Raw genomic sequence first — 225,502 nt, 5'->3', positions numbered from 1 at the left:
GCCCCGCCCACGAGCGCCCCGCCGACATCGGGCACGGACAGAAGCTCGGCGGCGTTCGCCGGCTTCACCGAGCCGCCGTAGAGGATGCGCAGCTTCGCGCCCTCCTCGCCGAAACGCTCCGCCAGCCGCGCGCGAAGGAAGCCGTGAACCTCCCGCACTTCCTCGACGGTGGGGGTGCGCCCCGTGCCGATGGCCCAGACGGGTTCGTAAGCCAGGACGGCATTCGCCCGCGTCGCGCCTTCAGGCAGCGAACCCGCGAGCTGCCGCCCCAGGATCTCCAGGGTCGAACCGGCATCGCGTTCCTGCTCGGTCTCCCCGACGCAGACGATGGCCACAAGACCGGCGCGCCAGGCGGCCTTCGTCTTGGCGGCCACGACCGCATCATCCTCGCCATTGTCGGCACGGCGCTCCGAGTGGCCGAGAATGACGTGGCTCGCCCGCGCGTCGCGCAGCATTTCGGCGGAGATCTCGCCGGTATGCGCGCCACTCTCGCTGGCGTGGCAGTTCTGCCCGCCGATCGCGATCCGTCCCTTCGCGCGCTCGGCCGCCGCCGAAATAAGGGTTGCGGGAGGGCACAGAAGAAGGTCGCAAGCCTCGCCCAGCTCCGCCGATGCCGCGCAGACGGCGTCGAGCTCGGCGAGTTGGGCGGCAAGCCCGTTCATCTTCCAGTTTCCCGCGATCAGCGCCTTGTCGGTCATGGATTGCAACTCCCTCTTGCGATGTCCCGATGCGTAATGCCCCGGCAAAGCGAAATCAAACCGGCGCTTCGCTTGGCGAAAACACACTTTGCCTTTAGATCGTGCGCCGGGGCGGCCCGATGCCGTTCCCGCAGACGATAGGAGACCGCCCCCGATGATGGACAGCTTGCGCCGCAGCATCTCCGGCTGGACCGGCAAGATCGTGCTTGGCCTCATGCTCGGGGTTTTCGCGGTGGCATGGACCGTCGCGGACGGCTTCTCCGTCGGCGGTTCGTCGAACACGGTGATGACGGCCGGCGGCACCAGCGTTTCGGTGCAGGACTACCAGATCGCCTACCAGCAGAACCTCGCCCGCCTCTCGCAACAGTTCCAGCGCCGGCTGACGCCCGACGAGGCCGCGGCCTTCGGCGTGGACCAATCCACTCTGTCGCAGCTTTCCAGCGGCGCTCTTCTGGACGAGCAGGGCCGCGTGCTGGGGCTCGGCCTTTCGGAAGAAGGACTTCTGCGCCTCATCGCCGAGGACCCGGCCTTCCAGGACGCCAACGGCAACTTCTCGCGCAACGCCTTCCGCGCGGTGCTGCAGAATGCCGGCCTGAGCGAGGTGGCCTATCTGGAACGTCTGGGCGAAACCGCGCTGCGAGGGCAGATCGTCCAGGCCGTCACGGCGGGTGTCTCCGCGCCGCAGGCGGTGAACACGGCGTTCGGCCTCTATGTCGGCGAACAGCGCTCGGTTCGCTACGTTACGCTAGAGCCCGAGCCGGCGACCGCCCTGCCCGACCCCTCCACCGAGGAACTGGACGACTTCTTCACCGCCGGCAGCGCCGACTATGCGGCGCCCGAATATCGCAGCTTCAGCTATGTGGACCTCACGCCGGACGCCATCACCGATCCGGCCTCTGTGGACGAGGCGGCGATCCAGAGCGCTTATGAGGCGGACCTGACGCCTTACACGCAGGCCGAGCGCCGGCGCGTGCGCCAGATCGTTTTCCCCAGCGAGGCCGACGCACAGGCGGCCGTCGCCCAGCTAGAGGGTGGCGCCAGCTTCGAGGAAGTCGCCGCCTCGGCCGGCCGCACGCCGGGGGACACGGAGCTCGGCCTTCTCGCCCGCAGCGAGATCCCGGACTCCAACATCGCCGAAGCCGCCTTCTCCCTCGCCCTCAACGAACCGAGCAGCGTCGTGGCCGGCATTTTCGGCCCGACGGTCGTGGAGGTCAGCGAGATCGTGCCGGAAAGCGTGCGCCCGCTCGACGAGGTTCGTGACGAGCTTCGCGAGCGGCTGGCGCTGGACGCGGCCAATGATCGTGTCGATGCGGCCTACGACGCCTTCGAGGCGGCCCGTGCCGGCGGCGCGACCATGGAGGAGGCCGCGCGCGAGACCGGGCTGCAGCTCATGACGGTGGAGAGCGTCGACCGCGCGGGGCTGAGCGCGGAGGGAACGCCCATCGACGCGCTTCCGGCGCAGGAAGAGCTTCTGGAAGCCGTGTTCGAGGCCGAGCCGGGTTTCCATGCGCTGCCCATCAATTACGAGTCGAACAGCTTCCTTTTCTATGACGTGACGGATGTGATCGAAGCGCGCGAGCGCACCCTGGACGAGGTTCGCGACCAGGTGATCGCGGATTGGAAGGAGGATGAGGCCCAGCGGCTTCTGGAAGAGCGCGCCGAAGCACTGCGCGCACGCATCGAGGGCGGCGAGACCATCGATGCGGTAGCGCTGGCCGAGCGGCTGGAGGTTCGCACCGCATCCGGCCTGACGCGCGCAACGGCACAGGCCCAACTCGGGCAACCCGCCAGCCGCGCCGCCTTCTCCGGCCCCGCCGGCACCGTTGCGGCCGCCCCCGCCCTGGCCGCCGGCAACCGGCTCGTCCTCGTGGTGGACGAGGTCGTGGCGCCGGCCGACCCTCTCGCTTCCCTCCCGCAAGGCCAGAGCGAGCAGGTGGCGCAAGCCATGCGCAACGACTTCGTTCAGGCCTATGTCGGCGTTCTGCAACAGCAATATCCGGTGCGCTACAACCAGCAGGCCGTCCAGGCCGCGGGAGGCCAGCGGTGAGCGGCGGCTTGAAGCCCTTCCTGGCGAAGGTGGCGGACGGGAAGGCGCTGAGCCGCGCCGAATCGGCCGAGGCCTTCCAGGTGATGATGTCGGGCGAAGCCACGCCCAGCCAGATCGGCGGATTCCTGATGGCGCTGCGCGTGCGCGGCGAGACGGTGGACGAGATCGCCGGGGCGGTGGACGTGATGCGGGCCAATATGGTTCGGGTCGAGGCGCCCGCCGATGCCGTCGATATCGTGGGCACGGGCGGCGACCATGCCGGCACGCTGAACATCTCCACCTGCGCGGCGTTCGTCGTGGCAGGCTGCGGCGTGACGGTCGCCAAGCACGGCAACCGCGCGCTGTCCTCGCGGTCCGGGGCGGCCGATGTGCTGATGGCGCTGGGGGTGAATGTCGATTTGAAACCGCACGAGATCGGGCACGTGATCCGTGAGGCCGGGATCGGCTTCATGTTCGCGCCCAGCCATCACGCCGCCATGCGCTTTGTGGGCCCCAGTCGCGTCGAGCTTGGCACGCGCACGATCTTCAATCTTCTCGGCCCGCTGGCCAACCCGGCCGGCGCGGATCGCCTGCTGGTGGGCGTGTTTTCTCCCGACTGGGTGATGCCGGTGGCGGAGACCCTGCGCGAACTGGGCACGCGCGCCGCTTGGGTGGTGCACGGGGACGGGCTCGACGAGATGACCGTATGCGGGCGCACGGACGTCGCCGCGCTGCGCGATGGAACGATCGAGACCTTCAGCCTTCAGCCGGAGGATGTCGGCCTGGCGACCCGCCCTCTCGGCGAGATCAAGGGCGGCGACGGACGTGAAAACGCGCTCGCCTTGCGCGCCGTGCTCGATGGCCGGGAAGGCGCCTATCGCGACATCGTGCGCCTCAATGCCGGCGGGGCGCTGGTCGTCGCGGGCCGGGCCTCGGACCTTGCCGAGGGGATTTCCATGGCGACCGAATCGATCGACACGGGCGCGGCGCGCGATGCGCTGGCCCGGCTCGTGGACGCGACCGGCCGCGCGGCGGGCGAAGGGGCATGAGCGACATTCTCTCCCGGATCGGAGCCTACAAGCGCGAAGAGATCGCCCGCGCACGACAAGCCGTGCCGCTGGGCGAGCTGGAGCGGCGGATCGCCGAAAGGGACGCGCCGCGCGGCTTCGAGCGCGCCATCCGCTCCACGCTGGATAAGGGTCGCTTCGCGCTGATCGCGGAGGTGAAGAAGGCAAGCCCCTCCAAGGGCCTGATCCGCCCGGATTTCGACCCGCCTGCCCTGGCGAAGGCCTATGAGCGCGGCGGCGCGACATGCCTCAGCGTTCTGACGGACGCGCCCTCCTTTCAGGGGCACGCTTCCTTCCTCACGGCTGCCCGGGATGCGACGGCACTGCCCGCGCTGCGAAAGGACTTCCTCTTCGACCCCTATCAGGTGGCCGAAGCGCGAGCATGGGGCGGGGACGCCATTCTGGTGATCATGGCGGCGGTGGAGGACAGCCTTGCCGCCGAACTCGAGTCGGCCGCCCTGCATCACGGGCTCGATGTCCTGATCGAGGTTCACGACGAGGCGGAGCTGGAGCGCGCCCTGAAGCTGGCGTCCCCCCTGATCGGCATCAACAACCGCAACCTGCGCACTTTCGAAACGGATCTGGCAACCTCCGAGCGCCTTGCGCCGCTTGTGCCAGAGGATCGGATCGTGGTGGGCGAGAGCGGGATCAACCTGAATGTGGACTGCCTGCGGCTGAGGAAGGCCGGGATCGGCACGATCCTGGTCGGCGAGAGCCTGATGCGCCACGAGGACGTGGAGGCCGCCACGCGCGCTTTGCTGGGGGATATCCGATGAAGCCGGACGCGCCGGGCCTGACGCATCTGGACGCCACCGGCGCGGCTTCGATGGTCGACGTGGGCGACAAGGCGGAAACGATGCGCGTCGCACGGGCCGAGGGATTGGTGACGATGCGTTCCGAGACACTCGACCTCATCCTTTCGGGGCAGGCGAAGAAGGGCGATGTCATCTCCATCGCGCGCATCGCCGGCATAATGGCGGCCAAGAAGACGTCCGATCTCATCCCTTTGTGCCATCCGCTGATGCTCGACAAGGTGGGCGTGGAGATCGAGGCGGAGCCCTCCCTGCCGGGTTTGCGCGTTACCGCCACGGCCAGGCTCTCGGGCAAGACGGGCGTGGAGATGGAAGCACTGACGGCCGTTTCAGTCGCCTGCCTCACCGTCTACGACATGGCAAAGGCTGTCGATCGGTCGATGCAGATCACCGCCATCCGCCTCCTGGAGAAGTCCGGCGGCCGTTCGGGCGACTGGGCGGCGGAATGAGCCTTCTGCCGCTGGAAGCCGCGCTCGAACGACTCCTCTCCGACGTTTCGCCCATCACCGACGAGGAGCTTGTTCCGCTGCGCGAGGCCACCGGCCGGGTTCTGGCATGTGACGTGAGCGCACTTCGCACCCAGCCGGATTTCAACGCCTCGGCCATGGACGGCTACGCAGTGCGATCCGCACAGACGGCCTCGCCTCCATCCGTGCTGTCGGTCATAGGCGAATCGGCCGCCGGCCACGCCTTCGGCGGCCGGATACAGGATGGCGAGGCCGTTCGTATCTTCACAGGCGCGCCCGTGCCCGACGGGGCCGACGCCGTTCTGATCCAGGAGGATGCCGAGCGGCTCGGCGAACGTCAGGTGCGCGTTCTTGCCGTCGTCATGCCCGGCGAGAACGTCCGCCCCGCCGGCAACGATTTTCGACAGGGCGACGTGCTCCTTCAGCGACATGCGCGCTTGACGCCCGGTGCCGTGGCGCTGGGCGCGAGCGGCGGCCATCCCCGCCTGCCCGCCCTGCGTCGTCCCCGCGTGGCCATCCTCGCCACGGGCTCCGAACTGGTCGAGCCCGGCGCGCCACTCGGCCCCTCGCAGATCGTCGCCTCGAACAGCTACGGCCTGGCTGCTCTCGTCGAGGCGAATGGGGGGGAGGTTCTGGATTGCGGCATCGCGCCCGACCGGGTGGGCGACATCCGCGCGCAGATAGACCGCGCCTTGCGCGACGGCGCCGACATCTTCGTCTCCATCGGCGGCGCATCCGTCGGCGACCACGATCTCGCGGCGAAAGCTTTCGAGGAATCGGGGGCAACACTCGACTTCTGGAAGGTGGCCATGCGGCCCGGCAAGCCCCTGATGGCCGGGCGCCTCGGGCCGATGCGGCTTCTCGGCCTGCCCGGTAACCCTTCCTCCTGCATGGTCGCGGCCACGCTGTTCCTGCGTCCCCTGCTCCGCCGCCTCGCGTGCCTGCCTCCCATCGTCGAGAGAACCGGGCGCCTCGGCAGCGGGATGCGCGCGAATGGCGTGCGCGCCGATTTCGTCAGATCGATGCTGAACCCCGCGGGCGACCGCGAAACGCCGGAAGTCCTGCCGCTCGACAGGCAGGATTCCTCGCTCCTTTCAATCTACGCCCGTGCGCAGGTCCTCATCCACCGCCCTCCCCACGCGCCCCCGGCCAGCCCAGGGGACGCCTGCCGTTTCGTCGTTCTGGACTGACGGGTCCTTGCGGAACACAACTAGAACAGATAGGTTTGTTCAGGTTTTGTTTTTGATTCTGCGGGGCCGCCTCGATGCTGACGCGCAAGCAGCACGATCTTCTTCTCTTCATTCACGAGCGGTTGCAGGCTGCCGGCGTTCCGCCATCCTTCGACGAGATGAAGGACGCGCTCGAACTGAAGTCCAAGTCGGGCATTCATCGGCTCATCACGGCACTGGAGGAGCGCGGCTTCATTCGCCGCCTTCCCAATCGCGCCCGGGCGCTGGAAATCCTGCGGCTGCCCGAAGGCAGCGCCAAGCCGGCGCGCCCGGCCGGCGGCTTCAAGCCGAGCATCGTGGGCGGTGCCCGTGCACCGGCGGCGGAAAAGAAGGGCATGGGCGCGCATGAGGCCGCCAATGATGGCGTGAGTGTCCCCGTCATGGGCCGCATCGCGGCGGGCGTGCCCATCTCGGCCATCCAGAACAACACGCGGCACGTCACCCTGCCCGCCGACCTGATTGGCGGCGGGGAGCATTACGCACTCGATGTGGCCGGCGATTCGATGATCGAGGCGGGAATTCTCGACGGCGATACGGTCATCATCCGGCGCGGCGATACGGCCAGCCCGGGAGAGATCGTGGTCGCACTGGTGGACGACGAGGAAGCCACGCTCAAGCGGTTTCGGCGCAAGGGCGACAGGATTGCCCTGGAAGCGGCCAATCCAGCCTACGAGACACGCATCTTCGGCGCTGACCAGGTGAAGGTGCAGGGCAAGCTCGTCGGGCTGATCCGCCGGTATTAAGGCCGAACTGTCGGCTGGCACGCTATTCGGCGGTGGCGGTGCGGGGGGATGCTGATGCGTCCCGCTCCGGGTTGCGCCAGAACTCCGGCCATGGCGCATGGCGGTGCCTGTTCCATTCGCGTGGCTCCGCCGCGATGGAAGGCGTGACAACGGCCCGGCCGGTTTGCGGATCGGCGGAAACGGCGAGAGAACCGGTACGCCGCAAGCTTCGCAGCGTGACGAGGTGCGCCCCGCTGCGGCATTGCGAAAGTCGGATCGCGCGGGAGACGATGGCGACATCCGTGGTGTCGCAGAGAAGTCCCGTCTTCTCGTAGTCCTCGGTCCATCCCACCCTCAACCCGCTGCGCGTCGTGGCCCGGCAGATATTCTCCGTGCAGGTGAAGGCGCCGGGCGAGGTGTCACGGTGCGTGTTCTCTTCGCGCGGATAGGCCTCCGGGAAGGCGCGGCTCCATTGGCTGTCGACGAAGCCGTTCGGCCGCTCCTTCAGATGGGCAAGTCCGCCTTCCTCGCCCACCAGGGCAAGCTGCTTGCCGTCTTCGAAGATCAGGAGTTCGGGCGGCTCGCGGCGATCGGGTGCGAGGGTCAGGCCGACCAAGGCCAGGGGCAAGGCGATCCACCTCAGGCGGCTTGCGAAGAAACAGAGCGAAAGCACCGCAGCCGAAAGCAGAACGAGGCCCGATTTCGTCATGAGCCCGGTCGTGCGGTCGGGAAACCAGGCTGCGAGGATTTCGGCCATACGGAAGACGAGAGTGAGGCCATGGCCCATGGCCTGCCACACCGGCGAATCCAGCCCGAAGGGCATCAGCAGAACCGCGATCAAGGCCGCCGGCATGATCCAGAAGCTGAAGAGCGGCATGATCGCGACATTGGCGATGAGGCCGCCGAGAAGGGCGGCGCGCTGGAAATGATAGACGCCGTAGGGCGCCGTGGCTCCTCCGGCGATAAGCGAGGACAAGGCGAGCGCCATAGTCGCAAGGGCAGCCCCCGCGAGTACGCCGCGCGGTGGCCCCGCCCTGCGCTGCCTGCGCCTGTTCCACCAGCGCATCAAAGCGCCGTAGGCGCCGATCAGGGCGGCCGTCGCGGCGAAGGACATCTGGAAGCTTGCCGTCAGCACCGCATGGGGGCTGATCGCGATGACGATCATCGCGGCGATGGCGACGTTGCGCAGCGTTAATGCGGGCCGATCCAGGAGCACGGCGCCGAGCATGATCACCAGCATGATATAGGAGCGTTGCGTCGCCACGTTGTCGCCGGCGATGAGAAGGTAGGCCGTGGACACCGCGAGCGCGACCAGCGCGGCCATCTTCTTGGTGGAGACGAGGAGCGGCACGGCCGGAAGCAGCGACAGGATCGCGCGCACCGATAGCATGGTGAAGCCGGCGATAAGGGCCATGTGGAAGCCGGAGATCGACAGCACGTGCGCGAGGCCCGTTATGCGCAGCCATTCGTCCACCTCGGCGGGGATGCCGGCGCGCTCGCCCGTAACGAGGGCCGAGGCCACCGCGCCTTCCGCACCCTCCACCACGCCTCGAATCCGCTCGGCCATGGCCACGCGCGTGCGCGCCACCCGTTCCAGGAAGGTCAGGTCCTGCGGCTCGCCGATGAAGGGCTCGGGCGCGCCAAGCGAGAAGCCATAGGCGCCGAGCCCCTGGAAGAACGGCACGAAGGAAAAGTCGTAAGCCCCCGGAAAGGCCGGCCCGGATGGCGGGCGCAGACGGACGAGCCCGACATAAGTACCGCCGACCGGAATGAGCGCGTGACGGCTCGTGACGACGATGCGAACGCGCTCGGGCGGGCGGGAGAGAACGGGCCGCTCGGTCGAGAGGATATCGAGCACGTATCGCACGCGACTGCGATCGTCGATGTCCCTCCACTTTACACGCCCCTCGATTCGAACCGTCGCCTCGCCGGAGAAAATCGTGGTGTGGGTGCGCGCCAGTTCCGCGTGGGCGAGAAGCATCCCGCACGCGGCGGCAAGAGCGACCAGCCAGAGCGGCCGCCACGCCGTGCCGGGGCGCGAGATGAGGAAGGCGCCGCCCAGCAGCGCCGCGAGCGCCGCAGTGGCGGAGAGCGGGGCGCGGATGTCGGCGCCGTAGAAGAGCGCCAGACCGATGATGAGGCCGAGCGGAGTGATGAAGAAGCTGGAGCGGGCGCGCTCTTCCACTTCCAGTTCGCGCCGCAACCGGGCGCCCGGACCTTCCGGCCATCCGCCGGCGGAGAACGCGAAGGGCGCGGGGAAGAGGCGAATGCTCCTGCCCCGTCCACGTGCCGTTCCGCTGCCCTTTGCCTGTCCCGGCGCCGCCATCGTCATCCCGCCACCGGCTTGCCTCCCCGATTCCCTATGCTACACAGCTTCGCGCGAAAGCGAACCACGTTCGCGCGCTGTGTTGGCTGCGACCCCACCCTCATGGACTCGATTGATTCGAGCTTGCCGGTCCTTGCCGATCGATCAAAACTGGAGCCCTCATGTCCGACCGCGTCGTCACGCGCTTTGCGCCGTCCCCCACGGGCTTCCTGCACATCGGGGGCGCGCGCACCGCGCTCTTCAACTGGCTCTATGCGCGCCGCCACGGCGGCAAGATGCTGCTGCGAATCGAAGATACGGACCGGGAGCGTTCGACCGAGGCGGCGGTGACGGCCATCATCGAGGGGCTCGACTGGCTCGGCCTCTCGGCCGATGAGCCGTGGGTGTCGCAGTTCGAGCGCGCGGCGCGCCACCGCGAGGTGGCGGAGGAAATGGTGCGGCGCGGCGGCGCCTATTACTGCTACGCCTCGCAGGCCGAGCTGGAGGAGATGCGCGAGAAGGCGAAGGCCGAGAAGCGCCCTCCCCGCTACGACGGCCGCTGGCGCGACCGCGACCCCTCCGAGGCACCCGAAGGCGTCAAGCCCGTGATCCGGCTCAGGGCGCCTCTGGACGGCGAGACGCTCGTGGCGGACCGCGTTCAGGGCGATGTGCGCTTTCCGAACAAGGATCTCGACGACCTCGTCCTCCTGCGCTCGGACGGCACGCCCACCTACATGCTTGCCGTCGTGGTGGACGATCACGACATGGATGTCACCCATGTCATTCGCGGCGACGACCATCTGACGAACGCCGCGCGCCAGACGTTGATCTACGAGGCGATGGGCTGGGACGTGCCGGTCATGGCGCACATCCCGCTCATCCACGGCGCGGACGGCGCCAAGCTTTCCAAGCGGCACGGGGCGCTCGGCGTGGAGGCCTACCGTGCCATGGGCTATCTGCCCCAGGGGCTGCGCAACTATCTCGCCCGCCTCGGCTGGAGCCATGGCGACGACGAGATCATGTCCATCGAGCAGATGATCTCCTGGTTCGACATCGACGATGTGAACAGGGGCGCCTCGCGTTTCGACTTCGCCAAGCTCGAGGCCGTCAACGGCCACTGGATGCGCGCGGCTTCCGACGACGAGCTGACCGACGCCCTGATGGTCGAGCGCGAGCATCTGCCCAACGGCGGGATATTGAAGCGCCGCGACGACGAGACCGTGCGGCGGATGCTTCTCGAGGCGATGCCCGGACTGAAGGAACGTGCGAAGACGCTGGTCGAGCTGACCGACAGCGCTGCCTATCTTTTCGCCGACCGCCCTCTGCCCCTGGAAGAGAAGGCGGAGGCGATCCTCGCGGGCGGTGGGCGCGAGATCATCGCGGGCCTGCTGCCGGCCCTTTCCGATGTGGGCGAATGGACGGCGGCGCAGCTCGAAACGGTCGTGCGGGACTATGCCGAGGCCCGGGACATCAAGCTCGGCAAAGCCGCGCAGCCCTTGCGCGCAGCGCTGACGGGACGCTCCACCTCGCCCGGCGTCTTCGACGTGCTGGCCGTTCTAGGCCGGGACGAGGCGCTCGCGCGGCTGAAGGATCAGTCTGCTTGACAGCGCGTAACGCCGTTCGAGGCGAAAGCGATGTGGCAAAAACTTGTTCGACGCCCGCCTTTCGTCTAGGCACTGATGGCAGAAATGTAGTGTGCGCTGCAGCGGACCTTCGTTCGCCCGGCGCTCTCACGAACAAAAGGGAGAAGGCATGAGTGAAACGGCCAAGCTCGCTCTGAACGGCAGAGAAGCTGCGTTCGGTCTACGCCACGGTACGATCGGCCCGGACGTCGTGGATATCGCGTCGCTCTACAAGGAAACCGGGCTCTTCACCTACGATCCCGGCTTCACCTCCACCGCTTCGTGCGAATCGAAGATCACCTATATCGACGGCGACGAGGGCGTGCTCCTCCACCGGGGCTACCCGATCGACCAGCTCGCCCAGCGCGGCGACTTTCTGGAGACGTGCTATCTGCTCCTCTACGGGGAGTTGCCGACCGCGCAGGAGAAAGAGGATTTCGTCTACCGCGTAACGCGCCACACGATGGTGCACGAGCAGATGTCCCGTTTCTACACCGGATTCCGGCGTGACGCGCATCCCATGGCTGTGATGGTCGGCTCGGTCGGCGCCCTCTCGGCCTTCTACCACGATTCGACGGACATCACCGATCCGCACCAGCGCATGGTGGCGTCGATCCGCATGATCGCCAAGATACCGACGCTGGCGGCGATGGCTTACAAATATCATATCGGCCAGCCCTTCGTTTACCCGCGCAACGAGCTTTCCTACGCGGAAAATTTCCTCAACATGTGCTTCGCCGTTCCGTGCGAGCCCTATGAGGCCAACCCGGTTCTGGCAAAGGCGATGGACCGGATCTTCATCCTGCACGCCGATCACGAGCAGAACGCCTCCACCTCGACGGTGCGCCTCGCCGGCTCGTCGGGTGCCAATCCCTTCGCCTGCATCGCGGCGGGCGTGGCATGCCTGTGGGGCCCGGCCCATGGCGGCGCGAACGAAGCCGCGCTCAACATGCTGGCCGAGATCGGCACCAAGGACCGCATTCCCGAATTCATCGCCAAGGCGAAGGACAAGAACGATCCGTTCCGCCTCATGGGCTTCGGTCACCGGGTTTACAAGAACTACGATCCGCGCGCCAAGATCATGCAGGAAACGTGCCACGAAGTGCTGGACGAACTTGGCATCAAGGACGATCCGCTGCTTGAAGTGGCGATGGAGTTGGAGCATATCGCGCTCCATGACGAGTATTTCGTCGAGAAGAAGCTTTATCCGAACGTTGATTTCTACTCCGGCATCACGCTGAAGGCACTCGGCTTCCCCACCACCATGTTCACCGTCCTGTTCGCGGTGGCTCGCACGGTGGGCTGGATCGCGCAGTGGAAGGAGATGATCGAGGATCCGCAGCAGCGCATCGGCCGCCCGCGCCAGCTCTATACGGGTGCGGAGCGACGCGACTATGTCGGCGTCGACCAGCGCGGCTAAGGCCCGCGAAACAGAAAAAGGGCGCCTTCGGCGCCCTTTTTCATGCCCGGCGCGCTTCGATCTGCGCCAGAACGATATCGGCGGCCGCCTCGCCCGGCGGGCGATCCACTGCCATGAGGCGGCGGACATCGGCAAATCCCAGCAACTGCGCGCGCCGCTCGGGCGTGTCCGTCAGCAACCGCTCCAGCCGCCGCCCAAGAAGATCGGCCCGGACGAACTCGTGAAAATGCTCGGGAATGAGCGGGTGATCGGCGATCAGGTTCGGCAACACGGCCGTCCAGCCGGTTATGATATGGCGTATCGCATAGGCGACGGGGTCCAGCCGATAAGCCACGACGGTCGGTACACCCGCCAGCGCCAGTTCCAAGGCGACAGTGCCCGAAGCGGCCAGCGCAGCATCGGTAGAGCCGAAGGCCTGCCACTTCTCATCTTCGCCGGATACGACCTCAGGCCGATGCTCCCAGCCCTCCAGCTTGCGCTCCACAAGGCTGCGCACGCGCGGCACGGCGGGCAGGACGGCGGAAAGGCTCGGCATGCGTTTCTTCAGGAAGGCGTAGGTCCTGCCGAAATCGTCCATGAGCCGCTCGATCTCCCCCCGGCGCGATCCGGGCAGGATCAGGAGCTTCGGCGAGGAGCCGGCCAGCGGCACCGGATCGGCGGCGAGGCGCGCGCCGATGGCGCTGAGATGCGGTTCCGACATCAGCGGATGGCCGACATAGGTCGCGGGCGGGCCGCCGAGTTGCTCAAGGAAGGCGGGCTCGAACGGGAACAGGCAGATCGCATGATCGACGGCGGCCTTCAGCGCCTTGACCCGCTTCGGGCGATACGCCCAGACGGCGGGCGGGACGATGTTGACGATGGGCATCTCGGGCCGCGCGCGGCGGATGCGGCTCGCGACCCGGTTGGTGAAGGTGAAGCTGTCGATCGTGACGACCGCGTCAGGCGCCTCGGCGAGGATGGCCTCCGCCGTCTGCGAAAGTCGGCGCATGAGTTGCGGCAGCCGAACGAGAATGCCCCCGAGCCCGATGATAGACAGTTCCTCGATGTCGAAAAGGCTCGCCAAGCCTTCCTCCTGCATCATGGCGCCGCCAAGGCCCACCAATTGCAGATCGTCTCTAACGCGCCGCCGCAGGGCGCGTGCGAGGTCGGCGGCAATACGGTCGGCCGATTCCTCGCCGAGGACGAAGGCGATCTTCATGGGCGCTCACTCGCTGCTATGCCGACAACGAACAGGCCGGATGCGTCGGCTCTTGCGACAATGGCCTGAGCGTCAAGCAGGAGCGAGGCCCCGGCCGTCAGCCCTATGCCGACGAGGCCAGCTTCATGCGCCTGCTCCACGGTCTCCACGCCAATGCTCGGCAAGTCGAAGCGCTTGTCCTGCTGGGGCTTGGCGCTCTTGAAAAGCACGCAGCGCTCGCGACTGCCGATGCGCCCGCGCACGCGAAGATCGGCGACACGCGCCATCATCTCCCGGGTTCCCTCGATGCCTTCAAGCGCGATCACCCTGTCGGCGGAGGCCACCGCCGCCTGCCCGATATCGAGCGAGCCCAGTCCCGTCGCCGCCTCCATGGCCCGTGCAAGCGCCGCCCTGTCGTCTTCCCCCGGAGCGCGTGTCGTCAGAACGCCTTGGGGGGTTAGCAATTCCGGCAGGAGCTCGTGAACGCCATGCAGCGCAAAGCCCCGCCGCTCGAAGGCTTTCGACACCGCCCTCAGAAGGCTGTCGTCCCCGCCGCGCACGATCCTCAATATCTCCGGCAGCAGGGCGAGCGTCTTCAGGCTCGGCAAAAGAGAGCGATAGTCGGGGCGCGCCGAAATCGTGCCGCAGAAAACCATGTGCGCCACGCCCCGGCGGCGCAGGAAGGGGAAGATATCGCCCGTACGCCCCCAACCGAGCGGCGTTGCATCGTAACCGGACCAGTCGGCCGACAAGCCGTCCCCGACAGCGACGACGACCGGGGTCCAGCCGGCCTTGGCGGCGGCGTCCGCAACGAGGCGCGGCAGCACTCCGCCGCCGGCCACGATACCGAAGGCTTCGCCCACGCAGGAAGGGCGCAAGGGCGCTTCGGCCGGATTCAGGCCGGCCTGGGGCTGCGCGGGAAGCATAGCGCCCGATCCCCGCCGGAACGGATGAAGCCCAGCAGATCCTGGACGAGCGGATCGTCCGGATACTCGGCGGCGACCTCATCGAGATTCTCCTTGAAGGTGGAATCGTCCGAGAAGAGCACGCGATAGGCTTTGCGCACGTTGCGGATCGCCTCGCGGCCGAACCCGGCGCGCTTCATGCCGATGACGTTCAGCCCCGAGAGATAGGCGCGGTTGCCCAGAACCATGCCGAACGGGATGACATCGCCTTCGACGGCCGCCAGGCCGCCAATATAGGCGTGGTGGCCGATGCGAGTGAACTGGTGGATGCCCGAGCCGCCTGCGACGGTTGCAAAATCGCCGACATTGCAGTGGCCGGCCAGCATGACATTGTTGATGATCGTGACGTTGTCGCCCACCACGCAGTCGTGGGCGACATGCGCGCCGGTGAAGAACGAACAATTGTCGCCGATGGTCGTCTCGAAGCGTCCCTGGGCAGTGCCGGGGTTCATCGTCACGCTTTCGCGGATCAGGCAGTTGCGCCCGATCACGAGCCGCGTATCCTCGCCGCGATATTTGAGGTGCTGGGGCGCGTGGCCGATGGAGGCGAAGGGGAAGATGTTCGCCCCCTCCCCGATCGACGTGTTGCCGAACAGAACGACATGGGAGCGCAGCTTCGAGTTCGCGCCGAGCACAACCTGTGGCCCGATCCGGCAGAAGGGGCCGATCTCGCAGCCCTCGCCGATCACCGCGCCGTCCTCGACGATGGAGGTCGGATGAATGATCGTTTCGCTCATTGGCCCGTCGCGGCGTCGGCCGCCACCAGCATCGCGCTCACGGTGGCCTCGGCGACCTTCGCCCCGTCCACCTTCGCCACGCAGTCGAACTTCCAGATGCTGCCCCGCTTCTTCGACTGCACCACATGGTACTCGATCCGGTCACCCGGCACGACCGGCTTGCGGAACTTGGCGTTGTCGATCGTCATGAAATAGACGAGCGCGGGTGTTCCGGCCCCTTGCGCCCTGGTGCAGATCGCGCCCGCCGTCTGCGCCATGCCCTCGATGATGAGCACACCCGGCATGACGGGGGCCTTGGGAAAATGCCCCTGGAAATGAGGCTCGCTGGCTGTGACGTTCTTGATGCCGATCGCGCTTCTATCGCCATCGATCTCGATAATCCGGTCGACGAGCAGGAAGGGGTAGCGATGCGGCAAAAGCTCCATGATCTCCTGGATATCGACGCTCTCAAGCGTCTTTGTCGCTTCGTCCATCTTTCTTTCCCGCATTTCGGCCGCTCTTGGCCATCTCCTGAACCCACATCACTTCGCGCAGCCAGTCGCGGACCGGGTGCGCCGGCACGCCGCCCCAACGGGCACCCGCCGGCACGTCGCCCGCGACGGACGACACCGCGGCGATCTGTGCGCCATCTCCGATCTTCACATGGCCGTTGACGGCGCTTTGCCCGCCCATGACAACGCCGTTCCCCAGCGTGGCGCTGCCCGCGATGCCCACTTGGGAAACGATGATGCAATTACGCCCGATCGTCACGTTGTGAGCGATCTGAACCTGATTGTCGATCTTCGTGCCCTCCCCGATCACGGTATCACGCACCGCGCCGCGGTCGATCGTCGTGTTCGCGCCGATCTCCACATCGTCCTGGATGACGACTCGGCCGATCTGCACCGACTTGAGGATGCCCTGCGCGCCGATGGCATAGCCGAAGCCATCCTGGCCGATCTGGACACCCGGATGAACGATCACGCGGTTACCGAGAAAGGCGTGCTGCACCGTGACTTGAGGCCCGATCCGGCACTCGCGCCCGATCCTGCATCCCGGACCGACGACAGCCCCGCCCGACACGATCGTCCCGCGCCCGATATGCGCCCCGGCACCGATGGTCGCGAAAGGCTCGACGACGGCTCCCTCCTCGATGAGAGCGGCGTCGTGGACGAAGGCCCGATCCGAAATTCCGCTGGCGCCGCTGAGGCTGGCAGGCGTGAGAGCATCGGGATAGAGTGCGCGCCCGGCCAGCGTGAAAACGCGGTGGACATCGTTTGCCAGGAGGCGAGGCATCGCCTCGGGAACCAGCTTCAGGTGCCGCGCGGCCACAATGACGCAACCGGCACGGCTGCCCTGCAGCTCCCGGGCATATCGCTGATTGTCAAAGAAGGCGAGATCGCGTGCCTGGGCGGAGGCGAGCGGCGCAATCCCGGTTACAAGGCGACTTGCCTCGGAAATCGGGGTCAGTTCCGCCTCGCAGAGGGTCGCCAATTCGCCGAGGGTCATGCCGCCCCGGCCGGTGAAGAACGATGTTTCACTCATGCTGTGGACGGCGGAGCGCGCTTGCCGCGCCCCGCCCGTCTCGATCAGAAGCGCGAGGAGAAGCCGAACGAGAACTCCTGCGTCCGGTCGAAATCCTCTTCGGCCAGCGGCACGGCATAGTTCACGCGAAGCGGGCCGAAGGGCGAGGCCCAGATCAGGCCGACACCAGCGGAAGCGCGCAATGCGAAGTCGTCGCCCTGAATGCCTTCGAGCGATGAGTCCTCAACGCCCCAGAGAGAGCCCGCATCGGCGAAGGCTGCACCGCGGAAGCCGAAGTCACGAGAGACCAGCGGCAGCGGGAAGGTCACCTCGGCGCTGGCGTTCACATAGTTCTCGCCACCAAGAGCCACGCCGTTCTGGCGGGGCCCGATACCCTGGTACCTGAAGCCGCGAACGATATCCTGGCCCTTGAAGAAATTGTCGAAGACACGCAGGTCGCCGCCCAGCGCCGTCACATTGCCGGCGCCGCCCGAAAGCTGGCCGATGAGGTCGTACTCCTCCGAAAGGAGGCTGAACATCGAGGCGCGAGCGGTGGAGCGAAGGAACTCCGCATCACCGCCGAGACCCGCGATCTCCTGCCCGGCCTGGACGAAGAAGCCCTCGCGCGGGTCGTTCTGGTTGTCGAGCGTGTTGTAGGTCAGCGCGTAGGAGACCGACGACGTCGTATAAGGGCTGTCACAGATCGCCTCGTTGATGATGGGCGAGGCCGTGAAGAGCGGAGCACCCCAACCGGTCGTCCCGTTCGGGTCCGGGTTTCCGCAGGTGCTGAGGAACGGGTTGCCGCTAACCGGATCCAGGCGGGTCACGCCCGTATCGTCGCCGAACGTCTCTTCCTTGTAGTTATAGGCGAACTGCGCCGTCAGATCGTTCGTGATCGGCGCGGCGATCCGCAGCGAGCCGCCCGTGCGCTCGATATCATACGAGCCCGACGTGTTCTGCGAGTGGTAGATATCGAAACCGGCAGCCAGACGGCGACCAAGGAAATATGGCTCCGTGAAGGAGAGACCATAACTACGGGTCTCCTCGCCGAACCCGGCCGAGACGCGAACGAACTGACCGCGACCGAGGAAATTGCGCTCGGTCACGCTGACTTCCGCGACCGGCCCGGAGTTCTCGCCGCCCGTCGTATAGCCGCCGCCCACGGAGAATTCGCCGGTCGCCTGCTCGGCCACCTGGACGATCACCACCACGCGGTCCGGCTCCGAACCCGGCGCGGTCGAGACGTTCACGCGCTCGAAGAAGCGCAACGCCTCAAGGCGCTGGCGAGCGCGCTGGATAAGCACCTGATTGAAGGCGTCGCCTTCCGACACGTCGAACTCGCGCCGGATGACGTAGTCGCGCGTCTTGGTATTGCCGCGAATCTCGATCCGCTCGACATAGGCGCGCGGCCCCTGGTCGATGACGTAGTCGATGGAAATGGTGTTGGAGGAGAAGTCGCGATTGCCGCGCGGCGTCACTTGCGCGAAGGCATAGCCCTGCGCGGCGACCGCGTTCGTCAGGTTGACGAGCGTGTCCTCCACCTTCTCGGCGCTGTAGGTGTCGCCCTGACGGGTCTCCAGCTCGCTGCGCAGCGCCTCGCCATCAATGCCCGGAACGGTCGAATCGATATTGATGTTGCCGAAGGCGTAACGCTCACCCTCCTCCACCGTGATGGTGATGAAGTACTGGTTGCGCCCCTCGTCGAGCTCGGCGACCGAAGAGACGATGCGGAAGTCGGCGAAGCCGCGGTTGTAATAGAAGCGCCGCAGCGTCTCCTCATCCGCACGCAGCCGCTCCTCGTCGTAGATGTCGCTCCTCTGAAGGAAGCCGAGAATACCCGTCTCGCGAAGCGCGATGACTTCCTTCAGGCGCCCGTCACCGAAGGCGTTGTTGCCTACGAAATTGATCTGCTCGATGCGCGTCCGGTCACCCTCATTCACCGTGAAGACCACGTTGACGCGATTGTTCTCCACTGGAACGGTCTGGACGGACACGACCGCATCACTCCGGCCGACGCGCGTATAGGCGGCGCGGATGGCCTCCACGTCGGCCTGGGCGGTCGAGGCGTTGTAGGCCGCGCGCGCCGAGGTCTGGACCGTTGCGCTGAGCTGCTCGTCGCGAATCCGGCGGTTGCCCTCGAAGACGACGTCGTTGACGATCTGGTTCTCGTCGACCTCGACCAGCAGCGTGCCGCCGGAGCGGCTGATGCGCACATCGGAGAAGAGGCCGGTCGCGAAAAGGCGGGTGACGGCTGCATCAACCTCGGCGGCGCCGACATTCTGACCAGGGCTGACCTGCACGAGGCTGCGGATCGTGTCCGCCTCGACGCGCTGATTGCCGCGCACCTGGATGTTGCTGACTGCCTGCGCCTGGGCGGGACCAGCCATCACGACCGGAAGGCCGACCGCCGACACCGCCAGAACCGTCGAGGATAGAGCCGCCGCCGACAGGGCACCGAGGAGCTTCGAACCAGCCTTCATAGGCTTACACCACCTTATCTTGCACTCGCCAGGAGAGGCAGGAGCCAGCAACCCGACCCTTGCCTTGTATCGGCTTTGCGACCGCGTTCAACCAAACTGCACCAAATCCCTTTAGGATTCGGAAAACCGTTGCCCGGGGGACACGCCGCCCGGCCGTATGGTTAATATTTCGCAAATCCCCTCGGCGAACCCCCTCACCCCCCAAGCCTCAGGTGAGACTCGAAAGATCGTTCCAGAAGGCGAATATCATGAGACCCATCACCAAGGCGAGACCGATCCTGAATCCGATTTCCTGAACGCGCTCGCTGAGCGGGCGCCCCCGCACCGCTTCGGCGGCGTAGAAAAGGAGATGGCCGCCGTCCAGCATCGGAATCGGCAGGAGGTTGAGCAGGCCGATGGAGATCGACAGGAGAGCCGCAAGGTTCAGCAGCGGGGCAAAGCCCATGGTCGCCGCCTGGCCGGAAATCTGCGCGATACGGATGGGCCCGCCGATCTGGTCGCTCGGTTGGGAACCAGTGAAAATCCCCCCGATGAAATGCACAGTCCGCTCGGTGACGAACCATGTCTGGGACGCTCCGAAGGCCAGGGACTGGCCCAGCGAAAGCTCCTCGACGCGGAAGGACGAAGAGGCGTCGTTGGCAACGACACCGATGACCGGGACCTGGAATTCATTGCCGAAATTGTCCGTCTGCGTCCGCTCTTCGGGCGTGACCGTCAGTTCGACAGGGCTCCCGTTCCGCTCGACCGTGACGGCGATGGGGATGTTGGCGCGCGTGGAGACATGACGCTGGAAGTCCGAGAAATAGGCAATCGTCTGGCCGTCCGCCGCCAGGATCCGGTCGCCGGGCATGAGCCCTGCCTGTGCAGCAGGCGAGTCCGCCTGCACCTCCGCGACCACCGGATCGCCGACCACGCGGCCGTTCACATAGGCAACACCGGCGAAGATCGCGATGGCCAGGATGAAATTGGCGACCGGCCCCGCCGCAACGGTAGCGGCCCGACGCGGCAGGCTGGCAGTGTGGAACGCGCCGGCACGCTCGGCGGGCGACATTCGCCCGATGGCCGCCTGGTCGGGCACGCTCGCCGCGTTCTCGTCTCCCAGGAATTTGACATAACCGCCGAGCGGTATGGCGCACAGCTTCCAGCGCGTTCCGTGACGATCGTTGAAGCCGAGAATCTCGGGCCCGAATCCGACCGAAAAGGCCATGATGCGAATGCCGCTCCAGCGCCCCACCAGATAGTGGCCGAGTTCGTGGAAGAAGACGATGACTGTCAGGACGAAGAGGAATGGCAGGATCGTGCCGATGGCCGTGCTCCAGATACCGTCGCCGAGCGCGCCGATGAAATCCATTACCATTCGTCCTTCAATAACGCCGAGCCAGCGGGCCCGCCGAACCCCGGCGCATTTCTATTCTGCGGCCGCCTCTAGAGCGAAAAAATGGCGAGCGCCGGCTCGTCGAGGCCGCGCGACAGCAGGGCGACCAGCCATAGCGAGGCCGTCGCCACGATCAGCGCATCGATCCGGTCCATCAAGCCGCCATGGCCCGGGATCAGGCGACCCGAATCCTTTACGCCGAAACGCCGCTTGACCCAAGACTCGAAAAGGTCGCCCGCCTGCCCGACAACGGACAGCAGCGCCGACAAAACGAGAATCCAGAAGGTCACGTCGCCGGCCACGAGATAGCTGTAAAGCCAGCCGAAGGCGACGCCCGCCGCGAGGCCGCCGAGTGCGCCGGACATCGTCTTCTTGGGGGAGACGAGCGGCATCAGCTTCGGACCACCGAAGGTGCGACCGAAGAAGTAGGCGAAGATGTCCGTCGCCCAGACAACGCCGATCACCAGACCGAGCGCGGCAAGCCCCTCGATGTCGTCCCCGCGAAGGATCCCCGGCGCCAGGCCGGCAGCGGCGGAATAGACAAGGCCTCCTGCCACCCAATCCGCCTTGCGTTCGTTCCGGTCGATGACCACGATGAAGACAAGGGCGGCCAGCACGATGACGAGCGAGACCAGCTCGAAGCCAAGCAGGAACGCCAGAAGGGCGGCCAGGAGCGCGCGCCGGGCGAAGATATAGATCGGGCCGGCGCGCTTGGCGCGCGTCATCCGCGCCCATTCGTCGAAGACAATGACCGAGGCCACGCAGCAGAGCACGCGGAACGGCCAGCCTCCGAGCAAGGCGATGGCCAGCACGAACAGGCCGAGGATCACCGCCGAGATCAGACGCGACTTCAGGTCGCTCCAGGATTGCGTCGCGACGATTCTTCCGATGCCCAGACCCATTCCGGATCAGGAAGCGATGTCGCGCGAAAGGCCACCGAAGCGGCGTTCGCGCGTGCCGTAGTCGTCAAGTGCCTCGCGGAAGGCCTTGCGGTCGAAGTCGGGCCACAGACATGTGAGGAAGGCGAACTCCGAGTAGGCCGCCTGCCAAAGAAGGAAATTGGAAAGGCGCAGTTCGCCGCTGGTGCGGATGATCAGGTCCGGGTCCGGGATTCCCGCCGTGTCGAGATGCTCGTCGAGCGTTTCGGGTCCGAGCGATTCAATCGACACATCACCGCTCGCGACCTTTTCCGCAATGCGCCGGACTGCCCGCGCCACCTCGTCCCGGGCACCGTAGTTGAAAGCGATGACGACCGTCATGCGGGTGTTGTCCCGCGTCAGGTTCTCCGCCTCCTCCAACAGAGAACGGATGTCGGGGGCCAGATTTTCCCGCGCCCCGATGACGCGCACCTGCACCCCCTCGCGGTGAAGTTCGGCCAGATCGCGCCGTATGAAGAGCTTCAGGAGGCCCATGAGGTCGCGGACCTCTTCGGCCGGCCGGCTCCAGTTTTCCGAAGAAAAGGCGAACAGCGTCAGATAGGAAATGCCGAATTCCCCGGCCGCGCGCACGGCCTCGCGCACGGCCTCGACGCCGCGGCGGTGGCCGGCGGCGCGCGGCAGACCACGGGCCTCGGCCCAGCGGCCGTTGCCGTCCATGATGATCGCCACGTGTCGGGGTTGTCGCACGATATATTGCCCTCGAAGCCGGCCTGCCGCCTGTCGTTCGCGAGCCTATACCTGCATGATTTCAGCTTCCTTGACGGCAAGCATCTTGTCGATCTCGGCGATGGTCTCGTCGGTCATCTTCTGAACCTTGTCGGCAGTCTGGCGGCTCTCGTCCTGGCCGAGGTCGCCATCTTTCTCCATTTTCTTCAAAGCGTCCATGCCGTCGCGCCGCACATGGCGCGCCGCGACACGCGCGCTCTCGCCATATTGGTGCGCAACCTTGACGAGCTCCTTGCGGCGCTGCTCGTTCAACTCCGGCAAGGAAATGCGCAGCGTCGTGCCGTCCGACACCGGGCTGAGACCAAGATTGGAATCGCGGATGGCGCGCTCGACGGCCCCGACCATCGACTTGTCCCAGACGGAGACAGAGAGCATACGCGCTTCGGGCACCGAGATGTTGGCGACCTGGCTGATCGACATCTGCGAGCCGTAGGCGTCCACCGTGATGGGGTCGAGAAGGCTGGCCGAGGCGCGGCCGGTGCGCAGACCGGCGAGGTCGCCCTTGAACGACGTGATCGCGCCTTCCATCCGGCGCTTGAGCTCGTTGAGGTCGATTGAGGCCATGACGGGGTCCTTATCCGTTCTCGTTCAGTCTGAGACGATCGTCGAGCGCCCGCCCCCGGAGAGGATGCGCCCGAATTCGCCTTCCTCATGGATGGAGAAGACGACGATCGGTATCTTGTTTTCGCGGGCAAGGGCCACGGCGGCTACATCCATGACGGCAAGGCCCTGGCGAAGGACATCGTCATGCGTCAGCCGCTCATACCGGGTCGCGCTCGCGTCTTGCTTGGGGTCGGCGCTATAGATGCCGTCCACCTGCGTGCCCTTGAAAAGCGCGTCCACGCCCATCTCCGCGGCGCGCAGGGCGGCGGCGGAATCGGTGGTGAAGAACGGGTTTCCGGTGCCGCCCGCAAAGATGACGACGCGGCCCTTCTCAGCATGTGCCAGCGCGACGAGCTGAGAGAAGCTTTCGCAAATCTCCGGCATGGCGACGGCCGAGAGCACGACGGCGTCGATGCCTATCTTGGCCAGGGAGGTGCGCAGGGCCAGGGCGTTGATGACGGTCGCCAGCATCCCCATCTGGTCGCCCGTCACGCGGTCGCCGCCCTTCGAGGCGACGGCCACGCCGCGAAAGATGTTGCCCCCGCCGATCACGATGGAAATATCCACACCGAGCCGACGCGCCTCGCCGATGTCGGATGCGATCCGGTCGGCCACGGCCACGTCGATGCCGAAACCTTGCGCGCCCATCAGCGCTTCGCCCGAGACCTTCAAGAGCACGCGCTTGAAGCGCAGGTCGCCTGCCATCGATTCACCTATGTTGATGCCGGACACGCGATACAGCAAGGGCGCTCGCTTCTCAAGCGAACGCCCCGCATCGTCCGTTGATGGGCGCAAGCGCGCCCCTCGCCTTACTTCTTGCCGGCGGCCGCCGCGACCTCTGCCGCGAAGTCGCTTTCCTCGCGCTCGATGCCCTCACCCAGCGCGAAGCGGGCGAAGCCGACGATCTTGGCCGGAGCGCCAAAATCCTTCTCCGCTTCCTGCAACGCCTTCTCGACGGTCAGGTCGGGATTGAGGACGAAGTTCTGCTTCAGGAGCACGACCTCCTCGTAGAACTTACGCATACGGCCCTCCACCATCTTCTCGATGATGTTTTCGGGCTTGCCGGACTGGCGGGCCTGCTCGGAGAAGACGGCCTTCTCGCGCTCGACCGTCGCCGCGTCGATCTGCGAATCGGTCAGTGCCAGCGGGTTCGTCGCCGCGACATGCATCGCGACCTGGCGGCCGAAAGCCACAAGGGCAGCCGCGTCGCCAGCCGATTCCAGCGCCACGAGCACGCCCATCTTGCCCAGACCCTCGGCAACCTGGTTGTGCACGTAGGTCGCGACCGCGCCCTGCCCGACCGACAACATGGCCGAGCGGCGCAGGCTCATGTTCTCGCCGATCGTCGCGATGGCGTCCTTGATGGTATCGACCACAGGCTTGCCGCTGCCGGAATGCGTCGCCGCACCGACAGCCTCGACCGTGCCGTCCGTCGCAAGGCCCGCCTCGGCAATCTCACGCACCAGTGCCTGGAAAGCATCGTTGCGGGCGACGAAGTCGGTCTCGGAATTCACTTCCACGACGATGGCCTTGGTGCCGGCGGAGGCAACGGCCACCAGGCCCTCGGCCGCCGTGCGGCCCGACTTCTTGTCGGCCTTCGCGATGCCCTTTGCGCGCAGCCAGTCGATGGCCGCTTCCATGTCGCCGTTGGTCTCGGCCAGCGCAGTCTTGCAGTCCATCATCCCTGCGCCGGTCTTCTCGCGCAGTTCCTTCACCATGGAGGCGGAAATCGTCATGGATAGGCCCTTTTGATCAAAAAAGCAGGCGCAATGCTCCCCTTGCGGGAGAGCCTTGCGCCGAAAGGACGGCGCCGGGCTACCGGCGCCGTCGAATGGAACTCTGGCAGGCTGGATGCGTCAGGCCGCGGCGGACTGCGCGTCACCCTCTGCCGTCGCCTCGGGAGCCTCGCCCTCCTCAAGGGCCGCCTCGACCGGCGCTTCTTCCAGCGCACCGATATCGACGCCCATGTCGCCCTGCTGGCGGGCGATGCCGTCGACCGCCGCACGGGCGATCAGGTCGCAATAGAGCGAGATGGCGCGAGCCGCGTCGTCATTGCCCGGGATCGGGTAGTCGATCGGGTCGGGGTTGCAGTTCGAGTCCACCACCGCGACGACCGGAATGCCGAGGCGCTTGGCCTCCTCGATCGCGATCGACTCCTTGTTGGTGTCGATGATGAAGATCATGTCCGGCACGCCGCCCATGTCCTTGATGCCGCCGAGCGCACGGTCCAGCTTGTCGCGCTCGCGCTGCAGCGTCAGGCGCTCCTTCTTGGTGAAGCCCTGGGCATCGCCGGCCAGCAACTCGTCCAGCTTGCGCAGGCGCTGGATCGAGTTGGAGATGGTCTTCCAGTTGGTCAGCATGCCGCCGAGCCAACGGGCGTTGACATAATACTGCGCCGAACGGTTCGCCGCATCCGCGACGATCTCGGACGCCTGCCGCTTGGTGCCCACGAAGAGCACGCGGCCACCGCGCGCGACGGAATCGGACACAGCCTGAAGCGCGCGATGAAGCATCGGCACCGTCTGGGCGAGGTCGAGAATGTGGATGTTGTTGCGTGCACCGAAGATATAGGGCGCCATCTTCGGGTTCCAGCGGTGGGTCTGGTGGCCGAAGTGCACGCCCGCCTCGAGAAGCTGGCGCATGGAATAATCAGGCAGAGCCATTGGAATCGTCCTTGACCGGTTTGAGCCTCCACGGAACGCAAGCGGCCAGGCCGCCACCGGAGGGAGTTCACCGCCTGGCGAAATCCCAAATCCCGTGTGTGGAATGTGCCGGCCCTTACACAAGAAGGGCCCGCTTGGCAAGTGCCGCCGCCCTCAGCGACAGCCCGCCGGCATGGCGCCCAGCGTGAGTTCGCTGAGCGATCCCTCCAGCGCGTACTCCCCGAAATCCATGTAGATTTCGTCCGTTACGCCGTTTTCGTACAGGGTGTACCGGGTGTGGAAAATCGGCAGGCCGTCGGCATCGGAATCGGCGTTGAAGTAGGATTCGTCGACCCGCCAGCCGCGCAGCCCCTCGAACCCGGCGGCCTGCGAGGCGCCGAGGGGCGAGAGGATCGCCGTCGTCGTCAACTCCTTGTCGCCCTGGTCATCCCCGTCGAACAGATTCATCTGCACGATGCGCTCGCCCTGCATCGCCTTGCGGATCAAAGCGGCGGTATGGCCGAGGGGAAAATAGGCGGGCGGCAACTCGAATCCCCGCTCCACCGGCAGCGCCATCTGGACTTGCGTGCGCTCGTCGCGGGTCTGTGCCGTTCCCTGGATCCGATTCTGCTCCGCCCCGTCCACATAGGTATAGGTCTCGAACTCGAAGCTCGCTCCGTCCGCGGCCTCGCTCGCCCGCGTCCTCTGGTCGGTGAGCGTCTGCTCGCCCTCCTGCCCGAAGCGGGCGACGAAACGATAGTCCAGATCGTAGCGCCCGCAGGTTTCCATGGTCAGATCCATGGCGATCCGACCCTCGACGCTGACGAGGTCTTCCGTCTGGGAAGAGAGGGAAAGGTCGTAAATGGCCTTGTGCGGCGCGAGCGGAACGGCAAAAGCTGTAGCCGAGCCGGCAAGGAGGAGCGGGACGAAGCCGACATGGCGCCATTGAAGCCGTGTAATCATTGTCCCCTCATCCTTGCTCTCACTCTGGAACGCCTTCGATGACCTCGACAAGCATATCAGGAGAATCCATGACCGAGACCATCCAGTCCCGCCTCGCCGCCCAGGGGATCACCCTGCCCCAGGCGGCTGCCGCGGCTGCCAATTACGTCCCCTTCGTGCGGATGGGCAACCTTCTTCAGACATCCGGCCAGCTTCCGCTGGACGGCGGGGCCGTAGCGGTCAGCGGCAAGGTGGGCGGTCCGGTCTCGCTGGAGGACGGGCAGCGGGCGGCGAAATTCTGCGCGATCAACATCCTGGCCCAGGCCCAGGCGGCCCTGGACGGGGACCTGGAGAAGATCGGCCGTCTCCTCAAGCTGACGGTGTTCGTGGCGAGCGAGCCGAGCTTCACCGAGCAGCACAAGGTCGCAAACGGCGCGTCGGACTTCCTGGTCGAGATTCTCGGCGAAAAGGGCCGCCATGCGCGCTCGGCCGTCGGCGTGCCCGCGCTTCCTCTCGACGCCGCCGTCGAGATCGAGGCGCTTTTCGAGATCGCCTGAGGCTCCGATGAGCGTTCAACGGGATATCGGCTGGCTCACGAGCCGGCCTATCGCACATCGCGGCCTGCACGACGAAGCCAAGGGTATCCACGAAAACTCGATCTCCGCGTTCCGCGCGGCGATCGACGCGGGATATGCCATCGAATGTGACGTGCGCCTTTCGGCGGACGGCGTTCCGGTCGTTTTCCACGACGACGCCCTGTCACGCATGACGGGCACCGGCGGGCGCGTGATCGAGCGCACGGCTCGGGAGCTTGGCGCCCTGCAACTGAAAGGCGGCGGAGACCACGTGCCGAGGCTGTCCGAACTTCTCGACCTCGTGGACGGCCAGGTGCCCCTCGTGGTGGAGCTGAAGGGCACGTCACCGGAGGAGGACGCTGGATTCGCGGGCGCGCTGGAGCCGCTGGTGGAAGCCTATCGCGGCCCGCTTGCGCTCATGTCGTTCGATTCATGGCTGATCGAGCAGGCCACGGCGTTTTCCGACCGGGTGCCGGTAGGGCTGACGGCGGAGGGAACGCGGGAGGACAATTTCAGCCAGCATCGGCGCCTGCTGGACGGACGCTGCTCCTTTGTCTCCTACAATCTCCATCACTTGCCCAATCCGTTTGTGGAATGGGTGAGGCAGGAGACGAGGCTGCCCGTCATCAGTTGGACCGTCCGCTCCCCCTCGGATGCCGAGCGCAGCGAGTTGCATGCCGACCAGATCACCTTCGAGGGCTTTATCCCGAGGACGTGAGGCGGCAAGACTTGCGCTTGCCGCCCGCGCGCCCGACATGATCGGCCGAATGGAACCAGAGACGCCGCAGGACTCCTACGCCACCATCCGCGTTGCCGAGACGATCTCGGCGGTGCCGGCACAGGCGTGGGACGCGCTCGCGACCGGGCCAGAGGGATTGAATCCGTTCGTCTCGCACGCCTTCCTCTCTTCCCTCGAAGACAGCGGTGCGGCAACACGTGAGACCGGCTGGCTTCCCCAGCACCTTCTGCTCGACGATGGAAACGGGCGGGTCGGCGGTGCGATCCCCGCTTATCTGAAGAGCCACAGCCAGGGCGAATACGTGTTCGATCACGGATGGGCAGATGCGTTCGAGCGGGCGGGCGGGCGCTACTACCCCAAGCTCCAGGCGAGCATTCCTTTCACGCCCGCGACCGGCCCCCGCCTTCTCGTGGGCTGGCAGGAAGGCGCCCAGGCGCGGCGGGCCGCGCTCGTGGGCGGGCTGGAGGCGTATGCGAACCAGACCGGCGTATCCTCGGCCCACGCGACCTTCCTCGAGCCACAGGATCGCACAGCCATGGAAGCGGCCGGCTTCCTCGCCCGCACCGATCAGCAGTTCCACTTCGTCAATCGCGGCTATTCCAGCTACGATGACTTCCTGGCAACGCTGGCCTCCCGCAAGCGGAAGGGCCTGAAGCGCGAGCGGCGGGAGGCGCTGGCGAACGATATCGTCGTCGAGCGCCTCTCCGGCTCGTCGCTGAACGAGGCGGCCTGGGACGCCTTCTTCTCCTTCTACATGGACACCGGAAGCCGGAAGTGGGGGCGCCCCTATCTGAACCGCCGGCTTTTCAGCCTTATCGGCGAACGAATGCCGCAGAGCATCGTCCTCGTCATGGCCAAGCGGCAGGGACGGTATGTCGCCGGGGCGCTGAACTTCGTGGGCGCGGGACGCATCTTCGGGCGCTATTGGGGCTGCTCGGAGGACCACCCCTTCCTGCATTTCGAGCTCTGCTACCATCAGGCGATCGATTACGCGATCGAGCACGGATTGCGGATCGTTGAAGCGGGCGCGCAGGGCGAGCACAAGCTGGCGCGGGGCTATGAGCCGACCACGACCCATTCGGCGCATTACATCGCCCATCCCGGTCTTCAGCGCGCGATCGCCGACTATCTGGAGCGAGAGCGCCGCGACGTCGCGCATGTGCAGGAGATTTTGTCCGCGCACACGCCTTTCAGGAAAGACGAGGACGACAAGGAGCGCTAAAGGCAAAGCTCCATTCCATGCGGAGGCCCACATGCCCGAGAGCCCTTACGACGACACGAACATCTTCGCCAGGATTCTGCGCGGCGAGATTCCGAGCGAGACGCTGTTCGAGACCGACGAGGCCATCGCCATCATGGACGCGATGCCGCAATCGAGGGGCCACTGCCTCGTCATCCCCAAGGCGCCGTCCCGCAATCTTCTCGATGCATCGGACGAGACGCTCGCCGCCCTCCTGCCGCAGGTTGCCCGCCTCGCCCGTGCGGCCAAGGCGGCTTTCAAGGCCGACGGCGTGTCCATCGCCCAGTTCAACGAGGCGCCGGCCGGGCAGACGGTGTTCCACCTGCATGTCCATGTCATTCCGCGCTATGAGAATGTGCCCCTGAGCTCGCATTCCGGCGAGATGGCAGACCGGACCGTTCTGGCCGAACAGGCCGCGCTCATCCGCGAGGCGCTTCGAGCCCTCTGAGCGCGGCGAAGTTCCGACTCCCGGATCGGCCTCAAACCGCTCCCGTCACCCACGCGCCGCCGATCAGGATCAGCTCGGCGACGACAAGGCCGAGGACGATGGAACGGCGAAGGAGAAGGAAGGCGAGGAAGCCCCCCGCCATGGCGCCGACGCGCACCGCATCGGGCAGCAGAGCCAGCGAGCCGGTGGGATAGAGGACCAGCCTCGCGATGACAGCCGCGACAAGAGCCGTGGCTATGGATCGCACCAGTTGCAGGACCGGCGAGCTCTCCGAAAGATTACCCGAGGAGAGCACGCCGAGATAACGCCAGATATCGGTGGGCAGCCAGCCGGCGAGAATGATGAAGAGGAAGGGCCACCAGGGGTCCGGCAGGGCGTAGAAGGTCCAGTCGCTCATGCCCCTGCCCTGCGCCTGTCGATGGCCCGCCCCCCGACATAGGCCAGGATGCCGCCCACGATCCCCGCGACGAGAATATCGAATTGCGGGAACAGCCAGTTGGCCGGAGGCAGGAGCGCCATACCGGTGAGGAGGCCCAGCCACCCCGTCGTCTCGCGCGACGAGCCGAAGAGCGACATCAGGAAATAGGCCGGCGTCAGGAAGGCCAACGCGCCGGTCACGAGCCCGGGAAGCTGGCCCATCAGGTTAAACAGCAGCGCCACGACCACGGTGTTGACGACCGTCAGGGTAATGGCGAAGCCGGCGAAAAAGGGCACGCGGCTTTCGCGTGGCACACGGTCGATCCGCTCCATCGCGAAGACCCAGCAGGTGATCGCGACGAAATGCGACAGGATGAGCAAGGTCCGCGTGCGCGTGCGCGGCGCCCGCAGGCGCGGCACTAAGGAAACCACCATCGGCATCAGGCGCACGGAGGACAAGCCCACCGCCAGCGCCGTGGCCGGCAGCGAGGCACCGGCCGTGATGGCCCCGACGAGGATGATCTTGGCCGGCAGCGCCCAGATGGCGAAGGTCATGAACGAGGCGTGAGTCCAGGAGATTCCCGCGTCTCGGGCCAGACCCGCAAAGCCGATCATGGAGAGGACAAGGATCATCGCCGGTGCGCTGAAAATGCCCCGCGCGCCCTTGAGGAACCAGCGCAGGTCGTCCTGTTCGGGTGGAGGAAGTTCGCTGCGTCGGTCGATCATGGGCACTGCGACATCTGGAAGGGACGGTGAGCGAGGCACCGACGAGAAAGGGGCCGCCGAACCGGCGACCCCTTCATTGACGAGAGACAGCCCACCCGGCGCTCTCCTTCTAGCGATGATCAGTCCGACTTACGAGGCACTTTCGGCACCGTTCCGCCACGTTTTGCCGAGCGCCCCTTGCCCGTTTCCCCCGGCGCGGCCCCTTCGGGTTCCGCCGCCGGCATATCCGGATAGCCGTCATCACCATCGGCCAGCACGGGCTGCGGGCGGCGGCGACGCTCGACGGACTTCTTCGGGCGCGCCGGCGGCGCATCGGCGATGGCTTCGAGATGAAGCTGCCGGCCGCCGGCCTCGCCGTCCACGACCGTCACCTTCACGGTGCCGCCCCGGCGCAGCTTGCCGAAGAGAACCTCATCGGCGAGCGGCTTCTTGACGTGCTCCTGGATAACGCGGCCCAGGGGGCGTGCGCCCATGTGCTCGTCATAGCCCTTTTCGGCAAGCCATGCGATGGCCTCCGGCGTCAGGTCGAAGGTGACGCCGCGCTCGGAAAGCTGGGCTTCGAGCTGCATCACGAACTTCTGCACCACCTCGTGGATCACCGGCGTCGGCAGGGCGCCGAAGGCGATGATCGCATCCAGTCGATTGCGGAACTCCGGCGTGAAGAGGCGGTTGATCGCCTCCACATCGTCGCCCGTGCGCTTGGACGAATGGAACCCGATGGCCGCCTTGGAAGCCTCGGACGCGCCGGCGTTCGTCGTCATGATCAGGATGACGTTGCGGAAGTCGATCTTCTTGCCGTTGTGGTCCGTCAGCTTCCCGTGGTCCATGACCTGCAACAGGATGTTGAACAGGTCCGGATGCGCCTTCTCGATCTCGTCGAGGAGAAGCACGCAGTGCGGATGCTGGTCCACGCCGTCCGTCAGCAAGCCGCCCTGGTCGAAGCCCACATAGCCCGGAGGGGCGCCGATCAGCCGCGAGACGGTGTGCCGCTCCATATACTCCGACATATCGAAGCGCAGAAGCTCCACGCCGAGCGAGGACGCCAGTTGCTTGGCGACCTCCGTCTTGCCGACACCGGTCGGCCCCGAGAAGAGGTAGGAGCCGATCGGCTTTTCCGGCTCGCGCAGGCCGGCGCGCGCCAGCTTGATCGCCGAGGACAAGGCTTCGATGGCCGCGTCCTGTCCGTAGACGACACGCTTGAGCTGCGTGGACAGGTTGGCCAGCACCTCCTCGTCGTCCTTCGACACGGACTTGGGCGGGATGCGCGCCATGGTGGCGACCGTCGCCTCGATCTCACGCACGCCGATCTGCTTCTTGCGGCGCGATTCCGGCAGCAGCATCTGCGAGGCGCCGGTCTCGTCGATCACGTCGATCGCCTTGTCCGGCAGCTTCCGGTCGTTGATGTAGCGCGCGGACAGTTCCACCGCGGAGCGGATCGCCTCGTTCGTGAACTTCACGTGATGGAAGTCCTCGAAATAGGGCTTGAGGCCCTTGAGGATGGAAACCGCGTCCTCCACCGTTGGCTCGGCCACGTCGATCTTCTGGAACCGGCGCACGAGCGCGCGATCCTTCTCGAAGAACTGCCGATATTCCTTGTAGGTCGTGGAGCCGATGCAGCGGATCGCGCCCGAGGACAAGGCCGGCTTCAGGAGGTTGGAGGCGTCCATCGCCCCGCCGGAGGTGGCGCCCGCGCCGATCACGGTGTGGATCTCGTCGATAAAAAGGACGGCGCCGGGGTATTCCTCCAGTTCCTTCACGACCTGCTTCAGCCGCTCCTCGAAATCGCCGCGATAGCGGGTGCCGGCCAGAAGCGTGCCCATGTCGAGCGAAAAGATGGTGGCGTCGGCCAGCACCTCGGGCACGTCTCCGTCCACGATCCGCTTGGCCAGGCCCTCGGCGATGGCCGTCTTGCCGACCCCCGGATCGCCCACGTAGAGCGGGTTGTTCTTCGAGCGGCGGCACAGCACCTGGATAGTGCGGTTGATCTCGCTCGCGCGGCCGATCAGGGGATCGATGCGGCCGTTCTTGGCCTTCTCGTTCAAATTGACGCAATAGGCGGAGAGAGCGTCCTGCTTCTCCTTGCGCCGTCCGTCCTCGTCCTGGCCCATGGTCGATTGATCGTCCTCTGCGCCTCGCACGGGCCGGCTCTCCGTGCCGCCGGGGCGCTTCGAGATGCCGTGGGAGATGAAATTGACCGCATCGTAGCGCGTCATCTCCTGCTCCTGCAGGAAGAATGCAGCGTGGCTCTCGCGTTCGGCGAAGATGGCGACGAGCACGTTGGCGCCCGTCACCTCGTCGCGCCCAGACGACTGGACATGAATGACCGCACGCTGGATCACGCGGTGGAACCCGGCGGTCGGCTTGGAATCCTCCTCGTGACCCGTCACGAGGTTTGAAAGCTCATTGTCGATATAGTCGACGAGGGACGCGCGCAGCAGGTCAAGATCGACGCTGCACCCCTTCATCACGGCCGAGGCGTCCTTGTCCTCCAGAAGCGCGAGGAGGAGGTGTTCGAGCGTGGCGAATTCCTGATGCCGCTCATTGGCGAAGGTCAGCGCCTGATGGAGCGACTTTTCCAGGCTTTGCGAAAATGTCGGCAAGCTTCACCTCAATTCTTTTCCATCACGCATTGAAGCGGATGCTGGTGCTGGCGGGCGAAATCCATGACCTGCGTGACTTTCGTCTCCGCGACCTCATAGGTGTAGACTCCGCACTCCCCTACACCGTGTTGATGCACATGCAGCATGATCCGCGTGGCGGCTTCGCGGTCTTTTTGAAAGAAGCGCTCCAGAACGTGAATGACGAACTCCATCGGGGTGTAATCGTCGTTCAGAAGCAGCACCCTGTAAAGGCTCGGCCGCTTCGTCTTCGTTCTCGTGCGCGTGATGACGGACGTGCCCCTGTCGGTGCCCTCGCCGTCGGTTTTCCCCGCCTGGAGCCGGATCGCTCCCTCTTCCGGACACCCGGACCGAGCTTCGTCGAGCAATGCCACCACCTTCGTCATCATACGCTATGTAAGAATCGCGTGACGCATTTTAAGCCTCTCGCTCTCGCATAAGAATGTGCGTTGCCGGACAGCCGGTAACAAGCCTTACCGGCGCGCGCCGGGCTCGGGGAGATGAAAATCGGCCCAGTGGGAGGCTTGCCGGGGCATCCTGGCCTGCCACCGGCCGCTCATGCTGCGCCGTTCAGGTTTCCAGCGTGACGGCCGGCAATTTTCGCGTCGCCTCGTCGAGGCCGCCGACAGGCGCTCGTCCCGTTCACAAATTGGAGAGATGGTACTTGGCGGCGCGGGCCCCTACGGTTCCGCCACATGCGGATGACAAGGAAACGGCAACCATAAACGGATTGGTAAGGGCGAGAGCCTAGTCTGCCCTTCAAGATGAGACGGAACAGCTGCTTAGCCGGCTTCGGGGGTCCAGTGCGATGAGTGTTGGAACCAAGTCTCGACACGCGAACCTAAGAGAGTCATCGCCCGTGCCGATCGCTTTTCCTCGCCTGAAGCCCCTGGTTCGCATCCTTTCGCGCACGTTGAGCGTGGCCGCCGTCGGGACGGCGCTTCTGGTCCATGGGGCGAGCGACGCCTCGGCGCAGTCGAACCCGCGCTACGCGGCCTTCGTCATCGATGCGAACAACGGCAAGGTGCTCTTCAACCGCTACGGCGACGAAGCGCGCTTCCCCGCTTCGCTGACGAAGATGATGACTCTCTACATGATGTTCGAGGCGCTGGAGACGGGCCGCGCCACGCCGCAAACGCCGATGACCGTCTCGGGCTACGCCTCCAGCCGGCCGCCTTCCAAGCTGGGCCTGCGCACCGGCTCGACCATTACGGTCGACGAGGCGATGCATTCGCTGGTCACGCGTTCGGCCAATGACGCCTCGGTCGTCATCGCGGAGTTTTTGGGCGGAACCGAAACGCGGTTCGCAGAGATGATGACCGCCAAGGCCCGCAGCCTGGGCATGTCGCGCACCACGTTCCGCAACGCGAACGGACTGCCGAACCCCGAGCAGCGCACGACCGCGCGCGACATGGCCACGCTGTCCATCGCGCTGCGCGAGCACTTCCCGCAGTACTACAAGATCTTCTCCACGCGTTCCTACACGTTCCGGGGCCAGGCCATCGGCAACCACAACCGCGTCCTGGGCCGCGTCCAGGGGGTCGACGGGATCAAGACCGGCTACATCAACGCTTCCGGCTTCAACCTTGCCTCCTCCGTGGTTCGCGGCAACAAGAAGCTGGTCGCCGTGGTGATGGGCGGCCGCACGGCCCGCTCGCGCGACGACCATATGGTGGAACTGCTGCAACGATACCTGCCCCAGGCGAGCGAGGGTCGCGGCGCGCCGCTGATCGCCTCCTGGAGCCCCTCGCGCTCGGCGCCGGCCGCCGCGCAGGTGGCGTCCGTGCTGCCGGCCAGCGTGCCTGTTCCCACCCTTCGGGCCGAATCCATCGACGAGCGCGTGGCCAGTGCCTACGGTTCCTCGGCCGCGAGCGCGATGGACGACGCGCTGCGCAGCCCCTCGGGTCGCCAGCTCGTGGGCCGGGACGCGCTGCGCGCCGCCCTTGCCGCCCAGGGAACGCAGCCTCCGATGCAGATCCCGACCGCCAACGCCCTTGCGCCCAGCCGGCCCGTGCCGCGCGCGCCCATTCCCGCGGTCGGCGTGGGCATTGACCGGGGCACCACCGGCTCGGTGGAGCCCGTCGCATCCCAGGCCCAGGCCGCCGTTCGGCCTTCCTCCTCCTCGCCTTGGGTCGTGCAGATCGCCGCGACGCCTCTCGAGGAGACGGCGCTCGACATCCTCAGCGAGGCCCGCAAGCGCGTGGGCGGTGCGCTCGACGCGGCCGAACCCTACACGGAAACGGTCGATGCCGGCTCGCAGACCCTTTATCGGGCCCGCTTTTCCGGCTTCGAAAGCAGGAGCGACGCGAATGCCGCCTGCGAAGCGCTGAAGCGCAGCTCCTACGCCTGCTACGCGGTGGCGACCAACTAGGGGCCGTCCCGCCGGCGCCCAGCCGCCGATCCTTTTTCAGCTTTGCGCCGCTCTCCCCGGGGAGCGGAGACGGCACCTTCATGCCCGGCGGCCACGCCGCAGGGCGCAACCTTCTCGATTGAGTTCATGTGTTCGGGGACAGTTCAGCGATGACGGTCGATCAGGAAAGCCTTCGCCTCGTTGATACGGGCGGCCAGAAAGTCGGTTCCGCCGTGGTCGGGATGCACCCGCTTCATCAGGCGGCGATGAGCCTCGCGGATTTCCGCGGTGGTCGCTCCCGGCTGAAGGCCAAGGATCTCGTGGGCCTGCTGCTCTGTCATGGGGCCCGCGCCTGGCGCTCCTCCCAGCCCGTCGCCATCTCCCGTCTGCGCGTCGTCTCGCCAGCCGGGCGCGCGGCGGTCAAGATACGCTTCCAGAAGCCTTAGGCTTTCGGCGTCGTCTCGCATGTCTCCGCGCAGAGCATGTAGCTGCGTGTCCGACAATTCGGAGAGCCACGCGGCAGCGAACGGCCCTGCCAGCACCTTCCCGTCCAGATCCCCGCTGTCGTGATCGAGGCTCATCTCGAGATGGGCTGCACGAACGGTGGAACGGGCGGACGAGGATGCGCCGCCGATGGCGGCTGGCGGGCGCCGCCGGCGCCAGGCCGCAAGGCCCAGCCCGAGGACCGGAATGCCGATGGCGGCGCGGCCGGTGAGCGCCAGTCCGCCACCGGCGAGCATGAGCACGATCGGCCCCGCCGCACGCAGGAGGCGAGCGAGCCTTTCAGGTGGCGTCACCATGACGATGCGCAGCACCGCGAGAAGGAAGACGAGCGCCGCGAGCGCTCCGAGTGCCATCATCGCGGCGGCTGCCCGCGCATCTGCGCCAGCAGGAGCTGGCCTTCGCGCGTGGCGTCTCGCTCCAGCGCGGGCAGCCCGCCGGCCGCGAAGGAGGCGACGGCCCGCAGCAGGTTGCGAAGAGCGTCGGCGGAGCCCTCGTCCAGCCGCAGATAGGCTCCGCGCGAAAGGCGGGCGATCTCACGGAAGGCAGCCTCGCAGCCCCGATCGGTCCCCTCCTGCACCATGAAGCACGGAACGCCGAGGACACCGAGTTCGCCGGCCATCCGGCACAGGCTATCCGGATTTTCCTCCACCGCATCGCCGATGAAGACGAGCGCCCCCACGCGCGTCTTTCCCGCTTCCCCGCGCACATGCTTGAGGATGCGCTCGATCTGCGTCTGCCCGCCGCGACAATCGATCCGCAGCATGAGGTCCCGCAGGGCCTGCGGGCGCGCCACCCACTTCGAGGCCCGGCATTCATCGAACCCTCGAAAATAGACGAGCTGCACGCTCAGCCCCTCGCTCACCGCGCCGAACATTTCGGCCTGCAGGCGACAAGCGCGGTCCCAGGTGGGCTGGCGGCTCAAAGTGGCGTCCAGCGCGAAGATCAGACGGCCGTTCACAGCGGTCGCCTCCTCGGCCTTCTTGAGGAAGCGATCGATCTCGGACGGCCTCGACGAGGCGACGGCTCGGTCTTGCGACAGATCGGGAAGGTGCCGGGGCATGATATCTCCCACCGCTTAAAGCAAGCCGAGCGCCGTCAACTCACGCCGCAGATGCGCAGGTAGGGCGAGCGCCCCCTCCTCTCCACCGTCGATATCGGCAGGCGCTTCCTCCGGCTTCAGATAGCGCCACCCCTGGAAGGGCCGGCGCGGCTGCCATTCGGTGGCGCTGAAGACGGGCTCCAGAACGATTCGGCAGCGCTGGATGCCGTCCGCGCCCTGGACGGGCTCGAACCGCAGGATGCGCTGGCGCACCTGAACATGGCCGCGAATGACCCAGAAGAGCGACCCGCCGGCCAGAATCTCGGCGGCGCGTTTCGGCATGACGCGGGTGACGTGCGATTGTTCGGCGGGCCGCCCGGCGTCCCGCGCCTCCTGAAGGCGCGTTTCGACCCAGGCCCGGAGATCTTCGACGCTCTCGACGCCGACGCAAAGCTTGATCATATGAAGCGGCATGGGCACCAGATGCGGACAGGTGCGGGCCGCGTCAAGGATGGATACGCCGGCCGCTCTCGACAGGCGGGGCCCCTTACGCCACAGCTACGCGCCAGGGCGCAAGGCAAGGACGATCCACCCATCCATGAGCATCGGCGACTTCTTCGACATTCCCAACGTGATCGCCTTCCTCCTGTTCGTCGGGGGATGGGGCGCATACACCTTCGTGACCAACCACAGCGAGTTCAGCCATCGCAGCCTGGGCGGGCGCATGAACGACCAGCGCGCACGCTGGATGGAAACGCTGCTTCGGCGCGACCTGCGAATGATCGACACGGGCATCATGTCCGGCCTTCAGCAGGGCACCGGCTTCTTCGCCTCGGCCTGCATCTTCGCCATCGGCGGCTGCTTCGCGCTCATCGGCTCGGCCGACCAGATCGCGCAGATCGGGGCCGACTTTCCCATGCATGAGCTTCTTGATCGGCGCCTCGTCGAGGCCAAGCTTTTCGGCCTGATCGTGATCTTCGTGCACGCCTTCTTCAAGTTCGCCTGGGCCTACCGGCTCTTCAACTACTGCTCGATCCTGATCGGCGCGATTCCGATGCGGCTGGACGCGGAGGCCGACCCCCGAAGGGCGCGCAGCGCGGTGGAGCGGGCGCTGGCGATGAATCGCATCGCGGGCCGTCATTTCAACTCGGGGCTTCGCGCCATCTTCTTCGGGCTCGCCTATCTCGGCTGGTTCCTGGGCCCCTACGTGCTCATCGTCGCGACCGCGCTGGTGATCGTTATCCTCGGCCACCGGCAGTTCTTCTCCGACGCCAACGAGGCGCTCAGGCTCACCGAGGACGACACATGAGCGGCATATCGCGCACGGTCATCCGCGACACCATCGAGACGATGGTCGCAGCGCGCGGTGCGGACAAGACGGTTTGCCCCTCCGAAGTGGCCCGGGCGCTTGCCGGCACGGACGAGAAGGAATGGCGAAAGCTGATGGCGCCCATCCGCGCGGAGGCGATCCGCCTGGCCGACGAAGCCCGCGTGGAAATCCGCCGCAAGGGGCGGGCGGTCGACCCGCACGCCTTCAAGGGAATCTACAGGGTTGGCGTGGCCCGGCCCTCAAGCTGAGGGGAACAACGCGTCCGTGCGCCCCGTCATCCAATAGGCGAACAGGCCGATATATTCGCGGATCGCGAAATGGACCTTCTCCACGTTCCGGATGCTGGCGGCGGAGGGGCGCCAGATCGCCGAGCCGGCGGGCGTCCGGTAGTCCACCGGAAAGGGCACCACGTCGAAGCCGGCCTGGCGGAAGCACCCGATGGAGCGAGGCATGTGGAAAGCGGAGGTTACGAGAAGCCAGACCTCGCCCGGCTGCGGTTCGACGATACGGCGCGTGAAGACGGCGTTCTCGTAGGTGTTGCGCGATTCCTCCTCCAGCATCAGCCGCTCCGGTGCCAGCCCGAGCGAGAGGAAGATTTCGCCCGCCGGGCCGCTCTCGGGAATGTCGTCCTCGAACACCGCCGCCGAGCCGCCGGTGAAGACGACCCGCGCCTGCGGGTAGCGTCGCGCCAGCGCCATCGTGGCCGTGAGTCGGTCTCCCGCGTCGTTCATCTCCGGCTCCTCGCGCGTCCGGGCGATGCGCGTGTCGATGGAGCCGCCCAGAACGATGATGCCGGCGACATTCTGCGGCAATTCCGGGCGTGGAACGCGGTTTTCCAGCGCGCCCATCATCAGGAGCCCAAGCGGAGAGAGAATGACGATGGCGAGCATCGCCAATGCACAGCCTGACAGCGCAAGCCCCAGACGAGTGAAGCTGAACGCCGAAGCGAGAAGCCCTGCCGCCAGGATCAGGAGGATGACAACCAGCGGCTGGACCAGAAACCAGAGCAGCTTGGACAGGACGAAGAACATCGAGACTACGCCCTCCAAGGCATCCGGACCGTCCTGTCGTGCTCAGGCGCGATCCCAGTTCGGCGCGAAGGCCGGATTGACCAGCCGGCGGCGAAGCCGCGTCATCCGGGTCAGGAGGTCGCGATCGGCCGGCGTCAACTCGAAGTCGAAAACGTCGATATTTTCCGAAAGCCTTGCCGGATTGGTGGTGCGCGGGATGGCACCGACGCCATCCTGCTCGATTTCCCAGCGCAGGACAATCTGCGCCGGCGTCTTTCCATGCGCCTCGGCGATGCGAACGATTTCGGCGTTCTGCAACAGCTCCCCGCCCTGCCCGATGGGCGAATAGGCGATGAGCGCCATGTCGTTCTTGCGGCAGGAATGGAGGATCGCTTCCTGCGATAGCGCGGGATGATACTCGACCTGGTTGCAGACCAGCGGCTCAGGCGAAATGCGGGCAGCCGAATCCATCAGCGACGACGTGAAATTCGCCACGCCGATATGCTTCGTCAGGCCTTTGGTCTTCGCCTCATTCAACGCCTCGAGCGACTCCTCCAGCGGGATGTCCGGGTTCGGCCAATGGATCAGGAGCAGATCCACCTGCTCAAGGCCAAGATCGATCAGCGCCTTGCCCGCCGTCGGGATCAGATTGGCGCGTCCGATGTCGGACCACCAGATCTTCGTGGTCACGAAAAGTTCGTCGCGCGGCACGCCCGCATCGCGGATGCCCTGCCCGACTTCCTTCTCATTGCCATACATGCGCGCCGTATCGATATGGCGATAGCCGATCTCGATCGCCTCGCGCACCATGTTGGTGCAGGTGTCGCCCTCCAGCCGGAATGTGCCAAGGCCGATAGCCGGAATCCGCGCGCCGCCGCGTTCGATGATTTTCATGAGTTCCCCTATCGTCATTTGAGGACATCGGCTCTTGCCACGGAAGGGGCGATCCCGGCACAACCCGGCCGACAAAGCGCTCGTCGCAGCGAAGATAGGCGGAAATGCCGTATGTCCAGAACCTCGTTAAGCCAGGTCGACGCGGCTCCCAGCCTGCGCACGACAACGAAAATCGGCAGAATCGACCTGCTCGACGTGGCGCGCGGCATAGCCCTTATCGCCATGCTGGTCTACCACTTCACCTGGGATCTCGAGTTCTTCGGCTATCTTCCGGCGGGCACGGCAGGCACCGGGGGCTGGCGCATTTTCGCGCGCGGCATCGCCTCCAGCTTCCTCCTGCTCGTCGGCATCAGCTTCATCCTGGCCCATCTCGACGGCGTGAAGCCCAGGCCTTTCGGCAAGCGGATGGCGCAGGTCGCCGCCGGCGCGGGCGCGGTCACGGTTGCAACGTTCGTGGCCACGCCGCAGAGTTTCGTCTTCTTCGGAATCCTGCACCAGATCGCCGTGGCAAGCGTGATCGCGCTGGTTTTCCTGCGGCTGCCCGCTGCGCTGATCGCGCTTGTCGGTGCAGCCATCATCGCGCTGCCGGCCTTCTTCGCAACCGATCTGATGAATCCGCGCTGGCTGGCCTGGATCGGCTTCGCGGCCCGCGAGCCTCTTTCCAACGACCTCGTGCCGATCTTTCCATGGACCGGCATCGTGCTGCTCGGCATGGCCTTCTCCAAAATCGCCCTGCGGGCCGGCCTCTGGCAGCGCCTCTCCGCCTGGAAGGCGGCAGGCAGGCCTTCCCGCCTGCTGGCGACGATCGGCCGGCATTCGCTGGCCTTCTACCTGGTCCACCAGCCGGTCTCGATCGCCATCGTTGCGGCCGTCGCATATCTCGCGCCGCCGGACCGCATCGCGGCGTTCCCGGAGGACTGCCGCCGCGCGTGCCTGGCACAGCAGGCCGACGAAGCGTTCTGCCTCTCCTATTGCGCCTGCGTGCAGACCGATCTCACCGAGCGAAACCTCTTGGCAGACCTCCTGGAGGGTCGCCTCGACGAAGCGGGGCAGAGCGACGTTCAGGAGACGATCCTGGCCTGCTCCTTCGATCCGAACCGATGATCCGGCTCAGCTCGAAACCGGCGCGATGCCGAGTTCGGCCATGCGCGTAAGACACGCCTCCTCGGCATGATCGAGCTCGGCCAGAAGGTCGTCGATATCCCGGCGCTTCTGCTCCAGCTCGGCCCGTCGTTCGGCGACCTTGCGGATGATCGTGCGCAACTGGCCGGCCTCGCCGGGGGGCGAACGATACATGCCCATGATCTCGCGGATTTCAGCGATGGAAAAGCCCAGCCGCTTGCCGCGCAGGATGGCCTTGAGAAGCTGGCGGTCCGAATGGCGGAAGAGCCGCGTGCGCCCGCGACGGATGGGCGCGATGAGCCCTTCGTCCTCGTAGAAGCGGATCGTGCGCGTGGAGATGTCGAATTCGCGCGTCAGCTCCGTGATCGTGTAGTAATCGCGCATCGCCTCACCAAACGTCGGAAAACACCGTCTTCTCCATTCCAGATTTACGTAAAAGTCAATCGCGAAGATGTGACCGTCAACCGAGGCCGAACCACCAGGTGGCCAGGCCGAGGAAACCGAGGAAACCGACGACGTCGGTAATCGCGGTGACGAACACGGCGGAGGCGATGGCCGGGTCGGCGCCAGCCTTGTTAAGAAGCAGCGGAATGAGGATTCCGGCAAGGGCCGCGGTCAGCATGTTGATGACCATCGCCGTGCCGATCACGAGCCCGATATCCGGGTCTCCCAGCCAGAGCGTGGCGATGCAGGCGAGCAGGACCGCGATGGCCGAGCCGTTCAGGAGCCCGACCAGCACCTCGCGGCGGATGATGCGGCCCGAATTGTGGATGTGGATGTCACGCGTGGCGATGGCGCGCACGGTTACGGTCATCGTCTGCGCCGCCGCATTGCCCCCCATGGAAGCGACGATGGGCATGAGGGCCGCGAGCGCTACCATCTGCTCGATCGTTGCGTCGAAAAGCCCGATCACCATGGCCGCGAGAAAGGCCGTGCCGAGATTGACGAACAGCCAGGGAAAGCGCGAGCGGGCGGAGGTGCGCACGCTGTCGGAGATCTCCTCGTCGCCCACGCCGCCGAGCCGGCGAAAATCCTCCTCCGCCTCGGCCTGGATGACATCCACCACGTCGTCGATGGTCAGGACGCCTACGAGCCGTTCGCTGTCGTCCACCACCGCCGCGGACAACAGGTCGTACTGCTCGAATATCTGGGCCGCCTCCTCCTGGTCCATCTCCGCCGGGATCGCGTGGCGCGTGGGGTGCATGATGGATTCGATGGCGACGGGCCGTTTCGCGCGGAGCACCTGGTGTAGGTCCACGGCCCCGAGCAGCTTGAAGGACGGATCGACCACGAAGATCTGCGCGAAGCTGTCCGGCAGGTCGTCGTCCTCGCGCATGTAGTCGATCGTCTGTCCCACCGTCCAGAAAGGCGGAACGGCGACGAACTCGGTCTGCATTCGCCGGCCGGCCGTCTCCTCGGGATATTCCAGCGCGCGGCGCAGGCGCAGCCGTTCGCGGAACGGCAGGCGCTGGAGGATTTCCGTCCGATCCTCCTCTTCCAGGTCCTCGAGGATGTAGACCGCGTCGTCGGAATCGAGCTCCAGGATCGCGTCCGCGATCCGCTCGTTCGGCATGGCGTCGATGATCTCGAGCCGAACCGCCTCGTCCACCTCCGTGAGAGCCGTATAGTCGAAGTCGGAGCCGAGCAGGCGCACCAGCGCCTGCCGCTCCTCCGTTCCCAGATACTCGATCAGGTCGCCGAGTTCCGTCTCGTGGAGGTCTTCCGCCGCTTCGCGCAACGACTGCGCGTCCCTGCGTTCGAGCGCCGATCGGATGCCGGCGATAAAATCGGAGGAGAGGACGCCGTCTTCGCCGTAGATGCGTCCGTCCTGGCGCTCGGCGTTCTCCTGATGGGTTTCGGCCTCAGCCATCGTCACATCTCCTGCCGCCAGCGCCTGTGTGGCCGATCTGCCTGAAAAGCGGGTGGGTGCAAAGGCCGTGCGATCGCGAAACTGCGGCGAACGCCGCTGCACCTCCCCTTTGCAGGCGGCCGACGCGCAGCAGCAACACCCGAAAGCTAGGTGGCAGGGATCAACACGGCGCTGCGGCCGCACCGGCAGTCCGTTAAGAAGACGGTCAGGCGTCCGCTGTCTCTATGGCGAGAATTTCGATCGGTTCGTCTTTTCCGCCCCCGACGAAGTGGATGATCTCGCCCACGCGCCCGCCTTCCAGGGCCTTGGCGAGGGGGGCCGTCCAGGCGATCAAGCCCTTCGGCGGCTCGGCTTCGTCCTCCCCCACGATCCGAAGCCTCTCGACCTTGCCGCGCCGGCGGATGACGGCCGTCGTGCCGAAGCCCACCGTGTCCGCCGCGCGATCTGGCTCCACGACCTGCATGGTGGCGCGGCGCGCGAACCAATAGCGTAGATCACGCGCGAGGATCGCTTCGCGGTCCTTCTCCGATGTCGCCCCGATCTGTGCCTTCAGCGTATGAAGAGCCTCTTCGATCAAGGCTGCCCCGCGCCGCGTCACCAGGTTCAGATGCGGACTGACAGGCCGCTCCGGCAAGGGCGGCAGCGGGGCATCGTCAATCTCTCTGGTGAATGCCTGGGCCATCCTGCGCTCCTTGCCCCCACAACGCTCCGACAGGGCTCAGGATGCATGATCCCCGCACTTTGGCGAGTTGCACGGCCGAGAAACCTCGCGGAGAGCATGGCGGAATGCCGCCAGCCAGCAAGACACGATATGACGCAAGAAGAGTTCCGGCGCGTGATTGCGCGGCGCGAACGACTGAATCACGAGGAAGGGATAAGCAAGGCTGGTGCGGTCGAGAAGACTCGAACTTCCACGGGTTGCCCCACAGCGACCTCAACGCTGCGCGTCTACCAATTCCGCCACGACCGCACGCCGTGTTCCGGCTTTCGCCGGGCCGGTCTCGCTGACCGGTGGCGGGCATGTAACAAAGCCTCCGGTCCGGCACAAGCGTTTTTACCGCGGTTCTTGCGCGAAGATGGAGAGGTGGCTTCCGGGCGAAGGAGCGGACAGCTACAAGGAGGGATGACGATCCGGCCGCCCATGCCCCCATCCCCCCCTCGCCTCGCCACGCCCTCCCTGCCCTTCATGGCCACGCCGGGGAGTGCGCCGGTGGAATGGATCGTGCGGGACGGGCTGTGCGACTATGAGGCCGCCCTGGCCTTCATGGACGAGCGCGTGGCGGCGATCTCGGCGGGGGCGGCAAGCGAAGCCGTGCTCCTTGTAGAGCACCCGCCGCTCTACACCGCCGGCACCAGCGCGCAACCCGAAGACCTCGTGCAGCCGAGCCGCTTCCCGGTGTTCAACGCGGGCCGCGGCGGCCAGTACACCTATCACGGGCCGGGCCAGCGCGTGGCCTATGTGATGCTGGACCTGAAGCGCCGGCGCCCGGATGTCCGCGCCTTCGTGGCGGCCCTGGAAGGCTGGATCATAGACACGCTTGCCACGTTCCAGGTGAAGGGAGAGCGTCGCGAGGACCGCGTGGGAGTGTGGGTGCGGCGCCCGGAACGCGCGCCGGGGCCTGATGGAACGTCGCCCGAGGAGAAGATCGCGGCCATCGGCATTCGCTTGCGCAAATGGGTCAGCTTCCACGGCATCAGCCTGAATGTCGATCCCGACCTGTCGCATTTCGAGGGAATCGTGCCCTGCGGCGTGAAGACGCACGGCGTCACGAGCCTCGTGGACCTGGGCATCCCGGCTTCGCTACAGGACGTGGACATCGCCCTGAAGGCACGGTTCGAAAGCGTTTTCGGCCCGGCGATTCGCGCGAAGGAACCGGCTTGACGGTCGTCTATATCGACGCGGATGCCTGCCCGGTGAAGGACGAGGCGCTGGAAATCGCCCTGCGCCATGGGGCCGAGATCGTGCTCGTCTCGAACGGAGGCATGCGCCCCTCACGCTATCCGGGCGCACGGATCGTGACCGTCTCCGACGGCGCCGACGCGGCCGACAACTGGATCGCGGACGCAGCCGGGCCGGGTGACCTCGTGGTCACGGCCGATATCCCGCTTGCCGCGCGCGGCCTCGACAACGGTGCCTGCGTTCTGGGGCCGACGGGGCGCGAATTCACCGCGCAGTCCATCGGAAGCGCGCTGTCCATTCGTGCGTTCAACCAGCACTTGAGGGAAACTGGCGAAAGCAAAGGGTATAATCGCGCTTTCACCAATGCCGACCGCTCTCGCTTCCGTCAGGAACTGGACAAGGCGCTGCGCCGCCTGGGCAAGGCGGGCTGAATATCACGGGAAACTGACTGCATCCGCGCAGCACCTTGTGCCGTAACTGCGAAGACGCTTGAACGCGATTCTGGAAGGTTGAACCGGTGGCGATCTTTCCCCGCCCGAAAGGCTCCCTCGTCTACCGTCAGGCAATGCCCACGCGTCTGGCGCACTGGGCGTGGGCCGTTTGCCTCTTCTTCCTGCTGCTATCGGGGCTTCAGATCTTCATGGCGCGGCCCGATCTTTATATCGGGCAGCAATCGGGCTTCTCGTTCGACAACACCGTCCTGTCCATCGGCGCCGCTTTCGACGGCGATTCCATGCGTGGCTACACGGAAATACTCGGCCACCGCTTCGACACGACCGGCTGGCTCGGTGCGATCCCGGTGAACGGAAATCTTCATGCCAAGAGCTTTCCCGGGTGGATGACGATCCCGTCGTATCGGGATCTGGCGACGGGCCGGGTGGTGCATTTCTTCTTCGCCTGGGCGCTAGTGGTCACGCTGGGTTTCTGGCTCCTGTCCAGCCTGGTGAACGGACATTTGAAGCGCGACATCCTTCCCGGTCCGAACGATCTTCGCGGGCTGGGGCGCGATATCACCGACCATGCCCGACTGCGCCTGCGTCATGGGCGCCGCTATGGTGCCCTTCAGAAGCTGTCCTATTTCGTCGTGATGCTGCTTCTCATGCCGCTGATGATACTGACCGGCCTGACCATGTCGCCGGGCTTCAACGCCTTCGCGCCCTGGACGCTCGATCTCTTCGGGGGCCGGCAAACCGCGCGCACGCTCCACTTCGTGGTCATGCTGCTGCTGGTCGCGTTCTTCGTGGTGCATGTGCTGATGGTTCTGCTGGCCGGCCCCGTCAACGAACTCCGCTCCATGGTGACGGGCTGGTTCAGAATCGATTCCGCGGAGGATGGTCAATGAACCGCCGCCGTTTCCTGACAGGCGCCGCCGTCGCCTCCTCGCTGCCCCTCGCCGGCTGCTTCGACGCCGTGGGCCAGCGCGACAGCGATGTGCGCCGGTTCCTCCTCAGGGCCAACGACTGGACCTATCGCGTCCAGCGCCTGATGCTCGGATCGGACCAGCTCGCGCGCGAATTCTCCCGCAGCGAAATCCGCCAACCCATGCGGCCCAACGGATCGACCAATCCACAGGCGTCCGATTATCTGCGGCATGTGGCGGAGGGTTTCCGTGACTATCGCCTGTCCATCCGGGGCATGGTGGCTCGCCCCCTCGCGTTCTCGTTGGACGAGTTGCGCAACATGCCCGCGCGCACGCAGATCACCCGCCATGACTGCGTGGAGGGGTGGAGTTGCGTTGCCGAATGGACCGGGACGCCCCTGGCTCTCGTGCTGGACGAGGCCAGCGTTCTCCCGCAGGCGCGATATGCCGTTTTCTCCTGCTTCGACGTAATGGAAAACAGCTTTACGGGCCCGATCCGCTACTACGAATCGATCGACCTCCTTGATGCGCGCCATCCCCAGACGATCCTTGCCTACGGGATGAACGGCACCGCGCTACCCGTCGCCAACGGAGCGCCTCTGCGCGTGCGGGTCGAGCGGCAGCTCGGCTACAAGATGGCGAAATACATCGAGGCGATCACGCTGACCGACGATCTCTCAGGCTTCGGCGAAGGACAAGGCGGCTATTGGGAAGATCGCGGCTACGAGTGGTTCGCGGGAATTTGAGCGAACAGGGCAGCGGCCTTCATATCCTCGAACCGGGCGTCGCGGCGCGCCTGCGCCTCCTCATCCCCACCCCATTGCTGGGTATTCCAGTCCTCATCGACATGGGCCGCCTGCCATGCCTTCTCGATGGTGAGCTCACGTTCGGCGACGGCCAGCGCGAGCAACAGCGAGCCCGTGAGCGTGGCCATCTGGTGAAGCGCGGCCACGGCAAAGGCGTCTTCGTAAGCGTCGATCCACTGCGACATAGCTGCCAGCGTTTCCGGCGGCTGCGCGACATGCATCACCCCCTCGACGCGGATGAAATCATGGCCGATCCGGCCTCTCGCCCACGCCAGCACGGGGTCCCAATGCGCCACTTGCCGCTCAAGCAGCCGCTCAGGCGATTCGGCGCGGTAGAAGACGAGGTCGGTTTCAGCATAGCGCCTCAAGTCGTGCCGCACCGGCGCGGGATCATCGGCGATACCATCGACGATCGTGTTGGCGAGGCGGGTCACCGGCATGGTCGCGGGGTTCACGCGTTCGCCTTGCGCATTCCATTCGGCCGCGACGGCCAGAGCAGGCCTTTCAGCGGGCAGGACGAGCGGCTTGCGCGCCGGCGTGCGCACCGGGCGACCGTCGAGAAGCACCGCGTGGCCGCCATTCGCCGGGGCGATCGCCGCCTCGCGGTAAAAGCGCTTGGGAAGTTCGGGGCGGGCGAGGGAATGGCTCATGGAAACGATCCGGGTCAGGATGCCGCGGGGGCCATGGACCGCTGCCGCGCGATAAGCCATTCGTCCAGACGACCCGAGAGGGCGGCCGTGTCGTCCACCACAGTCGCCGCGCCCGCGCCAAGCAGCGCCTGCCGGGAAGCGGCGCCCCAAGACACGCCGAGGCCCCCGGCTCCGGCCGCGACGGCCATCTGCATGTCATAGATCGCGTCGCCGACGACGATCGCGTCCGCCGGATCGATTCCCACCTCGCCGCAGCACTCCTGCACCATGGCGGGGTGAGGCTTGGAGGGGCAGTCGTCTGCCGTCCGAATGGCGGTGAACACACGCTCTATGCCGTGCGATTGCAGGATCCGACGCACGCCGCGGCGCGACTTACCCGTCACCATGCCCAAACGCACATCCGGCCGCGCGGAGAGCGAAGCCAGCAGCGGCGCGATACCCGGAAAGAGAGGCTCGTCGAACGCGAACTCGTTGCGCGATTCGCGAAAGACCGAACGATACGTTTCCGCCAGCGCGACCACCTCGGCTGGCGAGGCATCAGGGGCGAGTTGCGCGAAGGCGCGCTCCAGAGAAAGCCCGATGATGGCGTGGATCGCCACATCCTGGGGCGCCGCGCGGCCCGTTCGCTCGAAAGCGAGGCGCATGGTGCGGCAGATGATGGGAAAGCTGTCGGCCAGCGTTCCATCGCAATCGAAGAGGACGAGGCGCATCAGTCGTTCATCTCCGCCTCGTCGAATCCGAAGAGGTTCCAGGTCTGCACCATATGGGGCGGCAAAGGGGCGACCTGGTCGATCACCCCCCCGCCCGGATGCGGAATGACGATCCGGCGCGCGTGAAGATGCAGGCGATTCTGGACGCCGCCGGGAAATTCCCAATTGGTGTCGTGCTCGAAATATTTCGGGTCACCCAGAATCGGATGGCCGAGATGGGCGGCATGAACGCGAAGCTGGTGCGTGCGGCCCGTATAGGGCTCCATCTCCAGCCATGCGAAGTTCTGCGCCACCTGGTCGATGACGCGGTAATGCGTCAGCGCGTGATCGGCCCCATCCTCGCCGTGCTTGGCAACACGCATGCGGTCGCCGTCCGGCGTCTGCTCCTTCACCAGATAGGTGGAGATACGCCCGTCATGGGGCGCCGGCACGCCCTTCACGATCGCCCAATAGGTCTTCTTCGTATCGCGTTCGCGAAAGGCCTTGGTCAGCGAAACGGCCGCACCCCTCGTGCGCGCCACGACGAGGATGCCGGACGTATCGCGGTCCAGCCGATGAACCAGCCTCGGCTTTTCACCCCGCTTGGAACGCCACGCCTCCAGCATCTTGTCCACGTGGCGGGATATGCCCGAGCCGCCCTGCACGGCGAGGCCCGCGGGCTTATTGAACACGAAGACCTTCTCATCCTCGTAGATGAGCATCTGCGCGAGGACATCGGCGTCGTGCCGGTCCCGCATCGTGTTGGCGGTGAGCGGCACGGCCTTCATCCGCGCCTGGTCGGCGCCCATGGGCGGAATGCGGATGAGCTGGCCCGGGGCGAGGCGCGTATCGGTTTTCGCCCGTCCCCCATCGACGCGAATCTGGCCGGACCGCAACAGCTTCTGCAAATGCCCGAAGCCGAGGCCGGGATAATGAAGCTTGAACCAGCGATCGAGCCTCAAGCCCGTCTCGTCCGGCCCTACCTTGACCTGCTCCACCACCGACATGCGCGTTCCTTCCTTCGTCACGGTCTCCGATAGCGCGTTTGCGCGCGGATCGGAACCGCTGGAGAGACCGGCAGCGCGTTACCGCCCCTCCCGCTCGCGACGCAAACGCTCCCAGTTCTCCATCCGCTCCGCGATCCGCCGTTCCATCCCGAACTCGGTGGGACGATAGAAGCTCTGGCGGCCGAGTTCTGTCGGGAAGTAATCCTGCCCCGAAAAGGCGTCCGGCTCGTCGTGGTCGTAGCGATAGCCGGCGCCGTAGCCCTCGCCCTTCATCAATTTCGTCGGCGCGTTCAGAATATGCCGGGGCGGCAGGAGCGACCCGTTTTCCTTTGCCGTGCGCATCGCGGCCTTGAACGCCTTGTAGACGGCGTTCGACTTGGGCGCAGCGGCGAGATAGACGGTCGCCTGCGCCAGCGCCAGTTCACCTTCCGGCGAGCCGAGATAGTCGTAGGCGTCCTTTGCGGCATTGGCGACGACGAGCGCATTGGGGTCGGCCAGGCCGATATCCTCCACCGCCATGCGCACCAGCCGCCGCCCCAGATAAAGCGGCTCTTCGCCGGCGTCGAGCATACGGCACAGATAGTAGAGCGCCGCGTCCGGGTCCGAGCCCCGGACGGATTTATGCAGGGCGGAGATAAGGTTGTAGTGGCCGTCCTGGCTCTTGTCGTAGACCGGGGCGCGACGTTGAACGATCCGCTGCACCCCTTCGGCATCGAAGATCTCCCCCGCCTTGGCCGCCCGCCAGACTTCCTCCGCCAGCGTCAGGATGGCCCGGCCATCGCCATCCGCCATGCGCAGGAGAACCGCCCTCGCCTCCTCGCTCACCGGCAGGGATCGGCCCTCTATCGCCTCGGCGCGGTCCAGCAGCTTGGAAAGGCTGGCTGCATCATGAGGATGGAAGCTGAGGACCCGCGCCCGCGAAAGCAGCGCCGCGTTGAGCTCGAAGGACGGGTTCTCCGTCGTCGCGCCCACCAGCACCACCGTGCCGTCCTCCATGACGGGCAGGAAGGAATCCTGCTGGGCACGGTTGAAGCGGTGGATCTCGTCGACGAACAAAAGCGTTCGGCGGCCAGCGGGGCGGCGTAGACGCGCGGCTTCGAACACCTTCTTCAGATCGGCGACGCCTGAGAAGATGGCGGAAATCTGCTCGAAGGCGAACTCGACATCCCGCGCCATGAGGCGCGCGACCGTCGTCTTGCCCGTGCCCGGCGGCCCCCAGAAAATAACGGAGCCGAGCGAGCCGGACTGAAGCATTCGCGTCAACACCCCGTCCGGGCCTGTGAGGTGATCTTGGCCGACGACATCGGCCAGGGACTGGGGGCGCAGGCGATCGGCCAGCGGGCGCGTCGCGCTGTCGAGACTTTCCGCCTGCGCTGGCCGTTCCCGTTCCGGCGGCGCTTCGCCAAAGAGGTCGGCCATGATGTCCTCCTCGCTCAGCGCACGGTCTGCGTCAGACGCTGGCCGTTCCGCTCGATCTCGAAGCGCCAGCCTCGGGCGCCGCCGCGCAGCATCGCCTCGAGCTTGGCCGAAGATGCGATGGGACGGCCATTCAGCGCCAGCAGGATGTCCTTGGGCTGGAGGCCAAACCGCATGGCGGTCGATCCGCGCTCCACATCGGTAACGACCACGCCCCGCTTGGTCTGCTGCATCTCCAACTCGTCCGCCAAGCGCGGCGAGAGGTTCGCGACCAGAGCGCCTTCGAAGGGCGTGTTGCCCGAGAGGCGCCGCTCGTCCCGCTGCGGTGTTTCAGGCGCCTCCACGAGTTGAAGCGGCACGGAGCGGCGCTCGTCGGCAGACAGAATCTCCAATGTCGCGGTCCTGCCGAGCCCGGCGGTCGCCAGCCTGTAGCCGAGGGCATCCGGCCCATCTATGGCAAAGCCATCCATCGAAAGAACCACGTCGCCCGGCCGCAGACCGGCGGCGGCGGCCGGCGCGTCCTCCGAGACCGAAGCCACGAGCGCACCGCTTGGCCGCGCCATCCCCAGCGCCTCCGCGATATCCGGCGTTACGGGGGTGAAGCTCGCGCCGACATACGGTCGCTGGAACCGTTCGCCACGCTCGGCCGCATCCACGAAGGCGCGCACCATGTTGGAGGGAATCGCAAAGCCGATGCCCATGGAGCCGCCCGACCGAGAGAAGATCGCCGTGTTGACGCCGATCAGTTGCCCGCGCATGTCGATCAGCGCGCCGCCGGAATTGCCGGGGTTGATCGCCGCGTCCGTCTGGATGAAGAAGCCGGAATCGTTGACGCCGACATGCGAGCGCGCCAGCGCGGAGACGATGCCGCTCGTGACGGTTTGCCCGATGCCGAACGGATTGCCGATCGCCAGAACGAGGTCGCCGATTTGCGTTGCATCGGAATCGGCGATGGGAACGATGGGAAAGCTCTCATCCGATTCGATCCTGAGGACCGCCAGATCGACACGTGCATCGCGCGTGAGGATGGTCGAGTTGAACTCGCGGCCATCTGCGAGGGCCACCCTAACCTCGTCTGCTCCCTCGATGACGTGATTGTTCGTTACGACCAGCCCCGAGGAATCGACGAGCACACCGGAACCGAGCGAGGATTCCACGCGCGGCCGGCTCTGCATTCGGCTGCCGAAGAACTGCTCGAAAAACGGATCGCCCGCGAAGGGCGAGCGGCGTTGAACTTGCCGCGCAGCATAGACATTGACGACCGCCGGCGCGGTCTGGCGGACCAGGGGGGCGTAGGTGAGCTGAATTTCGGCCCGACTTTCGGGAACACGTGGTTCGGCCTCGGCCTGTGCAAGCGGCAGTGGCGCCTGTGCAACGGCGCCGGGCACCCCAAGCCCGGCCAATGGAGCGACCACCCCACCTATCACCAGAAAACCAAGGACACCGAAGCCAATCCGCCGCATGAACGCAACCCAAATCCGATTGATACCGGCCCCGAATGGCCAGCCTTGGATATCCCCTATGACTACAACGAAAAAAGGGCCCAATGGGCCCTTTTCGTCCGCGCTCGCCTTAGGATCAGTCCACGACGATCAGCGGGTTGCCGTTCTGCGTCGCCGGCTCCGGCAGGTCGGCCGTCGCGTAGCTGGCGGTAAGAATAGCGAACGCGGTCATTCCGCCCAAAAGCGTAAGAAAAGTCCGCCGCATGGAGAATCCGCCCGTGTTGGTCTGCAACTTTGTATTGTCCATAGGATGTGTTGCTTTCGCGTAAATTTCGCGCTCTCGTCCAGCCGTGAGCATCCTGAGTTGCCTAGAAAATGCCGCGCTTCGAAGAAGGTTGCTTTGGGCGGGAAATTTTCCGCGCCTTTCGCATGGCCCTATGCCACGCCCGGCTCGGGCCCGCTATCGTGCCGCTGCAACACCACGCCGTCAGCGCACTTATGCACATGCATTTTACCGCGAGCCGTTTGCAGATGCGTGTGCTCAGCGGCGCCGGCGCACTAATCCGAGCCTTAGAAGGCTTTCGGCCATTGCGCGTATGGCTTCCTCCGGGGAGCGGAAGTCCATGCCCAACCCCTCCCGAGCCGCCGTGGTGTCGAGGGTACGGCGTTGATCGAGTTCGGACGCCAGCGTTCCGGCCCGGCGGGAGACCTTCGCGGCGAACTCGATGAGCGCATTGGGCACGGTGGCTCGCGGCAACCGAGGGCGAAATTCAGGAAAGGCATTGCCCAATGCGTCTGCAATCTCCCGCAAAGTGCGCTGCCCGGCGGTGAGGATGAAGCGCCGCCCGGCCGCTTCCGGCCGCTCCATCGCGGCGACATGGGCCTGTGCGACATCTCTCACATCCACCACGCCGAATCGCGCCGCCGGAACGAGAGGAAGCCGGCCTCTCATCATCATGGCCACGAGATCGGCGGACGTGCCCGGATCGCGATCCATCAGGGGACCCAGGACGAGAGACGGATTGAGAACGGCAAGCTCCATCCCTGTGCCCTCTACCGTCTCCCACGCCGCCCGTTCCGCAAGCGTCTTGGACACGGCATAGGAAGAGATGCGTGGGCTTTCCACGTTGGAGAAGTCCGCTTCCGTGAAGCGAGGATCGGCCCTGCCGTCATGACCATGATAGACCGCGACCACCGACGAGGTGAGCACGAGACGCTCGACCCCGGCTGCTTTCGCCGCTTCCGCGACACGCAGCGTGCCGCCTTTGGCCACCGGGACCAGCGCGAACTTGTCGCGCGGCTGGGATGCGGGAAACGGCGAGGCCGTATGCTGCACGAAGCGGCAGCCCGCCAGTGCCTCGCCCCAGCCTCGGTCATCGGTCAGGTCCGCCTGAACGATCTCCAGTCGGCCGGTCTCGCATCCCGCTGCCGAGAGAGCCGCCCGCGCCTCATCCCCCTTGGTGACCGAACGAACCGTGCCACGCACGGCGTACCCGCGAGCTAGCAGTTCGCGCGCAACATGCTTGGCGACGAATCCAGAGAGCCCCGTAACGAGTACGAGCGGCTGAGAGCCGGCAACCGACATACGAGAACTCCTGACGGCTGGCCGGGCAGCCCCATGTCCATACAAAAAAGGGCCCCCGTGGGCCCCTTCCTGAAATTCAGTTCGGCGGCCCCTCAGGCCGCTTCCGTCTCGCGGGCATCTTCGGCCTCGACGCGCGCACGGTCCGCAGCACCACGAGCGTCCTCGTCACGATCCACAAACTCGATCACGGCCAGAGGAGCGTTGTCACCGCGGCGGAAGCCCGCCTTAAGAACACGGGTGTAGCCGCCGTTGCGGTCCGCATAGCGCGGCGCGAGCGTGTCGAACAGCTTCTTGATCACCGTCTCATCGCGAACCTGGCTGATCGCCTGACGGCGCGCATGCAGATCGCCGCGTTTGCCGAGCGTGATCATCTTTTCGACAATCGGACGAAGGTCTTTCGCTTTGGGCAGGGTGGTGACGATCTGTTCGTGCTCGATGAGCGAAGCGACCATGTTCGCGAACATCGCCTTGCGATGCTCGTGGGTGCGGTTCAGCTTCCGGCCGCGATTACCGTGACGCATGAGTTCTTCCTTGAAAAATGCCGGCTTTCACCGGGGGTCGGCATCCTCGCGTTCCCTTGAAGCGGGTCGCATGTGCCTTTGAATGATTGTCAGGCATGCAAGGGGCCGCCGCCCCAAGGCAGCGGCCCGATCTCAATATCAATACTGGTCTTCGTAGCGCTTGGCCAGATCGTCGATGTTCTCGGGCGGCCAGGCGGCCACCTCCATGCCCAGATGCAGCCCCATCGAGGCGAGAACTTCCTTGATCTCGTTCAGCGACTTGCGGCCGAAATTCGGCGTGCGAAGCATCTCGGCCTCGGTCTTCTGAATGAGGTCGCCGATATAGACGATATTGTCATTCTTCAGGCAGTTGGCCGAACGGACCGAAAGCTCCAACTCGTCCACCTTCTTGAGGAGCGCCGGATTGAACGCAAGCTCGGCGATCTGCTCGTCGCCACCACCACGCGACTCACGCTGCGGCTCCTCGAAGTTCACAAACACCGACAACTGATCCTGAAGAATACGCGCGGCATAGGCTACGGCGTCCTCGCCGGAGATGGACCCATCGGTCTCGATCTCCATGGTCAGCTTGTCCTTGTTCAGGTCCTGGCCTTCACGCGTGTTCTCCACGCGATAGGAGACCTTCTTCACGGGCGAAAAGAGTGAATCGACCGGAATGAGACCGATCGGCGCATCCTCGGCCCGGTTCTGATCGGCGGGCACATAGCCCTTGCCGGTATTGACCGTGAACTCGATGCGGATCTCAGCACCCTCGTCGAGGGTGCAGATTTCATGGGCAGGATTGAGAATCTCGATATCGCCGACAGTCTGAATATCGCCGGCAGTCACCACGCCGGGCCCCTGCTTACGCAGGACCATGCGCTTGGGGCCCTCGCCCTGCATACCGATCGAGATTTCCTTGACGTTCAGGACGATGTCCGTCACGTCCTCGCGCACGCCGGCGATCGAGGAGAACTCGTGCAGCACGCCGTCGATCTGGATCGCGGTAACGGCCGCGCCCTGCAGCGAAGAGAGAAGAACGCGACGCAGCGCATTGCCGAGCGTCAAACCGAAACCGCGCTCCAGCGGCTCGGCGACGAGCGAGGCCTTGGTGCGGTTCGCGCTCTTGAAGACCACCTGGTTCGGCTTGGTCAGGTCCTGCCAGTTGCTGGCGATCATGGCTTTTGCCTTTCAGCTACCCCGCCACCATCCAATCGTGGCGATAGGTCTCTAGGAGAAGGATCCCCCCTCTCAAAACGGGCAAAGCCGCACCGCCGGATAAGCGGTGCGGTTCATTCTCGATGCTTCGCGTTACACGCGGCGCTTCTTGCGGGGGCGAACGCCATTATGCGGGATCGGCGTCACGTCGCGGATCGACGTGATGGTGAAGCCCGCAGCCTGCAGCGCGCGAAGGGCCGACTCACGGCCGGAGCCAGGACCACAAACCTCGACTTCCAGCGTACGCATACCATGCTCCTGCGCCTTCTTGGCAGCATCCTCGGCCGCGATCTGCGCGGCGAAGGGCGTCGACTTGCGCGATCCCTTGAAACCCTGCGCACCGGCCGACGACCAAGCGATCGCGTTGCCCTGGGCATCCGTAATCGTGATCAAGGTGTTGTTGAAGGAGGAGTTCACGTGGGCAACGCCGGACGTGATGTTCTTACGCTCACGGCGACGAACGCGCTGTGCTTCCTTAGCCATTCTCATTCCCTACGATATCGACACCGCCGTAATGCCGGCGGCTACACCCGGCACGGCCACAGCCGTGCCGAAAGAGCGCTCAGGCGCCCCCGACGAACTCTTACTTCTTCTTGCCGGCAATCGCCTTCGCCGGACCCTTGCGGGTGCGGGCGTTGGTATGCGTGCGCTGACCACGGACCGGAAGACCGCGCCGATGACGCAGGCCACGGTAGCAGCCAAGATCCATCAGGCGCTTGATGTTCATCGACGTCTCGCGACGCAGATCACCCTCCACCTGATAGTCGCGATCGATCATCTCACGGATTTGAAGGACTTCCGCGTCCGTCAGATCATTGACGCGACGCTCCGGCGCGAGCCGAACCTTCTCCACGATCTCCTGCGCGAAGCGCGGGCCGATGCCGTGAATATACTGAAGCGCGATGACGACGCGCTTGTTCGTGGGGATGTTGACGCCTGCAATACGGGCCACAACGATACTCCTGCTACGGGCCTCCGGCCCATCATCGTCCGATGCGAGAGCCGAAAACCATACGCGACCGGTCCCGACCCTCATGAAAAAGGCCGCGCCGATCGCTCAGATTCGCGAATAGGCGCGGTTTATAGATATTATCAACGACTAAGTCAACGCAGCCTTGGCCAAGCCCGCGCCGCGACAAGGCCTTCAAGCCGCAGAAACAATTTGCTCGATCTGCCGCGTAACCGCTTCGACAGGCGCCATTCCGTCCACCGTGCGCAGAAGCCCGCGTTCGCGATAGAACGGCCCAACGGCCACGGTGGCTTCCCTGAACTCGCGCAAACGGCGCTGGAAAACCTCCGGATTGTCGTCTTTGCGGATTGGCTTGCCAGCTGCAGCCGTCTCTGCCGCCCGCCTTTCTATGCGATGAACGAGTTGCGCCTCATCGACCTTGAACTCGATGACGGCATCGAGCGCCAGACCGCGTTCGGCAAGCATGGAGTCCAGCGCGTCGGCCTGGGGAATGGTGCGCGGGAAGCCGTCGAGAATGAACCCCCCCTTGGCATCTTCCTCCTCGATTCGCTCCGCGACGATCCCTACGACGATATCGTCCGAAACAAGCTCGCCGGCCTCGATAATGGCCTGCGCCTTCCTGCCGACCTCGGTTCCCGCGGCGACAGCGGCACGGAGCATGTCTCCCGTCGAAAGCTGGGGAATCCCATATTTCTCGACCAGAAGCTGAGCCTGGGTTCCCTTCCCCGCCCCCGGCGGCCCGAGCAGTATCAATCTCATCGGTTCCCCCGTTTTCCCCCGCGAAGCTTGGCCTTCTTCACAAGGCCCTCATACTGGTGCGCCAGGAGGTGCCCCTGCACCTGCGCCACCGTATCCATCGTAACAGACACCACGATCAGCAACGACGTGCCGCCCAGATAGAACGGAATGCCGGCAGTAGAGATCAGCACTTCGGGCAGCAAGCAGACGACCACCAGGTAGATCGCCCCGACCACCGTGATGCGTGTGAGCACGTAATCGATGTACTCCGCCGTCCGCTCCCCGGGGCGGATGCCCGGAATGAAGCCCCCGTGCTTCTTCAAATTGTCGGCCGTATCCTTCGGATTGAAGACGATGGCCGTGTAGAAGAACGCGAAGAACGCGATCATGGCGGCGTAGAAGATCATGTAGAGCGGCTGCCCGTGGCCCAAGGCCGCCACGATGCCCGTGGCCCATCCAGGCAACTGGCTGGTGTCCGAGAAGTTCGCGATCGTCACCGGCAGGAGCAGAAGCGAGGACGCAAAGATCGCGGGGATCACACCGGCGGTGTTCAGCTTCAGGGGCAGATGCGACGTGTCGCCCTGGAACATGCGATTGCCGACCTGACGCTTCGGATACTGGATCAGAAGCCGCCGTTGCGCACGCTCGAAGAAAACGATGACCACGATGCAGCCGATCGCAACGAATACGACCAGTCCGATGATGCCCATAGAAAGAGCGCCGGTGCGGCCCAATTCGAGAAGCTGCGCGATGGCGGACGGCAGGTTCGCCACGATCCCGGCGAAGATGATGAGCGAGATACCGTTGCCGATGCCGCGAGCGGTGATCTGCTCACCCAGCCACATCAGAAACATCGTGCCGCCGACGAGCGTGATCACCGCGGAGACGATAAAGAACGCACCGGGCGAGGTTACGATATTGCCGGAAGACTGAAGCCCGACCGCGATCCCATAGGCCTGGACCGTCGCCAGAAGCACCGTACCGTAGCGGGTGTACTGGTTGATGACCTTGCGACCCTGCTCTCCTTCCTTCTTCAACTGCTCCAGGGTCGGCACGACCGACGTCATTAGCTGGATGATGATCGAAGCGGAGATGTACGGCATGATGCCGAGCGCGAAGATCGCCATCCGCTCGACGGCGCCGCCGGCGAACATGTTGAAGAGACCGAGGATACCCGTGGACTGCTGGCTGAACGCCTGCGCCATCGCTTCGGGGTCGATGCCCGGCATCGGGATATAGGTCCCAAGGCGATAGACCAGAAGCGCACCCAGGGTGAACCAGATACGCTTCTTCAAGTCCTCCGCCTTGGAAAAGGCGGCGAAGTTAAGATTGGCGGCAAGTTGCTCGGCGGCCGATGCCATCGTCGATTATCTCCGGGTTGCCCCCAACGAGCGCGTAGATCGAATCAACGTCCGATCACGAAGGAAACGCGTCCTGCTTGTTTCTGTAGACCGCCCGACCGACGCAAACGCAAGAGCGAGAACGCGGAACGCGCGAACGGGCGGCCTTGTGCCGCCCGACATGAAACGGGCGGCACAAGCCCGCCCGCAGACTGTCTTCAGGCTTCTGCCTGAGCCGGAGCCCGGGTCTGGACCGAACCGCCCGCCTTCTCGACCTTCTCGACAGCGGCCTTGGAAGCGCCATCCACCGAGAGCGAAAGCTTCGATGTCACTTCGCCGTCGGCGAGGAGACGGACACCGTCGCGCGAGCGGCGAACGAGCCCCGCAGCCTTCAACGCCTCGATATCGATCTCGCCACCCGCGTCCAGCTTGCCATCATCGATCGCCTTCTGAATCCGACCGAGCGACACGATGTTGAACTTCTTGGCAAAGATGTTCACGAATCCGCGCTTGGGCAGGCGACGGTACAGGGGCATCTGCCCGCCTTCGAAGCCGTTGATCGCAACGCCTGAGCGGGACTTTTGCCCCTTAACGCCGCGGCCACCGGTCTTGCCGGACCCCGAACCGATGCCGCGCCCCAGCCGCTTGCGCGAATGGGTGGCGCCTTCTCTATCGGCGATTTCATTCAGTTTCATCACTGCTACTCCCGGCTCACTGGCCGTCCACGACGCGGACGAGGTGGCTGACCTTGGCGATCATGCCACGCACGGCAGGAGTATCCTCCAGCGTCCGGCGACGGTGCATCTTGTTCAGCCCGAGACCGACGAGCGTCTGACGCTGGTCGGCGGGGCGGCGAAGCGGGCTTCCGGTCTGCTCGACGGTGATCGTCTTCCCGGTCTGTTCGTTCTTGGCCACGATAGGCTCCTCAAAAACTGGCGCGGATCAATCAACGATTCGCGGCAAATGCCGCGCTCCCGATCAATCCTCAGCGCCGACCAGGTCGCGACGACGCGCCTGCAGGGTCGAATACTTCAGGCCACGGCGAGCGGCGACATCCTTCGGATGGGCCTGATGCTTGAGCGCATCGAAGGTCGCGCGAACCATGTTGTAAGGGTTCGACGAGCCGAGCGACTTGGCGACGACATCGTGCATACCGACCGCCTCGAACACGGCGCGCATCGGCCCGCCGGCGATGATGCCGGTACCGGCCTCGGCCGTGCGAAGAATTACCTTGCCGGCACCATGTCGGCCCTGAACGTCGTGATGCAGCGTACGCGCATCGCGCAGCGGCACGAAGATCAGGTCGCGCTTCGCGGCTTCCGTGGCCTTGCGGATGGCCTCCGGCACTTCGCGCGCCTTACCGTGGCCGAAGCCCACGCGGCCCTTCAGATCGCCGACGACGACGAGGGCGGCAAAGCCGAAGCGGCGACCACCCTTCACGACCTTGGCGACGCGGTTGATGTGGACGAGCTTGTCGACGAAGCCGTCGTCCCGCTCTTCGCGGTCATTTCTCTCGTTACGAGGCGCCATATCCTGTCCTTGTTCTTTTCCGGAGGCGTCCGATGATGATGCCGCTCGCTCGAGTCGAACAGCACCGGGCTTAAAGCATGATCCGGCGAAGAGGAAAACCTCGCCGCCGGCCAATCATGCTGAAGACGGAATACGGCGCGCCGAGCGCCCTCCCCGTCAGAAGTTCAGGCCACCCTCGCGCGCAGCCTCGGCCAGCGCCTTGACGCGGCCGTGGTAGATAAAGGCGCCACGATCGAACACCACGTCCGTCACGCCGGCTTCCTTGGCACGCTCGGCTACGAGCTTGCCGACCGCAGCAGCCGCGGCCACATCCGCACCCGTCTTCAGATCGCCACGAAGCGCTGTATCGAGCGTAGAGGCCGCAGCCAGCGTCCGGCCCTCGACATCGTCAATGACCTGCACATAGATGTTCTTCGACGACCGGTGAACGGACAGGCGCGGACGCCCGTTCGCAACCTTCTTGATGGAACGGCGAACGCGAGAGGCGCGGCGCCGCAGAAGCTCTTTTTGAGTAGCCATGACCTACGTGCCTTACTTCTTCTTGCCTTCCTTGCGAACGATCCGTTCGCCGGCATACTTCACGCCCTTGCCCTTGTAAGGCTCCGGGCCTCGATATTCGCGGATTTCCGCAGCCACCTGGCCGACGCGCTGCTTGTCGATGCCCGAGATGACGATCTCCGTCGGCTTCGGAACCTGGATCTGGATGCCTTCGGGCACCGGATACAGAACATCGTGGCTGAACCCTAGCGCGAGCTGGAGGTTCTTGCCCTGCAGCGACGCCCGATAACCAACGCCGTTGATCTCGAGACGCTTCTCGAAGCCATCCTTCACCCCGGTCAGGATGTTGGCGATCATCGTGCGCGACATGCCCCATTTGGAGCGGGCCTCTTTCGAGGCGTCGCGCGGATCGACCTTGACCCCACCGTCTTCCATCTTGACCAGCACTTCGTCATTCACGACGAAGTTCAGTTCCCCCTTGGGGCCCTTGGCCTTGACAGTCTGGCCCTCGACGGACGCCGTCACGCCTGCGGGCACGGGAACCGGTTTCTTACCAATACGAGACATCGTACAACCTGTCCGTTCTTCTCGGGTTCAAAGTTCTCGATGCCGCGTCAGAAGACGCGGCAGAGAACCTCGCCGCCGACATTTTGTTCGCGGGCGCTATGGTCGGCCATGACACCCTTGGGCGTCGACAAAACCGAGATGCCGAGACCGTTCGCGACGTTCGGGATCGTCTTGGCCGAAACGTAGACGCGGCGGCCGGGCTTAGAGACACGGCTGATCTCACGGATCACCGGCTGGCCTTCGTAGTACTTGAGCTCGATGTTGAACTCGGCAGTGCCGTTCTCGAACGTCGTCTCGGTGTAGCCGCGAATGTAGCCCTCATCCTTGAGGACGTCGAGGACGCGGGCGCGCAGCTTGGAAGCAGGCGTTGCCACCGACCCCTTGTTGCGCATCGTCGCGTTGCGGATGCGGGTCAGCATGTCGCCCAGCGGATCGGACAGAGCCATGATCTTCTCTCCTTACCAGCTCGACTTCACGATACCAGGAATCTGGCCATTGTTGCCCAGGTCCCGGAGCGCAATACGGCTCATCTTCAGCTTGCGGTAATAGGCCCTCGGACGGCCCGTCACCTCGCAGCGGTTGCGCACGCGCACCTTCGACGAGTTGCGCGGCAGCTCGGCGAGCTGGAGCTGCGCACGGAAGCGATCTTCCATGCTCGCGCCCTGGTCCGTGGTGATCTTCTTCAGCGTATCGCGCTTGGCGGCATACTTGGCCACCAGCTTCTCGCGGCGCTTATTCTTCTCGACGGCGCTTTTCTTAGCCATATCGATCTTTTCCTTTTCGCCTGCCGTTACTGGCGGAACGGGAAGTTGAACGCCTTCAGAAGGGCGCGCGCTTCCTCGTCGGTCTTCGCCGTCGTACACACGATGATGTCCATGCCCCACATCTGATCAACCTTGTCGTAGTTGATCTCGGGGAAGACGATGTGTTCCTTGATGCCCATGGCAAAATTGCCGCGGCCATCGAAGCTCTTGGGGTTCAGCCCACGGAAATCGCGGACGCGCGGCAGAGCGATTTGGACGAGCCGGTCGACGAACTCGTACATCTTGTCCTTGCGCAGCGTTACCTTCGCGCCGATCGGCATTCCTTCGCGCACCTTGAACCCCGCGATGGAGTTACGGGCGTGCGTGATCACCGGCTTCTGACCGGCAATCCTCGCCAGGTCTTCTGCGGCCACGGAGGGCTTCTTGGAATCGCCGGTGGCTTCACCAACGCCCATGTTGATCACGATCTTCTCGATGCGCGGAATTTGCATATCGTTGGAGTAATTGAACTCCTCCGACATCTTCTTGCGGATCTCGTCGCGATAGACCGCCTTGAGACGCGGTTCGTAGGCGGCCTCAGCCATCGATCTGTTCTCCCGAACGCTTGGCGATGCGCACCTTCTTCGCGCTCTCACCCTCGCCGATCACCTTGAACCCGACGCGGGTCGGCTTGCCATCCTTCGGGTCGGCGACCGAAAGGTTCGACAGGTGAATCGGAGCTTCCTTGGAGACGATGCCCGCCTCCTGGCTCGCGCTCTGGCGCTGATGACGCTTAACCATGTTGACGCCGCGCACGAGCGCGCGATCGTCCTTCGGCATCACCTGAATGACCTCACCGGTGCGGCCCTTGTCCTTGCCGGCGAGCACGACGACATTGTCGCCCTTCTTGATCTTCTGCATGGGTCCGGTTCCTTACAGCACTTCCGGCGCCAGCGAAATGATCTTCATGTGGTTCTTGCCGCGAAGCTCGCGGGGAACCGGGCCGAAGATGCGGGTGCCGACCGGCTCTTTCTTGTTGTCGATCAGGACGGCGGCGTTGCGGTCGAACCGGATCACCGAACCATCGGCGCGGCGAATGTCCTTGGCGGTGCGAACCACCACGGCCTTCATCACGTCGCCCTTTTTCACGCGGCCGCGCGGGATGGCTTCCTTGATCGAAACGACGATGACGTCGCCGACCGAGGCATACTTCCGCTTCGAGCCGCCCAGCACCTTGATGCACATGACACGACGGGCGCCGGAGTTGTCCGCCACATCGAGGTTAGTCTGCATCTGAATCATGTCAGGCCGCCTTCACATTGCGATCCGGGCCGCGCCTATCAATCGGCGCCTGCCCGGCGGAGTTCTTCAGTTGGACGCCGCCTCGTTGGCGACGACGGTCCAGGTCTTGTCCTTCGAGATCGGCCGGGTCTCCTCGATGGAAACGATATCGCCGACCTTGTACTGATTGGTTTCGTCGTGCGCCTTGTACTTCTTCGACCGGCGCACGGTCTTCTTGAACAGCGGGTGCGTGAAGCGGCGCTCCACGAGCACGACCACCGTCTTGTCATTCTTGTCGGAGACCACAGTCCCCTGCAAAACGCGTTTGGGCATGGTTCTCTACCTTCAGGCCTTGTTCTCGGCCGACTTCTGACGGGCGATGGTCTTGATCCGCGCGATATCGCGACGGATTTCCTTCACGCGCGCCGTATTCTCGAGCTGACCCGTCGCACGCTGAAAGCGCAGGTTGAACTGCTCCTTCTTGAGCGCGCCGAGTTGATCGTTCAGTTCGTCGCTCGACTTGGTCCTGACGTCAGACGCTTTCATCTTGGCTTACCCCTTATTCGGCGATGCGCTGGATGAAGCGCGTGCGGATCGGAAGCTTGGCCGCACCAAGGCGCAACGCCTCGCGGGCCACATCCTCCGCCACGCCGTCGATCTCGAACATGATACGACCCGGAGCGACGCGAGCCGCCCAGTATTCCACGGCACCCTTGCCCTTACCCATGCGAACTTCAGTGGGCTTGGCCGTGACCGGCAGGTCCGGGAAAATCCGAATCCACACGCGGCCCTGGCGCTTCATCTGGCGCGTGATCGCGCGGCGGGCCGCCTCGATCTGACGCGCGGTAACGCGCTCGGGCTCAAGCGCCTTCAGCCCGAAGGTGCCGAAACTGAGGGACGATCCGCCCTTGGACGCGCCATGGATGCGACCCTTGAACGCCTTGCGGAACTTCGTGCGCTTTGGCTGCAACATCTCGTTCTACTCCGAAACCTTTGGTCAGGCGTGCTCGCGCTCGCGGCGACGGCTCGAGCCGCCCGATGCGTCGCCCTCGACCGCACGACGCTCCGACGCCATCGGGTCATGCTCGAGGATCTCGCCCTTGAAGATCCAGACCTTGACGCCGCACACACCATAGGCAGTGTGGGCCTCGGCCGTGCCGTAATCGACATCCGCGCGCAGCGTGTGCAGCGGAACGCGCCCCTCACGGTACCATTCCATACGGGCAATCTCGGCACCGCCGAGACGACCAGCACAGTTGATGCGGATCCCTTCCGCGCCAAGACGCATCGCAGACTGAACGGCGCGCTTCATGGCGCGCCGGAACGCGACGCGACGCTCTAGCTGCTGGGCGATCGACTGCGCGACGAGCGTCGCATCCGTCTCGGGCTTGCGCACCTCAACGATATTGATGTGCGTCTCGGCATTGGTCATCGCCGTCAGCTTCTTGCGAAGCTTCTCGATGTCCGCGCCCTTCTTGCCGATGACGATACCCGGGCGGGCCGAGTGGATCGTGACGCGGCACTTCTTATGGGGGCGTTCGATGACGATCTTGGAGACTGCCGCCTGCTTCAGCTCGCCAAGCAGGCAGCGGCGGATCGCCAGATCCTCGTGAAGGAGCTTGCCGTACTCGCCTGTGTTGGCGAACCAGCGCGAATCCCACGTGCGGTTGATTCCGAGCCGGAAGCCGGTCGGGTTGATCTTCTGACCCATTACGCGGCCTCCTCTTCAGCCACTTCGCGCACGACGATCGTCAGGTGCGAGAAGGGCTTCTCGACCCGGCTCGCACGACCGCGGCCACGGGCATGGAAACGCTTCATCGTGATCGACTTGCCGACATAGGCCTCGGCCACAACCAGCGCGTCGACGTCGAGATCATGGTTGTTCTCGGCGTTCGCGATGGCGCTTTCCAGCGTCTTCTTCACCGTCTCCGCGATGCGCTTGCGCGAGAAGGTCAGATCGGCAAGCGCCGTATCGACCTTCTTGCCGCGTATCATCTGCGCGACGAGGTTCAATTTCTGCGGGCTGACACGGATCGTCCGGGCGACTGCTCTCGCCTCGTTGTCCTTCAGTCCGCGCTCGGCCTTGGCCTTGCCCATGTTACTTCCTCTTCGCCTTCTTGTCGGCGCCGTGGCCGTAATAGGTGCGGGTCGGCGAGAACTCACCGAACTTGTGGCCGACCATGTCTTCGGAAACCGAGACCGGAATGTGCTTCGAGCCGTTATAGACGCCGAAGGTCAAACCGACAAACTGAGGCAGGATCGTGGAGCGACGGCTCCAGATCTTGATCACTTCGTTGCGGCCACCGGAGCGAACCTTGTCTGCCTTCTTCAGAAGGTAGCCATCAACGAACGGACCCTTCCAGACGGAACGTGTCATAGGAAACTACCCTTACTTCTTGCGCTGGTGGCGCGAGCGCATGATGAACTTGTCGGTAGACTTGTTCGAGCGCGTGCGCTTGCCCTTGGTCGGCTTGCCCCAGGGCGAGACAGGATGGCGGCCACCGGACGTCCGGCCTTCACCACCGCCGTGCGGATGGTCGACCGGGTTCATCGCGACACCGCGAACATGCGGGCGGCGGCCGAGCCATACCGAGCGGCCGGCCTTACCGAGATTGATGTTGCCGTGGTCCGGGTTGGACACCGCCCCGACCGTGGCAAAGCATGATCCCGGCACCAGACGCTGCTCGCCCGAGTTCAAGCGAAGGATCGCCATTCCCGCATCGCGGCCGACAAGCTGCGCGTAGGCGCCGGCGGAGCGAGCGATCTGCCCCCCCTTCTCCGGCTTCATCTCCACATTGTGGATGATGGTACCGACCGGCATCGAGGAAAGCGGCATGGCATTGCCGGGCTTCACGTCGATGTTCGAGGCGCTCGACAGGACCTTGTCACCGGCAGCGAGACGCTGCGGCGCCAGGATGTAGGCGAACTCCCCATCCTCGTAACGGATAAGAGCGATGAAGGCCGTGCGGTTCGGATCGTACTCAAGACGCTCCACCGTCCCGACAACGTCCAACTTGCGACGCTTGAAGTCGATGATGCGATAGGTCCGCTTGTGACCCCCGCCCTGGTAGCGCGCCGTGATCCGACCGGTGTTGTTGCGTCCGCCCTTCTGCGTCAGGCCCTCGGTCAACTGCTTGACCGGCTTCCCCTTCCACAGACCCGAACGGTCAACGATGACGAGCTGGCGAAGGCTCGGTGTGACCGGTTTGAAGTTTTTCAATGCCATGATCTAATCCTCGCCCTGCCCTTAGAGCCCGGTCGAGACGTCGATGCTCTGGCCTTCGGCCAGCGTCACGATCGCCTTCTTCTGGTCGCTCTGGCGGCCCGGACGGCCCCGGAAACGCTTGACCTTGCCCTTGCGGACAAGCGTGTTGACGGCCTTCACCTTCACGCCGAAAAGCGCTTCCACCGCGGCCTTGATGGCCGGCTTGGTGGCGGTGTGCGGCACGTTGAACACAACCTGGTTATTCTCGGAAGCCATCGTCGACTTCTCGGTCACGACCGGGCTGGTGATGACGTCGTAATGACGAAGATCGGTCATTTGAAGCGCTCCTCGAGAGCCTCGACCGCGGCCTTCGACAAGACCAGCGTCTGGCGACGGAGAATGTCATAGACGTTGATGCCCTGGACAGGCAGCACGTCGATGTGCGGAATGTTGCGGGCCGAACGCGCGAAATTCGCCTCGAGCTCGGCCCCACCGATCACCAATGCGTTCGTCAGGCCGAGCCCGGAAAACTGCTTGATGGTCACCTTCGTCTTGCCGTCCTGCGAAGTCAGCTCGTCGATTACGAGCAGCCCGCCGGACTGTGCCTTGGCCGACAGCGCATGACGCAGTGCAAGCGCACGAACCTTCTTCGGAAGATCGTGGTCGTGGCTGCGCGACACTGGCCCGTGGGCCTTGCCGCCGCCGCGGAACTGCGGAGCGCGAGCCGAGCCGTGGCGTGCGCGGCCCGTGCCCTTCTGCTTGTAAAGCTTGGCACCGGTGCGCGCGATCTCGGCGCGGCCTAGCGTCTGATGCGTGCCCTGCTGGCGCTTGGCCAACTGGTAACGCACCATGCGCTGCAGGATGTCCTCACGCGGCTCGAGACCGAAGATCTCGTCGGCGAGCGTTACCTGTCCGGCATCCTTGCCGTCGAGGGATTTGATCGTGATGTCCATTACTCGGCTCCCTCGGAAGCGCTGGCCGTCTCAGTGCCGTTGTTGGCGGCCTGACGCAGAGCGGCGGGCCTGGGCGCGTTGTCCGGCAGCGCCGCCTTCACGGCGTCGCGAACATAGATCCAGCCACCCTTCGAGCCCGGAACCGCGCCGCGAACGAGGATCAGGCCCTTGTCCGCATCGGTACGCACGATCTCAAGATTCTGCGTGGTCACGCGAGTCTGGCCCATGTGACCGGCCATCTTCTTGTTCTTGAAGACCTTACCCGGGTCCTGGCGCTGACCGGTCGAACCGTGCGAACGGTGCGAGACGGAGACGCCGTGGGTCGCGCGCAGGCCGCCGAAATTATGGCGCTTCATGGCGCCGGCGAAGCCCTTGCCAATTGAAGTGCCCGTCACGTCGACCAGCTGACCCGCGACGAAATGGTCCGCAGTGATCTCGGCGCCCACCTCAACGAGGTTGTCCTCGCTGACACGGAACTCCGCGACCTTCTTCTTCGGCTCGACGGAAGCCTGGGCGAACACGCCGCGCATCGCCTTAGAGACATTCTTGACCTTGGCCAGACCGACGCCGAGCTGGACGGCAGTATAGCCGTTCTTCTCCTGGGTCCGCTGACCGACCACCTGCAGGTTCTCGACCTTCAGGACCGTGACCGGAACATGCTCGCCGGCGTCGTTATAGACGCGGGTCATGCCGACCTTCTGTGCAATCACACCTGCACGCATGGGCGTTATCCTTCCCGTGCTCGGATCAGAGCTTGATCTCGACGTCGACGCCGGCGGCGAGGTCGAGTTTCATGAGCGCATCGACTGTCTGGGGGGTCGGGTCGACAATGTCGAGCAGGCGCTTGTGGGTGCGCATCTCGAACTGCTCGCGCGACTTCTTGTCGACGTGCGGCGAGCGGTTGACCGTGAACTTCTCGATCCGGGTCGGCAGCGGGATAGGCCCGCGCACATTGGCACCGGTCCGCTTCGCCGTCGAGACGATCTCCCGCGTCGAAGCGTCGAGGACCCGATGATCGAACGCCTTCAGGCGGATGCGGATATTCTGGCCGTTCATTGCATTCGTCCTCTCGTCGGAGCTGCCGGGGAGCGGCGCTTTCCGAGCGCTTAAACAGTCTTCAGCCGTTCAAACGGATCGCCAGAAGGCGACCCAACCGCCCCTACTCGGGGCTCGGCTTCGCGCGGCGGCTGTCGCCGCACGAAGCTCTTCGCCCAATTTACTCGACGATGGTCGAGACGATGCCGGCGCCGACGGTGCGGCCGCCCTCACGGATGGCGAAGCGAAGCTTCTCTTCCATCGCGATCGGAACGATCAGCGTCACGTCCATCGTCACGTTGTCGCCCGGCATCACCATCTCGGTGCCCTCGGGAAGCGTCACCACACCCGTCACGTCCGTCGTCCGGAAGTAGAACTGAGGACGGTAGTTCGTGAAGAACGGCGTGTGCCGGCCGCCCTCCTCCTTCGTCAGGATGTACGCCTCGGCCTTGAACTTCGTGTGCGGCTTCACAGAACCCGGCTTGCAAAGAACCTGGCCCCGCTCGACACCCTCGCGGTCCACGCCGCGGATCAGCGCGCCGATATTGTCGCCCGCCTGTCCCTGGTCCAGGAGCTTGCGGAACATCTCAACGCCCGTCACCGTCGTCTTCTTCGAGTCGCGGATCCCCACGATCTCCACTTCCTCGCCGACCTTCACGATCCCGCGCTCCACGCGGCCCGTCACAACCGTGCCGCGGCCGGAGATCGAGAACACGTCCTCGATCGGCATCAGGAACGGCTGGTCGACAGGGCGCTCCGGCGTCGGAATGTAGGCGTCAACCTCTTCCATCAGCTTGCGGACCGCGTCCTCGCCGATCTCCTTGTTGGAGTCCTCCAGAGCCGCAAGCGCAGACCCCTTCACGATCGGAATGTCGTCGCCCGGGAAGTCGTAGCTCGACAGAAGCTCGCGAACCTCCAGCTCCACCAACTCCAGAAGCTCCGGATCGTCGACCTGGTCCACCTTGTTCAAAAACACGACGATCGCAGGAACGCCAACCTGACGCGCCAGAAGAATGTGCTCCCGCGTCTGCGGCATCGGGCCGTCCGCCGCCGAGCAAACCAGGATCGCACCGTCCATCTGCGCCGCGCCCGTGATCATGTTCTTCACGTAGTCCGCGTGCCCCGGGCAGTCCACATGCGCGTAGTGACGGTTCGCCGTCTCATACTCAACATGCGCCGTCGAAATCGTGATCCCCCGCGCCTTCTCCTCAGGCGCCGCGTCAATCTGGTCGTACGCTCGGAACTCCCCGAAGTACTTCGTGATCGCAGCCGTCAATGACGTCTTCCCATGATCAACGTGACCGATCGTCCCAATGTTCACATGCGGCTTGTTGCGCTCGAATTTCGATTTGGCCATCGTGGCTCTCCGTTCAATTCTTGTTGGCCGTTTCGGCCGTCAGGGCTTTCAGCCTTCGCGAAACCGCGTCAGGCGTACTTCTTCTGGATTTCGTCCGCGACCTGGTTCGGTACCTGCTCGTAGTGATCGAACTGCATCGTGTACTGAGCGCGGCCCTGGCTCATTGAGCGCAGAGTGTTCACGTAGCCAAACATATTGGCCAGCGGAACCATCGCGTTCACCACGGTAGCGATGCCTCGGGCTTCAGTGCCCTGAATCTGGCCGCGCCGCGAGTTCAGGTCGCCGATGACGTCGCCGACATAATCCTCAGGCGTCACGACTTCGACCTTCATGATCGGCTCGAGCAGCTTGGGGCCGGCCTTCTGAATGGCCTCGCGGAAACCGGCGCGGGCGGCGATCTCGAAAGCCAGAACCGAGGAGTCGACGTCGTGGTAAGCACCGTCGATGAGCTCGGCCTTGATGTCCACCATCGGGAAACCCGCCAGCGGACCCGAGGTCAGGACCGACTGAATGCCCTTCTGCACGCCCGGAATATATTCCTTCGGCACAGCACCGCCGATGATCTTGGACTCGAAGGCAAAGCCCTCACCGATCTCGGCAGGCGCGAAGACCATCTTGACGCGAGCGAACTGGCCCGTACCACCGGTCTGCTTCTTGTGCGTGTAATCCACCTCGGCCTGGCGCGTGATCGTCTCGCGGTAGGCCACCTGCGGCGCGCCGATATTCGCCTCGACCTTGAACTCGCGCTTCATGCGATCGACGAGAATGTCGAGATGAAGCTCGCCCATGCCGGCAATGATCGTCTGGCCGGATTCTTCATCCGTCTTGACGCGGAAAGAAGGATCCTCGGCGGCAAGACGATTGAGCGCCAGGCCCATCTTCTCCTGGTCGCCCTTCGTCTTCGGCTCGATCGCGATCTCGATGACCGGATCGGGGAACTCCATGCGCTCCAGGATCACGGGCTTCAGCGGATCGCAGAGCGTGTCGCCCGTGGTCACTTCCTTAAGGCCGGCCAGAGCGACGATGTCGCCGGCGAAAGCCTCCTCAATGTCCTCACGCGAGTTGGAGTGCATCTGGAGCATACGGCCCAGACGCTCCTTCTTGTCCTTCACCGTGTTCTGAAGCGCAGTGCCCTTGGACACCTTGCCCGAATAGATGCGGCAGAAGGTGAGCGAGCCGACGAACGGATCGTTCATGATTTTGAAGGCAAGCATCGAAAGCGGCTCGTCATCGGACGAATGACGAACGGTCTCAGTCTCCGTCTTAGGATCGATACCCTTGATGGCCGGGACCTCGACGGGCGACGGCAGGAAATCCACGACCGCGTCGAGGAGCGGCTGCACGCCCTTGTTCTTGAAGGCCGAACCGCACAGGACCGGCGTGAACCAGACGTCGCAGGTGCCCTTGCGGATCAGGCGACGCAGTTCGTCGTTCGATGGCATCTCACCTTCGAGATACTTCTCCATCGCGGCCTCGTCGACCTCGACGGCGGCCTCGATCATCAGCTCGCGATATTCTTCGGCCTGCGCCTTCAGCTCCTCCGGGATCTCGACGACATCCCACTGCGCGCCGAGCGTCTCGTCGCGCCAGATCAGCGCCTTCATCTCGATCAGATCGACAAGGCCCTTGAACTCGCTCTCGGCACCGACCGGGATCTGAACGACAACCGGACGAGCACCGAGACGCGTCTTGATCATATCGACGCAGCGGAAGAAGTCCGCGCCCGTCTTGTCCATCTTGTTGACGAAGATCATGCGCGGGACATGATACTTGTCCGCCTGACGCCAGACGGTTTCAGTCTGCGGCTCGACACCGGCATTGGCGTCGAGCAGCGCGATGGCGCCATCGAGAACGCGAAGAGAACGCTCGACTTCGATGGTGAAGTCGACGTGACCCGGCGTGTCGATGATGTTGAAGCGACGCTTCTTGCCGTCACGGCCTTCCCAGAACGTGGTGGTCGCAGCGGACGTGATCGTGATGCCGCGCTCCTGCTCCTGCTCCATCCAGTCCATCGTTGCGGCGCCGTCATGGACTTCGCCGATCTTGTGCGACTTGCCGGTGTAGAAGAGAATCCGCTCGGTGGTCGTGGTCTTACCGGCATCGATGTGGGCCATGATGCCGAAATTGCGGTAGTCTTCGATCTTGTATTCGCGGGCCATGGGGCGTCGCCTTTCGATCTAGCGGTCCGTTTACCAGCGGTAGTGCGAGAAGGCGCGGTTCGCTTCCGCCATGCGGTGCGTGTCTTCGCGCTTCTTCACGGCCGAACCACGGTTGTTCGCCGCGTCCATGAGCTCACCCGAAAGGCGATCGACCATGGTCGTTTCATTCCGGTTGCGAGCCGCCGAAATCAGCCAGCGGATCGCCAGAGCCTGGCGGCGCTCGGGACGCACGTCGACAGGGACCTGATAGGTCGCACCGCCGACGCGACGCGACCGGACCTCAACATGAGGAGCGACGTTGTCGAGCGCCTGATGGAACATCGCCACCGCATCCTGGCGGCTCTTGTCGTGCATGACATCGAAGGCGCCGTAGACGATACGCTCGGCGACCGACTTCTTACCATCGTACATGATGGCGTTCATGAACTTGGTAACGACGAGATCGCCGAACTTCGGGTCCGGGTTGATCTCACGCTTTTCGGCAGAATGGCGACGGGACATCGGTCAGGTCTCTTTTCGTCTCGGGCGGTACGGAACGGGGCGCTTACTTAGGACGCTTGGCGCCGTACTTCGAACGGCGCTGCTTGCGATCCTTGACACCCTGCGTATCCAGCACGCCGCGAATGATATGGTAACGCACACCCGGAAGGTCCTTCACGCGGCCGCCGCGGATCATCACCACGGAGTGCTCCTGAAGATTATGCCCCTCACCCGGGATATAGCCGATGACCTCGAAGCCATTGACGAGACGAACCTTGGCCACCTTGCGGAGCGCCGAGTTCGGCTTCTTCGGGGTCGTCGTATAGACGCGTGTGCAAACACCGCGCTTCTGCGGGTTGGCCTGGAGAGCCGGAACCGTATTGCGCTCCGTCGGACGAACGCGAGGCTTGCGGATCAACTGGTTGATGGTCGGCATCCCAACCTTCCCTTTTCTTTCAGAACTGGCTCGAAACAAAACACTCCACACCCGCCATATCCCGCGAGGGACATGCGCGAAACCGGGCATGAGACCCGCCTTTTCAGCGGACTGCCCGGTTGAATGCAGAGGATCGGGTTAGCGATCGTGCGACCAGCGATAAGCGTCTCGTTGAACGAAGCCTTGTTTGAACCCGCTGCCTCCCGAGCATGGCGCTCTTCAGGGAGATTCGGCTTCACATCGGCTCTGTTGGGCGGTGTTTAACGATTCCCGCTCCACCCGTCAACCCCGCGTCGCTCTGCCGACAACCCATGGGCTCAATGAAAAGGGCCGCACGAGGCGGCCCTTTTCGAACGTCGCGATCGAGACGTCTACTCGGCCGCGTCGTTCAACGAGGTCAGCATACGGTCCGCGTCGGCCGCGTTGGAAGCCTTGCGGCGGTCGTCGAGGATCAGGTCATCGCGGCTCGTCGCGATGCGGCGGACCTGCGTCATCATTCCGCCCGTACCGGCCGGGATCAGACGGCCGACGATGACGTTCTCCTTCAGCCCCTGCAACGTATCCATCTTGCCGGCCACTGCCGCCTCGGTAAGGACGCGCGTGGTCTCCTGGAAGGAGGCCGCCGAGATGAAGGACGGGGTCTGCAGCGAGGCCTTGGTGATGCCCAGAAGAACCGGGTTGCCGGACGCCGGCTTCTTGCCTTCGTCCACCAGCTTCTCGTTCAGCTCCGCCAGCTCGATCCGGTCGACATGATCGCCCGGAATATAGCCGGAATCGCCGGACTCCACGATCTCGACCTTCTGCAGCATCTGCCGGACGATCACCTCGATGTGCTTGTCGTTGATAAGCACGCCCTGGAGGCGATAGACCTCCTGGATCTCGTTCACCAGATACGAGGCCAGCGCTTCGACGCCCCGGATGGCCAGGATGTCATGCGGCGCGGGGTTGCCATCCAGGATGTAGTCACCCTTCTCGATGACGTCGCCTTCCTGAAGATGGAACGGCTTGCCCTTCGGGATCAGGTACTCCACCGGCTCCACGCCGTCCCCATGCGGCTCGATGACGATCCGCCGCTTGTTCTTGTAGTCGCGGCCGAAACGGATGGTGCCGTCGATCTCGGCGATGACCGCGTTGTCCTTGGGGCGACGCGCCTCGAAGAGTTCGGCGACCCGCGGCAGACCACCGGTGATGTCCTTGGTCTTCGCGCTTTCCATCGGAATACGCGAAAGAACGTCGCCAGCCTTCACCTTCGAACCCGGCTCGACGGACAGGATGGCGTCCACCGACAGGAGGTAGCGGGCATCCGAACCACGCGCGAGCTTGTGGATCGTACCGTCGTCCTTGCGGATGACCATGGCCGGCTTGAGGTCCGAGCCGCGCGGGTTGGCGCGCCAATCGATGACCTGGCGCTTGGTGATACCCGTCGACTCGTCCGCCTGCTCCAGAACCGAGAGGCCCTCGACCAGATCCTCGAACTCAACCGTGCCCTCGACTTCCGTCAGGACCGGACGCGTGTAGGGATCCCACTCCGCGATACGCTGCCCCCGACGAACCTGATCCCCATCGTCGACGAAGATGCGGCTGCCGTAGGTGACGCGATGCGAAGCCCGCTCCTTGCCCGCCTGATCGAGGATCAGGATGGCCATGTTGCGGCCCATGGCAACAAGACGGCCCTCAGAATCGCGCACAACGTTGCGGTTCCGAATCTGGACCGTGCCTTCATAGGACGCTTCTAGGAACGAGCTGTCGACCACCTGCGCCGTGCCGCCCATGTGGAACGTGCGCATGGTGAGCTGCGTGCCCGGCTCGCCGATCGACTGCGCCGCGATGACGCCAACGGCCTCGCCCATGTTGACGGGCGTGCCACGAGCCAGATCGCGTCCGTAGCAGACGGCGCAGATGCCGGTGCGCACCTCGCAGGTGAGTGCCGAGCGAATCTTGACCGACTGCACGCCAGCCTTCTCGATGATCTCGACGTCCTTCTCCTCGACCGTGCGACCACCCTCGACGAGAACATCACCCGTCAACGGATGCACGATGTCCTCCAGCGCCGTCCGGCCAAGGATGCGCTGGCCGAGCGTGGCAACGACCTGGCCGGCATCAACGATGGGCTGCATCGTCAGGCCGTTCGGGGTGCCGCAATCAGTCTGCGTGATGATGCAGTCCTGCGCCACGTCAACCAGACGGCGGGTCAGATAGCCGGAGTTGGCCGTCTTCAGCGCCGTGTCGGCCAGACCCTTGCGGGCACCGTGGGTGGAGTTGAAGTACTCCAGCACGGTCAGGCCTTCCTTGAAGTTCGAGATGATCGGCGTCTCGATGATCTCGCCAGAGGGCTTGGTCATCAGGCCGCGCATTGCCGCGAGCTGGCGCATCTGAGTGGGCGAGCCACGCGCGCCGGAGTGCGACATCATGTAGATCGAGTTCATCGGCTTCTGACGGCCGGTCTCGGCGTCGAACTCGACCGCCTTGATGCGGCCCATCATCTCGTCGGCGATCTTGTCCGTGCACTTGGCCCAGGCATCGACCACCTTGTTGTACTTCTCGCCCTGGGTGATCAGGCCATCATTGTACTGCTGCTCGTATTCCTTAGCGAGCGCCTGCGTCTCACCGATCAGCTTCGGCTTGGTGTCAGGGATGACCATGTCATCTTTGCCGAAGGAGATGCCGGCGGTGCAGGCGTGGCGGAAGCCGAGCTGCATGATGCGGTCGCAGAAGATCACCGTGTCCTTCTGACCGCAATGGCGGTAGACAGTGTCGATCATCTTCGAGATGTTCTTCTTCGTCATCAGATCGTTGGCGATGTCGAAGGAGATCTTGTGCGTCTTCGGCAGAAGCTGGCCGATGAGCATGCGGCCGGGCGTCGTCTCGTAGATCTTCGAGGTCACGTTGCCGTTCTCGTCGATCGAGCGGACGCGGCCCTTGATCTTGGTGTGCAGCGTCACGGACTTGGTGAAGAGGGCCTGCTCCATCTCTCCGATATCCGAGAAGGCCATGCCCTGCCCCGGCTCGTTCTCATTCATGATCGAGAGGTAGTAGAGCCCGAGCACCATGTCCTGCGACGGCACGATGATCGGCGCGCCGTTCGCGGGATGCAGGATGTTGTTCGTCGACATCATCAGGACGCGCGCTTCGAGCTGCGCCTCGATGGACAACGGCACGTGCACCGCCATCTGGTCGCCGTCGAAGTCCGCGTTGAAGGCCGTGCAGACCAACGGGTGAAGCTGGATCGCCTTGCCCTCGATCAGCACCGGCTCGAATGCCTGGATGCCGAGGCGGTGAAGCGTCGGCGCGCGGTTCAGGAGAACCGGATGCTCGCGGATAACCTCGTCGAGGATGTCCCAGACTTCCGGGCGCTCCTTCTCGACCAGCTTCTTGGCCTGCTTGACCGTGGACGAGTAGCCCTTGGCATCCAGGCGCGCGTAGATGAACGGCTTGAACAGCTCCAGCGCCATCTTCTTGGGCAGGCCGCACTGGTGAAGCTTCAATTCCGGGCCGGTCACGATGACCGAACGGCCGGAATAATCGACGCGCTTGCCGAGCAGGTTCTGGCGGAAGCGGCCCTGCTTGCCCTTGAGCATGTCCGAGAGCGACTTCAGAGGACGCTTGTTGGCGCCCGTGATGACGCGGCCGCGGCGCCCGTTGTCGAACAGCGCGTCCACCGCCTCCTGAAGCATGCGCTTCTCATTGCGGATGATGATGCCCGGCGCGCGCAGCTCGATCAGCCGCTTGAGACGGTTGTTGCGGTTGATGACGCGGCGATAGAGATCGTTAAGGTCCGAGGTCGCGAAGCGTCCCCCATCCAGCGGGACGAGCGGGCGCAGGTCCGGCGGGATCACCGGAACGACGCTCATGATCATCCATTCCGGCTTGTTGCCGGACTCCAGGAAGTTCTCGACGATCTTGAGACGCTTCATGAGCTTTTTGGTCTTCAGCTCGGACGTCGTCGTCGCGAGCTCGGACCGCAGGTCGCCGGCGATCTTCTCCAGATCCATGGAGCGCAACAGCTCCTGGATCGCCTCCGCGCCGATCAGCGCGGTGAAGCTGTCTTCACCGTACTCCTCGGTCGCGATGATGTACTCCTCCTCCGTCAGGAGCTGGTGCTCCTTCAGGGCGGTGAGGCCGGGCTCGGTCACGATGTAGTTCTCGAAGTAGAGAACGCGCTCGATGTCCTTGAGGGTCATGTCGAGCAGGGTGCCGATGCGGCTGGGCAGCGACTTCAGGAACCAGATATGCGCCACCGGCGCCGCCAGTTCGATATGCCCCATACGCTCGCGGCGAACGCGAGAAAGCGTGACCTCCACGCCGCACTTTTCGCAGATGATGCCCTTGTACTTCATCCGCTTGTACTTGCCGCACAGGCATTCGTAGTCCTTGATCGGACCAAAAATGCGCGCGCAGAAGAGGCCGTCACGCTCGGGCTTGAACGTGCGGTAGTTGATCGTCTCCGGCTTCTTGATCTCGCCGAACGACCAGGAAAGGATCTTCTCGGGGCTCGCGAGCGAAATCCGGATGGAATCGAACGTCTGAGCCTGCACCTGAGGATTGAAGAGATTCATGACCTCTTGATTCATGGTGCTTTCTCCTTCTGGGGCATCCGCCCCGCGATGCGGAAGGACGAGCCTTCCCGCAAAATCCAAAACCGCGAAACCTTAGCCGGCGCCGCACCCGAAAGCGCAGCGCCGGAAGTGTCGCCCAACAGAGCGACCGTTCTATGTCCGCCTATTCGGCCGCGTCCGGCAGGCCTTCCAGCGAAGCCGCCAGATCGGCCACCGAGTTGGACAGGTCCACGTCGAGGCCCAGCGAGCGCATTTCCTTCACGAGAACGTTGAAGCTCTCGGGAATGCCAGACTCGAAGGCGTCGTCGCCGCGCACGATGGACTCGTACACCTTGGTGCGGCCCGCCACGTCGTCCGACTTCACCGTCAGCATCTCCTGCAACGTGTAGGCGGCGCCGTAGGCCTCAAGTGCCCACACCTCCATCTCGCCGAAGCGCTGGCCGCCGAACTGCGCCTTGCCGCCCAGCGGCTGCTGGGTGACGAGCGAGTAGGGGCCGATCGAGCGGGCGTGGATCTTGTCATCCACCAGATGGTGCAGCTTCAGCATGTAGATGTAGCCGACCGTCACCTGGCGGTCGAAGGCCTCGCCGGTGCGCCCGTCATATAGCGTCACCTGCCCGGAACCGTTGAGCCCCGCCTTCTCCAGCATCTCGACGATGTCGTGCTCCACGGCGCCGTCGAAGACCGGCGTCGCAATGGAAACGCCGCGCTTCATCTGCCGTGCGAGGGTCAGGACGCTCTCGTCGTCGTAGTCCTTCACCTTCTCGTTGCGGTCGCTGTCGCCCAGAAGCCCGGCGATCTCCTGACGCAGAGGGTCCACGTCCAGAGACTGCTGGTAAGCCTCCAGCATCTGGCCGATCTTCTTGCCCATGCCCGCGCAGGCCCAGCCGAGATGTGTCTCGAGGATCTGACCGACATTCATGCGCGAAGGCACGCCGAGCGGGTTGAGCACGATATCGACATGCGTACCGTCCTCGTTGAACGGCATGTCCTCCACCGGCACGATCCGCGAAACGACGCCCTTGTTGCCATGACGGCCGGCCATCTTGTCGCCCGGCTGAATCTTGCGCTTCACGGCGACGAAGACCTTCACCTGCTTCATGACGCCGGGGGGCAGTTCGTCGCCGCGCTGCACCTTCTCGACCTTGTCCATGAAGCGCTGCTCCAGCGTCTTCTTGGACTCGTCATAGACAGACCGCAGCGCCTCGATCTCGCCCTGCAGCTTCTCGTCCTCGACCGCGAACATCCACCACTGCGAGCGGGGATACTCTGTCATGACCTCCGGCGAGAGCGCGGCGCCCTTCTTGAAGCTCTTCGGCCCGGCGATGGCCGCCTTGCCGTTCAGCATCTCCACGAGGCGACCGTAGACGTTGCGATCCAGGATCGCCTGCTCGTCGTCGCGGTCCTTGGCGAGGCGCTCGATCTCCTCACGCTCGATCGCCATCGCGCGCTCGTCCTTCTCCACGCCGTGGCGGTTGAAGACGCGCACTTCGACGACTGTGCCGTAAGTGCCGGGAGGCATGCGGTTGGACGTGTCACGAACGTCGGAGGCCTTCTCGCCGAAGATGGCGCGCAGGAGTTTCTCCTCCGGCGTCATCGGGCTTTCGCCCTTCGGCGTGATCTTGCCGACCAGGATGTCGCCCGGCTGCACCTCGGCGCCGATATAGACGATGCCCGCCTCGTCGAGGTTCTTCAGCGCCTCTTCCGAAACGTTCGGGATGTCGCGCGTGATCTCCTCGGGGCCGAGCTTGGTGTCGCGCGCCATGACCTCGAACTCCTCGATATGGATCGAGGTGAAGACGTCGTCGGCGACGATGCGCTCCGACAAGAGGATCGAATCCTCGTAGTTGTAGCCGTTCCACGGCATGAACGCGACGAGCACGTTGCGGCCGAGCGCCAGATCGCCGAGGTCCGTGGACGGGCCATCGGCAATGATGTCGCCCTTGCGCACCCTGTCGCCCACCGCCACCAGCGGACGCTGGTTGATGCAGGTGTTCTGGTTGGAGCGCTGGAACTTCATCAGCCGGTAGATGTCAACGCCCGAGCGGCCGGATTCCAAATCCTCCGTCGCACGGATGACGATACGGGTCGCATCCACCTGATCAACGATGCCGGTGCGGCGCGCGCCGATGGCCGCGCCCGAGTCACGGGCCACGATCGGCTCCATGCCCGTGCCAACGAACGGCGCCTCGGCGCGAACGAGCGGCACGGCCTGGCGCTGCATGTTCGAGCCCATGAGTGCGCGGTTCGCGTCGTCGTTCTCCAGGAACGGGATCAACGCGGCGGCCACCGACACGAGCTGCTTGGGCGAGACGTCCATCAGGTCGACATTCTCGCGCGGCGTCATGAAGACGTCGCCCGAATGGCGGCAGACGACCAGCTCTTCCTCGAAGGTCATGTCGTCCTTCAGGATGGCGTTGGCCTGAGCGACGTGATGCTTGGCCTCCTCCATCGCGGAGAGATAGACCACATCGTGCGTGACCTTGCCGTCCACAACGCGGCGGTACGGACTTTCGATGAAGCCATACTTGTTGACGCGCGCGAAGGTCGCGAGCGAGTTGATCAGGCCGATATTGGGGCCTTCCGGCGTCTCGATCGGGCAGATGCGGCCGTAATGCGTCGGGTGCACGTCGCGCACCTCGAAGCCGGCGCGCTCGCGCGTCAGGCCGCCGGGGCCAAGTGCCGAGAGACGACGCTTGTGCGTGATCTCCGACAGCGGGTTGGTCTGGTCCATGAACTGCGAAAGCTGCGAGGAGCCGAAGAACTCGCGCACGGCCGCCGCGGCAGGCTTGGCGTTGATCAGGTCTTGCGGCATGACCGTGTCGATCTCGACGGAGGACATGCGCTCCTTGATCGCCCGCTCCATGCGCAGAAGGCCGACGCGGTACTGGTTCTCCATCAGCTCGCCGACCGAGCGCACCCGGCGATTGCCGAGATTGTCGATGTCGTCGATCTCACCCTTGCCGTCGCGCAGGTCGACCAGCGTCTTGACGACCGCAAGGATGTCCTCCTTGCGCAGCACGCGAACGGTGTCCTCGGCCGAGACGTCGAGGCGCATGTTCATCTTCACGCGGCCCACGGCCGAGAGGTCGTAGCGCTCCGCGTCGAAGAAGAGCGACTGGAACATCGCCTCGGCGGTTTCCATCGTGGGCGGCTCGCCCGGACGCATCACGCGGTAAATGTCGAACAGCGCGTCCTGCCGGCTTTCGTTCTTGTCGGCCGCCAGCGTGTTGCGGATATAAGCGCCCACGGTCACGTGGTCGATGTCGAGCACCGAGATCTGCTCGTGTCCCGCGTCGATCAGGACCTTGAGCGTCTTCTCGTCGATCTCGTCGCCTGCTTCGAGATAGACCTCGCCCGTCGCGTAGTCGACGATGTCCTCGGCCAGGTAATTGCCGTAAAGGTCCTCCTCGCTCGCGCGAAGCGCCTTGACGCCCTTCTCCTTCATCTGCCTGGCCTGGCGAGCGGTGACCTTCTTGCCCGCCTCGACGAGCACTTCGCCGGTGTCGGCGTCGATCAGGTCGGCCGTCGCGCTCTGGCCGCGCACGCGCTCCACAGAGAACGGCACGCGCCAGCCATTCTTGTCCTTCTCGAACATCACGATGTCGTAGAAGGTCGACAGAATCTCCTCGCCGTCCATGCCCAGCGCCATCAGGAGCGAGGTCACCGGAATCTTGCGGCGGCGGTCGATACGCGCGAACACGATGTCCTTGGCGTCGAACTCGATGTCGAGCCAGGATCCGCGATAAGGGATCACGCGCGCGGCGAAGAGCAGCTTGCCGCTGGAATGCGACTTGCCCTTGTCATGGTCGAAGAACACGCCCGGCGAACGGTGCATCTGCGAGACGATGACGCGCTCGGTGCCGTTGACGATGAAGGTGCCGTTGGACGTCATGAGCGGCATGTCGCCCATGTAGACGTCCTGCTCCTTGATGTCCTTGATCGACTTCGCGCCCGTATCCTCGTCGACATCGAACACGATGAGGCGCAGCGTCACCTTCAGCGGCGCCGCGAAGGTCAGGTCGCGCTGCCGGCATTCATCGACGTCGAACTTCGGCGCCTCGAACTCGTACTTGACGAATTCGAGCATCGAATGGCCCGCGAAATCGGAAATGGGGAAGACGGAGCGGAAGACGGACTGAAGCCCCTCGTCCGCACGCCCGCCTTCCGGCTCGTCGACCATCAGGAACTGGTCATAGGAGGCCTTCTGGACCTCGATCAGGTTCGGCATTTCGGCCACTTCGGGGATGGACCCGAAGAACTTGCGCACCCGCCTGCGACCGCTAAACGTCGTCACTTGAGACATCGTCGCTCCTTCATCTCGACATCGCCCTTGACCAGAGGGCCGAAATTCCGTCTCCCTTTCGGAAGACCACCCGAACCGGCTGTCGCCGGTTCAAGTCTCAGGCCGTTCGCTCCCGCGTCCGGTCCGTGTCTCCACAGCGCCCGCCCGGGCGATCTGGAGAAACGCACGCTCCCGCTTCGCGAAATGCACCGGGCAGACCAAGCCGCCCGATGCGAGCACGAATGGCGGAACGGCGTTTTGCCGTCCCGCCCGATTGAAAGTCCTTCGCAAGCGCAGCTAAGGCGCTTACTTGACCTCGACCTTGGCGCCAGCCTTCTCGAGCTGGTCCTTGATCTTGGCGGCCTCGTCCTTGGAGACAGCCTCCTTGACCGGCTTCGGAGCGCCGTCGACAAGGTCCTTGGCTTCCTTGAGGCCCAGGCCCGTGATCGCACGGACTTCCTTGATGACGTTGATCTTCTGCGCGCCGGCATCCGAGAGGATGACGTCGAACTCGGTCTTCTCTTCCTCGGCGGCGGCGGCAGCACCGGCGCCACCAGCGGCGGCAACGGCCACCGGCGCGGCGGCGGAGACGCCCCACTTCTCTTCGAGGAGCTTCGACAGCTCGGCCGCCTCGAGGACGGTCAGGCTCGACAGGTCTTCAACGATCTTGGCGAGATCAGCCATTGTTCACATTCCCTATGGTTCGATTGTTCTGAATGCAGCGAGGAACAAGCCTCACGCCGCCTCGTCCTTCTTGGCATACGCCCCGAAAACGCGCGCGAGCTGCGCCGCCGGCGCGGCCGTGACGGCCGCGATGCGGGTGGCCGGCGTCTGGATCATGCCCAGAAGCTTGCCGCGCAGTTCGTCGAGCGAAGGCAGCGAGGCCAAAGCCTTCACGCCTTCCGCGTCTAGAGCGGTGGCCCCCATCGCCCCGCCCAGGATCACGAGCTTGTCGTTGCCCTTGGCGAAGTCGTTGGCCACCTTCGGCGCCGCGACCGGATCGACCGAGTAGGCGATCAGGGTCTGGCCCTCGAACAGGTTCGAGATGCCTTCGGCGTCGGTGCCTTGAAGAGCGATTTTGGCGAGGCGGTTCTTCGCGACTTTGACGGTGCCACCAGATTCGCGCATCTTGACCCGAAGGTCATTCATCTGCGCGACGGTGAGACCGGCGTAGCGGGCCACCACGATCGCGCCCGAGGCCTTGAAGGTCTCGTTCAGATCCGTGACGAACTCGCGCTTTTCCGCTCTGTCCACTGTCACTCTCCAGTTGAGGCCCTACCCTTGCAGGTGAGGCCCCGGTTGCCGTTTGCCGCATGGAATCCCATGCGACGCTCGAGGATCCTGTCCCCTTGCGCCTGTTTGGCTCCCGAGGGAACCGGCAGACGGCACAAGGCATTCAGAGGTTCGAACCGAAGCGGATACGAATATCCAAGATCGGATCGTCCCCGTCTCATGCAGGCTTTCAACGATTAAGAAGGACGGCGAACCGGCCCTCGCCCACAATCTCGGACAGGCTGGCGAAATCCCTTCGGATCACGCCGAACCGCGGCCGTGAGGCCGCGGAACTTCATTCGGGGAAATATCCCATATGGGAGACGCCCCGTGAGATGTTAAGCCCTCAGGCCTCGGAACGAACCGAGGCGGGGTCGAGCTTGAGGCCGGGCCCCATGGTCGAGGAGACGGCCACGCGCTGGACGTAGTTGCCCTTCGCGCCACTCGGCTTGGCCTTCTGGACAGCCTCGGCGAAGGCCTTGATATTCTCCACCAACGCCTCGGTGCCGAAGCTCGCCTTGCCGACGCCCGCATGCACGATGCCAGCCTTCTCCACGCGGAACTCCACCGCACCGCCCTTCGACGCCTTAACGGCGGCAGTCACGTCAGGCGTGACGGTACCGACGCGCGGATTGGGCATCAGGCCGCGCGGGCCGAGCACCTTGCCGAGACGGCCGACGAGTCCCATCATGTCCGGCGTCGCGATAGCGCGGTCGAAATCGATCGTGCCGCCCTGCACCTGCTCCACCAGATCCTCGGCACCGACGATATCCGCGCCGGCGGCCTTGGCCTCCTCGGCTTTGTCGCCACGAGCGAACACGGCAACGCGAACCGTGCGGCCCGTACCGTTCGGCAGGTTGACCACGCCGCGCACCATCTGGTCCGCATGACGCGGGTCGACGCCCAGATTCATCGCGACTTCGATGGTCTCGTCGAACTTGGCGGTGGAACGCTCCTTCAGCAGACCGATCGCCTCGGACAGATCGTAGAGCTTCTCGCGGTCGATGCCCTCGCGGGCTTTCGCAATGCGCTTGCCAATCTTAGCCATCGGTTCAGCCCACCACTTCCAGGCCCATGGACTTGGCGGAACCTTCCACCATCGCCATCGCCGCTTCCACGTCGTTCGCGTTCAGGTCCTTCATTTTCGCCTCGGCGATTTCACGGACCTGCTGACGGCTCACCGAGCCGGCGCTGACCTTGCCCGGCTCCTTGGAGCCGCTCGTGAGCCCGGCCGCCTTCTTCAGGAAGTAGCTGACCGGAGCCGTCTTCATCACGAAGGTGAAGGACTTGTCCTGATAGTAGGTGATGACGACGGGGACCGGGGATCCCTTCTCCATCTCCTGGCTCTGCGCGTTGAACGCCTTGCAGAACTCCATGATGTTGATGCCGCGCTGACCGAGCGCGGGACCGATCGGCGGCGACGGGGTCGCGGACCCGGCCTTCACCTGCAGCTTGAGCTGCCCTGCGATTTTCTTAGCCATTCAATCCTGCCTTATGACAAGCGCCTCCTGGGAGGCTTTGCAGTCGTGCGGTTCGGCGCCTGACGGCCGGCTTTCGTGCCGCAGCGCCTCCCGCACAATTCGGGGCGAGTGCCTCACCCCTCTCGATCAGACCTTTTCGACCTGACCGAATTCGAGATCCACCGGAGTAGCCCGACCGAAAATCGAGACTTCGACCTTGAGACGCGTGCGCTCCTGATCGACCTCCTGAACAATGCCGTTGAAGGAGGCGAACGGACCATCGGAAACGCGCACCTGCTCGCCGACATCAAAGGAGATCGACGACTTCGGACGCTCGACACCGTCCTGAACCTGAGTCAGGATCTGCGTCGCCTCTGCCTCGGAGATGGGAACCGGACGATTGTCCGGCCCGAGGAACCCGGTCACCTTCGGCGTGTTCTTGATCATCGAGAAGACCTGGTCGGTCAGCTCGGCCTTGACCAATACGTAGCCCGGGAAGAACTTGCGCTCGGCATCGACCTTGCGACCACGACGCACCTCGACGACCTTCTCCGTCGGAACGAGAATCTTCTCGAACTTGTCGGACAGCCCCTTCTGACGGGCCTGCTCCTCGATCGATTCGGCCACCTTCTTCTCGAAATTCGAGTAAGCGTGGACGATGTACCAGCGAGCGGTCATGGAATTAACGATTGCTCCTGCGGTCAGCCGACATTCATCACGAGGCCGACGAGATAGCCCAGCACCTGATCGGCGACGAAAAAGAACGCCGCAGCGAAGACCACCATCACCAGCACCATGATCGTCGAGATCACGGTTTCCTTGCGGCTAGGCCAAGTGACCTTGGAGACCTCGGTGCGGACCTGCTGCAGAAACGTGAAGGGATTTGTCTTCGAGGCCATAGAGCGCCCATGCCATTAGGCGCGTAAAAGCTGCCGACCAGCCCCACGCGCCCCGTGTCTGTTAAACGCTACATACCCGCCCCTCTCGCGATTCACAAGGGGCACGACGCATTTTGAGAGCAAATGGCAGGGGCAACAGGGCTCGAACCTGTGACCTGCGGTTTTGGAGACCGCCGCTCTACCAACTGAGCTATACCCCTAAAGGGCCGACGTTCCGCGACGTTCGTCTGCGAAGGCCGTCCTGACGCGAGGCCGGCAATAATCCGTAGCGGAGCGTTTGGCAAGCGAAGTTTGCCCGCCCCTCCGCTCAGCGGCCTTGGCAGGGCTCGGCTGCGCGCTTTTCCTTCCGCGTTCGCGGCTTGAGCGCGCGCACCCAACCGTCGAAGCGCTGCTGCACGCGCGTGACCTTCATCAAGGCGTCGATGCCCATATGGGCCGATTCCAGACGCTCGGAGAGAACGTCGCCCGCCACAAGAGACACATCCTCGGCCGTCACGCCCGGAAGCCGCCGCGCAATGGCGTCCAGAGCGCCTTCGACGCGGGCCGCTCCCGGGGCTGGCTCCAGCCGCCCAGAGCGAAACAGCAGGCGCAGGACGATCTGCTCGAAGGTCCAATCGTGATCGTAGAACAGCTTCCATTTGGCGCTGCGCCGGGCCGTGAACCCCGCCAGCACGATGCGGCTGCCCATGCAGCGTTCGCTCAGCAGAAGCGCCAAGGCAAAGCCGCTCGTGGGAACGTGGGTCACGGGATAGAACCCCTCCATCGTCCCGGCGAGGTCGACATGCGCGACCTGCACCCCGCCGAACTCACCAGCGGGGCTCAGAACCTCCTGCGGCCCCGCCTTCAGGTTGAGCACGCCCTGGAACCGGGGGCCGCGCAGCAGGCGCAGGACATCGTCCACCTCCCGCCGATAGACGATGTTCGCCCCTGCGGGGCTGGACCGCGCGACGAGCACGGCCTCACCTTCGAAGGGCTTCGACAGGACCTTGTAGACCTTGTTGAAGAAGACAAAGAGCGTGTCACCCGAATAGGCCCCGCGTAGCGCGCCGATATCGATCACGTCGCTGTTGGCGACGAGCACGATGGTTTCATAGCGCTCGAAGAAGGCGACCGCCTCCTCCACGGTCTCCATCCCCTCGAAGGACGTCGGCTCCGCCATAATTCTTATGCCTTCGGCTCGCGCTGCTGCACGTAGAGCACGCGCTCGCGCATCGCGAACCATTCCTCCGCGTAATCGTCGTCGCGATATTCATCGAAATAGGGCCCACCGTCCGTGAAGTGGACGTTCTTGGCCGATTCGTCCCGCTCGTACTCGTTCACCAGCCAGTTCCAGGCAGCCGGCAGCGCGCCGATCTGGCTGTCGTCGTCCAGCCATTTGAACTGGTGGAGCTGAAGGCCCGTCGCGGTATTGACGAAATCCGGCGTCAGCGCACGGCACCGGGTGTTGTTGAAGAGCAGTACGCTCGACCAGTTCTTCTTTTCATACTTGGTCTGCACCTGCCCGAGGAATTTCGTCTCCACCTTCGGCTGGTAGTCGTGCTTCACGCACATGACGGCCTTCGTTTCGTCCCGCAGCGCCCAGAGTTCGGCGATGTCGGCCCGCATCAGCATGTCGCAGTCCATGAAAAGGCTCCATCCCTCGTAGTTCGAAAGATAGGGAACCAGGAAGCGCGAGAACGAGAATTCCGTCGATTGGAGGGCGTTGCGCTCGCGGGTGAACGTCTTCTCCAGATGAGGAAGCACGAGGGGCGAGAGCGTGACCGGCATGGTGGAATGCTCGATGATACTCTGCGCGAGGACGTGGTAGGCCACGACCTCCTTGGAATCGTAGCCGATGAAAACGCGCGCGATGTCTGCGGACACTGCAAATCCCCTTTTCCAAACGCCGGCGTTGTAACCGGTCCGGCCACGGCTCCGCAACAGCGGCCCGGATACGAAAAAGCGGGCCGTAAAGGCCCGCTTCCTCATGCTCGCATGGGCTCTTCGCCCAATTTACTCGACGATGGTCGAGACGATGCCGGCGCCGACGGTGCGGCCGCCCTCACGGATGGCGAAGCGAAGCTTCTCTTCCATCGCGATCGGAACGATCAGCGTCACGTCCATCGTCACGTTGTCGCCCGGCATCACCATCTCGGTGCCCTCGGGAAGCGTCACCACACCCGTCACGTCCGTCGTCCGGAAGTAGAACTGAGGACGGTAGTTCGTGAAGAACGGCGTGTGCCGGCCGCCCTCCTCCTTCGTCAGGATGTACGCCTCGGCCTTGAACTTCGTGTGCGGCTTCACAGAACCCGGCTTGCAAAGAACCTGGCCCCGCTCGACACCCTCGCGGTCCACGCCGCGGATCAGCGCGCCGATATTGTCGCCCGCCTGTCCCTGGTCCAGGAGCTTGCGGAACATCTCAACGCCCGTCACCGTCGTCTTCTTCGAGTCGCGGATCCCCACGATCTCCACTTCCTCGCCGACCTTCACGATCCCGCGCTCCACGCGGCCCGTCACAACCGTGCCGCGGCCGGAGATCGAGAACACGTCCTCGATCGGCATCAGGAACGGCTGGTCGACAGGGCGCTCCGGCGTCGGAATGTAGGCGTCAACCTCTTCCATCAGCTTGCGGACCGCGTCCTCGCCGATCTCCTTGTTGGAGTCCTCCAGAGCCGCAAGCGCAGACCCCTTCACGATCGGAATGTCGTCGCCCGGGAAGTCGTAGCTCGACAGAAGCTCGCGAACCTCCAGCTCCACCAACTCCAGAAGCTCCGGATCGTCGACCTGGTCCACCTTGTTCAAAAACACGACGATCGCAGGAACGCCAACCTGACGCGCCAGAAGAATGTGCTCCCGCGTCTGCGGCATCGGGCCGTCCGCCGCCGAGCAAACCAGGATCGCACCGTCCATCTGCGCCGCGCCCGTGATCATGTTCTTCACGTAGTCCGCGTGCCCCGGGCAGTCCACATGCGCGTAGTGACGGTTCGCCGTCTCATACTCAACATGCGCCGTCGAAATCGTGATCCCCCGCGCCTTCTCCTCAGGCGCCGCGTCAATCTGGTCGTACGCTCGGAACTCCCCGAAGTACTTCGTGATCGCAGCCGTCAATGACGTCTTCCCATGATCAACGTGACCGATCGTCCCAATGTTCACATGCGGCTTGTTGCGCTCGAATTTCGATTTGGCCATGAGAAGTTTTCCTGACGCTTAAGGCTCGAGTCTGAACTCCCGGCGCGACATATAGACTGCCGTTGCCGAACACAAGTGCGCCTCACCACCGCGCGTTATGGGCGGCTCGAGGGATGGAGCTCTTCGGACAGATGCGGTGGAGCGGGTAGCGGGAATCGAACCCGCGTATTCAGCTTGGAAGGCTGCTGCTCTACCATTGAGCTATACCCGCGGCACTCGGGGGCCCCTGCCGGCGATGGTGGAGGGAGTTGGATTTGAACCAACGTAGGCTGAGCCAACGGATTTACAGTCCGTCCCCTTTAACCACTCGGGCATCCCTCCGCATCGACCGCAGGGCCCTGTCGAACCACGAGCATCCCTTCGGGACGCCTTCGGTTCGGGCGGCGTTATGCAGGCGCCTCCCCGCCCTGTCAACCGCCCTCGGCCCTCAGAAGAACGATATCTCGCCGGGCGCTTTTCGGTTAAGGAGGGAGAATGAGCGACACCCCCTCCCATACGCCCAAGGACTCCCACTACGCCCGGCTGCGCCGCGCCCATCGCGAGAAGACGCAGGGCGGGCCGCCTGCGCAGGGTGCCGTGCCGGATGGCTTGCCGGACAACACCGTCCGGCTCTATGGCCTGCATACGGTGCAGGCGGCGTTGCAGAATCCGAAACGCCGCCTGCACCGGCTCTACGCGACAAGAAACGCCCTCGCCCGCCTCGGCGTTGGCGAAGACGGGCTCTCCTGCCCGTTCGAACTCGTCGAGCCCCGCTTCCTCGATCGCGAGTTGGGCGGCGAAGCTGTGCATCAGGGCGTGATGCTGGAAGCGCGACCGCTGCCGCCCGGCCGTCTGTCGGCGCTGGGCACGGCGAATCTCGTTCTGGTGCTGGACCAGGTGACGGACCCGCACAATGTGGGCGCGATCCTGCGCTCGGCAACGGCCTTCGGAGCGGGCGCCGTGGTCACGACCTCACGCCATTCCCCTCAGGAGTCGGGCGTCCTGGCGAAGTCGGCCTCGGGCGCGCTCGAACATGTGCCTTACATCCAGATCGGGAATCTGGCCGAGGGTCTGACGGAACTCGCACAGCGAGGCTACCAGACGATCGGGCTTGATTCGGAAGGGCCCGGTGAACTTGAGCCGAGTTTCTCCGGCGACAAGATAGCTCTCGTCCTGGGCTCGGAGGGCAAGGGCCTGCGCCAGAAGACGCGGGAGACCGTCTCAACGCTGGCGCGCCTGGAGATGCCCGGCGCGATTCGCTCCCTTAACGTCTCGAACGCAGCCGCCGTGGCGCTTTATGCGGCGCGGCGCCATCTCGGGGCCCTCTCCCGTTAGAAGACGTGCGGAACGATCTTGCCATCGCGCAGCGTGATGGCACGGTCCATGCGCCGCGCCAGATCGTGGTTGTGCGTGGCGATCAAGGCCGCCACGCCGGACTGGCGCACCAGCGCGGTCAGGGCGTCGAAGACGTAGCCGGAAGTGGTCGGATCGAGATTGCCCGTCGGCTCGTCGGCCAGAAGCACGAAGGGATTGTTGGCAACCGCGCGGGCGATGGCCACACGCTGCTGCTCGCCCCCCGAAAGCTCGGCGGGACGATGCTCCGCGCGTTTTCCGATTCGCATATAGCCTAAGAGCTCGCGAGCCCGCTCGGCCGCGACCTTATGGGACAGGCCGCGAATCATCTGCGGCAGCATCACGTTCTCCAGCGCCGAGAACTCCGGCAGGAGATGGTGGAACTGGTAGACGAAGCCGATGGCCTGCCGGCGCATCGCGGTGCGCCTGTCATCGCCGAAGGCCCCGCAACTCTCCCCGTTGACGAAGACATCTCCCCCATCAGGCCGCTCCAGCAATCCGGCGATATGCAGCAGGGTCGATTTGCCGGCACCGGAAGGGGCAACCAGCGCGACCAACGCGCCGGCCTCGATTTCCATATCCGCGCCATCGAGAATCGTCAGGCGGTTTTCGCCCTGCTCGTAATGGCGCTCGACCTTTTCGAGCCGCAGGGCGGCTTGCTTGCTTGTCATTCGTAACGCAGCGCCTCGACAGGATCGAGCTTCGAGGCTCTCCAGGACGGAAACAGGGTGGCGATGAAGGAAAGACCCAGCGCCATAGCAACGACGGCCACGACTTCGGACGGATCGATCTCCGCCGGCAGCCGGCTGAGGAAGTAGAATTGCGGATCGAAAATCGTGGTGCCCAGGACCCAGGAGAAGAACTGCCGCAGGTTCTCGATATTGAGGCAGAACACGACCCCGAGCACCAGGCCGGCCAGCGTGCCGGCCACGCCGATGGAGGTGCCGGTGATGAAGAAGACGCGCATGACCGCGCCTTTGGTGGCTCCCATCGTGCGCAGGATGGCAATGTCCCGGCCCTTGTCCTTCACCAGCATGAAGAGGCCGGAAATGATGTTCAGCGCCGCCACCAGGATGATGAGCGTGAGGATGATGAACATCACGTTCCGCTCTACCTGCAGGGCCGAGAAGAAGCCCTCGTTCTGGCGTTGCCAGGTGATCGTGTAGTTCGGCCGCTCGGCCGCCTGCTCGATGGCGCCCTGGAGCGTTTGAACGTTATCGGGGCGGTCGACGAAGATTTCGATGGACTGGGCCTGCCCATCCGAATTGAAGAAGAGCTGGGCTTCCTCGAACGGCATGTACACGTAGGCCGCGTCATACTCGGACAGGCCGATCTCGAAGATCGCCGTCACCTCGTAGGCCTTGACGCGCGGCGCGGCGCCGAAGGGCGTCACGTCGCCTTCCGGCGAGATCAGCGTGATAAGGTCTCCGAGGGACAAGGCGAGAGTCTGTGCGAGCCGGCTGCCGATGGCAACGCCCTCGCCGCCGTCGAACCCTTCGAGTGAACCTAAGACAATGTTGGATGAGACCGGCGTAAGCTGCTGGAGATCCTCACCCCGTACACCCTTGACGAGCGCCCCAGTATTGGCGGCACCGGCTCCGCTTGCAAGCACCTGTCCCTGGACGAGCGGCATCGTGAAGGCGACGCCGGGCACGGACGCGATGCGCTGCGCCACATCGTCGAAATCGGTGAGCGGCCTGTCGATCGGTTGCATCACCACATGGCCGTTGACGCCGAGGATGCGCGTCAGAAGCTCGGCGCGAAAGCCGTTCATCACCGACATGACGATGATCAGCGCGGCGACGCCCAGCATGATGCCGACGAAGGAGAAGCCCGCGATGACCGAAACGCCCGCATCCCGACGCCGAGCGCGCAGGTAGCGCCCGGCGATCATCCATTCGAAACGCGAGAAAGGTCGCGTCGAAGGGGACGCCGTGCCACCGGCCTGCGCGGTCGGCTTCGCGGATGCGTTCATGCCTTGAGCCTGTCGAGGACCTTATCGATGGCCACAGTCTCCCGCTCTCCGCTCGCGCGAAGCTTGATCTCGGCCTCGCCGGCCTTCGCCCCGCGCGGGCCGACGATCAGTTGCACCGGCAGGCCGATCAGGTCCATCGTCGCGAACTTGGCCCCCGCGCGCGTGTCCTGGTCGTCATAGAGCACATCGTGGCCGGCGGCCTGCAACTCGCCATACAGCCGCTCGCAAACCGCGTCGCAGTCCGCGTCTCCTGGCTTCATGTTGACGAGCCCGATATCGAAGGGCGCGACGCCCATCGGCCAGACGATGCCGTTTTCGTCATGGCTCGCCTCGATGATGGCCGCGATGAGGCGAGAGGGGCCGATGCCGTAGGAGCCCATGAAGAGCGGCGTTTCCTTTCCATCCGGGCCTGCGACGGTCGCCCCCATGGGCTCGGAATATTTCGTGCCGAAATGGAAGATGTGGCCGACCTCGATCCCGCGGGCGGCCAGCCGTTCGGTCTCCGGGAGCGCGTTCCATGCGGCCTCGTCGTGCATTTCCTCGGTGGCCGCGTAAGGCGTCGTCCATTGCTCGACAGTCTGCGCGAGAGCCGGCGCATCCTTGAAATCGACGCCCTCGCCCGGCACGGGCATCTCCAGATAGTCGCGGTGGCAGAAGACCTCGCTCTCGCCCGTCGAGGCGAGGATGATGAACTCATGGCTCAGCTTACCGCCGATGGGACCGGTATCGGCGCGCATCGGGATTGCCTGCAGGCCCAGGCGCGCGAAGGTGCGCAGATAGGCCACGAACATCCGATCGTAGGCCGCCTTCGAGGATTCATAGTCAATATCGAATGAGTAGGCGTCCTTCATCAGAAATTCGCGCGAGCGCATGACGCCGAAACGCGGGCGGACCTCGTCACGGAACTTCCACTGGATATGGTAGAGATTGAGGGGCAACTCCTTGTAGGAGCGAATGTAGGAGCGGGCGATATCCGTCACCATCTCCTCGTTCGTCGGGCCGAACAGCATGTCGCGCCCGTGGCGGTCCTCGATCCGCAGCATCTCCTTGCCGTAATCGTCATAACGCCCACTTTCGCGCCAGAGATCGGCCGACTGGATCGTCGGCATCAGGATCTCCACCGCGCCCGCGCGATCCTGCTCCTCGCGAATGACACGGCAGACCTTATCCAGCACGCGCTTGCCGAGCGGGAGCCACGTATAGCTGCCCGCCGCCTGCTGGCGAATCATCCCGGCCCGCAGCATCAGGCGATGCGAGACGATCTCGGCTTCCTTCGGTGTCTCCTTCAGGATGGGCAGGAAATATTGCGAGAGGCGCATGGAGACCCGTATCGACTGGTGAAAGGCTGAATGCGCGGTTCATAGCCGCTCGCCGCGCGAAAGCAAAGCGAGGTTCGTCCACCTCCGCTGCGCCGCAATCCCTTCCCTTTTCCGCAGCGAAAAGAGGCAAACGATGGCGCGGATCGGGGCGACAGGGCCAAAAAAGTGTCAGATTGTCGCAGATTCCTCGTGACAACACGGCAACGGTGTAATAGCGTCATGTCAATAGAAGGAGCGGCTTACGCTCGACATCCAGGTGGTCTAGTCTTGGGAGGACGTGGTTTCCGGCGCGAACTATAATCGCTGCCCTGAACGACAGTTTCGGTGTGGAACCCAGACCCGATGAGCTAAAATGCGAGGCTTTTATGCCTCGCATTTTTTTTGATACTTCGAAGCCCACACCAATGCTTCAGGTGCCAGGAATGATCCTGGGCAAATCATCGAGCCCGAAGCCAAAAATTTGCGTGGAAGCGTAAAAGGCCCCGAAGACGAGGGCCGAGATGAGCGTTGTCAGCAGAGCCTTCCGCCCCAGCGCCGGCGCCGCCGGGGCACTGTGCACAGTGCCCGGAACGATGTCGCCTGTTTCGGCCTGGGACCGCACGCCCATGGGCAGGATGGCGAAGAGCACCGTCCACCAGATGACGAAGTAGATCGCCAGCGCAGAAACGACACCCATGGCCATGCACTCCTCTCCTGGCCCGACCGGCTATCGCGCGCTGATCGACACCTCGCGAGCGCAAAGACGATGGCTCGATGCAACGAAAAGTCAAACGGGCTTTGACGCCGATCCTATCACACACGCCTCGCGAGCGGCAGGAGCCTTCGGTCGCCTGCCCTATACGGTCGCAAAGCTCCGCCGCGTGGCGATCGGAAAGAACAGCCACGCCGGGCACCCTGCGGCCCGGCGTGCGCGTCTCCTCGTCAGTCCTTGCCGCCGGCGCGCGCGACGAACACGGTGATGATCGGCTTCTTGCCCCAGGCGTCCTGCGCCTCGGCGCGCACGGCGCGGCGCACCGCCTCGCGAACGACCTCCGCATCCTTACGCCGCCCACGCGGGATGCTTTCCACCGCGCCCGCAGCCGCATCGACCAAAGCAGGAAGGATTCGCTCGCCTTCGAAATCCTTTTCCGGGACGCCCATGGCGATGACTTCCGGGTCGGCGCGCATTTCGAGCTTCTGCGTCAGTTCGACGAGGACGGAGACCTGCCCCGCATAGGAGAGCTTGCGGCGCTCCCCGATGCGCAGTTCGTTCTCGCCCGCCACGAGGTAGCCGTCCTTGTAGAAGCGGCCGACGGGGACCTCCTGCACGATCTCCGGCTTGCCGGGCGCAAGGCGCACCATCTTGCCGTTGCGCAGCGAGACGACCTGTGAGACGCCCTCCTCCCGAGCCAGCGCCGCATGAGCCATGAGATGGGCCGACTCGCCATGGGCCGGCACCGAGATCTGCGGCCGCACCCAGGAATACATCTGGCGCATCTCGCTGCGGCGCGGGTGGCCCGAAACGTGAACGAGCTGCTCGCCGTCCTCGATCACGCGGATTCCGCGATCGATCAGGCCGTTGCGAATGTCGTTGATCGCCTTCTCGTTGCCGGGAATGGCCCGCGAGGAGAAGATCACCGTGTCATCCCTGGACAAGGCGACGGAAGGGTGCTCGTCTCGCGCCAGCTTGGCCAGTGCCGCGCGGGCCTCTCCCTGGCTGCCGGTCAGCACGATCACCGCCTTTTCGCGCGGCACATAGCCGAAATCCTGCTCGGACAGGAACGGCTCGATGCCTTCCAGATAGCCGAGCTCCTTGGCGACGTCCGTCATGCGCTTCATGGAGCGGCCCATCAGGAGCACCTGGCGGCCGACATCCTGCGCCGCCTGCGCCACGGAGCGGATGCGTCCGACGTTGGAAGAGAAGGTCGTAACCGCCACGCGGCCCTTGGCGTGCCGGATGATCTCGCGCAGCGAAGCATTCACGTCGCGCTCGCTGGGGCTCACGCCCTCGCGCAAGGCATTGGTCGAATCGCAAACCATCGCCAGCACGCCTTCGTCACCGATCTGGCGCAACCGCGCCTCGTCCGTCGGCTGGCCAAGCGCCGGCGTCGCGTCGATCTTCCAGTCGCCGGTATGCACCACGGTGCCCGCTTCGCTGCGGATCGCCAGCGCGACCGGTTCGGGGATGGAGTGTGTGACGTTGATGGCCTCGATCTCGAACGGCCCGACCTTGAACCGGTCGCCGGCCTTGAAAACCGAAAGCGGAATCCTCGGCGCGCCGGGCTCGCTTTCCCGCTTGGCCTCGAGCAGCCCCGCTGTGAAAGGCGTGCACCACACCGGCGCCTTCAGCCGCGGCCACAGGTCTAGCAGCGCGCCGTAATGATCCTCATGCGCGTGGGTGATCACGATGCCCTTCAGCGCCTTGCCGAGGCTTTCCACGAAGGTGATGTCCGGCAGCACAAGATCGATTCCGGGAAATTCCGGCCCGGCGAAGGACACGCCGCAGTCGATTACCACCCACTCGCGCCGCTCCTTGGGGCCGAAGCCGTAGAGCGCGAGGTTCATGCCAATTTCTCCGATGCCGCCAAGCGGCACGAAAACCAGTTCGTTCAATATCTTGTTCGCTTTTGCTATGAGGCCGATTCATCTCGGCGCTCGTTGTCATCACGCCCGTTTGGAACGGCGGGCTGCCGAATCTCTTGTTGTGCCCCTTACGGCACCCGGTTCGCCTCGAAGAACACGTCCCCTGCAGAAATGGCCTCTCGGATGCCATCGCCTGTTTCCAGGACAAGCCGCCCGTCCTTGTCCAGTTCAATGAAACGGCCCTCGATCGAACGTGTCGTGAGATTGGCCGTGCAAGCTTCACCGATGCCGATGGCGTGGGCGATCCAGTCGCGGCGGATCGCCTCGAAGCCCCGGCCGCGATCCCAACGTCGCAAGGCCTCCTCCACGCCGCTCGCCAGATGCTCGAACACGTCATCGACAGAAGCGCGCGATCCCTCGCCTTGCAGGGAAGAGACGGTATACGGCGCACCCAAAGGCGCGCTCGCTACGTTGACGCCGCAGCCGATGACAACGGCATTTGCGCCAGCGCCGAGGGACTCGCTCTCGATCAGTATGCCCACGCATTTGCCGCCCCCGACGAGCACGTCGTTCGGCCATTTGATCCGCACCCGCTCGTCCGCCACGCCAGGAAGCGAGGCCAGCCCGGCCCGGACGCCCACGGCGACGACGAGCGGTAGATTGCCGAGCAGTTCCCGAGGCGCTGGGTCGAGAAGGAGCAGGCTCGCATAGAGGTTTCCCGATGGGGAGGCCCATGCGCGGCCACGGCGGCCACGGCCGCTCGTCTGCCGCTCCGCCGTCACCCAGAGCGGCCCCGGGTCGCCGGCGAGGGCCGCCTCCAGCGCGCGCGCGTTCGTGGACTCGACGGCTTCGAAGGCCATGCGCCGCCGGGCGGAGGAGCGCGACAAGGTCAGAAGAAGCTGGCCGCCGCTGCCTGCGCTGCCGCCAGCAGGGGGCCCGCGAAGACGATGTAGACCGGAAAGATGAACAGGGCGGACGCACCCAGCACGATCCGCAGTTCCGTCTGCATCGGCACGAAACCACCTGCCGGCTCGTCGAACCACATCACCTTCACCACCCGCAGGTAGTAGTAAAGGCCGACCGCGCTGGTCACGACGCCGATCACCGCCAACGGAATGAGGCCTGCGCCCACCGCCGCGACGAAGACGAAATACTTGCCCCAGAAGCCCAGGAGCGGCGGCAGGCCAGCCAGGGAAAGCATCAGTGCCGTCAGCGCCAGGGCCATGACGGGGTTGGTGCGGGAGAGCCCGGAGAGTTCCCGCAGATCCTCCACCGCACCGTCCGGCCGGCGCATGGCAAGGATGACCGCGAAGGTGCCAAGCGTCATCGTCATATAGGTCGCCATGTAGACAAGAACACCCGCCACGCCGGCGCTGTCAGCCGCCGCCAGTCCCACCAGGGCATAGCCCATATGACCGATCGACGAATAGGCCATCAGCCGCTTGATGTTGGTCTGGCCGATGGCGGCGAACGCGCCGAGGATCATCGAGGCGATGGAGATGAAGACGATAATCTGCTGCCAGTCCGCAGCGAGCGGCTGGAAGCCCTGCACCGTGAAACGGATGAGCAGGGCCATCGCGGCCACCTTCGGCGCGGCCGCGAAGAAGGCCGTCACCGGGGTCGGAGCACCCTCATAGACGTCCGGCGTCCACATATGGAACGGCACCGCCGAAATCTTGAAGGCAAGGCCCGCGATAACGAAGACGAGGCCGACCAGAAGCCCGAAGGAGCGCCCCTCGCCCAAAGCAGCCGCTATCGCGGTGAATTCGATCTGGCCGGTGAAGCCGTAGACCAGCGAGGCCCCGTAGAGAAGCATGCCGGAGGACAGAGCGCCCAGAACGAAGTACTTCAGCCCCGCCTCGGTGGAGCGCACGCTGTCGCGGTTGATCGCGGCGATGACATAGGCTGCCAGGGACTGGAGCTCGAGCCCCATATACAGCGCGATCAGATCGCCCGCCGATACCATCACCATCATGCCGACCGTCGCCAGCACGATCAGCACGGGGAACTCGAAACGGTCGAAACGCTCCAGCCGAGCGAAGCCCACCGTCATAATGACCGCCGCCGCAGACCCGATCAGCACAAGCACCTTTGTGAACCGCGCGAAGGGGTCGAGAACGAAGGAGCCGCCGAAGGCGATGCCGTCGGGCGTCGCGACAATGAGCCAGAACCCGGCGAAGAGAATGAGGCCCACGCTGAGCGAGGTGACGAGGCCGGCGCTCTTCTCCCCCACGAATGTGCCGACCATCAGCAGGACCAGGGCGCCGACGGCCAGGATGAGTTCCGGACCGACGATGGGCAGGCTGTCGGAAATGAATTGTGCGAACATGGTCTTTTTCCCGCCCCGCCTACTGGACCGCAGCCACGGTGGAGGCGACATCCAGTGCCGCCGTATAGCCGTTCAGCAGCGCCTCGACGGACGCCGCCGTCACGTTGAACACCGGCATCGGATAGACGCCGAAGAAGACCACCAGGACCGCGAGGGGGTACAGGAGAAGTTTCTCGCGCCCGGACAGATCGAGAAGGCCCCTCAGGCTTTCTTTCTCAAGCGGGCCGAAGATGACGCGGCGATAAAGCCACAGGGCGTAGGCCGCCGACAGGATGACGCCGGTCGTGGCGATGATCGCCACCCAGCTATTCGCCTGGAAGGCGCCAATCAAAGTGAGGAACTCGCCTACAAAGCCGGACGTGCCGGGGAGCCCGACATTGGCCATGCTGAAGAAGAGCATCATCGTCGCATAAGCTGGCATACGATGGACCAGACCGCCATAGGCCGAGATCTCACGCGTATGCATCCGGTCGTAGATGACGCCGACGCAGAGGAAGAGCGCGGCGGAGATGAGACCGTGGCTCAGCATCTGGAAGATGGCGCCCTGCACGCCCTGCTCGTTGGCCGCGAAGATACCCATGGTCACGAAGCCCATATGGGCGACGGACGAGTAGGCGATGAGCTTCTTGATGTCCTCCTGCATCAGGGCCACGAGCGAAGTGTAGACAATAGCCACCACCGACAACGCGAAGACGAAGGGCGCGAAGTCCGCCGAGGCCAGCGGGAACATCGGCAGGGAGAAACGCAGGAAGCCGTAACCGCCGAGCTTCAGAAGGATGCCCGCCAGGATGACCGAGCCGGCGGTGGGCGCCTCCACGTGGGCGTCCGGTAGCCAGGTGTGGACTGGCCACATCGGCATCTTCACCGCGAATGAGGCGAAGAAGGCGAGCCATAGCCAGGTCTGCATCGACGCGGGGAAGTCGTAGGCCAGGAGGTCCGGAATCGACGTCGTGCCCGCGCTCCAGAACATCGCCATGATGGCGACGAGCATCAGCACCGATCCAAGGAAAGTATAGAGGATGAACTTGTAGCTCGCGTAGACCCGGCGCTTGCCACCCCACACGCCGATGATGATGAAGAGCGGGATCAGCGAGCCTTCGAAGAAGATGTAGAAGAGCACGATGTCGAGCGCGCAGAAGACACCGATGACCAGCGTCTCCAAGACGAGGAAGGCGATCATGTATTCCTTGACGCGCTCGGTGATCGTCTCGCGGCTCGCAAGGATGCAGATAGGCACGAGGAACGTCGTCAGGATGACGAACAGCATGGAAATGCCGTCCACCCCCATGTGATAGGCCGGTCCGCCCTCGCCCAGCCAGGGGACATGTTCCAGCATCTGGAAGTTGGGATCGGCATTGTCGAACCCGATCCAGATACCCAGCGAGAGGAAGAACGTGAAGACACTCGTCAGGAGCGCCACGTTGAAGACGTTCCTGCGCGCCAGCTCGTTGTCGTCGCGGATGAAAAGAATGATCAGTGCCCCGACGAGAGGCAAGAAGGTGACGGTCGAAAGGATCGGCCAGCCGGTCATCAGTTCGTTCCCCCGAACATCATGAACGTGACGAGCGCGGCAACGCCGATGAGCATGATGAAGGCGTAATGGTAGAGATAGCCTGTCTGGAGCAGGACCACGCGATTGGCCGCATCCAGCACCCGCGCCGAAACGCCGTCCGGCCCGAACCGGTCGATCACCGCACCGTCGCCCTTCTTCCAGAGGAAGCGGCCGAGCCATTTCGACGAACGCACGAAGACGAAATCGTACAGCTCGTCGAAGTACCACTTGTTGAGCAGGAACTTGTAGAGTCCGCGGTTGCGCTCGGCCATCCGTGCCGGGCTCTCCGGCGAACGGATATAGAAGAAGTAGGCCACGACGAAGCCCAGCACCATCATGATGGTCGGCGACCAGACGACCAGCGTCGGCACCTCGTGGTAGTCATGCAGGATATGGTTCTCCGGCCCGGCGAACAGGGCGCCGCCCCAGAATGCATCGTAGGAGCCCCCCAGGAAGAACGGATAGAAGACCATGCCGGCCAGCAACGCGCCGACGCCCAGGATGTAGAGCGGCACCAGCATCACGGGCGGCGATTCATGGATGTGATGCATGACATCATGACTTGCGCGTGGCTTGCCGTGGAAGGTCATGAAGATGAGCCGCCACGAGTAGAAGCTCGTCAGTCCGGCGGCGATCACGGTCATGATGTAGCCGTACATCGCGAAGGAGTTCGCCCCCGCGAAGGCGCTCTCGACGATGGCATCCTTGGAGTAATAACCCGCCGTGAACGGGAAGCCGGTGAGCGCCAGCGTGCCGATCACCATCATCCAGTAGGTCTTGGGGATGTGCTTGCGCAGCCCGCCCATGTTCCGCATGTCCTGCTCGTCCGAGACGGCATGGATGACCGAGCCCGCCCCGAGGAAGAGCAGCGCCTTGAAGAAGGCGTGCGTGAACAGGTGAAAGACGGCGGCGCCATAGGCCCCGACGCCCAGCGCGACGAACATGTAGCCGAGCTGGGAGCAGGTCGAGTAGGCGATGACGCGCTTGATATCGTTCTGCACGAGGCCGACCGTCGCGGCGAAGAAGGCCGTCGTGGCTCCGATGAAGGTCACGAATGTCAGCGCGGTCGTGGACGTTTCGAAGACGGGGGACATGCGCGCCAGCATGAACACCCCGGCCGTCACCATGGTTGCCGCGTGGATCAGGGCGGAGACCGGTGTCGGCCCCTCCATCGCGTCCGGCAGCCATGTGTGAAGCCCGAGCTGCGCCGACTTGCCCATGGCGCCCATGAAGAGCATCAGGCAGATCACCGTCAACGCACCGCCGGTGGTCAGCGTCCATCCGGCGAACTGGAAGAACGGCTCGCCCGCCGCTTCTCCACCCTCGAAGGTTGCAAGGGCAGAGGCGAAGATCGTATCGAAATCGACCGCGCCAAAGAGGGCGAAGAGGCCGAAGACGCCCAGCAGAAAACCGAAGTCGCCGACGCGGTTGATGACGAAGGCCTTCATCGCCGCAGCGTTGGCCGAGGGCTTCTGATACCAGAAACCGATCAAGAGATACGAAGCGAGGCCGACCCCCTCCCAGCCGAAGAACATCTGGATGAGATTGTCGCTCGTCACCAGCATGAGCATGGTGAAGGTGAAGAACGACAGGTAGGCGAAGAAGCGCGGCCGCGACGGGTCATGGTGCATGTACCCGATCGAATAGACATGCACGAGCGCCGAGACCGTATTCACCACCACCAGCATGACCAGCGTGAGCCTGTCTATGCGCAGCATCCACGGCGCCACGAGGTCGCCTGACTGCAGCCAGGCGAGCATCATGACGCGGATCGGCTCGCCGTCGCCGCCGAAGAAGCTGAGGAACCCGATCCACGACAGCAGCGCCGCTACGATCATCAGGCCCGTGGTCAGGTACTCGGACGCCTTGGCGCCCATGCGGTTGCCGAAAAGCCCGGCGACGATGAAGCCGGCCAGCGGCAGAAGGACGATCAGTTGATACATCGAACGCTAAGCCTTCAGCCCTTCATCGTGTTGACGTCGTCGACCGCGATCGAGCCGCGGTTGCGGAAGAAGACCACCAGGATCGCGAGGCCGATGGCGGCCTCGGCCGCCGCGACCGTCAGGATGAAGAGCGCGAAGATCTGGCCGGCGAGATCGTTCAGGAAAGCGGAGAACGCCACGAGATTGAGGTTCACCGACAAAAGGATCAGCTCGACCGACATCAGGATCGTGATGATGTTCTTGCGGCGCATGAAGATGCCGAAGACGCCTGTCACGAACAGGATGGCCGCGACCGTGAGATAGTGTGAGAGACCGACTTCCATGACCGCTCCTAAAGCCCCTTCCCGCTCTCGACCTTGACGATCTCGATCGCCGTCTGCGGCGTGCGCGCGACCTGCGCCGGGATCGACTGCCGCTTCAGCCCCTCCTTGTGGCGCAGCGTCAGAACGATGGCCCCGATCATCGCAACGAACAGGATCAGCCCGGCGAGCTGGAAGAAGAAGATGTAGCGGGTGTAGAGCACGAGCCCGATGGCCTCGATGTTCGACACCTCCTCCAAAGGCGGCGTCGGCAGCACCGTCGCCGTCGAGAGGGCGGGGTCGAAATAGTTTCCCGTCACCGCGATCACGAGCTGGGCCAGGAGCACAAGGGCAATCAGCGCGCCGATGGGGCCATACTCCAGCGCTTTCTGCTTCGCCATGCCTACGTCGAGATCGATCATCATCACGACGAAAAGGAACAGGATAGCTACGGCGCCGACATAGACGACGATGAGGATGAGGGCGAGGAACTCGGCGCCCGTGAGCAGGAAGAGCCCTGCCGAGGCGACGAAGGTCAGAATCAGGAACAGCACCGAATGGACCGGGTTTCGCGAGAACACGACCATCAGGGCGGCGCCGACGGCGATGACCGCGAAGACGTAGAAGAAGAATGCCTGAAGGCCCAGCATGACGGGCTCCCTTGGGTCGTGGCGGCGCTGCCGTGCCTTGGACAAGACGGCGGCATGTCGTTCGGCGGATGCGGCGAAAGGACGGCCTTCAAGGCCGGCCTTTCGCCGGATTAGCGGTAGGGCGCATCGAGCGCAATGTTGCGCGCGATCTCCCGCTCCCAGCGGTCGCCATTGGCGAGCAGCTTTTCCTTGTCGTAATAGAGTTCTTCACGCGTTTCCGTGGAGAACTCGAAGTTCGGCCCTTCGACGATGGCGTCGACCGGGCAAGCCTCCTGGCAGAAGCCGCAATAGATGCATTTCACCATGTCGATGTCGTAGCGCACGGTGCGGCGGGTGCCGTCGTTGCGGCGCGGGCCGGCTTCGATGGTGATCGCCTGCGCCGGGCAGATCGCCTCGCAGAGCTTGCAGGCAATGCAGCGTTCCTCGCCGTTCGGATAACGGCGAAGCGCATGTTCGCCACGGAAGCGCGGTGACACCGGCCCCTTCTCGAACGGGTAGTTCAATGTGGCCTTCGGCGCGAAGAAATAGCGCATCGAAAGGCCGAAGGCCTTCACGAACTCGAGGAGAAGAAGCGACCGGATGGATTGTGCGATAGCGCTCATGCGAGGCCTCGGCTGATCGGGGAAAGAGGAGAGCGGCGCCTCATGAGAAGGCCTGCCCCCAGCCGGTGAGTTGCAGTACCAGGGCCACGAGGACGACCATGCCGAGCGAGATCGGCAGGAAGACCTTCCAACCGAGGCGCATGAGTTGGTCGTAGCGGTAGCGCGGCACGAAGGCCTTCACCATGGCGAAGAGGAAGAAGCAGAAGGCGACCTTCAGAAGGAACCAGATGACCCCCGGAACCCAGGTGAACGGCGCGAACCCGAAGGGCGGCAGCCATCCTCCCAGGAACAGGATCGTCATCAGGCAGCACATCAGGGTGATGGCCGCGTATTCGCCCAGCATGAACATCATGTAAGGCGTGGACCCGTACTCGACCATGAAGCCGGCAACGAGCTCCGATTCCGCTTCCGGCAGGTCGAAGGGCGGGCGATTCGTCTCGGCCAGGGCCGAGATGAAGAAAATGACGAACATCGGGAACAGAGCCAGCCAGTGCCAGTCAAGGAAGCTCGACGGCAGGCCCAGCATGGTGCCCGGCCCCAAGGCCTGAGCCAGGACGATGTCGGTCAAGTTCAGCGAACCGACACACAACAGGACGGTGACGATGACGAAGCCGATGGAGACTTCGTAGGACACCATCTGCGCCGCGGAGCGAAGCGCCCCGAGGAAGGCGTATTTCGAATTGGACGCCCATCCGCCCATGATTACGCCGTAGACCTCGAGCGAGGAAATGGCGAAGACGTAGAGGATGCCGATATTGATGTTCGCGATCACCCAGCCATCGGCCACCGGCACTACGGCGAAGGTCGCAAGCGCAAGCGTCACAGCCACGAGCGGCGCCAGCAGAAACACCGTCTTGTCGGCCGAGGCCGGGATCACCGGCTCCTTCAGCACGAACTTCAGAAGATCGGCGAAGGACTGGAAAAGCCCCCAGGGTCCCACGACGTTCGGCCCTCGGCGCATCTGTACCGCAGCCCAGATCTTGCGGTCGGCCAGCAGGATATAGGCGATCAGAACAAGCAGGACGACCAGGAACAGCAGAGACTGCGCCACGATGACGACGGCAGGCCAGACATAAGCCCAGAAGAAATCCATCTCTCAAGCTTTCCTATTCGGCTGCTTCCAAATGCTCGGCACGGGCAAGGCGCGAGCACTCCGCCATCACCTTGGAGGCGCGGGCAATCGGGTTGGTCAGGTAGAAGTCCGCAACCGGCGACGCAAAGGCATCCCCGGACAGGACGCCCGCTCGGTCCGCCAGGACCGTGATCGCGGAAGCATCGGCCGGATCGATCGTCGCCTTGCGGAAATGGGCAACCTGCTCAAAAACTTCCCGGCGCAGGCTGCCGAGCGAGTCGAAAGGCAGCGTCTTGCCCAGAACAGCCGAAAGCGCGCGGATAATCGCCCAGTCCTCGCGCGCATCCCCCGGAGGGAAGGCGGCGCGCTCACCGATCTGAACGCGACCTTCCAGATTGACCCAGATTCCCGACTTCTCGGTGTAGGCCGCTCCGGGCAGGATGACGTCCGCCCGATGAGCGCCTCGATCCCCATGGGTGCCGATATAGACGACGAAGGGACCTTGGACGATCTCGATCTCGTCCGCGCCCAGGCTGAAGAGAAGATCGACACCGCCGGACGCCATTTCGGCAGCCGTCTGGCCCCCCTCGCCCGGCACGAAACCGATATCGAGCCCGCCGACGCGCGATGCGGCGGTGTGGAGGATGTTGAAGCCGTTCCAGCCCTCCGCGATGGCACCGATCTCGCGCGCGAGGGCAGCGACGGAGGCCAGGACCTGCACCCCGTTCGCAGCGGCCAGCGGCCCCTGCCCCAGGATGATCATCGGGCGCTCGGCCTTTTTCAGGGCCTCGTAGAAATCGTGGCTCGCTCCGTCGATGTCTGAGAGGGTCTGCGGGCCCGCCCCCAAATAGGTGAAGGGATAACGCAGATCGGCATTCTGGCCGATGACGCCGATGGGGAAGTTGCCCCGGCGCCAGCGCTTGCGAATTCGCGCATTGAGTACCGAAGCCTCAAAGCGCGGGTTGGCGCCGATGATGAGCAGCGCGTCGGCGTTCTCGATGCCGGCGATGGTGGTGTTGAAGAGATAGGAGGCGCGCCCGTCCGCCGGGTCGAGCCTGGCGCCGTCCTGCCGGCAGTCCAGATTCGTCGATCCAAGTTCGGCCATCAGGCGCTTGAGCGCCCACATTTCCTCCACCGCCGAAAGGTCGCCCGATATGGCTCCGATCCGCGAGCCGTCCAGTTCCGCCACCTTCGCCTTGATGACGTCGAACGCTTCAGCCCAGCTCGCAGGCTGAAGGCGCCCTTCACGCCGCACATAGGGGCGGTCGAGCCGCTGGGTGCGCAGCCCATCCCAGACGAAGCGGGTCTTGTCGGAGATCCACTCCTCGTTCACCGCCTCGTTCACGCGCGGCAGGATGCGCATGACTTCGCGGCCGCGCGTATCGACCCGGATGGCCGAGCCGACCGCGTCCATCACGTCCACCGTCTCGGTCTTCGTCAACTCCCAGGGCCGGGCCTGGAAGGCGTAGGGCCGCGACGTCAACGCCCCGACCGGGCACAGGTCGATGACATTGCCCTGCAGCTCGGAGGTCATGGCATGTTCGAGATAGGTGGTGATCTCGGCATCCTCGCCACGGCCCACCAGGCCGAGCTCGGAGATCCCGGCTACCTCCGTAGTGAAGCGGACACAGCGCGTGCAGTGGATGCAGCGCGTCATGATCGTCTTAACCAGAGGGCCGATATATTTATCCTCGACCGCCCGCTTGTTCTCCGAATAGCGTGACGAATCCACGCCATAGGCCATGGCCTGGTCCTGGAGGTCGCACTCGCCACCCTGGTCACAGATCGGGCAGTCCAGCGGATGGTTGATCAGCAGGAACTCCATCACGCCCTCGCGGGCCTTCTTCACCATCGGTGTGTTGGTGAAGATTTCGGGCGCCTCGCCGTTCGGGCCGGGGCGCAGGTCGCGCACGCCCATGGCGCAGGACGCAGCCGGCTTGGGCGGTCCGCCCTTCACCTCGACGAGGCACATGCGGCAATTGCCGGCGATCGACAAACGTTCGTGGAAACAGAAGCGCGGAATCTCCGCCCCCGCTTCTTCCGCCGCCTGCAGCAGCGTGTAGTGGTCCGGAACCTCGATCTCGTTGCCGTCGACTTTGATCTTTGCCATGTCGGACTACTTTCCGGTCACGATACGAGCGGATACGAAATGCAATGCCATGGTCATTCCGCCGCCTCCAGCTCGATGGGCCGGCGATGAGCGTCGGCATTGCGGGAGAACTCGTCGATCCGCCGCTCGATCTCCGGACGGAAGTTGCGGATGAGGCCCTGGATCGGCCAAGCCGCCGCGTCGCCCAACGCGCAAATCGTATGTCCCTCGACCTGCTTGGTGACTTCCAGCAGCATGTCGATCTCACGCTTCTGGGCGTTGCCGACCACCATGCGTTCCATCACCCGCCACATCCACCCCGTGCCCTCGCGGCACGGCGTGCACTGGCCGCAGCTCTCGTGCTTGAAGAAGTAGGAGAGCCGGGCGATGGCACGCACGATATCGGTCGATTTGTCCATCACGATCACCGCGGCGGTGCCGAAGGAGGACTTCACCGAGCGCAGGCCATCGAAATCCATCGGGCAGTCGATGATATCCTCGGCCTTCACCACCGGGCAGGAGGCCCCACCCGGGATGACCGCCAGAAGATTGTCCCAACCACCGCGCACGCCGCCGGCGTGCTTCTCGATCAGCTCGCGGAAAGGAATTCCCATCGCCTCTTCCACCGTGCACGGGCGCTCGACATGGCCCGAGACCATGAAAAGTTTGGTGCCGGTGTTGTTCTCCCGTCCGATCCCCGCGAACCAGGCGCCACCCCGCCGCAGGATGGTGGGCGCGACCGCGATGGACTCGACGTTGTTGACGGTCGTGGGGCAGCCGTACAGGCCCATATTGGCCGGGAACGGAGGCTTCAGACGCGGCTGGCCCTTCCGGCCCTCCAGGCTTTCGAGAAGCGCGGTCTCCTCGCCGCAGATATACGCGCCTGCGCCGTGGTGGACGTAGATGTCAAAGTCCCAGCCGCACTTGTTGTTCGCGCCGAGATAGCCGGCCTCGTAGCACTCGTCGATGGCGCGCTGGAGTGCCTCGCGCTCACGCACATATTCGCCACGCACATAGATGTAGGCGGTATGGGCGAGCATCGCGAAGCCCGCTATGACGCAACCCTCTATCAGCGTGAAGGGGTCGTTGCGCAGAATCTCGCGATCCTTGCAGGTACCGGGCTCCGACTCGTCTGCGTTGACGACGAGGTAATGCGGTCGCTCGCCGACCTCCTTGGGCATGAAGGACCATTTGAGGCCGGTGGGAAAGCCCGCGCCGCCCCGGCCGCGAAGACCGGACGCCTTCATCTCGTTGATGATCCAGTCACGCCCCTTGCCGATAATGTCAGCGGTGCCGTCGAAATGCCCACGCCTCAGGGCGCCCTTCAGGCTCTTGTCGCGAAGGCCGTAGATATTGGTGAAGATGCGGTCCTGATCCTGCAGCATCTCTTCCCTCACGCACCGTTCGCGCCATCGGACCCATCCGATGACGCCTTATCGACCTTGCGCCGAGCGCGGGGCTTCTTCGCCGATGACTCGTTGTCGACGACGCGGCTCTTGTCGTCCACGACGGCCGCCTCGGCTTCTGCTTCCCGAGCCGGCAGCTCGGCACGCTTCCCTGCCGTGCGATGGCGCTTGGCGGCTTCGTCCGCTTGCGCCTCCTTGGCGTGCGCGCCCGTCGAGCCCTGGCGGGTTCCGCCCGTGACGGCAGCGGAAGAGCGGCCGTCCTCGCCGGGATCGGCACTCACCGCCTCCTCGGCCGCTGGGCTGGCGGTCACGCCGGCTTCCGCACCCGGGCTGCGCAGGGATGGATCGGTCTCTTCCGCATGCGTATCGACCCGGCCGGCTTCCGATGGGGCGATATGCACCGCGTCGCCCGCACCCGCCTGAGGCGCGCTCTCCCGAACAGGCCCTTCATCGCGATCGCCTAACTCGTCATCGTCCCCAAGGGAAGTCAGCGTCGTCGCGCCGCCAACGGGCGCCGAGAGATGTCGGTCGATCTGCGGTCCGGGCCGGACTTCCTCGCCCCGCTCGAAAGCGTCGATGATCTCTTCCAGCCGCTCGGGCGTCAGATCCTCGTAGGTGTCCTTGAACACCATGGCCATCGGCGCATTCACACAGGCCCCGAGGCACTCCACCTCTTCCCATGACAGCGTGCCGGCGGCGTTGAGATGGAACTGCTCGGCGTGGATCCGACGCGCGCAGACGGCCTTCAGATCGTCCGAGCCCCGCAACATGCAGGGCGTCGTGCCGCAAATCTGGATATGGGCCTTCGTGCCGATCGGCTTGAGCTGAAACTGCGTGTAGAAGGTCGCCACTTCGAGGACCCGAATCAGCGGCATGGACAGGCGCTTGGCGACATGCTCGATCGCCGCGCGCGTGACCCAGCCGTCCTGTTCCTGCGCTCGCATGAGAAGCGGAATCACCGCCGATTGCTGTCGGCCCTCCGGATATTTCCGGATCGTTTTCTCGGCCCAGCTCTCGTTGTCGACGCTGAAGGCGAAGCTGGTGGGCTGGACGGCATCTTCGGCAAGACGTCTGACAGACATCGGTCCTCGACTTCAGAACGGTTACAACCTTCTGTGTTGCGGCGCGTTCTAACATAGAACCGTCGAAAGGCCAGCGATGCCAGGCCCCCGAACGGCATTTCCATCGAACCGGCCCCGCCGCGAACGGACAGGGCCGGAGGCGGCAGCGGAAGCAACCGGGCTAGCGGTCCACTTCTCCGAATACGATGTCGCAAGACCCGAGGATCGCCGACACGTCGGCGAGCATGTGGTCGCGGCATAGAAAGTCCATCGCCTGTAGATGTGCAAAGCCGGGCGCCTTGATCTTGCAGCGATAGGGCTTGTTGGTTCCGTCGGAGACGAGATAGACTCCGAATTCCCCCTTCGGAGCTTCGACAGCGCAATACACTTCGCCTTCCGGCACCCGGAAGCCTTCCGTGTAGAGCTTGAAGTGATGGATCAGGGCTTCCATCGAACGCTTCATTTCGCCGCGAGAAGGCGGCACGATCTTGCCTTGCGTGGAGGAGACCGGGCCGATCCGCTCCGGTCCAGCGAGGCGTTCGACACATTGTTTCATGATCCGCGTAGACTGGCGCATCTCCTCCATGCGGATCAGGTAACGGTCGTAGCAATCGCCGTTCTTGCCGACGGGAATATCGAACTCCATCTGGTCGTAGCACTCGTAAGGCTGCGACTTCCGCAGGTCCCACGCCGCGCCGGACCCGCGCACCATCACGCCGGAGAAGCCCAGAGCCCAGCAGTCCTCGATATCGACGACGCCGATATCGACGTTGCGCTGCTTGAAGATGCGGTTGCCCGTGAGAAGATCGTCGAGATCGGCCACGGACTGCAGGAACGGATCGCACCACTCCCCGATATCGTCCACCAGTTCGGCCGTGATGTCCTGATGGACGCCGCCGGGGCGTAAATAAGCGGCATGCAGGCGCGCTCCCGAGGCGCGCTCGTAGAAGACCATCAGCTTTTCGCGCTGCTCGAAGCCCCAAAGCGGCGGGGTCAGCGCGCCGACATCCATTGCCTGCGTCGTGACGTTCAGGAGATGGGAAAGAATGCGCCCGATCTCGGAATAGAGAACGCGGATCAATTGCCCCCGAATCGGAACCTCGACACCGGCCAGCTTCTCCACCGCAAGGCAGAACGCATGCTCCTGGTTCATCGGGGCGACGTAGTCGAGCCGATCGAAATAAGGCAAGGCTTGAAGATACGTCTTCTGCTCGATCAGTTTCTCCGTGCCGCGATGCAGAAGGCCGATATGCGGGTCCACCCGCTCGACATTCTCGCCGTCGAGTTCCAGCACGAGACGCAACACCCCGTGCGCCGCCGGATGCTGGGGACCGAAATTGATGTTGAAATTGCGGACGTCGATCTCGGCCATGTCAGGCCCCCTGCTGGCTTGCGAACTGCGCCATCACCTCGGCGCCGGTCAACTTGCGGGTGTCGTTCGCGAAGGAATAATGCGGCGGCTTTTCATCGATGAAAATCTCTTCGGCGAAGACGAATCCCTCGGTATCGGTGAAAACGTGCATGGCGACCGCCGCCGAGGAGCCGTCGCTCATGCGCCAGGCGAGCGTCGAGCCGCAGGCCGTGCAGAACAGACGTTCGGCATAGTCCGACGACCGGTAGACGCCGAGCGTTCCAGCGCTCTCGAATTCGAGACTGTCTCCGCACGGCACCGCCATGAAGGTGCCGCCGCTCCAGCGCCGGCACATGGAACAATGGCAGACATCCATTTCAAGCTTCGAAGGGATGGCCGAAAGGCGCACGGAACCGCAAAGACAAGCGCCAGCCCGCCGGCATTCCTCGCCCATCGTCGCGCCTCAGTTCATCTTGGCCTTCTCGTCGCCCGGCAGCACGTAGTCCGTGCCTTCCCAAGGCGAGAGAAAGTCGAAGTTACGGAACTCCTGGCGCAGTTCGACCGGCTCGTAGACGACGCGCTTCAAATGCTCGTCATAGTGAACCTCGACGAAGCCCGTCAGCGGGAAATCCTTGCGCAGCGGATGCCCCTCGAAGCCGTAGTCGGTCAGGATACGCCGAAGGTCGGGATGCCCGGAGAAGAAGATGCCGTAGAGATCGTAAGCTTCCCGCTCGAACCAGTCTGCCCCCGCGAAGACCCCCGTCACCGAGGGCACGATATCCTCCTCGCCGGCGGCAAGCTTCACGCGGATGCGCTGGTTCAGCCGGGGCGAGAGAAGATGGTAGACGACCTCGAAGCGCTTTTCGCGCTCGGGGAAATCGACTCCGCAAAGATCGACAAAGGACTTGAACAGGCACTGCGAATCATCGCGCAGGAACGTCGTCACCGCCACAACGTCGTCCGGAGAGACCGTCAGCGTCAGCTCGCCGAACGCGATGGAGGCATCCGCCAGCCGGGCGCCGATCGCAGATTCCCGCAGATACTCCAGAAGCTCGTTCATCCCACCCTCAGCGCTCGATCGTTCCGGTCCGCCGAATCTTCTTCTGAAGAAGAAGCACGCCGTAGAGAAGCGCCTCTGCCGTGGGCGGGCAGCCGGGAACGTAGATGTCCACCGGCACCACGCGGTCGCAGCCGCGCACGACCGAATAGGAATAGTGGTAGTAACCGCCACCGTTGGCGCACGAGCCCATGGAGATGACGTAGCGCGGCTCCGGCATCTGATCATAGACTTTGCGGAGGGCCGGGGCCATCTTGTTCGTCAGGGTGCCCGCGACGATCATGACGTCCGACTGGCGCGGCGAGGCGCGAGGCGCGAAGCCGAAGCGCTCGCCGTCATAGCGCGGCATCGACATCTGCATCATCTCGACGGCGCAGCAGGCCAGACCGAACGTCATCCACATGAGCGAGCCGGTGCGCGCCCACTGGATGAGGTCCTCGGTCGAGGTGACGAGAAAGCCTTTGTCGGCAAGCTGGTTGTCGACATCCGTCACGAAGGGGTCGGCCGCCGCCGGAACGGTCAGGTCGGAACGCTCACGCAGCGAGGCCGAAGGATCGATCAATCCCATTCCAGGGCGCCTTTCTTCCACTCGTAGACAAATCCGACGGTCAGGACGGCCAGGAACACCATCATGGACCAGAAGCCGGCCCAGCCGAGATCGCCGAACGCGGCGGCCCAGGGAAAGAGGAAGGCGACCTCCAGATCGAAGATGATGAAGAGGATGGCCACCAGATAGAAGCGGACGTCGAACTTCATGCGGGAATCGTCGAAGGCATTGAAGCCGCACTCATAGGCGGACAGCTTCTCGTCGTCCGGGGCCTTGAACGCGACAAGGAACGGCGAAACGAGGAGCGCGAGGCCGATGAAAAGCGCGACGCCCACGAAGATGATGATGGGCAGATAGGAAGCGAGAAGCTCGTTCACGTTGATCGATCCCGACGGACCCTATTGCAAGACCGGCCTGAAAGCCCGGCCAAGACTTTCCGACGCCGCGCGAATGCCCCGACCACGCTGTCCGGCGATATATGGGCCGCCGCAGTCCGTGGATCAGGGCACACCGACCACCGTTCCGGGCGGCCCGCGCGTGGACCGAGGATTAGACCCTTCCTAAAGTGGACGCAAGGCGAGTCGCACTTGTGTGACACGCAAAGTAGCCCACCCAGCAGCCTGCGCATCACGCGCCGCTTGCGGCACAATCAAGCCGCTGGCGCGTTGAGGGCAGTCAAGGAGAACGAGATGACCGACACCCCTGCTCCGTCGCAACAGGACCTCGACCTGGATGCATTCGCCGCCAAACACGACATCACGCCGGAAGATGCCAAACGTTTGATCGAGGAGGTCGGGTACGACCGGGGCGCGCTCGACGCTGCCGCGCAGCGGATGAAGCTCGAACGAGGTTGATCCTCGCAGTGCAACGGCCCGAAAGGCGAATAAGACACGACTTATCTGGAGAATGGCGCGAGTGACGGGGCTCGAACCCGCGACCTCCGGCGTGACAGGCCGGCACTCTAACCGACTGAGCTACACCCGCGCTTGGCGCCGCTGGCTTGTCCCGGCGGCGTGATGGGTCGTTTACGGGAGCCTCCGATTCCTGTCAAGCAATCCGCTGGAGGAAAATCGAACTTTGCCAGAAGGCGCCTCCCCTTGCCTTCCAGGGGCCGATTTCGTAGACGCACGAAAGACTGCCGGTTATCCGGAGACGGTCGCCATGCTGATTTGCCGGAGGTTCGGGATTGGCATGAAGGATCGCCCCCCTTGATCAGGCATGTTTCGTCGCGGCCTTTGAAAGCGCGCGACAAGGGCGATTAGCTCAGTTGGTAGAGCGCCTCGTTTACACCGAGGATGTCGGCAGTTCGAGCCTGTCATCGCCCACCATTCCCGGCCCGCTTTCCGAATCGAAAAAAGAGGCGGACGCGGTTTGCGCCCCACCTCTCTCAGTAGGCCATGAGACCGGCTTGTCGGCGCTTATTTCTTCGCCGTGTTGACCGCGTCCTTCAGACCCTTGCCGGCCGCGAACTTCGGAACGTTGCGAGCCGGGATGTCGACTTCCGCGCCGGTCGAGGGGTTGCGCCCCTTCGAGGCCGCGCGGTGCGAGACGGAGAAGGTGCCGAAGCCGACCAAGCGGATATCGTCGCCCTTGGACAGTGCTCCCTCGATCGCGTCGAAAACCGCATCCACGGCGGAGACCGCCTGCTGCTTCGACAGCTCAGCCTTGTCCGCCACCGCGGCGATCAGCTCATTCTTGTTCATCGGATATCCTCCTGACGTTGAGATGCCTTGCGCACCAATCGGCGCAGACGATGGTCAAATCGGCTTGATCATTCAAGCGGCAAGAGGCGTAAAGCCCGCAAAACCGGCCCATTCAACAAAAAATGCCGCCCGAGGGCGGCATTTTCGCTTCGATCCAGCCCAGCGAACCGCCTTAATGGGCGGTAGCGGAGGCCGAGTCGTCGTTGTGCTCGGCGGCCGGCAGGGGATTCTCCTGCTCGCTCCACTCCACGGCTTCGGGCTGGCGAACGAGGGCGTGCTGAAGCACCTCGCCCATCCGCGAGACCGGCACGATCTCGAGCTCGTTCTTCACGTTCGCGGGGATGTCGACAAGATCCTTGGCGTTCTCCTCCGGGATCAGCACCTTCTTGATGCCGCCGCGCAGTGCCGCCAGAAGCTTCTCCTTCAGCCCCCCGATCGGGAGTACGCGCCCACGCAGGGTTATCTCGCCCGTCATGGCGATATCGCGGCGCACGGGGATGCCCGTCATCACCGAGACGATGGCGGTAGCCATCGCCGTGCCGGCGGATGGCCCGTCCTTCGGCGTCGCGCCCTCGGGCACGTGGACGTGGATGTCCCGCTTCTCGAAGAGAGGCGGCTCGATGCCGTAGTCCAGGGCACGGGAGCGCACGAAGGACGCAGCAGCCGAGATGGACTCCTTCATCACGTCCTTCAGATTGCCCGTGACGGTCATCTTGCCCTTGCCGGGCATCATGACCCCTTCGATGGTCAGAAGCTCGCCGCCGACCTCCGTCCAGGCAAGCCCCGTGACCACGCCGACCTGATCGTCCGATTCGGCCTCGCCGTAGCGATAGCGCGCCACGCCGAGATAATCGGCGATATTGGCGGCCGTGATGTCGACCCGGTTCTTCTCCTCCTTGAGGATCTGCGTGACGGCCTTGCGCGCGAGCTTCATCAGTTCGCGCTCATAGGAGCGGACGCCGGCCTCGCGCGTGTAGCGCCGCGCAATCTCCCGCAGAGCATCGTCCGAGACGGAGAACTCGCTCTCCTTCAACGCATGGTCGCGAATCGCCTTCGGCAGAAGATGGCGCTTGGCGATCTCGATCTTCTCATCCTCGGTGTAGCCCGCGATGCGGATGATCTCCATGCGGTCCATGAGCGGACCGGGGATGTTCAGCGTGTTGGCCGTCGTCACGAACATGGTGGAAGAGAGGTCGTACTCCACCTCCAGATAGTGGTCCATGAACGTGGCGTTCTGCTCGGGATCGAGCACCTCAAGCAGGGCCGAGGACGGATCGCCCCGGTAGTCCTGGCCAAGCTTGTCGATCTCGTCGAGAAGGAAGAGCGGATTGGAGCGCTTGGCCTTCTTCATCGACTGGATGACCTTGCCGGGCATCGAGCCAATATAAGTGCGCCGATGCCCGCGGATCTCGGCCTCGTCCCGAACGCCGCCAAGCGCCATGCGTACGTATTCGCGCCCCGTCGCGCGGGCGATGGACTTGGCGAGCGAGGTCTTGCCGACGCCCGGAGGCCCGACGAGGCAGAGGATCGGGCCCTTGAGCTTCGACTGCCGGCTCTGCACCGCCAGATACTCGACGATGCGCTCCTTCACCTTGTCCAGGCCGTAATGCTCCTCGTCGAGGATCGCCTCGGCCTTCTTCAGGTCGATCTTGACGCGCGAAGGCTTGCCCCAGGGCAGGCCCAGCAGCCAGTCGAGATAGTTGCGTACCACGGTCGCCTCGGCCGACATCGGGCTCATCTGCCGCAGCTTCTTCAGCTCGGCGTTGGCCTTGTCGCGCGCTTCCTTCGACAGCTTGGTCTTCTTGATGCGCTCCTCGATTTCAGAGGCCTCGTCACGGCCTTCCTCGCCGTCGCCAAGCTCCTTCTGGATCGCCTTCATCTGCTCGTTCAGATAGTACTCGCGCTGAGTCTTCTCCATCTGGCGCTTGACGCGCGAGCGGATGCGCTTCTCCACCTGAAGAACCGAAATCTCCGCTTCCATGAAGGACAAGGCGCGCTCGAGCCGATCGCGGACCTTGATCAGGCCCAGCATCTCCTGCTTCTCGGGAATCTTGATCGCCAGATGCGAGGCCACCGTATCGGCGAGCTTGGAATAATCGTCGATCTGGCTCGCTGCGCCCACGACCTCGGGCGATATCTTCTTGTTGAGCTTGACGTAGTTCTCGAACTCCGAAATCACCGACCGGGAGAGCGCCTCGATCTCGACCTGGTCCTCGTCCTCCGCCTCGATCAACTCGGCAATGGCCTCGTGCCACTCGCTCGATTCGGTGAAGCGGGTGATGCGCGCGCGCGCGATTCCCTCCACCAGAACCTTCACGGTCCCATCGGGAAGCTTCAGTAGCTGGAGCACATTGGCCACCGTGCCGATCTCGTAGATCGAACCGGGAGCAGGATCCTCATCCGCCGCGTTCTTTTGCGTCGCAAGAAGGATTTGCTTGTCGGAGCCCATCACCTCCTCAAGCGCCTTGATCGACTTCTCCCGCCCGACGAACAGGGGCACGATCATATGCGGGAAGACAACAATGTCGCGAAGCGGAAGAACCGGGTAGCGGCCTTCGGCTTCGAGCGTGGGGGTGACGTTCGTCATGAGAGTCCTTTCTGCGGACGGACCGCCTCAGGCCGTCTTCGTCGAACCTTCGCGGAAGCGTTCGGCCAGACGCCTTTTTGTCCCGCACAATGTGGTCTCGCCCGTCTGGTTATTCAAGCGAAAGGAGCGGTGCACGCAAGCCGGCGTCGTCTCGCCCGAACATCAAAAAAAGCCCGCCCCGGAGTAACCGGAGCGGGCTCGATCGGTGAGCATGAAGAGGAAGGCAGAACGGGCGCTCACGCGCTGACGTTCTCCTTCTCGTCCTTGCGCTCGGCATAGATATAAAGCGGACGCGCGCTGCCTTCGATGACCTCTTCGGAGATGACGACCTCCTGGACGCCCTCCAGCGTCGGCAGGTCGAACATCGTATCCAGAAGCATCGCCTCCATGATGGAGCGCAGGCCGCGAGCGCCGGTCTTGCGCTCGATCGCCTTGCGGGCGATGGCTTTCAACGCGTCCTCATGGAAGGACAGCTCGACATTTTCCATCTCGAACAGGCGCTGGTACTGCTTCACCAGCGCGTTCTTCGGCTGGACGAGAATCTGCACCAGCGCCGTCTCGTCGAGATCTTCCAGCGTCGCCAGCACGGGCAGGCGGCCGACGAATTCGGGGATGAGGCCGAACTTCAGCAGATCCTCCGGCTCGACCTGACGGAACAGGTCGCCGGTGCGCCGGTCTTCCGGCGACATGACGTTGGCGGCAAAGCCGATGGAGGTCTTGCGGCCGCGGTCGGAGATGATCCGGTCAAGGCCCGCGAACGCGCCGCCGCAGATGAAGAGGATATTGGCCGTGTCCACCTGCAGGAATTCCTGCTGCGGATGCTTGCGCCCGCCCTGCGGCGGCACGGACGCCACCGTGCCCTCCATGATCTTCAGAAGCGCCTGCTGGACGCCCTCGCCCGACACGTCGCGCGTGATGGAAGGGTTATCCGACTTACGGCTGATCTTGTCGATCTCGTCGATATAGACGATGCCGCGCTGCGCCCGCTCGACATTGTAGTCGGCCGACTGAAGCAGCTTGAGGATGATGTTCTCAACATCCTCGCCGACATAGCCCGCTTCCGTCAGCGTCGTGGCGTCCGCCATGGTGAACGGCACATCGAGAATGCGGGCCAGCGTCTGCGCCAGCAGCGTCTTGCCGCAGCCGGTCGGGCCAATGAGCAGGATGTTGGACTTGGCCAGCTCGACATCGTTGTTCTTCGCCGCATGCGCCAGCCGCTTGTAGTGGTTGTGCACCGCCACGGACAGCACCTTCTTGGCGAAGGACTGACCGATGACGTAATCGTCAAGAACCGCGATGATCTCCTGCGGAGTCGGCACGCCCTCGCGCGACTTCACCATGGAGGATTTGTTTTCCTCGCGGATGATGTCCATGCAGAGCTCGACGCACTCATCGCAGATGAACACCGTCGGACCGGCGATCAGCTTGCGGACCTCGTGCTGGCTCTTTCCGCAGAAAGAGCAGTAGAGCGTGTTCTTGCTGTCGCCGCCGCTCACTTTGCTCATTCTCTCAATCCTTCCAGTCCGAGATCCGCCCGGAGCCCTCATTGCGGCGCGAGCGCCGCCACCATTCCCAGCCACGAGGCTTGCCGCGCAAACCCGCCCGAATCAAGAACGCATCCGGACGAATGACAGGATTGCGACGCTTTCCTTGACCGACGCTTGCGGACCGGCCGTGCATTGCGCCAATCTAGAAATTCGACGCGACCACATCAAGGCGCCCGGCCCTCAGACCGCCGCCGCCCCTTCGAGCGCCTCGCGGGACGAATAGACCTTGTCGATGAGGCCGAAGGCCTGCGCCTCCTCCGACGTCATGAAATGATCGCGGTCCAGCGTCTTCTCGATGGTCTCGTAGTCCTGCCCGGTGTGCTGGACATACACCTCGTTCAAGCGCCGCTTCAGCTTGATGATGTCCTGCGCGTGGCGCTCGATATCCGAGGCCTGGCCCGAGAAGCCGCCGGAAGGCTGGTGCACCATGATGCGCGCGTTCGGCGTGGCGAAGCGCATATCCTTGTGCCCGGCGCACAGCAGAAGCGAGCCCATGGACGCCGCCTGCCCTATGCAGAGCGTGGAGATGGCGGGCCGCACGAACTGCATCGTGTCGTATATCGCCATTCCGCTCGTCACCACACCGCCGGGCGAGTTGATGTAGAGGGAAATTTCCTTCTTCGGATTCTCGGCCTCGAGGAAGAGGAGCTGCGCACAGACCAGCGTCGCCATCGAATCCTCGATGGGGCCGGTAATGAAGATGATGCGCTCTTTCAGGAGGCGCGAGAAGATGTCGTAGGCCCGCTCGCCACGATTGGTCTGTTCGACCACCATCGGCACGAGGTTCATCGCGGTTTCGACTGGGTGCTTCATGGGAGTGCAGGCTTTCGTTTGGAACGGATGGACCGCCGGAGAAGCGGCCGGGAATCAGGGCGGGCCTTTCCTGTCGTAGATAGGACCTTGCCCCCGGCCCGCGCAAGGCCGGCGCAGCGCCCTCAGGCCGGGGGTTTCGGCTCGGCCGCCTCCTCCCCCGTCGGACCGGGCGTCTCGCGCGCCGGCGTCAGGATCGTCGCCGGCGCCTCCCGGTCGCGCATGAAGTGCAGCGGCGGCGCGCTACCGTCCTTGTTGGAGCCGAACCAGAGGGTGGTCTGCGGCAGCGGAATCTCGATCCCGCGCCTGTCCAGCGTGCGCTTGACGATCTCTCGATAGGCGCGGCCGACGCTCCACTGGGTTCCGGGCAAGGTACGCATGCGGCCGCGAACCGTGACCGTGTAGTTACCGATGGTCTCGACACCGAAAATCTCGAAATCGTCGATCACGTTCATACCCTGCTCGCCCTCGCGCAGGATATCGAAGGCCTCGCGCATGGCCGCTTTCACCTCGCCGATATCTTCGCGATAGGAGACGGAGACATCGGCGACGAAATTGGAGAAGTCCTTCGTCATGTTCGACACCTGATCGACGGCCGAGAAGGGGATGAGGTGGTAGGTGCCGTCCAGCGAACGAAGGGACACGGAGCGGATCGTAAGCTTCTCCACCACGCCCGCGATCCCGGCCACCTCGACCACGTCGCCCTCGTTCATCACGTTCTCGATCTGCAGGAACGCACCGGTGATGATGTCCTGCACCAGCTTCTGCGCTCCGAAGCCGATCGCCAGGCCCACCACGCCCGCGCCGGCCAGCAGCGGAGCGATGTCGATGCCGAGCTGCGAGAGAACCGACATCAGAACGAGAACGAGAAGCGTGACCGTGAAGGCGTTCCGGAACAGAGAGAGCAAGGTGCGCTCGCGGGCGGTGGGCACGGTCCCGTAATTGGGGTTCAGGCGATACTCCACCCAGGACGAGACGACCAGATAGACAGCGACCCCGATGCAGAGGACCAGAAGCGCCCCGGCGCCGCCGCTGATGAAGCGCTGGCCGAGCGGAGTGGTCGCCCACGAGGCCAGGTCCAGCAGCGCCCAGGCATTCAGGATCGAGCCGAAGACGAGGAGGATCACGACGATGCGTACGATCAGCAGCAGTTTCGGGATGAAGGTGTTCACGCGCCGCTCCAGGAGCGGGAAGCGATCCTTCGAGGATTGCGGAATCCTGATGCCGCGCAGGATGAGTTTCGACAATAGCGTGATGACGAGCCCGCCGATCGTGATCGCCGCGAGCGACCTCAGGCTTGCCACGATCATGAACTGAAGCCCGTCCTCCGGGCTCGAGAGCCAGAGCGCGTAGAGGGCGCAAACGAAGGCGGCAGCCCCCAGGACCCAGACATGGCCGAGCGCCATGTTCACCTGCGCCTGAAAGCTCCTGTCGCCCGCAAGGTAGCTGCGCTGCAACCGCTCGCGCACCGTCACGCGGTTGCGCAAGATGAGTGAAAGCATGATCACGAAGACCGCTGTCACGACGATGAAACGAACGCTGTTGGCCGCCCTCATGTTGGAATTGGCTTCCACGACCGGAGCGACGAACAGGAAGGTGTAGCCGAGCAGCGAGATGAGAAGCGCCAGGCGGCCATACCAATAGCGCGCCTGCCTGTCGCCGAACGGCGTCATCCGCAGCGGGGGATGATAGGGAGCGACGAAAGCCGAGAGCGCGACCTTGATGCCTCCCACGAGCAGGAAGGCGTTGAGGAAGAGGGCCTGGTTGAGGTTGGGCGGACCTGCGAAGAAGATGAAGGCCGCCACGTGCCCGGCAAGGGCGCTGAGGAGAATCTTCCCTGCGCTCACCACGAAGGCCGAAGCGAGAAGGCCGAGCTTGCGCAGCGGCCGCCCGGGCTTGGCACGCGCGGCGATCCAGTCGAAGACCGGCCTCAAGGCGAGGGACAGGAGGAAATACGCTCCAAAAACCGCCACCGCCACCGCGAAGACCGGCGCAACGGCCTGGTAGATACGGGGCAGATTGATCGCCTGCGTTCCAGAAAGAAGCTCGGCTGAGGCGTCCGCGAGGCCGGCAACCGTCTGCAGCGCGCCCTGTGCAGCCTCGACACCGGAGCGCGTATAGCGCGCGAGCGTCGCCGGAAGCGAACCCGTCATCTCGTCGGCCCATATGTCGCCGGCATCCTCCTGCGCCGCCGCGCCGCCCTCCTCGCCTTCCGCAGGCCGATAGGCCATGGCGCGCAGCGATTCGACGAGCCGTGCGCGGGTTACGTCGCTTTCGAGAATGCGGATGAGATCGTCGATGCTGGCACGCTCACCCTCCCCCATCGTCGGCGTCTCTGGCTCGGACTCCGGCGTTTGCGTCGTCGCGCTGATCCCGGGAATGCTCGGAAGCTGTGCGGCGGCCGGGCCCCCGGCTACGAGGCACAGGGCCAAGACAAGCAGGCGGAGAAGATGCGTCATGAGCGGCATGGGGAGCTTGCGGATCGCCTCAAGGGATAGGTCACGGTGTAGCGAGCCTTGCGGCGAAGGTATGTTCGGCCCGGCCGCACAAACGCACAAGGGCCGCACGAGGCGGCCCTTGGGTCATGAGGAGCTGCAACTGAGGTGTCAGGCCGCGGCCTGCTCGTCCTCCTCGTCGTCCTTCATCAGCTCTTCCTTCGTCACCGTCTTGTCGGTCACGTCCACCGTGCTCAAGAGGTGGTCGACCACCTTCTCCTCATAGATCGGAGCGCGCAGGCTCTGCACGGCTTCCGGCGTCTTGCGGAAGTAGTCGTAGATCTGCTGCTCCTGCCCGGGATACTGGCGGACCTGCTCCAGCACGGCGCGCTGAAGCTCCTCGTCGGAGATGGTGACGCCGGCCTTCTCGCCGATTTCGGAGAGAACGAGGCCGAGGCGCACGCGACGCTCCGCGAGCTTGCGGTAGTCCTCGCGGGCCTTTTCCTCGGTGGTGTCTTCGTCCTCGAAGCTCTTGCCCGACTGCTCCAGCTCGCGCGAGACCTGCGTCCAGATGTTGCCGAACTCGGCCTCGACCAGCTTCTCCGGCAGCTCGAAATCATAGTCGGCGTCCAGCGCATCCAGGAGCTGGCGCTTGACCTTCTGGCGGGTGGCCATGCCGAACTGGCTCTCGATCTGCTCGCGCACCACCGTGCGAAGCCGCTCGATGGACTCAAGGCCAAGCTTCTTGGCCAGCTCGTCGTTCAGCTCCAGCTCGCCCGGTGCCGCCACGGCCTTCACCGTCACGTCGAAGACCGCAGCCTTGCCGGCCAAATGCGTGGCCCCGTAATCCTCCGGGAAGTTGACCTCGACCTGCTTCTCCTCGCCCGCCTTCACGCCGACGAGCTGGTCTTCGAAGCCGGGGATGAACTGGCCCGAGCCGATGACGAGGTTGGAATCTGTGGCCGAGCCGCCCTGGAAGGCCTCACCGTCGATCTTGCCGACGAAGTCCATCGTCACCCGGTCACCGTTCTCGGCAGCGCCGTCCTTCGGCTCATAGGCGCGCGCGTTCTCCGCGATGCGCTTCACCTGCTCCTCGACCTCGTCCTCCGGGATCTCGACCACGGGCCGCTCGATCTTGATGCCCGAGGTCTCCTTCAGTTCGAAGGAGGGCAGCGTCTCGTAGGACAGGGTGAAGCGGAAGTCGCCTTCGCCGCGAAGCACCTTCTCGGCCTCGGCCTCGTCTTCCGTCATCTGGATTTCCGGCTGCATGGCGGAACGCTCGCCACGCTCGGCGATGACGTTGCGCGGCGTCTCGGAGACGATCTGGTTGACGATCTCCGCCATGAAGGAGCGGCCGTACATCTTGCGCATGTGCGCCAGTGGCACCTTGCCCGGACGGAAACCCTTCAGCTTCACCTGGTCCTTCGCCTCGTAGAGGCGCGTCTGCAGCCGAGCCTCAAGATCCGAAGCCGGCACGACGATTTCGATCTCGCGCTTCAGGCCCTCGGCCTTGGTTTCCGTAACCTGCATCATAAACCCTTTGGTCGTTAGCCTTCGGCCAGCTTGGCCGATGTGATGAATCTCGTGTCGCCGGAAAACACGCGCTGGTGCGGGTGGAGGGACTCGAACCCCCACGCTGTCAGGCGCTTGGACCTAAACCAAGTGCGTCTACCAATTCCGCCACACCCGCTCGGCGCCCTGCCCCAGCTTTCGCGCGGCGCGCGTCTCTATATCACTGGTGTTTTCACCGTCAAACAGGAAAGAGCCGCGCGCCGCGCAGCGGCCGCCCCATGCTGCGTTGCACAACATGCAGGGCTGCTATGCGAACTGCGCGCTGGTAGGCGTCGGGGTGGCCGACTATCTTCCAACCATCGAAGCAAGACGCAGACAGGCGGCACGCTTCAATCGATTTAACCCCAGCCTGATGAAGGCAGTGTTCAAGATGAACATCGTTCGTTCCTACCACAACTGGCGGCGCTATCGCGATACCGTTCACGAGTTGAACCGGCTGTCGCAGCGTGAGCTTTCGGACCTGGGGATCGCCCGGTCCGACATTCCGGCCATCGCCCGCAAGGCGGCCGTCTAGGATTTACCAGTTTCGCGACGGCCCATCCTCCTCCCAGGGCCGAAGCGGATGAGAGCCTGCGCATCCTCCTCCCAGCGCAGGCTTCCAAACGACACCCGCCGGTCCTCCCCCGGCGGGTGTTGTCGTTTATGGGACGTGCTGCCCTTGCGACTCTTCCCGTCCGGCCGTGAAGGCTTTAGAAGACGGGCATGACTCCAAAACCCATTCATGTCGTTGGCGGCGGCCTCGCCGGCTCCGAAGCTGCTTGGCAGATCGCCGAAGCGGGCATTCCCGTTATTCTCCACGAGATGCGCGGCGTGCGCGGCACGGACGCCCACAAGACGGATTCGCTGGCGGAGCTCGTCTGCTCGAATTCCTTCCGCTCCGATGACGCCACGGCCAATGCGGTGGGGGTCATCCATGCCGAGATGCGCATGGCCGGGTCGCTCATCATGCGTTGCGCGGACGCCAACCAGGTACCTGCAGGCGGCGCGCTGGCCGTCGACCGCGACGGTTTCGCCGAGGCGGTGACGGGCGAATTGGCGCGCCATCCGCAGGTGGAGATCCGGCGCGAGGAGATCGAGGGGCTGCCGCCGGAGGATTGGGGCCAGACCGTCATCGCCACCGGCCCTCTGACCGCGCCTGCGCTGGCGGATGCCATCCGCGCCCAGACCGGGGCCGACGCGCTGGCGTTCTTCGACGCGATCGCGCCCATCGTCCACTTCGATTCGATCGACCTTCACACCGCCTGGTTCCAGTCCCGCTACGACAAGGTCGGACCCGGCGGCACGGGCAAGGACTACATCAACTGCCCGCTGGACAAGGCGCAGTACGAGGCCTTCGTGGCCGCGTTGATCGCGGGGGAGAAGACCGAATTCCGCGAATGGGAAGGCACTCCCTATTTCGACGGCTGCCTGCCCATCGAGATCATGGCCGAACGCGGGTCTGAAACGCTGCGCCACGGGCCCATGAAGCCGATGGGGCTGACCAATGTGCATCAGCCGGACATCAAGGCCTATGCCGTGGTCCAGCTACGGCAGGACAACGCGCTGGGCACGCTCTACAATATGGTCGGCTTCCAGACGAAGCTGAAATATGCCGAGCAGGTGCGCATCTTCCGCACCATCCCCGGGCTTGAGAATGCCGAGTTCGCCCGGCTCGGCGGGCTGCATCGCAACACCTATCTGGACAGTCCGCGCCTGCTCGACGGGACGCTGCGGCTGAAATCGCGTCCCAGCCTGCGTTTCGCGGGGCAGATCACCGGTTGCGAGGGCTATGTCGAATCGGCCTCCGTCGGTCTCATGGCCGGACGCTTCGCCAGCGCCGAAGCGCTGGGCCGTGCCGCTACTCCGCCTCCACCGACCAGCGCGATGGGCGCGCTGCTGGGTCATATCACCGGCGGACATATCGAGGCGCAGGAGGAAGGCGGCAAACGCTCCTTCCAGCCGATGAACGTCAATTTCGGCCTGTTTCCGCCGGTCGAGGTACCGAAGGAAGAGGGCAAGCGCCTTCGCGGCAAAGAGAAGACCATCGCCAAGCGGCGCGCGATGGCCAGCCGCGCGCTGAAAGACTTCTCGAACTGGCTCGAGAACGGCGCCCTTTCAGCCGCCGCCGAGTGAGGGCCACTGCGCTTCGCGCAGAAGCAGCGTCACGCTCGCGCCCGCCGGTTCGCCCTCAGGGCCGAGCATGAGCGAATCGAAACGCAGCCTTGCGTTTCGCCCTTGAGCCGAGGAGAGGTCGAAGACCGGCGGGGACACCGCTTCGCGGCTGTCGAACAGCGACCTGGGCATCGATCCGAGAGCTGCCGTCAGGTCGAAGCGATCCTGCCCCCCCGCCATCTCCACGACAAGCTCCGCGCCCTCGAAACGCAGGCTGATCGCCTCCGGCGGTCTCGGATCGGGCGTTGTCCCCACAGAACGGGCGTAGACGGCGATGTCGTATCCGGCCAGCCGGATCGGCCGCTCGGCGGAGGCACTGAAGCTTCGGAGCGCCGGGCCGCTGCCCGGCAGCGTCCGCAGGCCCAGGGCGGCAAGAAAGGCAGTGGCCTGATCGTCGCGTCGCGAGAAGAGCACCGCTCTTGCCTCGGTCTGATCGGGAGGCAGATAGCGGGCCATCCGCCACAACTGCCCGACATCCCCCAGCGCCATGATGCGCGAGCGCAATATCTTTTGCTCATCGGGCCGCAGCTCGTCGACACTCAGATAGCTCCCGTGGACGAACTGCCCCTCGATTCGGTCCGACTGGCTGCGGCCTACGATATTGCCGACGCTCCACGGCCCGATCACCGACAGGGCGAGGAACAGGGGCGCGATACCCGCCAGCCAGCGTATGTCGCCGCGTGTGCGCGCGAACGCCTGGAGCAAGACCGCCACCGCAGCGGCAGTCCCACCGAGGACCAGATAGTAGCGCGCCACGGTGAAGCCGTGTGGCTCGATCCGCAGCCAGGCGGCGAGAGCAAGCAGAATGAGTGGCACGATCAGCATCAACGCCCAGAACCGACCGAAGAGCCGGGCCGGCAGAGCCGCGTTCTCAAGGAACGGATGAATGGCGACCCGCAGCGAGAGGACCAGCAGCGAAAAGAAGCTGACGATCCAACCGACTTCCCCCACCGGCATCTGTCCGGTCACGGCGATGCGCAGCGCGTAGAGATGCAGGATCACGGCCGTCGCCAGCGCAAGCGGCGCCGCGACCCAGTCGAAGAGGGGACGCACTGTTTCGACCAGCCGCTCTTCACCCTCCAGCGTCACACGATCGGCCTGTGGGATACGCCCCAGGGCGAAGAGCGGCCCGACGAGGGCAAAGGCGGTGACGAAGATGTGGTTGTAGGCGCTGCTGCCGAAGCCGACCTGGAACAGGAACCGAACCATCTCCAGAATCGCCAGCAGCCCGGCCAAGAAAAGCAGAACGGAAAGGAAGGCGAGCGTCACCCCCACCCCGGTCCACAAGGCGAAGGACCAGAATTCCCGGGCCGTCCCGTTGCGCAGGAAAGGGGCCAGCGGGATGCTCAGAATGGCGGCCGGCAAGAGAGCTGGCGCGTAGATCGCCAGCGGCCGCCCGCTCCAGATGCCCAGGCCCAGCACCAGCGCGGCGGCCAGAGGCAGGATCAGCAGGCTCCGCGAGCCTGCGCGCGCGCGCGGCTCCAGCCCCACGCGCACTGCTACGGACGCAGCCGCTGCGGCGCCCAGGGCGGAAAGAAGCCGGGGGAGGTCCGGCCAGAACGGCACGTCGAACCGCGATACTTCGAGGTTCGAGACGACGGCGAAAGCGACGATCAGGAGCGTTGCCACGGGAAAGCGCGCCGTTGCCATCCGCGCACCCACACCCAGGCTGCGAAGCAGCCGGGCGGTGCGGTGCGACAGGCGGGTGGCACCGCTCCCGGCACCCATCAGCCCTGCCCCTTCCGCATAGCCCTCCAATACGCCCAGCTCCGGCGTATCGGCCCCGTGGGCGCAAGCGCCGTGCCGCGCTGGAGCGCGGACATGGCGGCCTCCATACGGGCGGCCGCCAGACGGCCCGGCAGAAAGGCGGGTCGGATCGAACGCGGGATGGACTCCCATGCCCGCCCTGCGGCCGCCATATGTTCCCGGCCGAGCGCGGCCATCGCCTCGGCCACTGCGGGGACCGATGACGGCTTGCCTGCCCATAGGGATCGCGTGGTGCCGGCTGCTGAAAAAAGCTCTTCCGGGATGAAGATCTGTGCCCGGCCGGCCTGTACGCAGGCCAGGCCCAGAACCTCGACGGCCAGATCTGCGACGCCGGCATGGCCTGCGCAATCCGAGGCTTGCGCCGCGCTTTTACGATCAAGAATCATCGCGGCCAGCATGATGACAGTCGATTTCGTCTCCCCTGCATAGCCCTCGAACGCCTGTCGCGAAGGCATGGGGTCGTCGTAGAGATCGAAGATGCGAGCCTCGAGAAGCCGCTCGAAGGCCTCGGGTGGCAAAGAATGCCGGCGGACCGTTTCGATCAATGCTGCGGCGACCGGCGACCCCTGCCCCGCTTCTTCCTCTCCCGTAATGCCCTCGGCGATGCGGTCCCGCCACCATTGAAGCCGAATCTCGCCGGGCAAGGGCTGGCTGACCTGCTCGCGAATGCGTGCGGTTTCCTGATCGAACGCGTAGAGCGCACAGAGTGCCTGGCGGCGGTCCGCTTGCGCGAATTGCAGCGCCACGGCGCGATCCGGATCGTTCCGGCGCACCAGATCCTCGCAATGGGCGAAATGAGTGGCCATGGATGCCGGGCCGTCCGCTCGGCTCATGGTGGGCGTCAATCAACCGCGACGAGCGCTGCGCCCACCGGCCGGCCCTCGCCCAGCATGATGTTGTAGGTGCGCACGGCAGCACCGGTCGACATCGGATCCACCGAGATGCCGGCCCGGCGGAAATGTTCCGCGAGAGCAGGCGGAAGCCGGCGGATATCGGGCCCCGTTCCGAACAGCATGAAACGGATACCCTCGGCGTCCTCCAGCGCCTTCAGAAGCCGCTCCCCGGCGAAGGGCTGCTCCAGCGTCGCCGCCCAGCCGTAAATGCCGGAGGGAAGGCACAGGAGCGAGCCCCTGTGGGACATATCGGCGAAACGGAAGCCGCCATTGCCGTAGGCGTCAATGGGAGCGGAGCGCGGGTAATGAGCGTCCCGGATTTCGCTCACCGGCCGGCGCCCGTCCGTGGCATGGCGATGTTCGCCGAGGGCTTCTCGTCCGCCTCCTCGATGACCTCGCCCTTGGCGTTCACCTTGCGGAGCTGGAAGTAGATCAGCATGGGCCCGGCGATGAAGACCGAGGAATAGACGCCGACGAGGACGCCGACGATCATCGGCAGGATGAAGCCACGGATCACTTCGCCTCCGAAGAAGACCAGCGCGATCAGTGCGAGCATCATGGTGACGCCCGTCAGGATCGTGCGCCGCAACGTCTCGTTCAGGGAGAGGTCGATCAGCTCGGAAAGCGGCATCTTCTTGTATTTGCGCAGGTTCTCGCGCATCCGATCGTAAACCACGATCGTATCATTCAACGAATAGCCGACGATGGTCAGGATCGCCGCGATGCTGGTGAGGTTGAACTCCAGCCTCGTGATCACGAGGAAGCCGATCATCATGATGACGTCATGGGCCGTGGAGACGATGGCGCCTATGGCGAACTGCCACTCGAAGCGTAGCCAGATATAGACCATGATGGCGAACATGGCGCCGATCACGCCCAGCGTCGCCGCCAACGCAAGTTCGCCCGACACCGTCGGCCCGACGACCTCCACCCTCTGGAACTCGTAGTCCGCCGACAGGGCCGCACGAACGGCGTTGATACTGGCCTGCGGCGTCTCCGCGTCCATCGGCTGCACGCCGAAGCGGATCAGCACGTCGCGCGCGCCGCCGAATTCCTGAACCTGGACGTCACCCTCAATGATGGCGGCGAGATCGGATCGGATCTGGCCGACATCCGCCTCCTCGGCATTGGCGCGCGCCTCGATCACCGTACCGCCGGTGAAATCGACGCCAAGATTGAGCCCCCAGCCGGCAAAGGCGCCGATGGACACGAGCGAGAGGATGATCGTGACCGCGAAGGCCACCTTACGCGCGGCCATGAACGGAATGCGCGTGAGGTTCGGCAGAATGGTGAACCAGCCGGTCGGCACTTCCTTGGGCCGGCGCTTCTTGACCCAGTAGGACACCATCCAGCGCGTCAGCGTCAAAGCGGTGAAGACGGTGGTGATCACACCGAGTGCCAGCGTCACGGCAAAGCCGCGCACCGGCCCGGTGCCAAGGAAGAACAGCACCAAGGCCGCAATCAGCGAAGTGATGTTGGCGTCCATGATGGTGGAGAACGCCTTGTGGAAGCCCGCGTCGATCGATTGGACGACCGAGCGTCCCGCCTTTCGCTCTTCCAATATGCGCTCGTAGATCAGAACGTTCGAATCGACGGCCATGCCCATGGTGAGGACGATGCCGGCGATGCCCGGCAGGGTCAGCGTGGCGCCCAGGAAGGAAAGGAGTCCAACGATGAGGACGACATTGAAGAACAGGGCGATATTGGCGATGACGCCGAGAAAGCCGTAGGCGGCCAGCATGAAGCCGATAACGAGGATCGCGGCGATGATGCCGGCATTCTGGCCGGCCGCAATGGAATCGGCACCGAGGCCCGGGCCCACCGTACGCTCCTCGATGATGTCGAGCGTGGCCGGCAACGCGCCCGCTCGCAGCAACACCGACAGGTCGTTGGCGCTCTGGACGGTGAAATTGCCCGAAATCTGCGCCTGGCCGCCGAGAATCGGCTCGTTGATATTCGGCGCCGACAGCACCTGGTTGTCGAGGACGATGGCGAAGGGCCGGTTGACGTTCTGCTGCGTGACTGCACCGAAGCGCTGGGCGCCGCGCGAATCGAAGCGGATGTTGACGACAGGCTGGTTCTGCTGGCTGAAGCCGGGCTGCGCGTCGGTGAGGTTCTCACCCGAGACCATCACCTGCCTCTGGACGAGGATGGGGAAAGGCGGATTGTCGGTCGTATAGAGCAGTTCCGTCCCGGCCGGCGCGCGCGCGGTTCCGGCGGCGACGGCTTCGGCCGAATTCTCGACGTCCACGAGACGGAACGTGAGCTGCGCGGTCTGATTGAGAAGGTTCTTCAATCGGGCCGGATCGTCCAGCCCCGGCACCTGCACCATGATGCGGTCGAGGCCCTGCCGCTGGATGATCGGCTCCGTCGTGCCAAGCTCGTCCACGCGGCGGCGCACCACCTCGATCGACTGCGCGACGGCGTTGGACAGGCGGTAATTGATGCCCTCCTCCGTCAGCGAAAGGCGGAACGTGCCGGACTGCGGCTCGGCGACCGCGACCTCGGTCACGGAACCGCCGGCCAGAAGGCCGGAGGACACCGGATCGGTGATCGGCCGCAGCGCCTGGCGGACAGCGGCGGCCTGCGCGGGATCGCGGAGACGAAAATCGACGGTCGTTCCAGAATCAGCAAGACCCGTATAGGCGGCGCCCGCATTGCGCAGCGCGACCCGCACCTCGTCGCGCAGCCCCTGCAGCCTGTCCGCCGTCATCGAATCGCGGTCGACCTGCAGGAGGATGTAGGATCCGCCCTGAAGGTCGAGGCCAAGCGTCATCGGCTGGCTGGGCATGAATGAGGGAAGGCTGTCGATCTGCCGCTGGGTCAGCGCGTTCGGCAGCGCCGTGAGCACGCCGAGCGCCACCACGAACCAGATGAGAATGGTCTTCCAGCGCGAAAAATGCAGCATGATCGTCCCGATAATGGGTCAGGATGCGGGGCGACGGGTCCCTGCCTTCGGCCGCATGAGGATAAGGCACGGCCCGCCCGAAGGTCGGGCGAGCCGTTCAGTCTTTCAACCGCACGGCGGCTATTTCGTGTTCGCGGCGGTCGGCTCGCCCTTCACACGTACGTCAGCGATCATCGACTGGAGAACACGAACCTTGACCTGCTCGGAGATCTGAACCTCGACCTCGCCGTTCTCCATCACCTTCGTGACCTTTGCCACGATGCCGCCGCCGGTGATCACCGTATCCCCGCGTCGAACGTTCTTCAGCATTTCCTCACGCTTCTTCATCTGGCGCCGCTGAGGGCGAATGATGAGGAAATACATGATCGCGAACACCGCCACGAAGGGCAGGATCGTGATGAGGATACTCTCAGTTCCGCCCGCCGCACCTGCGGTTTGCGCGAATGCCGGGGACACGAACATGACTTCTCCTACGATACTGGAAACGAAGCTCTTTACGAGTTGCGCGCAATATACGAACGGTCACCCCGAATGCAACAGACAGCCGGGCCCCTTCCCGGCCGGCGGATGAACGGAGGATGGCCCATGGACAAGGCGGCGGAGCTGCTGGAAGCCCTGCGGCGCATCGCGGATGCGCTGGAGCGGGCCGCGCCCCCGGCGGAAACGGTGCCCGATCTCTCTCAGGCCGACTGCTTCGTCTACCAGCCTCCGGCAGGTCTCCGGCCGGTTCACAAGGTGAGCCGCGTGCCGGTGGACCTCCTCGCCGGGATCGAGCGCAGCAAGACGATTCTCCTGGAGAACACCCGCCGCTTCGCCGCCGGCCTGCCGGCCAACAACGCCCTTCTGTGGGGCGCGCGGGGGATGGGCAAGTCCTCGCTGGTGAAGGCCGCCCATGCGGCGGTGAACACGTTGCAGACGCCACTGAAGCTCGTTGAAATCCACCGCGAGGATATCGACGCCCTTCCCGCGCTCATGGTGCATCTGCGCGCGTCGCGCGAGCGCGTCCTCCTCTTCTGCGACGACCTTTCGTTCGATCATGACGACACGTCCTACAAGTCGCTGAAGGCCGCGCTGGAGGGAGGCGTCGAGGGGCGACCGGCCAATGTCCTGTTCTACGCCACGTCGAACCGGCGCCATCTCCTGCCCCGCAACATGATGGAGAACGAGCAGTCCACCGCCATCATGGCCGGCGAGGCCGTGGAGGAGAAGGTTTCGCTGTCGGACCGATTCGGCCTGTGGCTCGGCTTTCACGCCTGCTCGCAGGACGACTATCTGGCCATGGTCTTCGGTTATCTGGCCGCCTACGGCATCGAAGCCGAGGAGGAGGAAGCGCGACGCGCGGCGCTGGAATGGGCGGTGACGCGCGGAAACCGCTCCGGCCGCGTCGCCCATCAGTTCGTCCAGGATTTCGCGGCCGCGAGAGGCGTGCGCCTCGACTGACACGCAACGGAAAGGCCGGCCCCCGAGGGGAGCCGGCCTTTTCTTCAGCTCACGCCGCGGGGCTCGATCAGCCGAGGAACCCCATCGGGTCGACCGGCGTCGAATCCTTGCGCACTTCGAAATGCAGGACCGGGACGTCGGTATCGCCCGTCATGCCGGCTTTCGCGATATCCTGTCCCCGGCGCACATTCGCCCCGCGTTCGACCAGAATCTCGTCGGCATGGCCGTAGACGGTGACAAGGCCGTTATCGTGCTTGACCAGAACGGTCTTGCCGAACTCCTTCAGCCCCTCGCCCGCATAGATGACGACGCCGTTTTCGGCCGCCTTGACGGGCGTTCCGCGCGGGACGGAGATATCCACGCCATCGTTCCGGCGCGACCCAACACGGTCCCCGAAGCCGCGCACGACGCGGCCCTGCACCGGCCAGCGGAACTGACTGATGCCTGTGGATTCCGGCGCGATGGCCGCAACCTGCGTCTCGCTCGCCACGCTGCTGGCCGCCGGCGCGGATGCGGCAGGCGCGGAGGGCGCGGCTGAAGCCGCCGGCGCAGCCGGGGCCGGCTGGGCTGGCGCGGCCTGGGCCGGGGCGGCGGGAGGTTGTTGCACCTGCTGCGCCTGGGCCTGCAGCGTGGTCTCGGGCGCACCCAGCGCCGCGACCTGCGTATTGGCGGCGCCCGAAGGCAGGTTCAGTGTCTGGCCGATGCGGATATTGTCGCTGGCAAGGCCGTTGGCGGCACGCAGGTCCGAAACGCTGACACCCGCCCTGCGGGCGATCGCATTGAGCGAATCCCCCGACTGAACCGTGACAGTCCGTCCGTTCGAGGCAGCCGGCGCGGAGGAAGCGGCGGCCGTTGCGACAGGCGCGGGCGTTGAGGCCGCGGCCGGCGGGGTTGCCGGGCGCTGTTGCGGCACGGTGTTTGCAGCGCTGGCGACCGGCGCCGGCGAGGATGGCGGCATGGAGGACGCACTCGCCATCTCGCCCGGCTGCGGCGCCTGCTGGTAGGCAGCGGCCGGCGCGCCCGGAGGCGGCGGAAGCTGAGAGCGGGAAACCGAGGGCGTCGCGGCGCTGGAATAGGTCGGGGCGGCGGCGCCGTATGCGCCGACATCCGGGGATGGAATCGAGCCGGTGCTCGACGGATCGACCCGTGCTGCCGCCTGCTGCGTCTGCGACGGAATGGCCCCGGTATAGAAGCCGTCGTTCAGGCGCGCCACGTCGTTGCTGCACCCAGCCGCGACCGCGGCGAGCGAAGCCACCGCCACCGAGCGCACCCACCGCTGCCGCAGAACTCTCATGACGCCTTCACCCATCGAAGTCCCCGTCCCCACGCAATACGACCCTTGGTGCATTGAACACTGTTAATCTTACCGGGGCGTTAAGACTGGGCGCGGCGTGAAACGAAAACTTCAAAGGACAGCGGCGACACCGGGCTTCAGGGCCTGCGTGCGCACGCTCGCCAGAAGCTCTGTCTCGAACCGGCTTCCGGCCTTGTGGTGGCGGGTCAGCACCTGCTCCCCCTCGGCCGGTCCCACGGCGCAGACGAGGATGCCGGGCGAGGCCATCTGGTCGAGGAACGCCCTGGGCACCGCCTCGATCGCGCCGTTGATGAGAATGCGGTCGTAGGGCGCGCCCGGCCCATAGCCTTCGCTTCCATCCTCGGGAACGAGGGTCACGTTGACGAGACCAAGGCTCGACAAGCGTTCGCGCGCCTCGTCGACCAGCGTGCGATACCGGTCCAGCGATACGACGCGCGCGCCGAGGCGCCCCAGCAGCGCCGTGGCGTAGCCGCTGCCGGTGCCGATCTCCAGAATCCGGCTATCGGGCTGAACCTTGAGCGCGGCGACGGCGCTCACCACGCGCGCCGCACTCGGCATCGTTTCCCCGCACGGCAGCGGAAATGACTGATCTGCATAGACGTTTGCAATGCCCTTAGGCACGAAGAGGCGCCGAGGCACCTGCTCGATGGCCTCGAAGAGGCGCACCGGCAAAGATTCGCGCGATCGCATGCGCAGGATGAAGGCGGCGAGATCCTCGCGATCGCGCTCCATGGTCCGCACGCGCCCTTACGCGCCGTCGAAGAGGGAGGCCATTTCCTCGCGCAGGGCATGGTCGGTGAGGTCGAGTTGCAGGGGCGTGACCGACACATAGCCGGCCAAAAGCGCCGCAATATCCGAACGCTCGATCTCCGGCCCTGCCTGGCGCCCGAATTTCAGCCAGTAATAGGGAAAACCGCGCCCGTCCTGCCGCTCCTCGATGCCGAGGCTGTAATCCAGCTTGCCCTGCCGCGTGACATTGACGCCCTTGACCGCATCGGCCTCCACCGCCGGGAAGTTGACGTTGAAGAGCGTGCCCTGCGGCGCGTCCACCGTCATCAGCTTGCGGATCACGTCCGGCGCGAAGCGCTCGGCGGTGTTCCAGAGTGCCTCGCGGTCGCTCTCGGGGCGGAAAGCCTGGCTCAACGCCATAGAGCGCAGGCCCAGCATCGTTCCCTCGATGGCGCCGGCGACGGTGCCGGAATAGGTCACGTCGTCACTGATATTCTGCCCGGCGTTGACACCGGACAGGACGAGGTCCGGCGGCCCGGGCATAACCTTCTTCAAGGCCATGATCACGCAATCGGTCGGCGTGCCGGACAGCGCGAAGCGGCGCTCCTCGATCCGTCGCAGCCGCAAGGGCGAGGAGAGCGTCAACGAATGGGACAGGCCGCTCTGGTCCGTTTCCGGCGCGACGATCCAGATGTCGTCGCTCAGCTTTTCGGCAATGCGCCGCAGGCTTTCCAGCCCTTCGGCATGGATGCCGTCGTCATTGGTCAGAAGGATGCGCATCAGGCCAACTTTCCGATTCTCTCCTGCCCGCCCAGATAGGGGCGCAGCGCCTGCGGGATCGCGATCGAGCCATCGCTCTGCTGATAGTTCTCCATCACCGCGATCAAGGCTCGGCCGACCGCCGTTCCCGAGCCGTTCAAGGTGTGGACGAAGCGCGGCTGCTTCTCCCCCTCGGCCCGGTAGCGCGCATTCATGCGCCGCGCCTGGAAATCGCCGCAGACAGAGCAGCTCGAGATTTCGCGGAACGTGTCCTGTCCCGGCAGCCAGACCTCGATGTCGTAGGTCTTGCGCGAGGAGAAGCCCATGTCGCCGGTGCACAGGGTCATGACGCGATAATGCAGGCCGAGACGCTTGAGCACCTCCTCGGCCGCCGCCGTCATCCTCTCATGCTCATCGAGCGCGGTTTCGGGGGTAGTGATCGAGACCAGTTCGGCCTTGTAGAACTGGTGCTGGCGCAACATGCCGCGCGTATCGCGTCCTGCGGAGCCCGCCTCCGAACGGAACGAAGGGGTCAGCGCCGTGAAGCGGAGCGGCAGGGCCGCCTCCTCCAGTATCTCCTCGCGCACGAGGTTGGTGAGAGAGACCTCGGCCGTCGGGATCAGCCAATGGGCATCACCCGCGCGAAAGAGATCCTCGGAAAATTTCGGAAGCTGCCCGGTGCCGAACAGCGCGTTATCGCGCACGAGCAAGGGCGGGGAAATCTCCTCATAGCCGAATTCGCGGGTATGCAAATCCAGCATGAACTGCCCGAGCGCGCGTTCCAGCCGCGCCAGATCGCCACGAAGCACAGTGAAACGCGAGCCGGACATGCGCGCCGCCCGGTCGAAATCCATGAGCCCGAGCGCCTCGCCGAGCTCGAAATGCTCCTTGGGCGCGAAATCGAAGACGGGCTTTTCGCCGATACGGCGCGCCTCCACATTGCCTTCCTCGTCCTCCCCGACGGGAATGTCAGGAAGCGGTATGTTGGGAACCTGCGCCAGAAGGTCGGCCAAGGCGGCGTCGATCCGCCGTTCCGTTTCCTCGCCCTCCTGGATTTTCGCCTTGATGTCGGCGACTTCGGCAATCAGCGCCTGCGCCTTCGCCTCGTCGCGCGCGGCCTTGGCGGCGGCGATCTCGCGCGAGGCCTCGTTGCGGCGGCTCTGAAGGGTCTGAAGCTCGGTCAGATGCTGCCGGCGTTCGGCATCGAAAGACAGGATACGCGCCGATACCGGCTCGGCGCCACGGGCACACATCGCCTCATCCAGCGCTTGCGGATCGTTTCGTATCCATTTGAGATCGAGCATGTTTCCCGTCCGCTCCTGGCCCGGCCGAGAAGGCGGGCGCGAACAGGGTTCAGTCCGCCAGCGCCTCTTTGCTCGCGAGGCGTTCGGCTCGCTTCTTCTCGATCATCCGGGCCGTGATGATGGAGACCTCGTAGAGAAGGATGGTCGGGATCGCAAGGCCGATCTGCGAGAGCGGATCGGGCGGCGTGATGACCGCCGCGACGATGAAGGCGATGACGATGGCATATTTTCGCTTGCCGGCCAGCCCCTCGGAGCTCGCCATCCCGGCCCGCACCAGAAGCGAGGAGACCACGGGTAGCTGGAACACCAGGCCGAAGGCGAAGATCAGCGTCATGATGAGCGACAGATATTCCGACACGCGAGGCAGAAGCGCGATCGTCGCCTGCCCGTCCCCTCCGGCCTGCTGCATCGAGAGGAAGAACCACATCACCATGGGGGTGAAGAAGAAATAGACCAGCGCGGCTCCGACGAGGAACAGGAGCGGCGTCGCGACGAGAAAGGGCACGAAGGCGCCGCGCTCCTCCTTGTACAGCCCGGGCGCGACGAACTTGTAGAGCTGGATGGCGATGATCGGAAAGGCGAGGAAGAAGCCGCCGAAGGCCGCGATCTTCACCTGCGTGAAGAAAAATTCCTGCGGCGCGGTGTAGATCAGCTCGACGCTCGCGGCATCGAGGCCGGCCCAGGAGGTGGCGACCTGATAAGGAACAACCAGGAGATTGAACAACTGCTTGGCGAAAAAGAAGCAGATCAGGAATGCGACGAAGAAACCAGACAGCGCCCAGATGAGCCGCCGGCGCAGTTCGATCAGATGCTCGATCAACGGCGCGGAGGATGCCTCGATCTCGTCTTCGCCCGCTCTCTTCAAGACATATCTCCAGCACGGCGCTCGCCCTGCCGGGCGGGCTCGGCAACGGGCGCCGCAGCCTCGACCTTCTCCGCCTCGGCCGGCACCTTGGGTTTGGCCTCGGCGGCAGGAGCGGGCTTCGCCCCCTCGTCGGCCGGCGGCACGCGCGGCTCCGGCGCCTTGGCGGCAGCCTTCAGCGACGAGCGGATCTCATCGCCCACCGCCTTCATCGGGTTCATCGCCTTGCGGATGTCGCTCGTCGGGTCGAGCTTCCTGGCCTCGTTCGCCGCCTTGCGGATCTCGTCCAGCTCGGCCTCGCGGATGGCGTCGTCGAACTGTCGGCGGAAGTCGCCCGCCATGCGGCGCAACTGGCCGGTCGTCCGGCCGAAGGTGCGCAGCATTCCCGGCAGGTCCTTCGGGCCCACCACCACGATCAGCACGATCGCGATGACGAGCAGCTCGATCCAACCGATCTCAAACATCGCGCTTCAGCTTCCGCTCAGACACAAGCAGCGGTCAAAGACGGCTCTTTTCCGGGGCCGTGGTCGTGTCGCGCACGACAACGTCGCCCTCGCGCTCCTCAAGGGCGCGGCGCTCCTGCGCCGTCTGGACGTCGTCGTCCGACATGCCCTTCTTGAAGCTCTTGATGCCCTTGGCCACGTCGCCCATCAGCTCGGGAATCTTGCCACGGCCGAAGAGAAGAAGCACGACCGCGAGGACGATCAGCCAATGCCAGATGCTAAAGCTACCCATGGTATCCTCCTAATCGGCCAAGCACGCGGCGCGATGTGGCGCCACCGGTTCCGGCCTGTCAAACACGAGAACGGCGCCGAGATCAACGAAGTTGACCGGCGCAACGTTCTTTTTCGAGGAATTAGAACGGTTTCATGGCGAGGATGGGACGGCGGCGATCACGCCATCGTGGCTGTCAGCTCCAAAAACTCTTCGCCCAAGGCCTGGACATCGTCCGTGGAAGGAGCGGCCTTGATCACATCACGCGCCTTTCCGGCTCTTTGCGCGGCATCGCCCTCGAGAGTCGGCACGCCGGCAGCGACCCGGCGCATCTCGTCAAAGTCGCCGTTGCAGTGAAGCACGACATCGCAGCCCGCCTCGATCGCCTGGCGGGATCGAAGCGCGAAGTCGCCCTTCAGCGCCTTCATCGAGATATCGTCCGTCATCAGCAGGCCCGTGAAGCCGATCGTTCCGCGCACCACCTCCTCGATAATGGCTGGGGAAAGCGTGGCGGGCCAGAGCGGGTCCAGCGCGCGGAACAGGATGTGTGCGGTCATCGCGGCCGGAAGGTCGCGCAGGGCGGCGAAAGGAGGGAAGTCGTGCTCCTCCAGCTCGCCCCGCGCGGCATCCACGAAAGGCAGTTCCTCGTGGCTGTCGGCGTTGCCCCGGCCATGGCCGGGGATGTGCTTCATGACGGGAAGAACGCCCCCCGCCATGGTGCCTTGCGCCGCCGCCCGGCCCAGTTCGGCAACGATCTGCGGCTCGCTCGAATAGGCCCGGTCGCCGATCACCGAGTGCGCGCCCTCCACCGGAACATCGAGGCATGGCACGCAATTGGCGTTGATGCCGTATTCCATCAGATCGGCGGCCAGCAGGCGAGCATGGAGCCACGCGGCTCGAAGGCCCGCCTCCTCGTCGCGCCTGAACAACGCGCCGATCATTTCCGCGGCGGGCCGGTTCGGCGCAAGGGGCGGGCGAAGACGCTGGATGCGCCCGCCCTCCTGATCGACGAAGACAGGCGTCAGATCGCCCCCGCCCGCATCCTTCAGCTCGGCCACGAGGTCGCTGAGCTGATTCGGCTCGGCGATGTTTCGGCGAAACAGGATGAAGCCGAAGGGGCGCTCGTCCGCGAAGAAAGAGCGCTCGTCCCGGTTCAGGCTGCGCCCGGCACAACCGGCGATCCAGGCTTTCGACCCATTCATGGAAGCACTTTCGCGAGGAGACGAGGATTGGTGCGCCGCCCCGCGCGGCGCGGGGAAGCGGGAGGACAGGACAGCGCCGACGCCAAGCGTCAGCGCGTCACGAAGCAGCTTCCGCCTGCCGACTGAAGGTTCTGGCAAACGGCGTTCGCCTCCTCTCGCGTCTCGGCCGCGATCCGCACGCGGTAGAACGTCCCCCGGTCGGGAATCTCGGCCGACTGGATGGCCAGCGGCCGCCCGCCGATGGCCGAGGCGTAGCGGGTGGAAAGCGTCGCCATCGACTCCCGCGCCAGGGCTTCGCTCGGCTGGGAAGAAATCTGCACGAAGAAGTTGCCCGAGGCGGGCGCGGGCGGCTCGGCGGGCGTCGCGGCCATTTCCGCCGGGGCGGCGCTCGGCTGCGGAACGGGGGCTGCGGGCGCTGCCTCAGGGGGCGCGACGGCCGGGGGCGCCATGGGCGCGCGCGCGGCGGGCTCGGCACCGACCACGAGCGGCGCACTCGGCTGCATCGGCGCGGACGGGTCAAAGGTCTGCGCCGAAGAGGCGCCTTCGGCCGGCGCCATGACGGTCTCGGGCTCCGCACGCGGAACGAGCGTGCCGTCCGGGCGCACGTCATAGGTGCGCACGCGGCGCGGCTGGAGCGCCTCCGGCACCGGCGCCGGCTCCTCGGCCTGCGCCACTTCGATCATGGAGGGCACGTCGGACACGCCGACCATGACGCCCGGCAGGTTGCTGTCCGGGTCGTCCATGTCGATGTCCAGCGGCTCCTCGGCCGCGGTGATCAGCATCTGCTGCGTGGGACCGGCTTGTGCGCCCCCGCGCGCGGCGCGCTCGTAGACGGCCTTGTTCTGGTTGGGAATCACCCGGCCGCCCGGCTCCTGCGGCGCCATTCTCACCGGATCGGCGTCGGCCCTGATGAGCACGGGCTCGCCGCCGGCCGTCATGCCCCCGCCGAGCCCCGCATAGGCGCCGAAGAGGCCGACGAGCGCCAGCGCGGCCACGCCGCCGCCCAGCGCCAGCGCGCGCCGGCCACGGGGCGGCTGGCGCAAGATGCGAAGACGCGCCTCGTCCGCCGCATGCGGCACGGCGGCGGGCTGGGCCACCTCATAGCCCGAAAAATGCGCCTCATACTCCTGCGGCACAGGCTCCTCATACGGAGCCTGAACGGGAGAGGCGCGCATGGCCGCCATCTCGCTTGCGATGAGCTGATCGAAATCATCGAGCGAGCGGGCCGCCGCCTCCGGCTCCGGCTCGAAACGCTCAGGAACGAAGGCGCCCGATTCCACGGGCCGCGTATCGCGCGGCGTGGCGGGCTCGGCCAGGCCGAGAAAGGCCTCGTCGGCGTCCGACGGCGCACCGGAAAACGGCGAATGGCCCCGCGCGCGCGGCGCCGCATCGCCATGCCAGCCGGTATCCAGAAGCTCGTGATGGGCGAAGTCGCCACCGGGGCGCGCCTCGTAGGCGAAGTCCGGGCGCAAGTCCTGCCCGGCCGCATGGCGGCCCGGCTGATGGGCGAAACCCAGAGGTTCGCCGCCGTGCACCGGACCTTCGCTATTCATGCCCTTCATCGAAGAGACCCCGCCCTCATCAGGCTCCGCGACGCCCAGCGCGCGAGCCGCCTTCATCGTTCGAGCGCTAGGCGAGGATCGTGGTCAAAGCGTGATCCGTCACCGCATCTCGTCGGGTGCCTCGACGCCCACAAGTTCGAGGCCCGAGGCCACGACAAGGGCCACTGCCCTGACAAGCGCGAGGCGCGCCGAGGTCATTATCGGCTCGTCAACCTTAACGAAACGTAAAGAGGGCTCGTCCTTCCCCCGGTTGTACTGGGAGTGGAACGCGGAGGCGACGTCATAGAGGTAGAAGGCGAGCCTGTGCGGCTCCTTGGCCGCCGCCGCGCCCTGCACCAGGCGCGGATATTCGGCCAGCTTGCGGATGAGCGCGAGTTCGCCCTCGTCGGTCAAAAGCGCGAGCGCCCCGGCATCCAGCGGCGCCTCGGCATCGATCCCCTCGGCCAGCGCCTGCCGGCGGATCGAACAGGCGCGGGCATGGGCATACTGCACGTAGAAGACCGGATTGTCCTTCGACTGCTCCGTGACCTTGGCGAAGTCGAAGTCGAGCGGGGCGTCGCTCTTGCGGAACAGCATCATGAAGCGCACGGCGTCGCGGCCGACTTCGTCCACCACGTCCTTCAACGTCACGAACTCGCCGGCCCGCTTCGACATGCGCACGGGCTCGCCGTTGCGGAAAAGCTTGACCAACTGGCACAGCACCACGTCGAGATGCGCCTTGCCGCCCGAAACGGCCTTGGCCACCGCCTCCAGCCGCTTGACGTAGCCGCCGTGGTCCGCGCCCAGCACATAGACCATCTCGTCGAAATCGCGGGCGAACTTGTCGGCAAAATAGGCCACGTCCGCGGCGAAATAGGTATAGCTGCCGTCGGACTTCATCAGCGGCCGGTCCATGTCGTCCCCCACCTCGGTGGAGCGCAGCAGCGTCTGCTCGCGGTCTTCCCAATCCTCCGGCGGCTGCCCCTTGGGCGGGGGCAGCGTGCCTTGATAGACGAAGCCGCGCTCGCGAAGGTCTGCGATGGCGTCGGCGATCTTGCCGCCATTGCCCGCGTGAAGCGTCTTTTCCGAGAAATAGACGTCCTGCTTGATGGCGAGGGCCTTCAAATCGTCGCGGATCGACATCATCATCGCGTCGATGGCGTAGGCGCTGACGAGCGGCAGCCACTCGCCCTCCTCCATGTCGAGCAGCGTCTTCTGGTAGCGGATGACGAGGGCGACGCCCACGGCCTTCAGGTAGTCGCCCGGATAGAGGCCGGCGGGAATCTCGCCGATCTCCTCGCCCAGCGCCTCGCGGTAGCGCAGATAGGCAGAGCGCGCCAGAACCTCCACCTGCGCGCCGGCATCGTTGATGTAATACTCCTTCACCACCTCGTGGCCCGAATAGGCCAGAAGGTTGGCGATGGCGTCTCCCACCACCGCGCCGCGGCAGTGGCCGACATGCAGCGGCCCGGTGGGGTTGGCCGAGACATACTCGACATTGACCTTGCGGCCGGTGGGCGCGCCCTTGCCGTAATCACCCCCCGCCTCGAGAAGCGCGGCCAGATGGTTCGTCCAGTAGGCATTCTTGAGGCGCAGGTTGACGAAGCCGGGACCGGCCACATCCACCGTTTCCACGTCGGGGTCATCGCGCAGCCGCTCGGCCAGAGCCTGCGCCAGGTCGCGCGGCTTGAGGCCGAGCGGCTTGGCCAGCACCATGGCAGCATTGGTGGCCAGATCGCCGTGGCTCGGATCGCGCGGCGGCTCGACCGTGAGCCTGGCGAGATCGGCGGAGGGCTTTTCCAAAGCAGCGAGAGTCGCTTCGACGCTTTCGCGGATGCGCTGCTCGAAGTCGGCGAAGATGTTCATCGCGATTCCTGAAACTGAGAGGCTCCAAGGCGGCGTCGAGCGTCCCGCAGGGCGCGGGGCAGCCACCGGGGCAACGGGCGCGCCTAACGCAAATCGGGTGTTGCGTCAAACAAGCGGCGGTGCTCGGCCAGGGCGTAGCTGTCCGTCATGCCGGCCAGATAGTCGGCCACGCGGCGGGCGCGCTTTTCATCGTCGAGCCCCTCGGCCCCCTCACGCCAGCCCGCCGCCATCTCCGAAGGGCTGGCGCAGTACAGGTCGAACAGATCACCGACGATGGCCTGCGCACGCCCCATGACATGCATCACGCCGGGCGCCCGATAGACCCTGTCGAAAAGGAAGCGTCTCGTCCGGGAAACGGCCTCCCGCATCTCCGGCGAGAAGTCGATCAGCGTTCGCGATGCGCGCCGAACGTCCTCCAGGCTGTCGATGCCATCCTCCTCGATCCGGGCGAGGGACGAGGAGATGACGTCCTCCACCATCCGCGTGATGTGCCGGCGCATGATCTCGTGCGCGGTGCGCACCTCATCGAGGCCCGGATAGGCCGCCCTCACCTCGCGCACGATGGACCCGGCGAGGTCGAGCTCGTTCAGGTCTTCGATCCCGATCAGCCCCGCGCGCAGCCCGTCGTCCAGATCGTGGGTGTTGTAGGCGATATCGTCGGAGATGGCGGCCGCCTGCGCCTCCAGGCTGGCGAAGCGATCAAGATCGAGCGGACAGGCCGCGTCGAAGTCGACGATCGGGCGCGGCACGGGTTCGCCCTGCGTCGCATGGACGCCCGTCAGCGGGCCGTTGTGCTTGACCAGCCCTTCGAGCGTCTCATAGGCGAGGTTCAGCCCGTCGAACTGGGCATAGCGCCGTTCCAGCGCGGTCACGATCCGCAAGGCCTGGGCGTTGTGGTCGAAACCGCCGAACGGCGCCATCCGGGCATGAAGAGCCCGCTCGCCGGCATGGCCGAAGGGCGTGTGCCCGAAATCGTGCACGAGCGCGATGGCCTCGGTCAGGTCCTCGTCGAGGCGCAGCGCCCGGGCGAAGGCACGGGCGATCTGCGAGACCTCGATCGTGTGTGTCAGGCGCGTGCGATAATGGTCGCCCTCATAGGCGACGAAGACCTGCGTCTTGTGCTTCAGGCGGCGGAACGCGGTGGAATGCACAATGCGGTCGCGGTCGCGCTGGAAGGCGGTCCGGGTTCTGCTTTCGGGCTCCGGGCACAGCCGCCCCCGCGAAAGCCTGTGATCGCAGGCGAAGCGCGCCAGCGGCTCGCGTCCCAGACCGATCTGCCCACTGACGTCGCCTGCCAATTTCCCATGCCCTTTCCGTCACCGGTTGCGATTGACCGGCAGAGCTGCCGTCCATACTTTAAGGCAAGCCCTGCAACAACAAGAGGCCGGCTGCCTCCGGGCGGGCCGGAGCCTTACCATGAGCCAGACCATCGAGACCGGAGCCGTGGTGGTGTCGGACGCCGCCTTCCGGCGGATCGCCGCGATCCTCGCCAAGGAGAACGAGAAGAGCGCGCTGCGCATCTCCGTCGAAGGCGGCGGATGCTCGGGCTTCTCCTACAAATACGACCTGGCGGAGGAAGCCGAGGGCGACGACCTCGTTCTGGAGCGGGACGGGGCGCGCGTGTTCATCGACCCCGTTTCGCTTGCCTATCTGGAAGGCTCGGTCGTCGACTTCGTGGACGATCTGATGGGGCGCTCGTTCCAGATCAGGAACCCGAATGCCGTCGCGTCCTGCGGCTGCGGCACCAGCTTCTCCATTTAAGGCATTTCCCGCACGTGCTCATCGCCACCTGGAACATCAACGGCGTCAAGGCTCGCCTCGACGCCCTTCTCTCGTGGCTGGACGAGCGCTCGCCGGACGTTGCCTGCCTTCAGGAGATCAAGAGCGTCGACGAGACCTTCCCCCGCCAGGAGATCGAGGCGCGCGGCTGGCATGTGGAGACGCATGGCCAGAAGGGGTTCAACGGCGTCGCCCTTATCTCCCGCGCGCCGCCCCTGCCCGGAAGCGTGGAGCGCGGGCTGCCCGGCGACGAGACCGACGATCACGCCCGCTTCATCGAGGCTGTCTACCCGTTCGGCACCCGAACGGCGCGCATCGCCTCTCTCTATCTGCCGAACGGTAATCCGCTCGGCACGGAGAAATTCGCCTACAAGCTGCGCTGGATGGAGCGTCTGGAGCGGCATGCGAGGGACCGGCTGGCGGCCGAGGAGGCTCTGGTGCTGGCGGGCGACTACAACGTCATTCCCGATCCGAAGGACGCCCGGAACCCGGCGGCGTGGACGCAGGATGCCCTCTTCCAGCCCGAAAGCCGGGGCGCATTTCGGCGGCTGGTCAATCTCGGGCTGATCGATGCCTTGCGGGCGGCCGACGAGCGCGGCGGGCTCTACAGCTTCTGGGATTACCAAGCCGGCGCCTGGCAGAAGAACAACGGCATCCGCATCGACCATCTGCTGCTTTCGCCGGAAGCAGCCTGCCGCCTGCGCTCGGTCGGCATCGATTCGCATGTCCGGGGCTGGGAAAAGCCCTCCGATCACGTGCCGGTGGTAGTGGACCTGGCGGCCTGACGCTTACTGGCCCTGCCCCAGCGGCTCCAGATGGACCAGTGCGGTTCGCCGCTGCGTTTCGGTGGAGAGCGAGAACGCCTCTTCCTGCAACGGCCTGATCCATTCGCGCTCGGCCGGCGAGGCCGCCTGCATCGCACGCGTCAGCATGGCAAGACCGCGCGCAGGCTCGGCCCGGTGGGCGATCGGCTTGCCTTCGAAGAGGAGGTAGCCGAGAAGCGCCTCGGCCTTGGCATATCCCTTGCGGGCGGAAAGCTGGAGCCAGCGCGCCGCCTGGCGCGGGTTGGACTTGCCGCCCTCGCCCGCCAGCAGCATCCGCCCCAGCTCGAACTGCGCTTCGGGATCGCCGAAATAGGAGGCGGCATGGCTGTAGAGCTGGCGCGCCTGAACGAGGTCGGGGATCACGGGCGAGTTCGGTATGCCGTCGCGCAGGTAGCCGGCCAGGGCCACGACCGCGCTTGCCACATAGGCCGCGTTGGGCGTGAAGGACGGGTCGTCATCCTGATCGCGGACGATCCGCTCGAACATCTTGAAGGCCTGATAGTCGTCCTCGTCGACCCCGTCGCCCTGTGCGAACATCTGGCCCAGCTTCCAGCGCGCACCGGCATGGCCCTTCTCCGCGGCCAGGCTCAATGCCTTGAAGGCCTCCACCTTGGCGCCACGCTTATAGGCGCTGAAGCCGAGGCTGAAGATCTCGCCCGTCGAGGCCTCGCCCGCCGGAACGATATCGAGCGCCGCCGCAGGCGCCGGCGCGCCGAGCCACAGGCCGATCACGAGCCCGGCCGCGGCCAGCCGCTCACACCCGCGCATGACGAAACCTTCCCATGAGGTGCGAGAGGATGCTCCCGGTCATAAAGGCCGGCGAGGCGGCAGAAGGAAAGCGACGGGACGGCAAGGGCGCAACGGTTGCGCTCCGGCGGGACGGCCGGCCCGGCTTGATCCAACGTGCGTCCATCGTCCCCTCGCCTCCATGTCCATCGAGCCGCTGAACGGCAAATCCCCCGACGCGCCGTTCAGCATTGCTTCAGCTTCGGCTTTGCTGGGCTCCGTTTATGGCGGCAGCACGGCGTGTCCAGCAGTCGCGCGACGGTTGCTGCAAGCGACCGCGCGAGTGTTGCCTCGTCTCCACAATACCGCCGACGTGCTTAGCGAATGCCTGCGGCAGTCAAAAAAAAGCGCGCCGACCAGAGCGCGCCTTTCCAGTTCGCAAGGTCCGCCGCCGGCGGGCTTTCAGAACGTCAGCTTCAACGACGCGTTGGCGCCGTAGACCCAATCGTCCCCTACGGCGGCGTCGAAATAGGCCCCGCGATCGATCGACTGCTCCCCGTCCGTCCAGTAGCCGATCAGGCCGCCGAGACGAATTTCGGCGAAGCCGTGCCGCAGGCCGAGGCCGCCGGAGAGTGTGTAGAGGTCAGTATAGGTGGTGTCCGCCCCGGTCGAGACGCCGCGATCGTAACCGATCGCTACCAGGCCGGAGAGATTCTCGTTGAACGCGCGCCCGATGCCCAGGCTCGCCGTGTAGCCATCGCGCCAGTAATAGGGCTGCTCGCTCGCGGAGCTGCCGATGAGCGGGTTGCCGATGGTGTTCACCACGACGCGATTGGTGCTCCAGTCCGTCCAGCGGAACGAGCCGACAAGGAGGGTTCCCTCCGCGATGCCGGTCTGGGCGTTGATCGTGAAGCTCTGGGGGCTGGTCGCCGTGTTCAGCTCCGAGGCGACCGGGATGACCGTGCCGGTCGGGAACGTGCCGGCCACCGCGTTTGCGATAGTGTTCGCCAGCACTGGCGGAAGCGGGACATTCGTTCCGTTCAGAGTCACATAGGCCGGCCCCGTCACCTGCACGGTGCCCGAACCGGCAATGTCGTCATGCTCGATCTCGGAGCGGTACATCGCCTGCACGCGCAGCGCGATCTCCGGCCGCTCATAGGCGATGCCCAGCCGGTAGCCTGCCTTGTACTCGCCGCGATTCTCCACGTCGACGAGCGTTGGCAGCGTGATCTGCGCGCCCGGAAGCAGCCCGGTGACGGCGGAAACGAGGGCCGCCCCCTGCGGGCTGGTGGCGGCGAGCTGCGGGTTGAGGTTGCGGAAGCCGAAGCTGGAGCCGTCGAAGTTGAAGTCCTCGAACAGGATGCCGCCCAGCAGACTGAACCGGCCCATGTCGCTGGTGTAGCTGACCCGGCAGGTGGCGCTCACCTCGTTGGAATCGAAATCGATGGAGCGCGTGCGCGACGTGGTCAACGCGCTGGAGCGCTGGAGCGGAAGAGCTCCGTCAGGCGAGCCGGTGTAATCGGCGGAAGCGGCGAAGGTTTCCACGAAGGCGCCGGAACACGCGAACTGGTCGCCGCCGAATTTCACGGCGTAGCTCGGGATCGTGTAATTGCCCGTATAGTCTCCGAAATCACCGGAAACGCCATTGATCGAGGTGAAGCCGCGCCGCGGCTCGACATAGGAGATGGTCGCGCGCGTCGAGAAGGAACCGGGCTCGAAAAGAATGTCCGTGTCGGCCGTTCCGCGTTGGAAGCCGCCCGCATGGGCCGCTCCCGACAAAGCCAGCGCGGCGAGGCCCGCCCCTGCCGTCAACTTCGCGATAATCTTCATGATCCCCGATCCTCCCAAGATTGTCGCGCGGGAGAACTTCCTCTTTTCTCCGGCGCGGGAGCAACGGTATGCGGGGCAACGGCGCTTGCAAATAGGCTGGAGTCGTTCCACCGGAACCGGCAAGAGGCGTGCGATCCTCATGCAAATGGTTCGGATGTGTCACCAACCTATTGTTGTGTAATTCTGTTTCTCGCTGATTAAGCCGTATGAGGACGCGCGAAGGAGGCACCTTCCGTAAACGGAAGGTGCCCGGTCGTGGCAGGAATGTGACAGCGACCGCTTGGCCCGGAGCGGCTCTATCCTGCGAGATGAGCCAAGGCGGAGGCGAGCGCCTTTGCTTCCGCCTCGTATCCGGCGCGCTTCTCCCGCTCCTGCTCCACCACTTCCTCCGGTGCGTTGGAGACGAAGCGTTCGTTGGCGAGCTTCTTGTCGATTCGCGCCATCTCGTCCCGAGCCTTTGCTTCCGCCTTGCGAAGGCGGGCGCGCTCGGCGTCCACGTCGATCATGCCGGCGAGCGGGATCGCGTAGCGCCCGCCCGCCACGACGATCTGGGCCGACTGGGCAGGCGCGACATCGGCCTGCGAGATCGCATCGAGGCGCGCGAGGCGCTTCAGCGCGGGTGCATGTCGCTCCAGCCGCGCGCAAGCCTCGGCGTCCGGCGCCAGCGCCACCAGCGGGGCTTGCGCGCCGGCGGGCACGTTCATTTGCGCGCGCACGGAGCGGATCGCGCCGACAATCTCGATCAGCCAGTTGATATCGGCCGCCGCCTCGTCATCCTCGAAGGAAACGGCTGGCCAGTTCGCATGGCAGAGCAGGGACGGACGGCGCTCGTTCGCCGGCGCCGTCGTCTCCCAAAGCTCCTCCGTCATGAAGGGCATGAAGGGATGGAGAAGGGCGAAGATGCGGTCGAGAACGAAGCCGGTCACGCGCCGCGTCTCTTCCTGCGCCGCCTCATCGCCCTCGGCGAAGACGGGCTTCGCCAGCTCGAGATACCAGTCGCAGAACGAATTCCAGACGAAGCGGTAGATGGCCGAGGCCGCGTCGTTGAACCGGAACGCTGCCAGCGCGCCGTCCATCTCGCGGACGGTGCGCGTCAACTCCGTGGCGATCCAGCGATTGAGCGGAAGCGAGAGCGCATCCGGCTTGAGATGCACGTCGTGCACCGCCCCGTTCATCCCGGCAAAGCGCGTGGCGTTCCAAAGCTTGGTGCCGAAGTTCCGGTAGCCCGCAATGCGCTGCGGGTCGAGCTTCACGTCCCGGCCCTGCGCCGCCATGATGGCGAGGGTGAAGCGCAAGGCGTCGGCCCCGAATTCGTCGATAAGGTCGAGCGGATCGATGACGTTGCCCTTGGACTTCGACATCTTCGCGCCCGTCTTGTCGCGCACCAGAGCGTGCACATAGACGGTGGAGAAGGGCTCTTCCTCCATGAAATGCAGGCCCATCATCATCATCCGGGCCACCCAGAAAAAGATGATGTCGAAGCCGGTGACGAGGACGCCGGTCGGATAATAGGTCGCGAGCTCAGGCGTCTCGTCCGGCCAGCCGAGCGTGGAGAACGGCCAGAGCGCGGAGGAGAACCACGTGTCGAGCACGTCCTCGTCGCGCGTCAGGAAGCCTTCGCGGGCCAGGGGGTCCTCGGCCATGGTCTCGGCCGTCTCGCGCGTGATGGTGCCGTTCAGGACGTAGTGAGCCAGCGCCGCCGCGATGGCCGCATCCTCCTCCTCGTCCACGAAAATCTCGCCGTCGGGCCCGTACCAGGCCGGGATCCGGTGGCCCCACCAGAGCTGGCGCGAAATGCACCAGGGCTGGATGTTCTCCATCCAGTCGTAATAGGTCTTCTCCCAGTTCTTCGGCACGAAGCTGGTGCGCCCCTCGCGCACGCTGGCAAGCGCCGGCCGCGCGAGCTCGGCGGCGTTCACGTACCACTGGTCGGTCAGGTAAGGCTCGATCGGAACTCCACCCCGGTCGCCATGGGGCACCATGTGGACATGGTCGTCCACCTTGGCCAGGTAGCCCTCCGAATCCAGCCAGTCGACCAGAAGGGCGCAGGCGGCGAAGCGATCCAGGCCCTGGAACATGCCGATGGCGCGTTCGCGGTCGGCCTCGTACAGACCCTCCAGGAACTCGGCATTGTCACGCAGGTCGACCGTGCCGTCGGGCGCGAGCACGCTGATGGAGGCCAGATCGTTGCGCCGGCCCACCTCGAAGTCGTTGAAATCATGCGCCGGGGTGATCTTCACCGCGCCGGAGCCCGCTTCCGGGTCCGCGTAATCGTCGGCCACCACGGGGATCAGCCGCCCGATCAGCGGCAAGCGCACCATCTTGCCGACGAGGTCGCGATAGCGGTCGTCCTCCGGGTTCACTGCGACGCCGGAATCGCCCAGCATCGTTTCGGGACGCGTGGTGGCCACCGTGATGAAGGTCGCCGGGTCCGCCGGGTTGTAGCTCTCGCCTTCCACGGGATAGCGGATGTGCCAGAGATGGCCCTTGATCTCGCGCTGCTCGACCTCGAGATCGGAAATCGCGGTGCGCAGCTTCGGGTCCCAGTTGACAAGGCGCTTGTCCTTGTAGATCAGCCCCTCGCGGTAGAGCTGGACAAAGACCTTGCGCACGGCTTTCGACAGGCCCTCGTCCATGGTGAAGCGCTCGCGCGACCAGTCGCAGGAGGCGCCCAGCCGGCGGAGCTGCTTCAGGATCGCGCCGCCCGACTCGTCCTTCCACTGCCACACGCGCTCGACGAAAGCCTCGCGCCCCATGGCGCGGCGGTTGGGCTCCTGCCGCTCCATGAGCTGGCGCTCGACGACCATCTGGGTGGCGATGCCGGCATGGTCCAGCCCGGGCTGCCAGAGCACGTTCTGGCCCAGCATGCGCCGATGGCGCACGAGGATGTCCTGAAGCGTGTTGTTCAGCGCATGGCCGATGTGGAGGGAGCCGGTAACGTTGGGCGGCGGAATCACGATCGAGAAGGGATCGGCACCCTCCCTGGCGCCGGCGCCGGCACGGAACGCATCGGCGCGCTCCCAAAGCTCGGCGATGCGTGCTTCGACCGCAGCGGCGTCGTAGGTCTTCTCAATCATCACAATGGCCCATTGATCCCATGGGCCTGCCGTTACAGGGAAGCTTTCGAACCTGTCAACGAAGCGCTGGCCCTCCCCCTTCATTTAGGGCGAAACGGCCGCCAAGGCCCTCGCTCAGCGCCGGCCGTTGCCCCGCGCCACGCGTTCGATCTCCTCGCGCACGAGGCGCTCGACCAGGCGGGGCAGATTGTCGTCGAGCCATTCGCGCAGCATCGGCCGAAGGATGTCCTGCGCCATCTCCTCGATGGAGCGCAGATGCCCCTCGCGGATCGCCTCGGCGAGCTCGTCGAAGGACGCGCCCACAAGCTCGCCGGTGTGGGTCGACACGAGCGAGGCAGGCTCGGGCCGCTCGGGGCCCAAGGCATCGTCGATCACGGCCTTGCGGAATTCGCTCATATGCCGGTCATCGCTGTTGGCCGGCACGAAAGCCGGGGCGACGGCCGCCTCCTCCATGAGGCCGGACGGGGCCGAAGCGCCCGTCTCGGGGCGTGCGGGCGAAAGAGGCTCGTTCGCCGCCCGCTCGTGAAGGCACATCAGGTCTTCGGAGGCGAGTTCGTCGGCAAGGCGCGAGGCGAGGTCGTCCTCATCGTCCAGCCAGTCGCGGGGCATCGGCACGGGGTTGGGGTTCTCGGCGACCGGCTTGGCCGCCGCCTTGCCTGTTTCCGGCGCCAGCCCGCCATCCTCGGCGCTCGGCCCGGTGGCCGGGCGCAGCCGGGCCAGGAGATTGCCGGCGCCGCCGCCGTCCGGCAGGCGCTCCACGGCAGGCCGCCGCTCCTGCGCGCGCGCCTCCCCAGCCTCCTCGCCGCCCTCGATGATGCGACGGATGGAGGCGAGGATCTCGTCCATCGACGGCTCCTGGGCAGCGCTGGCTCTCGTCATGCAATCGGCCTCCATCGGCAGAGCGCGGGGGCGCCCGGCGAATCACAAGAAGAAGGCTAGACGCAAAGCCGGCGCGGATGAATCCCCGCGCGGCCCTGCGGCCGGCTATCGACAAGGATTTTTTAACGATTGGGCCTTTCGCGAAGCAGGCGGGAGTGACGGGACCGTGCGAGCCTCAGCGCCCGTCGGGCGTGCGCAGGCCGTGCCACTTGTCCTGCACCTGCTGGTAGTGCTCTTCCGGATCGTAGATTTCGGTGTTCAGCGCCAGTTGCGTGGCCTCCATCCGGCCGATGGCGGACAGAAGCTCATATGCCGCCACGATCACGTCGCGTTCCGACCCCGCGAGAAGGATCTGTGCGGCAATCACGTCCTCTTGCGCGTTCAGAACGTCGAGCGTGGTGCGCTGGCCGACGGCCCTCTCCTCCGTGACGCCGCTGAGCGCGAGCCGCCCCGCCTCGAGCTGGGCGCGGTAGCCGGTGACATTGGCGCGCGCGGCCTGAAGCTGGGCCCAGGACTGGGCGACGGCCGCGCGAACCTGGTCGCGCATGCTGTCCACCTCGATGCGCCGCTGCCCGAGCACCTCCTTGGCCTGGCGCACCAGCGACGATGCCTGCCCGCCTTGATAGATCGGGATCGTGAGCTGCGCGCCCACCGTTGCCGAGACCTGATTCTGGGTCAGGACGTTGGGGTTCACCCCCGGCAGATCGGAAAAGCTGCTGGATGTGCCGCTCGATTCGCTCAGTGCATAAGTGTTGTCCACCGAGCCGGAGATGGTGATCTGCGGCAGGAGGGCGCCTTCGGCCGACTTCACCTGGAAGGACGCGGCTTCCACGGCGAAGAGCGTGGCCTGGATCGCCGGATGCTCCGCCTGCGAAATCTGGAGCGCCTGCGCGACGGAAGTCGGCATCAAGCGCTCGGGCGGCGGCGAGGCGGACTCCAGATCCCCGGCCACATCTCCCACCACGTCGAGATAGGTCGCCTCGCTGACGGCGACCTGCGCGAGCGCGCTGTTCAGAAGGGCCGTGGCCAGCGCTTCCTGGGACTGCGCCTGCGCCACGTCCGTGCGCGTGCCCTCGCCCACCTCGAAGCGGGCATCGGCCGCGCGAACCTGCTCACGAAGGAACGCCAGGTTCTGCTGGCGGAAGGCGGCGATCTGCCTGTCGCGGCGCACATTCATGAAGGCGGCAACGGCGTCGAGCAGCGTGTTCTGCACGGTGTTGGCGAGGTTGGCCTGCGAGGCGCGCACCTGCGCCTGAGCCGCGCTCACATTGTTCGGGGTCTGGAAGCCGTCGAAGATCGTCTGATTGATCTGGATACCGGCCGAGAGCTGTTCCGAGCGGCCGGTCGTGTTCGGGCGGTTATCGCTCAGCGAAAGGCGCGAGCGGCTGGCCTGCACGCCACCCGAGGCGCTGATGAAGGGCCGCATGCCGGCTCGCGCCTGCGGCACATTCTCATCCGTGGCACGCAGCTGCGCGCGCGACACGTTCAGCGTCTGGCTGTTCGCGTAGGCTTTCGCCAATGCGCCACGCAGCGTCTCGGCCTGCACGCTGTCCATTCCGCTCCAAAGAAGAGCAGCACACAGGGCCGACGTAAGCCACAGTTTCTTGCGCATTGTATCCCCTCATTACCGTGAAGCCGAAGAAGCGACCCCGGCTCCAAAAGCGAGCGGGCACCCCAAGCGCGCGCACTCGTCCGAATGATTGACATCAACCAGATTGATTGCGCCAGCCTTTCGTTCGTTAAGAATTGTTTATTTCCCGGCCGGTGTGGCCGTCAGCATACAGGACCGGCCCCCCGGTGCCGCTCAGAACGCGAAGGAGGGCTTTTCCACGAAACCGGGAAGCGGCTTCAGGCTGCAATTGAAGCCGAAACGGTCCGAGACGAGATCGCCGTCCTTCACGAACAGCTTGGCCATTCCGGCATTGCCGTGGCCGATGACGGCAACAAGCCGACCGCGGTCGGCGAGCTGGTCGAACAGCACCTGCGGCACCCGGTCCACCGAGCCTTCTACGAGAATCACGTCGTAAGGCGCGCCAGCGCTCCAGCCCGCGTTCAGCGGCCCGCGCGCCAGTTCCCATGCGCCGGCCGCCGACGCGGAGAGAGCCTCCTGCGCCCGCTGCGCCAATTCCTCGTCCTCCTCGAGAGCGACGACGGATGCCCCAACTTCGGCGAGAACGGCTGTGGCGTAGCCGAGGCCCGCGCCCACATCGAGCGCTCGCTCGCCAGACCGCACCTGCGCAAGTTGCAGCAGCTTGGCCAGAGGCGAAGCCTCCATCAGGAAGCGGGAGCGGCCCAGCGGCACATCGGCGCCGATATAGGCCAGCTCGCGGCGCGCCTCCGGCACGAAACGCTCGCGGGGGACCGTCAGGAAGGCGCGCAGCAACTCCAGATCGGTGACGTCGGTCGTCCTGATCTGGTTGTCGACCATCTTCGTGCGTGCCTGGGCGAAGTTCATCAGGGAGACCCCTTTTCCGAGCGCCGTTCCGTCGCTGTTCCCTTAGTCGGCGCTCGCCACGCAGGCAAGCGCGACATGACATCGCCGAACACGGGCGCTACCTCCCTTCGGGAACGCTGGAAGGAACAGCCGCCATGCCCCGCCCGATCCTGATGATCCTGCCTCTCGCCGCCGCGCTGTCGGGATGCGTCGCGGCACAGACATCGCTCACCTACGGCACCTTCGCCGTCACCGAGCGCCCGCCCACCTTCTGCGAGCATTACGCGGAACAGACCTATCTGAACACCGTCGAGGACCTTACCGAGCGCGGCGAAGGCTTCGGGGCCCGTGGCTTTGCGCGAGAGAGGGCACGCGCGACGGCCGACCGGGCCTATGACCGCTGCCTCGCCGGCCGCACGAACTAGCGGATCGTCGCCTACATGAAATCGCGGACGATGGTCTTCTCGAAGCTCTTCTCGAAGATCAGCTCCTCACCCTCGTAAGCCGTGACGCGCGCGGAAACGAACCAGTAGTCCGCCGAGCAGCGCAGCGATGCGACGCAATGGGTGCGCGTGGACCAGCCGTCCCGTTGCAGGACGCATGTCCATGTCGAGAGACCCGTTGCCGAAAGCGGATCGCGCGGGTCGATCGACCATACCTCATCGCGAACGTCGCGCGAAGCCAGCCCGTTTTGCGGGTGGCGCGTCAGGCCCGTGTCCTCATAAATGCGGTAGTGCGTGACGCCGGACATCAGGTCGCGCTCGACGCTACGCCGCGTATCCCCTTCCTTCAGGGTCTCGTATTCCGGCAGCGGGTTCTCGTCCTCCGGCTCCGGAACGGCGATCCGCTCGTGCTCGCCCAGAAGCGGAACTTCAAGCCTCAGCGCTCCGTGCGGGATGGCAAGGGTCGGGTCCACGGGTTGCGGCAGGACCATCGGCCAATAGGCGGTGGAGAGCGACAAGCGGATACGGTGGCCGGGCGCGAAGCGGTAGCCGCATGCGTCCAGCGTCAGGGCCACGCTCGCCGGCCTGCCGGGCGTCATGGCGAGGGGCTCGGCGCTGCCTTCCCGGTGGGCGAGGTTCAGGACGCCGAAGGACACGCGCGTCGCCGTGCCGTCCGGGTGCACGTCCACGATGCGCGCACACAGATTCGCAGCCGGCGCGTCGCACTCGAGTTCGAGCGACAGCACCGGCCGCCCGAGGATGGAAAGCTCCTCATGCAAGGGTGCCGTCTCGAAGACCAGCGAGCCGGCGTCATCGAGGCGCTGGTCCCCGGCCATCTCGGCATCGGGCTTGAGCGTGAACCATTCGCCGGCTGCGGTGCCGGTGTCCAGAGGCGAGCGCAGGATGCTGCTTTCATCCGGGCCCGGGCCCTGCCCTCCCTCACCGGCCAATTGGCCGGCGGCATCCACGGCAAAGGCCAGCATGGACGGCTTGGACCAGCGGTCCTTGGCGACCCAGAACCCCGGCTCATGCTCGCGCCGCAGGGCCGGCTTCGGCCCGTCCAGAACATAGGCGCGCACCTGCGGCCAATCCTCGGCGCCGTTCGGCTCGTCGCGCAGCCAGCGGTTCCACCAGGCGATGGCCTCGGCGTGGAAGTCGGCGCGGGGTCGGGGCCAGGCGAAATGCGGATATTTGTGCACCCAGGGCCCGAGAAGCGCCTTGGCGCGGGGACCGAGCCCTTCAACCGCCTTCAGGGGCGTGTTGCGATAGCCGTCCGCCCAACCGGCGATCACCAGAGCGGGGATCGCCACCGCGCCGAAATCCTCGCAGATGGAACCGTGCTTCCAGAAGTCGTCCCGGCGCTGGTGCGACAGCCACTCCTCCATGAAGAAGGGTTCGTTCTCCAGCCGCTCCAGCCACATCTCGCGCCAGCGCTCGCCCACCAGCTCCGGGTCCGGCGAGCGCGACTGGTAGGCGAGCATCGTGGCCGCCCAGGAAAGCTGCGCCGAGAGGTGGGTGCCGTCCTTGTAGTGAATGTCGTCATTGTAGCGATCGACGGTGGAGGCGATCGAGATCACCGCCTTGAGCGCGGGCGGGCAAAGGGCGGCCACCTGCAGGCAGTTGAAGCCACCCCAGGAGATTCCCATCATCCCCACCTTGCCGTTCGACCACGGCTGCGCGGCGATCCACTCGATGATCTCGCATGCGTCGGACAGTTCGCGGGGCGTATACTCGCCGTCGATCACCCCCTCCGATTCGCCCGATCCGCGAATGTCCACGCGCACCCCGGCGATGCCGGCCGCCGCGAAGACCGGATAGGTGGATTCGTCGCGCGGGCTCGTGCCGTTTCGTTTGCGATAGGGCAGGAATTCGAGGACCGCCGGCGCCGGCGCGCCATCCGGCAACCAGATGCGGGCGGCCAGTCGGGTGCCGTCCTTGAGCACGATCCATTCGTTCTCGAGGACGGTGTATGCGGTCTGGGACATGCGTTCATTCCGTGGCAGAGGGGCTTGGCCGGTGGCCGATACCGGCCCGGGCCGGTCGGCTCGGCGCTCAGGCGTCGAGCCAGACCCGGCTGGCGATGCGGCCGTTGGAGATGTCGTTGCCGATATCGTCCACGAAGCCATGGAGCTGTCGGGAGGCCGCGTTCACATAGTCGTTGAAGACGGGCAGGATCAGTCCGCCCTCGTCGCGCACCATCACGGCCATCCGGTGGTAGAGCTCGCGGCGCGGCTCGGGATCGAGCTCGGCCCGCGCCTCCAGCAGCATCCGGTCGAAATCGGCATCGCGGAACCGCGTGTCGTTCCACTCCGCGCTCGACAGGTAGGAGGTGGAGTAGCGCGAATCCTGCGTCGGCCGGCCGCCCCAATAGGAGGCGCAGAAGGGCTGCACGTTCCATACGTTCGACCAGTAGCCGTCCGTCGGCTCGCGCCTCACCTCGATCTGGATGCCCGCGGCCGCCGCACTCTCCTGGAAGAGCACCGCCGCGTCCACTGCACCGGGGAACGCCGCTTCGGACGTTCGCAGCAGGACAGGCCCCTCGTGGCCCGACTGGCGGAAGTGGAAGGCGGCCTTCTCGGGATCGTAGGCGCGCTGCTCGATGCCCTCGGGCGCAAGCGCATAGGCCTCGTTCACCGGGTAGTCGTTGCCGAGCGTGCCGTATCCGCCCACCACGCTGTCGAGGATCGCCTGCCGGTCGATGGCGTATTTCAAGGCCAGCCGCAGGTCGTTATTGTCGAAGGGCGCGGTGTCGCAGTGCATGAGGAAGCTGTAGAAGCCCTTGCCCGCCGTCCTCAGGATCTGCACGTTCGGCGCGCGCGCCAGGAGGCCCACCGTGCGCGGCTCGACCGTGTTGATGAAGTGGACCTGGCCGGAGGAGAGCGCGGCCATGCGCGCGGTGGAATCGTTCATCACGACGATCTCGACGCTTTCCACGAAGCCGCGACCGTCACGCCAATCGTCCGTATTGCGCTCGAAGCTGGTACGCACGCCGGCCTGGTGGTCGGCCAGCTTGTAGGGGCCGGTGCCGATGGCGGCGTCCGGCGCATCGAGGCCGCCGTTCGGCTGGATCTGCAGGTGGTAATCGGTCAGGATGAGCGGCAGGTCGGCATCGCCGTCCGACAGGGTGATGACGAGATCGCCCCCGCGCTCCTCGATGGCGGTGACGGAACCCAGAAGGCCGAGCGCACCGGACTGGGAGCCCTCATCCGTATGCCGCTTCAGCGTCGCCACCACGTCCGGGAGGGTCATCGGGCGCCCGTCATGAAACGACACGCCCTGGCGGATCTTGAACGTCCACACCTTCGCATCGGCCGAAGGCGACCAGGATTCGGCGAGCGAGGGCAGCGCCTCGCCGGTGGCCGGGTCGGATTCGACCAGCGTGTCGCCCCAGCAATGGGCGATGACGAAGGGTACGGTGCCGCTGGCGAGCGCGGGATCGAGCGAGTCGGTCGTCGCGCCGCCGCTCAAGCCGAGGCGCAGATGGCCGCCGCGTTTGGGCTCCTGCGCACGGGCGCTGCCCATGAGGAGGGGCGATGCAGCCAGAGCCAGCCCGGTGGCCGCCGCGCCCTCGATGAAGCGGCGGCGGCTGAGCGAGCCCGCTTCCACGCGGCGTCCCGAAAACTCACGACGATCGTCAACCATGCGGGCAACCTCGAACCTGACGGTGGAAACTGCTGGAATTGTCAGCTTGGGCGATGCGGATGCAACTTCGTGACTTGACGCGGCTTTACGCGCTCTTACGCTTCCGGCAAGGAGACAGTTCCCATGCCGCATAAGCCCGAAACCTTCACGCTGAACCTCAAGGAGGCGTGCAGCACCCGCCGGTCCGTCTCCGACATCTGTCGCCGGATCGGGATCAACCGCCAGCAGTTCAACCGCTACATCAACGGACAGGTCCTGCCCTCCCCTCATAACCTGTTGCGGATCGCCGGCCATTTCGGGCTGGCGGCGGAGGATTTCCTTCTGCCCGCCGAAAGCTTCCGCCTCCGCCTGAGCGGGGCCGCCGCCCCGGCCGTGCGGGGAGACATGCTGCAAGGCGCCTTTCCCGGCGACCTGCCGGCCCTCCGGCGCTATCTGGGCCTCTACCAGACCTATCACCGCTCCCTGTCGTGGCCCGGCCGGATCGTGTGCTCCTGCACCCGGCTGCACGAGGAGGGCGGCATGGTGCTCGTCAAGTCGATCGAGCGCATCGTCGATCGCGAGAACGAAATCCGCCAGCTTTCCAAATACGAGGGACAGGCCGCCTATCGCCGTAACAGGATCTTCATCGTGGAGCGGAGCCTCGGCGCGGAGGCGATGATCGCGCAGACCATCCTCCTGCCGTTCGAGGTGCACCAGCGCGTCTATCTCAAGGGGGTCACGACGGGCGTGTCGTGGCGCAAGGACAATCTGCCCTATGCCTCGCGGATGATCTGGCGGTTCCTGGGCCCCAAGGCCAGCGCGCGCGCCGTGCTGGCCCGCTGCGGCGTGTTCGAGGAGGATGCGCAGGAGCTGCCGGCGACCGTGCGGGGCTTTCTGGACGCTCGCGAACCGCAGATGGTGGGTGCGGCGGAGAGCCTCGTGCCCTGACTTATCGCGTGCCGATATCGTAGAAGATGCCCGCCATCATCGCCGCAGCCTCCTCCGCGATCGAGAGCAGCATGTGCTCGTCGGGCGCATGCTGGCCGCAGGCGCGGTGCGAGTGCGGAACCCAGACGGTGGGCATGCCGAGGGTTTCCGCGAACACCTCGTTGGGCAGCGATCCGCCGAGATTGGGAAGCAGCGCCGGCGCCTTGGCCGTGGTCTGCTCGATGGAGCCCACCACGAGGCGCACCCAGTCATTGTCGGGGTCGGTCCGCGTGGCCTTGAAGAAGCCGCGCTTCATGGGCTCGATCCTGATGTCCCGGAAGCCATGCGCGTCCAGATGCTCGCGCAGCGCCGGCAGGATGCGCTCTCGATCCACGCCGACCACATAGCGCAACTGGCATGTCGCGCGCGCGCTTCCCGGCACGGCGTTGACCGGGGCCTCCGGCCTGCCGCACGTATAGGCGAGCACTTCGAAGTTGCACCAGCCGAACACCTGTTCGGGCCCCGACAGGCCGGGCTCTCCCCATTCCGGGTCGATCGCCGGGTCGCTCGCGTCCTTCTCCAGAACGATGTCGGCCAGGGCCGCCCGCACGTTCGCCGGAATTGCGCCCGGCGTCCACTCGCGAATGGCCAGCCGCCCCTTCGCATCGGTGATCGTGGCCAGCGCGTGGGCCAGCCGGATGCCCGGGTTGACGAGAAGGCCGCCCCAGTTGCCGGAATGGTAGGCCCCCTCGCGCTCATCCGCAACGAGGTGGAAGCCCATGCCGCCGCGCGCGCCCAGAAAGACCGTAGGCGTGTGGGTGGCGGTGCGCGGCCCGTCGGAGGCGATGAGCACGTCGGCGGCCAGCAGGTCCCGGTTCGCCTGCGCCATCTCGTCGAGGCCCGGCGAGCCCGATTCCTCGCCCATTTCGATCAGGAGCTTTATGTTGAAGCCGAGACGGCCGCGCGCCTCCAGCACGCAACGCAGGGCCGCGAGGTTGATCGTGTGCTGGCCCTTGTTGTCCACCGTTCCGCGTCCGTAGAGGCGCTCACCCGTGTCATCCAGCACCCACGGGTCGCGACCGTCCCGCCAGTCGCCGCCCATGCCCCAAAGGACATCGCCATGGCCGTAGGTCAGGACGGTGGGCAGCGCCTCGTCCTCGATGCGCGCGGCGAAGAGGGCGGGCAGCCGCGGCAGGACGGGATTGTCGAGAACGCGGACCGAGAAGCCCATCGCCTCCAGCCCCGGCCGCAACGCGTCGAGGTAGCGGAGCTGGTCGGGGCCGCTGTCCTCGCGCGGGCTTTCGGAGGGAATGGCCACGCGCGGGGCGAGTTCGGCGGCGAACTCGCCGCCGGTCACGTAGCGCCGGGCGCGCTCGATCACCTCGTCGCGGCTGGTTTCGGCAATGGTCATGTCACGGCTTCCCCGGCAGGCTTAAAGGCTGATGAGCGCCCGGCGGACGCGTCACCCCTCCTTGTAGTAGTAGCTGTAGCCGTTGATCGCGGGCACCCCGCCCAGATGGGCGTAGAGAACGCGCGCGCCTTCGAAGAAGAAGCCCTTCCCGACGAGGTCGATCATCCCCTGCATCGACTTGCCCTCATAGACCGGGTCGGTGATCATTGCCTCGGTGCGCGCCGCAAGGCGGATCGCATCGTTGGTCTCCTCCGAGGGCACGCCATAGGCCGGGTAGGCGTAATCCGGATTGATGACGATCTCGTCGTCGCGCACGGGGCGGCCAAGCTCCACGAGGTCGGCCGTGCGGTCCACGATCTCGCGCACCTGGGTGCGGGTCTGCTCGGGCGTGCCGGAGGCGTCGATGCCGATCACCCTGTCCGCCCGGTCGTCCGCAGCGAAGCCGACGATCATGCCGGCCTGCGTGGAGCCCGTCACCACGCAGACGACGATATAGTCGAACTTGAAGCCGAGTTCCTTCTCCTGCGCGCGCACCTCCTCGGCGAAGCCGACATAGCCGAGGCCGCCATATTTGTGCACCGAGGCGCCGGCCGGGATGCCGTAGGGCACGCCGCCCGAATCGCGCACCTCCTGCATCGCATCCTCCCAGCTCTTGCGGATGCCGATGTCGAAGCCGTCCTCCACGAGCCGCGAATCGGCGCCCATCAGGCGCGTCATCAGGATATTGCCGACGCGGTCGTACACGGCGTCGTAGTGCGGCACCCACTTCTCCTGCACCAACCGGCACTTCATGCCGATCTTGGCCGCCGTGGCCGCCACCATGCGCGTGTGGTTGGACTGCACGCCGCCGATCGACACCAGCGTATCCGCCCCCGAAGCGATGGCGTCCGGCACGATATATTCCAGCTTGCGCAGCTTGTTGCCGCCCATCGCCAGGCCCGAATTGCAATCCTCGCGCTTGGCGAAGATTTCCACCTTGCCCCCCAGGGCCTGCGAGAGACGGGGTAGCGGCTCGATGGGGGTCGGACCGAATGTCAGCGGATAGCGCTCGAATTTCTGCAGCATGATGGGCCCCTTCCAGCCTTACCTCGGTGAGACCAGGAAGCTACCATTCGCATAATGAAAGGTGCTCTCGATTTTTCGTGATTTATGTGCTCCTTACACGCTCTTCCCAACAGCATGTTGCAACATGATTGTGATATATACCTGAAAATCGGAAGATTCTTTCATGCCTAGTGCGCTGGACCGTATCGACACGAAGATCCTACGCCTGCTTCAGGCCGACGGGCGGCTGACCAACGCCGAGTTGGCGCAGGCCGTCTCCGTCAGTCCAGCAACATGCCATCGCCGCACGCAGCGCCTGTTCGCGGAGGGTTACATCGACCATGTGAGGGCGATCGTCTCGCCGCAGAAACTGGGCCGGGGTGCCCTGGTGATGGTGGGCGTCGTGCTCGACCGATCGACACCCGAGAGTTTCGCGATCTTCGAGAAAGCGGTCGCCAAGCTCAAATTCGTCCTCGACTGCCATCTCGTGGCGGGCGACTTCGACTATTTCCTGAAGATCAGGGTGGGCGACATGGCGGATTTCAACCGCTTTCACGGCGACGAGTTGATCGCCCTGCCCGGCGTGCGCCAGACGCGAACCTTCTTCGTGATGAAGGAGGTGGTGGACAACGCCCCTCTGGATTTCTGAGCTCTGCTACACCACCCCGCGCGCCAGAGCGGGCTGGCTCGAGGATCGTTTCCGCGTCGATTGCGTTCTCTTCGTCGAATCCCGGGATTTCCACGAAGCCGAGGCTGTTATGTCGGAACACAAAGTCGTGACGCGTGAGGAGCGTGTGGGGGACCTTCTTGGCCATGTCTACGACGCGCTGGTGCTGGCGCGCATGGTTCATGCGGACGAGGCCACGATCAAGCATCTTCGCGCCGCCGCCGAGCGGCTGGAGGAACGCGCCGTCGAAGGCAGCGGATCACCGGCCATCCACCACTGACCCCGGCTTCGGGCAGGCGCCCGCGCAAGGCGCGCCGCGACATCCCGCGCAAGCAACACACTGTCCCGCCCCTGTCGCGCCGCAGGCATCGCCCGCGCGCGCCCGGCCGCCCCGTCTTTCGGACGAACCGCCCCCCGCTGTCCTGTCTCCAAAGCGCCCGGAACGATGGCCGTGTCGACGGGAGTGAAGACGCGATGCCGGTCCCCGGAATGTCAATACCGAAACAACGCCCCGCGAATCTAAAGGCTTTGTTCATTTTGCCACAAGGTCGCGGCTTCATGATCGGCTATGGAAGGGCGCATGTTGCAACTTGTTGTTGTTCAGGCAGTTTCGAATGCCGGTCCGCCGATATCTGCCTGAAGGGAGCGCCATGGCGATCGGGCGATACGTCACCAGCCGCAAGAGGCGCTTGGTTCCGGGGCTCGTCCCGGTCCTGGCGGCCCTCATGCTGTCCGCGTGCGTTCAGGGCGGGCAGCCGGAGCTTTCGTCACGGCAACGCTCGGTGGCGCTCGAGGATGCCTTCGTCGCCCCACCGGTCGGCGGGCCGCAGATCCTCGACGTCGTCCAACAGCGATATCCGAACGCGACCGAGCAGCGCATTCTCCTTGCCAACCGCTCGGCAGTGCCCGGAGAGAACTACCTTCAGGTGCAGTTCTTCGGCCCCGTCGGCAACTCGGGGACCGGACGCACGCCGCTGGACAACCGTTCTATCGCCGCCACCAACATGACGCGGGAGATTCGCCAGGCGGTTCCCACCGTGCCCATGAGCCGCTCGCAGATCTACGTGCAGAATCGCTACGGGCCGTTCGGCTATGCCGTCGGCCGCGCCGCTTCGGGCGATACATGCATCTACGCCTGGCAGCGGATTGCCGGGGTGGACACCTCGACGCTGCTTTTGCGCGACCGCGGCACGATCCAGATCCGGTTCCGCCTGTGCGACCAGGAGGCCAGCGAGGAGCGGCTGCTCTTCTCCATGTATGGCTTCACGATCCGGGCGTTCTTCAGCAACTTGCAGTGGAATCCGTATGGTGCACCGAAGGAAGCCGACGCAAGGCTGGGCGCCTTGGGCGAGCCCATGTTGCCGGAGGGCGCAGGCGGCTTCGAGGGCATTCTCGCCGATGCGCCCGACCAGCCGGCGCCGCCGCCGCCGCGCCCCGCCGCCGCACGCCCTGCGGCGCCGGCGGTAGCTCCGGCCCCGCCGCCCTTGCCCGCCCCGGTCGGCCCCATCGTTCCGCCGCCGCCCGGCAGCGCGGCTGCCTCAACGGTGCCGGCGCGTGAGGCGACCGTGCCGCCCGCCGCGGATGTCGTGGTGCCGCCTCCGCCCTCGGCGAACTGCACGCCGGCGCAGCGGGAGGCGGGTGCGTGCTGAAATTTGCCACGGTCCTCGTCTGGGCGGTGGCATCCGCTTTCGCCCTCTTCGTCATCACGCTTCCGATCAGCGTCCAGTCCCAGCTCATCGCGGTGCTTCTGGTGCTTTCGGTGATGGTGATCCTGAAGTTCCTCGACCTCGGCGGCCGCTGGCGCCTCGTGGCGCTGGCGCTCGGCACCGCCGTGGTGCTGCGATACGTCTACTGGCGCACGACAGGCACGCTGCCGCCGATCAACCAGATCCAGAACTTCATTCCGGGCTTCCTGCTTTATCTGGCCGAGATGTATTCGGTCTTCATGCTGGGCCTCAGCCTCTTCGTCGTCGCCGCGCCCCTGGCGCCGCGCCCGTCTCGCGCGCAGGAAGCCTCCGACCGTTTTCCAAGCGTCGATGTGTTCGTGCCCACTTACAACGAGGAGCCGGGCCTGCTCGCCAACACCCTGGCCGCCGCGCTTCAGATGGACTACCCGTCCGACCGGCTCAAGGTGTGGCTCCTCGACGATGGCGGCTCGCTCCAGAAGCGAAATTCGGAACATGCCGGCGAAGCGCAGGCGGCCGAGCGGCGCCATCGCGAGTTGAACGCGCTGTGCGATGAGCTGGGCGCGACCTACCTCACGCGCGAGCGTAACGAGCACGCCAAGGCCGGCAATCTGAACAACGGCCTGAAGCACTCCACCGGCGACCTTGTGGCGGTGTTCGATGCCGACCATGCGCCCGCGCGCGACTTTCTTCTCGAAACGGTCGGCTATTTCGACGAAGATCCGCGCCTCTTCCTCGTCCAGACACCGCACTTCTTCCTCAACCCCGACCCCGTGGAACGGAACCTGCGGACCTTCGACCGGATGCCCTCCGAGAACGAGATGTTCTACGGTGTCATCCAGCGCGGCCTCGATAAATGGAACGCGGCGTTCTTCTGCGGCTCGGCCGCCGTTCTCAGCCGCGCGGCGCTGACCGAATCGAAGGGTTTTTCGGGCCTTTCCATCACCGAGGATTGCGAGACGGCGCTGGAGCTGCATTCGCGCGGCTGGAACTCCATCTATGTGGACAAGCCGCTGATCGCAGGCCTCCAGCCGGCGACCTTCGCATCCTTTATCGGGCAGCGCTCGCGCTGGGCGCAGGGCATGATGCAGATCCTGCGCTACCGGTTTCCGCTGCTCAAGGGCGGGCTCTCGCTGCCGCAGCGGCTTTGCTACATGTCCTCCACACTGTTCTGGCTGTTTCCCTTCCCGCGAGCGATCTTCCTGGTCGCGCCGCTCTTCTACCTCTTCTTCGACCTGGAGATCTTCACCGCATCGGGCGGCGAGTTCCTCGCCTACACGCTCACCTACATGATGGTGAACCTGATGATGCAGAACTACATGTACGGCCGATTCCGCTGGCCCTGGATTTCGGAACTCTACGAATACGTCCAGACCGTGCATCTCCTCCCGGCGGTGGTGTCGGTCGCCCTCAATCCCAGCAAGCCGACCTTCAAGGTGACGGCCAAGGACGAGTCGATCCTCTATTCGCGCCTTTCCGAGCTGAGCCTCCCCTTCTTCGCAATCTTCTTCGTGCTGCTGCTGGGCGTGGCGGCCACCGCGTGGCGGGTTTATGCCGAACCGTACCGGGCGGACCTGACGCTGGTCGTCGGCGCCTGGAACGTCCTCAACCTACTGCTCGCCGGCTGCGCGCTGGGCGTCGTTTCGGAGCGCGGCACGCGCGCGCAATCGCGGCGCGTCAAGGTGGCGCGGCGGGGCGAAGTCGTGTTCGGCGAGACGGTGCTGCCGGCCACCATCGAGGATGTATCGGTGGGCGGCGCGCGCGTGCGCGTGTTCGGCACCCTGCCCGCGGAGGCGGCTGATCAGGCGCCCGCTACCCTGCGCTTTCGGCCCGCGGGCTCCAGCGAATTTTCGGGACTACCCGTCATCTTGCGCAGCTTCCGGCAGGAGGCCGATGGCGCGACGCTCGGCGTCAGCTACGCCACATCGGAGACGAGCGAGCATTTTCTGGTCGCCGATCTCGTTTTCGGCAATTCCGGCCAGTGGCGCGACTTCCAGCTCTCGCGCCGCCGCAATCCGGGCGTCCTGCGCGGAACGCTCTGGTTCTATTGGCTTTGCGTCTTCCAGACCTATCGCGGCTTCGTCTACCTAGTGCGCGGCTCGACTGCCAAGCGCACCGCTGCCCGGCAAGGCAGGCTGGCGGGGCAGCCATGACGCGGGCCGCCTCCAGCCTCGCCCTGCTGCTGGCGCTGACGGCGGCGGCCGCCGCCCAGCCTGCGCCGTTCGACATGTCCGACGAGGGCCCGCCCCAGCCCCGCGCCCCCGCCGCGCGCCCCGTGCCTGCCACCGAGCCGCCCCCGGCCACAGCGCCGGCCCGCCCGAGCCGGCCCGCGCCGCCGGCCGCCCCGGCGCCGGAAACGACCGCGACCCCGGTTCGCTACCTCCTGCCCATGGAGCGCCTGACGCTGGGCGGAGAGACGGCGCGCCGAAGCTGGTCCATCTTCCTTAGCGAGGCAGAGGCGCAGGCCGGCGAGACCATGCGCATCGGCTACCAGAACTCGATCTTCGTCGCGCCCGAAAGCTCCAGGCTGCGTGTCTCGATCAATGGCCAGGTCGTGATCGACACGCCCGTCCAGTCGCCCGAGGCCGTTGCCGACATCGCGGTCGAGCTTCCCCCGGACCTGCTGCAAGCGGGCTTCAACACCGTCGAATTCGACGTCTCGCTGCGCCACCGCACCGATTGCAGCATCCAGTCCACCTACGATCTGTGGACGGAGGTTTCAGGCCCGCGCACGTCGATCGGCTTCGCCCCGTCCAGCGACCTCGCCCTGCGCCAGCTCGAGGACATCAGGGCCGTTGGCTTCGATTCCACGGGAAGCACGCGCTACGACATCGTCCTGCCGGCCGGGGAACTGGCCGAGGGCAGCGCCTCCACGCTGCGGCTGGCGCAGGGGCTGGCCCTTCTGGGTGCGATGCCGAACCAGCAGATCCGGGTATCGGAAGGCAGCCTGCCTCCTTCCACGCCCGGGGGTCTCACCGTCCTCGCCGGGCCCGCCGAGGAGATCGCAGCCCTTGTGCCGGAACTGCCGACGGATGCGCGGCAGGGGCCCTCGGCCGGCTTTGTCGATCTCGGTGAGGGACGTGGCGCGCTCGTGCTTTCCGGCCCGAACTGGGCGGCGGTGGATGCCGCCATTGGGCGCGTCATCGCGCCGGTCGAGCAGCCGTTCTACGTGCAGCGCTCGCGTCTGACCGAACCGGGCTGGCGCAATCCGGACACCCCGCTCTTCTTCGCCGCGTCCTCTCTCTCGTTCCGCGACCTCGGGGTCGCGACCCGGGAATTCTCCGGCCGGCGCTTCCGCACCGAGTTCACCGTTGGCGTGCCGGCCGACTTCTATGCCGCGGCCTACGGCGAGGCGACGCTTCTGCTGGACGCGGCCTATACCGAGGAGGTGAAGCCCGGCAGCCGGATCGACGTCTATGTGAACGACGATATCGCAACGACGCTGCCCGTCGGCGGCGCGAGCGGAGCCGTGCTGCGTGGCTATCCGGTCTCCCTCACGCTTCGCCATTTCCGGCCCGGCGCCAACACCATCACGATGGAAGCCATCCTCGACACCGATTCCGACGCCATCTGCCTGCCTGGGACGACCAGCGATGCGCCCACGCGGTTCGCGTTGTTCGATTCCTCCCGGTTCGCCATGCCCGATTTCGCCCGCATCAGCCAACGACCGGACCTCTCCGCCCTTTCCGGCGTCGGCTTTCCGTTCAACCGCGCGGATGGCCCGATCCCGCTGGCGCTCGGCGAAACTTCGGCCGCCACCCTGTCGGCCGCCGCTACGCTGGCCGGGCGTCTCGCGCTCGTCGCCGGGCGGCCGCTTCCCTTCGACACATCGCTGAGCGTGGCTTCCGCGCAAGGCCGCGATGCGCTGTTCATCGGCCCGGCCTCGCGCATTCCGGTGGGCATCCTGCCGCAGGTGGGCGTCGCGGAGGGGCTGCGCCTCGGCTGGAGCGAAAGCGGAACGGGCGCGGTGACGCGGCAGACCGACGCATCCATCGCGCGCTGGCAGCAACAGGTGGGTAGCGGCTGGCGTCGCCCCTTCGTGGCCATCGAGGAATGGCTGTCGCAGCGCTTCGACCTGTCCGTAGATGCTCTGCGCCTGACGCGCCAGGCGCCCCCACCCTTCTCGCCGCCGGCCGATTCCTCCATGATCGTCGCGCAGGGCCGCGACCCGAGCGACGGGCACACATGGACCCTGGTTGTGGGGCGCACCGGCGCCGAGCTGGCCGACGGGGCGGCGTTTCTGGCGCGCGAGGAGAACTGGGATCAGCTCTCGGGCCGCCTCACGCTCTACGATCCCGTGCAGGCGAGCTACGCCCAGCTTCCGGCGACCGACACCCGCCTCGTCCCTTCCGTACCGACCTCGTTCTCCAACCTTCGGCTCGTCGCGGCGAACTGGCTTTCGGAGAACGCCTTGGCCTATGCTCTGCTGCTGGCTGTCGCGTCCCTCATCCTGGGGGTGGCGACAGGCGCGCTGACAGGTGTGCTGGGGAGGCGGCGATGAGGTTTGTCCATCTTGTCTGCGCGGCGTCGATCGCCCTCTCCGGCCTCGGATCGCCGGCGGTAGCGCAGGAGGAAACCGTGCTGGCACCGGAATGGAGCGCCTATCTCGAGCGTTTCGTGGACGAGCAGGGCCGCGTGATCGACGACGGCAATGGCGGCATCAGCCACAGCGAGGGCCAGGGCTACGGGCTCACTCTCGCTTTCCTCGCGGGCGACCAGGCAACCTTCGAGCGCATCTGGTCCTTCACGCGTACCGAGCTGATGTTGCGCGATGACGGGCTGGCGGCGTGGAAATGGAGCCCGGACGCCGATCCGCACGTCACCGACATCAACAACGCCACCGATGGCGACATGCTGATCGCCTACGCGCTCGCGCAGGCGGGCGAGGCTTGGCGACGCGAGGACTTCACACAGGCCGCCACGGCGCTGGCAGAGGCGATCGGCACGCTCGCCTACACGCAGGACGGCCGCCTGACCCTGCCGCCGGCCCGCGAGGGCTACGGGCGCGACGAGCGGCCGGACGGGCCGGTGATCAATCCGTCCTACTGGATCTACGAGGCCTTCCCCGTACTGGCCCGGCTGGCGCCGGACACGGACTGGCAGGCCATCTCGGACGGCGGGCTGGAAACGCTGCGCGCCTCTCTGACGGGCCCGCGCGCGCTGCCGCCCGAATGGCTTTCCATCGCCACCACCGAACGGCCCGCCCAGGGCTTCGCAGCCGAGTTCGGCTATAACGCGGTGCGTATCCCGCTCTACATGGTGCGGGCCGGGGCCGGAGACGAGGCGCTTCTCACCGCGCTGGCGGACGGCATGAGCGATCCGGACGGCTCCGTGGCCTTGGTCGATCTGGAATCGGGGGAGACGCGGGAAACGCTCGCGGACGCCGGCTACCGCATCATTCCAGCGCTGGTCGCCTGTGCGGTTTCAGGCACCCCCGTGCCGGACGATTTGCGGAGCTTCGAGCCCACGCTCTACTATCCCTCGACCCTGCATCTGCTTGCCCTGTCGCATCTGCGGCAGGCCAGGCCGGAGTGCCTTTCTTGAACCGGCCGCTTCTCCTTGCCGTTGCCGCGGCGCTCGTGACCGCCGAAGGCCTTTTCATGCCCAGGGGCATGCTGAGGCAGGAGACGGCACTGCCCACGATGCAAGGGGACGAGGCGGCACAGCAGCTTGTCGCGCAGGCGCCCGGCTCCGCCCATGCGCAGACGCCCTCCCCCGCTGCCGGCGCCGCCGCCCCGCCGCAGGTGGACGAGACGGCGCTGCGCTATTTCGCCCGCGCCGGCGACACGCGCCGGCTGGAAGCGGAAATCGCCCGTTTGCGCGCGCTCTACCCGGACTGGACGCCACCGGAAAACCCGCTGGACGTTCCCGATGCCGGCGACCCAGAGCTGGACCGGATGTGGGAGCTCTACTCGCAGGGGCGCTACGGCGAGGTGCGGGAGGCCATCGCGGCGCGGCAGGAAAGCCAGCCCGGCTGGCAGCCGCCGGCCGACCTTCTGGACCGCCTTGCCGTCGCGGAGGCACGTCAGCGCCTCGTCAACGCATCCAACCTCCAGCAATACGAGACCGTGGTGCGCGTGGCGGCGGAAACGCCGAGCCTTCTGACCTGCTCGGAGGTGGACGTTCTATGGCGGGTGGCGCGCGCCTTCGTCGAGACCGATCGGTCCGCGCGCGCGCTGGACGCCTACCGCTACATCCTGACCAATTGCGACGATTCCGGCGAAAGGCTGGCGAGCGTGCAAATGGCGAGCCAGCAGCTCGACCGCCCGGCCCTCGACCAGCTTCTGGAGCTGGAGCGAACGGACGCCCAGGGCATCGGGGAATTCGCCTCGCTGCGCCTCGACATTGCCCGCCAGGGCGTGGCGGCGGCCGGCGAGGATGCCGATACCGTGGCTTCGCCCGAGGACCTCTCGCTTCTCAACGCGAGCGCGGCCGAAACGGGCTCGGCGTCCGATCTCCTTCTTCTCGGCTGGTACGAGCTGACGCATGGCGATGGAGCGCGGGCCGAGGACTTCTTCCGCCGCTCGAACGCGGCTTCCCCCTCGGCGGACGCGGCGCGGGGGCTCGCCCTGGCGCTGCTCGATCTCGACCGGGCGCAGGACGCGGAGGCGGCCGTGCGCCCCTATGCCGAGGACTCCGACGAGAGCCGGGCCGTCTACGCCGCGGCAGCCGCCAGCCTTCTGGCGCAGGAGCCAACGCCGCCCCTTTCCGCCGAGCAGCTCACGCGCATCGTCGCCGTCACCGCAGCGCTGCGCGAGGCGAACACAGCTCAGCAACTCGGCTGGTACTCCTACGCGCTGAACCAGTTCGCGACGGCCGGGCAGTGGTTCGAAACGGCGCTGGCGTGGAAGCCGGACGAGGAACCGGCGGCCTTCGGGCTGGCGCTGGCGCGCGAAAGGCTAGGGGACGCGAGCGGGCTGGCGCAGCTCAAGGCCGCATGGAGCCCCAGCTCGCCCCGCATCGCCGCTGTCGGCCAAGGGCCCGCCGGCGCGCCTTCGGCCATCGCGGCCAACGCACCCGCGCCAGCCTCTACCCGGCCGGCCGCCGCCCCGGCCACGACCTTTGTGGCGCCCGCGCAGCCGCAGGCCGCCTCGTCTTCGGCTGCGCAGATGCAGGCGAGCGCGCAGCCGACGGCATCCGCCGCCGCTACGACAAGCGAGCCCCTGCGCGCGGCCCGGCAGGGAGGCGGCGCATCACGGACCGCCGGCTGCCGCTCCACGGTCGATCCTCGCACGCTCTCGCCGGATGCAGCCCTCTCGCGGGGCTGGTGCCTCATGGAGATCGACCGGCCGTTGGAGGCGGCACCGGCCTTCGAGGTTGCCCTGCTCTCCCGCTCCGACGCGACACGGCGCGACGCGGCCTATGGTCAAAGCCTGGCCTATCTAAGGGCCGGTCTCTCGGACAAGGCCGCCGTCGCCGCCACCAAGGCACCGCAGCCGCGCGAGCGCCAGCTCGAGTTGGAGATCGCACTCCTGACGGACCAGGCGACCAGCGCCTTCGAATCGCGCCGTCCCGTGGAAACGCTGATGGCGCTGGACGAGCGCGCGCGCATCGCCCCCGAGCGGCTCGACCTCATGGTCCTGCGCGGCTACGCCTATCTCGAATTGCGCCGCTATCGCGATGCCGAGCGCGTCTTCGCCGCCGCCGCCCGCGCAGGAAGCCGCGAGGGCGCGCGCGGCGTAAACGCGGTGCGCGAAGCCCGTGGCGAGGTCTCCTCCGGCGGCTGAGCATAGCGCCGCCGAACGCCCTGTCGTCCTCGCCAAACCGGGTTCGAAGCCCTTTGCCCGGGCATCCCTGCCAAAAAACCCACCGCGCCGTACGTAAGCATATGGGCCCGCCGGTCTTGCCGGGCTATCCCGCCTTCACCTCAGCCAGATCGAGGCGGCAGGCGAGAATGTGCTGCGATGAGCCTGAAAGCTATCGCCGAAGCTTCGTATTTCGGAGTGAGATGATGTTTCAGCCCAGCGGCTTGAATGGTGGGCGCGACAGGGATCGAACCTGTGACCCCCTCGGTGTGAACATTGCGCCCATATGGGACATGCCCGCAACTCTCGGAAGAGAGCCACTTATACAGGCGAACCTCGGGACACTCGTTCCCTCTACGTTCGCGAAACTAGGTTCGGCGAACCTATGGGCAACTCGTAAAGCGCCCCACCCTGCGACCTTCGGGGAGGCAGGACGATGAGCGGCCGGCTTCCCAACATCGACCCCGAGTTCATCGTCCTCTGCCAGTCGGTATGGATGAACGAGAGCGGCTTTGGCATCCACTACGGCTGGGATGGCGAGCGGTTCAACAATCGGAACGACGCCATCAAGCACGGCTGGAAGCTGCGCGGCTCGGACGACTTCAACATTGCGCAAACCTACGGCGACGATCTTATCTGGTTCGGCTGGATGGATCAGCGGATCCACGAGGACGAAGACACCGTTCGAGAGATCGCCGAGGCTATCGACCTCACGTTTGATCCGCGCTGGTACCGCCTCGACTATTCCAAGGCTACCGGCAGGCCCATCGCCCGCGCCGATCCCCGCCCGCCCCTTCCTGCCTCCAGCCGGGAGGTGGGGAATGCGTAGCGAGAAGCGAGAAGTCTACGTCTCGGACGACGGGAAGGTGTTCGACACCGTTGAGGCCTGTCAGGCCCACGAGCGCCAGACCGCGGCCAACGCGAAGCGCATCGAAGGGCTGAAGGTCTACAAGGTCATCAGCTCTTTCGATTCGACCGAGGGGCGCGGCTACCATCGCCACACCTACATCATCACCGATGCGTCGTTCGCGGTCGTTCTGGAATATTGCCTCGACCGTTTCGGCAAGCCGCTCGCCGCCTGGTATGGCGACGGATTCTATGAGCAGTGGATCATCAACCAGTCGGACTGGACGGCAGAAACAGCGATCAAACGAGCGAAGGAGCCACATTCAGGCGTCGGCTCCACGCGCGGCGAAGCTGATGTCGTGTTCCTCTCGGGCAAGGATATTGAGCACCCTGAGCTTCCGTCGCCCGTCTATCCGTGGCCGAAGAGGCGCCCCCGCCCATGCTGGGGCGAAGGGATGAGCGGGCGAGCCGAAGCGCCAGTGACCTATTGGCATGGCGGCCCTCGTGGCCTTCGCGAAATCCTGCCGCCGATCAAGACAGGGAAGCGCAGCATCGCAGCCGAGCTTGACCCTGCCGCATGCCTCCGCTCGAAGGTCTACGTCACCACGGAATACGGGGCGGCCGTTCTCTACGCTTCGGTGATCGACAAGGGGACGGTTTATCGGGTGGAGCCGGTTGGAGAGGTTGAGCACGATCCAGACTGTCGCCAGCTCGGTCTGAGCTATCAGTGTGATGCAGCGCGCGTGATCTGCGAAGTCCGGCCGAAAGGAAAGCACCTTAGGCTGGCGCGAAAGGCGCTTGCCACATGACCAGGATGAATCAGCCCGTGAGTGAGGAGAGGAAGACGGTGAGGCTGACGGAAGCCGAGCGCCATCGTGAAACCGCGAGAGCGCTGGAAATTATCCTCTCCCGGCTTCGACTGGATAGCGCACTGCGCATGTCCTGCGCGGCCACCTAACGAACGAGCGCGACGCGTCAGGCCGCGTCGCCTTGCAGGAGAGCGCGGGATGAGCATGTGGCGGCTCTCGAAAGATTGGACACCAGCCTTCTTCATTCTGCCGGGATTGGCATTCATGGTGAGGTGATATGGGGGCGCGGGGAGTTTCGCATCCTAACATGCCCGGTCTATGATGGAATGGAGACGTACAAGCGGCGTGATGTGCAGTACCGTCGCCGCCCCACAAACCACGGGTCGCTGAAGGAGGGCGGGTGACCTACGGCCTCATCGCCGCCGGGTCCCACTGGAGCCCGAGGAGGAAGGCGACGATCCCCACCGCCACGAGGCTGATGGCGACGACATACCATCGGGGCCGGCGGATGCCCTCGCGCGTGGCCTCGGGGCTGATGATGAACATGAGGAACCCGCCCGTCACCAGTGCCCGGCCGAATGAGCTGAACGGTGTCCCCACCCAGCTTTCCGGCCGGTTCGCCAGCGCCCACGCCAGGCTGAACGCGCCCGAATAGCTCATGCCGGCGGCGAGCATGGTGACGCCGAGAAGCGCGAGATGGCTCGCCTCGATCCGGCGCTCGCGGAACACGCGCCACGCATCGGGCGCCCAGCCCAGGAAGACGATCACCCCCGCCACCATCTGGGCCGCCGAGAAGAAGGCGGAGAACCACCCCCATGGCATGATGATGGCTCCCGCCACGTAGACGACGAGCAGAGCGATCGCCCATAGCACGAGATGATTGTTATCGGCTCTCGTCATCGTAGCTCCCCTTGAGCGCGAGGGTGCCCGCCATGACCGTCAGCCTGCGGGAATGCGAATGGATCGACTGGATCTGATTGCGCAGGTTGCCGCGCTCTCGTTCGATGGTCCGCTCTTCGTGGCGCTGCTGCGCCTCCCGGATCGGATCGGGCTTGCATCGGAATAGGCTTCGCCAGTTCATCTGCGGTCCCTCTCGGAGACGAGATCGAGGACACGGTTGATCGCCGCCTCGGAAGCGCGCTGCTGTTCCCGGATGCTTTCCCCGATGGTGGCGAAGGCGCGAATGTCGGCCAGATGCGCCTCCCGCGTCTTCTGGTGCGCGTCCTGCTCGCCCTTCACATCGGAGCGGTGCACCCGGTGCTGGAACACGATCACCGCCATGAGAAGAATGATCAGCGCCCCCGGCGGTCCCCAGTCGAGGAACTGCCGGGAGGCTTCAAGCGTCAGAGGGTCGGGCATGGCTTATGCGGAAGGTTCCACCGGCTTGCCGGCCTGCACCTTCGCCTCGGTGATCTTGGGCAGGAGCAGTTCGGCAATGCGGCGGTTGTCGAGGCCGAAGGTCTTCACCGCGTCCGGCACGGAGCGCTTCACGTAGTCGATGGCGACCTGCGGGGCGTTCTGGCCGGCGCCTCGGGCGAGCGCGAGCATGGCGGCATTGGTCAGGGCCGACTGAAGCGCATCGCGGTGGTTCGCTTCGATCTCGATGCCGAGCTTGCGGAACCACTGGACGAGGGCCGCGACGAGGATGGGCACGAGGGCTGAGGCCAGGGTGGCGAGGATGGGCGCGAGGATTTCGAGGGCGGTCTGCATGGTTCAGGCTCCGATGAGGGTTTCGAGTTCGTCCTGGAGGACGCGGATTTCGGCGAGGATGGCGGCGGGGGTGCGGGCTGGGGCCGGCGGTTCGGGCGTGGGCTCTGCGGGCGTAGGGGCCGGCTCGGCGCCGCCCTGCCCCAGCGCCACGCGCAGGTCCGCCTCGATGTTCACCCGCATCGCGCTGCTCCAGACGGGCGTTCCACTGGCCGCCACGCGGGTGTATTCGGTGATGGTGCCGTTGTTCGACCACTTGCCGTCGAAGAACAGGTCACGCTCCTTCTGCCGGCGCGGCACGATCTCTGCCGGGCGGCTCCAATCCATGAAGGCTTTCTTCGCCTCGGCGATCTTGCCCTCTTTCCAGAGGCGAACCCAGGAGGCACGCGAGATGGCCCCCGTGTTCCAGTGGAAGGACAGCGCGGCCGCGAACTGCGCCTCGGTCAGCGTGTGGCCGGCAAACGCCTTGCGCACGGCCGGGGCGTACTTCTCCTCCAGCGCCCATACGTAGATGCGCAGGCAATGCTCCATCGTCTGGGGCTTGCCGATATAGCGCTCGACATTGTGGCCGGTGGCATTGGTCAGGCCAACGGACCACGTCCAGACGCCGACGCTGTCCTTGTAGGCCTGCCGGACAATGGCCTCGTGCGAGGCGATCTCCAGGGCGGTGCGATAGGTGATCGGGTTCCCGGTCGCCATCGGGTCTCTCCTTTGATGCAGACACAAAAAAGCCCGCTGTCAGCGGGCGGTGGGTGGTCGGTTGGGACGGGCAGGATCAGCGGGCGATGATCAGCCGACGCGCGTGAGGATCACGGCGGTCAGGTAGGCGAACTGCTCGGCATCGACCTGGGTGAAGGCGACCGCGATCTCACCGCTATCGGGGGTGACGCCGTCGAAGGTCGCGGAGATGCCCGTGTTGTTCATCACATCGACCACCCGCGTATCGCTCCCGATGGCGATAGTCTGGTTGCGCACGCCCGTCCCCTGCGCGGACGCCAGCACATCGACCTTCCACTGCGTGCCGGCGGGCAGATCGGTGATCCGGACGCGCGCGGACGTGGACGCGGCATAGCTCGCCGCCGCCGTCCGGCTGATGAACATGTTCGTCTGGAGCACATCGTTCGGAACGACAGACCCCGTCAGCGTGGTGCTGCCCCCGCGCCCCGTGGAATACTCGGCATGGGCCTTCACCGGCGTGGCGACGCCATCGCTGCTCGTCAACGGCAGCCTGGCCGATGCGCTGTTGTTGGCGCGAGCATTCAGGCTGTTCCAGCCCGCCGCCGCCGAGCCCGCGAAGAAGCTCGGTTCGCTGGCGTTTCGCTGGCTGTGATAGGTGTTGAGAAGGATACGGGCTCCGACCGGCAGGGGCTCGGGCGCAGGCTCTGCGGGCTCCTCCCCGCCGGGCGCCGCCACGGCCGCGACGCCGTTGACCGTCGCGGGTTCGAGATTGCGGCCGACAGGCAGGCCGTCCTCCATCCGGTCGTCGCGGATCATGCTGCCATAGGCGCTCTGGCTCGGGTCGGGATGCCGGCAGAAATAGACGTCGAGGGCGACGTCATTGGCCGGCGCGGCGGCGAGCGTCAGCTTCATCGCCTGCTCGCCTTCGTCATAGGCGACAGCGGACACCGCCACCGCGTTGGCCGTCGTGCCCGCCGGGAACACATGGAATCGGCTGCCCGGATTGCCTGTGATCGCCAGCGCGGTCGCGCCAGCCGGCAGCGTCACGGGGATCGTGATCGTGTTGCCCGACCGCGTGCCCGCGCCGAGGGTCGGCCCATTGTCGTTGCCGTTGAAGACGCGGAACACATGGTGCGCGAGAACGATATTGCCAGCCTGCCCCTGATGCACCGAATCCACAAGGTCGATATCGTGCGGCTCGGCGTAGACGGCACCGTTCTCGCTCGACCAGTCTAGACCGGCTGTGCGGATGGCCTGAACCTGCGCCGTCGTGCCCCTACCCGCGCTGGTGCGCGTTGCCATCGTCGTGACGGCCTTCTTGAAGTTCGTGCCGCGCTGGTTTTGCGAAGCAGCATCGCTGAACACTTGCGTCAAGGCCGTTTTGTAGGCCGCATATGTCGTCCCGTCGCCCGCGTCGTCGCCGCCCTGATGCCAATAGAATTCCTCGAACGCCTTGATATGGTCGAGGACCGCGCGCAGCCGCACGTCGCCCTCCGCGCCGGGGGCAAAATAGGCGATGGTCGTGGAGCCCGCAGCGTAGCCTGAGATGGCCCACGCAACGCCCTCTTTCTCCACCTTCCGGCGCAGGAACTCGGCGGCGAAGGTGGACTTGTAGAGGCCGCCCTCGCTTGGGGCCTGCCATGCCGGCGTATCCACCTGTGCGCCTGCCGCGCTGTCCTTCGTCCGGGCATAGACGCCGCAGAAGTCCGAGACCGCCACGCCGAGGCTGGACAGGGTTCCGGCATAGGCCGTGGGAACCGTGATCTGCCGCACCGTCTGGCTCTGCCCTGCCATCAGCGTAATGCCGCCCATCATGACGGGCGAGGTGCCAAGCGCGATCTGCTCGTCATCGCCATTGGCGCGCAGATCGAGGAAATAGCGGCGGGCATCGGCGAGATGCCGACGCAGTCCACGGACACCGCCGAGGCGGAAACGCCCGTGGCAGCCGTGGTCCATCCCTTGACGACGGGATGGCCGGACGCGAGCGCATCGCGCAGGCGATACTGGATCGAGGCCGCCGGCGCGGCGAGCGTGATGGGCACGGTGATCGTGCCTGCGCTCTTGCCCGCGCCGCCGCCAGAGGCCGTCTCGCGCTGGTAGACCCGGCCGGGCTCAAGCTGTGCCATGGCGAGGCCTACGGGCTCGGGCCCCGCCCCGCCTGCCCTTGCCGGCCTCCCGAACGCCAGGCCAAGGCCAAGGCCCGGCATCAGGCCAGCCCGACGATATCGGTGGCGGTGGTCCCGGTCGCCAGAACCCGCGCCACCCGGATCGGCAGGACGCTCCCGGCGGGAACGGCCCGCAGCACCACCGTCTGGCCGGTCGCCCGATCCAGCACCGCCAGATCGCCGGCACCGCCGACATAGAGCCCCGTCGTCACGAAGGGCAGGCTCTGCGTATCGGAGGGTGTCACGGCAAACAGGCGATTGGCCGGGCCGGACGCGGTGGACGCCGAGTAGAGGTAGGGGTCGGTGATCGACATTCGTGGGGCTCCAAAAGAAAAAGGCCCGCCGAAGCGAGCCGTGGACATGAAAAAGGCGCCCCGGAGGGCGCCTGACAGACATAGCAAACCGCGTCGGAGGCCTGAGGAGCATGGGGAAGGCACCCGGTAAGAACCTGGTAGGATTGACCGTGCAGGCTACGGGAATCGAGGGCCTAGCCTTTTTCCTTAAGCAGCGGCTACGCTGACATTGGCTTCCTTCATGCGTCGGCTTTCGGAGGCTGCTTAATGAGTAGAAGACCAATTACGAGAGATGAGTTATTGACTCACTACGAGCACCAGATTGGCTTCCTAAAAAGATCGTGCAAATCATTTGATGAAGGTTTTGAAGAGGAGTACAAAAGAATTGCACTAACTATACGGGTTCTTTTGCATGACACAAGAACGAGCTCCAGCCTTTTCAATCAGTTGGGATGGAAAGCGTCCCTCATGCTCCGCGACACCGCGTATCCGGTAGTTCCTGGCAATGTAGCCCCTTTCGGTGGTCTTGTTGTCTTCGGAGCCCCTCCGAGCCCCAACAAAGAAGCGCGATACATAGCCTTCCTAGATGAGCACCCCAACGGCGTGGTAAGAAAAACATTCGAGGAGTGGTGGAACGCTCCTGCATTTACGCGCAGGGAGATGGGCACACTTTCACGACGAGATCTTGTTTTAACCGCTGCAAATCAAGATGGGGGAGGTCATGTGGACCCATCTCTTGATGAGATGTACTCTGCCCTCATAAGCGGCGCTCTTACTGACGTGTCAGCCCCCGATCAGTTCGGCAATCTAGTTACAGTAACAGGAGCTGAACGAGCTGCCATCAGACAGATCGCGCACGAAATTTTGAGGACCCTTCGGCCGGACATGGAACGCCTCGCCCCAGACCCCAAGAGCTATGGGCTACTCATGGGGCCAATGGTTTTCGGTCCAGCTGACCAGTTGCAGCCCAACCTTGAAGAAGCACGGAACGCTTGGCCTCAGGGCCTCAAACCAAACCAAGTTCGCAGAAACGATTTGTGCCCTTGTGGCAGTGGCAGGAAGTACAAGCATTGCCATGGGGCGTTTTGAAACAATTGGAAGGCGACTTGACCTTGGATACTCGCCATACGCAATATCGCCTGCCTCACCTAGCCAAGCCTGGCCTATCCAATCCCTGCCTGCCCTACCATGATCCTCGCCAGCCGGACGGGCATCCGGCTCCGCGCCATTCTCATCTGCGTTCGATCCGCTTCAGTTCTCCCTCGCAGGCATCTACGACCTCAAAAAGCTCGCTGAACTCGACCAGATCGGCATAGCGCTTCCGCCACGCCTGCAACTCCTTCCATGCGCGTTGCAGAACGATCTGCCGCGTCTTTGCCTGGGACATGGCGTGGCCGCTTTCGCGATAATGCGGCGCGCCGGTCTCCGCGATATGAACGTACGCCTTTTGCCGCACCGCTGGCTTGTCGTCCGAGACGTAGACCGCGACCACGGCCCGGATGAGCCCCCTCGCCTGCTGGAGCCGGTACTGCCGCGCCGCCTCTGTGTCCGACCATTCGAAGAACGAATGAAGCGGGCTGTTGTCGTGTTTCGCATCCTCCAGAATATCGTCCGGGGTCAGCTCTCCTTTGCAACGGGCGCGTAGCATCTCGATATGCTCGCCGACCGACTTGGCGTCCTTGATGACGCCCGGCTGAAACCGAGCACCTTCCGCGAATTCGAACCCCGCGATCCTCATGCGGCTTTCGGCAGTTCCGCCGCCTCCAGCTTCTCCATGTCTGCCTCGGTCGCGACGTGAGACATGCCGCTCATGCCATCTCGCTCCGGCCGCCACTCCCCAACCCCGACCGCGAAGCCGGCGACATTCAGGATGTTCAGGATTTGGCTCTCCGAGAGGACGTTTGCGTTGTAGCGGACGAGCAGCTTGGCATGCCAATCAGCGAACTCACCGCGATAGCGAAGATCGGCCGTTCCCATCCCGACCCTCACCATGTCCTCACGCATTGCAGGTGACCTCAGGAAGCCGAAGAGGTCTTTCGGCTTGATCTGGAGCACTTTCGCCGCGTCGGTGACGCACAGGCTGCCTTCGGCCGTTGCGATCCGGTCGAGAGCCTGTGCCTTCGGCTGCACTTCGATCAGAAGCCGCTTCTGGCGCTCGTTCTCTTCCGCAAGGTCCGCCGCGAGGCGCAGGGCTTCTGGCAGGGTCTGCGGCACCATGGCCGGTGCTGCCTGCCTGCGAAGCTCTGCCTCCATTGCATCAAACTGGAGGATATACGCTTCCTTGAACGCTCCAGCCCGCGATCCGGTGAAGCCCATCGCCACGAAGGCGAAGCCGTTCTTCGTCATCTGGACGAGGGGCACGAGGCGTTCGACGGCGCCAACCTTCTGCAATTCCTGCGTGGGCGCAAAATTGCGCTGACGGAATTCGGTCGAACAGTTGGCCTTCCGGATAGCCTCCAGAACGTGGTCGTGCCGTTTCCCGAAAAATCGGGAGACGTCCCGACTATCGGCCATCGCCTCCCCACCGACGATGCGGACGACGGGGGAGCGAGCGGCGTCTTGAGTGATGAGGGCGTCCATCAAGCAGCCCTCCGCGTCGCTTCCGCAAATTCGCGGTCGTGATGCTCGTTCCACAGTTCGTGGTAGTGGTCGTGGATCGCGGCAACTGCGAGGAAGGTTTCGCGGCCGATGAACATCAGCGATTCATGCGTGCGAGAGGCGTTGTCCTCGCCGTCCTCCTCCGCGATCATGACGAGCGTATCAAGGACGTGGGCGAAGGATCGGGCGCGCTCGATCGGGTCGTCCATTTCCTTGAAGGCTTCGCGGAAGTTCGCCGGTCCCGCCGGTGCCTTCCTCTCCTGCTTGATCGCCTCCAGCGTCTGAACGACCGATGCATCATCCATCGTCCGCAGAATGCCGACGACCTCGGGAACGGTGTAAGCAACAGCCTTCCGTGCAGCACCCATCACGCTGCCCTCCCTTCCAGAACATCGTGCAGGACGTGGTCCGCCCGCACCTTCACGTCCGCCACCACAATCCCGAGAACGGCGCCGTCGAACACCTCGCGGCTGACAACGGTCGGCCCGCTTCGCCCGTAGACTGGATTGTCGAGCATCAGGCGGATCGCGCCGCCATTGCTACGGCCCAACATGCGGTCGCAGCGGCGCAGGCCGACGTGCTCGCCATCGCCGTCCAGGTCGATCAGGTAGATGGCTTCTCCTTCATAGGTGTGCGTCGGCTTGATCAACACGAAGTCGCGGCCACCCCGAAGGGTAGGCTCCATTCCATCGCCGCGAACCGGCTCCAGCCGCAGCTTGGTCGAGCGGAACGTGTCCGCAGGCAGGGTGACGGGGAACAGTTCCATGTCCTTCCCTCCCCTTACGCGGCCGAACGGCGCAGCTCGGCGACCCGCCGCTGCACGCTCATGTGAGCCGGCAGATAAGCCAGCGAGGCGATCTGATCCTCGATCGCAGCAGCAACCGGATCGGCGGCCCGGCGAGCGGTGTTCGCAGCCTTGGCCTCGGCGATGCGAGCAGCGGTCTCAACGTCCGCCTTCGCTTCGTTCCAGGCGGCCCACAGGCAGTTGGAGAAGGCCTTTCGGTCGAACCGCTGCGAGCCGAACAGATCGCGGTAGGAAGCCCAGGCAGCCTTCATAATGGCGCTGGCGGACAGAGTCGTGGTATGGGCGCAGGTAGCCATTCGATGATCTCCGTAGGATCGTCGTTTCGGTTAGGGCCGGTGTGGAAGTTGGCGCTTCCTGCCGGCCCGCTATTGTGGTAGCACGGTTTTATGAGAGGGTCAACAACCGTGATAGCACAGAAAAAGAAACGAGGTCCTGCGCCTACCGGCAAGGGCCAACAGGTGGTCGTTCGCCTTCACCATGACCTCCTATCTCCTCTCGACGCATTCAGCGCATCCGAGACCGACGCTCCTTCCCGGCCCGAGGCTGTCCGCCGGCTTCTGAAGGATGCGCTGGTGGATCGCGGCTATCTCAAACGCGACCCCGAACGCGGCACCCGGCCCGAGGACCTGAATGCTGGGAATGATGACTGAGCCCTTGAACAAGCTCGATCTTCCGGCCCGAGAGAGGTAGTTGGGAGTGACTCTGCCGACCGGTCGCTGGCGTGCCCTTCTAGGAATTGGCCTTTTCATACTACCGCTGTGGCAGTTCATTCGCTTCGTCATCCAACTCGGAGGCGATGTAGATTTCCTTGTTTCGCGAGTACAGGAGCCGGGTTGGGTTGGGTTTCTGGCGAGCTTCCTAATAGCCCCACCAGCTTGGACGACCGTGCCGCTTATCGTATGTGGGTTGGCCCTAGTTTATTGGGATTCCAGACCAAGGTCCCCCGAGCCCCCGAGCCCAAGCCAAGAATATCCCTTGAAAATAACGCAGCCGGCGGCGGAAAGAAGGATCACCCCTTCCCACTACACGACCTTTTATATTTTATTAGAAAATGTATCCGGCAGTACCGTCGATGCAATCTCAGTAATTTTGGACGAGATTCGGGTCTCCAAACAAAAGCATGGAACGCGGATCAATGAGCGGTTCGTAAGCGACCGTGGGGACGTCTTCTCCTTAAGACCCGGCGAGCGCGCATGGGTGACGATAGCTCAGGACGAAACGAAATTCGGAATCGGTCCGCTTTCAAGCGGACGCGAACTGCGCAGTTGGGGGTCTTTTGAAAATTATTATGTTGCAGACTCTATAATCTTCGCATCGGTGGTCACTGGGAAACACAAAAAACTCCCGCTGATGCTGACATGCCGAGAAGATTTAGGTGCGCATCTAGCGAAGATAGATGGCGCACAAAAACCGCAACCAGACCGAGCTTCATGACCCTCCCCTCAAACTCCGGCCTGCCGCCTTTGCCCTATGACCTCGTCTCTCGCCGGAAGCTGGCGAGTAGGCGCTTCAACGAAAACGCTAAGCTGCTCGCGCCGTCCTTCAACACGGCCGGGCCGGACGCGGTGGAGGCCGAGTAGAGGTAGGGGTCAATTGCGGGCATATGAATCTCCAAAAGAAAGGCCGCTCGCGGCGGCCCTATGATCTGCTGGTGGTTGAAGTGCGTCAGGCGAGCTTCACCCACATCTCCGCGCCGATCCTCGCCGGCAGGTCAAAGGTGTTCAGCTGCTCGTTGATCTCGTTCCAACGTTCCGGGTTTTCCGTGTCCGGCTGAAGCATGACCTTCCCGGTTTGCTCATCGACCCGAACGACAACGACCTCAAATCCGTCGTTCGTCGTGACCTTGTCGCCTTCGAAAACCCGGCGGTCGCCGATCCAGAGTTCTTTGTCGTTCATGGGATGGTCCTCAAGCTGGGGTGGGGAATTGCGGAGTGATGCCTGATGCCACGAGATTGTTCGCGCCGACTTTCACGTTGACGGCGCCAGTGGGCACGAAGATCGCCGCCGGGCTGACCGCCGTCCCGTCGATGGACAGGTAGACGCCTCCGTCGATCAGGCAGTTCGCGGTGCCGGCAGACGCCGCTACCCCGTAACGAATACGGCGGTTGTTCTTGCCATGCCTCGGGGCAACCCGGATTCCCTCTGCGTCATCGCCGAGGCTGACCCCGTATTTGACCCCGGAGGCGGCCAACCCGCCGTTGTCGAAGGATGCTCGAACCGTCCCGCCGTCACCCGCAATGATATCGGCGCCGATGTTCAGCCAACGGGAGATTTGCAGCTTGTCGCTGAGGTTGATATCGCGCGGCTTGGCTGTGGCCGATCCAGTGGTGCGAAAACCGGCAGCGAACCCGTCTATCGTCGCCTCGTCCATCGTGATCGCCCGAACGGTCGAAATGACCGTGACGATTGCCCCGCCGAGAATCGCGACCGGTAGAGGATCGCACGCAAGGACCACGGCGGAGGTCGTCGGGGCGGTATGGGACCGAACTGCGATTTCGTAGACCTCGCTCCCGTCGTCGTAACGGATAAACCCGCCCGGTCCGGCCCCCACGTTCGGCGTGGCCTGCGCCAACGGTATAGTGGTGTCTCCTGCATTCCGGGCCGCCGTGGTGGTCGTGACAGCCGACACGGCAGAGGCGCTAAACCCGAATCGGGAGGCTTGCGGGTTGGGTTCCTTCGCCTTCTCGCTGACCTTCCAGACCACTTCCCCGCAGTTTCGAACCAAGGGGCCCCTACCGACAACAGCCCGACCGTTGGCCTCGACGCGGTTGATGGTCGTGAGCTTGATCAGGTCGCCGCCAACCCCGGCAGCGCTCCTTTCGATCACATCCAGACTATCGGCTTTGAACTGATCGAGGCCAGCCACCCCCATGAGATCGCCCGTGTAACCCGACGCGCTCCTGATCTTGAAAGTGCCGCGCAACTGGACCGATGCGCCATAGTCGCACCCCGCCCACACCGGCGCGCCGTTGAGCCCGACCGAGATGCCGTCCACCGTGAGGGAAACGCCGCCGTTCTCGGCTTCGCAATCCTCCAGCACGTGGCGCATGAACTGGCCGGCAAGGAGGTTCTGCGCAAAGGCGAACCCATAGTCACCCACGAAGCAATCGAAGGATAGAGTGCCGGCATTCCGGGCGCGGCAGCGCACATGTCCGCTCGCCCGAGAGCCGAGAAACGGAAGGCGCGAAATGTCGTGATGCCCGTACCATCAGCTTTGCAATCCTCCAGGCGCCCCAGATCGGGATGCCACGTCATTGTCGGGGCGGAAGCGTCGTTCACACCGTTGCGAACCCAGTGTCCGGCAAAGCAGAAGTTCGTCAGGCCCTTGGCCTTAACGCCTTTCACCAGCCAGTTGGTGACGTGGCCGAAGATATAGACCGCCTTGGAGTTTACCGAGCCGGTCAGGTTGATCCTGATATCGCCCTCGACAGAGCAGCCGTCGCAAACAGGTGGTGCGCCATCGTTCCAGTAATACCCGCCACCGAAGATGATCGCCGGGCTTGTGTCGGCGCCGGCCATCTCAACCTTGTGCTCAAGATCGAAATCTCCGATCAAGTGGGAGTTGATGCAGCCGTGCGGGAACTGAAACCCAACATTTTCGCCGTTGCACGTGTTGACAATCCGGGGTCGGCCCTCAACCCGAACCATCAGGGTGACAGTCAGTGCAACCGTTCCGAACAGAACCCAGGACCCGAGTGCAAACCCGATGCGAACGGCACAAGGCAATGCGAAAGCAGCCCTGAAAGCCGGGGTATCGTCGGAAGCCCCATCGCCCCTTGCGCCGTACATCCTGACATCGCGAACGGCTTCCAAGAGCTCCCACCACGCCCCGTCCGCGCTCTGGAACTTACCGGCATGCGACGGTTCCACCCCTACTCGCTTGTAAAGCGCGCCGCCGCCGTCGCCGGCAACGTAATAGCCATTCGTTCGCAACGCGCTGATACCTGCGGGGACCGTGAGGAAGGCAATGCCAACCCGCGAAGCGTAGATCGGCACATTGCCCTGGCTGACGATATCGCAGGCAAAACCCTGCGCTATATCCCTCGCCGCCTCAGCCTTCTTCCTTGCTGACCCGATGTCCAGCGCCGGTCCGATCGTGCCGTCTGCCTGGCGCCAGCGGATCGTCTCCGCGTCCTCATCGAGGAAGTATTCCGGCTCTCGACCGTCAGCGCCTTTCGGCCCCGGCAGCCCGGTCGTCACCCAGCGGTCGAGCACGGAAATGTCGGTCTGGCCGTTGCCGCCCAGCAGCCGGACATAGGGCCGCACGTAGCGCGCACCGGACGGGGCCTTCGCATCGACGCCCTCCCCATCGAGCGAGAACGTCGCATTGGCGACGAAACGTCCGTCCGCGACGGTCAAGGCTCGCGCCGCGACGGTCGTGGTCGAAATCAGCCCCTTGTTCCTGTCGAGCCAGGCGAGCTTGCACTCCACCGCATCGCCATACGGGTCGGACGTGTCGGCCGCACGCCGCAGCACCCATCGGGCCGCGTAGACGAGCCCGGTCTCCACCGCGAAGTCCTGCCGGTGCGCGACGAGAACCGGGTTGCTGCCGGACGGCACGCGCAGGGCCGCGCCGTCATCGTTCACGACCACCGTCCCGATCGTCAGCGGCGCCAGCAGCCTCGCCGGCCCCGTCAGCGACCCGGCGAAGAGCGAGCGCGCGTCTCCGGGCCGGTTCACCGCGGACTCCGCAGCCGACACGATCAGCGGATCGCCGATCGAGCGAGGGGCGCGAAGGACGGGCTTATGCTCGGTGATGGCCATAGATAAGGCTCCATAGAAAAAGCCGCCTCGAAGGGCGGCCCGGCATGCAATGAATGGGTGGCGGTGTCAGGCGGTGCGAAGGGATGGCGGGGTCGGCGAACTGCGTGTTGTCCAACCGGTCATGGCGAACGCTCCGGGGCGACATCAGGCGCCCATAGGCATCACGAGGCCACGGAGAACGTCTCCAGTCGATGACGGGGAGCAGCACCGTGCCCGCCCTGCCCCGCATCGCGGCAAGAAAGGCCCGCCATGCGAGCACTTCATCTTCTGTCTGGATAGGAACGCTCTCGTAGTCGGCTCGCCACCGGCTCGACCCGGAGCCAACGAATTGCTCCATACCGTTCGTTGAGATACCGCCGCCACGAGAGGTGTTCTCCAGCATCCACATCAGGGCGCCGGGGAACAGGATGTTGGGCCAAGGCAGCGCCATTAGCCCGTCCTCCGCGTCCGATCGGCCTCGTAGGTCGGGTACTGCGCCTTGCCGACACGGGTGCTTTCAGAGACCGATACTCGGACGATGTCGCCAGAGGCCGTTTGAATCTGCTGGTTGGCTATGTTTGCCATCCGCCCGGTATCGTCTGTCAGGCGAACGTCGATCACCTGTGGCGTGGAAGCGCCGCGGGCCGCAGGCATCGCTGCTGGCATCTTGAACCGATTGTCGTTCATCGCCTCCAGCATCGGGCGATACTGCGCAGTCGCCCCGGCGTTCATCACGAACTCACGGCCATGAACAACGCCCGCGACCCGTCCTTCCGGGCCATTGCCGGTATAGCCGCCGGACTGGAAGCCGAAGAGCTTGCCGATCCCGCCGAGTATGCCCCCGAACAGGCCGCCCCCGCCCTTCCCCCCGGCGCCATTGATCGAGAACAGTGCATCCACCAGCTCATTCTGGAGCTTGTCGATGATTTTGTTCAGGACATTCATGGCCGCGTTGCCGAAGCTTTCGAAGAAGCCCTTGCCGCTGTTCAGGCCATTGCGGAGGTCCGAGAGGAAGCTGTTGGTCGCCCCCTTCGCGAAATCCATCTGCTCCTTCATCCGTGCGGTCTCGGCTTCGACGGAGGCCATCGTGGCGGCGAGGCCCTGAAGCTCCGCCTTCTGCCCGGCGGTGAGAGTGATGCCGGCGTTCTGCGCCTGGTTGAGAAGATCGGTCTCGTAGCGGAGGCGGGCGGCTTCTTCTGCCGTCATGCCAAGGGCGGCCTGCTCGTTCAGCATGGACATGACGCGCAGCGTGGAGTCGTTCACGATGCCCGTGTATGCTTCAGCCTGCTTGCGGGCTTCGTCGGCGGCGTCCTTGGCTGCCTTCCCGGCCTTCTTCGACGCATCTTCGACTGACGTGAGAGCGCTGGACCACTCGCGGAGCTTCCCAGCGGCAGCCGATGCCATGGAAGATATTCCCTCCCCGATCTGGCCGAGGTAATCTTGGCCTTGGGCTGCCTCGATCTCCTTCTGCACCTTTGCCATCACGTTCTCGGCAGCCCCCTTGTAGGGGTTGTTGATGCCAAACTTAACGGGCCCAATAACACCCTCAATGAGCAGCTCGTCGCTTACCGCTCCTAGCATGTTGTTCGCATAGCCTATGAAGGCGTTTACCATGTCCCCTGCTTTGTTGATCATCGTTTCAATGCCGCCAAGGACGATGTTGGCGGTTGAGTAAACGATGTCGCCCAACGCCCCCGGCAGTGCTGACCAAGCAGCCTTGATGCCTCGATAACCGCCAACGAAGGCTCCGATTACCGCGTTGACGGCGTCCTTCACGACCCCGACCACATCGACGCCGAAGATTCGTGCGAGATCATCGCGGAAGAGGTTCATTGCCGTGATCGCCACGGTCAGCCCGGCGACGAACACAAGCGCGGGATTCGCCGCCGCCATGGCCGCAGCCGCTATACCTGCCGAGACCGCAAGCCTCCCCATCAAGGCGATGATCTGGACGATCCCGGAGATCATCGCCGGGGCGTAGAGAAGCGCCAATGCAGCGGCCGCAGCGGTGGCATAAGGGGCAATCGTCTGGATGTGGTCCGCGAGAAAGTCGAGTGCGCCTGCGGCGAGCCCGGTCCAATCCACCATTTGCAGCCCGGCCGCAGACAGCGCCGTGATAGCAATCGTCGCGAATGCCAGTGGCGAGAACAGCGACTTGAACGATTGTCCGAGCACCTGAATGGCTGATGCCCCGCCCTGCGCGGCCGCTTCAAGCTGCCCGGTAATCTGGGTGCCCTGCTGCAAGGCAATCATCAAGGGGTTCATGCCCATGCCCGCAGTTACGGCAACATCCTGGAACTGCGCCGCAAGCCCGGACATGCTCCCGCCCATGCGCTCCACGTTGCTCGCGGCCGAACCGCCCGTCTGTCTGTTCCCGTTCGCGACATGCAGGGACCGGATGGCCCGCGCCTGCTCATCGAAGGCTTTTGCCGCAGCAAGCGCAGCAGCAGATTTGTCCCGCTCCGCTCTGGCCGAGGCGAAGGAAGCGCGCTCGTTTTGGACAGCCGCAAGCGCAGCCGCCTTTTCAGCGGTTGATGCGGTGTTTGACGCCCGTGCGGATGCAAGCGTTGCCTGCGCCTGCGTCATGGCGGCTCAACGCGATTACGACTGTTCTCATCGGAGCGCTGATCTGGATGGCAACGGTACTGCGCGACACCGCCGCGGGGCAGGCTGCCACAGCGGCGATCGACATGGTGCGGAATCTCGTCGGTATCTAGCTCGATGCGAAAGGCCGGAGGGATTAACCTCCGGCCTCTCTGCCTTGGCAAGATGAGACGCACCTCAACCATGGCGTGCCCGCTTTCGCGGTAGTGCGGAGCGCCCGCCCCGGGTCAGGCATGCCCCCCGCTGCGGAGCCATGGAATATCGCGTCAAAGAGGAGAAGGCTCACCCAGAGTTGGGTGATGTAGGCGTCCGCATCGTGGTTCGGCTTTGTTCGGAATGCGGCTTCCAAGGCGAGGACCTGAAAACACCGAAATGACCCTCCCCTCCAACTCCGGCCCACCCGTTCCCAAATTGAGAATTACCCTTGTTCCCAATGCGAGAACATGCTAGACAATGGGCATGAGGATCATCGCCCGCCAGACGCTTGTTTTGTTCTACACCGAACACCCCGAGGCCAAGCCGTCTCTTGAGCGTTGGTTCTCGGTCGCCAAGGCGGCTTCGTGGAAGACGACGGCGGAAGTTCAAGCCAGCTTTTCCAAGGCCAAGGTTTTGAACGCCGAGCGCGTCCGGTTCGAAGTTTCTGGCGGCAACTACAGGCTGATCGCCGCCTTCGATTTCGCAAGGCAGATCGCCTTCATCAAATTCGTGGGCACGCATGCGGAATATGACCGTATCGACGCCCTCACCGTCTCGCAGTTCTAGGAGGACGCCATGGACATTCGACCGATCCGCTCCGACGAGGACCACGCCGAGGCCCTTGCCGAGATCGAACGCCTCTGGGGCACTCCTGTTGGCTCGCCGGAAGGCGACAAGCTCGATGTGCTTGCCACTCTCGTTGAAGCGTATGAGGAGAAGCGCTGGCCTATTGAGGCCCCCGATCCCGTCGAGGTGATCCGCTATGCGATCAGCGATCTCGGGCACACTCAGGCGGAACTAGCCGATCTTCTCGGCTCCCGTCCTCGTGCGTCCGAAGTCTTGAATCGTCGCCGGGCTCTGACTGTCGATATGGTGCACAAGATTTCCAGCCAGTGGCATATTCCGGCTGACCTTCTCGTGCGTCCATATCATCTGACTGAGAGGGCATGACCATGGCTCGGTCCCACCGCCGGACGCCCGTTGTCGGGATGACCACGGCCACTTCCGACAAAGCGTTCAAAGCGGCAGAACATCGTCGTGAGCGCCGATCCGTCAGGACCGCAGTCAAGCAAATGGATGAGATCCCCGACCCGAAGCTTTTCGGTGATCCCTGTCATAGTGAAAAGGACGGCAAGCAATGGCTAGACCCGTCCAAGCACGAGGAACTGATGAGGAAGTAGCCATCACCTCCCGACCATAGCCTTCGCTGCCGCCTGGGCCTTGCTGCGCGCCTCTGACCGCCGCCGGGCATCGGCATGTTCTTCCGAGACCGCCGAGCGATAGGCCGCATCCATTTGCCGAAGGATCGTCAGTTCGTCGCGGCGGATGATGGTTCCGGTTAGCCTGACCCATGCAGCGATATCGGCGAAGGCGATAGGATCGGGCCCGTTCATGCCCTGCCTGCGAGCGGCGCTCAGTTCCCAGAACCATTCGAGCAGGTGAGAGCCGATCACCGGCCATTTGACCTCCGGGTGAGAACGGCCGAACCGGGCATCGCGTTGGCGCCGCTCGCCCCAGTCCCAGGAGGCGATGTAGGACACCGCCTTCTCGAGTTCGCGATTGATGGCCTGCTCACCCTTGATCAGCTTGCCGCGCTGCTGGCGTTCCAGCATATCGTCGATCTGCTCCCGCTGGACCTTCTTCGCCTCGTCGCTCTCGGCCGAGCGAATCTGGAAGACGATCCCGAGCTCTTCCTCGGTCGTTGGGTTGACGAGGTGGAGAGCGAAAGTCTGCTCGTAGTCATACAGGCCGGCGATGTCCATAAATCAGCCCCCAACCGTGATCCCGCCGACCGTCTGGATCGGCACTTGGTTCCCCATGATCGAGTAAGTATCGACCACGTAATCCTCGACGCCACCGCCGCTCGTAACGGGACCGGCGATCTTGCCGCGATAGAAGAACGTCGTCTGCTGCGGATCAGCCGAGACGCGGGCCAGGGCGTAGTTGCTCTTGTCGGTCGGATGGCCGATGGCGCGAAGGATCGTCTGGCCCGCGTCCTCGGGGTCATGCCCGCAAGCGAACGTGCCGGTGCCGGCGGTCGAAACGCCCTTGTCCTGCTTCGAGACGATGGTTTCCGTCGTGTCGTAGCTCGTGGCGTTCGTGGAGACGCCCAGTTCGGGCATCTCGCCGACGTTGGAAATCTTGACGTAGGTCAGAGCCTTGAAGCCCGCCTCGGTCAGGTCGGCATTCTGCGGGGTCTCGCAGACGTAGAGCGTGGAGCCCTGGTTGTTGAATGGATCGGCCATGGGGGTTCCTTTCAGCGGATCAGCCGGTAGCGAATGGAAATCGGCACTTCCAACGACGACGCATCCTGCAAGGGCGAGGCGATGGACGGGCGTTCTTCGATGGTCATGGGCGGGTCGGCGGCGGGGATGCGAGTTCCCCGGCCGAAGTGGTTGGCGATGTCGGCCGCGAGTGTCAGGGCGGGATCAACGCCCCCGCCCGCAGGCCAGACGACGGTGATCTGGAAAATGCCTTGGAAGACGGATGGATCGGAGAATGCCGTCCATGGGTTCGTCGTGCGGTTCGGCATGAACGAGGATCGTAGATACTCCCCGTCAGGCGGCGTGAAGTCATACCCCTGCCTCGCCACCCGCAACCCACGAGGCTCTGCGAACGCCCGCAGGTGCTGTTCCAGCGCTGTGTGGATGGACGCTTCGATTGCCGACATAGGTCAGCCCTTGTTCAATTCGCGCGCCACGGCGTCGACAATGGGCGTGAAGCGCTGCGCGGTGAGGCGGACCATGCCGCCAGGCGCTTGCTGCGAATGGCCGTATTCGAGAGCCTGTGCGTAGGGCAGGTTGTTGACGAGAAAGATCGTCTGGCCGGCTTGCAGTTTCAGCGTCTCGGCCTGCACCTTTCCGATCGTTGCGGTGCCGGTTTTGTCGTCGATCTCCACCGTGCCCGTTGGGATATTGCCGATGGCCACCTGCCAGTTCCCACGGAAGCGGCCCGTATCGACCGGCGACATGAGGATTACCTCGGTGAAGGCGTCGAGCGCGATCTTGCGAACGGCGGTCTCCAACTTCTCTCGCGTCTTCTCGGACCAAGCGGCTATCTGATCGGCAAAACCGGCCATCAACGTCTACCCATGAGATCATGCAGCACCGCCACGCCAGCCGGTGCGAGGGTCTTCACGCGAACGATGGTGAATGTGCCATTGGCCGCGATCACCGTGTTGACCGTCGTCGGCGTGATGGACAGGCCCACCGTCGAGACAAGGATTTTCACGTCTCCAGCCTTAATCAGCGCGCCATCAATGTCCCTGTCCGCAATGGGCAGGACAGCGAGGCGGCAGGGGTGATCCACAGGAGGGCCGGGCTCATCATCCCAATCAGATTCCCGCACGCCCTGCACCCGGATCGCCCCCTCCTGGCCGAACCGGGCAAGCAGGCGTTCGGCCGTGGCAGCGGTCTTGGCGTAGTCGAAGGAGGTCACGTCAGGCCCTCGTATTCGCAGGCGCGGATCGGTCCTCGTTCACGATCGCCTTGGCGTCATCGAACCGGCGGCGCAGCCATTCCTCCTGCTCGATTGTCTGGATCATGTCGTCGTTAACGCGAAGACGGACGCGGCTGTTTTCGAAAACGGCCACCTTCGCGAGAATTTGACCGTCGTCGTTCGGATCCATGTGATGCGCCTGCTGCATCAAGCAGTAGGAGATGGTGTCGAGCATTGCCGCGAACTGGCGAAGGCGATCGGCCGCCTCCAGCCCATCTCCATCGAAGAAGTCCGTCACCAGCGCCTCCGGCCCGCCCTCTGTGTCCCAGACGCGAAGATCAAAGCGCCAGACGGGATCGATGACAGGCGCGCCATTCTTCTGGCGGTCAGCTATGTTGATGATGTTCGCCACGGTCAGGCCCTCGCCAGGAACGAGACCGTCCGGCGCGCTTCCTTGCGCACGAGCAGACCGGACAGAATGTCGTCGATGATCGAGACGACGAGCCGAGCCGCGGTGGCATCGGTCGGCACGACATACTCAGTCTCGATGACATCCACCCGCTCGCGCTTCACGAGCGCGGTGGCGTCGAAGTCGGGTGAAAGCGAACCCGGCGCCTGGACCTCGCGCAACGCGGCTTCATAGACAGCGTGCTCGACCTCGACTGGCACCTCGTCTTCGGCGATCCCCTCACCGGAGGCGTCCACTGCGTTAAACCGGGGCCATTCCAGGGACTGAGCCCGTCCGCCAGCCTTCCGACCGGGGAAACGATCCCGATAGCGGCCGTCGATGTAGCCACTCGCCACGATCAGCGCCGAGTCACGCGCCACCTTCGTCGAGGAAGACGCCCACATATCGACTCCAGACCGCCCGCCGGAAGGAGACTTCTTCTGGTTCTCCACCAGCGGCGAGGACCTAACCGGAGACCTTCCAACGGCATGGCAGCCCCTTCCCCCGCCACCTGTCGAGGAGAAGTAGCATGGGGCGGCCATACACACCCGAGACGTTGGCCGAGCGGTGGGGGTGCTCCGCGAGACATATCAGGCGCATGTGCAAATCAGGAGAGTTGCCGTCGTTCCGGCTGGGAGGCAGATTGCTCCGCATCCGTGCGGACGATGTGGATAGTTTCGAATGCCAGAATGGCGACTTACCCGACTACAAGGAGAATTCTGCGTCACATGGCAGGACGGAGATGTCCGCCGACGTTATCGACTTGGAACGGATGACCAGGCAGAGGCGGCCCGCCGCGCCCAGGCTCGATACGCGGAACTGACTCGGCCTCGCGGATCGACTGTCGCGGATCTATGGAACGGCTATGTGCGCGACCGAGAGGGCCGAGCCGTACTTAAGACGATGGATTGCACGTGGGGCGTTCTCAAGCCGCGCTTTGGCCCCCTCACAGCCGATCAGATCACTATCGCTTTATGCCGGCAGCACACCAAGGAACGGCAGGCAGCGGGGATCAGTGATGGCACGATCCACACTGAGCTTGGGCACCTGCGTACGGTCCTGAAGTGGGCTGAAGCGCATCGCCTGATTGATCGCGCCCCGGCCATCGAGCGCCCCGCCAAGCCAGAGCCCAAGTCGGACTATCTCACCCGCGCCCAGGTAGCGAGAATGATCGAGTGCGCAAAGGTGCCGCACATCGCTCTGGCGATTCGGCTTCTGATCGGAACTGGCGGGCGTGTGACGGCAGCACTGGAACTGACGTGGGATCGCGTGGACATGGTGCGCAAGCTGATTCACCTGCGCAATCCGTTCGACAAGGCGCGCAGGAAAGGCCGAGCGACGGTGCCAATCAACGATAGCCTGATGGAGGCTTTGAAGGAGGCAAAGACCGGCGCCCTATCCCCCTACGTGATCGAGTATGGCGGCATGCCGGTGCAGTCGATCAAGCGCGGGATCAAGGCTGCTGCCGCCGCCGCGAAGCAGCCGAATGTCTCGCCGCATGTCTTCCGGCATTCGGCCGCCGTATGGATGGCCGAGGCCGGGCATTCGATGAGCGAGATCGCGCAGTATCTCGGCCACGCCGATAGCCGACTCACGGAGCGGGTTTATTCCCGCTACAGCCCGGATCACCTGCGCAAGCTGGCGGCAAGTCTCGACGTTTGAAGTTCGATGAACCTAGTGGTAAACTTGCAAAACCACGCCATTGAAGGGAAATAACCTTGCAAATCAGCGGCTTGAATGGTGGGCGCGACAGGGATCGAACCTGTGACCCCCTCGGTGTGAACGAGGTGCTCTCCCGCTGAGCTACGCGCCCTTCAGAGCACGGCGGCGAGGCCGTGTCGGGTGTGGCGATATAGGCGGCAATGGGCCTCGTCGTCAACCGCTCTCGACGGCGGAACGGGAAAGTCTGTGCACCGCCGCTGCGTCGAGCGCATCGAAGCTTGAAATCACCAGCCGCGCGGCTGCTTTCGTCGCATCGTCGGCGCAATAGCCGAAGTCGACCAGCACGGAAGGAATGCCGGCCGCGAAGGCCGCATCCACATCGGTGCGGGTGTCACCGATCATCACCGACCCGGCCACGCCCCCGCCCGCGTTTTCGATGGTGCCGAGGAGGTGCACCGGATCGGGCTTGCGCCGATGAAACGTATCCGCCCCGCAAATGGCGGAAAAGCGCCCGGCGAGCCCGAACGCCCGCAGGAGCCCTTCCGAGAGCGCCTGTGTCTTGTTCGTGCAGACCGCGAGGCGAAATCCAGCCGCCTCCATGCGATCCAACAGGGCCACCGCGCCGGGAAACAGTCGCGAGAGGTCGGCGATATGCGCCTCGTAGTAGCGAAGGAAGCGCTCGATCTGGCGGCCCATCTCGGCTTCGGCCAGCGGGCGCCCGGCTTGCGCGAAGGCATGCTCGATCATTGCGCGCGCGCCATGGCCGGCATGGGGGCGCACGTCTTCCAGCGCCACCGGCGGCAACCCTGCCCGGTCGAGACAATGGTTCAGGCTCGCAGCCAGGTCAGGAGCCGTGTCCACCAGCGTTCCGTCGAGATCGAAGACGGCGACGGGTGGCAGCGTTTCAGGCGCGGTGCGATACCGGATCGGAGAGATGGCAGGGATATGGCTCATGCGGGCCGCAGGATGACGCGGCCGCGCGCCCGGTCAAGCGAAGCGGCATTGCGAACCTGCCCCGGGGCTTGAGGAACGTCGCTTTCAGTTCCTGCTGGCACGCATGGGCAACAGTGGCGGCGTTCACGCCATTTCCAGAACGATCTTGCCGATATGGGCGCCTTCATCCATGCGGCGATGAGCGGCGGCGACCTCCGCGAAGGGAAAGACGCTGTCGATGATCGGCCCCACCTCGCCCCGCGCCAGAAGCGGCACGACCTTCTCCTCCAGGTCGCGGGCCAGTTCCGCCTTCATCGCCACCGGCCGCGCGCGCAGGGTGGAACCCGTTAGCGTCAGGCGCTTCAGAAGCAGCGGCGTCAAGTCGAGCGCGACCTTGGGCCCCTGCAGGAAGGCGATCTGGGCGATTCGCCCGTCCGCGGCAGCAGCCTTGAGATTGCGCTGGATGTAGTCGCCGCCCACCATGTCGAGGATCACATCGACGCCCCGGCCCTCCGTCGCCTCCAGCGCGGCCTGCACATAGTCTTCCTCGCCGTAATGAATGGCCCGGTCGGCGCCGAGCCGGCGGCACGCCTCGCACTTCTCCTTGTTGCCCGCCGTCACCAGAACCTTCGCGCCGAACGCCTTGGCCAGTTGGATCGCGGTCGTGCCGATGCCCGAACTGCCGCCGTGGACGAGGATCGTCTCGCCCGCACGCAGGCCCGCGCGCACGAAGACGTTGGACCAGACGGTGAAGTAGGTTTCAGGGATCGCGCCGGCTTCCACGAAGGAAAGCGCGTCCGGCACCGGCAGGGCGTTCGTCTCGTGAACCACGGCATATTGCGCATAGGCGCCGCCGGCGACCAGCGCCATGACGCGGTCGCCGGGGGCATAACGCGTGGCGCCCTCCCCCGCCGCTTCCACGATGCCGGCGAGCTCCAGGCCCAGAATGTCGGGGGCGCCGGGCGGCGGCGGATACTTGCCCTTGCGCTGCATGACATCCGGCCGATTGACGCCGGCGGCCTTCACCCGCACGAGAATCTCGCCATGCCCCGGCAAAGGCCGCGGCCTTTCCACGCAAGCGAGGGCCTCGGGCCCACCCGGAGTCTCGACGATGATCGCCTGCATGGACAAGGACATGGCTTGCTCCTGTCGGGCCGGACGAATCCTAGCCGGAAAAATCGAGGCCCATCTCGCGATAGCGCTCGGGGTCGTCGCTCCAGTTCTCGCGCACTTTCACGAAGAGGAAGAGGTGCACCTTCTCGTCCGCCGCTTCGGCGATCTCCTTGCGGGCCGCCTGTCCGATGGCCTTGATCGTCTCGCCCTTGCGCCCCAGCACGATGGCCTTCTGGCTGTCGCGCTCGACATAGATGGTCTGCTCGATGCGCACCGAGCCGTCGGGGCGCTTCTCCCACAGCTCGGTCTCCACCGTGGAGGCATAGGGCAGTTCCTGATGCAAACGCAGGAACAGCTTCTCGCGGGTGATCTCGGCGGCAAGCTGGCGCAGCGGCAGGTCGGTGATCTGGTCTTCCGGGTAGTACCACGGCCCCTCGGGCAGGCGCTCGGCCAGATAGTCCAGCAGGTCGTCGCAGCCCGAGCCGTTCAGCGCCGAGATCATGAAGACGCGCTCGAACTCGGCCTTGGCGGTGATCTCCTGCGTCAGGCCCAGCAGTTTGTCGCGCTTGATGCGATCCACCTTGTTGAGAACCAGGATCGCCGGACGCCCGCTTTCCTTCAGTCGCTCCAGAATGATCCCGGCCTCATCCGAGACGCCCCGCTCGGCGTCGATGATGGCGAGGATGAGGTCGGCGTCCTTTGCGCCGTTCCAGGCGGTCTTCACCATGGCGCGGTCGAGACGCCTTTTCGGCGAGAAGACACCCGGCGTATCGACGAGCACGATCTGGGTTCGCGCCCGGATGGCGATGCCGCGCACCAGCGCGCGGGTCGTCTGCACCTTGTGGGTGACGATGGAGACCTTCGTGCCGACGAGTTGGTTGACCAGGGTGGACTTGCCGGCATTGGGCGCGCCGATCAGCGCGACGAAGCCGGAGCGGGTTCCGTTGCCGGCATTGGGCATCCGGTCGGTCGGAGGAGTTGTGTCGTCGGTCAAGGTGCGGCGATTCTTTCCAGATTGTGAGCCTTGTGCTCCTGCCGTCATACGCCTTCAGGCGCCGGCGCTCCAGACGCCTTCGCGCACGAGAATCGTTGCGGCAGCCTCCTGCTCGGCCAGCCGCTTGGAGCGCCCCTGCCCTGTGGCGGGTTCCACGCCATCGACACGCGCCAGAACCGTGAACAGCGGATCATGGTCGGGGCCGGAACGCTCCACCAGATCATAAGAGGGCGGACGCCCGGCCTTCTTGTGCGCCCACTCCTGCAACGCCGTCTTCGGATCGCGGCGCGCGAAGACGGCCTGCCCCAAGCGCTTGTCCCAGAACCGGAGGATGAAGTCGCGCGCCGCCTCGATGCCATGGTCGAGATGGATGGCCGCGATCATGGCTTCCACCACGTCGGCGCGGATGTTCCGGTTCCGCTCGCCGCCGATCCGCTTCAGGTCGCCACCATGGCGGATGAAGCGCTCCAGCCCGATCTCGTCGGCGATCTCCGCGCAGGTCTCGGCGGAGACGAGCGCGTTGAGCCGGAGCGAAAGCTCGCCTTCGTCGGCCTTCGGATAAAGCTGGAACAGGCGCTCGGCGATGGTCAGGCCGAGAACCCGGTCGCCCAGGAACTCCAGCCTCTCGTAATTGGCCCGCTCGCTCGCGCTTTTGAGGCTCGCATGGGTCAGCGCCCGCTCCAGCCTGGAGCGGTCCGGGAAACGAAGCCCGATGATCTCCTCGAGGCCGCCCAGTTCCTCCCCGCGCGTCAGCCGAGCCATGAGAGGATTCGGCTCGGCCGCAGGCTGGTCGGCCACTGCCAGACTTCCAGCGGGGAGTAATTGTTGTCGATGGAGAAGAAGATGACCTGCGCCTTGCCCACGAAGTTCTCGAACGGCACGTAGCCCACGTCGAAGCGGCTGTCGGCGGAGTTGTCGCGATTGTCGCCCATCATGAAATAATGGCCTTCGGGCACCACGAATTCACGCGTGTTGTCGCCGGCCGAGGCGGGCGTGATATCGAGCGTAAGGTAGCTCACGCCGTTGGGCAGCGTCTCGCGATACTGGGCGACCGTGTTGCCGTCGCCACCCGCGAAGCTCTCCACCGGCTCCTTCGGCACGGCCTGCCCGTTCAGATAGAGCACCCCGTCGCGCATCTGCACCGTATCGCCCGGCATTCCGACGAGGCGCTTGATATAGTCCACCTCCGGCTCGTTCGGCTTGCGGAAGACGACGACGTCGCCCAGTTCCGGATCCGAGGCCAGGACGCGCCCTTCGAAGAGGTTGGGCGAAAGCGGCAGAGAGTAGCGGCTGAAGCCGTAGCTCCACTTCGTGACGAACAGGTAGTCGCCCACGAGCAACGTCGGCATCATGGAGCCGGACGGGATGGAGAAGGGCTGGAAGAGGAAGGTGCGGATCACCAGCGCCAGAAGGAGCGCCTGCACGATCACTTTCACGGTCTCGCCGAAACCGCCCTTCTCCTTGCGTTCGGCACGCTCGACCATTCTACGCCCTTCTGTTCCAAGCGCCTTTGGCCGGCGCACGCGCTTTAGTAATGATTTGGCAAGGCTTCGGCAATGTGGCGCCGGCGCCTTTCGCGCGGCGGCGTCATACGGCCGGCCGCGCCTCGATCACCACGAAGGCCTGCGCCAGCGGGAAGTCGTCGGTGATCGTCAGGTGGATGAAGGGCACGTGCCCTGCTGGCACCAGAGCCGCCAGGCGCGACGCCGCGCCGCCGGTCAGTTGCATGGTGGGCTGCCCGCTCGGCAGGTTGACGACGCCCATGTCACGCCAGAAAACGCCTTGCGACAGGCCGGTGCCGAGCGCCTTGGCGCAGGCCTCCTTGGCGGCGAAGCGCTTGGCGTAGGAGGCCGCGCGCTGCTTGCGCCGATCGGATTTCGCCCGCTCGACCTCGGTGAACACCCGCGCCTCGAACCGGCCGGCATGGCGCTTTAGCGTCCGCTCCACCCGCCGGATATCTATGAGGTCGCTGCCGATCCCGACGATCATGCGCGCATCACAGCGAGCGGCTGCCGGGCTTGACCGGCGCGATGGCGGCAAGCTCCGGCGGCAGCGCGTCGGGGGAATAGGCCGGAACCTCATACTCGCACAGGGCGATCAGCGGCACGCCGACATCGGCCTTGCCGGCCGAGCGGTCCACGATGCACGCCGCCGCCAGGACCTCGGCGCCCAGATCCTCCAGGCAGGCCACCGTTTCGCGGATGGACAGGCCCGTGGTGACGATATCCTCCACGATGACCACACGCGCGCCGGCCGGAATCTCGAAGCGGCGAAGGCGGAAGACGCCCCCTTCCCGCTCCACCCAGATCGCCGGAACGCCGAGATGGCGGGAGGTCTCGTAGGCCGGGATGAGCCCGCCCACGGCCGGCCCCACCACATAGTCGATATCGCCCGCCACCTCGGCGCGGATACGCTCGGCCATCGCCTTGCACAGGCGCTCGGTCAGCGGCGGATGCATGAAGACGCGGGCCTTCTGCAGGAAGACCGGGCTACGCAAGCCGGAAGTGAGAATGAAGTGGCCTTCCAGAAAGGCGCCGGCCTGCCGGAAGATGTCTATCACGTCGTCGCGGGTCATGAAGCGTCCGTTGGTCCTTGGTCGCTCAGCCGTTCACACGAACCACGTCCGTCACGCAAGTCCTGCCGCGAAGCTGATTGAGCGTGCGGGTGAGGTGCTGGAGGTTCCAGACCTCCAGATCCATGACCATGACGCTCACATCCGCGCCGGCCGCGACCATGGACAGGCCGTGAATATTGGCGTCGTTCTCCGCGATGGTCTCGGCGATCTCGGCGAGCGCGCCGGGCTCGTTCACGGCGGAGATGCGCACCCGCGCGTGGAAGCGCGTCGTCATCTCCGCGTCGAGGTCCCAGCGAACGTCCACCCAGCGCTCCGGCTGGTCGTCGAAGGCGGTGAGCGCGGGTGACTGGATGGGGTAGATGGTGATACCCTTGCCCGGCTCCAGAATGCCGATGATCCGATCTCCAGGCACCGCGCCGTCCGGGCCGAAATGCACGGGCAGGTCATCGCCGGCACCGCGAATCGGCAGGGCGGCGGGCTCGGCTTCCTTGCGCGCCGACTTGGAGCGGCCGGGAATGCGGAAGATCATGCCGGCCGCCTGGCGCAGCCCGAACCATCCTTCCTCCTCGCTCGGCGGTGGCGACTTCACGGCGCGGCTGTCCTGGAAATCGGGGTGAACGGCCTTCAGGACATCGGCCGAGGACAGTTCCCCGCGCCCGACCGCGGCCAGCGCGTCCTCCACCTCCTTGTGCCCGACCTTGGAGAGATAGGGCTTGAGCCCCTCCTTGCTGAAGGTCTTGCCGGAGCGGGCGAAGGCGCGTTCGAGGATCTGCTGCCCGAGGCCGGAATATTGCCGGCGGATCGACATGCGGGTCGCGCGGCGGATGGCCGCGCGCGCCTTGCCGGTGACGGCGACGGCCTCCCACGCCTGCGGGGGCGTGGCGGCCTTGGAGCGGATGATCTCCACTTCGTCGCCATTCGTCAGCTCCGTCACCACCGGCATGATGCGGCCGTTGATCTTGCAGCCGACGCAGGTGTCCCCGACATCGGTATGGACGGCATAGGCGAAGTCGATGGGCGTGGCGCGGCGCGGCAGGGCGATGAGCCGGCCCTTGGGTGTGAAGCAGAAGACCTGGTCCTGAAACAGCTCGAGCTTGGTGTTTTCCAGGAACTCCTCGGGCGTGTCGCCCTCCGAGAGCATCTCGATCGTACGCCGCAGCCAGGCGAAGGCCGAGGATTCGGTGTTGGAAGCCTGCCGGCCCTCGCCGCCCGTGATGCCATCCTTGTAGAGCTCGTGGGCGGCGATGCCGTATTCGGCCACCTCGTGCATCTCGCGCGTGCGAATCTGCAGTTCGACGCGCTGGCGCGAGGGGCCGACGATGGTGGTGTGAATCGAACGATAGTCGTTCTGCTTGGGGATGGAGATATAGTCCTTGAAGCGGCCGGGCACGAGCGGCCATGTCCGGTGCACGATGCCCAGCGTGCGGTAGCAGTCCTCCTCGGTCTCCACGATCACCCTGAAACCGAAGATGTCGGAAAGCTGCTCCAGCGAGAGCGCCTTGCGCTGCATCTTGGAAAACACCGAATAGGGCTTCTTCTGGCGCCCCGAGACAACGGCGTGGATGCCGCTCTCGGCCAGCCTCTTCGACAGCGTCTCCTCGATCTGGGCGATCGTGGCAGAATGTTTCTCGCGCAGCTCGCCGAGCCGCGCGGTCACGGTCTCGTAGGCCTCGATGTTCACATAGCGGAACGCGAGGTTCTCCAGCTCCTCGCGCATCTCCTGCATGCCCATGCGGCCCGCGAGCGGCCCGTAGATGTCGAGCGTCTCCTGCGCGATGCGCGCCCGCTTGTCGGGCCGCATATGGTCCAGCGTGCGCATGTTGTGCAGCCGGTCCGCCAGCTTGACGAGCAGGACGCGTATGTCGTCGGCGATGGCCAGAAGCAGCTTGCGCAGGTTCTCGGCCTGCTCGGCCTTCTTGGAAACGAGGTCGAGCCTTTTCAGCTTCGTCAGGCCCTCCACCAACTGGCCGATATGGGGGCCGAAGAGCTGGTCGATCTCCTTGCGCGTCGCATCCGTGTCCTCGATCGTGTCGTGGAGAAGGGCGACGGCGATCGTGGCCTCGTCGAGATGCAGGTCCGTGAGGATCGCCGCGACCTCGAGCGGATGCGAGAAATAGGGGTCGCCCGAGGCACGCTTCTGCGTGCCGTGCTTCTGCATGGCGTAGACATAGGCCCGGTTCAAAAGGCCTTCGTCGAGGTCGGGCTTGTAGGCTGCGACGCGTTCGACGAGTTCATATTGGCGCATCATTGAGGGCGCGGCACCTTAGGAGAATCGAAAAAGGCGCCCGCGAACGATCGCGGGCGCCTTTTCAATATAGGCGTCGGGGCAGCCACTCCGAAAGAGGCCGCGCTCGCGTCTCAGTAGTCTTCGTTCTTCTCGGGCGGCACGAGGCCTTCGATGCCGGCCAGGAGGTCGTCTTCCGACATGCGGTCGAAGGAGATGTTCTCGCCCTCGTCCTCGCTCGCGGCGGGGGCCGCCGTGCTTTCGGCGATCGCGCCGGCGGCGGGCGCCTGCGGCTCGGGCTCGTCCACCTCCACATGCTTCTGCAGCGAGTGGATGAGGTCTTCCTTCAGGTCGCCGGGCGAGAGCGTCTCGTCGGCGATCTCGCGAAGCGCCACGACGGGGTTCTTGTCGTTGTCGCGGTCGATGGTGATCGGCTGGCCCTGCGCGATCTGGCGGGCCCGATGGCTGGCGAGGAGCACCAGCTCGAAGCGGTTCTCGACCTTGTCGACGCAGTCTTCTACGGTGACACGCGCCATGCCTGTCTCCTCGGGTAACGGAAAATGGAGAGGTTAAGAAGCCCGTTTAGCCTTTCGGGCCTCGAAACACAAGGGCGGCTGTGGAAAGGCCTCCGCCCCCGCCGCGCTGCATTGGCAGCGGCAGGCTATGCTCCTACCATGCCGCCGTTTCCCGCTCATTCCTTCGATTCTTCCTTTTCTCGAAAGCCTTTCATGTTCGACACTCGCGAGAAGATCGCGCTCTTCATCGACGGCGCCAACCTGCATTCGGCCACGCGCAGCCTCGGTTTCGACATCGACTACAAGAAGATGCTGTCCGCTTTCCAGGCACGGGGCTATCTCCTGCGCGCCTATTACTACACCGCGCTTCTGGAGGAGCAGGACTACTCCCCGATCCGCCCGCTGATCGACTGGCTGGACTATAACGGCTACACGCTCGTCACCAAGCCAGCGCGCGAGTTCACCGATTCCTCCGGGCGGCGGCGCATCAAGGGCAACATGGACATCGAGCTTGCCATCGACGCGATGGAGATGAGCGAGTTCGTCGACCATTTCGTGCTGTTTTCCGGCGACGGCGACTTCCGCTCGCTGGTCGAGGCGTTGCAGCGCAAGGGGCGCAAGGTCTCGGTGGTCTCCACGCTCTCCTCCCAGCCGCCGATGATCTCGGACGATCTGAGACGGCAGGCGGATCATTTCATCGACCTTGCCAGCCTCCGGCCCGAGATCGCCCGCGATCCGGCCGAGCGCACCGCCCGGCGGATGGAACCTGCCGAGGGCGGCGAGTTCGATCGCGGTTGACGAGGATGAGTGCGTTCCCGCCCGAGCCGGCCCCGCCGCCGCGCGACTGCCCCATCTGCCCGCGCCTGGCCGCCTTCCGCCATGAATGGCGGGCGCGCGAGCCCCATTGGCACAATGGCCCGGTTCCCACCTTCCTGCCGCCGGACGGCGCGGGCGCCGTGCGCCTTCTGGTCGTGGGCCTGGCCCCCGGCGTTCGCGGCGCCAACCGGACGGGCCGCCCCTTCACGGGCGATTACGCCGGCGACCTGCTTTATGCCACGATGAAGCGCTTCGGCCTTGCCCGCGGCGAGTTCGAGGCGCGGCCGGACGACAGCCTGGAACTCGTCGGCGCAGCGGTGACCAACGCGGTGCGCTGCGTGCCGCCGGAGAACAAGCCGACCGGGCCGGAGATCAACGCCTGCCGGCAGTTCCTCAAGCCCGTGCTGAATGGCCTGCCCCGCCTTGCCGCCATCGTCACGCTCGGCCGGATCGCTCATGATTCGACCGTGCGGGCGCTCGGCGGACGGCTGAAGGACGCGCCTTTCGGCCATGGCGCGGAGGCGGAGGTAGCGGGACTGCGCATCGTGGCGAGCTATCATTGCTCGCGCTACAACACCAACACGGGCCGCCTGACGGAACCAATGTTCGCCGACGTCTTCCGCGCCGCCCGGGAGTTCCTCGACGCGCACTAACTGTGTGTGTCGCGCCAGGCGATCACCTCGTCGGCGTTCCGATCCGGCGGGAAGACGGGGTAGAACACCTTCTCGATCCGCCCGTCCCGGCTGATCATCGTCAGCCGCTTGAGCAGCGCCTCGCCGTCCACGTCCATGACCGGCAGGTCCAGCATGTCCTGCAAGACGAGGCTGCTGTCCGAGAGCAGGGCGAAAGGCAGGTGCAGGCGCTCGGCCGCCTCCTTCTGCCATGCGGTGGTCTGGGTCGATATGCCGAAGAGATGCGCCACGCCGCGCCGGACGAATTCCTTGTGAAGGTCGCGGAAGGCGCAGGCCTGCGGGGTGCATCCACGCGCCCCGGGAATCTCGTTCCAGCCGCCGGGCAGCGAGGTGCCAGGGCGCCCGGTCAGCGGATAGCAATAGAGCACGCACAAGCCGGGCAACGCGCCGAGATCGACAGTGCCTCCGGCTGTGGACGCCAGAGAAACGTGCGGCAGGGAGCGCCCTTCGAGATGGCGGGCCGCGCCGTCGTCCTGCGGTGGCTCCAGCCCGTCGGGCAGGTTCGCGAAATCCGTCATCGGGCCTCCCTTCCTCCGTGGGCAGGGTCTGTCCGAACGGGGCTCGCGTCAAGCCGCCGCGTTCAGTCGCGCCCGCCCTCCTTGAGGACGCGCTGCTTCTGCCGGTTCCAGTCCCGCTCCTTGAGCGTCTCGCGCTTGTCCGGCGCGTTCTTGCCGCGCGCCACGGCAAGCTCCAGCTTGGCCATGCCCCGGTCGTTGAAATAGATCTTCAACGGCACGAGCGTCATGCCGTCGCGCTGGACCGCGCCGGCGAGCCGGTTGCGCTGTGTCTTGTGCACGAGGATCTTCCGCCGCCGCTTCGGTTCATGGTTGAACCGGTTGGCCTGGAGATATTCCGGCACGAAGGAGTTGATCAGCCAGATTTCGCCCCCCTCCTCCGTCGCATAGGACTCGGCGATGGTGGCCTTGCCCAGCCGCAGCGACTTGACCTCCGTGCCGGTCAGCACGAGCCCGGCCTCCAACGTGTCAGTGATCTCGTAATGGAAGCGAGCCTTGCGGTTTTCCGCAACGATGTTCGACTTCTCGCCCTTGGCCTTGGCCATGTCAGCCCCCGTCCAGGGCGCCTGCGCGCCCCGCCTTCCCTCGCCTCGTGCCTGCGTTCTCCCTTCCAGATGGGGTTTGGCGGCGATTGTTCAATTCAGAAGGCCGGCGTGGACGAGAGCGGAGTCGATGGCGCGCTCGGTCTCGCTTTCCACCGTCACCATGGGGGAGCGCAGCCGGTTCTTCAGGCGGCCGAGGCGCGCGAGCGCATATTTCGGGCCGCTGGGGTTGGGCTCGAGGAACAGCGCCCGATGCAGCGGCATGAGGCGATCCTGATATTCGAGCGCGCGCTTGAAATCGCCCGCATGGCACGCCGCCTGGAACTCGGCGCACAGGCGCGGCGCGACGTTGGACGTGACCGAGATGCAGCCATGACCGCCATGGGCGTTGTAGCCGAGCGCGGTGGCGTCCTCGCCCGAAAGCTGGATGAAGTCCGGCCCGCAGGCCGCCCGCTGCTCCGAGACGCGGTCGATCCTGGCGGTCGCGTCCTTGACGCCCACGATGTTCGGAAAATCGCGGGCCAGCCTCGCCATCGTCTCGGTCGTCATGTCGATAACCGAGCGCGGCGGGATGTTGTAGATGAAGATCGGCAGCGCGGTGGCCTGCGCAACCGCCGCGAAATGGGCGTAGAGGCCGCGCTGGCTCGGCCTGTTGTAATAAGGCGTGACCACGAGCGCGCCGTCCGCGCCGGCCTTTTCGGCGAAGCGCACGAGGTCGATGGCCTCGGCCGTGTTGTTGGAGCCCGCGCCCGCCATCACCGGCACGCGCCCGCCTGCAACCTCGATGCAGATCTCCACCACGCGCCGGTGCTCGGCATGGCTCAGCGTCGGCGTCTCGCCGGTGGTGCCGACCGGCACCAGACCCTGCGTGCCCTCCTCGATCTGCCATTCCACCAGCGCGCGGAACGCCGCCTCGTCCAGGCTGCCATCCTCCTGGAAAGGCGTGACGAGCGCCGTCAGCGAACCCTTGAACATGCTATTTCCTTCCAAACGGGCGGTGCGGCCGCGACGGTCACATCCTCGTCATCGGCCGCGCCCCAGATCGGCCGCTTTGCCCCTCGTGAATGGCGGCACCATAGTGAAGCCCCTCAACCGAAACAAGGACATGCGAAGCGGCGAACGATCCGGCCCCACGGGGCCCGCCGCGTTTCGAACTTTACGTTCTCTTCACTGCGTCCATGAGAGATTTGCACACCATGCCGCCACACTTCCCCTTAGCGCCAAAGGCGGCCCAGCACGTCTCCGAAAGGCTCGCGATGACCGCGAAATCCGCCGCCATCACGCTTGGACTGCAGACAGCCCTCGCCGGCCTGCTGCTTGCCAGTTGCACGGCCGAATCCATGCTGCCGTCCGTCGGCCCCATGCCCACCATGCGCTCGGGCGTATCGGCGGCGTCATCGACGAGCGGCGTGGACTCGGCCCGCTTCGGCGCACCGGTGCCGACGCCGGCCAACCCCGCTCTCGCACGCGGTGGCGGAGCGGCCGCCCCGGCCTCGGCGACGGCCTTCACGGCCTCCATCGCCTCGATGGGCGCGCGCTCGGCCGTCTCGCCCGTGCGCGGCAGCCTGAAGGACGGGCTCGACGCCACCCACCAGAACATGGCCAGGGCCCGCGCCATTCGGGAAGGCATGGCCCCCGGCTCACTCGACCGGCAGATCCTGACCTGGGCGATCGCCTTGCGCGGCGGCAGCGACGTGCCGGCGGCCGAGGTGGCCCGGGCCGCGCACGAGCTTTCGTCCTGGCCCGGCATGGCGACCTTGCGCGCCAACTCCGAGCGCGCGCTGCACCGCGAGAAGCCGCCGGCCGCGACCGTCATCAACGCCTTCGCGGGCGGACGTCCGCAGACGCCGGAAGGCGCTATGGTGCTGGCGCGCGCCTACCAGGAGACCGGCGACACCCAGCGGGCGCGCGGCCTCATCGCCGAAACCTGGCGCAACGACCGGCTGACGCGGGAGCTCGAGACGGAGATGCTGCGCTCCTTCGGCTCGCTTCTGACCAAGAACGACCACAAGTTCCGCATGGAGAAGCTGCTCTACGCGAACCGCATCACCGAGGCCGAGCGCGTCTCTTCGCTCGCCAATTCGGAGACGCTCTTCCGCGCCCGCGTCGCGTCCATCCGGGGTGAGAACGCAGCCGCGCGGCTTTCGGCGGTGCCGGCCAACCAGCATTCGGACCCCAGCTACCAGTTCGCGCGCGCGGTGAACCTGCGCAAGGCGGACCGGCCGCAGGAGGCGGCGGCGGTGCTTCTCTCCGTCACCCGCGACCCGGCCGCGCTGATCGACCCGGATGCGTGGTGGAACGAGCGGCGGATCGTCGCGCGCATGCTGGTGGAGAGGAAGGGCGATGCCCGCACGGCCTACCGCCTTGCGGCCGAGCACTCCTCCAGCGGGCTCGTCTCCACGGTGGAAGCCGAGTTCCATGCCGGCTGGTACGCCCTGCGCCTTCTCAACGATCCCGTCCGTGCCAGCCGCCACTTCGCCAAGATCGCCGAGGTCTCCAACCGGCCCCTCTCGCAGTCCCGCGCATATTACTGGATGGGGCGGGCGGCCGAAGCCGGCGGGCCGGGCAGCGCGCGCGATTTCTATGGCCGCGCGGCGCGGCACGGCGCGACCTATTACGGGCAGCTCGCCAACGCCAAGCTCGGCCGCACCCCCGGCGAAATCGCCTTCCCGCGCCCCAGCGATGCCGAGCGCAGGCGCTTCTCCGGGCGCGAGGCCGTGCGCGCCATTACCCGGCTTCAGGAGATCGGCTCGGACTGGCGGGCCGCCAGCCTCTATCGCGCCCTCGCCGAGGAGGTGGACAGCCCCGGCGAGCTGGCGCTTCTCTCGACCATGGCCGAGCGGCGGGGCAACCATGCGCTCGCCCTGGACGTGGGCAAGATCGCCTATGCGCGCGGCGTCGATGCGCCGGCCCTCGCCTTTCCCGTCGGCGTGATCCCGGCGAGCGCGAACATCAACGCCTCCGGCAGGGCCCTCGCCTACGCCATCGCCCGGCAGGAAAGCGCCTTCAACCCGCAGGCCAAGTCGCCGGCCGGCGCGCTGGGCCTCCTCCAGCTCATGCCGGGCACGGCGCGCTCGCTCTCGCGGGAGATCGGCGCGTCCTATTCCGAAGCCAAGCTCCTCAACGACGTGTCGTACAACGCGCAGCTCGGCTCGCGCTATCTCGGCCAGCAGATCGACACCTTCGCCGGGTCCTATGTTTTGACCTTCGCGGCGTACAATGCCGGTCCGCGCCGCGCGCGCGAATGGGTGGAGCGGTTCGGCGACCCACGCGGCAGGCCCATCGACGAGGTGGTGGATTGGGTCGAGCAGATTCCCTTCACCGAAACCCGCAACTACGTGCAACGGGTGATGGAGAACTACCAGGTGTACAAGATGCGCCTGGGCGCCGGCTTCAACATCGAGGGCGACCTGCGCCACGGCCGACGTAGCTGACGGCGTCCATTATCACCAATGCAGCAGAAGGGCCGGCACATGCCGGCCTTTTTCATTGTCAGGCAGGCGTTACCTTTGCTCGTCGTCAGCGAAGGTGTCCTGCGATCGGGCCGTCGCCTTGTGCTCGCACTTTCAGGCCGGCTGCTCCCGGGCGAACAATGAGGAGCGACCGCCCCGCGAAGCCTTTCAGCCAATTGCGTATCGGCAACGCGCCGACGAGCCGGCGCATACAGACATGAAAAGGGGCCCGGCTTGCGCCGGGCCCCTTAGTGTTGTCGCTCGCGATGGCGCGATCAGAAATTGCGCGCGAAGCGCAGGAAGCCCGTGGTCTGGTCGAACGAGCCGAGCTCGCTCAGGTCCACGTCGGTGTACTGGACTTCCGCCAGGACACCGAAATTGTTGGTCAGGTCGTAGCCGACATTGCCGACCAGCGAGTAGTAGTCGCCGCCCGCCGTGGCGGTGGTCAGCGCGCCGGTGCCCGGCACGAAGCCGGTCAGGTAAGTGGTCTCGAAGAGCTCGCCGTACTGGCCGGCGACCGCGACGGTGAAGTCGCCCACCGCCTGCGAGTAACCTGCACCGACCGACCATTCGACGAACAGCGGAACGGCGCCCGACTGGGGGTTGAAGATCGTGTCGTTGTCCTCGCTGATGGAGAACGTGCTCGCCAGACCGCCGACCGTGGCATAGACCGTCGGATCGAAGGCGTAGCTGCCCTCGAACGCCAGCGTGGAGCCCGCCACGAAGACGTCCTCGAACTTCGCGCCCGCCTTGAGGGCGAAGGCATCGTTGCTTCCGTCGTCGAGCAGCGGCAGGAGGCCCGCAAGGCCGATCGGGCTGCCGACGAATTCGAAGCCGCCGAGCTCAGCCGGCAGAACCTGGCCGAAACCGAGCGCATCCTCGGTGTTGAACGTCTCGTCGTAGACGGCGGAGAGGAACACGCCGCCCCAGGCGCCCGAGTAGACCAGCTTGCCGTGGACATCGGGAACCGCGTCGCCCGTGCCGTCATCCTCGATGCCGAGCGTCGCGGAGAAGCCGCCCGCAGCGAAGGTGTAGGAGATCTGGTTGGTGTTGAAATCGCCGAGCACGAGGTCGGTGTCGGTCAGGAGGCCATCCTCGATCCCGCCCACGTCGCTGGTCCACAGCGTATCGCGATAGCCGACCAGAAGCCCGCCGAGCTGGACATAGGCCTGCTCCATCTCGAGGCCATTGTCGGCGCCCGAGGTGTTCTGCGCCTGGACACGGGCGTAGGCACGCAGGAGGCCGAGCTCGGTCTCTTCGCGAACGTCGAAGTTCAGGCGCGCGCGGACGCGGGAATTGACCTCGTAGTCGTCGCCCTCGAGATTTTCCGCCGGGTCGCCCGCGACGTTGATCTGCAAGCGGACCTGGCCGCTGATGCGCAGGCAGGTCTCGGTGCCCGGCAGGTAGAAGAAGCCGGCGCCGTAAACGTCGCAGACGCGAACGTATTCGACCGGCTCCGGCTCGACCATGATGACGTCCGCAGCGCGAGCGCCGGACACCGCAACGAGGGCCGCGGCCGAGCCGAGAAGAAGGCTCTTGATATTCATTTCCTGACCTCCAGTCAAGTTTACAAGGTAGGGCCCGCGACCGACGGAAGCCGGCGCACCCAACCCGTTTGTCTGAAAGAAGGAGGTTCGTCCCCCGCCCTCTTGTCCCCTCACGATACGCGGAGGAGGCATGTGCGAAAATTACGCAAATGCAACAGGTGGAATTTTTCAACCTATACGACAGCCGGACGCGAAAAGGGCCCGGCGTGAGCCGGGCCCTTTCCCATTCATATCGGTGAAACCGATTAGAAGTTGCGAGCGAAGCGCAGGAAGCCGGTGGTCTGGTCCGAGCTGCCGAGGTCCACGCCGTCGATCGTCTCGAAGCTGACGTCCGTGTACGCCACTTCGGCCAACACACCAAAATTGTTGGTGAAGTTGTAGCCGACGTTACCGACGAGGCGGTAGAAGTCGCCACCGAAGGCGGCCGTCTCGAAGGTCGCGCCCGGGCTGACGAAGGTGAGGCTCGTGTCGAAGAGCTCACCGTACTGACCGGCGACAGCGACCGAGAAGTCGGAGACCTGCTGACGATAGCCAGCGCCGATGGCCCACTCGGCGATGAGCGGAACGTTCACGTTGCCGCCGCCGAACGCGGTGCCGCCGATGACTCCAGCCGGAACGCCGACCAGGATGCCGCCCATGCCGGCATACGGCGTCGGATCGGAAGCCCAGTGACCTTCGATCGCAAGCGTGGAGTCCGCCACGAGCAGATCGCGCAGCTTCAGGCCGGCCTTGATGGCGAACGCTTCGTTGCTGCCGTCGTCAAGAAGGCTCGGCAGATCGAAGCCACCGAAGAACGGGAAGTTCACGCCGCCCGGAAGGTTGCCCGAATTGAACTCGTCCTCGGCGAAGGAGGTTCCGAAGGTGCCGAAGCCGGCGTTGACGGTCTCGTCATAGACGGCCGAGACGAACGCGCCGCCCCAGGCACCCGAGTAGACCAGCTTGCCGTGGACATCGGGAACCGCGTCGCCCGTGCCGTCGTCCTCGAGACCGACCGTCGCGGAGAAGCCGCCCGCGGCGAAGGTGTAGGAGATCTGGTTCTGGCTGAAGTCACCCGCGATCAGATCGGTATCGGTGAGGAGACCGTCCTCGATGCCGCCGATATCGTTGGTCCAGAGCGAGTCACGGTAGCCGAGGAGCAGGCCGCCGAGCTGCACGTAGCCCTGGGTGACGTCGACGCCGTTGTTGGCGCCCGAGGTGTTCTGCGCCTGGATACGAGCGAAGGCGCGCAGGAGGCCGAGCTCGGTCTCTTCGCGAACGTCGAAGTTCAGACGGGCACGAACGCGCGAGGCGACGTTGTAGTCGTCACCCTCGAGGTTCTGCGCCGGGTCGCCCGCGACGTTGATCTGCAAGCGGACCTGGCCGCTGATGCGCAGGCAGGTCTCGGTGCCCGGCAGGTAGAAGAAGCCAGCGCCGTACACGTCGCAGACGCGAACGTATTCGACCGGCTCCGGCTCGACCATGATGACGTCCGCAGCGCGAGCGCCGGACACCGCAACGAGGGCCGCGGCCGAGCCGAGAAGAAGGCTCTTGATGTTCATTTCCTGACCTCCAGTCAAGTTTACAAGGTAGGGTTGGGCCTTTGATACGAAGGACAGCCTTCCCTGCCCCATCCCTTGAAAGAAGGAGGTTCGTCCCCCGCCCTCTTTCTTGCTCCACCTTATGCATGTCGACTTTCGATGCAATCACCAAAAGGCCACGCTGCCGCCCGGAATGCGTGTTGGCCACACCCCTGTTGCACGAACGCCACGCAAACAGATCTCGCGGCAGCAGCCAATGCAGCTCGCGAGCGGCCAAGCTTTCGTGGAGCTTACCAAAGTCTTATTGCCAGCGACGGCTCCAAGATCGGTCGATACTTGCCCCACATGCTTCGCCAGCGACAGGCATCGGGATCACACAAACGCCTGATTCTCCGGCCCGCACCACCCCCTACAGCCGGATGAGCGGGGCCCCAAGGCCGCGGAAGTCACGCTCGCGGCAGGTCAGCACGATGATCTGAAGATGCTCGGCCGCTTTCTGGAGAACGAGGTGCATTCGCGCGAGGCGAGCCTCGTCCGTGTTCACCAGCGCATCATCGAGAATGACGGTCGCCGGATGGCCTCCTTTCCGCAGCACTTGCGCGAGCGCCAGCCGCGTCACCACCGCGACCTGTTCCCTCGCCCCGTGGGAAAGCCGGTGGAACTCCTCAGGCACCCCGCGCCGCGTCACCCCGGTCACGCGCAACGTCTCCTCGTCGAAGGCAATCTCCGCCTCCGGGTGAACGAGCCGCAGATAGGGCGCTACCTCGGCCCGGATCGGCGCGAACCACTTCTCGCGCAGGCGCGCCTCGGCCCGGCCCAGCGTCTCGTAGAGAAGCCGCGCGGCGTCCGCCTCGAGCCGCAGGCGCGCGACGCGCTCGGCCAGGCTCGACCGCTCGCCCTCCATCCGCTCGATCGCCTCGCCCAGCCCCTGCGCTCCAGTGATGCGAAGCTCCGTTTCCAGCTCTCGCACCTCGTTCTCGACTTGCGCGACATCGCGGCGCAGATTCGCCAGCGCGCCGCGTGCGCGTCTCAGCTCCAGCGAGATCACCTCCGGATCAAGCATCTGGTAGGCGGCCCGGCGCGTCTCGGCCAACACGGCCTGGGCCTGCCTGGAGACCTCTGCGGCGGCCAGGCGCTCGCGCAGGGCGGCGGAGGCGTTCTGTGCCTCGCTCCGAGCCAGCAGATCGGCCAGCCGGGCCGCCTCGGCCGCCGCGCCCTCGTGCCGTTCGGCCGCGTGGGACGCCTCAGCGCGCGCGAGCTGGATGTCGCTCGTCCGGCGCTGAAGCGCCGCGTCCGCCGCCGTAAATCCAGCCCGCGCCCTTTCCAGCTCCGCCCAGACATCGGCGGCGGCCGGTCCCTCCGCGGAAGAAGGGATCGCGGCCAGCGCCTGCTCCAGCGCGGAGATCTCCGAAGCAAGCGCCTCGACGCCTGCGGGCGCCAGCGCCTTCACGCGGGCCGAGGCTTCCCGCAGCCCGGCCTCCCACTCGGATGCGCGAGCCCTTGCCTCATGCGCCGCATCCACGCTGTCGAGCCCTGCCGCCGAAAGGCGATCGCGGAGGGCGCGTGCGGCCGTTTCGTAAGCGGCCTCCCGCTCCTGCGAGCCGGTGTCGGGGCGAATCTCTACGCGCCCGAACCCATCGAGATGGAAAAGGGTATCGCGCGCCACGCGCAACGGCCGGGCCGTCTCGACCATGCCGGCGGCCCCGGCGCGGACCGTGCGGCCGGGCTCGGGATGGAAGATGACGGACGGCGCCGCCCCGTCCCGGCGCGCGGCCGCCTCGCGCCGTTCGGCCTCGGCCGAAAGGATCGCGCGCAAGCCCTTCTCGTCGAGAGCCGAAGCCAGGAGCCGGCGGGCCTCGGCCGCGCGGCCGGCGGCCTCCCTCGCCGCTTCCACCGTCGCGCGAAGGCGCGCCAGGCGCTCCTGCAATCGCGCCCGCTCGCGCTGCCCCTCCTGCGCGCGCTGGTGCTGCTCCAGGCGGCGCATCTCGCGCTCGGCGGTTTCACGTGCCGTGCGCAGCGCCTCCCGGCCCGCCTCCAGCGTCGCGGCGGCCTCGGCCGCCTCGGCGGACGTTTCACGGGCCATGGCGGCCGCGCGCTCGGCCTCCGCCAGAGCCTCGGCCAGCTCCTGCCGGCGCTTCAGATCGGCTGCGGCCTTTTCCACGGCGGCGGCGGCCAGGGCCAGGGCCTGCTCCACCTCCGTCAGGTCGCGGCGCGCGTCCTCGCGCGCTCGGTCGGCGCTTTCCGCCTTTGCGAGATCGCGCTCGGCCGCTTCGATCACATGGTCGCGCCGCAGGGCCGAAAGCCGCGCGCGCCGATCCGCCAGCCTGTCGATGCGGCTGTCCAGCGTGGCCTTGGCGGCCTTCTGTTCGGCGATATCGGCGTCGAGCGCCGCAAGCTCGTCTTCCGCCGCCCTCAGCTCGCCATTGCGCCGAAGCTGCCCGCCATCGGTGAAGTGCCGGTCGCGCAGGGCCTTGGCCGCGCCGAGCAGCCCACGCCCCCGTTCCCCACCCAGAATCTGCCCGACCTCGGCCTCGAGGGAGGAGAGAACCGCGTCCCGGCCGACGCCGATGTCGATCCCTTCCGGCGCGCGCCCCTGCTCCACCCAGAGAAGGCCGAAGGCGCCCTGGTGCCGCTCATGGTCGAACTCCCCGCGTCCCGAATAGGGCGAGAAGCCGAAAAGCTCGGCCAGACGGTCTTCCACAGCGTCGCCGATCAACTCCCCGCCCGGCCAGACAAGGCGGGCCTCCGGCTTTTGCAGGAACCGCTTTTCCAGCCGGTAGCGCGTCTGCCCGAGCTCGAATTCGAGGTCGATCTCCGGCCGAACCTGCCGCCCGTAGGGCGCAAGGTTCTTCACGAACCGGCTGCCGGAGCCGTGGCGGTGGAAGAGCGCGGCGCGCAGCGCGGTGAGGATGGTGGACTTGCCCGCCTCATTGTCTCCGACCAGAACGGTCAGGCCCGGCTCCAGCCCCTCGATGCAGACATCCCCCAGCCCCGCCAGGTCGCGCACGCGAATGCTGTGAAGCAGCATCTCAGGCCCCGCCCTGGAGGCGGCGGTGCTCCGCATAAGCGAGGCGCAGCGCGAGCGCCGCGGCGGCGCGCTCGGGATCGGACGGGTCGGCGGCCTTGCGGCGCAGCTCCTCCACCGCGTCCCGCACGAAGCCGGCCAGGTCGATGCGGTCCATGTCCTCGCTGTCCGGCTCGTCCACGAGGTCGCGGTCGCGCAGGCGCAGATCGGCCAGGCGCGGCGCCCAGCCTTCCACGATCTCGCCCAGCCGCACGCGCTCGCGCAGCGGCAGGCTGCCGGCGAGGTCGAGGAGGAGAAGCGTGTCGCGCGGCCTTTCGATGCGCGCGAGCGCTTCCTCCACGGCGGCGCAGTCGCCATAGAGATGCAGCGCGAGCGACAGCCATTCGTAGCGCCCGACGCGGATCTTCTCCACGCGCGGCGACGCGCCGGGCGCGTCGATCTCCACATAGGCGACATGTCCGGGCTCGTTGGCGCGGTGCCGGTCCGGCTCGGGCGTTCCCGAATAGAATGTCCGCGGCGCGATCTCCAGGAAGCCGTGCCAGTCGCCCAGCGCCAGATAGTCCAGCCGCGCCCGCACGGCGCGATCGTCGGCGATGGGGTTGGCGCTCTCGGCCTTTTCGGGCAGGCGGTTGGCGATGGAGCCATGCGCGAGACCGACCCGCACCGTGCCTTCCGGTGTATCGGCCGTATCGAACCAGCCGGTCACATCCGCGCCCTCATGGCGGCGGGTGAGCGGCGCGGGGAGGACGGCAAGGCGCTCCCGCGCCAGGATGATCGGCTCGGGCTTGTCGGCGATCAGGATATTGGGCGGCCGGTCCTCCATCTGGCGCAGCAGCGACCAGACGGAAACCTCGAGCCCCGCATCGTGATTGCCCGGCAGGAAGACCCATGGCCCGTCGAAGCCGGCCAGCGCCTCCAGCGTGCGCCTCAGGTCCCTCGGCTTGACCGTGTTGTCGTCGAACGCGTCTCCCGCCACGAGCACGGCATCGCAGCGGCGCGCGGTCGCCAGCGCCGCGATGCGCTCCACCGCGCGGAAGCGTTCGGCGCGCAACTCCCCCGGCAGGTCGCCGGAAAAGCCGCCGAAGGGCTTGCCGATCTGCCAGTCGGCGGTGTGAAGAATGCGGATCATTGGCGGCCAAGCTGGCGTTTCCCGCCCCCATGCGCAAGACGGGCAAGAGCGCAGGGAGCGGATTATCAACGTCTTTTCGGCGCGTGGGCGCGCAGCCGGAACACGCGCCCTTCCCCGGCGTTGAGTCGCGTTCTCGCAAACCATGGGCAGGAGTGTACGAGCATGGCGCCGCGTCCGATCTGGAAGGGGCAGATGCGCCTCTCGCTCGTGTCGATCCCCGTGGAGATGTTCACCGCCACCAAGAGCGGCGCGGCCATCGCCTTCAACCAGATCCATCGGCCCAGCGGCAAGCGCATCCAGTACGAGAAGGTCGCGCCCGGCATCGGCCCGGTGGACAAGGACGACATCGTCAAGGGCTACGAGGTCTCCAAGGGCGAATACGTTCTCCTCACCGACGAGGAGATCGAGGACGTGAAGCTGGAGACCAAGAAGACGCTCGAGCTGGTCCAGTTCGTCGACACCAACGAGATCCCGCCGCTCTATTTCGACAAGCCCTATTATGTCGTGCCGCAGGACGAGCTCGCCGAGGACGCCTTCCGCGTGGTGCGCGACGCCATGCGCAAGGCGAAGAAGACCGGGCTCGGCCAGCTTTCCATGCGCGGCAAGGAGTATCTCGTGGCGCTGCGCCCGTGCGGGCGCGGCCTCCTTCTGGAAACGCTGCATTACGAGGACGAGATCCGCAAGTCCGAGACGGTGTTCTCCGAGATTTCGAACGACAAAACGGACGAGGACCTTCTGGACGTCGCGACCGTCCTGATCGAGCGCAAGAGTGCACCCTTCGACGCGGGCGAGTACAAGAACCGCTATACGGCGGCGCTGAAGGAGCTGATCGCCGAGAAACGCCGCACCAACGGCAAGGCGACCGTCACCCACGAGGACGAGGATCAAGACCGGCCCGCCAAATCCAATGTCGTGGACCTGATGGCCAGCCTCAAGAAGAGCCTGGAGCAGGGCGAGAAGGGTTCGAAGGCCTCCTCCTCCGGAACCGGCAAGGCGCCCGCACGCCGCACCAAGGCCGCCGCCTCGAAAAGCGCCGCCCCCCGCCGCAAGAAGAGTGCGTGAGCCGTGGCGGGCGCGGCGGAAGCGCTTCTGAAGGCCTATCGCGAGAAGCGCGACTTCTCGCGGACGCAGGAGCCGGCGGGCGGAGCGCCCTCCGCGCAGGGTCTCGTCTTCGTGGTCCAGAAGCACGATGCCACCCGCCTTCACTACGATTTCCGCTTCGAGTGGGAGGGGGTCCTCAAGAGCTGGGCGGTGACGCGCGGGCCGAGCCTCGACACGGCCGAAAAGCGCCTGGCCGTGCGCACCGAGGACCACCCCATGGACTACGGGGATTTCGAAGGCACCATTCCCGCCGGCCAATATGGCGGGGGAACGGTGATGCTCTGGGATTTCGGCCTGTGGGAGCCGCGCGAGGACCCTGACGAGGGCTTTCGGAAGGGCAGCCTGAAGCTCGACCTTCACGGCGAGAAGATGGTCGGCCACTGGGCGCTGGTGCGCATGAAGCCGCGTGGCAAGGAAACCCGCGAGAACTGGCTTCTCATCAAGGAGAAGGACGAATTCGCCGACCCGGATCGCGATCTCCTGGCGCTCGACAGGAGCGTGAAGACGGGGCGTTCCCTGGAGGAGATAGCGAGCGGCGGGGAAACGTGGAAGAGGCCGACGAAGCGCCCGAACAGGCCGGCGTCCAGCCAGACTTCGGCCCGCCGGCGCCCGAAGGCCGCCGGCACGCCCCCGCCTTTCCGGCCGCTCCAGCTCGCCACCCTCGTTTCGGAGGTGCCGCAGGGCAACGAATGGCTGCACGAGATGAAATATGACGGCTACCGCGTTCTGGCCGCCGTGGGCGGGGGGACGGCGCGCCTGTTCACGCGCAACGAACTCGACTGGACGGACCGCTTCGCGCCTCTCGCGCCGTCCTTCTCCGCGCTGCCCTGCAAGAGCGCGCTCATCGACGGCGAGATCGTGGCCTATGACGAGAACGGCGCGCCGGACTTCTCCTCGCTCCAGAAAGCGTTGAAGGAGGGGGGAGCGCTGGCGTGCTTCGCCTTCGACCTTCTCGAACTCGACGGCGAGGACCTGACCGCCCGCCCGCTGACCGAGCGCAAGCGCAGGCTGGAAGCGCTGATGCGCGCAGCGGCCGACCCCGCGCTTCTCTACAGCGAGCATGTGCGCGGCAGCGGCGGGGCGGTGCTGGGCACGGTGTGCAAGGCGGGCCACGAGGGGATCGTTTCCAAGCTGGCCGATGCGCCCTATCGCGCCGGGCGCGGCACGGCCTGGGTGAAGTCCAAGTGCGGCCGCCGGCAGGAATTCGTGATCGGCGGCTATTCGCCCTCCGACAAGAAGGGGCGCGCCTTCGCCTCCATCCTGATCGGGGCCTTCGAGGATGGACGCCTCGTCTATCGCGGCCGTGTCGGCTCGGGCTTCGACGAGCGCTCGCTGGCCGAGCTGGCGGAGCGCTTCAAGCCTCTCGCGCGCAAGGACAAGCCCTTCGAAAGCCTGCCGCGCGAAATCGCGCGCGGGGCACGCTTCGTGGAGCCGAAGCTCATCGCGGAGGTCGATTTCGCCGAGTTGACGAGCGAGGGCGCCGTACGGCACGGCGTCTTCAAGGGCCTGCGCGAGGACAAGGAGGCCGAGACAGTGGCCGACGAAAAGCCAGCCGAGCCGCCTTCCCCGCAAAAGGCCGAAGAAGCCGCAAGGCCCCGCGCGGGCAAGGGCGCTGGCGAGCCCGTGAGCGTCTGCGGCGTGCGCCTTACATCGCCCGGGCGGGAGGTGTTCCATGCCCATGGCGTCACCAAGCTCGACCTGGCGCATTATTACGAGGCGGTCGCGGGGCGGATGCTGGCCCATGCCGGGCAGCGCCCGCTTTCACTGGTGCGCTGCCCGCAGACGGGCGCGAAGCGATGCTTCTTCCAGAAGCACGATACGGGCGGTTTCCCCGACGCGATCGGCCATGTGGAGGTGACGGAGAAGGATGGCGAGGCCGCCGCCTATCTCACCCTCTCCGGCCCGGCCGGGCTGATTGCCGCCGTGCAGATGAACACGCTGGAATTCCACATCTGGGGCTCGCGAAACGACCGGCTGGAGAACCCGGACCGTCTCGTCTTCGATCTCGACCCCGACGAGAGCCTCGGCTTTTCCGATGTCCGGCGCGCCGCCATGGACCTGCGCGCGCGGCTGGACAAGGCCGGGCTCGCCACCTTCCCGCTCGTCACGGGCGGCAAGGGCGTCCACCTCGTCGCGCCCCTGTCCCGCCGACAGGGCTGGGAGGAGGTCAAGGACTTTGCCCGCACCGTCGCGGCGCGCCTTGCCCAGGACGAACCGGAGCGTTTCGTGGCCACCATGTCGAAAGCCAAGCGAAAGGGCCGCATCTTCATCGACTGGCTGCGCAACGAGCGGGGGCAGACCGCCGTCGCGCCCTATTCGACCCGCTCGCGCGAGGGCGCGCCCATTGCCGCGCCGGTTTCATGGGCGGAGCTGGAAACGCTGGAAGCGGCCAATCTCTTCCGCATCCCCCAAGTGCTGGAGCGGCTGGAAAAGCCCGATCCCTGGGAGGGCTATGGCAAGCTGCGCCAGTCCATCACCGCCAGGGCGCGCCAAAGCTTCGCCTGAGGCGCGCCGACGCTTGATTTGGGCCCGCTGCTGTCGCAGGGTCCGCCGCGCTCGGCGCGGGAGAAGCGGATGGCGATCTACTCACTGGACAATGACAGGCCGGACCTGCCGGAAAACGGCCGATACTTCGTGGCGGAAAGCGCGACGGTGGTCGGGCGCGTGCGGCTGGGTGAGGATGTCGGCGTGTGGTTCGGCGCGGTGATCCGCGGCGACAACGAGTGGATCGAGATCGGCCCACGCACCAATGTGCAGGACAATTGCACGCTCCATTCCGATTCCGGCTTTCCGCTCTCCATCGGCGCGGGCTGCACGCTCGGCCACGGTGCCATCGTCCATGGCTGCATGATCGGCGAGAACTCGCTGGTGGGCATGGGCGCGACCGTGCTCAACGGCGCGCGGATCGGGCGCAACTCCATCGTCGGTGCCGGCGCCCTCGTCACCGAGGGCAAGGTTTTCCCGGACAACTCGCTCATCGTGGGCGCGCCGGCCAGGGCCGTGCGCACCCTTGGCGAGGATGACGCCGCGAGGCTGAAGCTGTCCGCCGAACATTATGTCGCCAACGCCCGGCGCTTTGCCGCCGGCCTTCAACGCATCGAAGACTGACCCTAGATGAGCCTGACTGCCCTCGCCCGGAGCCTGCCCTCCACAGTGCCCTTCGTCGGCCCCGAAGCGCTGGAGCGGCGCACCGGCCGCCCCTTCAAGGCGCGCCTGGGCGCCAATGAAAGCGTGTTCGGCCCCTCGCCCGCTGTCGTCGACGCCATGGCGGCCGCCGCGCGCGACAGTTGGGCCTATGGCGACCCGGAGCATTTCGAGGTGAAGGCGGCGATTGCCGCCCATCACGGGGTGGGGCCGGAAAACGTCGCGGTCGGCGAGGGAATCGACGGCCTGCTGGGCCTGCTGGTGCGCCTGACGGTGGAGCCGGGCGACAAGGTCGTGACCTCGCTCGGCGCCTATCCGACCTTCAACTACCATGTCGTCGGCCATGGCGGGGTGCTGGATTTCGTGCCCTACCGCGCCGATGACCACGAGGACCCGGAGGCCCTTGCGGAGCGCGCCGCCGCGCTTCACCCCAAGCTGCTCTATTTCGCCAACCCCGACAATCCGACCGGCACATGGCACGAGGGCGCGGCCGTCCAGCGCCTGATCGAGGCGACGCCCGAGGAGACGATCCTCGTCCTCGACGAGGCCTATGCCGACTTCGCGCCCGGTTCGGCCTTGCCGCCGCTGGTGCCGTTCCGGCCGAACGTCCTGCGTTTCCGCACCTTCTCCAAGGCCCATGGCATGGCGGGCGCGCGGATCGGCTATGTGCTCGGCGCACCGGAGACGCTGGTCCATTTCGACAAGGTCCGCAATCATTTCGGCCTCTCGCGCATGGCCCAGGCCGGCGCCATCGCGGCGCTGGCGGACAAGGCCTATCTGCGGGAGACGGTGGCGCGGGTCGCGCAAGCGCGCGAAACGCTCGCCGCGATCGCGCTGGACGCGGGGCTGCGCCCGCTGCCCTCGGCGACGAATTTCGTGGCGATGGACTGCGGGGGCGACGGCGCCCATGCCCGCGCCATCCTGGACGGCGTCATTTCGCGCGGCGTCTTCATCCGCATGCCCGGCCAGCCGCCGCTCGACCGGATGATCCGCGTGACCGTGGGCCGGCCGGAGGAGCTGGCGCTCTTCGCGGAGGCGCTGAGCGCGTCCTTGCGGGACCGCTAATCCTTCGGCCGGTTGTCGTAGACGCGCCGGGCCTTGCCCTGCGAGCGGGGCAGCGCGCCCGGCGCTTCCACCACGACGCGCGTGGTGACGCCGATGGTGTTCTTGACGATCTCCACGATCTTGAGCGCGCGTTCCTCATGGCCGCCGGCGTCCCACGCCTCGGGCCGCGCCTCGGCGCGGATGGTCATCTGGTCCATCCGCCCCTCGCGCGTCAGCTCGATCTGGAAATGGCCACCGCACCAGTCGCAGGCCAGAAGCGCCTCCTCGACCTGCGTGGGGAAGACGTTGACGCCGCGCAGGATCATCATGTCGTCGGAGCGGCCCGTCACCTTCTCCATGCGGCGCATGGCCGGGCGCGCCGTGCCGGGCAACAGCCGTGTCAGGTCGCGCGTCCGGTAGCGCACGATGGGGAAGGCCTGCTTGGTCAGCGAGGTGAAGACCAGCTCGCCCTTTTCCCCGTCCGGCAGCACCTCGCCGGTCTCGGGGTCGATCACCTCCGGGTAGAAATGGTCCTCCCAGATGTGCAGCCCGTCCTTGGTCTCCACGCATTCCTGCGCCACGCCCGGGCCGATCACCTCCGAGAGGCCGTAAATGTCGGTCGCCTGCATGTCGAAGGCCTGCTCGATCTCCTCGCGCATCGCGTTCGTCCAAGGCTCGGCGCCGAAGATGCCGAATTTCAGCGACGACTTGCGCGGGTCGAGCCCCTGCCGGACGAACTCGTCGAGGATGGCGAGCATGTAGCTCGGAGTCACCATGATGATCTCGGGCCGGAAGTCATGGATGAGCTGCACCTGGCGCTCGGTCATGCCGCCCGACATGGGCACCACCGTGCAACCGAGCCTTTCCGCGCCGTAATGGGCGCCGAGGCCACCGGTGAACAGGCCGTAGCCATAGGCATTGTGCAGCATCATCCCCCGGCGCCCGCCCGCCGCGCGGATGGAGCGCGCCATGACACCGGCCCACATATCGATATCGGCCTGCGTATAGCCGACGACGATGGGCTTGCCCGTGGTGCCCGATGAGCCGTGGATGCGGGCCACCTCCTCGCGCGGCACGGCGAAGAGGCCGAAGGGGTAGTTATCGCGAAGGTCCGCCTTCACGGTGAAGGGGAACTTGGCGAGATCGGAAAGCTCGCGGAGGTCTGACGGGTGCACGCCCTTCTCGTCGAAGGCGCGGCGATAATGCGGGACGTTCTCGTAGACGCGGTGCAGCGTCTGCGAGAGCCGCTTCGTCTGAAGGGCGACGAGCGCGTCGCGCGAAAGGATTTCGGCATCGTCCCGCTGGACATGACCGGCCGATGGGCCGGCCGCGGGCCTCGAAAGAGTTGCTGTCATGACCCACCTCCCAAGTGAGCTTCAGGTGAGGAGCTTCTGCCCCACCGTGCGCGAATGCCCGCGAAACTCGGCAATCACCTCCCCGTTCGCGGACACGGATACGTCGTAGATGCCGGAGCGCCCGACGCGGCGGACCTCGCTCGCCCGCGCCATCAGCCGGTCGCCCAGGCGGGCCGGTCGCAGGTAGGCGATGTGGCATTGGCCGGCCACGCAACGCTCGTCCCGCGTGTTGGCGGCGAAGGCGAAGGCGCTGTCGGCCAGTGCGAAGATGAAGCCGCCATGCGCCGTGCCATGGCCGTTCACCATGTCCTCGCGCACGTTCATGGCAAGTTCCGCCGCGCCGGGGGCGATGGAAGCGATCTCCACGCCCAGACCCTGGCTCGCCCTGTCTTCCGCCCACATGGCGGCCGCGCAGGCCAGCGCCAGCTCCTGCGGGCTCATGAGGCGCGGCCCGAGAAGGAGGGCGCGCGCTTGCCCAGAAACGCGCTCACGCCTTCGGCGTAGTCGGGCGTGCGTCCGGCGCGGCGCTGGAGATCGCGCTCCATGTCGAGCTGCGTGTCGAGCGTGTTGTGCGCCGAAGCGTGGATCGCCTCCTTGATCAGCGCCAGCCCCTCGGTCGGCTGCGTGGCGAGATGCGCGGCCAGCGCTTCGGCCTCGGCGGCCAGCGCCTCGTCGTCCACCGCCTTCCAGATCAGGCCCCAGCTCTCCGCCTTTTCGGCGGCGAGGGGCTCGGCCAGCATGGCCAACGCCTTGGCCCGCGCCTCGCCGACGAGGCGAGGCAGGAGATAGGTGCCGCCGCTGTCCGGCACGAGGCCGATCCGGGAGAAGGACTGGATGAACTTGGCCGAGCGCGCGGCCAGCACGATATCGCAGGCAAAGGCGATATTGGCCCCGGCGCCCGCCGCCACGCCGTTGACGGCGCAGATCACCGGCTTTCGCAGGGCGCGGATGCGCCGGACGAGGGGGTTGTAGAAGCGCTCGATGGTGGCGCCGAGGTCCGGCGGCGTCCCGTCCGCCGCGGGCCTGCGGTCGCCGAGGTCTTGACCGGCGCAGAAGCCCCGCCCGGCGCCGGTCAGGAGAACGGCGCGGCAGGCGGCATCCTCGCCCAGTTCCCGCAGGAGCGAGGCCAGGCGGAGATGCATTTCCTCATTGAAGGCGTTCAGCCGGTCCGGGCGGTTGAGCGTGACCTTCGCCCACGCGCCATGCCGGTCCACGAGAACCGTCTCCTCCATCCCATCCTCCCATCACGCCGCTTGAATTAAACGACCGATCGGCTAATCATTGAGGTTGGAAGCCGCGTCTGTCAAGCGACCACGCGGCGCCGATGGGTGGAGGTCCATGAACATGGTAGTGACGCTGCAAAGCTACGCGCTCGGCCGCTGGGTCGGGGCGGGCGAAGGGCTGGTCGATATCCACAGCGCGGTTGACGGGCGCGTGGTGGCACGCGCCTCCAGCGCGGGCCTGGATTTCGAAGCGATGGCCGTTCATGCGCGGAAGGTGGGCGGGGCAGCGCTGCGGGCGATGACCTTCCACCAGCGCGCGGAAAGGCTGAAATCCCTCGCCCAGCACCTCACCGCCCACAAGCCCGCGCTTTACGAACTCGCCGGCGATACCGGGGCGACGAAGCGGGACAATTTCGTCGATATCGACGGGGGCATCGGCACGCTTTTCGCCTATTCCTCGCGCGGCCGGCGCGAGTTGCCGGACGAGAAGCTGATCGTGGACGGGCCGGTCGAGACGCTGTCGAAGGGCGGCAGCTTTTCCGGCCTCCATATCCTGACGCCGCTCGAGGGTGTCGCCGTCCACATCAACGCCTTCAACTTCCCCTGCTGGGGGATGCTGGAGAAGTTCGCGCCCGCGATCCTCGCGGGTGTTCCGGTGATCGCCAAGCCCGCCACCGTCACGGCCTATGTCGCCGAGGCCGTGGCGCGGCTCATCGTGGAATCGGGCCTCCTGCCGGACGGCGCCTTCCAGTTCATCGCGGGCTCGACGGGCGATCTGCTGGATCATCTGGGCGGGCAGGACATCGTGTCCTTCACCGGCTCGGCCGCGACCGCCGCCAGGCTGCGCGCCCACAAGGGCCTCATGGAACGCTCGGTGCGCTTCGTGGCCGAGCAGGATTCGCTGAACGCCGCCCTCTTGGGCCCCGATGCGCAGCCCGGCACGCCGGAATTCGACCTCTTCGTGCGCGAGGTGGTGAACGAGATGACGGCCAAGACCGGCCAGAAATGCACCGCCATCCGCCGCATCCTCGTGCCGAGCGGCGTGGAGGAGGCGGCGATCTCGGCGCTTTGCGAGAAGCTTTCGCGGGTGCGGATGGGCGATCCGCGCGGCGGCGAGAAAGTGATGGGCCCGCTTGTCGGGCTGGAGCAGCGCGAGGACGTGCGCCGGCAGGTTGCCAAATTGCGGGAGGAGGCAGACATCGTCTTCGGCGATCCCGATCACTGCACGGCCGATGGCGTCGATACGCAGAAGGGTGCCTTCATGGGCCCCGTGCTTCTCAAGGCGCGCGATCCCAAAAGCGCGGCGCATGTCCATGTCACCGAGGCCTTCGGCCCCGTGGCGACGCTGATGGCCTATGAGGGGCTCGCGGACGCCATCGACCTCGTGCGGAAGGGCGAAGGCAGCCTTGTCGCCTCGCTCTACACCCACGACGACGGCGTAGCGCAAGAGGCGATCCTCGGCATCGCGCCCTATCACGGCCGCCTCCATGTGCTGGACCGCGACTGCGCCGGCGAATCCACCGGCCACGGCTCGCCGCTGCCGATGCTCGTACATGGCGGCCCCGGCCGGGCGGGCGGCGGCGAGGAGCTGGGCGGGCTTCGCGGCGTCTTCCACTACATGCAGCGCACCGCGATCCAGGGCTCGCCCGCAAGGCTCGCCGCCCTCACCCGCTCCTGGGTGCGCGGCGCGCGAACGGAGACGCAGGGCGAGCACCCCTTCCGCCACGATTTCGAGACGCTGGCCGTCGGCGACACGGTGGAGACGCCCCGGCGGCGGATCACGCTGGCCGATATCGAGCACTTCGCCGACTTCACGGGTGACAGGTTCTATGCCCATATGGACGAGGAAGCGGCTTCGGCGAACCCGTT

General features: G+C 65.4%; 225 protein-coding genes and 8 tRNA genes (2 of these 233 running past the window's edge). 53 read left to right on the top strand and 180 right to left on the bottom strand.

The features are described from left to right. Window positions 1-698 carry the 5' portion of a triose-phosphate isomerase gene (gene tpiA / locus J7654_RS12725; protein WP_209740520.1) on the bottom strand. It extends 55 nt beyond the left edge of the window, so only the first 698 of its 753 coding nucleotides appear in the window; its start codon is at window positions 696-698; its stop codon lies off the left edge, out of view. Between the two features lie 154 nt (window positions 699-852). Here tpiA and J7654_RS12720 point away from each other — a divergent pair, with 154 nt between their 5' ends. From J7654_RS12720 to lexA, 6 genes are all read left to right on the top strand, one after another. Continuing rightward, the gene (locus tag J7654_RS12720) at window positions 853-2,745 is read left to right on the top strand and encodes a SurA N-terminal domain-containing protein (RefSeq protein ID WP_209736277.1); all 1,893 of its coding nucleotides are present in this window, start codon (window positions 853-855) and stop codon (window positions 2,743-2,745) included. Beyond that, the gene (gene trpD / locus J7654_RS12715; protein WP_209736276.1) at window positions 2,742-3,773 is read left to right on the top strand and encodes an anthranilate phosphoribosyltransferase; all 1,032 of its coding nucleotides are present in this window, start codon (window positions 2,742-2,744) and stop codon (window positions 3,771-3,773) included. The genes J7654_RS12720 and trpD overlap by 4 nt, the downstream gene beginning before the upstream one ends. Next, a complete protein-coding gene (gene trpC / locus J7654_RS12710; RefSeq protein ID WP_209736275.1) occupies window positions 3,770-4,567 on the top strand; it encodes an indole-3-glycerol phosphate synthase TrpC in 798 nt (265 codons plus the stop codon). The genes trpD and trpC overlap by 4 nt, the downstream gene beginning before the upstream one ends. Then, window positions 4,564-5,052 (top strand): cyclic pyranopterin monophosphate synthase MoaC, encoded by a 489-nt coding sequence (gene moaC / locus J7654_RS12705; RefSeq protein ID WP_209736274.1) that lies wholly within the window; start codon window positions 4,564-4,566, stop codon window positions 5,050-5,052. Before trpC ends, moaC begins: the two co-directional genes overlap by 4 nt. Continuing rightward, a complete protein-coding gene (locus J7654_RS12700; RefSeq protein ID WP_209736273.1) occupies window positions 5,049-6,260 on the top strand; it encodes a molybdopterin molybdotransferase MoeA in 1,212 nt (403 codons plus the stop codon). Before moaC ends, J7654_RS12700 begins: the two co-directional genes overlap by 4 nt. Window positions 6,261-6,334: 74 nt before the next feature. Then, the gene (gene lexA / locus J7654_RS12695) at window positions 6,335-7,042 is read left to right on the top strand and encodes a transcriptional repressor LexA (protein ID WP_209736272.1); all 708 of its coding nucleotides are present in this window, start codon (window positions 6,335-6,337) and stop codon (window positions 7,040-7,042) included. A gap of 22 nt (window positions 7,043-7,064) precedes the next feature. On the opposite strand, the gene J7654_RS12690 is transcribed toward lexA, so the two are convergent. After that, window positions 7,065-9,224 carry a ComEC/Rec2 family competence protein gene (locus J7654_RS12690; RefSeq protein WP_209736271.1) on the bottom strand — a complete coding sequence of 720 codons (2,160 nt, stop codon included), beginning with the start codon at window positions 9,222-9,224 and terminating at the stop codon, window positions 7,065-7,067. A 284-nt stretch (window positions 9,225-9,508) separates the two neighbouring features. Between J7654_RS12690 and gltX the strand changes: the two genes are divergently transcribed. Together gltX and gltA are read left to right on the top strand one after the other, a co-directional pair. Next, window positions 9,509-10,930 (top strand): glutamate--tRNA ligase, encoded by a 1,422-nt coding sequence (gene gltX, locus J7654_RS12685; RefSeq protein ID WP_209736270.1) that lies wholly within the window; start codon window positions 9,509-9,511, stop codon window positions 10,928-10,930. Between the two features lie 148 nt (window positions 10,931-11,078). Then, complete coding sequence (gene gltA, locus J7654_RS12680) at window positions 11,079-12,368, top strand: citrate synthase (protein ID WP_209736269.1); 1,290 nt, start codon at window positions 11,079-11,081, stop codon at window positions 12,366-12,368. 40 nt (window positions 12,369-12,408) lie between these two features. Here gltA and lpxB read toward each other — a convergent pair whose 3' ends face one another. The 14 genes from lpxB to J7654_RS12610 all read right to left on the bottom strand — a co-directional run bounded on the left by lpxB (window position 12,409) and on the right by J7654_RS12610 (window position 26,477). Further along, window positions 12,409-13,566: a lipid-A-disaccharide synthase gene (lpxB, locus tag J7654_RS12675; RefSeq protein WP_209736268.1), complete on the bottom strand. Its 1,158-nt coding sequence runs from the start codon at window positions 13,564-13,566 to the stop codon at window positions 12,409-12,411. Then, window positions 13,563-14,471, bottom strand: coding sequence for an LpxI family protein (locus J7654_RS12670; protein WP_209736267.1), 909 nt, complete (start codon window positions 14,469-14,471; stop codon window positions 13,563-13,565). Before J7654_RS12670 ends, lpxB begins: the two co-directional genes overlap by 4 nt. After that, complete coding sequence (gene lpxA / locus J7654_RS12665) at window positions 14,441-15,247, bottom strand: acyl-ACP--UDP-N-acetylglucosamine O-acyltransferase (protein ID WP_209736266.1); 807 nt, start codon at window positions 15,245-15,247, stop codon at window positions 14,441-14,443. Before lpxA ends, J7654_RS12670 begins: the two co-directional genes overlap by 31 nt. Further along, a complete protein-coding gene (fabZ, locus tag J7654_RS12660; protein ID WP_209736265.1) occupies window positions 15,244-15,720 on the bottom strand; it encodes a 3-hydroxyacyl-ACP dehydratase FabZ in 477 nt (158 codons plus the stop codon). The genes lpxA and fabZ overlap by 4 nt, the downstream gene beginning before the upstream one ends. Next, entirely contained in the window at window positions 15,695-16,771 is a 1,077-nt protein-coding gene (gene lpxD, locus J7654_RS12655; RefSeq protein ID WP_209736264.1) for a UDP-3-O-(3-hydroxymyristoyl)glucosamine N-acyltransferase, read from the bottom strand. Before lpxD ends, fabZ begins: the two co-directional genes overlap by 26 nt. A gap of 44 nt (window positions 16,772-16,815) precedes the next feature. Further along, a complete protein-coding gene (bamA, locus tag J7654_RS12650; RefSeq protein ID WP_209736263.1) occupies window positions 16,816-19,230 on the bottom strand; it encodes an outer membrane protein assembly factor BamA in 2,415 nt (804 codons plus the stop codon). 208 nt (window positions 19,231-19,438) lie between these two features. Next, on the bottom strand, window positions 19,439-20,581 hold the full coding sequence (gene rseP, locus J7654_RS12645) for an RIP metalloprotease RseP (RefSeq protein ID WP_209736262.1): 1,143 nt from the start codon (window positions 20,579-20,581) through the stop codon (window positions 19,439-19,441). A gap of 74 nt (window positions 20,582-20,655) precedes the next feature. Next, complete coding sequence (locus J7654_RS12640) at window positions 20,656-21,507, bottom strand: phosphatidate cytidylyltransferase (protein ID WP_209736261.1); 852 nt, start codon at window positions 21,505-21,507, stop codon at window positions 20,656-20,658. A 6-nt stretch (window positions 21,508-21,513) separates the two neighbouring features. Then, complete coding sequence (locus J7654_RS12635) at window positions 21,514-22,200, bottom strand: isoprenyl transferase (RefSeq protein ID WP_245195773.1); 687 nt, start codon at window positions 22,198-22,200, stop codon at window positions 21,514-21,516. A gap of 75 nt (window positions 22,201-22,275) precedes the next feature. Next, the gene (gene frr, locus J7654_RS12630) at window positions 22,276-22,833 is read right to left on the bottom strand and encodes a ribosome recycling factor (RefSeq protein WP_209736259.1); all 558 of its coding nucleotides are present in this window, start codon (window positions 22,831-22,833) and stop codon (window positions 22,276-22,278) included. A gap of 24 nt (window positions 22,834-22,857) precedes the next feature. Further along, on the bottom strand, window positions 22,858-23,577 hold the full coding sequence (gene pyrH / locus J7654_RS12625; protein ID WP_209740518.1) for a UMP kinase: 720 nt from the start codon (window positions 23,575-23,577) through the stop codon (window positions 22,858-22,860). A gap of 104 nt (window positions 23,578-23,681) precedes the next feature. After that, window positions 23,682-24,608, bottom strand: coding sequence for a translation elongation factor Ts (gene tsf, locus J7654_RS12620; protein WP_209736258.1), 927 nt, complete (start codon window positions 24,606-24,608; stop codon window positions 23,682-23,684). A 120-nt stretch (window positions 24,609-24,728) separates the two neighbouring features. Beyond that, complete coding sequence (rpsB, locus tag J7654_RS12615) at window positions 24,729-25,535, bottom strand: 30S ribosomal protein S2 (RefSeq protein ID WP_209736257.1); 807 nt, start codon at window positions 25,533-25,535, stop codon at window positions 24,729-24,731. A 153-nt stretch (window positions 25,536-25,688) separates the two neighbouring features. Further along, complete coding sequence (locus tag J7654_RS12610) at window positions 25,689-26,477, bottom strand: EipB family protein (RefSeq protein WP_209736256.1); 789 nt, start codon at window positions 26,475-26,477, stop codon at window positions 25,689-25,691. A gap of 68 nt (window positions 26,478-26,545) precedes the next feature. On the opposite strand from J7654_RS12610, the gene J7654_RS12605 reads away from it, so the two are divergent. Genes J7654_RS12605 through J7654_RS12590 form a run of 4 tightly spaced genes read left to right on the top strand, consistent with a single transcriptional unit; the run spans window position 26,546 to window position 29,458 of the window. Next, on the top strand, window positions 26,546-27,013 hold the full coding sequence (locus J7654_RS12605; RefSeq protein WP_209736255.1) for a RidA family protein: 468 nt from the start codon (window positions 26,546-26,548) through the stop codon (window positions 27,011-27,013). Window positions 27,014-27,020: 7 nt separating this feature from the next. Next, complete coding sequence (locus J7654_RS12600; RefSeq protein WP_209736254.1) at window positions 27,021-27,749, top strand: glycerophosphodiester phosphodiesterase; 729 nt, start codon at window positions 27,021-27,023, stop codon at window positions 27,747-27,749. Window positions 27,750-27,798: 49 nt separating this feature from the next. Beyond that, a complete protein-coding gene (locus J7654_RS12595; RefSeq protein ID WP_209736253.1) occupies window positions 27,799-28,992 on the top strand; it encodes a GNAT family N-acetyltransferase in 1,194 nt (397 codons plus the stop codon). 31 nt (window positions 28,993-29,023) lie between these two features. After that, on the top strand, window positions 29,024-29,458 hold the full coding sequence (locus tag J7654_RS12590; protein WP_209736252.1) for an HIT family protein: 435 nt from the start codon (window positions 29,024-29,026) through the stop codon (window positions 29,456-29,458). A 31-nt stretch (window positions 29,459-29,489) separates the two neighbouring features. On the opposite strand, the gene J7654_RS12585 is transcribed toward J7654_RS12590, so the two are convergent. From J7654_RS12585 to clpS, 4 genes are all read right to left on the bottom strand, one after another. Beyond that, on the bottom strand, window positions 29,490-29,855 hold the full coding sequence (locus J7654_RS12585) for an AzlD domain-containing protein (protein WP_209736251.1): 366 nt from the start codon (window positions 29,853-29,855) through the stop codon (window positions 29,490-29,492). After that, window positions 29,852-30,601, bottom strand: a complete 750-nt coding sequence (locus J7654_RS12580) for an AzlC family ABC transporter permease (RefSeq protein ID WP_209736250.1) — start codon at window positions 30,599-30,601, stop codon at window positions 29,852-29,854. The genes J7654_RS12585 and J7654_RS12580 overlap by 4 nt, the downstream gene beginning before the upstream one ends. 119 nt (window positions 30,602-30,720) lie before the next feature. Continuing rightward, complete coding sequence (clpA, locus tag J7654_RS12575; RefSeq protein ID WP_209736249.1) at window positions 30,721-33,201, bottom strand: ATP-dependent Clp protease ATP-binding subunit ClpA; 2,481 nt, start codon at window positions 33,199-33,201, stop codon at window positions 30,721-30,723. Window positions 33,202-33,209: 8 nt separating this feature from the next. Beyond that, window positions 33,210-33,545 (bottom strand): ATP-dependent Clp protease adapter ClpS, encoded by a 336-nt coding sequence (gene clpS / locus J7654_RS12570; protein ID WP_245195772.1) that lies wholly within the window; start codon window positions 33,543-33,545, stop codon window positions 33,210-33,212. Between the two features lie 533 nt (window positions 33,546-34,078). Between clpS and J7654_RS12565 the strand changes: the two genes are divergently transcribed. After that, window positions 34,079-35,590, top strand: a complete 1,512-nt coding sequence (locus J7654_RS12565; RefSeq protein WP_342451363.1) for a serine hydrolase — start codon at window positions 34,079-34,081, stop codon at window positions 35,588-35,590. A 143-nt stretch (window positions 35,591-35,733) separates the two neighbouring features. On the opposite strand, the gene J7654_RS12560 is transcribed toward J7654_RS12565, so the two are convergent. Genes J7654_RS12560 through J7654_RS12550 form a run of 3 tightly spaced genes read right to left on the bottom strand, consistent with a single transcriptional unit; the run spans window position 35,734 to window position 37,586 of the window. Then, complete coding sequence (locus J7654_RS12560; protein WP_209736247.1) at window positions 35,734-36,429, bottom strand: DnaJ domain-containing protein; 696 nt, start codon at window positions 36,427-36,429, stop codon at window positions 35,734-35,736. Next, window positions 36,426-37,133 (bottom strand): vWA domain-containing protein, encoded by a 708-nt coding sequence (locus J7654_RS12555; RefSeq protein WP_209736246.1) that lies wholly within the window; start codon window positions 37,131-37,133, stop codon window positions 36,426-36,428. The genes J7654_RS12560 and J7654_RS12555 overlap by 4 nt, the downstream gene beginning before the upstream one ends. A gap of 15 nt (window positions 37,134-37,148) precedes the next feature. Further along, on the bottom strand, window positions 37,149-37,586 hold the full coding sequence (locus J7654_RS12550) for a DUF1489 family protein (RefSeq protein WP_209736245.1): 438 nt from the start codon (window positions 37,584-37,586) through the stop codon (window positions 37,149-37,151). A 124-nt stretch (window positions 37,587-37,710) separates the two neighbouring features. Here J7654_RS12550 and J7654_RS12545 point away from each other — a divergent pair, with 124 nt between their 5' ends. Beyond that, window positions 37,711-38,421 carry a DUF599 domain-containing protein gene (locus tag J7654_RS12545; protein ID WP_209736244.1) on the top strand — a complete coding sequence of 237 codons (711 nt, stop codon included), beginning with the start codon at window positions 37,711-37,713 and terminating at the stop codon, window positions 38,419-38,421. Then, window positions 38,418-38,690 carry a DUF3253 domain-containing protein gene (locus tag J7654_RS12540; protein WP_209736243.1) on the top strand — a complete coding sequence of 91 codons (273 nt, stop codon included), beginning with the start codon at window positions 38,418-38,420 and terminating at the stop codon, window positions 38,688-38,690. Before J7654_RS12545 ends, J7654_RS12540 begins: the two co-directional genes overlap by 4 nt. Here J7654_RS12540 and J7654_RS12535 read toward each other — a convergent pair. Continuing rightward, on the bottom strand, window positions 38,682-39,491 hold the full coding sequence (locus tag J7654_RS12535; RefSeq protein ID WP_245195489.1) for a YdcF family protein: 810 nt from the start codon (window positions 39,489-39,491) through the stop codon (window positions 38,682-38,684). The two genes, J7654_RS12540 and J7654_RS12535, sit on opposite strands and share 9 nt — an antisense overlap. Window positions 39,492-39,515: 24 nt before the next feature. Next, window positions 39,516-40,421 (bottom strand): aldo/keto reductase, encoded by a 906-nt coding sequence (locus tag J7654_RS12530; RefSeq protein WP_342451362.1) that lies wholly within the window; start codon window positions 40,419-40,421, stop codon window positions 39,516-39,518. Window positions 40,422-40,457: 36 nt separating this feature from the next. Here J7654_RS12530 and J7654_RS12525 point away from each other — a divergent pair, with 36 nt between their 5' ends. Further along, window positions 40,458-41,450, top strand: a complete 993-nt coding sequence (locus J7654_RS12525; protein WP_209736242.1) for a heparan-alpha-glucosaminide N-acetyltransferase — start codon at window positions 40,458-40,460, stop codon at window positions 41,448-41,450. 6 nt (window positions 41,451-41,456) lie between these two features. Here J7654_RS12525 and J7654_RS12520 read toward each other — a convergent pair whose 3' ends face one another. From J7654_RS12520 to J7654_RS12505, 4 genes are all read right to left on the bottom strand, one after another. After that, on the bottom strand, window positions 41,457-41,852 hold the full coding sequence (locus J7654_RS12520) for a MerR family transcriptional regulator (RefSeq protein ID WP_209736241.1): 396 nt from the start codon (window positions 41,850-41,852) through the stop codon (window positions 41,457-41,459). Window positions 41,853-41,928: 76 nt separating this feature from the next. Further along, window positions 41,929-43,338, bottom strand: coding sequence for a magnesium transporter (gene mgtE, locus J7654_RS12515; protein WP_209736240.1), 1,410 nt, complete (start codon window positions 43,336-43,338; stop codon window positions 41,929-41,931). A gap of 205 nt (window positions 43,339-43,543) precedes the next feature. Next, window positions 43,544-44,020, bottom strand: coding sequence for a GreA/GreB family elongation factor (locus tag J7654_RS12510; protein WP_209736239.1), 477 nt, complete (start codon window positions 44,018-44,020; stop codon window positions 43,544-43,546). Between the two features lie 203 nt (window positions 44,021-44,223). Next, a tRNA-Leu gene (locus tag J7654_RS12505) sits at window positions 44,224-44,308 on the bottom strand. A gap of 216 nt (window positions 44,309-44,524) precedes the next feature. On the opposite strand from J7654_RS12505, the gene lipB reads away from it, so the two are divergent. From lipB to J7654_RS12485, 4 genes are all read left to right on the top strand, one after another. Continuing rightward, entirely contained in the window at window positions 44,525-45,220 is a 696-nt protein-coding gene (gene lipB, locus J7654_RS12500; protein ID WP_245195770.1) for a lipoyl(octanoyl) transferase LipB, read from the top strand. Beyond that, window positions 45,217-45,669 (top strand): YaiI/YqxD family protein, encoded by a 453-nt coding sequence (locus J7654_RS12495; protein ID WP_209736237.1) that lies wholly within the window; start codon window positions 45,217-45,219, stop codon window positions 45,667-45,669. Before lipB ends, J7654_RS12495 begins: the two co-directional genes overlap by 4 nt. 134 nt (window positions 45,670-45,803) lie before the next feature. Beyond that, complete coding sequence (locus tag J7654_RS12490; RefSeq protein ID WP_209740510.1) at window positions 45,804-46,580, top strand: cytochrome b/b6 domain-containing protein; 777 nt, start codon at window positions 45,804-45,806, stop codon at window positions 46,578-46,580. Further along, the gene (locus tag J7654_RS12485) at window positions 46,577-47,344 is read left to right on the top strand and encodes a molybdopterin-binding protein (RefSeq protein ID WP_209736236.1); all 768 of its coding nucleotides are present in this window, start codon (window positions 46,577-46,579) and stop codon (window positions 47,342-47,344) included. The genes J7654_RS12490 and J7654_RS12485 overlap by 4 nt, the downstream gene beginning before the upstream one ends. On the opposite strand, the gene J7654_RS12480 is transcribed toward J7654_RS12485, so the two are convergent. The 52 genes from J7654_RS12480 to J7654_RS12225 all read right to left on the bottom strand — a co-directional run bounded on the left by J7654_RS12480 (window position 47,320) and on the right by J7654_RS12225 (window position 89,164). Further along, the gene (locus J7654_RS12480; protein ID WP_245195488.1) at window positions 47,320-48,114 is read right to left on the bottom strand and encodes an ATP12 family chaperone protein; all 795 of its coding nucleotides are present in this window, start codon (window positions 48,112-48,114) and stop codon (window positions 47,320-47,322) included. The two genes, J7654_RS12485 and J7654_RS12480, sit on opposite strands and share 25 nt — an antisense overlap. After that, on the bottom strand, window positions 48,069-48,764 hold the full coding sequence (locus J7654_RS12475) for an HAD-IA family hydrolase (protein WP_209736235.1): 696 nt from the start codon (window positions 48,762-48,764) through the stop codon (window positions 48,069-48,071). Before J7654_RS12475 ends, J7654_RS12480 begins: the two co-directional genes overlap by 46 nt. After that, entirely contained in the window at window positions 48,764-49,750 is a 987-nt protein-coding gene (locus J7654_RS12470; protein ID WP_209740506.1) for an RluA family pseudouridine synthase, read from the bottom strand. Before J7654_RS12470 ends, J7654_RS12475 begins: the two co-directional genes overlap by 1 nt. Before the next feature lie 78 nt (window positions 49,751-49,828). After that, window positions 49,829-51,169, bottom strand: a complete 1,341-nt coding sequence (locus J7654_RS12465) for a replication-associated recombination protein A (RefSeq protein WP_209736234.1) — start codon at window positions 51,167-51,169, stop codon at window positions 49,829-49,831. 14 nt (window positions 51,170-51,183) lie between these two features. Further along, window positions 51,184-52,620 (bottom strand): DegQ family serine endoprotease, encoded by a 1,437-nt coding sequence (locus J7654_RS12460; protein WP_377946578.1) that lies wholly within the window; start codon window positions 52,618-52,620, stop codon window positions 51,184-51,186. A 124-nt stretch (window positions 52,621-52,744) separates the two neighbouring features. Further along, entirely contained in the window at window positions 52,745-52,900 is a 156-nt protein-coding gene (locus J7654_RS12455; protein WP_209736232.1) for a hypothetical protein, read from the bottom strand. A 249-nt stretch (window positions 52,901-53,149) separates the two neighbouring features. Continuing rightward, on the bottom strand, window positions 53,150-54,193 hold the full coding sequence (locus J7654_RS12450) for an SDR family oxidoreductase (RefSeq protein ID WP_209736231.1): 1,044 nt from the start codon (window positions 54,191-54,193) through the stop codon (window positions 53,150-53,152). A 92-nt stretch (window positions 54,194-54,285) separates the two neighbouring features. Beyond that, window positions 54,286-54,714 (bottom strand): 50S ribosomal protein L17, encoded by a 429-nt coding sequence (rplQ, locus tag J7654_RS12445; protein WP_209736230.1) that lies wholly within the window; start codon window positions 54,712-54,714, stop codon window positions 54,286-54,288. 138 nt (window positions 54,715-54,852) lie between these two features. After that, entirely contained in the window at window positions 54,853-55,872 is a 1,020-nt protein-coding gene (locus tag J7654_RS12440; RefSeq protein ID WP_209736229.1) for a DNA-directed RNA polymerase subunit alpha, read from the bottom strand. Window positions 55,873-56,004: 132 nt separating this feature from the next. Then, entirely contained in the window at window positions 56,005-56,394 is a 390-nt protein-coding gene (gene rpsK / locus J7654_RS12435) for a 30S ribosomal protein S11 (RefSeq protein WP_185985318.1), read from the bottom strand. Between the two features lie 100 nt (window positions 56,395-56,494). Continuing rightward, window positions 56,495-56,863, bottom strand: coding sequence for a 30S ribosomal protein S13 (gene rpsM, locus J7654_RS12430; RefSeq protein ID WP_209736228.1), 369 nt, complete (start codon window positions 56,861-56,863; stop codon window positions 56,495-56,497). A 192-nt stretch (window positions 56,864-57,055) separates the two neighbouring features. After that, window positions 57,056-57,640, bottom strand: a complete 585-nt coding sequence (locus tag J7654_RS12425) for an adenylate kinase (RefSeq protein WP_209736227.1) — start codon at window positions 57,638-57,640, stop codon at window positions 57,056-57,058. Continuing rightward, window positions 57,637-58,980 carry a preprotein translocase subunit SecY gene (gene secY / locus J7654_RS12420; RefSeq protein WP_209736226.1) on the bottom strand — a complete coding sequence of 448 codons (1,344 nt, stop codon included), beginning with the start codon at window positions 58,978-58,980 and terminating at the stop codon, window positions 57,637-57,639. The genes J7654_RS12425 and secY overlap by 4 nt, the downstream gene beginning before the upstream one ends. Before the next feature lie 197 nt (window positions 58,981-59,177). Beyond that, a complete protein-coding gene (gene rplO, locus J7654_RS12415) occupies window positions 59,178-59,654 on the bottom strand; it encodes a 50S ribosomal protein L15 (RefSeq protein WP_209736225.1) in 477 nt (158 codons plus the stop codon). Window positions 59,655-59,670: 16 nt separating this feature from the next. Next, window positions 59,671-59,874 carry a 50S ribosomal protein L30 gene (gene rpmD, locus J7654_RS12410; RefSeq protein ID WP_209736224.1) on the bottom strand — a complete coding sequence of 68 codons (204 nt, stop codon included), beginning with the start codon at window positions 59,872-59,874 and terminating at the stop codon, window positions 59,671-59,673. Between the two features lie 63 nt (window positions 59,875-59,937). After that, window positions 59,938-60,489: a 30S ribosomal protein S5 gene (rpsE, locus tag J7654_RS12405; RefSeq protein WP_209740504.1), complete on the bottom strand. Its 552-nt coding sequence runs from the start codon at window positions 60,487-60,489 to the stop codon at window positions 59,938-59,940. A 156-nt stretch (window positions 60,490-60,645) separates the two neighbouring features. Next, entirely contained in the window at window positions 60,646-61,008 is a 363-nt protein-coding gene (gene rplR, locus J7654_RS12400; protein WP_209736223.1) for a 50S ribosomal protein L18, read from the bottom strand. 12 nt (window positions 61,009-61,020) lie between these two features. Further along, window positions 61,021-61,554, bottom strand: coding sequence for a 50S ribosomal protein L6 (rplF, locus tag J7654_RS12395; protein ID WP_209736222.1), 534 nt, complete (start codon window positions 61,552-61,554; stop codon window positions 61,021-61,023). 47 nt (window positions 61,555-61,601) lie between these two features. Further along, entirely contained in the window at window positions 61,602-62,000 is a 399-nt protein-coding gene (gene rpsH, locus J7654_RS12390; RefSeq protein ID WP_209736221.1) for a 30S ribosomal protein S8, read from the bottom strand. A gap of 12 nt (window positions 62,001-62,012) precedes the next feature. Continuing rightward, on the bottom strand, window positions 62,013-62,318 hold the full coding sequence (rpsN, locus tag J7654_RS12385; RefSeq protein WP_209736220.1) for a 30S ribosomal protein S14: 306 nt from the start codon (window positions 62,316-62,318) through the stop codon (window positions 62,013-62,015). Between the two features lie 26 nt (window positions 62,319-62,344). Further along, window positions 62,345-62,902 (bottom strand): 50S ribosomal protein L5, encoded by a 558-nt coding sequence (rplE, locus tag J7654_RS12380; RefSeq protein WP_209736219.1) that lies wholly within the window; start codon window positions 62,900-62,902, stop codon window positions 62,345-62,347. Next, on the bottom strand, window positions 62,895-63,218 hold the full coding sequence (gene rplX / locus J7654_RS12375) for a 50S ribosomal protein L24 (RefSeq protein WP_209736218.1): 324 nt from the start codon (window positions 63,216-63,218) through the stop codon (window positions 62,895-62,897). Before rplX ends, rplE begins: the two co-directional genes overlap by 8 nt. 12 nt (window positions 63,219-63,230) lie before the next feature. Then, window positions 63,231-63,599 (bottom strand): 50S ribosomal protein L14, encoded by a 369-nt coding sequence (rplN, locus tag J7654_RS12370; protein WP_185985305.1) that lies wholly within the window; start codon window positions 63,597-63,599, stop codon window positions 63,231-63,233. A gap of 66 nt (window positions 63,600-63,665) precedes the next feature. Further along, window positions 63,666-63,911, bottom strand: a complete 246-nt coding sequence (gene rpsQ, locus J7654_RS12365; protein WP_185985304.1) for a 30S ribosomal protein S17 — start codon at window positions 63,909-63,911, stop codon at window positions 63,666-63,668. Window positions 63,912-63,923: 12 nt separating this feature from the next. Next, window positions 63,924-64,124, bottom strand: coding sequence for a 50S ribosomal protein L29 (rpmC, locus tag J7654_RS12360; protein ID WP_209736217.1), 201 nt, complete (start codon window positions 64,122-64,124; stop codon window positions 63,924-63,926). Between the two features lie 13 nt (window positions 64,125-64,137). Continuing rightward, window positions 64,138-64,551 carry a 50S ribosomal protein L16 gene (rplP, locus tag J7654_RS12355; RefSeq protein ID WP_209736216.1) on the bottom strand — a complete coding sequence of 138 codons (414 nt, stop codon included), beginning with the start codon at window positions 64,549-64,551 and terminating at the stop codon, window positions 64,138-64,140. 24 nt (window positions 64,552-64,575) lie between these two features. Then, entirely contained in the window at window positions 64,576-65,289 is a 714-nt protein-coding gene (gene rpsC, locus J7654_RS12350) for a 30S ribosomal protein S3 (protein WP_209736215.1), read from the bottom strand. Further along, complete coding sequence (rplV, locus tag J7654_RS12345) at window positions 65,289-65,675, bottom strand: 50S ribosomal protein L22 (protein ID WP_209736214.1); 387 nt, start codon at window positions 65,673-65,675, stop codon at window positions 65,289-65,291. The genes rpsC and rplV overlap by 1 nt, the downstream gene beginning before the upstream one ends. A gap of 1 nt (window position 65,676) precedes the next feature. After that, window positions 65,677-65,955, bottom strand: a complete 279-nt coding sequence (rpsS, locus tag J7654_RS12340; protein ID WP_209736213.1) for a 30S ribosomal protein S19 — start codon at window positions 65,953-65,955, stop codon at window positions 65,677-65,679. Window positions 65,956-65,967: 12 nt separating this feature from the next. Then, window positions 65,968-66,804, bottom strand: coding sequence for a 50S ribosomal protein L2 (rplB, locus tag J7654_RS12335; RefSeq protein WP_209736212.1), 837 nt, complete (start codon window positions 66,802-66,804; stop codon window positions 65,968-65,970). Between the two features lie 21 nt (window positions 66,805-66,825). After that, entirely contained in the window at window positions 66,826-67,119 is a 294-nt protein-coding gene (locus tag J7654_RS12330; RefSeq protein WP_209736211.1) for a 50S ribosomal protein L23, read from the bottom strand. Beyond that, window positions 67,116-67,736 carry a 50S ribosomal protein L4 gene (gene rplD / locus J7654_RS12325; protein WP_209736210.1) on the bottom strand — a complete coding sequence of 207 codons (621 nt, stop codon included), beginning with the start codon at window positions 67,734-67,736 and terminating at the stop codon, window positions 67,116-67,118. Before rplD ends, J7654_RS12330 begins: the two co-directional genes overlap by 4 nt. Then, window positions 67,736-68,458 carry a 50S ribosomal protein L3 gene (gene rplC, locus J7654_RS12320; protein WP_209736209.1) on the bottom strand — a complete coding sequence of 241 codons (723 nt, stop codon included), beginning with the start codon at window positions 68,456-68,458 and terminating at the stop codon, window positions 67,736-67,738. Before rplC ends, rplD begins: the two co-directional genes overlap by 1 nt. A 25-nt stretch (window positions 68,459-68,483) precedes the next feature. Further along, window positions 68,484-68,792 carry a 30S ribosomal protein S10 gene (gene rpsJ, locus J7654_RS12315; protein ID WP_006205468.1) on the bottom strand — a complete coding sequence of 103 codons (309 nt, stop codon included), beginning with the start codon at window positions 68,790-68,792 and terminating at the stop codon, window positions 68,484-68,486. 160 nt (window positions 68,793-68,952) lie between these two features. Beyond that, window positions 68,953-70,128: an elongation factor Tu gene (gene tuf / locus J7654_RS12310; RefSeq protein WP_209736196.1), complete on the bottom strand. Its 1,176-nt coding sequence runs from the start codon at window positions 70,126-70,128 to the stop codon at window positions 68,953-68,955. 68 nt (window positions 70,129-70,196) lie between these two features. Next, window positions 70,197-72,287, bottom strand: coding sequence for an elongation factor G (fusA, locus tag J7654_RS12305; protein ID WP_209736208.1), 2,091 nt, complete (start codon window positions 72,285-72,287; stop codon window positions 70,197-70,199). A 30-nt stretch (window positions 72,288-72,317) separates the two neighbouring features. Beyond that, the gene (gene rpsG, locus J7654_RS12300; protein WP_209736207.1) at window positions 72,318-72,788 is read right to left on the bottom strand and encodes a 30S ribosomal protein S7; all 471 of its coding nucleotides are present in this window, start codon (window positions 72,786-72,788) and stop codon (window positions 72,318-72,320) included. A 43-nt stretch (window positions 72,789-72,831) separates the two neighbouring features. Then, the gene (gene rpsL, locus J7654_RS12295) at window positions 72,832-73,203 is read right to left on the bottom strand and encodes a 30S ribosomal protein S12 (RefSeq protein ID WP_039192521.1); all 372 of its coding nucleotides are present in this window, start codon (window positions 73,201-73,203) and stop codon (window positions 72,832-72,834) included. 371 nt (window positions 73,204-73,574) lie between these two features. Then, on the bottom strand, window positions 73,575-77,774 hold the full coding sequence (rpoC, locus tag J7654_RS12290; protein ID WP_209736206.1) for a DNA-directed RNA polymerase subunit beta': 4,200 nt from the start codon (window positions 77,772-77,774) through the stop codon (window positions 73,575-73,577). Between the two features lie 148 nt (window positions 77,775-77,922). Then, a complete protein-coding gene (gene rpoB, locus J7654_RS12285; protein WP_209736205.1) occupies window positions 77,923-82,065 on the bottom strand; it encodes a DNA-directed RNA polymerase subunit beta in 4,143 nt (1,380 codons plus the stop codon). 285 nt (window positions 82,066-82,350) lie between these two features. Beyond that, window positions 82,351-82,728 carry a 50S ribosomal protein L7/L12 gene (gene rplL / locus J7654_RS12280; protein WP_209736204.1) on the bottom strand — a complete coding sequence of 126 codons (378 nt, stop codon included), beginning with the start codon at window positions 82,726-82,728 and terminating at the stop codon, window positions 82,351-82,353. Between the two features lie 51 nt (window positions 82,729-82,779). Further along, window positions 82,780-83,298 (bottom strand): 50S ribosomal protein L10, encoded by a 519-nt coding sequence (gene rplJ, locus J7654_RS12275; protein WP_209736203.1) that lies wholly within the window; start codon window positions 83,296-83,298, stop codon window positions 82,780-82,782. A 364-nt stretch (window positions 83,299-83,662) separates the two neighbouring features. Then, complete coding sequence (gene rplA / locus J7654_RS12270; RefSeq protein ID WP_209736202.1) at window positions 83,663-84,364, bottom strand: 50S ribosomal protein L1; 702 nt, start codon at window positions 84,362-84,364, stop codon at window positions 83,663-83,665. A 4-nt stretch (window positions 84,365-84,368) separates the two neighbouring features. Continuing rightward, window positions 84,369-84,797, bottom strand: coding sequence for a 50S ribosomal protein L11 (gene rplK / locus J7654_RS12265; protein WP_209736201.1), 429 nt, complete (start codon window positions 84,795-84,797; stop codon window positions 84,369-84,371). A 126-nt stretch (window positions 84,798-84,923) separates the two neighbouring features. Further along, on the bottom strand, window positions 84,924-85,454 hold the full coding sequence (gene nusG / locus J7654_RS12260) for a transcription termination/antitermination protein NusG (RefSeq protein ID WP_209736200.1): 531 nt from the start codon (window positions 85,452-85,454) through the stop codon (window positions 84,924-84,926). A gap of 23 nt (window positions 85,455-85,477) precedes the next feature. Next, entirely contained in the window at window positions 85,478-85,675 is a 198-nt protein-coding gene (secE, locus tag J7654_RS12255; protein ID WP_209736199.1) for a preprotein translocase subunit SecE, read from the bottom strand. 124 nt (window positions 85,676-85,799) lie between these two features. After that, window positions 85,800-85,875: transfer RNA gene (locus J7654_RS12250), tRNA-Trp, on the bottom strand. A 107-nt stretch (window positions 85,876-85,982) separates the two neighbouring features. Then, window positions 85,983-86,834 (bottom strand): 3-deoxy-manno-octulosonate cytidylyltransferase, encoded by an 852-nt coding sequence (locus J7654_RS12245; protein WP_209736198.1) that lies wholly within the window; start codon window positions 86,832-86,834, stop codon window positions 85,983-85,985. Between the two features lie 5 nt (window positions 86,835-86,839). Continuing rightward, the gene (locus J7654_RS12240) at window positions 86,840-87,538 is read right to left on the bottom strand and encodes a glycosyltransferase family protein (protein WP_209736197.1); all 699 of its coding nucleotides are present in this window, start codon (window positions 87,536-87,538) and stop codon (window positions 86,840-86,842) included. Window positions 87,539-87,667: 129 nt separating this feature from the next. Beyond that, on the bottom strand, window positions 87,668-88,843 hold the full coding sequence (gene tuf / locus J7654_RS12235; RefSeq protein ID WP_209736196.1) for an elongation factor Tu: 1,176 nt from the start codon (window positions 88,841-88,843) through the stop codon (window positions 87,668-87,670). A gap of 137 nt (window positions 88,844-88,980) precedes the next feature. Then, window positions 88,981-89,054: transfer RNA gene (locus J7654_RS12230), tRNA-Gly, on the bottom strand. 25 nt (window positions 89,055-89,079) lie between these two features. Then, a tRNA-Tyr gene (locus J7654_RS12225) sits at window positions 89,080-89,164 on the bottom strand. A gap of 153 nt (window positions 89,165-89,317) precedes the next feature. On the opposite strand from J7654_RS12225, the gene J7654_RS12220 reads away from it, so the two are divergent. Continuing rightward, window positions 89,318-90,157 (top strand): TrmH family RNA methyltransferase, encoded by an 840-nt coding sequence (locus J7654_RS12220; protein ID WP_209736195.1) that lies wholly within the window; start codon window positions 89,318-89,320, stop codon window positions 90,155-90,157. Here the strand turns inward: J7654_RS12220 and J7654_RS12215 are convergent. The 21 genes from J7654_RS12215 to J7654_RS12115 all read right to left on the bottom strand — a co-directional run bounded on the left by J7654_RS12215 (window position 90,154) and on the right by J7654_RS12115 (window position 112,366). Then, a complete protein-coding gene (locus J7654_RS12215; RefSeq protein ID WP_209736194.1) occupies window positions 90,154-90,846 on the bottom strand; it encodes an ABC transporter ATP-binding protein in 693 nt (230 codons plus the stop codon). The genes J7654_RS12220 and J7654_RS12215 overlap by 4 nt on opposite strands. Then, the gene (locus tag J7654_RS12210; RefSeq protein WP_209736193.1) at window positions 90,843-92,150 is read right to left on the bottom strand and encodes a lipoprotein-releasing ABC transporter permease subunit; all 1,308 of its coding nucleotides are present in this window, start codon (window positions 92,148-92,150) and stop codon (window positions 90,843-90,845) included. Before J7654_RS12210 ends, J7654_RS12215 begins: the two co-directional genes overlap by 4 nt. Then, complete coding sequence (proS, locus tag J7654_RS12205) at window positions 92,147-93,469, bottom strand: proline--tRNA ligase (protein ID WP_209736192.1); 1,323 nt, start codon at window positions 93,467-93,469, stop codon at window positions 92,147-92,149. The genes J7654_RS12210 and proS overlap by 4 nt, the downstream gene beginning before the upstream one ends. A gap of 409 nt (window positions 93,470-93,878) precedes the next feature. Further along, window positions 93,879-94,145, bottom strand: coding sequence for a DUF1467 family protein (locus tag J7654_RS12200; protein ID WP_209740502.1), 267 nt, complete (start codon window positions 94,143-94,145; stop codon window positions 93,879-93,881). Between the two features lie 245 nt (window positions 94,146-94,390). Then, on the bottom strand, window positions 94,391-96,013 hold the full coding sequence (locus tag J7654_RS12195; protein WP_377946331.1) for a ribonuclease J: 1,623 nt from the start codon (window positions 96,011-96,013) through the stop codon (window positions 94,391-94,393). Window positions 96,014-96,159: 146 nt separating this feature from the next. Beyond that, window positions 96,160-96,891, bottom strand: coding sequence for a biotin--[acetyl-CoA-carboxylase] ligase (locus tag J7654_RS12190; protein ID WP_209736191.1), 732 nt, complete (start codon window positions 96,889-96,891; stop codon window positions 96,160-96,162). Between the two features lie 29 nt (window positions 96,892-96,920). Continuing rightward, a complete protein-coding gene (nuoN, locus tag J7654_RS12185) occupies window positions 96,921-98,360 on the bottom strand; it encodes an NADH-quinone oxidoreductase subunit NuoN (protein ID WP_209736190.1) in 1,440 nt (479 codons plus the stop codon). 19 nt (window positions 98,361-98,379) lie between these two features. Next, the gene (locus J7654_RS12180; RefSeq protein WP_209736189.1) at window positions 98,380-99,891 is read right to left on the bottom strand and encodes an NADH-quinone oxidoreductase subunit M; all 1,512 of its coding nucleotides are present in this window, start codon (window positions 99,889-99,891) and stop codon (window positions 98,380-98,382) included. Beyond that, window positions 99,891-101,855 carry an NADH-quinone oxidoreductase subunit L gene (gene nuoL, locus J7654_RS12175; protein WP_209736188.1) on the bottom strand — a complete coding sequence of 655 codons (1,965 nt, stop codon included), beginning with the start codon at window positions 101,853-101,855 and terminating at the stop codon, window positions 99,891-99,893. Before nuoL ends, J7654_RS12180 begins: the two co-directional genes overlap by 1 nt. Window positions 101,856-101,869: 14 nt before the next feature. Beyond that, a complete protein-coding gene (nuoK, locus tag J7654_RS12170; RefSeq protein ID WP_209736187.1) occupies window positions 101,870-102,178 on the bottom strand; it encodes an NADH-quinone oxidoreductase subunit NuoK in 309 nt (102 codons plus the stop codon). 8 nt (window positions 102,179-102,186) lie between these two features. Then, a complete protein-coding gene (locus J7654_RS12165) occupies window positions 102,187-102,801 on the bottom strand; it encodes an NADH-quinone oxidoreductase subunit J (RefSeq protein WP_209740499.1) in 615 nt (204 codons plus the stop codon). A 113-nt stretch (window positions 102,802-102,914) separates the two neighbouring features. Further along, window positions 102,915-103,406, bottom strand: a complete 492-nt coding sequence (nuoI, locus tag J7654_RS12160) for an NADH-quinone oxidoreductase subunit NuoI (RefSeq protein WP_209736186.1) — start codon at window positions 103,404-103,406, stop codon at window positions 102,915-102,917. A 40-nt stretch (window positions 103,407-103,446) separates the two neighbouring features. Beyond that, window positions 103,447-104,499 carry an NADH-quinone oxidoreductase subunit NuoH gene (gene nuoH / locus J7654_RS12155; RefSeq protein WP_209736185.1) on the bottom strand — a complete coding sequence of 351 codons (1,053 nt, stop codon included), beginning with the start codon at window positions 104,497-104,499 and terminating at the stop codon, window positions 103,447-103,449. A 13-nt stretch (window positions 104,500-104,512) separates the two neighbouring features. Then, entirely contained in the window at window positions 104,513-106,588 is a 2,076-nt protein-coding gene (gene nuoG, locus J7654_RS12150; protein WP_209736184.1) for an NADH-quinone oxidoreductase subunit NuoG, read from the bottom strand. A gap of 53 nt (window positions 106,589-106,641) precedes the next feature. Further along, window positions 106,642-107,952: an NADH-quinone oxidoreductase subunit NuoF gene (nuoF, locus tag J7654_RS12145; RefSeq protein ID WP_209736183.1), complete on the bottom strand. Its 1,311-nt coding sequence runs from the start codon at window positions 107,950-107,952 to the stop codon at window positions 106,642-106,644. 8 nt (window positions 107,953-107,960) lie between these two features. Beyond that, window positions 107,961-109,055: an NADH-quinone oxidoreductase subunit NuoE gene (gene nuoE, locus J7654_RS12140; protein WP_209736182.1), complete on the bottom strand. Its 1,095-nt coding sequence runs from the start codon at window positions 109,053-109,055 to the stop codon at window positions 107,961-107,963. 160 nt (window positions 109,056-109,215) lie between these two features. Beyond that, a complete protein-coding gene (locus J7654_RS12135; RefSeq protein WP_209736181.1) occupies window positions 109,216-110,406 on the bottom strand; it encodes an NADH-quinone oxidoreductase subunit D in 1,191 nt (396 codons plus the stop codon). 1 nt (window position 110,407) lies between these two features. Continuing rightward, window positions 110,408-110,839 (bottom strand): GFA family protein, encoded by a 432-nt coding sequence (locus J7654_RS12130; protein ID WP_209736180.1) that lies wholly within the window; start codon window positions 110,837-110,839, stop codon window positions 110,408-110,410. Window positions 110,840-110,848: 9 nt separating this feature from the next. Further along, window positions 110,849-111,445 carry an NADH-quinone oxidoreductase subunit C gene (locus tag J7654_RS12125; protein WP_209736179.1) on the bottom strand — a complete coding sequence of 199 codons (597 nt, stop codon included), beginning with the start codon at window positions 111,443-111,445 and terminating at the stop codon, window positions 110,849-110,851. Window positions 111,446-111,452: 7 nt separating this feature from the next. Continuing rightward, window positions 111,453-112,010 carry a NuoB/complex I 20 kDa subunit family protein gene (locus J7654_RS12120; protein ID WP_245195487.1) on the bottom strand — a complete coding sequence of 186 codons (558 nt, stop codon included), beginning with the start codon at window positions 112,008-112,010 and terminating at the stop codon, window positions 111,453-111,455. Further along, window positions 112,001-112,366, bottom strand: a complete 366-nt coding sequence (locus J7654_RS12115; RefSeq protein ID WP_209736177.1) for an NADH-quinone oxidoreductase subunit A — start codon at window positions 112,364-112,366, stop codon at window positions 112,001-112,003. Before J7654_RS12115 ends, J7654_RS12120 begins: the two co-directional genes overlap by 10 nt. A 312-nt stretch (window positions 112,367-112,678) precedes the next feature. On the opposite strand from J7654_RS12115, the gene J7654_RS12110 reads away from it, so the two are divergent. Continuing rightward, complete coding sequence (locus J7654_RS12110) at window positions 112,679-112,843, top strand: hypothetical protein (RefSeq protein ID WP_209736176.1); 165 nt, start codon at window positions 112,679-112,681, stop codon at window positions 112,841-112,843. A 53-nt stretch (window positions 112,844-112,896) separates the two neighbouring features. Here the strand turns inward: J7654_RS12110 and J7654_RS12105 are convergent. Further along, window positions 112,897-112,973, bottom strand: a tRNA-Asp gene (locus J7654_RS12105). A 268-nt stretch (window positions 112,974-113,241) separates the two neighbouring features. Here J7654_RS12105 and J7654_RS12100 point away from each other — a divergent pair. Further along, window positions 113,242-113,317, top strand: a tRNA-Val gene (locus tag J7654_RS12100). A gap of 90 nt (window positions 113,318-113,407) precedes the next feature. Here the strand turns inward: J7654_RS12100 and hupB are convergent. From hupB to J7654_RS12065, 7 genes are all read right to left on the bottom strand, one after another. Then, window positions 113,408-113,692: a DNA-binding protein HupB gene (gene hupB, locus J7654_RS12095; RefSeq protein ID WP_209736175.1), complete on the bottom strand. Its 285-nt coding sequence runs from the start codon at window positions 113,690-113,692 to the stop codon at window positions 113,408-113,410. Window positions 113,693-113,864: 172 nt separating this feature from the next. Beyond that, on the bottom strand, window positions 113,865-116,279 hold the full coding sequence (gene lon, locus J7654_RS12090) for an endopeptidase La (RefSeq protein WP_209736174.1): 2,415 nt from the start codon (window positions 116,277-116,279) through the stop codon (window positions 113,865-113,867). 236 nt (window positions 116,280-116,515) lie between these two features. Continuing rightward, window positions 116,516-117,784, bottom strand: coding sequence for an ATP-dependent Clp protease ATP-binding subunit ClpX (gene clpX, locus J7654_RS12085; RefSeq protein WP_209736173.1), 1,269 nt, complete (start codon window positions 117,782-117,784; stop codon window positions 116,516-116,518). 222 nt (window positions 117,785-118,006) lie between these two features. After that, entirely contained in the window at window positions 118,007-118,639 is a 633-nt protein-coding gene (locus J7654_RS12080; RefSeq protein ID WP_209736172.1) for an ATP-dependent Clp protease proteolytic subunit, read from the bottom strand. 122 nt (window positions 118,640-118,761) lie between these two features. After that, window positions 118,762-121,095: a mechanosensitive ion channel domain-containing protein gene (locus J7654_RS12075; RefSeq protein ID WP_209736171.1), complete on the bottom strand. Its 2,334-nt coding sequence runs from the start codon at window positions 121,093-121,095 to the stop codon at window positions 118,762-118,764. A 147-nt stretch (window positions 121,096-121,242) separates the two neighbouring features. Then, window positions 121,243-122,601 carry a trigger factor gene (gene tig / locus J7654_RS12070; protein ID WP_209740497.1) on the bottom strand — a complete coding sequence of 453 codons (1,359 nt, stop codon included), beginning with the start codon at window positions 122,599-122,601 and terminating at the stop codon, window positions 121,243-121,245. A gap of 75 nt (window positions 122,602-122,676) precedes the next feature. After that, window positions 122,677-122,761, bottom strand: a tRNA-Leu gene (locus tag J7654_RS12065). A 252-nt stretch (window positions 122,762-123,013) separates the two neighbouring features. Between J7654_RS12065 and J7654_RS12060 the strand changes: the two genes are divergently transcribed. Both J7654_RS12060 and trmFO read left to right on the top strand, forming a co-directional pair. After that, a complete protein-coding gene (locus J7654_RS12060; RefSeq protein WP_209736170.1) occupies window positions 123,014-123,157 on the top strand; it encodes a DUF1127 domain-containing protein in 144 nt (47 codons plus the stop codon). A 188-nt stretch (window positions 123,158-123,345) separates the two neighbouring features. Next, complete coding sequence (trmFO, locus tag J7654_RS12055; RefSeq protein WP_209736169.1) at window positions 123,346-124,755, top strand: methylenetetrahydrofolate--tRNA-(uracil(54)-C(5))-methyltransferase (FADH(2)-oxidizing) TrmFO; 1,410 nt, start codon at window positions 123,346-123,348, stop codon at window positions 124,753-124,755. On the opposite strand, the gene J7654_RS12050 is transcribed toward trmFO, so the two are convergent. The 5 genes from J7654_RS12050 to yajC all read right to left on the bottom strand — a co-directional run bounded on the left by J7654_RS12050 (window position 124,738) and on the right by yajC (window position 130,824). Then, window positions 124,738-126,522 (bottom strand): DUF4153 domain-containing protein, encoded by a 1,785-nt coding sequence (locus J7654_RS12050; RefSeq protein ID WP_209736168.1) that lies wholly within the window; start codon window positions 126,520-126,522, stop codon window positions 124,738-124,740. The genes trmFO and J7654_RS12050 overlap by 18 nt on opposite strands. Continuing rightward, window positions 126,522-127,367: a phytoene/squalene synthase family protein gene (locus tag J7654_RS12045; protein ID WP_209736167.1), complete on the bottom strand. Its 846-nt coding sequence runs from the start codon at window positions 127,365-127,367 to the stop codon at window positions 126,522-126,524. The genes J7654_RS12050 and J7654_RS12045 overlap by 1 nt, the downstream gene beginning before the upstream one ends. 35 nt (window positions 127,368-127,402) lie before the next feature. Continuing rightward, window positions 127,403-127,783 (bottom strand): Mth938-like domain-containing protein, encoded by a 381-nt coding sequence (locus J7654_RS12040; RefSeq protein WP_245195486.1) that lies wholly within the window; start codon window positions 127,781-127,783, stop codon window positions 127,403-127,405. Beyond that, entirely contained in the window at window positions 127,780-130,362 is a 2,583-nt protein-coding gene (gene secD, locus J7654_RS12035; protein ID WP_209736166.1) for a protein translocase subunit SecD, read from the bottom strand. The genes J7654_RS12040 and secD overlap by 4 nt, the downstream gene beginning before the upstream one ends. A 120-nt stretch (window positions 130,363-130,482) precedes the next feature. After that, entirely contained in the window at window positions 130,483-130,824 is a 342-nt protein-coding gene (gene yajC / locus J7654_RS12030; protein ID WP_209736165.1) for a preprotein translocase subunit YajC, read from the bottom strand. 123 nt (window positions 130,825-130,947) lie between these two features. Between yajC and J7654_RS12025 the strand changes: the two genes are divergently transcribed. Continuing rightward, a complete protein-coding gene (locus tag J7654_RS12025; protein WP_245195485.1) occupies window positions 130,948-131,802 on the top strand; it encodes an ATP-binding protein in 855 nt (284 codons plus the stop codon). Between the two features lie 67 nt (window positions 131,803-131,869). Here J7654_RS12025 and J7654_RS12020 read toward each other — a convergent pair whose 3' ends face one another. From J7654_RS12020 to J7654_RS11970, 11 genes are all read right to left on the bottom strand, one after another. Then, window positions 131,870-133,111, bottom strand: a complete 1,242-nt coding sequence (locus J7654_RS12020; RefSeq protein WP_209736164.1) for a M23 family metallopeptidase — start codon at window positions 133,109-133,111, stop codon at window positions 131,870-131,872. A gap of 96 nt (window positions 133,112-133,207) precedes the next feature. After that, a complete protein-coding gene (locus J7654_RS12015) occupies window positions 133,208-133,849 on the bottom strand; it encodes a protein-L-isoaspartate(D-aspartate) O-methyltransferase (RefSeq protein ID WP_209736163.1) in 642 nt (213 codons plus the stop codon). 15 nt (window positions 133,850-133,864) lie between these two features. Further along, complete coding sequence (gene surE, locus J7654_RS12010) at window positions 133,865-134,626, bottom strand: 5'/3'-nucleotidase SurE (RefSeq protein WP_209736162.1); 762 nt, start codon at window positions 134,624-134,626, stop codon at window positions 133,865-133,867. Then, window positions 134,626-135,909 (bottom strand): serine--tRNA ligase, encoded by a 1,284-nt coding sequence (gene serS, locus J7654_RS12005; protein WP_209736161.1) that lies wholly within the window; start codon window positions 135,907-135,909, stop codon window positions 134,626-134,628. Before serS ends, surE begins: the two co-directional genes overlap by 1 nt. 49 nt (window positions 135,910-135,958) lie before the next feature. After that, complete coding sequence (tatC, locus tag J7654_RS12000; RefSeq protein ID WP_209736160.1) at window positions 135,959-136,774, bottom strand: twin-arginine translocase subunit TatC; 816 nt, start codon at window positions 136,772-136,774, stop codon at window positions 135,959-135,961. Further along, on the bottom strand, window positions 136,771-137,235 hold the full coding sequence (tatB, locus tag J7654_RS11995) for a Sec-independent protein translocase protein TatB (RefSeq protein ID WP_209736159.1): 465 nt from the start codon (window positions 137,233-137,235) through the stop codon (window positions 136,771-136,773). Before tatB ends, tatC begins: the two co-directional genes overlap by 4 nt. Before the next feature lie 34 nt (window positions 137,236-137,269). Continuing rightward, window positions 137,270-137,506: a twin-arginine translocase TatA/TatE family subunit gene (locus J7654_RS11990; protein ID WP_209736158.1), complete on the bottom strand. Its 237-nt coding sequence runs from the start codon at window positions 137,504-137,506 to the stop codon at window positions 137,270-137,272. A 158-nt stretch (window positions 137,507-137,664) separates the two neighbouring features. Further along, window positions 137,665-138,687: a beta-N-acetylhexosaminidase gene (gene nagZ, locus J7654_RS11985; RefSeq protein ID WP_209736157.1), complete on the bottom strand. Its 1,023-nt coding sequence runs from the start codon at window positions 138,685-138,687 to the stop codon at window positions 137,665-137,667. Window positions 138,688-138,776: 89 nt separating this feature from the next. Continuing rightward, a complete protein-coding gene (locus J7654_RS11980) occupies window positions 138,777-140,240 on the bottom strand; it encodes an SPOR domain-containing protein (protein ID WP_209736156.1) in 1,464 nt (487 codons plus the stop codon). Window positions 140,241-140,348: 108 nt separating this feature from the next. Beyond that, window positions 140,349-142,094 (bottom strand): arginine--tRNA ligase, encoded by a 1,746-nt coding sequence (argS, locus tag J7654_RS11975; RefSeq protein ID WP_209736155.1) that lies wholly within the window; start codon window positions 142,092-142,094, stop codon window positions 140,349-140,351. An 83-nt stretch (window positions 142,095-142,177) separates the two neighbouring features. Then, window positions 142,178-143,392: a deoxyguanosinetriphosphate triphosphohydrolase gene (locus J7654_RS11970; RefSeq protein ID WP_209736154.1), complete on the bottom strand. Its 1,215-nt coding sequence runs from the start codon at window positions 143,390-143,392 to the stop codon at window positions 142,178-142,180. A 118-nt stretch (window positions 143,393-143,510) separates the two neighbouring features. Here J7654_RS11970 and erpA point away from each other — a divergent pair, with 118 nt between their 5' ends. Continuing rightward, window positions 143,511-143,855, top strand: a complete 345-nt coding sequence (erpA, locus tag J7654_RS11965) for an iron-sulfur cluster insertion protein ErpA (protein WP_245195484.1) — start codon at window positions 143,511-143,513, stop codon at window positions 143,853-143,855. A 14-nt stretch (window positions 143,856-143,869) separates the two neighbouring features. Beyond that, window positions 143,870-144,658 carry an exodeoxyribonuclease III gene (gene xth, locus J7654_RS11960; protein ID WP_209736153.1) on the top strand — a complete coding sequence of 263 codons (789 nt, stop codon included), beginning with the start codon at window positions 143,870-143,872 and terminating at the stop codon, window positions 144,656-144,658. 3 nt (window positions 144,659-144,661) lie between these two features. On the opposite strand, the gene J7654_RS11955 is transcribed toward xth, so the two are convergent. The 6 genes from J7654_RS11955 to J7654_RS11930 all read right to left on the bottom strand — a co-directional run bounded on the left by J7654_RS11955 (window position 144,662) and on the right by J7654_RS11930 (window position 153,664). After that, window positions 144,662-145,465: a tetratricopeptide repeat protein gene (locus J7654_RS11955; protein WP_209736152.1), complete on the bottom strand. Its 804-nt coding sequence runs from the start codon at window positions 145,463-145,465 to the stop codon at window positions 144,662-144,664. Between the two features lie 420 nt (window positions 145,466-145,885). Further along, complete coding sequence (locus tag J7654_RS11950) at window positions 145,886-147,253, bottom strand: long-chain fatty acid transporter (RefSeq protein ID WP_245195483.1); 1,368 nt, start codon at window positions 147,251-147,253, stop codon at window positions 145,886-145,888. 296 nt (window positions 147,254-147,549) lie between these two features. Further along, window positions 147,550-150,330 (bottom strand): valine--tRNA ligase, encoded by a 2,781-nt coding sequence (locus tag J7654_RS11945; RefSeq protein WP_209736151.1) that lies wholly within the window; start codon window positions 150,328-150,330, stop codon window positions 147,550-147,552. Window positions 150,331-150,444: 114 nt separating this feature from the next. Beyond that, a complete protein-coding gene (locus J7654_RS11940; protein WP_209736150.1) occupies window positions 150,445-151,209 on the bottom strand; it encodes a PopZ family protein in 765 nt (254 codons plus the stop codon). 175 nt (window positions 151,210-151,384) lie between these two features. Then, window positions 151,385-152,764 carry a TolC family outer membrane protein gene (locus tag J7654_RS11935; protein WP_209736149.1) on the bottom strand — a complete coding sequence of 460 codons (1,380 nt, stop codon included), beginning with the start codon at window positions 152,762-152,764 and terminating at the stop codon, window positions 151,385-151,387. Between the two features lie 249 nt (window positions 152,765-153,013). After that, window positions 153,014-153,664: a protein-L-isoaspartate O-methyltransferase family protein gene (locus tag J7654_RS11930; protein WP_209736148.1), complete on the bottom strand. Its 651-nt coding sequence runs from the start codon at window positions 153,662-153,664 to the stop codon at window positions 153,014-153,016. A gap of 134 nt (window positions 153,665-153,798) precedes the next feature. On the opposite strand from J7654_RS11930, the gene J7654_RS11925 reads away from it, so the two are divergent. Then, complete coding sequence (locus J7654_RS11925; RefSeq protein WP_209736147.1) at window positions 153,799-154,068, top strand: hypothetical protein; 270 nt, start codon at window positions 153,799-153,801, stop codon at window positions 154,066-154,068. Between the two features lie 11 nt (window positions 154,069-154,079). Here J7654_RS11925 and J7654_RS11920 read toward each other — a convergent pair whose 3' ends face one another. Beyond that, a complete protein-coding gene (locus J7654_RS11920; RefSeq protein WP_209736146.1) occupies window positions 154,080-156,071 on the bottom strand; it encodes a CocE/NonD family hydrolase in 1,992 nt (663 codons plus the stop codon). Between the two features lie 67 nt (window positions 156,072-156,138). After that, window positions 156,139-157,728: an ABC transporter substrate-binding protein gene (locus tag J7654_RS11915; RefSeq protein WP_209736145.1), complete on the bottom strand. Its 1,590-nt coding sequence runs from the start codon at window positions 157,726-157,728 to the stop codon at window positions 156,139-156,141. 123 nt (window positions 157,729-157,851) lie between these two features. On the opposite strand from J7654_RS11915, the gene J7654_RS11910 reads away from it, so the two are divergent. Beyond that, the gene (locus J7654_RS11910) at window positions 157,852-158,655 is read left to right on the top strand and encodes a helix-turn-helix domain-containing protein (RefSeq protein WP_209736144.1); all 804 of its coding nucleotides are present in this window, start codon (window positions 157,852-157,854) and stop codon (window positions 158,653-158,655) included. Window position 158,656: 1 nt separating this feature from the next. Here the strand turns inward: J7654_RS11910 and J7654_RS11905 are convergent, their stop codons facing one another. Next, on the bottom strand, window positions 158,657-160,045 hold the full coding sequence (locus J7654_RS11905; RefSeq protein ID WP_209736143.1) for a M20 family metallopeptidase: 1,389 nt from the start codon (window positions 160,043-160,045) through the stop codon (window positions 158,657-158,659). 51 nt (window positions 160,046-160,096) lie between these two features. Further along, window positions 160,097-161,110, bottom strand: coding sequence for a 1-aminocyclopropane-1-carboxylate deaminase (locus tag J7654_RS11900; RefSeq protein ID WP_209736142.1), 1,014 nt, complete (start codon window positions 161,108-161,110; stop codon window positions 160,097-160,099). 163 nt (window positions 161,111-161,273) lie between these two features. On the opposite strand from J7654_RS11900, the gene J7654_RS11895 reads away from it, so the two are divergent. The 9 genes from J7654_RS11895 (at window position 161,274) to J7654_RS11855 (ending at window position 172,841) form a co-directional block, all read left to right on the top strand. Beyond that, window positions 161,274-161,738, top strand: a complete 465-nt coding sequence (locus J7654_RS11895; RefSeq protein ID WP_209736141.1) for an Lrp/AsnC family transcriptional regulator — start codon at window positions 161,274-161,276, stop codon at window positions 161,736-161,738. Window positions 161,739-161,847: 109 nt separating this feature from the next. After that, entirely contained in the window at window positions 161,848-162,036 is a 189-nt protein-coding gene (locus tag J7654_RS11890) for a hypothetical protein (RefSeq protein WP_209736140.1), read from the top strand. A gap of 370 nt (window positions 162,037-162,406) precedes the next feature. Further along, window positions 162,407-163,405, top strand: a complete 999-nt coding sequence (gene bcsN, locus J7654_RS11885) for a cellulose biosynthesis protein BcsN (protein WP_209736139.1) — start codon at window positions 162,407-162,409, stop codon at window positions 163,403-163,405. Further along, window positions 163,399-165,594 (top strand): UDP-forming cellulose synthase catalytic subunit, encoded by a 2,196-nt coding sequence (bcsA, locus tag J7654_RS11880; protein WP_209736138.1) that lies wholly within the window; start codon window positions 163,399-163,401, stop codon window positions 165,592-165,594. The genes bcsN and bcsA overlap by 7 nt, the downstream gene beginning before the upstream one ends. After that, the gene (locus J7654_RS11875; protein ID WP_209736137.1) at window positions 165,591-167,942 is read left to right on the top strand and encodes a cellulose biosynthesis cyclic di-GMP-binding regulatory protein BcsB; all 2,352 of its coding nucleotides are present in this window, start codon (window positions 165,591-165,593) and stop codon (window positions 167,940-167,942) included. Before bcsA ends, J7654_RS11875 begins: the two co-directional genes overlap by 4 nt. Then, entirely contained in the window at window positions 167,939-168,985 is a 1,047-nt protein-coding gene (locus J7654_RS11870) for a family 8 glycosyl hydrolase (protein ID WP_209736136.1), read from the top strand. Before J7654_RS11875 ends, J7654_RS11870 begins: the two co-directional genes overlap by 4 nt. Before the next feature lie 56 nt (window positions 168,986-169,041). Next, window positions 169,042-171,168 (top strand): cellulose synthase, encoded by a 2,127-nt coding sequence (locus J7654_RS11865; protein ID WP_245195482.1) that lies wholly within the window; start codon window positions 169,042-169,044, stop codon window positions 171,166-171,168. 454 nt (window positions 171,169-171,622) lie between these two features. Further along, the gene (locus J7654_RS11860; RefSeq protein ID WP_209736134.1) at window positions 171,623-172,015 is read left to right on the top strand and encodes a hypothetical protein; all 393 of its coding nucleotides are present in this window, start codon (window positions 171,623-171,625) and stop codon (window positions 172,013-172,015) included. Continuing rightward, window positions 172,008-172,841, top strand: coding sequence for a hypothetical protein (locus J7654_RS11855; RefSeq protein WP_209736133.1), 834 nt, complete (start codon window positions 172,008-172,010; stop codon window positions 172,839-172,841). Before J7654_RS11860 ends, J7654_RS11855 begins: the two co-directional genes overlap by 8 nt. A 405-nt stretch (window positions 172,842-173,246) precedes the next feature. Here the strand turns inward: J7654_RS11855 and J7654_RS11850 are convergent, their stop codons facing one another. The 8 genes from J7654_RS11850 to J7654_RS11815 form a co-directional block, all read right to left on the bottom strand. Beyond that, window positions 173,247-173,741 carry a hypothetical protein gene (locus tag J7654_RS11850; protein WP_209736132.1) on the bottom strand — a complete coding sequence of 165 codons (495 nt, stop codon included), beginning with the start codon at window positions 173,739-173,741 and terminating at the stop codon, window positions 173,247-173,249. Further along, on the bottom strand, window positions 173,725-173,922 hold the full coding sequence (locus J7654_RS11845; RefSeq protein WP_209736131.1) for a hypothetical protein: 198 nt from the start codon (window positions 173,920-173,922) through the stop codon (window positions 173,725-173,727). Before J7654_RS11845 ends, J7654_RS11850 begins: the two co-directional genes overlap by 17 nt. Further along, window positions 173,919-174,200 carry a hypothetical protein gene (locus tag J7654_RS11840; protein WP_209736130.1) on the bottom strand — a complete coding sequence of 94 codons (282 nt, stop codon included), beginning with the start codon at window positions 174,198-174,200 and terminating at the stop codon, window positions 173,919-173,921. Before J7654_RS11840 ends, J7654_RS11845 begins: the two co-directional genes overlap by 4 nt. Window positions 174,201-174,203: 3 nt before the next feature. Further along, on the bottom strand, window positions 174,204-174,551 hold the full coding sequence (locus J7654_RS11835; RefSeq protein WP_209736129.1) for a hypothetical protein: 348 nt from the start codon (window positions 174,549-174,551) through the stop codon (window positions 174,204-174,206). 3 nt (window positions 174,552-174,554) lie between these two features. After that, complete coding sequence (locus tag J7654_RS11830) at window positions 174,555-175,247, bottom strand: lysozyme (protein ID WP_209736128.1); 693 nt, start codon at window positions 175,245-175,247, stop codon at window positions 174,555-174,557. Between the two features lie 90 nt (window positions 175,248-175,337). Further along, the gene (locus tag J7654_RS11825) at window positions 175,338-177,020 is read right to left on the bottom strand and encodes a hypothetical protein (RefSeq protein ID WP_209736127.1); all 1,683 of its coding nucleotides are present in this window, start codon (window positions 177,018-177,020) and stop codon (window positions 175,338-175,340) included. Between the two features lie 17 nt (window positions 177,021-177,037). Beyond that, a complete protein-coding gene (locus J7654_RS11820; RefSeq protein ID WP_209736126.1) occupies window positions 177,038-177,352 on the bottom strand; it encodes a hypothetical protein in 315 nt (104 codons plus the stop codon). An 80-nt stretch (window positions 177,353-177,432) separates the two neighbouring features. Next, a complete protein-coding gene (locus tag J7654_RS11815; protein ID WP_245195481.1) occupies window positions 177,433-177,705 on the bottom strand; it encodes a spike base protein, RCAP_Rcc01079 family in 273 nt (90 codons plus the stop codon). A 279-nt stretch (window positions 177,706-177,984) separates the two neighbouring features. On the opposite strand from J7654_RS11815, the gene J7654_RS11810 reads away from it, so the two are divergent. Next, window positions 177,985-178,773, top strand: coding sequence for an SEC-C domain-containing protein (locus J7654_RS11810; protein ID WP_209736125.1), 789 nt, complete (start codon window positions 177,985-177,987; stop codon window positions 178,771-178,773). A 142-nt stretch (window positions 178,774-178,915) separates the two neighbouring features. On the opposite strand, the gene J7654_RS11805 is transcribed toward J7654_RS11810, so the two are convergent. The 5 genes from J7654_RS11805 to J7654_RS11785 are packed head-to-tail and all read right to left on the bottom strand — an operon-like array spanning window position 178,916 to window position 181,383. Next, window positions 178,916-179,422, bottom strand: a complete 507-nt coding sequence (locus J7654_RS11805) for a hypothetical protein (RefSeq protein ID WP_209736124.1) — start codon at window positions 179,420-179,422, stop codon at window positions 178,916-178,918. Further along, a complete protein-coding gene (locus J7654_RS11800) occupies window positions 179,419-180,264 on the bottom strand; it encodes a Rha family transcriptional regulator (protein WP_209736123.1) in 846 nt (281 codons plus the stop codon). The genes J7654_RS11805 and J7654_RS11800 overlap by 4 nt, the downstream gene beginning before the upstream one ends. Then, entirely contained in the window at window positions 180,264-180,650 is a 387-nt protein-coding gene (locus J7654_RS11795) for a hypothetical protein (RefSeq protein ID WP_209736122.1), read from the bottom strand. The genes J7654_RS11800 and J7654_RS11795 overlap by 1 nt, the downstream gene beginning before the upstream one ends. Continuing rightward, window positions 180,650-181,048, bottom strand: coding sequence for a S24 family peptidase (locus J7654_RS11790; protein WP_209736121.1), 399 nt, complete (start codon window positions 181,046-181,048; stop codon window positions 180,650-180,652). The genes J7654_RS11795 and J7654_RS11790 overlap by 1 nt, the downstream gene beginning before the upstream one ends. Before the next feature lie 14 nt (window positions 181,049-181,062). Next, window positions 181,063-181,383 carry a hypothetical protein gene (locus J7654_RS11785; protein ID WP_209736120.1) on the bottom strand — a complete coding sequence of 107 codons (321 nt, stop codon included), beginning with the start codon at window positions 181,381-181,383 and terminating at the stop codon, window positions 181,063-181,065. A 679-nt stretch (window positions 181,384-182,062) separates the two neighbouring features. Between J7654_RS11785 and J7654_RS11780 the strand changes: the two genes are divergently transcribed. Then, window positions 182,063-182,521, top strand: a complete 459-nt coding sequence (locus J7654_RS11780; RefSeq protein WP_209736119.1) for a hypothetical protein — start codon at window positions 182,063-182,065, stop codon at window positions 182,519-182,521. A gap of 231 nt (window positions 182,522-182,752) precedes the next feature. On the opposite strand, the gene J7654_RS11775 is transcribed toward J7654_RS11780, so the two are convergent. From J7654_RS11775 to J7654_RS11760, 4 genes are all read right to left on the bottom strand, one after another. Further along, on the bottom strand, window positions 182,753-182,983 hold the full coding sequence (locus J7654_RS11775) for a hypothetical protein (RefSeq protein WP_209736118.1): 231 nt from the start codon (window positions 182,981-182,983) through the stop codon (window positions 182,753-182,755). 10 nt (window positions 182,984-182,993) lie between these two features. Continuing rightward, a complete protein-coding gene (locus J7654_RS11770) occupies window positions 182,994-183,953 on the bottom strand; it encodes a hypothetical protein (protein ID WP_209736117.1) in 960 nt (319 codons plus the stop codon). Next, window positions 183,911-185,851, bottom strand: coding sequence for a hypothetical protein (locus J7654_RS11765; protein ID WP_209736116.1), 1,941 nt, complete (start codon window positions 185,849-185,851; stop codon window positions 183,911-183,913). Before J7654_RS11765 ends, J7654_RS11770 begins: the two co-directional genes overlap by 43 nt. A gap of 429 nt (window positions 185,852-186,280) precedes the next feature. Then, on the bottom strand, window positions 186,281-188,416 hold the full coding sequence (locus J7654_RS11760; RefSeq protein ID WP_209736115.1) for a phage tail length tape measure family protein: 2,136 nt from the start codon (window positions 188,414-188,416) through the stop codon (window positions 186,281-186,283). Window positions 188,417-188,893: 477 nt separating this feature from the next. Between J7654_RS11760 and J7654_RS11755 the strand changes: the two genes are divergently transcribed. Together J7654_RS11755 and J7654_RS11750 are read left to right on the top strand one after the other, a co-directional pair. Next, complete coding sequence (locus tag J7654_RS11755; RefSeq protein WP_209736114.1) at window positions 188,894-189,196, top strand: type II toxin-antitoxin system HigB family toxin; 303 nt, start codon at window positions 188,894-188,896, stop codon at window positions 189,194-189,196. A 9-nt stretch (window positions 189,197-189,205) separates the two neighbouring features. Next, on the top strand, window positions 189,206-189,580 hold the full coding sequence (locus tag J7654_RS11750; protein WP_209736113.1) for a helix-turn-helix domain-containing protein: 375 nt from the start codon (window positions 189,206-189,208) through the stop codon (window positions 189,578-189,580). A 233-nt stretch (window positions 189,581-189,813) separates the two neighbouring features. Here the strand turns inward: J7654_RS11750 and J7654_RS11745 are convergent, their stop codons facing one another. Genes J7654_RS11745 through J7654_RS11715 form a run of 7 tightly spaced genes read right to left on the bottom strand, consistent with a single transcriptional unit; the run spans window position 189,814 to window position 192,967 of the window. Further along, on the bottom strand, window positions 189,814-190,392 hold the full coding sequence (locus tag J7654_RS11745) for a phage tail assembly chaperone (RefSeq protein WP_209736112.1): 579 nt from the start codon (window positions 190,390-190,392) through the stop codon (window positions 189,814-189,816). Window positions 190,393-190,395: 3 nt separating this feature from the next. Then, window positions 190,396-190,875, bottom strand: coding sequence for a hypothetical protein (locus J7654_RS11740; RefSeq protein WP_209736111.1), 480 nt, complete (start codon window positions 190,873-190,875; stop codon window positions 190,396-190,398). 11 nt (window positions 190,876-190,886) lie between these two features. Continuing rightward, window positions 190,887-191,300: a DUF4128 domain-containing protein gene (locus tag J7654_RS11735; RefSeq protein ID WP_209736110.1), complete on the bottom strand. Its 414-nt coding sequence runs from the start codon at window positions 191,298-191,300 to the stop codon at window positions 190,887-190,889. Window positions 191,301-191,303: 3 nt separating this feature from the next. Continuing rightward, window positions 191,304-191,708, bottom strand: a complete 405-nt coding sequence (locus J7654_RS11730) for an HK97 gp10 family phage protein (protein WP_209736109.1) — start codon at window positions 191,706-191,708, stop codon at window positions 191,304-191,306. Beyond that, window positions 191,708-192,067: a hypothetical protein gene (locus J7654_RS11725; RefSeq protein WP_209736108.1), complete on the bottom strand. Its 360-nt coding sequence runs from the start codon at window positions 192,065-192,067 to the stop codon at window positions 191,708-191,710. Before J7654_RS11725 ends, J7654_RS11730 begins: the two co-directional genes overlap by 1 nt. 1 nt (window position 192,068) lies before the next feature. Continuing rightward, window positions 192,069-192,479, bottom strand: a complete 411-nt coding sequence (locus J7654_RS11720; protein WP_209736107.1) for a hypothetical protein — start codon at window positions 192,477-192,479, stop codon at window positions 192,069-192,071. Window positions 192,480-192,481: 2 nt separating this feature from the next. Continuing rightward, window positions 192,482-192,967, bottom strand: a complete 486-nt coding sequence (locus J7654_RS11715; protein ID WP_209736106.1) for a DnaT-like ssDNA-binding protein — start codon at window positions 192,965-192,967, stop codon at window positions 192,482-192,484. Window positions 192,968-193,044: 77 nt separating this feature from the next. On the opposite strand from J7654_RS11715, the gene J7654_RS18525 reads away from it, so the two are divergent. Then, window positions 193,045-193,338, top strand: a complete 294-nt coding sequence (locus tag J7654_RS18525) for a helix-turn-helix domain-containing protein (RefSeq protein ID WP_377946318.1) — start codon at window positions 193,045-193,047, stop codon at window positions 193,336-193,338. Between the two features lie 44 nt (window positions 193,339-193,382). Further along, complete coding sequence (locus J7654_RS11710; protein ID WP_245195480.1) at window positions 193,383-194,177, top strand: tyrosine-type recombinase/integrase; 795 nt, start codon at window positions 193,383-193,385, stop codon at window positions 194,175-194,177. 76 nt (window positions 194,178-194,253) lie between these two features. Here the strand turns inward: J7654_RS11710 and J7654_RS11705 are convergent. The 10 genes from J7654_RS11705 to rpoZ form a co-directional block, all read right to left on the bottom strand. Further along, window positions 194,254-194,328, bottom strand: a tRNA-Val gene (locus J7654_RS11705). A 62-nt stretch (window positions 194,329-194,390) separates the two neighbouring features. Then, complete coding sequence (locus J7654_RS11700) at window positions 194,391-195,131, bottom strand: HAD family hydrolase (RefSeq protein WP_209736104.1); 741 nt, start codon at window positions 195,129-195,131, stop codon at window positions 194,391-194,393. A gap of 123 nt (window positions 195,132-195,254) precedes the next feature. Further along, a complete protein-coding gene (locus J7654_RS11695; protein WP_209736103.1) occupies window positions 195,255-196,247 on the bottom strand; it encodes an NAD(P)H-quinone oxidoreductase in 993 nt (330 codons plus the stop codon). Window positions 196,248-196,275: 28 nt separating this feature from the next. Then, window positions 196,276-197,184, bottom strand: coding sequence for a GTPase Era (gene era / locus J7654_RS11690; protein WP_209740485.1), 909 nt, complete (start codon window positions 197,182-197,184; stop codon window positions 196,276-196,278). An 87-nt stretch (window positions 197,185-197,271) separates the two neighbouring features. Continuing rightward, window positions 197,272-197,979 carry a ribonuclease III gene (rnc, locus tag J7654_RS11685; protein ID WP_209736102.1) on the bottom strand — a complete coding sequence of 236 codons (708 nt, stop codon included), beginning with the start codon at window positions 197,977-197,979 and terminating at the stop codon, window positions 197,272-197,274. Next, on the bottom strand, window positions 197,967-198,701 hold the full coding sequence (lepB, locus tag J7654_RS11680; protein ID WP_209736101.1) for a signal peptidase I: 735 nt from the start codon (window positions 198,699-198,701) through the stop codon (window positions 197,967-197,969). The genes rnc and lepB overlap by 13 nt, the downstream gene beginning before the upstream one ends. A 103-nt stretch (window positions 198,702-198,804) precedes the next feature. Continuing rightward, window positions 198,805-199,206, bottom strand: coding sequence for a holo-ACP synthase (acpS, locus tag J7654_RS11675; protein ID WP_209736100.1), 402 nt, complete (start codon window positions 199,204-199,206; stop codon window positions 198,805-198,807). Window positions 199,207-199,213: 7 nt separating this feature from the next. Then, window positions 199,214-199,792, bottom strand: a complete 579-nt coding sequence (gene pyrE, locus J7654_RS11670) for an orotate phosphoribosyltransferase (RefSeq protein ID WP_209736099.1) — start codon at window positions 199,790-199,792, stop codon at window positions 199,214-199,216. Window positions 199,793-199,817: 25 nt separating this feature from the next. After that, the gene (locus J7654_RS11665; protein ID WP_209736098.1) at window positions 199,818-202,040 is read right to left on the bottom strand and encodes a RelA/SpoT family protein; all 2,223 of its coding nucleotides are present in this window, start codon (window positions 202,038-202,040) and stop codon (window positions 199,818-199,820) included. A gap of 110 nt (window positions 202,041-202,150) precedes the next feature. After that, complete coding sequence (gene rpoZ, locus J7654_RS11660; protein ID WP_209736097.1) at window positions 202,151-202,552, bottom strand: DNA-directed RNA polymerase subunit omega; 402 nt, start codon at window positions 202,550-202,552, stop codon at window positions 202,151-202,153. Window positions 202,553-202,744: 192 nt separating this feature from the next. Here rpoZ and J7654_RS11655 point away from each other — a divergent pair, with 192 nt between their 5' ends. Both J7654_RS11655 and J7654_RS11650 read left to right on the top strand, forming a co-directional pair. Then, a complete protein-coding gene (locus tag J7654_RS11655) occupies window positions 202,745-203,329 on the top strand; it encodes a LabA-like NYN domain-containing protein (RefSeq protein ID WP_209736096.1) in 585 nt (194 codons plus the stop codon). A 5-nt stretch (window positions 203,330-203,334) separates the two neighbouring features. Next, entirely contained in the window at window positions 203,335-204,000 is a 666-nt protein-coding gene (locus J7654_RS11650) for a uracil-DNA glycosylase (protein WP_209736095.1), read from the top strand. Here the strand turns inward: J7654_RS11650 and J7654_RS11645 are convergent. The 3 genes from J7654_RS11645 to dapA form a co-directional block, all read right to left on the bottom strand. After that, entirely contained in the window at window positions 203,997-204,557 is a 561-nt protein-coding gene (locus tag J7654_RS11645; RefSeq protein WP_209736094.1) for a peroxiredoxin, read from the bottom strand. The two genes, J7654_RS11650 and J7654_RS11645, sit on opposite strands and share 4 nt — an antisense overlap. Window positions 204,558-204,619: 62 nt before the next feature. After that, window positions 204,620-205,099, bottom strand: a complete 480-nt coding sequence (gene smpB / locus J7654_RS11640; protein ID WP_209736093.1) for an SsrA-binding protein SmpB — start codon at window positions 205,097-205,099, stop codon at window positions 204,620-204,622. Window positions 205,100-205,189: 90 nt separating this feature from the next. Next, on the bottom strand, window positions 205,190-206,071 hold the full coding sequence (dapA, locus tag J7654_RS11635; protein ID WP_209736092.1) for a 4-hydroxy-tetrahydrodipicolinate synthase: 882 nt from the start codon (window positions 206,069-206,071) through the stop codon (window positions 205,190-205,192). A 281-nt stretch (window positions 206,072-206,352) separates the two neighbouring features. Here dapA and J7654_RS11630 point away from each other — a divergent pair, with 281 nt between their 5' ends. Then, entirely contained in the window at window positions 206,353-208,530 is a 2,178-nt protein-coding gene (locus J7654_RS11630; protein ID WP_209736091.1) for a lytic transglycosylase domain-containing protein, read from the top strand. A gap of 293 nt (window positions 208,531-208,823) precedes the next feature. Here J7654_RS11630 and J7654_RS11625 read toward each other — a convergent pair whose 3' ends face one another. From J7654_RS11625 to J7654_RS11610, 4 genes are all read right to left on the bottom strand, one after another. Further along, window positions 208,824-210,095, bottom strand: a complete 1,272-nt coding sequence (locus J7654_RS11625; RefSeq protein WP_209736090.1) for a porin — start codon at window positions 210,093-210,095, stop codon at window positions 208,824-208,826. Window positions 210,096-210,340: 245 nt separating this feature from the next. Beyond that, window positions 210,341-211,633 (bottom strand): porin, encoded by a 1,293-nt coding sequence (locus tag J7654_RS11620; protein ID WP_209736089.1) that lies wholly within the window; start codon window positions 211,631-211,633, stop codon window positions 210,341-210,343. Window positions 211,634-212,021: 388 nt separating this feature from the next. After that, window positions 212,022-214,640: an AAA family ATPase gene (locus tag J7654_RS11615; RefSeq protein ID WP_209736088.1), complete on the bottom strand. Its 2,619-nt coding sequence runs from the start codon at window positions 214,638-214,640 to the stop codon at window positions 212,022-212,024. 1 nt (window position 214,641) lies between these two features. Continuing rightward, window positions 214,642-215,766 carry a metallophosphoesterase family protein gene (locus J7654_RS11610; RefSeq protein ID WP_209736087.1) on the bottom strand — a complete coding sequence of 375 codons (1,125 nt, stop codon included), beginning with the start codon at window positions 215,764-215,766 and terminating at the stop codon, window positions 214,642-214,644. A 162-nt stretch (window positions 215,767-215,928) separates the two neighbouring features. Here J7654_RS11610 and ku point away from each other — a divergent pair, with 162 nt between their 5' ends. The 4 genes from ku (at window position 215,929) to J7654_RS11590 (ending at window position 221,076) form a co-directional block, all read left to right on the top strand. Beyond that, on the top strand, window positions 215,929-216,828 hold the full coding sequence (gene ku, locus J7654_RS11605) for a non-homologous end joining protein Ku (RefSeq protein ID WP_209736086.1): 900 nt from the start codon (window positions 215,929-215,931) through the stop codon (window positions 216,826-216,828). A 3-nt stretch (window positions 216,829-216,831) separates the two neighbouring features. Continuing rightward, entirely contained in the window at window positions 216,832-219,372 is a 2,541-nt protein-coding gene (ligD, locus tag J7654_RS11600; RefSeq protein WP_209736085.1) for a DNA ligase D, read from the top strand. Window positions 219,373-219,441: 69 nt separating this feature from the next. Next, window positions 219,442-219,975, top strand: coding sequence for a gamma carbonic anhydrase family protein (locus tag J7654_RS11595; protein ID WP_209736084.1), 534 nt, complete (start codon window positions 219,442-219,444; stop codon window positions 219,973-219,975). A gap of 6 nt (window positions 219,976-219,981) precedes the next feature. Further along, on the top strand, window positions 219,982-221,076 hold the full coding sequence (locus tag J7654_RS11590) for a pyridoxal phosphate-dependent aminotransferase (RefSeq protein ID WP_209736083.1): 1,095 nt from the start codon (window positions 219,982-219,984) through the stop codon (window positions 221,074-221,076). Here the strand turns inward: J7654_RS11590 and paaK are convergent. Genes paaK through paaG form a run of 3 tightly spaced genes read right to left on the bottom strand, consistent with a single transcriptional unit; the run spans window position 221,073 to window position 223,642 of the window. After that, window positions 221,073-222,410 (bottom strand): phenylacetate--CoA ligase PaaK, encoded by a 1,338-nt coding sequence (gene paaK / locus J7654_RS11585; protein ID WP_209736082.1) that lies wholly within the window; start codon window positions 222,408-222,410, stop codon window positions 221,073-221,075. The genes J7654_RS11590 and paaK overlap by 4 nt on opposite strands. Window positions 222,411-222,431: 21 nt before the next feature. Continuing rightward, entirely contained in the window at window positions 222,432-222,851 is a 420-nt protein-coding gene (gene paaI, locus J7654_RS11580; RefSeq protein WP_209736081.1) for a hydroxyphenylacetyl-CoA thioesterase PaaI, read from the bottom strand. Further along, window positions 222,848-223,642 (bottom strand): 2-(1,2-epoxy-1,2-dihydrophenyl)acetyl-CoA isomerase PaaG, encoded by a 795-nt coding sequence (gene paaG, locus J7654_RS11575; protein WP_209736080.1) that lies wholly within the window; start codon window positions 223,640-223,642, stop codon window positions 222,848-222,850. The genes paaI and paaG overlap by 4 nt, the downstream gene beginning before the upstream one ends. Before the next feature lie 112 nt (window positions 223,643-223,754). On the opposite strand from paaG, the gene paaZ reads away from it, so the two are divergent. Then, window positions 223,755-225,502, top strand: partial view of a phenylacetic acid degradation bifunctional protein PaaZ gene (gene paaZ / locus J7654_RS11570; RefSeq protein WP_209740483.1) — the 5' portion only. Its footprint extends 295 nt past the window's final position; the window shows 1,748 of its 2,043 coding nt (coding positions 1-1,748); the start codon lies at window positions 223,755-223,757; its stop codon lies beyond the right edge, outside the window.

This window comes from Aureimonas populi (genome assembly GCF_017815515.1).
Classification (GTDB): domain Bacteria; phylum Pseudomonadota; class Alphaproteobacteria; order Rhizobiales; family Rhizobiaceae; genus Aureimonas; species Aureimonas populi.
This window is presented reverse-complemented; position numbering and strand designations above follow the sequence as displayed.

Coding starts and splice junctions, on each gene's coding strand:
- J7654_RS12720 (WP_209736277.1), top strand. CDS start 853: ATGATGGACAGCTTGCGCCGCAGCATCTCCGGCTGGACCGGCAAGATC.
- trpC (WP_209736275.1), top strand. CDS start 3,770: ATGAGCGACATTCTCTCCCGGATCGGAGCCTACAAGCGCGAAGAGATC.
- moaC (WP_209736274.1), top strand. CDS start 4,564: ATGAAGCCGGACGCGCCGGGCCTGACGCATCTGGACGCCACCGGCGCG.
- J7654_RS12700 (WP_209736273.1), top strand. CDS start 5,049: ATGAGCCTTCTGCCGCTGGAAGCCGCGCTCGAACGACTCCTCTCCGAC.
- lexA (WP_209736272.1), top strand. CDS start 6,335: ATGCTGACGCGCAAGCAGCACGATCTTCTTCTCTTCATTCACGAGCGG.
- gltX (WP_209736270.1), top strand. CDS start 9,509: ATGTCCGACCGCGTCGTCACGCGCTTTGCGCCGTCCCCCACGGGCTTC.
- gltA (WP_209736269.1), top strand. CDS start 11,079: ATGAGTGAAACGGCCAAGCTCGCTCTGAACGGCAGAGAAGCTGCGTTC.
- lpxB (WP_209736268.1), bottom strand. CDS start 13,566: ATGAAGATCGCCTTCGTCCTCGGCGAGGAATCGGCCGACCGTATTGCC.
- J7654_RS12670 (WP_209736267.1), bottom strand. CDS start 14,471: ATGCTTCCCGCGCAGCCCCAGGCCGGCCTGAATCCGGCCGAAGCGCCC.
- lpxA (WP_209736266.1), bottom strand. CDS start 15,247: ATGAGCGAAACGATCATTCATCCGACCTCCATCGTCGAGGACGGCGCG.
- fabZ (WP_209736265.1), bottom strand. CDS start 15,720: ATGGACGAAGCGACAAAGACGCTTGAGAGCGTCGATATCCAGGAGATC.
- lpxD (WP_209736264.1), bottom strand. CDS start 16,771: ATGAGTGAAACATCGTTCTTCACCGGCCGGGGCGGCATGACCCTCGGC.
- bamA (WP_209736263.1), bottom strand. CDS start 19,230: ATGAAGGCTGGTTCGAAGCTCCTCGGTGCCCTGTCGGCGGCGGCTCTA.
- rseP (WP_209736262.1), bottom strand. CDS start 20,581: ATGGATTTCATCGGCGCGCTCGGCGACGGTATCTGGAGCACGGCCATC.
- J7654_RS12640 (WP_209736261.1), bottom strand. CDS start 21,507: ATGGGTCTGGGCATCGGAAGAATCGTCGCGACGCAATCCTGGAGCGAC.
- J7654_RS12635 (WP_245195773.1), bottom strand. CDS start 22,200: ATGGACGGCAACGGCCGCTGGGCCGAGGCCCGTGGTCTGCCGCGCGCC.
- frr (WP_209736259.1), bottom strand. CDS start 22,833: ATGGCCTCAATCGACCTCAACGAGCTCAAGCGCCGGATGGAAGGCGCG.
- pyrH (WP_209740518.1), bottom strand. CDS start 23,577: ATGGCAGGCGACCTGCGCTTCAAGCGCGTGCTCTTGAAGGTCTCGGGC.
- tsf (WP_209736258.1), bottom strand. CDS start 24,608: ATGACGATTTCCGCCTCCATGGTGAAGGAACTGCGCGAGAAGACCGGC.
- rpsB (WP_209736257.1), bottom strand. CDS start 25,535: ATGGCTCTGCCTGATTATTCCATGCGCCAGCTTCTCGAGGCGGGCGTG.
- J7654_RS12610 (WP_209736256.1), bottom strand. CDS start 26,477: ATGATTACACGGCTTCAATGGCGCCATGTCGGCTTCGTCCCGCTCCTC.
- J7654_RS12605 (WP_209736255.1), top strand. CDS start 26,546: ATGACCGAGACCATCCAGTCCCGCCTCGCCGCCCAGGGGATCACCCTG.
- J7654_RS12600 (WP_209736254.1), top strand. CDS start 27,021: ATGAGCGTTCAACGGGATATCGGCTGGCTCACGAGCCGGCCTATCGCA.
- J7654_RS12595 (WP_209736253.1), top strand. CDS start 27,799: ATGGAACCAGAGACGCCGCAGGACTCCTACGCCACCATCCGCGTTGCC.
- J7654_RS12590 (WP_209736252.1), top strand. CDS start 29,024: ATGCCCGAGAGCCCTTACGACGACACGAACATCTTCGCCAGGATTCTG.
- J7654_RS12585 (WP_209736251.1), bottom strand. CDS start 29,855: ATGAGCGACTGGACCTTCTACGCCCTGCCGGACCCCTGGTGGCCCTTC.
- J7654_RS12580 (WP_209736250.1), bottom strand. CDS start 30,601: ATGATCGACCGACGCAGCGAACTTCCTCCACCCGAACAGGACGACCTG.
- J7654_RS12560 (WP_209736247.1), bottom strand. CDS start 36,429: ATGATGGCACTCGGAGCGCTCGCGGCGCTCGTCTTCCTTCTCGCGGTG.
- J7654_RS12555 (WP_209736246.1), bottom strand. CDS start 37,133: ATGCCCCGGCACCTTCCCGATCTGTCGCAAGACCGAGCCGTCGCCTCG.
- J7654_RS12550 (WP_209736245.1), bottom strand. CDS start 37,586: ATGCCGCTTCATATGATCAAGCTTTGCGTCGGCGTCGAGAGCGTCGAA.
- J7654_RS12545 (WP_209736244.1), top strand. CDS start 37,711: ATGAGCATCGGCGACTTCTTCGACATTCCCAACGTGATCGCCTTCCTC.
- J7654_RS12540 (WP_209736243.1), top strand. CDS start 38,418: ATGAGCGGCATATCGCGCACGGTCATCCGCGACACCATCGAGACGATG.
- J7654_RS12525 (WP_209736242.1), top strand. CDS start 40,458: ATGTCCAGAACCTCGTTAAGCCAGGTCGACGCGGCTCCCAGCCTGCGC.
- J7654_RS12520 (WP_209736241.1), bottom strand. CDS start 41,852: ATGCGCGATTACTACACGATCACGGAGCTGACGCGCGAATTCGACATC.
- mgtE (WP_209736240.1), bottom strand. CDS start 43,338: ATGGCTGAGGCCGAAACCCATCAGGAGAACGCCGAGCGCCAGGACGGA.
- J7654_RS12510 (WP_209736239.1), bottom strand. CDS start 44,020: ATGGCCCAGGCATTCACCAGAGAGATTGACGATGCCCCGCTGCCGCCC.
- lipB (WP_245195770.1), top strand. CDS start 44,525: ATGGCCACGCCGGGGAGTGCGCCGGTGGAATGGATCGTGCGGGACGGG.
- J7654_RS12490 (WP_209740510.1), top strand. CDS start 45,804: ATGCCCACGCGTCTGGCGCACTGGGCGTGGGCCGTTTGCCTCTTCTTC.
- J7654_RS12485 (WP_209736236.1), top strand. CDS start 46,577: ATGAACCGCCGCCGTTTCCTGACAGGCGCCGCCGTCGCCTCCTCGCTG.
- J7654_RS12480 (WP_245195488.1), bottom strand. CDS start 48,114: ATGGCTTATCGCGCGGCAGCGGTCCATGGCCCCCGCGGCATCCTGACC.
- J7654_RS12475 (WP_209736235.1), bottom strand. CDS start 48,764: ATGCGCCTCGTCCTCTTCGATTGCGATGGAACGCTGGCCGACAGCTTT.
- J7654_RS12470 (WP_209740506.1), bottom strand. CDS start 49,750: ATGTCGGTGGTGGAGCAGGTCAAGGTAGGGCCGGACGAGACGGGCTTG.
- J7654_RS12465 (WP_209736234.1), bottom strand. CDS start 51,169: ATGGCCGACCTCTTTGGCGAAGCGCCGCCGGAACGGGAACGGCCAGCG.
- J7654_RS12450 (WP_209736231.1), bottom strand. CDS start 54,193: ATGTCGGTTGCCGGCTCTCAGCCGCTCGTACTCGTTACGGGGCTCTCT.
- rplQ (WP_209736230.1), bottom strand. CDS start 54,714: ATGCGTCACGGTAATCGCGGCCGGAAGCTGAACCGCACCCACGAGCAT.
- J7654_RS12440 (WP_209736229.1), bottom strand. CDS start 55,872: ATGATCGCCAGCAACTGGCAGGACCTGACCAAGCCGAACCAGGTGGTC.
- rpsK (WP_185985318.1), bottom strand. CDS start 56,394: ATGGCTAAGGAAGCACAGCGCGTTCGTCGCCGTGAGCGTAAGAACATC.
- J7654_RS12425 (WP_209736227.1), bottom strand. CDS start 57,640: ATGAGATTGATACTGCTCGGGCCGCCGGGGGCGGGGAAGGGAACCCAG.
- secY (WP_209736226.1), bottom strand. CDS start 58,980: ATGGCATCGGCCGCCGAGCAACTTGCCGCCAATCTTAACTTCGCCGCC.
- rplO (WP_209736225.1), bottom strand. CDS start 59,654: ATGAAACTGAATGAAATCGCCGATAGAGAAGGCGCCACCCATTCGCGC.
- rpsE (WP_209740504.1), bottom strand. CDS start 60,489: ATGGCGCCTCGTAACGAGAGAAATGACCGCGAAGAGCGGGACGACGGC.
- rplR (WP_209736223.1), bottom strand. CDS start 61,008: ATGGCTACTCAAAAAGAGCTTCTGCGGCGCCGCGCCTCTCGCGTTCGC.
- rplF (WP_209736222.1), bottom strand. CDS start 61,554: ATGTCTCGTATTGGTAAGAAACCGGTTCCCGTGCCCGCAGGCGTGACG.
- rpsH (WP_209736221.1), bottom strand. CDS start 62,000: ATGGCTCTGTCCGATCCGCTGGGCGACATGCTGACCCGCATCCGCAAC.
- rpsN (WP_209736220.1), bottom strand. CDS start 62,318: ATGGCTAAGAAAAGCGCCGTCGAGAAGAATAAGCGCCGCGAGAAGCTG.
- rplE (WP_209736219.1), bottom strand. CDS start 62,902: ATGGCTGAGGCCGCCTACGAACCGCGTCTCAAGGCGGTCTATCGCGAC.
- rplX (WP_209736218.1), bottom strand. CDS start 63,218: ATGCAGAAGATCAAGAAGGGCGACAATGTCGTCGTGCTCGCCGGCAAG.
- rplN (WP_185985305.1), bottom strand. CDS start 63,599: ATGATTCAGATGCAGACTAACCTCGATGTGGCGGACAACTCCGGCGCC.
- rpsQ (WP_185985304.1), bottom strand. CDS start 63,911: ATGCCCAAACGCGTTTTGCAGGGGACTGTGGTCTCCGACAAGAATGAC.
- rpmC (WP_209736217.1), bottom strand. CDS start 64,124: ATGAAAGCGTCTGACGTCAGGACCAAGTCGAGCGACGAACTGAACGAT.
- rplP (WP_209736216.1), bottom strand. CDS start 64,551: ATGTTGCAGCCAAAGCGCACGAAGTTCCGCAAGGCGTTCAAGGGTCGC.
- rpsC (WP_209736215.1), bottom strand. CDS start 65,289: ATGGGTCAGAAGATCAACCCGACCGGCTTCCGGCTCGGAATCAACCGC.
- rplV (WP_209736214.1), bottom strand. CDS start 65,675: ATGGGCAAGGCCAAGGCCGAGCGCGGACTGAAGGACAACGAGGCGAGA.
- rpsS (WP_209736213.1), bottom strand. CDS start 65,955: ATGACACGTTCCGTCTGGAAGGGTCCGTTCGTTGATGGCTACCTTCTG.
- rplB (WP_209736212.1), bottom strand. CDS start 66,804: ATGGCATTGAAAAACTTCAAACCGGTCACACCGAGCCTTCGCCAGCTC.
- J7654_RS12330 (WP_209736211.1), bottom strand. CDS start 67,119: ATGACCGATCTTCGTCATTACGACGTCATCACCAGCCCGGTCGTGACC.
- rplD (WP_209736210.1), bottom strand. CDS start 67,736: ATGGACATCACGATCAAATCCCTCGACGGCAAGGATGCCGGACAGGTA.
- rplC (WP_209736209.1), bottom strand. CDS start 68,458: ATGCGTGCAGGTGTGATTGCACAGAAGGTCGGCATGACCCGCGTCTAT.
- rpsJ (WP_006205468.1), bottom strand. CDS start 68,792: ATGAACGGCCAGAATATCCGCATCCGCCTGAAGGCGTTCGATCATCGG.
- tuf (WP_209736196.1), bottom strand. CDS start 70,128: ATGGCCAAATCGAAATTCGAGCGCAACAAGCCGCATGTGAACATTGGG.
- fusA (WP_209736208.1), bottom strand. CDS start 72,287: ATGGCCCGCGAATACAAGATCGAAGACTACCGCAATTTCGGCATCATG.
- rpsG (WP_209736207.1), bottom strand. CDS start 72,788: ATGTCCCGTCGCCATTCTGCCGAAAAGCGTGAGATCAACCCGGACCCG.
- rpsL (WP_039192521.1), bottom strand. CDS start 73,203: ATGCCGACCATCAACCAGTTGATCCGCAAGCCTCGCGTTCGTCCGACG.
- rpoC (WP_209736206.1), bottom strand. CDS start 77,774: ATGAATCAAGAGGTCATGAATCTCTTCAATCCTCAGGTGCAGGCTCAG.
- rpoB (WP_209736205.1), bottom strand. CDS start 82,065: ATGTCTCAAGTGACGACGTTTAGCGGTCGCAGGCGGGTGCGCAAGTTC.
- rplL (WP_209736204.1), bottom strand. CDS start 82,728: ATGGCTGATCTCGCCAAGATCGTTGAAGACCTGTCGAGCCTGACCGTC.
- rplA (WP_209736202.1), bottom strand. CDS start 84,364: ATGGCTAAGATTGGCAAGCGCATTGCGAAAGCCCGCGAGGGCATCGAC.
- rplK (WP_209736201.1), bottom strand. CDS start 84,797: ATGGCTAAGAAAATCGCAGGGCAGCTCAAGCTGCAGGTGAAGGCCGGG.
- nusG (WP_209736200.1), bottom strand. CDS start 85,454: ATGACCGCTCGCTGGTACATCGTCCACGCTTACTCGAATTTCGAGAAG.
- secE (WP_209736199.1), bottom strand. CDS start 85,675: ATGGCCTCGAAGACAAATCCCTTCACGTTTCTGCAGCAGGTCCGCACC.
- J7654_RS12245 (WP_209736198.1), bottom strand. CDS start 86,834: ATGGCGGAGCCGACGTCCTTCGAGGGGATGGAGACCGTGGAGGAGGCG.
- tuf (WP_209736196.1), bottom strand. CDS start 88,843: ATGGCCAAATCGAAATTCGAGCGCAACAAGCCGCATGTGAACATTGGG.
- J7654_RS12220 (WP_209736195.1), top strand. CDS start 89,318: ATGAGCGACACCCCCTCCCATACGCCCAAGGACTCCCACTACGCCCGG.
- J7654_RS12215 (WP_209736194.1), bottom strand. CDS start 90,846: ATGACAAGCAAGCAAGCCGCCCTGCGGCTCGAAAAGGTCGAGCGCCAT.
- J7654_RS12210 (WP_209736193.1), bottom strand. CDS start 92,150: ATGAACGCATCCGCGAAGCCGACCGCGCAGGCCGGTGGCACGGCGTCC.
- proS (WP_209736192.1), bottom strand. CDS start 93,469: ATGCGCCTCTCGCAATATTTCCTGCCCATCCTGAAGGAGACACCGAAG.
- J7654_RS12200 (WP_209740502.1), bottom strand. CDS start 94,145: ATGGGTGTCGTTTCTGCGCTGGCGATCTACTTCGTCATCTGGTGGACG.
- J7654_RS12195 (WP_377946331.1), bottom strand. CDS start 96,013: ATGAACCTCGCGCTCTACGGCTTCGGCCCCAAGGAGCGGCGCGAGTGG.
- J7654_RS12190 (WP_209736191.1), bottom strand. CDS start 96,891: ATGGCCTTCGAAGCCGTCGAGTCCACGAACGCGCGCGCGCTGGAGGCG.
- nuoN (WP_209736190.1), bottom strand. CDS start 98,360: ATGTTCGCACAATTCATTTCCGACAGCCTGCCCATCGTCGGTCCGGAA.
- J7654_RS12180 (WP_209736189.1), bottom strand. CDS start 99,891: ATGACCGGCTGGCCGATCCTTTCGACCGTCACCTTCTTGCCTCTCGTC.
- nuoL (WP_209736188.1), bottom strand. CDS start 101,855: ATGTATCAACTGATCGTCCTTCTGCCGCTGGCCGGCTTCATCGTCGCC.
- nuoK (WP_209736187.1), bottom strand. CDS start 102,178: ATGGAAGTCGGTCTCTCACACTATCTCACGGTCGCGGCCATCCTGTTC.
- nuoI (WP_209736186.1), bottom strand. CDS start 103,406: ATGAGCGCTATCGCACAATCCATCCGGTCGCTTCTTCTCCTCGAGTTC.
- nuoH (WP_209736185.1), bottom strand. CDS start 104,499: ATGGATTTCTTCTGGGCTTATGTCTGGCCTGCCGTCGTCATCGTGGCG.
- nuoG (WP_209736184.1), bottom strand. CDS start 106,588: ATGGCAAAGATCAAAGTCGACGGCAACGAGATCGAGGTTCCGGACCAC.
- nuoF (WP_209736183.1), bottom strand. CDS start 107,952: ATGCTGCAGGATCAGGACCGCATCTTCACCAATATCTACGGCCTTCGC.
- nuoE (WP_209736182.1), bottom strand. CDS start 109,055: ATGTCTGTCAGACGTCTTGCCGAAGATGCCGTCCAGCCCACCAGCTTC.
- J7654_RS12135 (WP_209736181.1), bottom strand. CDS start 110,406: ATGGCCGAGATCGACGTCCGCAATTTCAACATCAATTTCGGTCCCCAG.
- J7654_RS12130 (WP_209736180.1), bottom strand. CDS start 110,839: ATGGGCGAGGAATGCCGGCGGGCTGGCGCTTGTCTTTGCGGTTCCGTG.
- J7654_RS12125 (WP_209736179.1), bottom strand. CDS start 111,445: ATGAACGAGCTTCTGGAGTATCTGCGGGAATCTGCGATCGGCGCCCGG.
- J7654_RS12120 (WP_245195487.1), bottom strand. CDS start 112,010: ATGGGATTGATCGATCCTTCGGCCTCGCTGCGTGAGCGTTCCGACCTG.
- J7654_RS12110 (WP_209736176.1), top strand. CDS start 112,679: ATGACCGACACCCCTGCTCCGTCGCAACAGGACCTCGACCTGGATGCA.
- hupB (WP_209736175.1), bottom strand. CDS start 113,692: ATGAACAAGAATGAGCTGATCGCCGCGGTGGCGGACAAGGCTGAGCTG.
- lon (WP_209736174.1), bottom strand. CDS start 116,279: ATGACGAACGTCACCCCCACGCTCGAAGCCGAAGGCCGCTACCCGGTT.
- clpX (WP_209736173.1), bottom strand. CDS start 117,784: ATGAGCAAAGTGAGCGGCGGCGACAGCAAGAACACGCTCTACTGCTCT.
- J7654_RS12080 (WP_209736172.1), bottom strand. CDS start 118,639: ATGAAGCACCCAGTCGAAACCGCGATGAACCTCGTGCCGATGGTGGTC.
- J7654_RS12075 (WP_209736171.1), bottom strand. CDS start 121,095: ATGACGCATCTTCTCCGCCTGCTTGTCTTGGCCCTGTGCCTCGTAGCC.
- tig (WP_209740497.1), bottom strand. CDS start 122,601: ATGCAGGTTACGGAAACCAAGGCCGAGGGCCTGAAGCGCGAGATCGAA.
- J7654_RS12060 (WP_209736170.1), top strand. CDS start 123,014: ATGAACATCGTTCGTTCCTACCACAACTGGCGGCGCTATCGCGATACC.
- trmFO (WP_209736169.1), top strand. CDS start 123,346: ATGACTCCAAAACCCATTCATGTCGTTGGCGGCGGCCTCGCCGGCTCC.
- J7654_RS12050 (WP_209736168.1), bottom strand. CDS start 126,522: ATGGGTGCCGGGAGCGGTGCCACCCGCCTGTCGCACCGCACCGCCCGG.
- J7654_RS12045 (WP_209736167.1), bottom strand. CDS start 127,367: ATGGCCACTCATTTCGCCCATTGCGAGGATCTGGTGCGCCGGAACGAT.
- secD (WP_209736166.1), bottom strand. CDS start 130,362: ATGCTGCATTTTTCGCGCTGGAAGACCATTCTCATCTGGTTCGTGGTG.
- yajC (WP_209736165.1), bottom strand. CDS start 130,824: ATGTTCGTGTCCCCGGCATTCGCGCAAACCGCAGGTGCGGCGGGCGGA.
- J7654_RS12025 (WP_245195485.1), top strand. CDS start 130,948: ATGGACAAGGCGGCGGAGCTGCTGGAAGCCCTGCGGCGCATCGCGGAT.
- J7654_RS12020 (WP_209736164.1), bottom strand. CDS start 133,111: ATGGGTGAAGGCGTCATGAGAGTTCTGCGGCAGCGGTGGGTGCGCTCG.
- J7654_RS12015 (WP_209736163.1), bottom strand. CDS start 133,849: ATGGAGCGCGATCGCGAGGATCTCGCCGCCTTCATCCTGCGCATGCGA.
- surE (WP_209736162.1), bottom strand. CDS start 134,626: ATGCGCATCCTTCTGACCAATGACGACGGCATCCATGCCGAAGGGCTG.
- serS (WP_209736161.1), bottom strand. CDS start 135,909: ATGCTCGATCTCAAATGGATACGAAACGATCCGCAAGCGCTGGATGAG.
- tatB (WP_209736159.1), bottom strand. CDS start 137,235: ATGTTTGAGATCGGTTGGATCGAGCTGCTCGTCATCGCGATCGTGCTG.
- J7654_RS11990 (WP_209736158.1), bottom strand. CDS start 137,506: ATGGGTAGCTTTAGCATCTGGCATTGGCTGATCGTCCTCGCGGTCGTG.
- nagZ (WP_209736157.1), bottom strand. CDS start 138,687: ATGAATGGGTCGAAAGCCTGGATCGCCGGTTGTGCCGGGCGCAGCCTG.
- J7654_RS11980 (WP_209736156.1), bottom strand. CDS start 140,240: ATGAATAGCGAAGGTCCGGTGCACGGCGGCGAACCTCTGGGTTTCGCC.
- argS (WP_209736155.1), bottom strand. CDS start 142,094: ATGAACATCTTCGCCGACTTCGAGCAGCGCATCCGCGAAAGCGTCGAA.
- erpA (WP_245195484.1), top strand. CDS start 143,511: ATGAGCCAGACCATCGAGACCGGAGCCGTGGTGGTGTCGGACGCCGCC.
- J7654_RS11955 (WP_209736152.1), bottom strand. CDS start 145,465: ATGCGCGGGTGTGAGCGGCTGGCCGCGGCCGGGCTCGTGATCGGCCTG.
- J7654_RS11950 (WP_245195483.1), bottom strand. CDS start 147,253: ATGAAGATTATCGCGAAGTTGACGGCAGGGGCGGGCCTCGCCGCGCTG.
- J7654_RS11945 (WP_209736151.1), bottom strand. CDS start 150,330: ATGATTGAGAAGACCTACGACGCCGCTGCGGTCGAAGCACGCATCGCC.
- J7654_RS11940 (WP_209736150.1), bottom strand. CDS start 151,209: ATGACGAGAGCCAGCGCTGCCCAGGAGCCGTCGATGGACGAGATCCTC.
- J7654_RS11935 (WP_209736149.1), bottom strand. CDS start 152,764: ATGGACAGCGTGCAGGCCGAGACGCTGCGTGGCGCATTGGCGAAAGCC.
- J7654_RS11930 (WP_209736148.1), bottom strand. CDS start 153,664: ATGAACTTCGCCCAGGCACGCACGAAGATGGTCGACAACCAGATCAGG.
- J7654_RS11925 (WP_209736147.1), top strand. CDS start 153,799: ATGCCCCGCCCGATCCTGATGATCCTGCCTCTCGCCGCCGCGCTGTCG.
- J7654_RS11920 (WP_209736146.1), bottom strand. CDS start 156,071: ATGTCCCAGACCGCATACACCGTCCTCGAGAACGAATGGATCGTGCTC.
- J7654_RS11915 (WP_209736145.1), bottom strand. CDS start 157,728: ATGGTTGACGATCGTCGTGAGTTTTCGGGACGCCGCGTGGAAGCGGGC.
- J7654_RS11910 (WP_209736144.1), top strand. CDS start 157,852: ATGCCGCATAAGCCCGAAACCTTCACGCTGAACCTCAAGGAGGCGTGC.
- J7654_RS11905 (WP_209736143.1), bottom strand. CDS start 160,045: ATGACCATTGCCGAAACCAGCCGCGACGAGGTGATCGAGCGCGCCCGG.
- J7654_RS11900 (WP_209736142.1), bottom strand. CDS start 161,110: ATGCTGCAGAAATTCGAGCGCTATCCGCTGACATTCGGTCCGACCCCC.
- J7654_RS11895 (WP_209736141.1), top strand. CDS start 161,274: ATGCCTAGTGCGCTGGACCGTATCGACACGAAGATCCTACGCCTGCTT.
- J7654_RS11890 (WP_209736140.1), top strand. CDS start 161,848: ATGTCGGAACACAAAGTCGTGACGCGTGAGGAGCGTGTGGGGGACCTT.
- bcsN (WP_209736139.1), top strand. CDS start 162,407: ATGGCGATCGGGCGATACGTCACCAGCCGCAAGAGGCGCTTGGTTCCG.
- J7654_RS11875 (WP_209736137.1), top strand. CDS start 165,591: ATGACGCGGGCCGCCTCCAGCCTCGCCCTGCTGCTGGCGCTGACGGCG.
- J7654_RS11870 (WP_209736136.1), top strand. CDS start 167,939: ATGAGGTTTGTCCATCTTGTCTGCGCGGCGTCGATCGCCCTCTCCGGC.
- J7654_RS11865 (WP_245195482.1), top strand. CDS start 169,042: ATGCCCAGGGGCATGCTGAGGCAGGAGACGGCACTGCCCACGATGCAA.
- J7654_RS11860 (WP_209736134.1), top strand. CDS start 171,623: ATGAGCGGCCGGCTTCCCAACATCGACCCCGAGTTCATCGTCCTCTGC.
- J7654_RS11855 (WP_209736133.1), top strand. CDS start 172,008: ATGCGTAGCGAGAAGCGAGAAGTCTACGTCTCGGACGACGGGAAGGTG.
- J7654_RS11850 (WP_209736132.1), bottom strand. CDS start 173,741: ATGACGAGAGCCGATAACAATCATCTCGTGCTATGGGCGATCGCTCTG.
- J7654_RS11845 (WP_209736131.1), bottom strand. CDS start 173,922: ATGAACTGGCGAAGCCTATTCCGATGCAAGCCCGATCCGATCCGGGAG.
- J7654_RS11840 (WP_209736130.1), bottom strand. CDS start 174,200: ATGCCCGACCCTCTGACGCTTGAAGCCTCCCGGCAGTTCCTCGACTGG.
- J7654_RS11835 (WP_209736129.1), bottom strand. CDS start 174,551: ATGCAGACCGCCCTCGAAATCCTCGCGCCCATCCTCGCCACCCTGGCC.
- J7654_RS11830 (WP_209736128.1), bottom strand. CDS start 175,247: ATGGCGACCGGGAACCCGATCACCTATCGCACCGCCCTGGAGATCGCC.
- J7654_RS11825 (WP_209736127.1), bottom strand. CDS start 177,020: ATGGCAGGGCAGAGCCAGACGGTGCGGCAGATCACGGTTCCCACGGCC.
- J7654_RS11820 (WP_209736126.1), bottom strand. CDS start 177,352: ATGGCACAGCTTGAGCCCGGCCGGGTCTACCAGCGCGAGACGGCCTCT.
- J7654_RS11815 (WP_245195481.1), bottom strand. CDS start 177,705: ATGTCGATCACCGACCCCTACCTCTACTCGGCGTCCACCGCGTCCGGC.
- J7654_RS11805 (WP_209736124.1), bottom strand. CDS start 179,422: ATGAGGATCGCGGGGTTCGAATTCGCGGAAGGTGCTCGGTTTCAGCCG.
- J7654_RS11800 (WP_209736123.1), bottom strand. CDS start 180,264: ATGGACGCCCTCATCACTCAAGACGCCGCTCGCTCCCCCGTCGTCCGC.
- J7654_RS11795 (WP_209736122.1), bottom strand. CDS start 180,650: ATGGGTGCTGCACGGAAGGCTGTTGCTTACACCGTTCCCGAGGTCGTC.
- J7654_RS11790 (WP_209736121.1), bottom strand. CDS start 181,048: ATGGAACTGTTCCCCGTCACCCTGCCTGCGGACACGTTCCGCTCGACC.
- J7654_RS11785 (WP_209736120.1), bottom strand. CDS start 181,383: ATGGCTACCTGCGCCCATACCACGACTCTGTCCGCCAGCGCCATTATG.
- J7654_RS11775 (WP_209736118.1), bottom strand. CDS start 182,983: ATGAACGACAAAGAACTCTGGATCGGCGACCGCCGGGTTTTCGAAGGC.
- J7654_RS11765 (WP_209736116.1), bottom strand. CDS start 185,851: ATGGCCATCACCGAGCATAAGCCCGTCCTTCGCGCCCCTCGCTCGATC.
- J7654_RS11760 (WP_209736115.1), bottom strand. CDS start 188,416: ATGACGCAGGCGCAGGCAACGCTTGCATCCGCACGGGCGTCAAACACC.
- J7654_RS11755 (WP_209736114.1), top strand. CDS start 188,894: ATGAGGATCATCGCCCGCCAGACGCTTGTTTTGTTCTACACCGAACAC.
- J7654_RS11750 (WP_209736113.1), top strand. CDS start 189,206: ATGGACATTCGACCGATCCGCTCCGACGAGGACCACGCCGAGGCCCTT.
- J7654_RS11745 (WP_209736112.1), bottom strand. CDS start 190,392: ATGGACATCGCCGGCCTGTATGACTACGAGCAGACTTTCGCTCTCCAC.
- J7654_RS11740 (WP_209736111.1), bottom strand. CDS start 190,875: ATGGCCGATCCATTCAACAACCAGGGCTCCACGCTCTACGTCTGCGAG.
- J7654_RS11735 (WP_209736110.1), bottom strand. CDS start 191,300: ATGTCGGCAATCGAAGCGTCCATCCACACAGCGCTGGAACAGCACCTG.
- J7654_RS11730 (WP_209736109.1), bottom strand. CDS start 191,708: ATGGCCGGTTTTGCCGATCAGATAGCCGCTTGGTCCGAGAAGACGCGA.
- J7654_RS18525 (WP_377946318.1), top strand. CDS start 193,045: ATGGGGCGGCCATACACACCCGAGACGTTGGCCGAGCGGTGGGGGTGC.
- J7654_RS11700 (WP_209736104.1), bottom strand. CDS start 195,131: ATGAGCCATATCCCTGCCATCTCTCCGATCCGGTATCGCACCGCGCCT.
- J7654_RS11695 (WP_209736103.1), bottom strand. CDS start 196,247: ATGTCCTTGTCCATGCAGGCGATCATCGTCGAGACTCCGGGTGGGCCC.
- era (WP_209740485.1), bottom strand. CDS start 197,184: ATGCCCAATGCCGGCAACGGAACCCGCTCCGGCTTCGTCGCGCTGATC.
- rnc (WP_209736102.1), bottom strand. CDS start 197,979: ATGGCTCGGCTGACGCGCGGGGAGGAACTGGGCGGCCTCGAGGAGATC.
- lepB (WP_209736101.1), bottom strand. CDS start 198,701: ATGGTCGAGCGTGCCGAACGCAAGGAGAAGGGCGGTTTCGGCGAGACC.
- acpS (WP_209736100.1), bottom strand. CDS start 199,206: ATGATCGTCGGGATCGGCAGCGACCTCATAGATATCCGGCGGGTGGAG.
- pyrE (WP_209736099.1), bottom strand. CDS start 199,792: ATGACCCGCGACGACGTGATAGACATCTTCCGGCAGGCCGGCGCCTTT.
- J7654_RS11665 (WP_209736098.1), bottom strand. CDS start 202,040: ATGATGCGCCAATATGAACTCGTCGAACGCGTCGCAGCCTACAAGCCC.
- rpoZ (WP_209736097.1), bottom strand. CDS start 202,552: ATGGCGCGTGTCACCGTAGAAGACTGCGTCGACAAGGTCGAGAACCGC.
- J7654_RS11655 (WP_209736096.1), top strand. CDS start 202,745: ATGTTCGACACTCGCGAGAAGATCGCGCTCTTCATCGACGGCGCCAAC.
- J7654_RS11650 (WP_209736095.1), top strand. CDS start 203,335: ATGAGTGCGTTCCCGCCCGAGCCGGCCCCGCCGCCGCGCGACTGCCCC.
- J7654_RS11645 (WP_209736094.1), bottom strand. CDS start 204,557: ATGACGGATTTCGCGAACCTGCCCGACGGGCTGGAGCCACCGCAGGAC.
- smpB (WP_209736093.1), bottom strand. CDS start 205,099: ATGGCCAAGGCCAAGGGCGAGAAGTCGAACATCGTTGCGGAAAACCGC.
- dapA (WP_209736092.1), bottom strand. CDS start 206,071: ATGTTCAAGGGTTCGCTGACGGCGCTCGTCACGCCTTTCCAGGAGGAT.
- J7654_RS11630 (WP_209736091.1), top strand. CDS start 206,353: ATGACCGCGAAATCCGCCGCCATCACGCTTGGACTGCAGACAGCCCTC.
- J7654_RS11625 (WP_209736090.1), bottom strand. CDS start 210,095: ATGAATATCAAGAGCCTTCTTCTCGGCTCGGCCGCGGCCCTCGTTGCG.
- J7654_RS11620 (WP_209736089.1), bottom strand. CDS start 211,633: ATGAACATCAAGAGCCTTCTTCTCGGCTCGGCCGCGGCCCTCGTTGCG.
- J7654_RS11615 (WP_209736088.1), bottom strand. CDS start 214,640: ATGCTGCTTCACAGCATTCGCGTGCGCGACCTGGCGGGGCTGGGGGAT.
- J7654_RS11610 (WP_209736087.1), bottom strand. CDS start 215,766: ATGATCCGCATTCTTCACACCGCCGACTGGCAGATCGGCAAGCCCTTC.
- ku (WP_209736086.1), top strand. CDS start 215,929: ATGGCGCCGCGTCCGATCTGGAAGGGGCAGATGCGCCTCTCGCTCGTG.
- J7654_RS11595 (WP_209736084.1), top strand. CDS start 219,442: ATGGCGATCTACTCACTGGACAATGACAGGCCGGACCTGCCGGAAAAC.
- J7654_RS11590 (WP_209736083.1), top strand. CDS start 219,982: ATGAGCCTGACTGCCCTCGCCCGGAGCCTGCCCTCCACAGTGCCCTTC.
- paaK (WP_209736082.1), bottom strand. CDS start 222,410: ATGACAGCAACTCTTTCGAGGCCCGCGGCCGGCCCATCGGCCGGTCAT.
- paaI (WP_209736081.1), bottom strand. CDS start 222,851: ATGAGCCCGCAGGAGCTGGCGCTGGCCTGCGCGGCCGCCATGTGGGCG.
- paaG (WP_209736080.1), bottom strand. CDS start 223,642: ATGGAGGAGACGGTTCTCGTGGACCGGCATGGCGCGTGGGCGAAGGTC.